The sequence below is a fragment of the Flavobacterium aquaticum genome, from assembly GCF_003259835.1.
Lineage (GTDB): Bacteria > Bacteroidota > Bacteroidia > Flavobacteriales > Flavobacteriaceae > Flavobacterium > Flavobacterium aquaticum.
The window spans coordinates 57,672-288,357 of record NZ_QLMI01000003.1 but is presented as its reverse complement, the minus strand read 5'-3'; the positions used below and the strand labels follow the sequence as shown (position 1 = coordinate 288,357).

Here is a 230,686-nt window from a genome sequence, read left to right as displayed (position 1 = left end):
AGTTATTGCTGTAATGGAAAACTGTTTACGCGATGCTGGTTTAAAACCAGAAGACGTAGACCACATTAACACTCACGGAACTTCAACTCCACTTGGAGACGTTGCTGAGTTAAAAGCAATTAGTCATGTTTTTGGTGCTCATGCTAAAAACATCAACATTAATTCGACTAAATCGATGACAGGTCACTTACTTGGTGCTGCTGGTGCTATTGAAGCAATTGCTTCTATATTAGCGATGCAGAACGGAATTGTACCTCCAACGATTAATCATACTACTGTAGACGAAAACATTGATCCATCATTAAACTTAACTTTAAATAAAGCGCAAAAACGCGAAATTAAAGTAGCCATGAGTAATACTTTTGGTTTTGGTGGACATAACGCTTGTGTTTTATTCAAAAAATTTGAGAACTAAACATGCGTCGTTTATTTAATAAAATACGAAAAAATTCCCGTTCTCAAGAAGACGGGATTTTTTTTGAAAAAATTACCAAAATTCTCGGTTTTCAACCAAATGAATTAAAATATTACAAAAAAGCATTCACCCATCGCTCGGCGAACAAACTCGATGAAAAAGGAAATCCGTTTAATTATGAGCGTTTAGAATTTCTTGGCGATGCCATGTTAGGAAGTGTTATTGCAGCCCATTTATACAACGAAGTTCCTTCTGGAGATGAAGGCTATTTGACAAAAATGCGATCGAAAATTGTTAGTAGAGAACATTTGAATGAACTGGGGCGTGATTTTAATTTAGTGAGTTTTGTAGAAAGCAAAGTCAATTCGAGTCAGTTTGGCGAAAACATTCATGGTAATTTGTTTGAAGCATTTATTGGTGCTATTTATTTAGATAAAGGTTTTACGTATTGCGAAAAATTCATTCAAAATAAAATCATTAAACAATATGTTGACATTGCTAAATTAGAAGGTAAAGTTATCAGCTACAAAAGTTTAATTATCGAATGGTGTCAAAAAGAAAAAGCACCATTCGCCTTTGATTTTATCGAAGATAACGGACAAGAAGGACAAAAATATTTCAGCGTAAAATTGTCGATTAACAATAAAATTATCGCTAAAGCTAGAGCAACTTCTAAGAAAAAAGCAGAAGAAAAAGCGGCACAAAGAGCCTATTTTGTCTTTCAAGAAAAAATTTCGAATAAATAATCCACTACTCAAACGTTTGAGTTTATAAATTATCGTTAAGAACTACCAAACAGGTAGTTTTTAACGATTTTTAGCCTTATATTTACCCCTTAATTTTGGAAAATGGCCATTCATAAAATTCAAATAAACGATTTTATTTCAGATGATTATGAGTTAATTGCCTTACATTCATCTTTAGAAGATTACAAATTAGCGTATTGCTTAAACAAGGAATTGGGATTGCAGTTACAAAAAAATGATAACTACGTAGAAATCGCAATACCAGAAGGAAAAAGCTCTTTTGAGAATTTCGCTTTTGATGATGAAAAGAACGATGTAATTTGGACCTTAATCGAAAATAAAACCACGATTATTAATTCAGATAAACGAACGAGTTCCCTTTTTGAACAAGTTGACATCACCGTTTTTTTACTTCCAGAATATAAAAAAGCAGATTATTTGATTAAGATTGAAAATATCGATTATGGTTTTGATACCGATGAAATTATCGAAAAAATATTGAAAATCAAAAATGTAACCACTGCTTATTCCGTTGATACAACAAACTTAAAATCTAAAAATAATTTAATTTTTTAATTAAAATGCCAACAAATAAAAAGACTAAAATTGTAGCTACGTTAGGCCCAGCCTGTAGCACAAAAGAAGTGATAAAAAAAATGATTGATGCTGGAGTTAATGTATTTAGAATTAACTTTTCTCATGCCGACTATACCGACGTTTCAGAACGCATCCAGATGATTAGAGAACTAAATGAAGAGTTTGGTTACACAACTTCCATTTTAGGTGATTTACAAGGTCCGAAACTACGTGTTGGCGTTATGAAAGAAGATGTAGTCGTAAGCAAAGGAGATAAAATTACCTTCACCACAGCTGAAGACATCTTAGGAACAGCTTCGAGAGTGTACATGAACTACAAAGAATTTCCAAAAGATGTAAATCCTGGAGAAAGAATCTTATTAGACGACGGAAAATTAATTTTCGAAGTTACTAAAACCGATAAAAACACTGAAGTTGAAGCAGTAGTAGTTCAAGGAGGTCCTTTAAGATCTAAAAAAGGAGTAAACTTACCTAACACAAAAGTTTCATTACCTGCTTTAACTGAAAAAGACATTCGCGATGCTAAATTTGCCATCGAAAATAATGTGGATTGGATTGCATTATCATTCGTAAGAACACCAAATGACTTAGAAGATTTACAAGATTTAATTGCTGAACATTCCGATCATAAAATTCCAATTATTGCCAAAATTGAAAAACCAGAAGCTGTTGAAAACATTGATAAAATCGTAGCTTTTTGTGATGGATTGATGGTAGCTCGTGGTGATTTAGGTGTAGAAGTTCCTGCGGAAGAAGTGCCGTTGATTCAGAAAAAATTGATTCATAGAGCAAAAACAGCTCGTATTCCAGTAATCGTGGCGACACAAATGATGGAAACGATGATTACCTCATTAACACCAACACGTGCCGAAGTAAATGACGTAGCGAACTCGGTAATGGACGGAGCTGATGCCGTAATGTTATCAGGAGAAACTTCAGTAGGAAATTATCCTGTAGAAGTTATTGAAACCATGACGCGTATTATTGAAAGTGTAGAAGATTCGCCATTAATTAAAGTGCCGTTATCGCAACCACAAGTAAAAAACCAACGTTATATTACCAAATCGATTTGTTATCACGCGGCTCAAATGGCCGATACCATTAATGCGAAAGCGATTACAACGTTGACCAATTCAGGTTACACGGCGTTTCAAATTTCGGCTTGGCGCCCAAAATCACACATTTTGGTATTTACTTCTAACAAACGTATTTTAACGCAATTGAACTTGTTGTGGGGTGTTAGAGCGTACTTTTACGACAAATTAGTAAGTACAGATGACACCATCGACGATATCAACACGATTTGTAAAGAAAAGAAATACGTAAAAAAAGGCGATATGGTGGTAAACTTAGCCGCAATGCCTATCGTAGCAAAAGGAATGGTAAATACGTTAAGAGTTTCTGAAATAGAATAATCTCATTTCAACATAAAAAACGAGTGCTAAAGATAATTTTAGCACTCGTTTTTGTTTTATATATCTTCGTTTTAAGCCGCTATTTTTTCAAACGCGATAAAGTTTATTACTTCACCTTTATGATTGAAAATTGGAAATCCTTTGATATGACAATTGTAAACCGAACCATCTTTACAGTAATTGATTACGTTTTTCTCAAACGGTACTTTTTTAAGAATGGCTTGTCTGATTTCGTTGCTTACTTGTAAATCGGTTTTAGCGCCTTGAAACATTTTTGGTGAGTTTCCAATGACTTCTTGCGCTTCGTAACCGTTCATTTTTTTGATGTTTTTACTGGCGAAGACAATTTTTAATTGCGCATCGGTAACCACAATAACGGTTTCATCTTGTAAACTTTCTTTGTAATCCCAAACCGATTTCCATTGATTTTTATTAGCTATTTGATGTAATGAATTCACATCATGAAGCAACACATTCGTTTGCAACAAATACTGAGAATAAATATCCCAAGACACTAACGGCATTGCTTTTATAGCGCCATTTTCATACTGTTTTGCAAACGCTGCATCGTAAACTTTAAACTCCATACCCTTGTAATTTGGGTTAAAACTAAAAAGAAAAATGAAGCAATAAGTTAGAAAAAACAACTTTAACGCTTGTTTAATTAACTAAAACTCAAACTTCAATTGCACAGAAACACTTTTTTGAAGCAACTCAGTTTTTGTTTTTTCTTCGTTGTTTAGGTTGTGGATGGAAATTCCTAGTAGTCGCACGGAGTTTCTTAGGCGTTCTTGGTAGAGTAAATCTTTGGCAACATCTAGAATGATGTTTTTATCACTTACGAAATAAGGCAACGTTTTGCTTCGGGTTTGTAAGGTGAAATCGGAGTATTTTATTTTTAGGGTGATGGTTTTTCCTGAGATTTTGCTTTTTTGTAGGCGTTTTTCTAATTCTTTTGCAATACTTTGCAAACGTTCTTCCATAAAGATTTCGGAAGATAAATTTTCTCCAAAAGTACGTTCCGCTCCTACTGATTTTATCTTACGATTTGGTTTAACCACGCTGTTATGAATGCCACGCACAATTTGGTAATAATGAAAACCGCTGTTGCCAAAGTGTTTCTCTAAATACTCTAACGGTTTTTGCTTTAAGTCATAACCCGTAAAAACACCCAGTTGATACATTTTTTCAGCCGTTACTTTTCCAACACCGTAGAACTTTTTAATGTCTAATTTTTCTAAAAACGCTTCTACTTCATCTGGATTTACCGTTTTTTGTCCGTTGGGTTTGTTGTAATCGGAAGCGATTTTAGCTACGAATTTATTAACGGAAATTCCTGCGGAGGCGGTTAACCCAACTTCTTCAAAAATACGTTTTCGAATTTCTTGTGCAATTAATGTCGCGCTGGGATTGCCTTTTTTGTTTTCGGTAACGTCTAAATAGGCTTCATCGAGCGATAATGGTTCGACTAAATCGGTGTAATCGTGGAATATTTTTCTGATTTTCTTTGAAATTTCTTTATAACGGTCAAATCGTGGTCGCACAAAAATTAAATCGGGACACAATTTCTTGGCTTGAATACCGCTAATCGCACTTCGAACTCCAAATTTTCTCGCTTCGTAACTTGCTGCTGAAACTACACCACGAACTTCGCTTCCACCAACCGCCAATGGTTTTCCTTTCAACTCTGGATTATCCATTTGCTCTACCGATGCATAAAACGCATCCATATCCACGTGAATTATTTTTCGGTAGTGCTCGCTCATAAATTATTCGGTAGGAAAAAAGAAACTCATTGGTTTTCTAAAGAAATGTTGCTTTATCGAAGTAATAATCGGGCGTAACTCTGCCAACGGAATATTGCGGGAACGAAACGCCAATCCAAGCGACAAACCAAAACTTACTAAAAAGTTCACAAAACCAATAATTCCGATACCTAAAATACCCCAAAACAACATTGCATTGTTCACCATATAATCGGCACCGTAAATAGCTAAGGCCAAGTTTCCGCTAGCAAATGTAATGTGTCTAATATCTAAATTCAGTCCTAAAAACAAACCTACAGAAGCCGTACTTCCAAGAAAAACTCCGAACCAAAAGTTGGAAATAATTCCTGCCCAATAACGTTCGTACCATTTCGAGATTTTTTCGGCTTTTGCTTTTCCGAAATTCAATTTTAGTAATGGATGTTCTTTGATTCGGTAATACACATCAAAATGCTTATCGCGATTTGCAATACTTCCTGAGATAATTCCAGACAAGAACAAGAAAAAACCGGCAATTGCCGCATGAAAAATCGCCATGGAATGCACTGGACTTAAATCTGTGACTAGTTTTTCCCATTTGGTTTCGGCAATATTGTAATCAAACGCTAAATCGATTAACCAAATTCCTAAAAACGTCACAGGAAAAGCCATTACAACATTTCCAACAAAGGCAATAAACTGCGAACGGAATAATCGAGCAAATAAAATAGCGAAACTTTTGTGTTTTTCTCCATCTCCGTTGGCTTGCTTTTTTAAACCATCTTCCAAAGCGCTAATTAACGCTGCGGCTGTCATCGCTGGTTGTTTGGTTGCTAAGGTAAATCCTAAAATATAAATCGCAATAAAACCAAAAGAGTAGTTCATACTGTAATAAAAAGCATGACCAAAATCAGAAGTTTCAATTTTTGAAAGCAACAATTTAAAAATACATAAAAATCCCACAATCAATCCTCCACCAAGGGCTGCATATAACATTTTGAAATACTCCGTTTTAGATTCGGTAATGTAATGCTCGCCTGTTTTTGCGGTATGTTGCGTGATTTCGTACGACAACAATTGCGTACTTTCGTTAAATAACTTTCTAACGTTGGTTTTTAAACAATTGTATTTAATGAGTTTTATCGCTAATTCAATTGATTTTGCTTTTTTGTCTTCGGGTTTATCGATTACTAAAAGCGGCATCAAAACGCCAACACGATACAATTGTTGTTTGATGCGCAACAAATTTTGGTTCACACGTAGTGAAATTCCGTATTTAGAAGAGTTTTGAAAAGCTTTCTCAACAAATTCGTTACATTGCTTATACAGCACCAACAATTGCTTGTAATTGATGTCGGATGAATTCGTGTAAAATTCAGATTCTTTGTTGCGAATTGTATTTTCTATAGCGTACAATTCTTTCTCAAAAGCCGCAAACGGACTTTCCAAACCTGCATATTCAGGCACCATTTTCATTACGTCAGATTCTAAAGCTCTTCCGCTGGTTCTTTGCGAAAGTAGATTGATGGCTTGCATTACTTCATACAAAGGCGAATTGACAGCAACAGTTTCGTAGATTGTCTCAAATTGAAACAATTCAAAAAGGATTTCTAACTCAGCAATCGGAATCTTATTTATCCAAACCGGATCAGAATCCACATAAAAAACCTGATTTAAAACATATTGCAAAGTATCTTTTGGTGCTTGATACGGTAAAACTTTTGCAAAAACGCGCTTTTTAACTTCGTAGAAAAAATCGGTATCCTGAAGAATTCCGGCATCGGTTAAAATGGCATCGAAATTTTTACTTTGTAAAACCGTTTGCAAATACGCCACAAAGTTGATTCGTTCCTCATTGTTAATTGTAAAAAACTCGATAATAGGAAAAAGACTTATTTGTTCTGGTTTTTTTGGATTTCTTGGACGAATAGCGTTAACCAATTGAACTAAAATATCAATTTCGTTTTCTTCGTTGCGCCACAACTGCAATTCGTTAAAATATTTCTTAAGAATTTCGTCGGGAGAAAGATGATTTTTACTTGTAAATAAATTCATAATTTTGGTCATAGATTCGTAAAGATACAAAGAGAAAGTATTTTTTAGTAATTTAGATGCCTAAATAAATATTAAATTTTGACAGAAATAGAGCGCAAATTTTTAGTTACAGCAACCGATTTTATATCAGAAAGCACGGCTCAGTTTAGAATTGTTCAAGGCTATTTGAATTCGAATCCAGAGCGAACCGTTAGAGTTAGAATCAAAGGTAACAAAGGTTTTTTAACGATAAAAGGCAAAGGAAACGAATCGGGCATGAGCCGTTTTGAGTGGGAAAAAGAAATTACAATTTCAGAAGCCGAAGCATTGTTGCCACTCTGCGAAAAAGGCGCTATTGATAAAGTTCGTTACGAAGTTCCTTTGGGAAAACATACTTATGAAGTTGATGTTTTTGCAGGTGAAAACGAAGGTTTAATCGTGGCAGAAATTGAACTGCAATCAGAAACTGAATCTTTTGAAAAACCGAATTGGTTAGGGAAAGAAGTCACTTCTGACGAACGTTATTACAATGCTTATTTAAGTAATAATCCTTTTAAATCTTGGTAAAATGAAAGCACTTTTTGGAATATTGGCAGTAGTTATATTGTTTTCTTGCGGTTCAAACACCGTAATTTATCCTGACAAACCGAAAACCAATCACGAAACCTTTAGCTACAAAGAAGGCGACACAACTTATGTGATGCAGAAATATTTTTTAGTGATGCTAAAAAAAGGCCCGAATCGTGAACACTCTAAAGAAGAAGCGGCGGAAATTCAGAAAAAGCACATGGAACACATCAATTGGTTAGCAAAAACAAATAAAATTAGCATCGCTGGTCCATCTGATAAACATGAAACTATTGCAGGATTTTTACTTTTCAACACTGAAACCATGAAAGAAGCGGATAGTTTGGCGAATCTTGACCCAGCGGTTAAAGCAGGAAGATTAGTTGTGGAAACGGTGCCTTGGTGGGCTTCAAAAGGGAGTAAATTGAAATAATTATTCTACGATTTCTAAGCTCACACGTAAAAGTGAGCGACCGTTATTGTGCGAAATATCTAAAAATGGTCGTTTTGCCAAATCGATTTCTCTTCCTCTAGTATGAGGTCCTCTATCGTTGATGGTTACGATGACGCTTTTGTTGTTAGCTAAATTGGTGACTTTTACTTTGGTCCCAAATTTTAGCGTTTTATGTGCTGCCGTGTATTTTTTATTACTAAAAACTTGTCCGCTTGCGGTTCTTCTTCCATTTAATTTATCGGAATAATGCGAAGCTTCTACGTTTTTCTTGTATAGTTTAGTTTTTAGATTGGCTATAGAATCGGCTACTCGAATGGAGTCTGATTTTTTTATCGAATCTAAAAGTTGAAGGGAATCTTTTTTCTTAACGGTATCATATAAAGAAGCTTTTCTAACGAAACCAGATTTTGTATCGTTAGAAAAGCTTACCAATGCAGTAACAAGTAATACAAACGCTATTATTAGGATATTTTTCTTCATAATTTATTGATTTTGTAAACTTATTACCAAAGACTGTACCAAATACTAGTTGAACCAGTTAGCCCAAGGAAGTCTTGATAAGATTAACACTAAACCTAATGTATAGAAAACGGCAATCTTTTTGAATTTTCCGTTGTTACTTTCTTCTTTTTTGTGTTTTGACCAACCAATTGTGATTAACACTAAAGCGATAATGTTAATTAATGGATGTTCTAACGAAGTTAAACGCATAGCAGCGTCTTTCATGTTTCCTAATTGAGCAGAACCTAATGGAGAAACAAAATACAAAATCAAACCAACTAACAATTGAATGTGGCAGATGATTAAAGTGAATAAAGACAAACGTAAATCTTTGTCGGTAAATAATTTTTTAGAAGTTAATCCAAAAATGGCATTAATTGAAGCTAATACTAAAAGCCCTAAAGCGGCATAAGCTAAGATAGAGTGAACGGATTGAATAGTTTCGTACATACCTAATTTATTTTAAAGTGAATTACAAATATAGGAAATTAAAAACCCCTTACCCAAAAAAATGAATAAGAGGTTGTAGTAATCAACTTTAAATTACTAGAAATTATAACGCAACGTAAAATTCCAAGTTCTTCCTAAACCAAAATATCCTTGGTTTCCATCAGCTATCCCTTTGTAAACTCTTCCGGCAGATTGGTATGTAGGACCAGAGTTACCACTAATAAATGCGTCTGTTTTAATATTAGATGTTAATTCAGACAAATAAACTTCATCAAATATATTATTCATATTAAATCTAAAATTAATTGAATTTCGCTTGTCTTTACCAACTAACATTTTATAAGAAATACCCGCATCTACTAAATCATAGCTTGGTAATTCTAAATTATCTTTAGCCGCAACGTTTGCATATAATTTATCATAGTTTCTCCAATCTGCATCAATTGAAAAGTTTTTAATAAACTCATATTTAGCCCCTAATCCCCATGTAGTTTGAGCAGCATCTCCAACTTTTCCACCATCTAAATCTGTTTCTGTTACTAATAAAGGGTTTAAATTCTCGTCTCTTTTTGTGCTTATTGCTTTATCTGCATATTCCCAATTACCCATAGAAACAAAACCTTTTACATCTATATTTGAAGTTGGTTTGAAAACAAAATCTAATTCTAAACCTGCATGAACTTGTTTAACGCCTTGATTTTCAGTAAATATCACATCGCCAGCAAGTACTGGAGTTGTACCAATAGTTCCATTAGTAGCTTGAACTACTGAAGTAGTCACAACTCTATCTTCCCAAGTAGTTCTGTAGGCATTTAAACTTCCTGAAAACATTTTCGATTTAAAAGTATATCCAGCCTCTAGACCTAATACTTTTTCATTTTCAGTTAATGGATTTACTTGATTTGTAAAGTTTAAGTATATGTTATCGTGGTATGGTTGACGAGAATAGTAACCTGCATTTGCATAAACTGAATGTTTTTCAGCGAAAATATATGCAGCACCACCTTTTACATTATAACCAACGTTTGAAACTTTTTCTGAATCTTGGAATTCATCTTGGTAATCATAATAATCAAATCTTTGGTGTGACTGATTAGAAATTGCTCCTTGGAAAAAAGTTGAGAAATTGTTTTTTGAATATTCTATTTGACCGAAAACTCCTCCGTAAGAAATTGTTTCGCTATAATCATAATCTATTTTTTGATTATCATCAGCAGAATTAAAGAAAGCATACCAAGGATTGATATTATAAGACTGGTTAACTGCATTAGTTCCTAAAGGCAAAGAGTTGTTTGAAAAGTGTGTATTATCTCTTAATCTTCTTGTCTCATACCAACTATTAAGACCTAAGAAATTACTGACTTGACGATAGTGATCACCATTATATGTTCTTAAATCCAACCCAAAGTTCAAATTTAAGTTTTCATTTAACTCTTTTTTGAAATTAGTAACTAAACCATACCATGCATGGTTATTCATTGATGCCCTAATTACATAATTATTGTTTCTATTTGGATCTGAACTTTCCGCAGAACCAATTCCATCAGAATCTGCTATATTATTTGCATAAATTGCATCAAAATCTACATAACCTTCTGAAATAGTTCTTTTCCCTCTACCGTAATTACCAGTTCCTCCTCCACGACCCCAAGAAGCATAAAGTACAGTTGATAAAGATGTTGTTTCGTTTATGTTATAATCCCAGTTTAAATTTGCTACTGGCTTGTGGTAAAAATTTGTTCTTTCAGAAAGATAATTACCATTTAAAGTTCCCCAATTGTTATTATATTTTCTTCCATATTGTAAATATGAACTAATGGTTTTTGTGAAATTTTGATCGTGAGATTGTGGAGCACCAGTAATCAAGAAATTGAAATTATGTTTATCGTTTGGTTTGTATCCAAAAGAAATAAAATAGTTTTGACCTTCACCTCTTGTTCCTTGGTTATAACCATCTCCTTGCCAGTGTGACATCATAATGCTCATACCAAATCCTTTTGCATTCATACCTGTGTTGTATGCTGCTGTAGATTTAAAATAATCGCTATTTGCAACACCCATTGAAACAAAGCCGCCTTCTTTTTTATCGGTAGCTTTTGTTACAAAGTTAACAGTTCCTCCTACTGAAGAAATAGCTAATTTTGAAGATCCTAAACCTCTTTGTACTTGAATAAAATTTGCAATATCCGACATTCCAGACCAGTTAGACCAGTACATTTTACCATCTTCCATTCCATTAATTGGTTGTCCATTTAAAAGAAAGGCTGTATTATCTTGTTGAAAACCACGAACTGTAATTCTTGAATCACCATAACCTCCAGATTGTCCTGCGACATAAACAGACGGCGTATTAACCATTGCTTGTGTTACATCTGAAGTACCAACTTTTTCTTGAATTTCAACAGCTTTAATAGTAGAAACAGCTATTGGTGTCTTACGCTCTTTAGCAACGTCAATAATTCCTTTACCAATAACAACAACTTCTTGTAATTGACTAGCGTCTGTTAACAATACGATATTACCTAAGTCTACCGAGTTATTAGAAATATTAAATGAAATCGTCTTAGTTTCAAAACCTAAATATGAAATAACAATTTGTCCCGATTTAACCTCAGTTGATAATTCAAATTTACCATCAAAATCTGTTGTAGTGCCTTTTGCAGTGCCTTTTATTGTAATACTTGCACCTGAAAGTGGTTGATTAAACTCTCCGTCTATAACAGTTCCTGTAACCTTAGATTGAGAAAACACATTTAAGGCTGATATAAACATAAACCCAAAAAGTAAAGCATTTTTAAAAATTTTCATCAGATATATTTTTTAAATATTTTCTGCAAATTTCTAACATGAATGTAGCTCTACTGTTAAATTAAATTTATTAAAATGTTTCAATTAATTAATAAATGATTAACAAATACTATTGAAGGATATAAAAAATCCTCAATCTTTGATTGAGGATTGAAATATTTTACCTTAAGTACTAAGAAAGATAGTTTTTCAACAAAAACGAAGTGGAACTATCGTGGTTTTTAACCTCTTTTGTTACGATTTCGTCTAAAATAGAATTCGCTAATTGTTTTCCTAATTCCACACCCCATTGATCATAACTGAAGATGTTCCAAATGATACCTTGTACGAAGATCTTGTGTTCGTACATGGCAACTAAAGCACCTAATGATTCTGGAGTAAGCTTATTGATTAGAATGGTATTCGTTGGTTTATTTCCCGAAAAAACTTTGAAAGGTAATAGAAAATCGGCTTTTTCACCTGAAATGCCTTGTTTTTCGAATTCTGCTTTTACTTGCACTTCGGTTTTACCCATTAATAAAGCTTCGGTTTGCGCAAAGAAGTTTGACATTAATTTGTCGTGATGGTCTTTGTTTCCGTAAAGTGATTGTTTGAATCCGATGAAATCCGTTGGGATTAATTTGGTCCCTTGATGTATCAATTGAAAGAAAGCATGTTGCGAATTTGTTCCTGGTTCGCCCCAAATAATAGTTCCCGTTTGATAATTTACTGGTTTTCCATCTCTACCAATACTTTTTCCGTTACTTTCCATGATACCTTGTTGCAAGTAAGGTGCTAACTTCTGTAAATATTGGGTATACGGAATTAAAGCTTCGCTTTCGGCACCAAAAAAATTGTTGTACCAAATGCTTAATAAAGCTAAAATTACCGGAATATTTTTGTCGAAAGACTCGTTTTTGAAATGTTCGTCCATTTCGTTGGCACCTTTCAATAATTTATCGAAATTATCAAATCCAACTGCTAAACTTACGGATAAACCTACCGCGCTCCATAACGAAAAACGACCTCCAACCCAATCCCACATTGGGAAAACTTTATCAGGATTAATTCCGAATTCAGTTACTTTTTGGATATTGGTTGAAACCGCTACGAAATGCTTAGCCACATCGTCTTGTGAAGCCAATTGTAAGAACCAACTTCTGATAGTTTCAGCATTAGATAAGGTTTCTTGCGTAGTGAAGGTTTTAGAAACTACAACAAATAAAGTCGTTTCTGGATTTAATTTTTTGATTACTTCATTAACGTGATCGCCATCAACATTGGAAACAAAATGAACGTTTAAATGATTTTTATAGAATTGTAGGGCTTCTACAATCATGGCTGGACCCAAATCAGAACCTCCAATTCCAATATTTACGATATCGGTAAATGGTTTTCCTGTGAATCCTTTTTTATTTCCTGAAATGACTTCGTTTGAGAAGTTTTTGATTTTATTTTTTACAGAATATACTTCTGGCATTACGTTAACGCCATCGACCAAAACATTGGCTAATTCTTTTGCACGTAAAGCGGTATGTAAAACAGCTCTATTTTCGGTTTGATTGATTAAATCGCCTTGGAAGTAACTTGAAATCGCTTGTTTTAATTGGACTTCGTTGGCTAAATTAAATAATAAATCTAATGTTTCTTGATTGACTATATTTTTTGAATAATCTACTAAAAAATCATTCCATTGTATGTGAAATTTTTCTGCTCTATTTACATCAGACGCAAACAAATCTTTCATTGAAGTTGCTTGCATTTTCTCAAAATGTGATTGTATTTGCTGCCAAGCGGCAGTTTGTGACGGGTTTACTTTTGGTAGTGCCATTATTCTTTAAATTTTACTGCAGTTATACTATCCAATTCTTTCTTTAAAGGAGCAATATGCGCTAAATATTTTTGTTTATGTGATTCATTCATCGGTTCGGCATTTGGTAATTTCAGCCTAAGCGGATCTACTTGAACGCCATTTTTCCAAAAACGGTAACAAACGTGTGGTCCGGTAGCCAAACCTGTGCTTCCTACTTTACCAATTACTTGTCCTTGCGAAACACGTTGTCCATTTCTCACAGATATTTTTGACATGTGTAAATATTGCGTAGAATAAGTTGAGCTATGGCGAACTTTTACGAAATTTCCATTTCCAGCGGTATAACCTGTTCGTTCTACAACGCCTGAAGCGGTGGTTTTAATTGGCGTTCCATGAGGTGCTGCGTAATCGGTTCCATTGTGCGCTTTGAAACGCATTTGAACTGGGTGGAAACGTCTTCCAGAAAAACGAGACGAAATTCTGAAATAATCCAACGGAGCTTTTAAAAACATACTTTTTAAACCTTTTCCGTTTTCATCATAAAAATCTTCATATTTCTGATTTTCGGATAATTTATATGGAAAAGCGAAGATTTTTTTGCCTTTGTGTTCAAAATAAGAAGCTTCAATACTTTCAACTCCAACATAAATAGAATCGTCAATGTAGCGTTCGTTTATCGTAACAGCAAACTTATCTCCCTTTTGAATTTTAAAGAAATCGACTGTATAAGCATAAATATTGGCTAATTTATTGGCTAAACCAGCACTAACTCCAGCATTGCTTAAAGTTTCAGATAATGAACCTTCAATTTCAGCAGCCACAACCCTTCTTTTTAAAGTTGTTGGCTTTTGTTTGTTAGATACAACTATAGAATCTCTAAAATCAACAACTGTAAAATTAATTCTGTCTTCTATATAAACTAGAGCTTGAAGCGTATTTGGCTTTTTCTTATCGAGAAACATGATATATGGTTTCCCGGCTTTAATTCTTCTTACATTGAACGAATCTTTTACTTTTTCGGTTACATCATGAATTCGTAAGCTGTCTTTTAGCGGATATTTTTCTAAAAGTTTACCAAAAGTATCGCCAGAACGAATTGTATCTCTAACCACTTTAAAGTCGTTAAAAGTAAATCCGTACTCTTTAATAATTGGTTCTTTTTTTACAACTGTTTTTTTTGCTTTTTCTGATTCTTCTTTTGAATTACAAGCGGTAAAAAAAGTAACTAATAAAATGGCTAATACTAAATATCTCAATGTTTTTTGTTTTGTGCGTAATGCGGTTATTCTCCCCAGTTATCTAATTCTTCTTTCGTCCATAATTCAGGGAAGAATATTCTTTTTTGGTATTTTGGTAACATGTATTTTTTCCAATCGCTTCCTCCTGTTGCTTCGTGATTTCCTGGTACACTCTCGATGTATTTTTTTGCTGCATTAAAGTGACCCATTACCCATGTTATGTTTACTGTTTTGTCGTAATGACGCATCGCAGCTACTAATTCAGGATTTTTTTGATCGGCTTCTGGTAATTGTTTGAATTTTCTCCACAAGTTAATCGTGTTGTATTCTTCCATCCAATCTAAGAAAACTTTTTTGTATTTTCTTTCGAATTCTAGAATTAAATAGGACTTTTCGCCAGTATGATAATCTTTTCCAGCCGCTTGCCAATACAAATGTTCAAAAGCGTGCTCGTATGGCGTATTTCTATCTATTGTTGGACGGAAACGGTTGTCGATTAAGTTAATTAAGTCTGTAGAACTAAATTCGATTAAACGATATTGTGCCGATTGAAAACCACTTGCCGGAGTTAATGTATTTCTGAATTTAAGATATTGTTCCGGTTCCATTCCGTCTTTCATGATATCGAAAGAAGTAGTTAACATATCGAAATAACGACTTATTCTGCCTAATTTTTCGGTAAAATAATCTGTTGTTGGTTTTTCGTTATGACACAATTGGTTCATTTCCCAAAGAATCATTTTGAACAACAATTCGTTTACTTGATGATACATCACAAAAACCATTTCGTCTGGCAAAGTAGTTCTTTGGGTTTGAAGACTCAAAAGCGCATCGGTTTGGATATAATCCCAATACGTAATGGGTTTAGCCCAAAGCAAACCTTCTAAATGAGTGGATGTGTTTTGATTTATTGCTTCAAATTTATCATGAAGTTGATCTAATTGTTCTTTAATTTTGGGAGTAACTTCCATTATTTATCTACTTTAACTTTGAATGAGTGTTTCAAACCTTTAAAAGCTTCTAAATCGGCTTTAATAGAACCAACAGCTAAACTTGCCTTTAAACGGATTGGAATTTTATTGTCATCGTCTGAAATCCAAACGGTTAAGCTTTCTTCTTCTTTAAAAACCCTTCCCGCTTGCACGTAAGGTTTAAAAATCATACAAGAAACTTTTCCAAATTTAGTTTTTATATCTTCTCTACCAATAAATTTTAACTTAAACTTTGTGGTTTCATCATCAAAAAACATATCAATTGTGATAGATTCACCCACTTTTAATTTGTCAATTTTAGGATGATTTCTTAGATAATAGAATGAAGAAACGATATCCTGTACCTCTTCTGGAACAGAAAAAGTCTTTTCGGTTTTATGTTTATAGTCTTTCACCAAAACGGTATTTCGATCTTGATTAAAAAACCCTTCTTGATTTTTTGTGTAGCCACCTTCATTAATTTTTCTAACAAACTGATAAGGTTTTCCAGTTTGTTTGTCGATATAACTTTCATAATTATCTTCAACTTCAAAGAAAAATTTAGCCATGCCTACTGTCCAGCCCTTTCCAACCACGTGATGAACCTTTTTATTGTTTTTTACAGCTTCTTTAATTTCCAAGGAAGCATAACCAGCATTAACTAAACCATAATGTATTCGGAGCTTAAACCACTCTCCCGTTGTAAATGCATTTTCTTGTTCTACGAAAGAGTTTGTAGTAACAAAAAGAATAAGTAGCAAGACGATTTTTTTCATAGTTTATTCATTTTTAGAAATGAAAATGCAATTTCTGTTCCAAAAATACTAAAACAAAAAAACCCAGTCAAAAATATGACTGAGTTTTTATGCTATTAACCAACCAAAAAACTATAAATTATGAAAATTTATTGTCAAAACAAGGCAAACTACCTCCCTGTTTTGCGAGTGCAAATGTAGAAATGTTTTTTGAATTATTCTTAGTTAAATTTCAACTTTAACATATTTTTATCAAAAATGACACTACTACAACGTTGTATTTTGATTAATCGTTAATAAAATGTCGTTTTTATAACGTACCTCGCAATTCTTGCTCACGTTCAATTGACTCAAAAAGGGCTTTAAAGTTACCTGCACCGAAGCCTCTAGCACCCATTCTTTGAATAATTTCGAAGAAAAGCGTTGGACGATCTTCAACTGGCTTGGTAAAAATTTGTAACAAATAACCTTCCTCATCAGCATCAATCATGATTCCTAATTTTTGAAGTTCGTTGATATCTTCTTTAAATTTAGACATGTGGTCTTTTAATCTTTCTGGAATTGCATCGTAATATGCTTGAGGTGGCGTACTTAAAAACTCGATTCCTCTTGCGCGCATTTCAGCTACAGTTGAAATGATATCATCAGTTGCTACTGCAATGTGCTGCACTCCTTCTCCTTCGTAAAAATCTAAATATTCTTCAATTTGAGAACGTTTCTTACCTTCTGCCGGTTCATTGATAGGAAATTTAATTCTTCCGTTACCATTACTCATTACTTTAGACATTAAAGCTGAATACTCTGTAGTAATCTGTTTGTCGTCGAATGAAAGGAAGTTTACAAATCCCATAACATCTTCGAACCATTTTACTGCTTCATTCATTCTATTCCAACCTGTATTACCTACCATGTGGTCGATATATTTTAATCCTACAGATGTTGGATTGTAATCTGATTTCCATTCGCTATATCCTGGTAAAAAGATTCCGTTATAATTTTTGCGCTCTACAAAGATGAAAACAGTTTCACCGTAAGCACCATAAATACCTGCACGAACTACTTCTCCATTTTCATCATTTTCAACTACTGGTTCAAAATATGGTTTTGCACCGCGTTTTGTAGTTTCTTCAAAAGACTGACGTGCATCTTCAACCCAAAGAGCGATAACTTTAACTCCATCACCATGTTTTTTTACGTGTTCTCCAATTGGCGAATCACTATTTAAAGCAGTGGTTAATACCAAACGGATTTTATCTTGCTTTAACACGTAAGAAGCTTTGTCTTTAACTCCTGTTTCTAATCCTGCATACGCTAATGATTGAAATCCGAAAGCTGTTTTGTAAAAATGAGCTGCTTGTTTTGCGTTTCCTACGTAAAATTCTACGTAATCTGTTCCCATTAAAGGTAAGAAGTCTTGTGCTCCTTCAAATATTTTTTCTAATCCGTATTCTACTGATTTTATTTCTTGTGACATGATTCTAATATTTTAAAAATGGTACTATTTACCAAAAAGTTGTGTTTAATTTTTATTCTTCTAACCAAGATTGATAATATGTATCATCAGCAATACCCATGGCATCTTCTGTAACCATTAAAGGTTTAAAAGTATCTACCATTACCGCTAATTCTAACGTTTCTTTTTTACCAATGCTTCTTTCTGCCGCTCCTGGGTGTGGTCCGTGAGGAATTCCAGCAGGATGTAACGAAATATTTCCTGGTTTTACATCATTTCTACTCATAAAATCCCCATCTACATAATATAAAACCTCATCGGCATCAATATTACTATGATTATAAGGTGCTGGAATTGACAAAGGGTGATAATCGTATAATCTTGGAACAAATGAACAAATTACAAATGCATTTGTTTCAAACGTTTGGTGAATTGGTGGTGGTAAGTGAATTCTTCCTGTAATAGGTTCGAAATCGTGAATTGAAAACGCGTATGGATAATTAAACCCATCATATCCAATTACATCAAACGGATGTGAAGCGTAAACCATTTCAAAAATTTCGTCTTTTTTCTTAACTTTAATTACGAAATCTCCTTTTTCATTATACGTTTCTAATTCTTCTGGACGACGAATATCTCTTTCACAAAATGGCGAATGTTCTAATAATTGTCCGAACCAGTTTCTGTATTGTTTTGGTGTATAAACTGGCGAATGTGATTCTACAATAAACAAACGATTGTCTTCGGTATCGAAATCCATTTTGTAAATCATTCCTCTTGGAACTACTAAATAATCGCCATATTTGAAATCTAAATTTCCTAACATGGTTCTTAGTTTTCCAGTTCCTTTATGGATGAAGATTACTTCATCTGAATCCGTATTTTTGTAAAAATAATCGGTTGTTGATTTTCTTGGTGCTGCTAAAACTATGTGACAATCTGAATTCGTTAGAACAATTTTTCTACTTTCTAGATAATCATCTTGTGGCTCAATTTCAAATCCTCTTAGTTTATAAGATTGAATATTATTTGCCTTTGCAATTTTTGGTGCAACACTGTATTGTCTTCTGATTTCTTTAACCTGAGTTGGTCTTTGTTCGTGATACGAATTGGTTGACATTCCGTCAAAACCTACCGTTCCAAACAACTGCTCATAATACAAATCACCGTTTGGTTTACGGAATTGTATATGACGTTTATGAGGGATATTTCCCAATTTATGATATATTGGCATTATAATATGTTTTTATTAGACAATTAAGTAAATATGTCGAAGTGCCAATTATAACTGAAGTTTGAAAAGTATTGGCACGCTAAAAAACTCACTCAGGATTTCTCTTGATGAGGAATTTCAAATATGCTAATAAGCCAGCCCAATTTTTCATCAATACAAATATCGTAATTTTTTTTTAAAACCAAAATCCTACTGAAAACCAAGTGTGATGATCTTTTGTTTCAGGCGACCAAGAATGTTTAATTTCAACTGGCCCAATTACCGTTTCCATACCATAACCAAATGAATAGCCTGAATAATTTGGTTCAACTAACCATGTATCTAAGGTGTCAAAAATTTTATTTCCAACATTAGCAAAGTTAGCACTAAAATTCAAATGATGCTTCTTAAAAATTTCATAATCTGCTGTTAATAAAAGCTTTACATAACTGTCTCCAGCCAAACTCAAAAAATCATACCCTAAAAAAGGCTTTATATTATTTACTTGTTGAAATCCGTAGCCTCCTAAGATAAAATCAAAATAAGAAACACTTCTTTCTCCAACCGCAAAACCTCCTTCTGTTTGAAGTTTGAATGTCATGTTTTTAAAAACAGGTTGTGCAAAACTAAAATCAGCTTTGGCAACTGAAAATCGTTCAAAATTATTTTTATAGTCAGATGAATAAATATAAGAACGTATTTCAGAATTAAAGTTCCAACCCGTTCTTGGAAAATATTTTTTATCAAACGAATCATACTTCATAAACCCGAAAACCGACAAATAATTACTGCTTTCAAAAACAGGATCTGTGTTTTCTAGTGTTTCCGATTCTAATCGTAAAAATTTAAATTCTAAACCGCCACCTAATGAAAATTTTTGAGCAAAAATAGTTTGCAAATACGCCTGGTTACTCAAGTCGAAAAAATCTACATTAATGGCACTTGCAGTGGTGTTAAAAATAGCGTCATCAGCAATATTACTAGTAATATTTCTATTAAATGTAGTTAATTTAGAATTGAATCCAAAGCTCCAATAAAATCCATTATCAATATAATAATCAAAGTTATATCGGATATTATCACCTAAAATAACATCTAATGAAGCTACATCATTTTTAGCAATTAATCGCTTTTTAGTATAGTTTAATAAAATCCCGCTTTTAAATAAATCATCATAGTGTAATCCAAACTTTAGAAACGTATTATTCTCATTTTCTTTCAATTGCAAGATTAATTTATCGCCATCTTGCATTTTTTCAAACGAATAATTAATGGCACTAAAATTTTGAGTGGCATTTAAATTTAAAATTCCCTTTTGTAATTGACCTATTGAAATTTTAGTATTCCTTTTAAATTTTAATTTACCAATAATGTACGCTCTCGTATAATTTTCAAGTTTATTAAAAACGATATCCTTGATATAAATTGAATCTTGAACAACTATTTTGTTATCATTTTTGGCACTAGAATTTCCAAACGGAGCTAGTTCTCTAACAAACTCTAAGGCTTTCTCTTTTCCTTTTCCAATAATTTCTTCTCCTTTATCAAATGCAACCACTGTATAACCTTTGATATCGGGTTTAATGTAAATATTTGTGGCTTTTTGCTTTCCTTCCATTTTTTCAATCATGGAAAAATTATTGATTTGCGCTAAAACCGAAGTAACTCCTTTTAATTCTTCTCTTGTTTTTAACCCGTCCTGAACGTCAACTCCAATAATAATATCAATTCCTCTCGCTTTTAATTCCTCGATTGGATAATTATCCACAACACCACCATCGATTAAAACCCTTCCGTTTATTTCAACTGGACTATACAAAGTAGGTAATGCGCCACTTGCAATCATATTTTGAGCTAAAGTGCCCGAATCTAAAACAATTTTTTCACCTGTTTCTGCATCGGTTGCAATACATAAAAATGGAATTGGAAGCTTGTCAAAATCTCTTACGTGACTTACATGTTGGGTTAAAGAAGAAATTAGATTAAAATTATAAAGTCCTTTTGATAAACCAGAAGGCAAGCCTAATTTGAATTTATTAAATGGAAGTGTTAAGGCATAAATCTCATCGTTACGCTTTTCATAAAACGATTTCGAACCTCTTGGTGTAAAATCTTGAAGTAAAGCATCAACATCAACGTTGGAAAAAATAGAATCCAATTGCTCTGCATTATAGCCAGATGCATACAATCCACCTACAATCGCACCCATACTGGTTCCAGCCACATAATCAACTTTTATACCAAGTGAATCGATTACTTTTAGAACGCCAATATGTGCCAATCCTTTTGCACCACCACCACTAAGCACAAGTCCAACTTTTGGTCGCGGGTTTTCTTGTCCTAAGCTGATTTGGGTTAGAAATAGTAGGCTTACAAACAAGAGGAGTTTTTTCATTTCTATTTAGGAGTATTTTTCTTGTAAAAGTCGGAAATTTTTTTGGCTTTTGAAACACCTACAACTTCAGAAATAGCTTTTTCGTCGGCAATTTGCAATCTTTTAACACTTTTGAAATGTTTCATTAAAGTAATCATCGTTTTTTCTCCAATACCCGGAATACTTTCCAAACTATTGGTTAAAGCTGATTTACTTCTTTTATCTCTGTGATGCGTTATTCCAAATCGATGTGCTTCGTTTCGTAAATACTGAATCACTTTCAAGGTTTCCGATTTTTTATCCAAATACAACGGCACCGAATCACCCGGATAAAATAATTCTTCCAAACGTTTTGCAATTCCGATAATGGCAATTTTTCCTCGTAAACCTAAATCATCCAAACTTTTTAAAGCCGAAGACAACTGTCCTTTTCCTCCATCAATAATAATCAATTGCGGTAAAGGTTGATTTTCATCTAACATCCGTTTGTATCTACGATACACCACTTCTTCCATCGAAGCGAAATCATTTGGGCCTTCAACGGTTTTGATATTGAAATGACGGTAATCTTTTTTACTCGGTTTTCCATCTTTAAAAACCACGCAAGCCGAAACCGGATTCGTTCCTTGAATGTTCGAGTTATCAAAACACTCAATATGTCTTGGCTCTACTGATAAACGCAAATCTTTCTGCATTTGTGCCATGATGCGATTTGTGTGTCGCTCTGGGTCAACAATTTGAATTTGTTTTAATTGGTCTAATCGATAAAATTTGGCGTTACGCTCCGATAAATCTAAAATTTGCTTTTTATCGCCCAATTGCGGGACGGTTACTTTTATATTTTCGCCCAAATCAATCGCAAACGGAACTACAATTTCTCTCGCATTTAAATGAAAACGTTCGCGCAATTCTACTACGGCTAATTCTAACAACTCTTCGTTGGTTTCGTCTAATTTTTTCTTTAATTCCAACGTATGCGAACGTACAATGGCTCCGTGTGAAATCTGTAAAAAGTTCACATACGCCATCGTTTCATCGGAAATAATCGAAAAGACATCCAAATTGGTAATTTTCGGATTCAAAACCGTAGAACGCGATTGGTAATTTTCTAAAACTTCAATTTTTTCTTTGATTTTTTGCGCTTCTTCAAACTTCATTTCCATCGCTAAATCGGTCATTAATTTCTTGAAATCTTTCAAACTTTCTTTGAAATTTCCCTTTAATATTTGACGGATTTTTTCGATCTGACTTTGATAGTGCTCCAATGACTCATACCCTTCACACGGACCTTTACAATTGCCAATATGATATTCCAAACAGACTTTAAACTTTCCTGAATCGATATTAGCTTTCGATAAATCATAAGTACAAGTTCGCAATGGATACAATTCTTTAATCAAATCCAAAATCGTATGAACGGTTTTAAAACTTGTGTACGGCCCAAAATATTCCGAACCATCTTTAATCATTTTTCGAGTGGAAAATATTCTTGGAAATCGTTCGTTTTTGATGCAAATCCAAGGATAAGTTTTATCATCGCGAAGCAAGACATTGTAACGCGGTTGCAGCTTTTTAATCAGGTTGTTTTCCAACAATAATGCATCGGTTTCCGTAGGAACAACAATGTGTTTTATCGTAACTATCTTCTTAACTAAAACCGAAGTTTTATAATTGTCGTGATTCTTAGTAAAATACGATTGAACGCGTTTTTTTAAGTTTTTCGCTTTCCCAACATATAGAATTTTTCCTTCCTTATCATAATACTGATACACACCTGGATTATCGGGTAAAGTTTGGATTTGAAGTTCTAATGGTGTTTGCATTTTTTAAGAAAAGAGTAAAGAACAAAGATAAGAGAATTGTTTTAATTGGCACGCGGGTATTACGGATGTCTTGGAACATTATTTTTTACACAGAGACTCACGGAGCTTTTTTGATTTTGATACTGTTGAAAAGAGTTACACAGAGTCCGAAACTTCGAACGTTTTACTTTTAAAACTTATCATTTCTTCAATTTGTGTTCCAAAAAAATATTGATTTTTGAACTTGGACTTGCCCTTGTTCTTGAACTTTTCGTATTTTTAACACCTTAGAATCAACCAAATGACAGCCTCAAAACCACTTGTAATCCTTAAAGAAACCATTTTAGCGGGTGAAAGCAAAACCATTAACATGGAAATTGCCAAGTTGCACACCATGAACAAATTGAAAATTCCAATAATTGTGGAACGTTCAAAACTTGATGGTCCAACAGTTTTATTCACCGCATGTTTGCATGGTGATGAAATCAATGGAACTGAAATTGTACGTCAGTTAATCGTTCAAAAAATCAACAAACCAAAACGCGGAACAATTATTTGTATTCCGATTATCAATATTTTCGGATTTGTCAATCAAACGCGTGAATTTCCAGATGGTCGCGATTTGAATCGAGTTTTTCCTGGTAGTAAAACAGGCTCGTTAGCGAGTCGTTTTGCATATTATATTTTAAAAGATATTATTCCGCACGTGGATTATGCGATTGATTTTCATGCCGGTGGCGCGAGTCGATTTAATGCGCCGCAAATTAGAATTGTACCTGAAAATCCAGAACTTAAAGAACTTTCCGATGTTTTTAACGCGCCTTTTACCTTGTATTCGAAGAATATTTCAGGTTCGTTTCGAAATTCTTGCGATAAATTAGGTGTTAAAATGTTGCTGTTTGAAGGCGGAAAATCATTAGATTTAAATCTTCAAGTTACTGAAGAAGCGGTGGAAGGAACTAAACGGTTTTTACATCATTTAGAGATGTTAAATCCGAGAAAGAAAGTAACTAATCCTCAAAATAAAACCATTTACATCGAAAAATCTAGTTGGATTAGAGCGAAATATTCCGGTATGTTTCATGGTTTAACTACGATTGGTAGTTTTGTAAACAAGGGCGAATTAATGGCTACTATTTCTGACCCTTATGGGAAAATCGAACATAAAGTAAAAGCACCTCATGAAGGCTATATTATTAATGTAAATGATGCACCCATTATTTATCAAGGCGATGCTATTTTTCACATTTCAACACATTTATCTTAAAACCTAACAATTGTCATATTTTATTGTTTTAGCTCGGCGTATTTTCGCTAAAATTTTTAGGTATGAACTTCTGGAAAAAACTATCACAAGAAGAAAGAAAAGCCCGAATTGAAAAGGCTTTACACGATAATGTTAACTTCTCAAAAGATGCTTCTTTAGGTTATCCTGCGTCTAAATTAGATAGTCGCGTTTTTTATGATGATGCGCCATTTTTGAAAGATGCACCAACACTTCAAACCTATGTTGCCAATCCAAATAATATTGGTTGCCACACTTTTGGAACTTCGGAAAAAGCGTTTTATGGCACACAAGAAATTGAACGTGAAGTTTTAAACGTAATTGCCGTTGATATTTTCAAAGCTAAAGAAAACGAATTCGACGGTTACATCGCTCCTGGTGGAACGGAAGCTAACATTCAAGCGATTTGGGTTTTTAGAAATGAATTCATGCACAAATTCGATGCAAAATTAGACGAAATCGCCATTTTAGCTTCGGAAGACACGCATTATTCCATTCCAAAAGCTTCTAATTTATTGCAAATTGATTGGTTGAAAATTCCGATTGGTTTTGAAAATCGTGAAATTGATGTGAATGCTTTAGATAACATCATTTCGGAAGCAAAAAATAAAGGAAAAAAATACTTCATTGCCGTTTCCAATATGGGAACAACCATGTTTGGTTCGGTTGATAATCCTGATGATTATACTTCGATATTAGAAAAACATAATGCGACGTATCGTTTGCACATTGATGGTGCTTATGGTGGATTTGTTTATCCTTTTAGCAATCAAAAATCGAATATCAACTTTAGTAATCCAAAAATTAGTTCGATTACTATTGATGCGCACAAAATGTTGCAAGCTCCTTATGGAACAGGTGTTTTTGTTTGCCGTAAAGGTTTAATTGAAAACGTATTAACCAAAGAAGCAGAATACGTAGAAGGCATGGATTTAACGCTTTGCGGAAGTCGTTCTGGAGCGAATGCGGTGGCGGTTTGGATGATTTTATTTACGTATGGCGCTTATGGTTGGTTTGAAAAAGTAAGTATTTTACAAATGCGAACCCAATTCTTATGTCACGAATTAGATAAACTAAATATCAAATATTTCCGTGAACCATTTATGAATATTGTAACAATTCATGCCGAATCTATTCCAGAAAAAATTGCTGAAAAGTATGATTTGGTACCGCAACAACACAATGAAAACAACAAATGGTACAAAATTGTGTTAATGGATCACGTAGAAGTAGAACATTTGACTAAATTTATAGACGAATTGAAAGCGTCTGTAAATGGATAAGAAAGAGGCAAGAAAAAAGAGCAAAGAAGCAAGAAAACTGCTTTCTCAGGAAGAAATCGAAGACAAAAGTTTAGCGATTGCGAACCAATTGTTGCGAATGAACATTTGGGACAAATTGTATTATCATTTGTTTTTAACGATTGAAGAACAGAAAGAAATCAATACCGAATATATTCTTCAAATTTTAGCGGGAAAAGATAAAGAAATCGTCATTTCGAAGTGCGAGTTTGCTACTTTAGGAATGACGCATTTTTTATTGACCGATAATACCAAAATCAAAAAGAACAGTTACAACGTTCCAGAACCGGTTGATGGTTTAGAAGTTCCCGATGTGAAAATTGATGTGGTTTTTGTACCGCTTTTAGCTTATGACAAGCAAGGAAATCGCGTTGGCTACGGAAAAGGTTTTTACGATAACTTTCTACGTAAATGCAAGCCCGAAACGATTAAAATCGGACTATCCTTCTTTCATCCAGAAGAAAAGATTGAAGATGTTTCAACAAATGATGTGAAATTAGATTTTTGTGTGACGCCTGAGGAGATTTATAGGTTTTAGTTTTACTCAACTGTCACTTCCTCTTTATCCGCATGAGCAAAAGCTCTTTTGTTGAATACGATTAAAATTCCAACACCTGTTGAAATCGCTACATCGGCTACGTTAAAAATGGCGTTGAAGAAAGTGAAGTGTTTGCCACCCCAAATTGGCAACCAAGAAGGCAAATTTCCTTCCCAAATAGGAAAATAAAACATATCTACTACTTCGCCGTGGAACCAAGTACCGTAAGGTTGGTCTGAAAAAATAGTGGCTACTTGATGATAACTATCGTTAAAAATTACTCCGTAAAAAACAGAATCAATAATATTTCCTAAAGCACCTGTGAAAATCAAAGCTATCGCTACAATTAAATAATTAGAAGCTTTCTTTTTTACTGAATCCCATAACCACCAAGCAATTCCGCCTACGGCTACTATTCGGAATAAGGTTAAGATTAATTTCCCATGTTCGCCAGGAATTTCTGCTCCCCATGCCATGCCTTCATTCTCTATAAAATGAATTTGAAACCATTCTAAACCCATTACTTTTATGGATTCTCCAATAAAAAAATGCGTTTTGATATAGATTTTTGAAATCTGATCAATTAATAAAATAGCAATGATTAAAATATAGGCTTTCTTTAACGACATGTTCAATTTTTTTGCAAAAATAGTGTTTTTATTAAATAAAAAACGCCCCAAACGGAGCGTTAGTATAATTTTGTAAAAAGATTAACGTTGCAAGTTTTTTGCTTCGATACTCATAGTAGCATGAGGAACGATTTTTAATCTTTCTTTACTTATTAATTTGCCTGTAACTTTACAAATACCATAGGTTTTGTTCTCGATACGAATCAAGGCATTTTTTAAATCTCTAATGAATTTTTCTTGACGAATAGCTAATTGCGAATTGGCTTCTTTACTCATGGTTTCACTGCCTTCTTCAAATGCTTTAAACGTTGGTGATGTATCATCAGTTCCGTTGTTTAAGTCATTCATATAAGCACTCTTAATAAGCTCTAAATCGTTTTTAGCTTTTTCTAATTTTGCTTGAATTAACGCTTTGAATTCAGCCAAATCAGCGTCTGAATATCTAATTTGCTCCTCTACCATAATTTCAATATTTTTTTATAGTTATACGTTGATTAAAAGCTTTTGGCTTTTATTTTGAAATTAATATGCTTGTCTTAATATCATCAAACTCAATTTCCGTACCATTTTCAAGGTTTTCCACAAAAATTAATGATTCGGTTAGTGTTTCTGACTTAATATACGATTCATTAGCTAAAACGGCTTCCTCAACTTGCGGATTTTTTTCCATTTTAACAGTAATTTTGTCAGTTACCTCAAAACCAGAATCTTTTCTGATATTTTGGATTCTGTTGATTAATTCTCTCGCAATCCCTTCTTTTCTTAATTCATCGGAAATTGTAATGTCTAACGCTACTGTAATTCCGTTTGAATTGGCTACTAACCAACCTGGGATATCTTGTGAAGAAATCTCAACATCTTCTAGTGATAAAGTTATACTTTTTCCTGCAATATCCATAACTAACTCACCATCACGCTCTAATTTGGCAATTTGTTCTTGTTCAAAATTCTGTATCTCTTTGGAAATCAAACCCATATCTTTACCAAAACGCGGTCCTAATGTTTTAAAATTAGGCTTAATTTGTTTCACCAAAACACCCGAAGCATCGTCTAACAACTCCACTTCTTTCACGTTTACCTCTGCTTTAATTAGGTCAGAAACCGCCTCAATTTCAGCACGCTGATTGTCGTCAAGTACAGGAATCATAACCCTTTGCAACGGTTGACGCACTTTAATCATTTCCTTCTTACGAAGCGATAAAACTAATGAAGAAACCGTTTGCGCTTTCATCATTTTGCTTTCTAGTGATTTATCAACAAAGTTTTCAACCATTTTTGGAAACTCTGCCAAATGTACGCTTTCAAACGACTCAGAACCTGTAGCTTGTGTTAAATCTCTGTAAAGTTTGTCCATAAAGAACGGTGCAATTGGAGCCGAAAGCTTCGCAACTGTTACCAAACAAGTATAAAGCGTTTGATAAGCCGCAATTTTGTCTTGTGCGTAATCTCCTTTCCAGAATCTTCTTCTACATAAACGCACGTACCAGTTGCTCAAGTTTTCTTGAACGAAATCTGAAATAGCACGAGCAGCTCTTGTTGGCTCATAATCTGCATACGCTTCATCAACTAATTGAATTAAGGTATGTAATTCAGATAAAATCCAACGGTCAATTTCTGGTCTTTCTGCTAATGGAACTTCTGCTTCGCTATATTTAAATCCATCAATATTAGCATATAAAGCAAAGAACGAGTACGTATTATAAAGTGTTCCGAAGAATTTTCTGCGAACCTCAGCCACACCTTCGATATCAAATTTTAAGTTGTCCCAAGGATTTGCATTGGAAATCATGTACCAACGTGTAGCATCTGGACCATATTCTGCTAAAGTAGTGAATGGGTCAACAGCATTTCCTAAACGTTTCGACATTTTTTGTCCGTTTTTATCCAAGACTAATCCGTTTGAAACTACGTTTTTGTATGCAATTTTATCAAAAACTAGTGTTCCTATAGCGTGTAATGTATAGAACCAACCACGAGTTTGGTCAACTCCTTCTGCGATAAAATCGGCTGGGAATGCTTTGTTTTCGTCGATTAATTCTTTGTTTTCGAATGGATAATGCCATTGTGCATAAGGCATTGCGCCTGAATCGAACCAAACGTCAATTAAATCCGTTTCGCGATTCATTGGTTTTCCAGAAGGAGAAACTAAAACAATATTATCTACAATATTTTTGTGTAAATCCACTAAATCGTAGTTCGTTTCGTCCATATTTCCAATTTGGAAACCTTTGTATGGATTTTCGCTCATGAAACCAGCTGCAACTGTTTTTTCGATTTCATTGTACAATTCTTCTACTGAACCAATGCAGATTTCTTCGGTTTTATCTTCAGTTCTCCAAATTGGTAATGGAATTCCCCAATATCTTGAACGCGATAAATTCCAATCGTTTGCATTTTTCAACCAATTTCCAAAACGACCTTCTCCTGTAGCTTTTGGCTTCCAGTTGATGGTTTCGTTTAAATCGAACATTCTATCTTTGATTTCGGTTACTTTGATGAACCAAGAATCTAATGGATAGTATAAAATCGGTTTATCTGTTCTCCAACAATGTGGATAACTGTGTACGTATTTTTCAACCTTAAAGGCTTTGTTTTCTTCTTTTAATTGGATAGCGATTTCTACGTCAGCTGAACGTTCTGGCGCTTCACCGTCGTTGTAATATTCGTTTTTAACATATTTCCCAGAATAATCACCTAAACCTTGGATAAATCTTCCTTGTAAGTCTACCAATGGAACAGGATTTCCGTTTTCATCTAAAACCAACATTGGCGGAACTTCAGGCGTTGCTTCTTTGGCTACTTTAGCATCATCTGCTCCAAATGTTGGAGCGGTGTGAACAATTCCGGTTCCATCTTCTGTTGTTACGAAATCTCCTGAAATTACTCGGAAAGCATTTTCTGGATTTTGATAAGGTAACGCTAATGGCAATAATTGTTCGTAACGAATTCCAACTAAATCAGCTCCTTTTGCTTCCGCTAAAATTTGGTATGGAATCTTTTTATCTTCTGATTTGTAATTGGCAAAATCTGATTCTGATTCTGCTACAAAATACTTTCCGCCGAATTGTTTTCCAACTAAATTCTTAGCTAAAACTACATTTACCGCTTCAAAAGTATATTGATTGAACGTTTTTACTAAAACATAATCGATTTTTGGACCAACGGTCAACGCTGTATTACTTGGCAACGTCCAAGGTGTTGTCGTCCAAGCTAAGAAATGAACGGTCCCAAAGCCTTGTAAGAAACTTGGTAACGTTTCGTCTTTTGCCTTAAATTGAGCTACAATCGTCGTATCTGTAACATCACGATACGAACCTGGCTGGTTCACTTCGTGCGAAGATAAACCTGTTCCCGCTTTTGGAGAATATGGCTGAATCGTGTAACCTTTGTATAATAAATCTTTGTTGTAAATTTGTTTTAGCAACCACCAAACCGTTTCCATGTATTTGGATTTATAAGTCACATACGGATCTTCCATGTCTACCCAATAGCCCATTTTTTCCGTAAGGTCGTTCCATACGTCGGTGTAACGCATAACGGTTCTTTTACACGCTTCGTTGTATTCGGTAACTGAAATGGTTTTTCCGATGTCTTCTTTGGTGATGCCTAATTCTTTTTCGGTACCTAATTCTACAGGTAATCCGTGCGTATCCCAGCCCGCTTTACGCTTAACTTGGTAGCCTTTTTGAGTTTTATAACGACAAAAAATATCTTTAATCGCACGCGCCATTACGTGGTGAATTCCAGGCAATCCGTTTGCAGATGGTGGCCCTTCAAAAAACACGTAAGGAGTAGCTCCTTCTCGAGAAGTTACTGATTGTTCAAAGATGTGGTTTTTTTTCCAAAAATCAAGAACTTCTGATGCTACTGTTGGCAAGTCAAGTCCTTTGTATTCAGTAAATTTTGTACTCATTTTGTCGCTTTCTTAAATCAATTTGCGAAAGTAATAAATAGTTATGAGTTTTGAGTAATGAGTTTTGAGTTTTTCCCTCTTTTTAAAGAAATTTAACCACAATGGTCACAATGCAAAAAAACTAAGATGACAATACTTTAAGTTCTTTGCGAAAACACTTTTTGGACTTTGCGTTAAAAAATCAAGAAAAAACTTCTTTTAAAACTTCTAACGATTTTGGTTTTTTGAAGCCTTCGAGATGTAACGTATAGAAATCTAAAAGGATTTTTAATAGAATTTGACGTTCTATTCCGGCAAAAGTTTTCTGATTGGAATCAAATTTTAATTCGATTAATCGTTTGAACAATTGCGTTTCATGCGCCGAAAGTGTATTTACTGATTGAAACGGTGTAAAAAAACCTTCTTTCACGTCGAAAAAATCGAAATCTATTTCGGAAACATCGGGAAAAAAACCCAAGAATTTGGTCATTTCGAGCATTAAAATTAGATGAAAATTTGCTATTTCGTCGTGCGTATCTAACCAAAGCAGCGCCGTTTCTAAAAAAGAAAATAAGTTTTGATTTTTTTCTTCTTCTTTAATGGCGTGATGCAAAATTTCGGAGAGAAAAATTACAATCGTGCTTTTAACAATATCTGTGTTTATAGTGTAATAGCTGTGCGCTAATCGGATTTCTTTAAAATGTTCGAGCGTGCCTTTATTCTTGTGATTGGCTTCGATTTCGATAATGGTTAATGGCTGAAAATAGGCAATTTTTTGATTGGCTTTTTTGTTAGAATAGGCAATTTGCACAAAATAACTTTTCAAACCATCGGATTGCGTGAAACACTTTACAATCAAGCTTTTTTCTTGAAACTTTAAGGAAGAAAGAACGATGGCTTTAGTTTTGACTAGCATTATTTCTTAATTTATAACGATCTAAAAATCTTTTTTCTATTACAAACCACGAGAAGATGGCTAATGAAAAAGAAAGCAATACTACAATAACACCCATAAAATAAGGATTATGCTTTTCAAATAAATTATACTGTCTAAATAACTGAATAACTGGAAAATGAAAAATATATAATCCGTAAGTAAAATCGCCATACTTACCAAAATTGTTAAAAAATAGTAGACTATATGCCGAAATTATAACAATTAAACCAAGAGCTGCAGGATAAAAAACATTAAAAATTAAAGGAAAATAGTATGAAGCAATTAAAATAAAAATTGAAATTAAAACTATTTTAAATTTAATCTTCATAAGATTATAAAAATACAAATACGAAAATATTCCAACTACAAAATAAGACATTTGTCCCGGCAATTGTTTAGCCAACAATGGCTTATTGAAATAAAATTGCATTATATACCAATATAAAATTGACCCAATATATATAACCAAAAGAACGAAAAATGGCTTTTTGATTTTAGTTAATAAATAAAAAACAAGAGGTAAAATTAGGTAAAACCCCTCTTCAATTTTTAGCGTCCATAAAGCGCCGTTCACAGCACACAATAAGTTATTCTCAAAAATTCCTGGTAAGCATGGGTGAACAAAATTTAGGAAAACTAAATTCCATGCAACATATTGATAGGTTGAAATAGATGTAAAATAACTGTAAAAACCATAATTACTAAATATTGAAAATAATATAGTCGCAAATAAAATTACAAAAACGTAGGCTGGTAAAATTCTTTTGGCTCTTTTAATAAAATATTCTTTTAAAGAAGGTGTATTGGTATAGCTTTTAGCAACTAAAAAACCACTTATTACAAAAAAACCTTTAATGGCGATAGATGAATCTGTAATCCTTGATAAAAAAAACAAACTACTACTTTCTGATAGTTCCCAAAGATGTGCTAACAGAATATCAAACGCAAAGAAAAATCTTAAGAAATCAAAACAATTATTTTTATTCATAATTACCTGATAATCATCACTTTTTTTACCATAGAATCGGTTCCGTCTTCACTTGCCACAAAAACCATGTATACTCCTGAAGCCACTTTATATTTTCCAAAAGCGGTGGTATCCCATTCGATAGTACCTCCTGATGACGTAGTTTCGTAAACTAAATTACCTTCAATATCACTGATTTTTACATTGGCTTTATCGGTTAATCCACTAATTTTTACTGTTCCTGAAAAATTTGGTCGTACTGGGTTTGGATATACAAAAACATCTCCTAAACTGTCACTTGGCTTGGTTGAAATTCCTAAAAAAGATACAATTCCTTTATCTGTTACAAAAAACACTTCTCCTGAAACGCCATCAATTTCAATATCTACAACATTATTACTTGGCAAGGGCGAATTATTTTTATCAAAGCGATAAATGGTTTGCTGTCCGTTTGAAGAAACTAGGAAAACACCTCCATCAGCAATTGAAACCCATTTTCTATTAGCACCATCAACAGCGATATCTAAAATAGGTTGTTGGTAAAAAAGTTCTTGAGCCAAGTCGCCTTCTTGAATAATAATAGGAAAAACATCTAATTCTGTATCGGAAACAAATCGATCAACACTAGATAAAACACGCAAACCAGCCATAGTTCCTATCCATAATTGATTTCGGTTATCTATAGCCAAACAAGTTACAACAGCTGTAGGAATGTCGGCATTCTCTTGATTAATTACTATAAACTTGTTGTTATAATTTTCATTGAAAGCTACTACACCGTCATTGTAAGAAGGTATCCACTTGGTGTTATTTTTATCTATAGCCATTGCATTATATCTTCCTGTAGATAAATTTGCTGTTACCCCAGATAAATTATAAGATTGCCATTGACCATTAGCTCTTAGTACTTTTATTGCTCTATTTACATAAGAATTTGTAACCCAAAGATTTCCTTCTCTGTCAAAAGCTGGACTATTGATACGAATATCTACATAAGTTGGATTCCCTGGTAATACTAAAGACTCTAAACCATTAGCGCCTGTGTTTGTATTATTAAGCAATTCAATTGTATTGCCGAACATTTTTAAAAGTCCAGAAAAATAAGACGTTACGTATACTTGATTTTGATTTGATGGATTTATTGCAATATCCGACAAAGATTTTGCACCATATAAATCACTATATGGAATAACATCCCAACCTTGATCAGCTGTAAACGTGCTGATTCCTAACTCATCTAAAGGATATGGATTGTATTGCTGACTATAATCACCATGTACCACCCAAATTTTATTAGGAGCTTTTTTTAATCTAAAAGATTTATTCTGAAGCGGTCCATTTGGAGACATTGCTGTAAAAATTGTTGGGTTTGCCAAACTCGTAGAAAACAACCCATCTTTCTCTGTTCCTATATATATAATTCCACCTACAACAGAGGCCGCCGTAAAGCGTACAGTAAAATCGGGAATTTGAGTTATATGCACTAAAACAGAAAATGATTGATTTAAAACATACACATTGTTTTGAGTAGTAACAATAAGCTCCGTTCCGTTTGTTTTTAATTTTAGTCCGGCTTGATTATGATTTAGAATTTCTTGCGGTATATTTCCATTAAAACGGTATGTTCTTGCATTTGCGTTTGTAGCAACTAATTGATTATTGAATGTTACGATTCCACTCCAAAAACCAGTGTCAAAAGTTTGCCATTGACTAAAATCAAATAGATTGGGATTACTTAAACTTGCTTTTCTAATTCCAAAATTTCGTGTAACGGCATATATTTCATTATTAAAAACGGTAGTTTGTAATACTTCTGTTTCTTCTCCTGATGTACCAATGAAGTAAGTTGAAACAAATTCTAATGTAGCAATATCTATTACAGAAATTCCGTAATCTGCTGCAATGTACAAACGACCATTGAATTCGTAAAAATCATTGATTTTCTTTTTATTTGGCGGCACAGGTACTTCTTCAATTACATCTACTTTTGTAGTAACAGAACCATCCGCATTTTGTATTAAAATTAAACCGTTATTATTTCCAACGAATGTTTTATTAAAAGCATCTGAATGGTGAATTGTGGAAATAACATCAGGTTTTAAACCTGTAATTGAATTATAAATATTTAAATTAGAAGACGAAACAGCTTGAGAAAAAAGCGCATTTTGAGTTGAGGCAAAAACAGCGTTGGAGCCTGATTCTACATCTACTATTTCATTGTATGAAAAATAACCTTTCCACAACTGATTATTCTGTTGTGCAAAAAAAGATTGAGAAATAATAAATAAAAAAATGTAAATCGCTTTTTTCATTGCAAGTATTTAATACAAATATACTACAAACGTATTAATTTTAATTTTGATATGTTTTACAAAAGAAAAAAGCTCTTTTAGTTTCCTAAAAGAGCTTTTAAAATTATTTAAAGTCTGTTATTACACTACGCCTTGAGCTAACATTGCGTCAGCCACTTTAACAAAACCAGCAATATTGGCTCCTTTAACATAGTTTACATAACCATCTTCTTCTGTACCGTATTTTTTACACTGACCATGAATACCAGTCATGATGTCTTTTAATCGAGCATCAACTTCTTCACTTGTCCAGTTTAAACGAATAGAGTTTTGTGTCATTTCTAAACCTGATGCTGCAACACCTCCTGCATTAGCTGCTTTCCCTGGAGCAAATAAAACTTTTGCATCTAAGAATTGTTTAATTGCATCTAAAGTACATGGCATGTTTGCTGCTTCAGTTACACACATAACTCCATTAGCAATTAATTTTTTAGCATCTTCTTCGTTTAATTCATTTTGAGTTGCACAAGGAATAGCTACATCAACTTTAGCTTCCCACGGATTTTTTCCTTTATGGAAAACTGCACTTGGGAATTTTTCAGCAAAACTTTCTGCTCTATTATTTCCACTTGCTCTCATTTCTAACATGAACTCGATTTTCTCTCCTGAAATTCCTTCAGCATCGTAAATATATCCGTCAGGACCTGAGATTGTAACTAACTTACCACCTAATTCATTTACTTTTAAAGCCACACCCCAAGCCACGTTACCGAAACCTGAAATAGCAACTGTTTTTCCTGAAATAGATTGTCCAATAGTGCTTAACATTTGCTGTGTGAAATAAACCACACCATATCCTGTAGCTTCTGGACGAATTAAAGAACCTCCATAAGCTAAACCTTTTCCAGTTAAAACTCCTGTAAATTCATTTCTAATTCTTTTGTATTGACCAAACATATAGCCAATTTCTCTGGCTCCAACACCGATATCTCCGGCAGGAACATCTAAATCAGGACCAATATGACGGCATAATTCTGTCATAAACGATTGGCAAAAACGCATAACTTCAGCATCCGATTTTCCTTGTGGGTCAAAATCAGAACCTCCTTTACCACCTCCCATAGGAAGCGTTGTTAAACTATTTTTGAAAACTTGTTCAAAAGCTAAAAACTTAAGTACTGATAAATTTACTGTTGGATGAAAACGAATTCCTCCTTTGTAAGGTCCAATAGCAGAATTCATCTGAATACGAAAACCTCTATTCACTTGAATTTCACCTTTATCATCAACCCACGGCACTCTAAAAATCACTGAACGCTCTGGCTCAGCCATTCTCAAAAGCACATTTTTTCCATCATACTTTTTGTCATTTGCAATAAAAGGCATTACCGTTTCAGCAAATTCTTTTACAGCTTGTAAAAATTCTGGTTCGTTTGGATTTTTGGCCTCAACAAGCGCCATAAAATCATTAATTTTTTGTTCCATTATACTATAAAACTTGTAGATAAACTATTTCGTTAATTATCTTTTGTCTTAAAATTACGAATTTCGTAAAAATTAAGTCGACAAATATACATTTTAAAAATTACTTGTTCTATTTTTAAGAAAAATTTATATCGGTAAAAAAATAATTTAATCTTTAATCTTATTTTACATTTTTTTAAACAAGAAAAATACTCTTTTTTTTTTGAAGTGCAGTTTGTTTTTATATATTTGTCCGATAATGGAAAAATTTTAGCGATGACTAAAAAAATTAAATACCTACTAATGTTGCTTTTAGGAGCAAACTTTTCAATGATGGCACAGTTTGGCTTCTCTCATGAAGTTGGAGCTTTTGTTGGTGGAGTTGCTTTCCAATCTGATTTTGGTGTAAGACACGATTTTGAAACTAATGCTGGAAACACAGGTTTTGGTATTGGTTTAGTTCACTATATGAATTTTGCTTACCGTGCAGAATGTAACTGTTACACTCCTGAAACTTATTTTAACGACCACTTTAAAGTTCGTTCTGAGTTATCATACAACAGTACTCAATTACAACACTTTGGTAAATGGGTTGACAGAAACTCTCCTACTGCAGCTAAATTAAGAGCCATGAAAGGTGAGGCTAAGGTTACCGACATTGGTATGCAATTAGAATACTTCCCTTTAAGTATTAGAGAATTTACAGCTACTAATGGTGCTTGGGCTCCATTTTTAGGTTTAGGTGCTCATTATACTTTTTTCCAAAACGGAACTTATTCTGAACTTGGTGGAATTGGAAACACTTTTACTACTCCAGTAAAATATTTAGATGCATGGTCTGATGAGGGTGGAAGCACTTGGTCTGTTGTTGCAAGTGTTGGAACACGTTATAAATTAACAGAATTATCGGATTTATTTGCAGAAGTAAGATGGCAATATTACTTTTCAGATTGGGTTGATGGTTTAAACCCTAATCCTGAAGTTTGGACAGAAAATAAAGCAAACGACTGGAACTTATGGTTTCACGTAGGATACATTTATTATTTAGATTAATAAATTTTACAACATAAAAAAATCCCGATTCGTTTGAATCGGGATTTTTTGTTTTAGTTTCTATTATTTAAAGCTTGTTCTAAATCGGCTAATAAATCTTCGATATCTTCAATTCCTACACTCAAACGAACTAAATCATCTGAAATACCCACTTCTTTTCTTTTATCTTCTGGAATAGAAGCGTGTGTCATTAAAGCTGGATGATTCGCTAACGATTCCACTCCACCTAAAGATTCTGCTAAAGTGAATACTTTTAAATTTTCTAAGAATTTAATCGCATCTTCTTTTTTACCTGATTTGAAAGTAAAGGTTACCATTCCTCCAAAACCACTCATTTGCTTTTTAGCAATTTCATGAAATGGATGTGATGCTAAACCTGGATAATACACTCTTTCCACTAAAGGATGATTATCTAAATATTCCGCTACTTTCTCACCATTTTCGCAATGACGTTGTACACGTAAATGTAAAGTTTTGATTCCTCTTAACACCAAGAAAGAATCCATCGGTCCTAAAGTTGCTCCTGTTGCAAATTGTTTGAAGTGTAATTCTTCTCCTAATGCTTTGTCTTTGATAATTAAAGCACCAGCAATAACATCTGAATGTCCACCTAAATATTTAGTAGCCGAATGCATTACAATATCAGCACCTAAATCCAATGGTTTTTGTAAATATGGCGTTGCAAAAGTATTGTCTACAGCAAACAAAATATTATGCTTTTTTGTGATTTGAGCAATCGCAGCAATATCCGCCAATTTCATTAATGGATTTGTTGGTGTTTCCACCCAAACCAATTTCGTGTTTTCATTGATTAACGATTGGAATTTTTCCAAATCATTCATATCCACAAAATGAAATTTGATCCCACTATCTTTATATAATCTTGTGAACAATCTATAAGTTCCACCGTACAAATCGTCCATAGCGATGATTTCGTCACCTGCTTTAAACATACGTAACAAACAATCGGTTGCTGCTAATCCCGAAGAAAAAGCTAAACCTCTTGCTCCATTTTCGATACTTGCTAAAGCATCTTCTAAAGCCGTTCTCGTTGGGTTTGCTGCTCTACTGTATTCATAATCACCAATTGGTTTCCCTGGACTTGATTGTACATAAGTCGAAGTTTGAAATACCGGTGGCATTACAGCTCCAGTTACTTTTTCATGATGTTGCCCACCATGTATCGTTTTTGTATTGAATTTCATTTTTTAAAAATTTTTACAAAGGTAAATAAAAGTTGGTTGATGCTACTTTTCGAATCGTTAACAATTCGCTAAATATGCTTTTTAATCGACATCATTATTCCTAAATGAATGCCTTCGTGATAATTATTGAACTCCATCGCTTCTTTCCAAGTTCCTAAATGAAACCCAGTTTTTGTCTGATACGGATGAAATTCTTTGAAAATTCCAGCTTCAAAATCGGATTTCGTTTTTTCAACTATTTCTGATAGTAATTTCTTGATTTCATCTACTTCAGCTTGAGTAGTTTTTCCATCTGGACGCGATCCATTTTGATATTTCTCAAAAAGCGAATCTGGAATATGCATTGGTAAACCTGATAAAGCGTAAACCAATTTCTGTTGCGAAACTACAACGTGTCCCAAATTCCAAATCAAATTATTACTCATTCCTGCCGGAATTGTATTGAGTTGTTCTAATGAATAATTATCAAAAAACTTCAAATAAATATTTCTGCTGGTTTCCCAAATTCTAAAAGTTGCGTCCATGTCTAATTTTTTTTATAAAATTACTGATTTTTAGAATTCAAAAGGCTGTATTTTTGCATCAGAAATTGAAAAACATCAAAATGAACAAAATATACTATTTGGCTTCGTGTGATACGTGCCGAAAAATCATCAAATCGTTACCCAATACTGATAAGTTGACGTTTATTGATATTCGTCAAAATCCAATTTCGGAAAGCGATTTAGAAGAAATGTACCAACTTTCGGGAAGTTACGAAGCGCTTTTCAGTAAAAAAGCACAATTGTATAAATCATTAGGGTTAAAAGATAAAAATCTTACCGAAGCCGATTTCAAAAAATATCTTTTAGAACATTACACGTTTTTGAGTCGTCCCGTTGTTATTTTTAATAATGAAATTTTTATCGGGAACACGCAACCTAATATACTTAAACTAACAAAAGCTCTTCAAAGTGTCTAAAAGAAGTTGGGCATTAGTTGCCGCTACCCTAGTTTCCATCATTTACGGCGTAACTTTTACGATTGCCAAAGATGTAATGCCAAAATATGTCGATGCTTTCGGATTCATCGTCATGCGTGTTGGTGGTTCGGTTTTATTATTTTGGTTGATTTCCTTTTTTGGACCAAAAGAAAAAATCGCCAAAGAAGATTTTCCTCGAATTGTTGCTGCTGCGTTCTTCGGAGTAGCCTTCAATATGCTGACTTTTTTCAAAGGATTGAGTTATACTTCGCCCATTATGGGAGCCGTTTTAATGGTAACCACGCCCATGATTGTCCTCGTTTTATCCGCATTCATCATGAAAGAACGCATGGAAAACAGAAAAGTTTTAGGAATCATTTTAGGCTTAGCCGGAACGATAACGTTGATTCTTTACGGAAAATCGTTAGTAAACGCTACAAACGCTTCATTAGGAAATTTATTGGTTTTTGTAAATGCTGTTTCTTACGGATTTTACCTTATTATCGTAAAGAAATTAATGGATAAATACAACGCCTTCACTTTTGTGAAATGGATTTATACTTTTGGTTTTTTGATGGTATTGCCTTTTGGTTGGAACGAATTTCAAGCCGTAGATTTTGCTAATTTACCAACAGATATCATCTGGAAAATTGGTTTTGTAGTAGTGTTTTCAACTTTCTTAACCTATTTGTTGAATTTAGTTTCGATGCGCGAACTAAAACCCACAACTGTTGCGGTTTTCATCTATTTACAACCACTTTTCGCTACTATTTTCGCCGTGAGTTTAGGAAAAGACGATTTGAGTTTGGTGAAATTAATTTCAGCTGTATTGATATTTGTTGGGGTTTATTTGGTAACCCAGAAAAAGTAGGCAGTCTCAGTTGACAGTCTCAGTGTAGTACCGAAAACTGCGACTGCGACTGAAAACTTTTTATTATCTTTGAAGACATTTTTATAACGTATGATACACTCCATGACGGGTTTTGGGAAAGCATCTTTGCAATTACCAACCAAAAAAATTACCGTAGAAATCAAATCGCTAAACAGTAAAGGTTTAGACTTAAATACACGAATGCCATCGGTTTTTCGTGAAATGGAATTGGGTTTACGCAATCAAATTTCGCAACGTTTAGAGCGTGGAAAGGTTGATTTTTCGCTTTATGTTGAAGTAACTGGCGAAGAAACCACTTCAAAAATCAATGTGCCGATTGTGAAAGGGTACATTAACCAAATGAAAGCCGTAATTCCAAATGCTGACGAAACGGAATTAATGAAAATGGCAGTTCGTATGCCCGATGCTTTAAAAACCGAGCGCGACGAAATCGATGAAAACGAATGGAAACAAATCCAAACCGTGATTGATGAAGCGTTGGAAAACATCGCGAATTTTAGAAAAGATGAAGGCGCTTCCTTAGAAAAAGAATTCCAATTAAGAATTGCCAACATCAATAATTTAATGAACGAAGCCGTTTCTTACGATGCTGAACGCGTTGAAACCGTAAAAACTCGTTTACGTACTACTTTAGATGAATTAAAAGTCAATGTAGATGAAAATCGTTTCGAACAAGAATTGATTTTTTATCTAGAAAAATACGACATTACTGAAGAAAAAGTACGTTTGGGCAACCATTTGAACTATTTCTTAGAAACCTTAAACGGAACAGAAGCTAACGGAAGAAAATTAGGTTTCATCACGCAAGAAATGGGAAGAGAAATCAATACCATGGGTTCAAAATCGAATCATACCGAAATGCAAAAATTGGTGGTGATGATGAAAGATGAATTGGAAAAGATTAAGGAGCAAGTATTAAACGTTTTATAGTTTAAGCCACAGATTACACAAATTTTCACGGATTAAAATCGTTATAATCCCTTAATCCGTGGCAAAAATAACAACACAATGACCAAAGGAAAATTATTAGTATTCTCTGCGCCATCAGGTTCAGGAAAAACCACTATAGTAAGACATTTATTAGCCCAACCCGATTTGAATTTAGAATTTTCGATTTCGTGTACAACGCGTGCACCTCGTGGCGAAGAAGTAGATGGGAAAGATTATTATTTCATCTCATGGGACGAATTCAAAAAGCATATTAAAGCGGAAGATTTCGTAGAATGGGAAGAAGTCTACACCGATAATTTCTACGGTACTTTAAAAACCGAAGTAGAACGCATCTGGTCTTTAGGAAAACACGTAATTTTTGATATTGATGTTGCGGGCGGATTGCGTATTAAAAGCAAATTTCCAAACGAAACGTTAGCGGTTTTCGTAAAACCACCAAGCGTTGACGAATTAAAACGTCGCCTAAAACAACGTTCTACCGAAAGTGAAGACAAAATCAACATGCGTATCGCAAAAGCATCAGTAGAATTAGCAACTGCACCACAATTTGACACCATCATCAAAAATTATGATTTAGATGTGGCAAAAGAAGATGCATATCAGTTAGTGAAAAAATTCATCAACACGAATTCCACGAATTAGCACAAATTTTGTGAAATTTAATTATTTTGAATTCGTGATAATTAGTGAAATTAGTGTTTGAAAATGAAAATAGGTCTTTATTTCGGAACGTTTAATCCCATTCACATTGGGCATTTAATTATTGCCAATCACATGGCAGAGCATTCTGATTTGGATCAAATTTGGATGGTGGTTACCCCGCACAATCCGCACAAGCAAAAAAGTTCGTTGTTAGATGATTATCATCGTTTGCATATGGTACATTTGGCAACGGAAGATTACCCAAAAATCCAACCTTCGGATATTGAATTCAAATTACCGCAACCGAATTATACCGTAAATACCTTAGCGCACTTACAAGAAAAATTCCCTAAAAACGAATTTTCGTTAATCATGGGAGAAGACAATTTGAACTCGCTCCACAAATGGAAAAACTACGAAGTCATTTTGCAAAACCACAATATTTATGTCTATCCGCGATTAAATTCAGGTGAAATTGACGAGCAATTCATAAATCATCCAAAAATTCACCGAGTGGGTGCGCCTGTAATTGAATTATCTTCTACCTTCATTCGCGAAAGCATTAAAAACGGTAAAAATGTAGTTCCAATGTTAACGAATAAAGTTTGGGAATATGTGGAACATAATTTGTTTTATAAGAAGTAAACTTAAATAGAATATGAATACTGATTTTGAAAAACAAATCGAAAATTTACCCAAAAAAGATAACTCAATAAAAGATAAACTTTTCAATAAAGATTACTTTTTGCGTTCAACTGAATTTGGTGTTTCAACAACTGAAAAAGAAGAAATTATTTTTGATACAAAAAAATCAAATAATGGAACATTAATAATAATTGGATTAGCAATTGTTTTAATATGTTTGAGATTTAAAGACAGTGATAATTTTATTCCAATTTTAATTTTTTCAGGAATTGGAATGATTGCAAATCTTGTTTATTTAAAATTCAGAAAAAGTAAGTTGATAAAAATTAACCTGTCTGGCTTTGAAATCGAAAACATCAAATTTGAATGGGATGATATATATGATTTTGGTGCGTTAGTAAAACCAAATAAATATATTACTTACTATGAACTGATAATTTTTTCAAAATCAAAAGGTAAAAAAGTCTATAGTTTGTTTAGTTTTCAAAGTGATAAAGATAATATTTTAAAAAATTTGAATTACTTCAAAGGAAAGTTTGAAAGTAATAAAAACATCTCTTAACATTCCTTTACCATTCGTTACCAATCCCATTGCGTAACTTTGTATCTTAAAAAAATAAAATGTTATGCTAAACTTCGAATTATACAATCCGGTAAATTATGTCTTTGGAAAAGGACAAATTGCAAAACTAACTGATTTAGTTCCAACAAATACTAAAATTCTGCTAGCTTATGGAGGTGGAAGTATCTTCAAAAATGGTGTTTATGACCAAGTAAAAGCGGCTTTGCCGAATCACGATATTGTGGAATTTGGTGGCATCGAACCAAACCCACGTTTTGAAACTTTAATGAAAGCCGTTGAAATTATTCGTGCTGAAAAAATTGGTTTCATCTTAGCTGTTGGTGGCGGAAGTGTCATTGATGGTGTGAAATTTATTTCTGCTGCTGTTAATTTTGAAGGTGACGAAGCCGATATCTTGAAAAAACGTATTTTATTCAAAGATGTTGCCACAGTAATTCCTTTTGGAACGGTTTTAACATTACCAGCTACAGGTTCAGAAATGAATTCGGGTGCAGTAGTTACAATTGAAGCTACACAAGAAAAACTAACGTTAGGAGGAAGTGCTTTGTTTCCAGTATTCTCCATTGTTGATCCAACAGTAATTACTTCTTTACCAAAAAGACAATTACAAAACGGTGTTGTGGATGCCTTCACGCACGTTATGGAGCAATATTTAACCTATACACACGATGCTTTATTACAAGACCGAATTTCAGAAAGCATTTTACAAACGCTAATTGAAATTGGTCCAGATGTAGTAGAAAATCCAACTGATTATAAATTGGCTTCTAACTTTGTTTGGAGTGCAACCATGGCATTGAATGGCTTGATTCAAAAAGGAGTTCCTTCGGATTGGGCAACACACATGATTGGTCATGAATTAACCGCTTTATACGAAATTGATCATGCAAGAACCTTGGCTATTATTGGACCTAACTTGTACCGCGTCATGTTCGATACGAAAAAAGAAAAATTAGCACAATACGGACAACGCGTTTGGAACATTCAAGGTAATTCAACGGAAGAAATTGCAGAAAAAGCGATTGAAAAAACGGTTGAGTTCTTCCACAAAATGGGCATGAAAACCAAAATTTCTGAAAACGCAGAAAACATCGAAAAAACAGCTGATTTCATCGTAAATCGTTTCGAAGAAAGAGGTTGGAAAGCCATGGGTGAAAAGCAAAACATCACACTTGAAAAAGTGAGAGCTATTGTAGAAATGAGTTATTAAAAAATACGTATTCATCATAATAAAGGCACGGAGTTTTTCTTCGTGCCTTTGTATTAAAAAGAGTTTCGCAAACGTTTTTTGTAAATCCTTTTTAAATGCCTATTTTTGATGTTCTAAATTAAATCGTAAAATGGAAAAAAAGCCAAAATTTGCCGTCATTGGAGGAGGAAGTTGGGCTACTGCAATTGCGAAAATGCTTTGTGAAAATCAAGACGAAATTGCTTGGTACATGCGAAGTACTTATGCTATTGAGCATTTAAAACATCAAAAACACAATCCAAACTACTTGAGTTCGGTTGCGTTTGACACCAATAAATTAAAACTTACCAACGATATCAACGAAGCGGTGGCTTATGCTGATTACGTTATTTTTGTGGTTCCGTCAGCTTTTTTGAGCAAAGAATTGGAAAGTTTAACTGAAAGTTTGAAAGGAAAAATCATTTTTTCAGCCATTAAAGGAATTGTTCCTGAATCGAGCTTAATTGTTGGAGAACATTTTCATACCAAATACGATATTCCATTTGAAAATATTGGCGTTATCACAGGTCCGTGTCACGCGGAAGAAGTGGCTATGGAACGTTTATCATATCTAACTATCGCTTGTAGTGATAGAAAAAAAGCAAAATATGTGGCTAAAAATCTGAGTTCACACTACATCAAAGCCAAAACTTCTGATGATATCATTGGAACCGAATATGCAGCCGTTTTAAAAAATATTTACGCTATTGCAGCCGGAATTGCACATGGTTTAGGTTATGGCGATAACTTCCAAGCAGTTTTAATGAGTAACGGAATTCGCGAAATGAAAAAATTCATTCGTAAAGTGCACAAAATGAAACGAAATATTAATAATTCGGCTTATTTGGGCGATTTATTAGTAACTGGATATTCCGTATTTTCTCGAAATAGAATGTTTGGAAACATGATTGGAAAAGGTTACACTGTAAAATCAGCACAAATGGAAATGAGTATGGTGGCTGAAGGATATTACGCTGTAAAAAGTGCCTATAAATTAAATAAAGAATACGGAGCTGACACTCCAATTATCGATGCGGTTTACGAAATTTTATACGAAAACAAAGACGCTAAAACCGTTTTCAAAGCCTTAACAGAAAAATTAAATTAACACATGCTATTTTCATTAAAAACAGGTGCAATTGATCATTTAATCGATCATCCTGGAATTATTATGGCTTTTACCATTACCATCATTGCCATGTTGGTATTAGATTTAGGGGTTTTAAACAAAAAAGGTCACGTGATTTCCAATCGTGAGGCGGCTATTTGGTCGGTAATTTGGATTTCACTTGCTATGGGATTTAGTGGTATTATTTACCATTACATGGGTGCCGAAAAATTCATGCAATTTCAAGGTGCCTATTGGATTGAAAAAGCACTTTCGGTAGATAATTTATTTGTCTTTATTTTAGTTTTTGGATATTTCAATGTTGCTAAAGAAGCCCAACACAAAGTGTTATTTTGGGGTGTAATTGGCGCTTTAGTTTTTAGAGCGATATTCATTTTTGCGGGCGTTTGGTTGTTGAATTACACCTATTTACCTGAAATGAAGCTTTTTGGACAAATGGTTGAAATCAATTACTTGTTAACCCTTTTCGGAATTATTTTGATTGTTGCCGGAATTAAATCGGCATTAAGTCAAGAAGAAGATGAAGGAAGTAAAGATTTCACGAAAAGTCCTGGTGCGCGCTTTGTTTATAAATTTTTCAATGTAACTCATCAATACGATGGCGATAAATTCTTTACCATTGAAAACGGACTCAAAGTAGCAACGCCTTTGTTTGTAGTAGTCGCAATTGTAGAATTTACCGACTTATTATTTGCGATTGACAGTATTCCTGCGATTTTTGCTATTGCTCCAGATGATCCGTTTATTCTTTACACGTCGAATATTTTTGCAATTTTAGGATTGCGTTCGTTGTATTTCCTTTTGGCGAACTTTATGTACATGTTCAGTAAATTGAAATACGGATTAGGATTTATCTTGGCTTTTATCGGAACTAAAATGATTATAGCGCCGTTTTATCACGTTCCTACAAGTTTATCTTTATCTGTTGTGGGTGGAGCTCTAATCTTGTCTGTAATCGCTTCTTTATTATTTCCTGATAAGGATTAAATATTTGAACACAATATTAAACCGCAGATTCGCAGATTAACTAGGTTAAATCTGCGAATCTGCGGTTAATTTTCGGCTTTTATTTTATCGTAATCTCATCTATAAAAATAAAGGCATCGCCACCAGCGCCTTGATGCCATTCTGGTAATTTACCAAAGTTTTTTGCGATTACTTTTACATAACGTGCTTTTTTACCTTTAATTTCGTTTGATGTGAAATTTAGAATTGTATTTTCTTCCAATTTTGGATCTAACGTATTGTTTACCGAACCGAAATACGTAAAATTTAGATTATCATCCGAAACATAATAGTCCACTTTTGTTGGCATTAAAATCCAAGAACGTTGGTCTTGTAAAAAGCGTGCTGAAATTTCAGTAATATTTTTCACTTCTTTTAAATCGACAACCGCTTCAAAATCCTGACTTTGGTAGCCTTGCCAATCGCCTTTTCTCCAGTTTTCGGTTCCTAAAATACCATCTAATAACCCTTCCGGACCACCGGCGTGATATTGCGGATTGTAAACCGATTTAATATTGATGCTGTAATTGTTTGGTTTTTTGAAGAAAGTTGCAGAAATGGTGTTGCTTTTTGCTAATGTATAGCCGTTTGAACCGATAAAATATGCTTCAATTTTTGAAGATTCGGTAATAATTATTTTATCTTTTGTACTCTCAATAAATTTTGGATCTTTATTATCACTATCAATTATTCTATACCAAATAGCTCCTTCGTTAGAATGTTTAAGAGTTATTTCAAGGAAACTCTTAAACGCTTTACTTTCCGCTTGAATTACTGGAACTGGAATGATTAATTGACACTCTACTTTATCTATAGTTTCCATACCAAATTGTGGCAAAATACCTCTAGCATTTGGTAAGTGAAGATAATTTGGTTTATTTCCATCGATACTAACTTTCGCGTCTAAGTAAGGTTCATTAATATCCCATTTCGGCTGTCCAGGGGTCACCGAATAAATCCCCATCGAACTCAACACATACCAAGCACTCATTTGTCCGCAGTCTTCGTTTCCAATTAAACCATCTGGTGTGTTTGTGTAAAAATTATCTAAAATATACTTGACTTTTGCATTCGTTTTTTCTGGTTTCCCAACATAATTGTACAAATACGCCATGTGGTGACTTGGTTCGTTTCCATGCGCATATTGTCCGATTAAACCCGTAACATCGACTTGTTCTCTACCTGTGGTTTTACTTTCACTGTTGAACATTTCGTCTAACTTGGCTTCAAATTTTTCAGGTCCGCCATAAGCTTGAATCATGCCTTCAATATCTTGGGGTACAAAAAACGAGTATTGCCATGAATTACCTTCGGTAAAATTATTATTGACTTCTCTTGGGTCGAAAGGTTTGTCCCAACCACCATTTTTCTTTGGACGCATAAAGCCAATTTCCCAATCGAAAATATTTTTCCAATTTTGAGAACGCTTCATGAAATATTGGTAATCTTCTTGCTTATTTAAAAGTAAAGCCATTTGGGCAATACACCAATCGTCATAAGCATATTCTAAGGTTTTAGAAACGCTTTCGTGTTCATCATCAATCGAAATAAAACCGTTTTTCTTGTACGCATCCAAACCTAAAACATCGCGCATAGCCGAAGCTTTACTAGCTTCAAAAGCTTTTTCGTAATCAAAACCTTTAATTCCTTTTACCATCGCATCTGCAATTACTGAAACGGAATGATAGCCAATCATACAATCGGTTTCATTAGAAGCTAATTCCCAAACGGGTAATCTGCCGCCTTGTTCGTATTGTTTAATGAAGGTATTAATATAATCAGCAGTTCGTTTTTTATCGATTAAAGTATACAACGGATGTGCGCCTCTAAACGTGTCCCAAAGCGAAAATACCGTGTAATAATCAAATCCTTCGGCTACATGAATTTTATTATCTCTACCTCGGTATTTTCCGTCTAAATCTTGAGCGATGTTCGGTTGCATCATCGTGTGATATAACGCCGTGTAAAAAATCGCTAATTTGTCTTTATCATTTGAAGTAACTTCAATTTTTGATAATTCTTTGTTCCAAAGCGCAATAGCTGCTTTATGTACTTTATCGAAATCCCAATGTTTGATTTCGGAACTGTTTAATTCCGCACCTTCATAACTGGTTGGTGAAAGCGATACTTTTATGAGAATTTTTTCGCCTTTTTTGACTTGTTTTGAGAAACTTAATGCTAATGTCTGTATATCTAAATCATTTGAATTTTTAATTCCTTTTGAATTCTTCATTGGAACATTAAATTCAATCCTTGCATATACATATTGATCTCTTGCCCAAGCTTCACTTCTTCGTAATACTTCAATAGTTTTATCATCTATTATTTTTACTCTTCCTTCCAAAAGTTTATCTCTATGTCTTAAATCTAAAATAATATTAGCTAAACCAGCTTTATTAAACGTATATTCATGAAATCCCACACGAGTTGAAGTGGTTAAACGCACATCGATGTTGTGTTTGTCTAATTTCACGGAGTAAAATCCAGCGGAAGCTTTTTCATTGGCATGCGAAAAAGTTGAAGAATACACTTTATTATCAAACGAAGGTTCTCCCATAGTCGGCATCAACATGATATCACCATAATCTGAAACACCGGTTCCATTCAAATGCGTGTGCGAAAATCCATAAATCAAATTATCGGAATAATGATAACCGCCACAGCCATCCCAACTGCCATCGATTCTAGTGTCAGGAGAAAGTTGCACCATTCCGTAAGGCACAGTTGCACCAGGAAAAGTATGTCCGTGACCGCCAGTTCCAATAAATGGGTTGACGTGTTTGGCGTAATCTTGCGCTTGGGAAATAGTAGTAGTTAAAAAAGCTAAAGCAATAAAAAATGGTTTCATGTTGTGTTGTTGAAAAAATTTCTTAAAGGTAAAAATATTTTCTAATTGTTGTAAGGATAAAGCTATTTTTGAGTTTTTACCACATAGAAACATAGGTTTTTCTTATTTTATTTTTTGGCGTTACACTTTTTTGAGGTAACAATAGGATTGTGTTGATTTTAAACATATAAGTCATATAAGAAAGTTTAAGGAGTTCTTTGTATATATGAGTTCATATAAGTTTTCTTATGCTGACTATGTAAAATGAAATACCTCAACTTTTATAATGTTAATCTATGTTCCTATGTGGTGAAAACAAAAACCACGAATACAAAATCAGTGCATTCGTGGTTTCAATATTATAATTTACGAAAATTTAATTCGCAAAAACGCCTCTTTTGTTTATAATTGGTAAATCGGCAGTAGCTTTTTCGTTGATGGTGTTTACACGGAACACGAAGGTTTTATCGTATAATTGTCCGTTTGCGAAATACGATAACATGAATTCGTTATTCAATTGTAAAACGTTGTTTTCTAACAATTCTACTTTAACGGCGGTTCTTGGCTCTACTTTGGCAAACGCATGACGAAAAGTTCCCGTTTTACGTTCTTCTCCATTGATTAAACCATAAGCACGTGAAACTACCATAGCCATTTCCAACAAATTATCAGTGTCGTTTACTAAGTAAGCGTACCAAGAATTTTCCATAAAATCGTCGTTCCATTCTTGAAAAGCTACAATGTGAACGCCTTCTACTTTTGGGATGATAATGTCTTTTTTCATTGAAACAGTATTAAGATTAAAGAATTAAGTATTAAGACTTAATCTTAAATTATATACTCGATTTGAATTGCTCTAAGAAACGAACGTCGTTTTCATAAAACATACGGATATCACCAATTTGGTACAACAACATCGCAATACGCTCAACTCCCATTCCGAAAGCAAAACCTGTGTGTTCATCTGGATTGATCCCGCAGTTTTTCAATACGTTTGGATCAACCATTCCGCAACCACCAATTTCTAACCAACCGGTTCCTTTGGTAATTCTGTAATCGGTTTCGGTCTTTAATCCCCAATAAATATCAATTTCAGCACTTGGTTCTGTAAATGGAAAATACGAAGGACGTAAACGAATTTTCGATTTTCCGAACATTTCTTTCGTGAAATACAACAATGTCTGTTTTAAATCGGCAAACGAAACGTCTTTATCAATATATAATCCTTCCACTTGATGGAAAATACAGTGCGAACGCGAAGAAACGGCCTCGTTACGGAAAACTCTTCCTGGAGAAATTGTACGAATTGGCGGCTTATTGTTTTCCATGTAACGCACTTGCACTGATGAAGTGTGCGTACGCAATAAAACATCAGGGTTGGTTTGAATGAAAAACGTATCCTGCATATCTCGTGCTGGATGATATTCTGGTAAATTTAATGCGGTAAAATTGTGCCAATCGTCTTCGATTTCTGGACCTTCGGACACGTTAAAACCAATGGTTGAAAAAATATCAATCATTTGGTTTTTCACAATAGAAATTGGATGGCGTGAACCAATGTTCATCGCTTCTCCTGGACGCGTGGTGTCGCCGTAAATTCCTTTTGCTTCTTCTTTATTTTCTAAAGCGTCATGAATGGCTTTTACCTTTTCTTCTGCCGAAGTTTTCAATTCGTTGATTACTTGTCCGAATTCTTTCTTTTGTTCGTTTGGAACATTTTTGAATTCGGCAAAAAAGTCTTTCAACAAGCCTTTACTTCCTAAATATTTAATTCGGAAGGCTTCTAATTGTTCTTTATTATCGGTTTGAAAAGCTTTTACTTCTTCAATATGGGCTTTAATCGTTTCTGTCATCGCTCGTTTTGTAAAATGCAAATTTATGGATTTTTTTTGAGAGACAAGTCAATGACTTGTCTGTACAGTAAATTAATTAGTCAATTAATTCTTTCTCTAAAAAGTAGCTTACAATTGCTTCTTTCATTAGTACCGCTTGCTCGCCTGCTTTTAGTGGTGGCAATTCTTCTTTTACTTTGTAATGTGGCCAACCATCGTTGTCGAAATATTCAAATTCGTAGTAGCCGTAAGGTTCTAACAATCGGCAAATAGCGATGTGCATCAGGTTTACTTTTTCATCCTTTTTGAAAGTAGCGTGAATTTTTCCCAATTCTTGCACACCAATTAAGTAGATGATTCCTTCTAAATCAAGGTCTTCTCCACCTGAAAATTTTTCTGATAATATGTTGACAACGCTTTCCCAACGCTGTTTTAATTGTTCGTCTCTAGACATGTTTTATAGATGAAAGAAAAAAGAGAAAAGAAAAAAGACTATTCCCAACTTTCTATATTAGATTTGCAAAGATAATCGATGGTTTTGTTTTTTACGCAATCTATTGTCTTTGTTCTTGATTCTTTCATCTATTTTCTTTCAAATGAGTTTTATTGATATTGTTTTTGCGGTTTTATTAGGTTTTGCGGTTTATAAAGGTTTGAAAAACGGACTTTTTGTGGAAATTGCTTCGTTTGTAGCTTTAATTTTAGGGATTTATTTAGCGATTAAATTTTCAAATTTAGTAGGCACTGTTTTTACTGGAATTTTCCCAAGTTGGAATCCAAAATATATTGAAATTACAGCTTTTATCATTACGTTTTTGTTGGTGGTGATTGGGATTCACTTGAGCGCAAAAATTTTAACCAAATTAGCGGATTTTGCTTTTTTAGGTTGGATTAACAAAATTGCTGGAGTGATTTTTAGCTTGTTGAAAACAATTTTAGCGTTGAGTGTAGTACTTTTTATTTTGGAGAAAATCAATATCAACAACATGTTGCTTTCAAAAGAAACGCAAGAGCACTCGATATTTTATAACCCAATTCAGAATATTTCAAAAGCAATTTATCCTACGATTGAAGGTTGGTATGATAGTTTGAAGAAGGAAGTTGAGAGTGGGGAGTAAAATCTTCGACAAGCTCAGACTGACAAACCAAAATTCTGAACACTAATTTTTAATGAACTTTTTAATCAACACCCCTTTATCTGTTTTTAAATGAAGGATATAAATACCGTTAACATAATGTTTAACATTTATAAAATTAGTTTGTAGAGTATTTGAATCTATTTTCTTGCCAATTAAATCGAAAACTTCAAAGCTTAATACATTCACCCCAATTGGAAGATTAAAATTAAGATTGTCCTTTACTGGATTAGGATATAAATTTAGTTCAATATTATTATCAAAATCAGTTGTGCTTAAAGTGCCTGAATTATTATTTAAACGTAAAATATATCGCTTTTCAATACTATTACCCGAATTCAAACTATAATGAGTAAATCCTCCACAAACTATAATTTTTCCATCATTTTGTATGACTAAATTTTCAGCAGATACATTGAATAACAAAGAATCGTTTGCTGAAAAAGTGTTATCTAATGATCCGTCAGAATTTACTCTCTTTACACTGACTGAGCTCATTGAATCATAACCTACGAAAATAATTTTTCCATCATTCTGGATAACACTTTTAAGTAAGAATCTTGATTGTGCTGAAAGAAGAGGGGAATCAAAATAAAAAGATGAATCATTACTTCCATCAGTATTTAAACGAACAATTCCGTAACTAGGAACACCATTAAAAGATTTAAAATTACCAACTAAAATAATTTTCCCATCGGATTGTCTTGAAATATTTATACCAATATGGCCATTGCCGCCGCCGCCTGTAGAATTAAAAGTAGTGTCTAAGGTTCCATTAGAATTTAATCTAATAACTTTTTGGTCATGTGAAATATAGATTTTACCATCTGGTTGAACTAAAATATCCCTAATAGCTCCCGCATTTATTAAATAAGGACCATACAAAAATGAAGTGTCCAATGAACCATCTAAATTTAAACTGGCCAATTTTGCCCTTGGTTGTCCATTAACAGTAAGTATCCCTCCTCCAATTAATATTTTACCATTACTTTGTTCGCTAACTGTTTCTGCGCTTGGACTTACACTAGCATTAAAAAAAGTATCTAATGTTCCATCGGAATGTAGCATTGCAACTTTATTTTTTGTTATACCATTAAAAGTCGTAAAATCACCTACAATAACAATTTTATCATTAGATAAAACTTTTAGGTCTTGTATAGCTCCATTTGCTCCTGTGCCAATATTAAATGTTGTGTCTAAAGTGCCATCTGTATTTAATCTAGCAATTCTATTTGCTGAAACACCATTGTAAGAAGCAAAAAAACCTCCTATAATTATTTTACCATCTGATTGAAGCCCAATTGCTCTTATTGAATTGTTTGAAGAGAGGCTATTCTCAATGAAAGGAAAAAAACTATTATCAATACTGCCATCAACATTAATACTGGCAATGTTATTACGATAAGTATTACTACTTGCATAATCAAAATTACCTCCAAATATTATTTTTCCATTAGATTGAATAGATATTGTTTGTACAAAAGAAGGTGTTGAGGATGTAGAATTAACAATTGAAGCATTCGAATTAAAACTAGAATCTAATGAGCCATCATTATTAAGCCTTAAAATTCTATTTTTATAAATATCATTATATGACGTAAAATAACCACCTACTAATATTTTTCCATCTGTTTGACTGACGATAGTATTCACAAAATTAAAAAATCCAGTTCCAGAATTAAAGGTTGTATCAATAGTGCTATCTGAATTTAATCTAACAATGCGATTAACAGTCACCCCTTTATAAGTTGAGAATTCTCCACCGATTATAAGTTTACCATCTGATTGTACACAGACAGTTTTAATAGTGCTACTTGCAGAAGTACTTGTATTAAAAGTAGTATCTAAAGTCCCATCGTTATTCAATCGGATAATTCTCCTATATGAAACCCCATTATAAGATGTAAAATTACCGGCAACAATAATTTTTCCATCTGGTTGCAAATCACATGTATTCACCATATTGTTTGCTCCTGATCCTATATTAAAAGATGAATCTATAGTTCCATCAATATTCAATCTAACAATTCTGTTTCTTGTAATTCCATTATATTGGGTAAAATTACCAACAACAATAATTTTCCCATCGGATTGTATTTTTGTAGAATATACAACACTATTAAAACCCGAACCTATATTAAATGTTGGATCAATTGTCCCATTTGTATTTAATCGGACTATTCTGTTTTTTGTAACACCATTATATTGGGTAAAATTACCAACAACAATAAGTTTTCCATCTGGTTGTATTTGTACAAAATTCACTGTATTATCGAATCCCGAACCAATACTAAATGATAAATCATTAGTCCCATCAGTATTTAAACGCCCTAATTTATTAAAAGCTAAACGATTCAAGAATGTAAAATCGCCTCCAACAATCATTTTACCATCATTTTGTGTTACAATAGTGTTAACAACTCCATTTATGGCTCCTGTAGGAATGTTAAAACTTGAATCAATAGTTCCATCTTGTGCGAAACTGGTTAATGAAAAAATGATTAATAGTAGTTGTATGTGTTTTCTCAATTTGTTGAATTTTAATTTCTTTTAAATAAATTTGTTAGCTAATATATGTTTTTTTTTGATTTATGAAAAATTCTTACAAAAAATTTGGTTAAAATTTTATTCTTTCACTTCCTTAATCGCTTCTTTGTTAATCCACGCTTTGGTTTTGTCGGTTAGTTCTACTTGTTTCCAGTTGCCTAATTCTTCTAAAACGAAAACTTTTGTGCCTTCATGAAGTGTTACCACATCTTCCGAACTGTTTTTAGGTTCGGCTTTCAAAGTGGTTGCTTCTGCAAAAACGATCGCTGGATTGTAATTCGCATCAAATTTCTTTTGTAAAAAAGCGGAGAAAACAGTTACTCCAATTCCAATTAAAAATAACAAAAACAAACTGAAAAAAGTGCGTTTTAGAAACACCGTATTTCCAAAATAATAGCCTAAAAAAGAAAGTAAACTTAGGAATGCAATAGAAACCGCAATCCAAGCCCAAGTATCATAATGAAAAACACTAGTGAACTCTTTCAACATTTTCTTAAAACCTACTTCTGGAAGTATTTTAATGTCGTCTATTGCCATTTTTTGTGCAAACGATAGATTCGTTTGAATGGCTTGATCATCTGGGTTTAAAAGCAATGCTTTTTCATAATTATAAATCGATGGTGCTACTTTTCCAAGTTTGTAATAACAATTGGCAATATTAAAATACAAATCAGCCGATTCGTTGCCTTTATTTATAATGCTTTCGAAAGATTGCAATGCTTGTTCGTAATCGCCTTTATTATACAAATCGTTTGCTTTTTTGAAGGTAGCGTCGATGTATTCACTTGCATTGGCAAATGAAATCAAAAACAAAAGGAATAGTATAAATTTATTTTTCATTATTTCAATTGTTTTTCAAGTTCAGAAATTCGTTCCACAGCTCGTTCAAAATCATTTGTCATGGCAATATCGGTTGCTGGAGCGTATCGTGCAAATTCGCAATCGTTCATTAATTCCATGAATTGAGAAATACTTTCTTCAGATGCGTTTCGTTGTTGCAATAATTCGATGATATTGTCTTTACTCATTTCAACGGTTTCGATATGTAATTTGGCTTTCAAGAAATTGTGTAAGGCTTTTTCCATTGCCATATAGAACGGCACTTTGTCGCCCATTTGTTTTTTGGCTTCCGACAAATATTTCTTCACTAATCGGTTATTATTTCTAACTCGGTTTCCAACCACATCGGCATCTTTTGCTTCTTTTTGTTTTCTAGCAATCATCACAATCGGAATCAATAATAATGGCGCAAGTAACAGACTATAAAATAGTCCTGAACCTAAGAAATCTTCTCTAGAAGCTGAAACAAATTCCGTTTTCAACTTATTGAATTGAAATACTTCTTTCTTCTGAATCGCTTGTTTGTTCGTGCTTGGTGTGTTGGCTACAAACGTTGCATCACCTTCCGCAACATCAATTGTGATTTCTTTTGATGTGATGGTTTTATACGATTTACTTGCCAAATCGTAATACGAAAACTCCATCGGTTTAATCGTATATTTTCCTTTAAACTGTGGAATAATCGTGTATTTGTCCGAAACTTTTCCTACCATACCTGTTAATGGTGTTTGTACATTTTCGGTATGTGATGGTTCGTACATTTCTAACGCACTTGGAACTACGGGTTTTGGTAAGGTGAATAACTTTAAATTTCCTTTACCCGAAACACTTACTTCCAAATCTAACGATTCACCTGCTTTTAAAGACGTTTTTGATGGTATTACTTTGAAATCAAAATTTCCTACAGCTCCAGTAAAACTTGCTGGTTTTCCGTTTTCTGGAAGTGGTTTTACGTTAATGGTTTGTGTTCCTGTTGAAAGTGATTTTTCGACCATGCGCATTTCGTATTCGCCAAACCAATCGCGACGACCTGTTGGTACCTCAGCATCTAAATCGATTTTGAAAGGCTCTATGGTTTTAGCGCCTGATTCTAAAGGGTATAAAATCACTTTTCGAAGCACCACCATACTAAAATCTTTTCCGTTGTATTTTCCGCGTTCTGCACGCAATTGCTTCATGTCGATATACTGACTCCAGAAATCATTGTATTTTGGTGCTTTGAAATTTCTGAAATTTCCAACCGTTGAACGAGGTTCGAAATACAACTTGTAAACTACTGTAACGGGTTCGTTTACAAACGGATTTTTTGTAGATAATTCGGCTACCAAATGAATTCCTTCTCCATAATTCACATTCGTTGGTTGCTGACCAGGATAGGTTGGCATTTGGATAGGATCGGTAATCGTGATTTTTATGGGTGCAGATTTGTAAACTGTTCCGTCATATTCAATTGAAGCAGCACCAATGGTAAACGTTCCTTTTTTTGTAGGTGATAAATAATAAATTACTTGGGTAGAAATTTCTCTTTTCTGATTCACTCTACCATTTACAATTGTTATTGAAGTTTGATTTCCTTTATTGATAAAAGGTCCTTCAGCTTTAAATCCGGGAAATTTTGGTGGTACAAAATTATCGCCTTCATTATTGATGGAAAAAACCAATTGGATGCGTTCGTTTAAACCATAAGAACTTCTTTCTGTTTGCGCTTCAAACTTTACTTGGGCGGAAACAGTTGTATAAATTATTGAAATGAAAAACGCTAAAATTATCTTTTTCATAAATTACCAATCTTTTTCATTTGAAACCGGACGTGCTTTCACTTTCTTCGCATTCACTTTGTCCTGAACTTTCTTCTCTGCATTATTAACCGCATCTAAAATATTATCGATGCGTTGTTTGTCGGCGCCGCTTGGTTTTGGGTTTTCGTTTTTATCTTCTTTTTTCTCTCCGTCTCCCTTGCCTTGTTGGTTATCACCTTGTTTATCTTTGTTGTTCTGATTGTCTTTATCAGAATCTTTTTTGTCGTTTCCTTTGTCGTTTTTGTTGTCTTTATCTTTTGGCTGAGGCTTGTTGTCTTGACCGCCACCACCTTTATTATCTTTTTTGTTGTCTTTAGGAGGTGGATTATCTTTTTTCTTTCTTTTGGCTAAAGCGTAATTGTAACGTGTTTCTTCGTCGTTTGGATTATTTCGAAGTGCGTTTTTGTAGGCATCTGCTGCTAAATCATATTTTTTTTCTAGCATGAAAGTGTTACCTAAATTATGATATATTCGGTGTTTTTCAGTTTTCGTTTTAGCTGCTTCTAAGGCTTGAATGTATTTGATTTGTGCTTCGCCTTGCTGATTTTGGCGATAAATGCTATTTCCTAAATTGTATCCTGCAACGGCTTTTTTAGGTGATTTTTTTGATTCCGTTACCCTATAATCAGCTTCGGCATCCACGTATTTTTTTTCGGAAAACGATTGATTTCCGTTGTATAAATTTTTATCTTTTTCTTGACTGAAAAGCGAGATGCAATTCAATAATAGTAATATGTAAACTATCTTACGCATGTTTCTTTTCATTAAATAAGTTCAACTTTTGCACCCATGCTGTTTTTTTCTCCAAAAGGAAAATATCTACCAATAATAACAAAAATCCTAAAGCTAAAAACCATTGGTATTGCGATTCAAAATCGGCAATTTGTTGCGATTCGAATTCTGATTTTTCGATTTTATCTAAAGATTTTTTCACTTCTTCTACCACATCTTTTGTAGATGTGCCAATAATGTATTTCGATTTAGTTTTATCTGCAATATTTTTTAAAACTTCAGGATATAATTTTGTTGTAACCGTTTGACCTTCTTGGTCTTTTTTATATGAAACTATTGTTCCTTTATCATCTCGTAAAGGAATTGGAGCGCCTTTTTCAGTTCCCACACCAATAGTTAAAATACGAACGCCTTTCTTTTTTGCCATTTCAACTGCATCATCCGCTCCTTCTCCGTGATCTTCTCCATCGGAAATTAGAATAATCAACTTACTAGTATCTTTCACATCAAAGAAATCAACCGCCAATTGAATTGCATCATTAAAAGCCGTTCCTTGCGAAGAAACCATATTGGTATTCATACTTTGCAAATACATTTTAGCAATGCTATAATCGGTTGTCATTGGTAAAACTGGGTAAGCACTTCCGGCATAACCCACGATTCCAACACGGTCATTTCCTAATTGATTGATGATTTGCGAAACGATTTGCTTGGTTTTTTCTAATCGATTTGGCGCTACGTCTTCAGCCAGCATACTTTTTGAAATGTCGACTGCAAACACAATATCAATACCTTGACGTTTTACGGTTTCCATCTTCGTTCCCATTTTTGGGTTAACCAAAGCAATAATTATACACGTTAATGCCAATAATAAAACACCTAATTTCAAAGCCGGTTTAAAGCTAGATTTCTCAGGTGCTAATTGGTTAAACAATTCCAAATCGGCAAAAACGGCTTGTCTTTTTCTTTTCCAAAACAAATTGAATAGAAAAAGTGCCACTATTATGGGTAATAGTGCTAATAAGTAAAAATATATTGGACTTTCTAATTCAAACATTGTTTTTCTTTCTAAACGATTCCTCTAAAAACTGAATTTCGTAATAACACCTCAACACCTAACAATACAAATGCAATCAATACGAAAGGTTTGTATTTTTCGTCATAATTATAGAATTTCTTCTCGTCAATTTCTGTGGTTTCTAACTTGTTAATTTCGTTGTAAATGGCTTGTAATTTTTTGTTTGATGTGGCTCTAAAATACTTTGCATCGGTAGCTTTCGCAATTTCTTTCATTAAGCTTTCATCAATTTCTACAGGCATTTTTCTAAAAACCAATTTACCATTCGCATCTTTTGCGACAGGAAACATCGCTTGACCGTTTGTTCCTATTCCGATGGTATATACTTTTATGCCGTATTCTTTTGCGATTTCAGAAGCGGTTCTAGGATCGATGGTTCCAGAATTGTTTACACCATCTGTCAATAAAATGATGATTCTGCTTTTCGCTTTACTGTCTTTAATTCGGTTGATTGCGGTTGCTAAACCAACACCTATTCCGGTTCCATCAGCAATAATGGAATCATCATACTCAATAGTTTTTAACGATTGTAAAATAATAGTCTTATCTGAAGTTACTGGTGTTCTCGTATAACTTTCGCCTGCATAAACTACCAATCCGATTCTATCGTTAATTCTATCTTGCACAAATATTGAAGCTACTTTTTTCAAAGCTTCTAAGCGATTTGGTTTTAAATCGTTTGCCAACATACTACTCGAAACGTCTATTGCCATTACAATATCGATACCTTTTGTGGTTTTCGATTTTGAAGTTACGTCAACACTTCTTGGTCTTGCTAATGCAATGATTATCGAACTCAAAGCTAAAATTCTCAACACATATAAAAATGGTTTTGCTTTGGCTAAGAACGTTCGGTTTTGCTTGAATGGTTCTAATGAACTCATTTTTACCGTTGCCGAAAGTTGATTTCTTTTATAAAACAGCCAGCCTATTGCAATTGGTAAAACCAAAAAGAACCACAAAAATTCCGGATTTAAAAAGGTAACTTTTCCCATTATTTCTTGGCTTTTCTTAGTTCAATTGAATTCTGAATTTTCTCTATAATCTCCATGGCATGCTTATCTTCTTCTCTATACATAAAGAAAAATTCTTGAGCGCCACCCGGTTGCGACAACACCATAATGTCGTACTGCATTTTTATATCTTCTTCGCTTTCAGGGTCCAAAGCCGTGAATGTTCCATAGGCTTTTTTACCTGAAAGACCTTTTACATTTTCAAATTCGCCAGTTTTTACTATGATATTTTTAGCTCCAAACTTTTCTAATTCTTTCAAATCGGCTTCCAATGCTAAATCTAAATCTATCTTCGTAGTATCTTTGTAAGCGGTTGTAATTAAAACAATCGAGAAATCATCTGTAATATTTCCATACGCAAAACGACTAGTTGATTTTACGTTTTCTGGAAGATTGTTTTGAATTTTCTCATCTATAGTTCGTTTTAAAACTTTTGGCGATGAAATAATGATAGCAGGTTCTCCATATTCGGAAGTAATCCATTCTTTTTCCAACAATTCTTTGGTAGAATATCCCAAATAACTGTCTTTCACAAAATCAAATCCTATCGTGTAAGTGAAAATTACAACAGAAGCAACCAATAAAAAGGCTGAAATTCCGGCTGAAAGCGCTAAACGTTTTGCTTTTTGCTTTTGCATTTCTTTCTTACGAACTTCTTCAGCAAATAAAATTGCAGCTTGATCTTCGGTTCTAGGTAAAGCTTTATCAATTACCAACAAGAATTTATCGATGATTTTTTTATCGGTTTCAATTTCGAATGGTAAAGGTTGCGATTTAGCAAATTTCACCAAATCGGAATTTTCTAAAACTTTCTTGAACTTATCTAATTCTTCACGATTGACAAACATTTTTTTGTCGGCAATCGCTTTTTTCAACGCTTCCATTAACTCACTCGAAGTACTTTCCATTGCTGGAATATGGATGGATTCTTCGATATACGTTCTTGTGATATCAGTCATTTCAGAATAATATTCTTTAACATCACCGCGTTGTACCAATTGTTTTTTATCTAAATTTTGAAGATACGCAATCGCTTTTTCAATTGGCGAAGCGAAAAATTCTTCTTTTTGTTCCTTGTCTTTTTGTAATCGCTTGATGATGAAATACGATGCAAATCCAGAAGCGATAATCAATAGCAGTAAAATCAACAGTTTCCACCATTCGCTCATCGGTTTTTCTTCGGTAGCGATGATGTCTTTGATGTCGTACATTTGTTGTTTTGTGGTATCAACTTTTACATCGTTGACTAAAATCGAAAGCGAATCGGTACGGAATTCTTTCTGATTGATTTTTACCAATAATTTCGGAATCACATAGCGTCCCGAATCAAATTGGGTTAACCCGTACTTTTTGATTAATTCGTATTGGTTGTCATTCTTTAAGGTATCAATTGGGTATGATTCTAATATTTCCAAAGCACCAAAAAACTTTCCATCTGGAAAAACGACTTTATCTTTTTCGTTTACTTTTGCTTTGATGGTTAAATTGAATTGCGATCCAATTTTAATTTGAGTTGAGTCAATAGAAGACGAGATTTGTTGGGCAAAACCCAAAAATCCGAATAATAAAGCAATATATAAGTAAAGTTTCTTTTTCATTTTTCTTAATTACGCGCTTTAAAATAACCTAATAATTTGGTTACATAGCTTTCGTCCACTCTAGAACTAATCGTTCCTGCTCCACATTTTGAAAAAATATCTTTGAAATAATTTACGTTTTCACGATAGTATTTTTCGTAATCCATTCGCACTTTTTTTGACGTGGTATCAACTAAAAGCGTTTCGCCTGTTTCGGCATCTAACATATTTACAATACCAATATTTGGAATACTTTCTTCTCTTTGGTCAAACACTCTTATTCCAGTCACATCATGACGTTTTGAAGCGATTTTCAGCGTGTGCTCATAATCTTTTACCATGAAATCGGAAATTAAAAACACGATGGCTTTCTTTTTCAAAACGCTTGACAAATATTTCAAAGCTTGCGATAAATCGGTTTTTTTGCTTTTCGATTCGAATTCGATTAACTCGCGAATGATTCGTAAAACATGCGATTTTCCTTTTTTAGGTGGAATAAACAATTCGATTTGGTCCGAAAATAAAAGCAAACCAATTTTATCATTATTTTGAGTAGCTGAAAAAGCTAAGGTTGCTGCAATTTCGGTAACCATATCTCGTTTTAACTGATTTTTTGTACCAAAACTTTCCGATCCCGAAATATCCACCATCAACATCATGGTTAATTCGCGTTCTTCTTCAAATACCTTTACAAAAGGTTCGTTGTAGCGTGCGGTTACATTCCAATCGATAGCTCTTACGTCGTCACCGTATTGGTATTGGCGCACTTCAGAAAACGTCATCCCGCGTCCTTTAAAAGACGTATGATATTCTCCCGAAAAGATATGATCACTCAATCTTCGGGTTTTGATTTCAATTTTTCGAACTTTTTTTAGAATTTCTTTGGTATCCATTTTTATTTTGTTTCAGGTTTCAGGTTTTCTTTGTTTCAGGTTTCTTTAACTTGAAACTTTAAACTTGAAACAAAAAATTAAGGCACTTCAACTTCGTTTACAATTTTGCTGATAATGTCTTCTGTGGTTACATTTTCAGCTTCTGCTTCGTATGTGATTCCGATTCTGTGACGTAATACATCGTACACAACTGCACGAACATCTTCTGGAATTACATAACCTCTTCGTTTGATGAAAGCGTAACATTTAGCAGCTGTTGCTAAGTTGATACTTCCACGAGGCGAAGCTCCAAAACTGATTAATGGTTTTAGACTTTCTAATTTATATTTTTCTGGATAACGCGTTGCGAAAATTAAATCTAAGATGTATTTCTCGATTTTCTCGTCCATGTATACTTCACGAACAGCTTCTTGCGCTCTTAAAATTTGCTCTAACGAAACCACTTGGTTTACTTTTTCGAAAGCGCCTTTTAAATTTTGACGAATAACTAAGCGCTCGTCTTCCATTTTTGGATAATCGATAACCACTTTTAACATGAAACGGTCAACTTGTGCTTCTGGTAATGGATAAGTCCCTTCTTGGTCAACAGGGTTTTGAGTTGCCATTACTAAGAATGGTTTGTCTAACTTAAACGTTTCGTCTCCAATAGTCACTTGCTTTTCTTGCATGGCTTCTAACAAAGCCGATTGCACTTTTGCTGGAGCACGATTAATCTCATCCGCTAATATAAAGTTCGCGAAAATTGGTCCTTTACGAATGGTAAAGTCGTTTTGTTTGATATTGTAAATCATGGTTCCTACCACATCGGCAGGCAATAAATCGGGTGTAAACTGAATACGGCTAAACGAACCGTGAACGGCTTGAGAAAGCGTATTAATTGCTAAGGTTTTTGCTAATCCAGGAACTCCTTCAAGTAAAATATGTCCTTGACCTAATAAACCTATTAATAATCGCTCGACCATTTGTTTTTGACCTACGATTACCTTATTCATTTCCATTGTAAGTAAGTCTATAAAAGCACTTTCTCTTTCAATCTTTTCATTAATTGCTCTAATGTCTAAGGTTGATGTATTTTCTTCCATTTTATGATTGTATTTGGCGGTGTGAAATTAACAACATTTTTTAACACTGCAAATTGAATTTTTTTTTGGTTTTAAGTTGTTAACATTGCGTTAAAAATGCATAAAAAAGGTTGATTTTATGAGTGTTTTATGATTCTATTTTATAATTTTAAGAAAAAATTAAAAACACAACAAATATGTCAGTACAATTATCCCCTATTATTGCAGGAGTTATGAATTGGGGTGTTTGGGATAAAAACCTAAATACCAATGAGTTTACTCACTTAATTAATTTATTCATAGAAAACGGAATTACTACTTTTGATCATGCCGATATTTATGGAGGTTATACCACTGAAGCTTCATTTGGAAAAGCGCTTTCTGAAAGTAAAATCGATCGCAAAAAAATTCAATTAATTACTAAATGCGGAATTCAATATACTTCTGAAAACCGACCTAATAATACTATTAAACACTACGAATATTCAAAAGATTATATTATTTGGTCAGCCGAAAATTCATTAAAAAATCTACAAACCGATTATTTGGATGTTTTTTTACTTCACCGTCCAAGTCCATTAATGCAAGCTGATGAAATTGCTGAAGCGGTTTCAAAATTAAAAGCAGATGGAAAAATTCTATCTTTTGGTGTTTCAAATTTTACACCTTTTCAAACAGAACTTTTGCGTCAAAAAACCGAAATTTCATTTAATCAAGTGCAGTTTTCGGCAACGCATCATGAAGCTATGTTAGATGGAAGTTTTGATTACATGCAAATCCACAATATCAAACCGATGGCATGGAATCCATTAGGAACCGTTTTTAGGGAAAATACAGACCAAACTTTTAGATTACGTCAACTTTTGGCTAAGTTGGTTGAAAAATACCACATGGGTTCTGATATTATTTTATTGGCTTGGATTATGCAACATCCTGCTGGAATTTCTCCTGTTGCCGGAACGGTTAATTCAGGAAGAATTCAACAATTAATGAAAGCAAAATCGTTAGTTTTAGATAAGCAAGATTGGTTTGCTATCTGGACAGAAAGTATGGGAAATAAAGTACCTTAAAAAAGTGATTAGTAACTAGTGACTAATCACTAAAAATATGATAAACAAGCGCCTTCTTATCAAAAACATTTTAGCTCATCATGATGAGAACAGTTTTTATGATAAGAAGCGCCAATTGAATTTACACACCAAAGAAGGAAAAGCCAAGTTTTTAAAACACATTTGTGCGCTTTCCAATTCTAATCCGAGTAACAATTCTTATATTGTGGTGGGTGTGGAAGATGAAACCAATGAAATCGTTGGGGATGATTTTTTTGATGATAGTCGAATTCAGAATTTGGTGAATGCTTTTTTGGAAAATCCACCTAAAATTCAGTACGAAAATGTGCCTTTTCCAAATCTTCCAAAAGACAAAGTAGTAGGTTTAGTTACGATTAAACCAAAATCAAAAAATTCATACTTCAAAAAAGGCATTCACACTATTGAAGCAAATACTTATTTTGTTAGAAAAGGCAGTAATACTTCGCCTACGACTGAGAAAATTCCGTATTCGAAACAGAATGTAGAAACAGTTATTAGTATTGAAAACAGCTCTCGAAATAGTATTGAACACACGTTAGAAAGCGTTTTAGATTTCATCAATAATCGCCATAAAGATTTGCCTTCTAAATACAAGGTTTTCAAAGAATTATTTGTGGTTTGTTGGGCCGGAAATAAGAAAAAAGTTCGGGATAAAGTATATTATTCGAGAGTAGATATTGAGTTAGTAAACGAACAAGTAAAATTGTTTTATTCGGCTTTAGATGAAGTAAGTATTGATTATGATGATAGCACGTTTTCTATTACCGAATACATTTCACTTGGATTAAATGATAAAACCAGCTACTATCCGTTTGAAAAAGTTACACTAAGTTTTTTTGATAATGGCTATTACAAAATGAATTCGGAAATGTTGTTTGAACCACCGCAATACAACCGAAAGATGTTGCATCACATTTACAATTCTAATTTGGTAATAATAGGAAAACTTCAAAAAGGATTGCCTTTGCAGGATTCTGAAAAAAGAGATTTGGAGAACTTACCTCACATTATGATGATTTGCTATTTGAATGGTTTTGATGAAGCAAAGCAAAAATTAATTGATTCAAAACCGTACTTAAAATTACTTGAAAACCCTTTAATTTACGTGTCTTTTAAAGAAGTAATGCGAATTTTAAGAAAAATGAAATACGACTAGTACAATTTTTTATTTTTTATAAAAAGTATTAATGCTAAGTAAGACACAAAAAGAAAAACTCCCAAAATGTAAATTAATTCAAATTGTGCATGATATCCTATACATTTAGATAAAAATGTACTACTTTCAAAGAATAATGTGTTGTATGTTAAATCGGCTACAGTGTAAAGCCAAACCAAACTCAGAAACAACAAAAACAGCAAGATTTTAGTATATAGTTTCATCCTTTTTATTATTTTAATTACAATGTAAAGGTAAGGACGCTCTTTAAATGGGTTGCTGTAGTTTTTCTGCACATTTTGTTAAAATTTTATATCAAGCCTCTTTTTTTTGCTTCTTTAATAATGTCTTCGTCAGAACCCTTTTCTATGTTAAAAAACTCTTTTATATGAGCTTTTCTTTTATCTATTGCACTTAACGTAATATTGATGTGTTCTGGCATATTTTTGGTTTTTATGCCTTGTGCTAAAAGAGTTATAATTTGTTGATAATATTCATCTAACAAAAATTCATTTGCCATTAACTCATTAATATTTTGTTGTACCGTACGACTTTTATACTTATTGCCCATCATAATTTGGTTGAAAGCAGTTAAAAGTTCTTGAGACGAAAAATCACTTTTAACTAAGAATCCTTCGGGCTCAATTTCTCTATGAATTTTGTATAATAAAAAGGCTTCAATGTGCGATGTTAGAATTATAATTTTTGTAGTAGGCATATAATTTCTAACTAATCTTGCTAAATCATGTCCAGAATAAACTTTTTGTTCAGGAAAAGCAGGTAAACTCAGATCAATAAACGCTGCATCATAAGCGGATACATTTTGATTTTCAGTAATTAAATAATAAGCACTTTCGCAATTATAAGCTGGTGTAACTTCAATTTCACAATCCAAATCGTTAAAAGAAAGAATACTTTTATAGCCCTCTATCATGGAAGGATGATCGTCAATCATTAAAATACTTAGCTTTTTATTTTCCAAAATCTTACTTTTTATAATTTAACTTTTAAAGACACTTTAGTTCCTTTATTAATTTCAGATGAAATTTTTAATCGTCCGTTTATAGATTCTGTTCTACTTTCTATATTTTTTAGTCCAATTCCTGATTTGGTTTTTGAAACTTTAAAACCAACTCCATCATCCTTTATTGACAAATATAAAAAACCTTCATCAATATATAAACTTAACGAAATTAAAGTAGCATTTGCGTGCTTATTAATATTGTTTAATGTTTCTTGAATAATTCTATAAACATTCATTTTTATTAATGCCGAAATTGTTTCAATCGTTTCATCCGGCGCAATTGAGCATTCGCATTTTGTTTGATAGGTTTCTTTTTGATTCTGAATCAATTGCTCTAAAATGCTTCTGTAATTTCCTTTATTAAGAAATGATTCAAAATGTAGTTCATGAGCAACTGTTCGTATTTCGTTTTCCACATTCTGAATTTTGTCGATATATTCGATACTTCGTTTTATAACGGTTTCATCTGGTTTTTGGGTTAATGCAAATAAATTAAATCGAATTCCCGCCAATTTATTCAAAATATTATCGTGAAGATCTTGTGAAATTCTCAATTTTTCTTTCTTTTTGGCTTCCTCTAACTCGTCTTGTTTATCAAGCATTAATTTATAAATCTCTTCATTGGCTTTTTGTTGCTCTTGATTAAAAAGCAATTCTTTGTGTTTACTTCGCTGATAAAGGATAATATAGAACAGTATACCAAAAGAAATTATAAGTAATGATGAAATTAAAATAATTCGAAACCTATTAGAAATGGCTTCTTTTTCTACAATGATTTCGTCAGTTTCAAATTCAATTCGGGCTAATTTATTACGGCTTAATCGTTCTTGGTGTTGTAAGCTGTCGCTAAGTTTTATGTATTCTTTAGCGTATTTTAGTCCTTCTTTAGGTTTTAATTGCGTGTAAAAATCAAGTGTTTGTAAGACTTCTTTGTTATACTTCGACTCTTTTGCTAATTGATTAGCTTCTTCATTATATTGAAGCGCTTTAACTGTATCTTTTTTAGATAAGAAGTATTCAACAAGGTGAATCCTAATATTTATTTTACTGTAAATATCATTGATTTTATCACCAATTTCTAATGCTGTTATAAAACCACTAAGTCCTTCATTTTTATTAATCTTGAAACGAGAATAGGAATAATTATCAACTAAAGAAATATATAAAACAGGTTGTATTTCTATAAGATTCTTTATTTTCAATCCTTCAGCAAAAATTTCACCCGCTTCTTTAAATTTTCCTAAATTTAAATATACAAAACCGATATTATTTATTGCTTGTGCTTGTAAAATAGGCTTATAATTTTCATTTTTTATATTCTTAATTTGAGATAGAGATTTTTGATGATATTCTAACGCTTTTTCATAATTTCCTAATCCAGATAATGAAAGTCCTAGATTTACAAAACATTCATAAATTAATTCTTGATCATTAATTTCATTTGCAATATTTAAGACTTTAACAGTTTCTGTTTCACTTCCTATAAAATCTTTTTCATAAGATAAAATATAAGCCTTATGTAATTTTGTACTTGCTAAATTTGTTTTATCATTTAAATTTTCATATTTCTTTTCTGCTTCTAAATAATAATAGTATGCGCTATCATTTTTTGATGTAGAAAAATAATAATCTCCTAAATAATATTCTGCCTTAGCAATATTTAATGAATCATTATTAGATTTAGAAATTTGTAAAATTTTATTAGTTACATCTACATACTTCTCATACTCTAAAACTCCAAAATAGCGATTAGCAATTTTAAAATAATTCTTTATTTTAATTGAATCATTTTCTTCATTATTTTCAACTAAGACCTCAATTGAATCAATAAATTTCAAACGTGATGCTTTATCTAAATTGACATCTGCGCTTTTTTCATAATATAAATTTAATTTCTTTTGAATATTAGGTTTGTTCTCTTTAGGATTACATCCTATGAGAAAAAAGAGACCAAATAAAATAACAAGGTGTTTCAATTAAAAAGATTTGCTTACCAACAAAAATAGTATTTAAAGATAATAATTAATCTTTTTTTAATATAATTATAGGTGTTCTAGTACTTATCGTTGCACTTTCAATTTTAATTTTTTCTGTTTTTTGAATTTTATAGGTCATTACCTTCTCTATTGAATCCTTCTCAATCTTATTTGACACCGTTGACAAAAAAATTGAGCTTACTATTAACATAAATATTGTTTTCATATATTAAAAATTTTAAAATTAATCTTTTCTAATTATTATTACGATTGGTGTTCCATCAGCTTCTCTTGCTAATGTATCTGGAACCACAACTACTTCTTCATCCTTAGCCGCTTCATCTCCTTCTCTAAATTGGGCGTTATGAATATTTTCTGTTACTTTTACACTTTCTTCAAGTGCAACATCGTACTCATCTGTTGTACATGAAAAAAAAGTAATCCCTACTAATGTTAAAGCGAATAATTTTAATGAATTTTTCATAATGTTTTGATTTTTAAAGGGTTTGTTTATTTGTTTAAAATGGGTTTATTAACTTCTGATACAAAATTAGAGACTCCTTTAAGATTAATTGCTGTAGTTTTTCTGCATATTTTTCTAAAATTTGAGTCAAATTAGGTTTAATTATGAGAAAATTCGTACTTGGAGATGTTCATGGTGGATTAAAAGCAATTCACCAAGTTTTAGAAAGAGCTAACGTTACCCAAAAAGACATTTTAATTTTTTTAGGTGATTTTGTAGATGGCTGGAGCGAATCGCCTGCGGTTTTAGATTTTTTAATAGAATTACAAAAAAAACAACCTTGTGTTTTTATTCGTGGTAATCACGACGAACTATTATTAGACTGGTTATTAGGTAATAACGAAAATATTGATGAAAAATTGTGGTTTCAACATGGGGGTGAAGCTACTGTAAAATCATATCAAAACATTAACTCGGTAACCAAAGAAAAACACATAGATTTCTTAAAATCGTTACAAGATTATTATTTAGATGATGAAAACCGATTGTTTATTCATGCCGGTTTTACCAATATGAAAGGAGTAGAATACGAATATTTTAAACCTCTTTTTTATTGGGACAGAACGCTTTGGGAAACCGCTTTAGCACTTGATCCTAGTCTTTCAAAAGAAGCCATCACCTATCCTAATCGACTCAATATCTACAAAGAAATTTACATTGGACATACACCCGTAACAAAAATAAACGAAACGATTCCCGTTAATAAAGCTTGTGTTTGGAATGTGGATACTGGTGCAGCATTCAAAGGTAAATTAACTATTATGGATGTTAATACAAAAGAATTTTGGCAAAGTGATTCATTACCAGAGTTATATCCAACCGAAAAAGGTAGGAATTAATTTATTCCTATATTTGTACTCAATTTTAATTTTAATACGATGAAAAAAATTTTAGCAGTAATTTGTTTATTAGCCGCAGTTCAAATGTCAAATGCGCAAGTTTTTAAAGGAAAAGGAGATACTAAATTTCAAGTAGGAGCCAACATTCAGGAAAAAGGAACAGGTGTAATTGCTACGTATGATAGAGGAATCGGAACAAATATGTCGTTTGGTTTTACCTCTTTATACTTATTAGGAATTGAAGAAGTTGCTGGCGAAAAACCAAATTTTGACGATCGTTTTGATTTAAGAGCCCGTTTTAGTGCCAACATTGCGGATATTTTTGGAATTGAGAAAAAAGTGGATATCTATCCTGGATTAAATATCGGAATTAAAAACTTTGGTGCTCATTTAGGCGCTCGTTATTTTATTACCGATGGTTTCGGAGTGTACTCTGAAATTCAGTTTCCAATAGCACATTACGATAATGATCCAAGAGGATTCGAAAAATATAACAATCAGTTTAACTTGTCTATTGGCGCAAGTTTTAATCTGTAAACCAGTGTTTGAATTTATTTTAAAGCAACTCCTTAAAAAAGTTGCTTTTTTTTATGCTGTTTTGTTACAATTTATACCTTTGCTTCAAATTATTTATTTACGTAAAATCCATTCAAAATGAGTGTAATAGAAAAAAAACTGAAAGACCGCAGTGGTTCAGTTTGCGAAATTAGTGGTGCCGAACATGATTTAGTTGTGTATACGTTACCACCTCACACTGCAGAAAGCTTAGAACATTCAGTTTTGGTTGCAAAACATTTAAAAGACCAAATTGAAAATCCAGAAACCATGAATGAAAACGATTGGAGAGGATTATCAGAAAGTATGTGGAACGAGCATTTACCAGTTCAAATTTTATCTTGGCGTATGTTAGCCCGTTTGAAAAATAACGATTTGCTTGACATGATGTACCTAGACGAAGAAGCCTTAGAATGGGCAAAAGCAACGGATGAAGGCGCAGAAGAAGACGAAAACAAAATTGTACATAAAGACAGTAACGGCGTTATTTTACAAGATGGCGATTCGGTAGTGTTGATTAAAGATTTAGATGTAAAAGGTGCTACTTTTACCGCAAAGCGTGGAGCTGCCGTACACAACATTAAATTAGTTTGGGACGACGCTAACCTTATTGAAGGTAGAGTGGAAAACCAAAGTATTTATATTTTGACACAGTACGTGAAGAAAACGAAGTAGTTTTTAATGTGCCGATGTGGCAATGTGATAATAGAAAACCCTGCAAATTTGATTTGTGGGGTTTTTGTTTGATTATCAACAACTAATTATCGTTATTAGAAAATTAATTTGGAAAATGTTAACTTTTAAGATAACTTTGCGATATGATTAGAAAAATTATTTTTCATGAACATCACTTTATTAGCTTTTACCAAAACCAAGATGAAAAGGTAAAAACTAAGATTTTATATGTTTTAGAATTAATTAAACAAGTGGATCGCGTTCCTGAGAAATTTCTAAAACATTTAACGGGTAAAGATGGTCTTTATGAAATAAGAATAGAACACAAATCAAATATTTACAGGTTATTTTGCTGTTTTGATGAAGGTAAATTGGTGGTTTTATTTAATGGCTTTCAAAAGAAAACACAAAAAACACCCAAAGGAGAATTAGAAAAGGCATTGCGTTTGATGCAGAACTATTTTGAACAAAAAAACAAATAAGATGAAAAATTACGAAAACATAAAATCATTTGACGAATTAATTGAGGCAGAACACGGCAAAATAGGCACCGAAAGCCGTAACAAATATGAAGAGAACTCGCAAATGTTCATTATTAGCGAAATGCTAAAAGAAGCTCGCAAAGAAGCTAAACTAACCCAAGAGCAATTAGCTGAAAAAACAGGAACTAAAAAAAGTTATATTTCAAAATTAGAAAACGGAAAAGGAAATATCCAACTTTCTACACTAATTCGAATCTTTGAAATTGGGCTAAATAAGAGAATTGGTTTGACTTTTTTGTAAAAATTATTTCAGTAGCTTTGTTTTGAAGTGGATTGTGAGCACGGAATACAATTCCGCGCTATCTGTTTTTGGTTGATTATCAACAACTAATTATCATTATTAGAAAATTAATTTGGAAAATGTCAAAAATAAGGTAGGTAAGGTCAAGTTTGATGTTTATAACGCCATATTTGACATTAAGAACGTCATATACGAAGTAAAACTGCGTCAAGTTTGACGTTTAGAACGTCATATTTGACATCATTAACGTCATATTTGGGGTTTATGTCGTAAAAAATGACGTTTAAGTGTAAAATACTGATAATGCAAAATTGCATTCCGTGCCCACATAGTAAAACAAAACCCTGCAAAAATGAAATTTCACAGGGCTTCTCTTTATCCAAAAGTAACTAATCACTAATTACTTTTTACTAATCACTTATATTTTAGAAATCAAACTTAATACCTTGAGCCAATGGTAACGCTGTTCCGTAGTTGATCGTATTCGTTTGTCTTCTCATGTAGGCTTTCCATGCATCAGAACCTGATTCACGGCCACCACCTGTTTCTTTTTCACCACCAAAAGCACCACCAATTTCAGCACCAGAAGTTCCAATGTTTACGTTAGCAATACCACAATCAGAACCCGCAGCAGAAAGGAATAACTCCATTTCTCTCATGTTGTTAGTAAAGATAGAAGAAGATAATCCTTGAGGAACTGCATTTTGCATTTCGATAGCTTCTTCAATCGTGCTGTATTTCATTACGTATAATACTGGAGCAAAAGTTTCGTGTTGTACGATTTCGAACTCGTTTTTCGCTTCAATAATACATGGTTTTACATAACAACCGCTTTCGTATCCTTTTCCTTCTAAAACACCACCTTCTACAATAACTCTTCCGCCTTCTGCTTTTGCTTTTTCGATAGCGTTTAAGTAATCTTGAACCGCACCTTTATCAATAAGTGGACCTACGTGATTGTTAGCGTCTAATGGATTTCCAATTTTTAACTGTGCATAAGCTTTAGCTAAAACGTCTAATGTTTTATCGTAAACACTTTCGTGAACAATTAATCTACGAGTTGAAGTACAACGTTGACCTGCTGTTCCTACCGCTCCAAAAACCGCTCCTACCAATACCATTGATAAATCCGCTTCTTTAGAAACGATGATAGCGTTGTTTCCTCCTAATTCTAAGATCGTGTTTCCAAAACGTTCTGCCACAGTTTTTGATACGTGACGACCAATTCTTGTAGAACCTGTAAACGATACTAATGGAATACGTTTGTCGTTATTGATTAAATCACCCGACTCGTTACCAACCACTAAACAACTGATTCCTTCTGGTAAATTGTTTCTTTCTAATACCGTTTGAATGATGTTTTGACAAGCCACACCACATAAAGGCGTTTTTGAACTTGGTTTCCAAATACAAACGTCACCACAAATCCATGCTAACATCGTGTTCCAAGACCAAACTGCTACTGGGAAGTTGAAAGCAGAAATGATTCCAACAATTCCAAACGGATGCCATTGCTCATACATTCTGTGCATTGGACGCTCTGAATGCATGGTTAATCCGTGTAATTGACGTGATAAACCTACTGCGAAATCACAGATGTCAATCATTTCCTGAACTTCTCCAAGACCTTCTTGATACGATTTACCCATTTCAAAAGACACTAATTTTCCTAATGCTTCTTTGTGTTTACGTAATTCTTCTCCCATTTGACGCACGATTTCCCCTCTTTTTGGAGCTGGAACCAAACGCCATGTTTTGAAAGCTTCTTCTGCAGCACTCATAGCTGTTTCGTAATCTTCTTTTGTTGAAGATTTTACTTTTCCAATCAAATCTCCTGTTGCTGGTGAATATGATTCGATGATTTTTCCGTTAGAAAACCACTTGGTTCCAGTAGAAGTACCTTCGTTAATTTCTTTAATGCCTAATTGTTGCAAAGCTTCTTGCATACCAAATTGAATTGCTGCTTCAGATATCATTTTATAACTTTTTATTCGATTTTTGTTAAATTTTTTTCAAAGATAGAAAATATATTTTTTAACCACAAGGAACACAATGAATGCACGAAAGACTCAAGGGTTTATTCTTGGTGTTATTTATTGCCACAGATTTCGCAGATTTTCACGGATTTCTTTGTGAGACATTGTGAAAAACCTTTGTGAAACTTTGTGTTACAGTATTATTTTTTTGTAAACTTAGGATTGGTTTCCATTACTGTACCACATTTTTTACATGTTCTTTTTTCTTCCGAATTGTAGAACGTACTAAAATGAGGCAAAAAGTCTTTTTCAATATCGTGTAATTCGAAATAAACTTCGTGTAATTTATGATTACAATTGTCGCAAAACCAAAGTAAACCATCATTGAATCCTTTTCCTGCCCGTTTTCTTTCGATTACCAATCCCACTGAACCAGCAGTTCTTGCAGGTGAATGTGGTACTTTGGCAGGATGCAAATACATATCGCCTGGCCCTAATTTCATTGCTTTCTTTACACCATCTTCCTGAACATAGATGGTAATTTCACCTTCTAATTGGTAAAACAACTCTTCCGTTTCGTTGTAGTGATAGTCTTTTCGTGCATTGGGTCCACCCACGACCATAACAATATAATCGTCTGAAGTTTCATCATAAATGGTTTTGTTTCCAACCGGTGGCTTCAAAAACTGTCGGTTTTCTTCAATCCATTGATTTAGATTAAATGGTTTTTTAATTTTCATCTTCTGCAATTTAAAAACGTAAAGTTACTAAAAAGAAAAAAGGTTAGCTGCATTTTATTGCAAACTAACCTTATTAAATTATTAAGAATGATATTACTTCACTTCTTTCACTAAATAAATATAAACCGGGAAGTGATCTGAGAATCCTGGAACTCCGTTTTGATTACGAAGTGGGTATCCTTTGTACTGACCAGTTTTTTGGATTAAGAAAGGCTTGTTGTAAATACCTGCTTTCCAATATTTAAATGAGCCGTAATCGTTATTATCTGCCGGAACCAATTGTTGACTCACCATAATTTGATCGAAAATATCACCTGAATCTCTGTAAAACAATGAAGCATGTCCGTCTTTAGCCATTTGCTCAAACGGGTTATAAACATCTCTTGGTTCTTTTAATTCTGATTTTTTCAATTTAGCACCAATACCTTGCTTAACGCTTTTATTGTATGCTCCATCATTTAAATCTCCCATGGTAATAAACTTAGCATTTGGGTTGATTTTGATGATAGAATCCATGATTTTTCTATTTAATCTACCCGCAGCTTCACGGTAAGGGCTACTTCTTTTTTCTCCTCCAGAACGTGATGGCCAGTGGTTTACAATTACATTGATTTCTTCACCATCTAATAAACCTGTAACTAAAAGTTGGTCACGAGTGTAAATTCTTTTTGTCTTTTTATCATAGTTTACATTTTCTTCAACCTCTTTTTCTTCTTCTTTCGAACTTTTTTTGTCTGAATTAGATTCTGATTCATAAACATATAAAGGAACATTTATGTAGCTAGTTGGTTGAAAATGTTTTTCTTGATATAAAAATCCAACATCTATTCCACGTTTATCTGGAGAATCAAAGTGAACTACTTTATATCCTTTGTTTATTAAAGTAGGATGTTTTACTAAGTCTTCTAAAACTCTTCTGTTTTCAATTTCGCAAGCACCAATGATTACTGGAGAGTTTTTTTGAGCTTCGCTAGTTCCTAATTCAATAAGAACACGACTTAGGTTATCTAATTTCTTTTTATAGTTTTTAGTATTCCATCCATTTACTGGCGTGTACTCTTCATCATAAGTATCTGGATCATTAATAGTGTCAAATAGATTTTCAAAGTTGTAAAATGCAACTGTGTGTACTTTAAATTTTTTATCCTGCGAAAAGCCCATGTTTACTGAAAAAACTACGGCTAAAACCAAGAATAGATGTTTAATTTTCATAAAAAGAATGTTATATTAATATCAAGTTTATTACAAATTGGGTGCCAAAGGTAAATAATATTATTAAAAGTTATACATTTGCAGGCTGTTAAGTTTTAAACTACTTAACGTTAAATAAGTATTAATAATAATATTCTTTATGAAAAAACTTGTATTGAGCACTTTACTAGTGCTGCAAGCTGTTTTTGTTTTTGCACAGCAAAATCCGGCCTTAAAAGGTAAGGTTATCGATGCTAAAAGTCAAAAACCATTACAAAATGTAGTTGCAACTATTCAAAGCACTAATCAATCTGCCTTGACTGATTTTGACGGAAATTTTGTATTTCAATCACTTCCTGCTGGAGAACAAGTATTAGTAGTTAAATCTACTGGATACAACCAACAGACATTTGTTTTAGAACCAAACAATGGAGAACCATTGGACTTAGGTGTAATTCTTTTAGAAGAAGACATTACTTCAGAACAACAGTTAAGTTTAGTTACAATTACAGAAAATGACTTAGGAGACGACAACAGTGGATCTGAAAGTACTTCTGGCTTATTACAAGCAACAAGAGATACTTATCAACAAGCCGCAGCGTTTAACTGGGGATTAGCTCGTTTTAGAATTAGAGGTTTAGATAATGAATATGGAGTTACCATGATTAATGGTATTTCTATGAATAAATTGTATGATGGAAGACCACAATGGAGTAACTGGGGTGGTTTAAATGATGCAACAAGAAATCAAGAATTTACAATGGGTTCTGCTCCATCTGATTATACATTTGGTAGTGCTTTAGGAACTCAGGAAATTAATACTAGAGCTTCTTTTTACCGTCCTGGAACAAGAATTTCTTTTTCAGGAACAAACACTAACTATAGCTGGAGAACCATGGGAACTCACGCTTCTGGAATGAATAAAGACGGATGGGCTTATGTTATTTCTGCATCAAGAAGATGGGCTCAAGAAGGTTATTTCGAAGGAACTGACTACGGTGCAAACTCATTATTTGCAAGTGTTGAGAAAAAAATTAATGATAAACATAGTTTAAATTTAACTTCAATCTACGCACAAAATAGTAGAGGTAAAAATTCACCAAATACTCAAGAAGTTACCGACTTAATGGGAGTTAAATACAATTCTTATTGGGGATGGCAAAATGGTAAAAAACGTAATTCTAGAGATAAAGATGTAGAAGAACCAATGGTTATGTTATCTCACTACTGGAAATTATCTGAAAGCACTACTTTAAATACAAATATTGCTTATCAAACAGGTCGTATTGCAAATTCAAGATTAGAAAATCCACTTGGAAACAATCCAGACCCTACTTATTACAGAAAATTACCTAGCTATTATGCAAATCAACCAGATTTATGGAATGATTTTGTATATGATCAAAACGGAAATCAACTTTTTGAAGATGATGGAATTACTCCTCAATTTCAAAACTTAGATGCACAAAATGCAGCAGCATTCTTTAGATCAAATCCACAAATTAATTGGAATGCAATGTATATTGCAAATCAAAATACTGCAACTGGTGAAAGTGCATACGCTTTAACAGAACAACGTAATGATGACACTACAATAACAGCAAATATGTTATTAAACAGTTCATTATCTAACAACATCAACTTTAACGCAGGTGTGAATTTTAGAAAAGTAAAATCGCATAATTACGCAGTTATTACTGATTTATTAGGTGGTGATTACTTTTTAAATGTAGATCGTTTCTTTCTTGGCGACAATGGTCAATTTGATTTAAATAATCCTAACCAACAAGTTACTGAAGGTGGAACGGTAGGATACAACTACAACTTACGAGCTAACGTAGTTGATGGTTTTACACAATTTAAATTTACTTATGATTCTTTTGATTTTTATTTAGCACAAAGCTTTTCTAGGACAGAGTATCAAAGAGAAGGTCTTTACAGAAGTGGTAATTATGCAAATAATTCTTATGGAAAAGGAGCTTCAGAAGTTTTTGAAAACTTTGGTTTTAAAGGAGGTTTAACTTATAAATTAAACGGAAGAAATTACTTCGATTTCAATGGTTTATACCAAACAAAAGCGCCTAACTTAAGAAACAGTTTCTACAACGCAAGACGTAGTAATGAATTTACAGAAAATTTAACTAGCGAAAACATTGTTAGTGCAGATGCAAGTTACATCTTAAGAATGCCAAAATTCAAAGCAAGAATCACTGGATTCTTCTCAAGAGTTAAAGATGCAACTGAAATTGCATTTTTCTATGCTGAAAACGTTAGTGATGCTGATGGTGACGAAGATTCTTTCATTACTGAAATTGCTACTGGAATTCAAAAACAAAATATGGGTGCAGAACTTGGTTTAGAATACCAAATTACATCAACATTAAAAGCAACAGCTGCGGCTTCATATGGTCAATACATCTATTCAGGAAATGCAAAACTTCAAACAAGTGACGATGCTTTAGCAGCTCAAGGATCTAGTCCATTAACCGATTTTGGAACTGTTTATCTTAAAAACTATCACCAACCAGGTATGCCACAACAAGCATATTCGTTTGGTCTAGAATATCGTGATCCTAACTTCTGGTGGATTGGAGCAAATGCAAACTATTTATCAAATAGCTATATTAGTATTTCTAAAATTATGCGTACTGATAATTTTAGCATTGACGATGCAACAGGAGACAACTACTCTGGAGCTACACCAGAAACAGTAAGAGATATTTTAGAACAAGAAAAATTTGATGGATTTGCATTAATTAATTTAACAGGAGGTAAATCTTGGAGAATAAGTAAAGCAAACAGAAATACTGTTGGGTTTTTTGCTTCTGTAAATAATGTTTTTGATACTAAATATAAAACGGGTGGATTTGAGCAATCAAGAAAAGCAACCTTTCCTGATTTACAAGCGGATCAAGCTTATAATTCACCATCATTTGGTCCAAAATATTTTTACGGATACGGAAGAACATTCTTCGTTAACCTATACATAAACTTCTAAAAAAAAATATTATGAAAATAAACTTTTTAAAAACATTATTCTTGTTAGCCCTTTCCACAAGTGCTTTAACAAGTTGTGTAGGAGATGATGATTATGTTATCCCTACCGTGTATAGTTATGCGTTTAATGCAGGATTTGAGTCGATTCCTACAGGAAGTGGTTCCGTTGAAGTGCCAATCGCTATAGAAGGATGGGTAAATTATAATGCAGCAGGTACACGCTTGTGGCACGCTAGAACATTTGATGATAATATTTATGCTGAATTTTCATCTTTTTATTCTGCAACAGGTTCAAGCGATGTGGCTTGGTTAATTACTCCAGCAATCGACTTAACTGCAACTACAGGTGAAGCTTTATCGTTTTCAACAAAAACAAGATTTGCAAATGGGTACCCATTAACTGCTTTTATTTCTACAGATTATGATGGAACAACAGCTGGTATAGCTACTGCAACTTGGACGCCACTTACTTTTACTGCTCCAACAACTAATGATGTTTTTGTTAGTAGTGGCGCAATTGATATTAGCGATGTTGAAAGTGACAATGTTAGAATTGCATTCAAATATACAGGAAGCAGAGCTGGTGTTACAACTACTCTTCAATTAGATAACATCAAGATTACTAAAAATTAATAGCTATGAAAAATTTAAAATTAGTATTAACAACAGCTATTTTAGCAACTTTAACAAGTTGTGTAAATGGCGATGATTATGGAACACCAGATTTATCAAATGATTGTGTTACCATTGCTGCAACAAAAGAAGTTAATGATATAACAAGTATTGCTACTGCAACAACTGTTCAATACACTACTTCTAACAGTGTAACTGATTACATTGAAGCTTACGTTACTTCAAGTGATGAAGGGGGTAACTTTTACAAATCAATCTCTATGATGTCTTTAGATGGATTAAGAGGTTTTAGTATGCCAGTTGATAATTACAACTTGTACAACGAGTTTGAACCAGGTAGAAAAGTTACTATTAAATTAGACAAAAACACTTATTTCAACAAGCAACATGGTTCAACGGTTATTGGTGCTTCTTACGAAGGTGGTGTAGGTAGAATTTCAGGCGTAGAATACAAAGACGTTATCTTAAGATCTTGTGAAGATGTTAACGAGAATGCTATTGTAAAAGACCTAACTATTGCAGCTGCTAAAAACGACCAATATTTAAATATGTTAATTGAGTTTGATGGTGTGCAATTTACAGATGCTTCATTAGGTAAAAAATACTATGACGCAACCTTAAATAGTATTGGTGGAGCAACTAATCATGAAATTTCTGATGAGTTTGGAAACAAAATCATCGTTAGAGTTAGTGAATATGCAAAATTTGCTGGAGATGCAGTTCCTTCATTTAACGGAAAAATCAGAGGTGTATTAACAAAATACAACAGTGATTACCAATTTATGATTAGAACTATAAACGATGTGAACATGACTAATCCTAGATTAGCAATTGACTTATATCCACCAATTGGAGGTTCTGCAATTGTTTATGATGCAACTCTAAACGAGCCTTTCACGTCTTACACAACAACTAATCAACAAGTTTTCCCAAAATACATCAATGATGCAGCTGTAGGAAGCAGATATTGGCAAAGAAAAACCTTCAGTGGAAATACTTACATCCAAATGTCTTCTTTTGGTGGAACTCCTGAAGCAAACAGATCATTATTTATTGTTCCTGTTAATATGACAGCAGCAAATACATTATCTTTTGCTACAAATGCTGGTTTCCACAACGGAAATGTATTAAAAGTATATTATACAACAAATTATGTTCCTGGAACCCAAATTACTTCAGCAACATTAGTTGATATTACTTCTAGCTTTACAATTTCTCCAGGATTACCAAGTGGTTACCCTGCATCGTTTACACCAAGTGGTGTTTATAACATCCCTGCTGGTATTACAGGAAATGGTTTCTTCGTGTTTGAATATGTTGGAAATGGAACTTCTGGTCCAACTACAACTATGCAAATTGATAATATTGTAATTAACTAATTACATTTTAAATAAAATTCTAAAAGCGACTCTATTTGAGTCGCTTTTTTTATGCTTGCTATTTTGTACCTTTGTATTCTTAAAGAACGATTATGTTAGAGAAAGAAGTTATTGACTTTGAAAAATCAATAGTAGTAGGAATTGTTACTCAAAACCAAAGTGAAGATAAATTAAACGAATATCTTGACGAGTTGGAATTTTTGACATTTACCGCTGGTGGAACCGTTATCAAACGTTTTTCACAAAAAATGGATAAACCTAATCCGAAAACATTTGTAGGAACTGGAAAATTAGAAGAAATCAAATACTTTATCAAAGATAACGACATTAAAACCGTAATTTTTGATGATGAATTAACGCCTTCACAATCTAAAAACATTACCAAAGAATTAGATTGTAAAGTCTTAGACAGAACCAATCTTATCTTAGATATCTTCGCGCAACGTGCCGAAACTTCGTATGCAAGAACACAAGTAGAATTAGCACAATGCCAGTATTTATTACCTCGTTTAACCGGTATGTGGACCCACCTTGAACGTCAAAAAGGAGGAATTGGAATGCGTGGTCCTGGAGAAACCGAAATTGAAACCGACCGTCGTATTGTGCGTGATAGAATCTCTTTACTAAAAGAAAAAATCAAGGTAATCGACAAACAAATGGCAACACAACGAAGTAATCGTGGCGCAATGGTTCGCGTTGCTCTAGTGGGTTATACCAATGTTGGAAAATCAACTTTAATGAATGCTGTTGGAAAAAGTGATGTATTTGTAGAAAATAAGTTATTCGCAACCTTAGACACAACTGTTCGTAAAACAGTAATTAAGAACTTACCGTTTCTTTTAAGCGACACAGTTGGATTTATTAGAAAACTTCCAACCCAATTAGTCGAGTCGTTTAAAAGCACGTTAGATGAAGTGAGAGAAGCCGATTTGTTACTTCATGTGGTAGATATTTCGCATCCCGACTTTGAAGATCATATTGCATCGGTAAATCAAATTTTACAAGACATTAAAAGTGCCGATAAACCAACGATTATGGTTTTCAATAAAATTGATGCTTTTAAATCGGCTTATTTTGATGAAAACGATTTGAGTGTTGAAAAAACTACCAAACACTACACTTTGGAAGATTGGAAAAGAACTTGGATGAGTAAATTAGGAGAAAACAAAACACTTTTCATTTCGGCAACTGAAAAAGCCAACTTTGAAGAATTTAGAGAAAAAGTATACGAAGCCGTTAGAGAAATTCACATTACACGATTTCCATACAACAAATTTTTATATCCCGATTATAAAGATGCTGTTGAAAACGAATAAAAAAAAACCTCAATCGAGGTCTTTTTGTTTTATATAAGCTATTTTGAACTAGAAACCATAATTCACACCTAAACCGATAATTTGCTTTGTTTGAAAGCCTCTAAATGCGTTATCGTCATAAATAGTTTGAAACGCAAAGTTTGTAGACAAGAACTTGTTGATTTTCATTACAATGTTTAACTGGTAATCAATATCTACATTTTGAGCTTCTTCCAAATAATTAGAATATAAATTTAAAATATTCTCAACAGAAACATTTTCCATAATATTGAATTTATAATAACCATTAACAGCTGCTCCTAATTCGTATCTATTTGTTTTTCCTTGTTCTACACCAAAAGAAGAACCAAATTCTGTAAAATGATCATGAACCATAATTAATTTTGAAGTAGCTGGAGCAATATTAACCTTTAAATTATCGCTTTTTTTCCACAACATACCAGGTCCAAATTGAAAAAAGGCAGGTGAAAAGAAATGCGAAATTTTTACGGTTTGAGTAGCTGGATCTAAACCAGTATCCATTTGTGTTTTAAAGTTGAAAAAAGCTGAGTAAAACCAATATCCAGAAGCTTTTTTCCCTAAAAGTGAATTAAACTCTAATCTGTCATCAGTTTTTTGAGTATCGGCACCTTTGATTTTAGTTAAACCATATGATGCGATGATTTTGTTATCCCAATTCCAATCTCCATTTTTATAATTGAAATCGTAATTTACTCCAACATTTCCAGCAAAGTTATTTTGACCACCCGCTTGCCAATTACTAAAAGAAGATTGATTGGCTAAAAAAGTAAAAACACCTTTTCTAGTCCAATGTTTTGTGGTGTCAATTGTAGTTTCTTGAGCAACAGTAACTGCTGAAACAAATAATATTAATAAAAAAAACTTTTTCATTCCTTAAATTTTAAAAATTAAAGGCGCAAAGTTACTTATTTTTGTTTAAACAAAGGAACAGCCGAACAAGCTTCGCCAAACATGACACTTTTGGCAACTTTCATTAGTTTTTGAATCGCTAAAGTATACACTTGGTTAGGAACCGATTTTTTAGAACAACCTTTCAAAATTACCGGTTTTTGAAAATAGTCGGTATAATCGAGTTTGTTCAAAATATCTTGATACCATTCGATAATAACTAACTCTTTACTTCCATGAATAACCTTTAAAGAATGAGGTGCCAAATAAACAGAAACCAAAGCAAATGCCCAAGCAGGAAGTATTGCATCAGTTGAACAATACAAAGAAACATATTTGTCTTCAAATTTAGACCAATCGTTGTTTTTTAATTGGTCACGAAAATCAGATTCTTTTAAGATAAATCCTTCTAATAACCATTGCGAAATATCTAAATCTACCACATGATTATCTGGATAGTAATCCTCTAAATCGAATACCATCAGGGAACTTTGTGCAACTTTGTTTACTATTTCGTCCATTTGAGAAGTTTCAAGTTTCAAGTTTCAAGTTGAACAACCTGAAACTTGAAACATTAAACAAATTTTACAACATTCCTAATTCCAATTTTGCTTCTTCGCTCATTAAATCTTTGCTCCAAGGCGGATCAAATGTAATTTCTACTTCGCATGATTTTACAGCATCGATAGATTTTACTTTTTCCTCTACTTCTTGAGGCAAAGTTTCAGCTACTGGGCAGTTTGGTGATGTTAAGGTCATTAAGATTTTTACATCGTTATCCTCGTTAATCATCACATCGTAGATTAAACCTAATTCGTAAATATCTACTGGAATTTCTGGGTCAAAAATTCCTTTTAAAACTTTGACAACGTCTTCGCCTAAGTTGATTGTATCGTTAAATTCTTCCATATTATTAAGTTTTCAGTCGCAGTTTTCAGTCGCAGAGCAATTTGAAAACTGCGACCGTAAACTGTAACTAATTATTGCTTCGATTGAAATGCCAAAGCATACATTTTTATTTGTTTTATCATTGAAACCAAACCGTTCGCTCTTGTTGGCGATAAATGTTCTTTTAAACCTATTTCGTCAATAAAATCAGTATTAGCATCCAAAATATCTTTTGCCGATTGATTGGAAAATGCTCGGATTAAAATTGCAATAATTCCTTTAGTCAAAATCGCATCACTATCGGCTGTAAAAACGATTTTTCCGTCTTGTTCTTCGCCGTGTACCCAAACTTTTGATTGGCAACCTTTAATGATGTTTTCGTCTATTTTGTATTGCTCATCTATTAACGGAAGTGATTTACCTAATTCGATGATGTATTCGTATCGTTGCATCCAGTCGTCAAACATAGAGAACTCGTCTACAATTTCGTTTTGTATTTCTTTAATCGTCATTATTTATTCAATTTTTCGGCAACGGAAATTAATTCATTAACAAAGTCTTCAATTTCTTTAGGTGGATAACCACCATCAAATTCAGAAGAAGTGTACGTGTTTTTTTCTTCTGTAAACGATAACGTTGCTATTGGTGCACCATCATAAAATCTTTTTTGTGTTGGGTCTTTTAAAGAACTTAAACCCTTCAAGTCGATATTCTGATATAAACCCAATAGTTTTTTGTAGTCTTCTTTTTTTAATTCCCAAAAAGCAGGTTTTGCTCCACGAGCAGTAACAACAAAAATTTTACCCTCTCGAACAACTATTTCTCTATAAAATCCGCGCGTATTTTCTTGATAAACTACAACGGGTAAATTTGAAACTTGTTCTTCTAAATTTGATTCAGTATTCACAACCTTTGCTTCTTCTTTAACTGCAGTTTTATTACACTTACAGCTAGTAAAAAAGCTCATCAAACTAAAAACTAATGCAAATAATTTCATAATTCGTTTTTTTAAGATAACATCATTTGTGCTTTTTTAACCGCTTCTACAAAGATATCAATTTCTTCCTTGGTATTATAAAAAGCAAAACTCGCTCTAATCGTTCCCGGAATATTGAAAAAATTCATAATAGGTTGTGCGCAATGATGACCGGTTCTAACCGCTATACCTAACTTATCGATAATTGTGCCAATGTCATACGGATGGATCCCTTCTATGTTAAACGAAATAACCGAAGCTTTGTTTTCACTCGTTCCGTAAATCGTTAACCCTTCAATTTCTTGTAATCTTTTGGTTCCGTAATCTAATAATTCTTGTTCGTAAGCTGCGATATTATCAAAACCTATCGAATTCATATAGTCAATTGCAGTTCCAAGAACTATTCCGCCTTCGATGTTGGGTGTTCCGGCTTCAAATTTATGAGGTAAATCTGCGTAAGTTGTTTTTTCAAATGTAACCTCAGCAATCATTTCGCCTCCGCCTTGATAGGGCGGTAATTTGCGTAACCAATCTTCTTTTCCGTATAAAATTCCAACGCCTGTTGGTCCGCAGACTTTATGTCCTGAAAACACATAAAAATCACAATCCAAAGCTTGTACATCTGGACGTAAATGCGGAGTTGCTTGTGCGCCATCGATTAAAACGGCTGCTCCTACCCCGTGTGCTTTTTTGATGAAGTATTCAATTGGGTTAACCGTTCCTAACGCATTTGAAATGTGATTAACCGTTACGATTTTCGTTTTTTCGGAAAGTAAATTGTCGAATTCGGAAAGGATTAATTCCCCTTTTTCATTCATTGGAATTACCACCAACTTCGCTCCTGTTTTTTCACATAAAAATTGCCACGGCACAATGTTGCTGTGATGTTCTAAAGCCGATACCATCACCTCATCGCCTGCTTTTAGCAAACTAGCAAAACCATTCGCCACCAAGTTAATTCCGAAAGTCGTTCCCGAAGTAAAAATGATTTCGTGATTGTATTTTGCATTTAAATGATTTTGAATCGTATTTCTAGACACTTCATACGCATCGGTAGCCAATTGACTCAACGTATGCACACCACGATGAATATTCGCATTGATTTCGCTGTAATATTTTGAAATAGCATCAATAACTACTTGCGGCTTTTGCGAAGTAGCTCCGTTATCAAAATACACCAAGGGTTTGCCATTTACTTTTTGCGATAAAATGGGAAAATCAGCTCTTACTTTTTGAACATCAAACATATTGATATTTTTTATTTTTTATAAAACAAAACCGCAATAACGCGGCTTTATATACTACAAATCAAATCCCATATTTACGCCTAATTTATCAGCAATAATTCTACCGATTTTAGCTTTTAATTCTGGTATTTTAATACTGTTGGTTACTTCGCTTGTAAACGCATACATCAATAAAGCTTTCGCTTCTTTTTTCGGAATTCCGCGTTGTTGCATGTAGAACATCGCGCTTTCGTCTAATTGTCCAATCGTACAACCGTGCGAACATTTTACATCATCGGCAAAAATTTCCAATTGTGGTTTTGCGTTGATGGTGGCTTTATCACCAATTAAAATGTTGTTGTTTTGTTGGAAAGCATCTGTTTTTTGCGCTTCTTTTTCAACGAAGATTTTTCCATTGAAAACTCCGGTTGAGCTATCGTGTAAAATCGTTTTATAGTTTTGGTGGCTTTCGCAATTTGGTGTTGCGTGTTGTACCAAAGTATAATGATCAACGTGTTGTTTATCACCAATAATGGTAATTCCTTTCAAAGTTGAATCGATTCGTTCTCCTTGGTGATAGAAATTCAAGTTGTTTCTGGTGATGTTTCCACCAAATGAAAAAGTATGAACTGCTACTCTACTCTCTTGCTTTTGCGCAATGTAAGTATTGTCAATCAAATTCGCAGTTTGTACGTCGTTTTGAACTTTATAATAATCTACAATCGCACGTTTTTGAGCAAAAATTTCGGTAACCGAATTCGTTAAAACGGGATTGCTATTCAAACTCTGATGACGTTCTACGATTTGCACGTGAGCGTTTTCACCTACTATGATTAAGTTTCGTGGTTGCACCATCAAAGCTGCCTCATTTCCTGTTGAGAAATAGATGATTTCGATAGGCTTTTCAACCACTTTACTTTTTGGAATGTTGATGTAAGCGCCTTCCAATGAAAATGCGGTATTTAGAGAAGTTAAACTCTCTTCTTTACTCGCAATTTGATTGAAATACGTATCAATTACCATTTTATATTTCGGTTTTGACAATGCCGAAGCCATCAAACAAACATCTAAACCATCGTGCGTTGTAGAAGACAAAAACGAACTAAAAATTCCGTCGATGAAAACTACTTTATAAGTGTCAATTTCATGTAAGAAATACTTTTTTACGTCTTTAAATTCAATCGCATTTTCTTTCTTTGGGAAAACCGAAAAATCATTTTTTAAAATCGCATTTAACGACGTGTATTTCCAAGCTTCCTCTTTTTTAGTAGGGAAACCTTTATTTTCGAAATTTTTTATGGCGTGATTTCGAACTTCATGCAAATCTTCATTGTCTTTGATTTTTTCTTCAAAGGCCATGAAGGAAGCTAATAATTTATCTTTTAACTCCATATTATGCTTCTTGTTCTTGTTTAATCCAATCGTATCCTTTTTCTTCTAACTCTAAAGCTAAATCAGCTCCACCCGTTTTTACGATTTTTCCATCCATTAAAACGTGAACAAAATCTGGAACGATATAGTCTAACAAACGTTGGTAGTGCGTGATTACTAATACCGCGTTGTTTTCGTTTTTCAATTTGTTTACTCCATTAGCAACAATTCGTAACGCATCGATATCTAAACCTGAATCCGTTTCGTCCAAAATAGCGATTTTTGGCTCTAACATTGCCATTTGGAAAATTTCGTTACGTTTCTTTTCACCACCCGAAAAACCTTCGTTTAGAGAACGCGACAAGAATTTTCTGTCCATTTCTAACAACTCTGATTTTTCACGGATTAATTTCAACATTTCATTCGCAGGCATTTCCTCTTTTCCGTTAGCTTTTCTACTTTCGTTGATAGCTGTTTTGATGAAATTCGTTACCGAAACCCCTGGAATTTCCACTGGATATTGAAACGATAAGAACACGCCTTTGTGTGCTCGTTCTTCTGGAGCTAATTCTGAAATTTCTTCTCCGTCTAAAAAGATTTCGCCTTCCGTTACTTCGTAATTTTCGTTTCCGGCAATGATAGAAGATAAAGTTGATTTTCCGGCACCGTTTGGTCCCATAATCGCATGCACTTCTCCTGCTTTAATTTCAAGGTTGATTCCTTTTAATATGTCTTTGTCTTCTACCGAAGCGTGTAAGTTTTTTATCTGTAACATTTTGTAAATGTGTTATATATTCTAATTTATGATTGACTATCCTACTGAACCTTCTAACGAAATTTCTAATAATTTTTGCGCTTCAACAGCGAATTCCATTGGTAATTTATTCAATACTTCTTTACTGAAACCATTTACGATTAAAGCAATGGCTTTTTCGGTTGGAATTCCTCTTTGATTACAATAGAACACTTGGTCTTCTCCAATTTTTGAAGTCGTAGCTTCGTGTTCAATTTTTGCCGAAGCATTTTTACTTTCGATATAAGGGAACGTGTGTGCGCCACAATTATTTCCCATCAAAAGCGAATCACATTGTGAAAAGTTACGAGCGTTTTCTGCTCTTGCTCCTATTTGCACTAATCCTCTGTAACTGTTTTGTGACTTTCCAGCTGAAATTCCTTTTGAAATGATGGTCGATTTGGTGTTTTTTCCCAAATGAATCATTTTCGTTCCGGTATCGGCTTGTTGGAAATTATTTGTAACGGCAATTGAGTAAAACTCTCCGATTGAATTATCGCCTTTTAGTACACATGATGGATATTTCCAAGTTACAGCCGAACCTGTTTCTACTTGCGTCCAAGAAATTTTTGCGTTTTTCTCGCACAAACCTCTTTTAGTAACGAAGTTAAAAACTCCTCCTTTACCTTCCTTGTTTCCTGGATACCAGTTTTGAACGGTTGAATATTTGATTTCAGCTCCGTCCATTGCAATTAATTCTACAACGGCTGCGTGCAATTGATTTTCATCACGACTTGGAGCGGTACATCCTTCTAAATAAGACACGTAACTTTCTTCATCGGCAACCAATAACGTTCTTTCAAACTGACCAGTTCCTCCTTGATTGATACGGAAATACGTTGATAATTCCATTGGACAGCGAACGCCTTTTGGAATGTAACAGAAACTTCCATCAGAAAAAACAGCCGAATTTAAAGCTGCATAAAAGTTATCTTTCATTGGAACAACTGTGCCAATGTATTTTCTAACTAATTCTGGATGTTCTTTGATAGCTTCGGAAATACTCATGAAAATAATTCCTTTTTCAGCCAATGTTTTCTTGAAAGTCGTTGCCACAGAAACCGAATCTACTACGATATCAATCGCCACGTTATTCATTTTCTTTTGCTCATCAACCGAAATTCCTAACTTTTTGTACATCGCCAAAAGTTCTGGGTCAACGTCTTCTAATTTTTTATTCGGATCCGCTTTTTTAGGTGCCGAATAATACGAAATCGCCTGAAAATCTGGTTTTTCGTAATTTACGTTTGCCCATTCTGGCTCTTCCATTTCTTGCCAAGCGCGAAAAGCTTCCAAACGCCATTCGGTCATCCATTCTGGCTCTTCCTTTTTCTTGGAAATGGCACGAACAATATCTTCATTTAACCCAACAGGAAACGTTTCCGAGTCTAATTCGGTGTAAAATCCGTATTCGTATTCTTTATTTTCTAATTCGACTTTTAAGTCGTCTTCTGTATACTTACTCATATTTTTTGATTTATAGAGAGAAACTCTCTCCACATCCACACGTTCTTTGTGCATTTGGATTGTTAAAAACAAATCCTTTTCCGTTTAAACCACCTGAAAATTCTAATATAGTTCCAGCCAAGTAAAGAAAACTCTTTTTCTCTACAGCAATTTTCACATTATTATCTTCAAATATTTTATCGTTTTCTCCTATTTCTTTGTCAAATTTTAAATCATAAGACAAACCCGAGCAACCACCACTTTTTACGCCTACTCGCACGTAATCTTTGGCTGCATCAAAACCATCTTCTTGCATCATTGCAATGATTTTTTTACTTGCTGTATCAGATACTTTAATCATTTCTTATTTTGATTTTGTCTAAATTAACTGCAAAGATAAGCCTTAAATTGCTTTTTACAAGAATTGCTAACATTTTTATAACTTATAGATTCATAGTTTCTGTTTATAGTATTTTTTGTAATTTGGCTGAAAATTGTTTTGACCATGAAATTACATTCTATTGAAGCTGGAAATTTTAAATTAGATGGTGGCGCTATGTTTGGTGTGGTGCCTAAAACCATTTGGAATAAAACCAATCCAGCAGACGAAAATAACCTTATTGATATTGCAGCAAGATGCCTTTTAATTGAAGATGGGAACCGATTAACTTTGATTGATACCGGAATGGGCAACAAACAATCGGAGAAGTTTTTTGGGTATTATTACCTTTGGGGCGATCATTCGTTAGATAAATCTTTAAAAAATGCAGGTTTTCATCGCGATGATATTACCGATGTTTTTATGACGCATTTGCATTTTGATCATTGTGGCGGAAGCGTGAATTGGAACAAAGACAAAACCGGTTACGAAGTCGCTTTTAAAAATGCAAAATTCTGGACGAATGACAACCATTGGGAATGGGCAACAAAACCAAACGCTAGAGAAAAAGCATCGTTTTTACATGAAAATATCATTCCAATGCAAGAAAGTGGGCAATTGAATTTTATTGACCGACCAAATTCAGGTTTTGGATTTTCATCTGAATTAGGTTTCGATATTTTCTACGCAGATGGTCATACCGAAAAACAAATGTTACCGCACATCAACTACAACGGAAAAACCATTGTTTTTTGTGCCGATATGCTACCAACTGCAGGTCATATTCCCATTCCATACGTTACAGGATACGACACAAGACCCTTGATGTCGATGGATGAAAAACAAATATTTTTAAATAACGCTGCCGACAATAATTATTATTTGTGGCTAGAACACGACGCTCACAATCAAATTATAACGGTTCAGCATACCGAAAAAGGAATCCGGTTGAAAGAAGTTTTCAAGTGCGAAGACATTCTAAAATAATGTTAAAAAAGAACATAATTGTAACAAATACAAATCAAATCAGTCCAATAACTGAAAATTAATTAATTGAAAACATGAAGAGAATTTTTAGACCACTTTATTTGAGCTTAGCTTTAGGATTTATCTTAGCAAGTTGTGGATCGCAAAAAATGCTATCAACTCCGGTTGAGAATATTGATAATTTACCTTTAAAAACTACTCCAGTTACTGAAAATGATTTGCAACGTTGGAGTCATTTAGACTTAGTAAAAGACACACTTCCTGGAATGAGCGTTGATAAAGCTTACAAAGAATTATTAAAAGGTAAAAAAGGGCAAAAAGTTATCGTTGGAATCGTAGATTCAGGTGTTGATATCAACCATGAAGATTTAAAAGCGGTTATTTGGACCAATCCAAAAGAAATTGCGGGTAATGGAATTGACGATGACAAAAACGGTTACATTGACGATATGCACGGATGGAATTTCTTAGGAAACGCTGTTCATGAACAATTAGAAATGACGCGTATTGTTAAAAAAGGTCCTGGAACTCCAGAATATGATAAAGCAAAAGCGAAATTAGAAGAAGAATTAAAAGGATTAACTCCTCAAAAACAGCAATTAGATTTTATTGTAAACGCTGAAAAACAATTAGCTACTTACTTCAAGAAAAGTAATTTTACGCTAGAAGAGGTTAAAGCAATTCCAGCAACTGAAACATCTTTGGCTCAACCAAAAGCTTTGTTTACAAACGTTTTAAGCTCAACTTCAAAAGCTGAATTTGACAAACAAATCGAAGAATATAAAGACTATGTTTACGGTCAATTAAATTACAACTTAAATGTTGATTTTGATGGAAGAAAAATCGTTGGTGATAATCCAAACGATTTAAAAGACACTAAATACGGAAACAATAACGTAGTAGGTCCAGAGCCAAAAGAAGCAAAACACGGAACGCACGTAGCTGGAATTGTAGCTCAAGTGAGAGGCAACAATAAAGGTGGAGACGGAGTTACAAACAACGCTCAAATCATGGCGTTAAGAGCTGTTCCAAACGGAGACGAATATGATAAAGATATTGCTTTAGCAATTCGCTATGCAGCAGATAATGGTGCAAAAGTAATCAATGGTTCTTTTGGAAAATATTTTTCACAAAACAAAGAATGGGTTATCGATGCTATCAAATACGCAGAATCTAAAGACGTTTTAGTAGTTATCGCTGCTGGTAACGAATCGTATGATTTAGATGTTACGAACAAATATCCAAACGACACCTATGATGGAAGTCCAGAATTTGCTAAAAACGTATTGATTATTGGAGCACTTTCTCCTACTTATGGAAGTAAAATGGTTGCAGATTTTTCTAATTACGGAAAAAACAATGTAGATATTTTTGCTCCTGGAGATAAAATTTATGCTACTACACCATTAAACACTTACGAATATTTACAAGGAACTTCAATGGCGTCACCTAACGTGGCTGGTGTGGCAACATTAATTCGTTCTTACTATCCAAGTTTAACTGCGGTTCAAGTAAAACAAATTATCATGGAAAGTGGAACACCTTTAAAAAATCAAGTGATAATTGGAGAAGACAAACACAAAGCTAATTTTGCAGATGCTTCTAAATCAGGAAGAATTGTTAATGCTTATAACGCTTTAGTTTTAGCAGCTAAGATGGCAAAAAAATAAAAGTATCATTACTTTAGTAAAACCAAAAACCTACAGGTTGTTAAATTCTTGTAGGTTTTTCTTTTAAAAATTGATTATGAAAAAATTACTTTTTTTACTTATTTCATGTGCTAGCTTTGCACAAAACAATCCAAATCCGGGTTATTGGCAACAACACGTTGACTATAAAATGGAGGTGAATATGGATGTGAAAAAATTCCAATATAAAGGAAAACAGGAAATTGTCTACACGAATAATTCACCTGACACCTTACACAAAGTTTTCTATCATTTGTATAACAACGCCTTTCAACCAGGAAGCGAAATGGATGCGCGTTTACAGGCGATTTCTGACCCAGATAAACGAATGGTGAAAACCTTCAAAAAAGAAGGTAAAGACGTAAAAGAAAGCAGAATTAGCACGTTGAAACCAAATGAAATTGGCTATTTAAACATCGCTAATTTCAAACAAGATGGCGTTGTAGCAATCACAAAAGTAGTAGGAACTATTTTAGAAGTTACTTTAGCAAAACCTATTTTACCAAAGCAAAAAACAACCCTTTCCTTAGATTTTGACGGTCAAGTACCTTTACAAATTCGTCGTTCTGGAAGATTGTCAGAAGAAGGCGTTGCGTTATCGATGACACAATGGTATCCAAAATTATGTGAATATGATTTCGAAGGTTGGCATGCTAATCCTTATATCGCAAGAGAATTTCATGGTGTTTGGGGAAATTTTGATGTGAAAATTACAATTGATAAAGCTTACACAATCGGTGGAACAGGATATTTACAAAACAAAAACGAAATCGGTCATGGTTATCAAGATGCTGGTGTACAAGTTGTTTATCCAAAGAAAACCAAAACCTTGACTTGGCATTTTTATGCACCAAACGTACATGATTTTGCTTGGGGAGCTGATAATGAGTTCATTCACGACATGATTTTAGGTCCAAATAATGTGGAATTACATTTCTTGTACAAAAACAAGAAAGAGAATTTAGAAAATTGGAAAAAAATGCAACCTAAAACAGCTGAATTATTAGCTTACTTTAATGAAAATGTTGGACAATATCCATACAAACAATACTCTGTAATTCAGGGTGGCGATGGCGGAATGGAATATGGCATGTGTACTTTAATTACAGGAAATAGAGCATTTGGAAGTTTAGTTGGTGTAACTGCTCACGAAATGGCACATTCTTGGTTCCAATTTGTATTAGCAACGAACGAAACCAAACACGAATGGATGGATGAAGGTTTTACGTCATACATTTCTAACTTAGCGATGAATAAAGTGTTGCCTCCAAAAAAACCAGAAAATCCATTTGAAGACGCTTACAATAATTACATTTATTTAGCAAAATCTGGAAAAGAGCAACCGCTTTCTACACATGCTGATCGTTATGATTTGAATATGGCGTATGGTATTTCGGCTTACAGTAAAGGAGAAGTGTTTTTAGTACAATTGGGTTATTTAATTGGACAAGAAAACCTCAACAAAACTATAAAACGTTTTTACAACGAGTATAAATTTACGCATCCAACACCTAACGATATCAAACGTGTGGCAGAGAAGGTTTCAGGTGCAAATTTAGATTGGTATTTGTTAGATTGGACACTTACTACAAACACCATTGATTATAGCATCAAAGAAGTTTCGGAAGCTAATGCTGCTAATACAAAAGTGGTTTTTGAAAGAAAAGGGAGAATGCCAATGCCATTAGATGTTATGGTAGAATATACCGATGGAACTAAAGAATTCTTCTACATTCCAAATACGTTAATGCGTTGGGAAAAACCAAATCCTTATGCAGGAATCAAAGGGAATGTGTTAAAAGGTTGGGATTGGGCTTACCCTACTTTCACATTTGAAATTGCAAAACCTAAAGACAAAATCAAATCGATTACCATTGACCCAGAAAATATGATGGCAGATGTGAATAAAGAAGATAACATCTTTACAAAAAAATAAAATTGAAAAGCGACTTTAGGGTCGCTTTTTTTATGTTGATTTTCAACAAGTGAGATGATAATTGTCATGATTTACGTGTATTGTCTTTCGTAATTTTAATGTGCTAAAAATGCAAATTAAAATTAGTTATTCATTTAAAAACATAAAGTCATGAGCATTGCAACTAAAGACATTAGAAACGTGGTATTTCTTGGGCATTCAGGATCAGGAAAGACCACTTTTATCGAGACCATGTTATTTGAAAGTGGCGTAATTCCACGCCGTGGTTCGATTGAAAATCACAATACCATTTCGGATTTTACCGATTTAGAACACGAAAGAGAAAACACCTTATACAGCCACTTAATGCACGTTAAATGGCACAACAACAAAATCAACATCATAGACACTCCAGGTTTCGACGATTTTATTGGCGAAGTAGTTTCTTCTCTTAAAGTAGCCGATACCGCTGTAATTCTTCTAAATGCGGCTTCTGGCGTAGAAGTTGGGACTGAAATAGTTTGGGAATACGTTCAAGACTATCAAACGCCTGCTTTTTTTGTTATCAATCAAATGGATCAACCAAAAGCAGATTTTGAAACTACTTTAGAGCAAGCGGTGAATCGCTTTGGGAACAAAGTAATTCCAATTCAATATCCATACAATTCTGGTGAAAAATTCAATAGTATTATCGATGTACTTCGCATGACGATGTATGTTTTCCCAAAAAATGGCGGAAAACCAGAAAAAATGTCAATTCCTGAATCCGAATTAGAAAAAGCAAATACGCTTCATAACTCCTTAGTAGAAGCGGCTGCCGAAAATGAAGAAGGTTTAATGGAAAAATACTTCGAAAAAGGCAATTTAGATGAAGAAGAATTAGCAAAAGGATTAACAATAGCATTGGCACATCAACAAATATTTCCTGTTTTTTGTGCTTCGGGATTAAAAGATATGGGAAGCGGTAGAATTATGGGATTCATTGATGATATTACACCATCTCCAGCCGATAGACCAGCGAAAAAATTAGAAAATGGAGGCGAATTAAAATGCGATGCTTCAGACAAAACTACTATTTTTATTTACAAAACACTTTCAGAACCACAAGTGGGAATGGTTTCCTACTTCAAAGTCCTTTCGGGTGAATTGAATGCTGGTGATGAATTGGTAAATGCTGATAACGGAGAAACCGAACGCTTAACGCAATTATTCGTAGCAGAAGGAAAACAAAGAACTGCCGTTGATAAATTAACTGCTGGCGATTTAGGAGTTACCGTTCGATTGAAATACGGACATTCTAACAACACATTAAATGCTAAAGGTGTAGAAAGAAAAGTAAGAAAAATGCAGTTTCCAGAAAGTCGCATCAGAAAAGCAGTTGCAACTGCTAATCTAGCCGATATGGAAAAAATGATCAAAGCCTTACACCAAATTGAAGAAGAAGATTTGACTTTCAAAGTAGAGCAATCTTCGGAATTAAAACAAACCATTGTTTATGGTCAAGGGCAATTGCATTTAGATTTAATCAAACATCGCATCGAAAGTGAAAATAATATCGAAATCATCTTTGAAGAGCCAAAAGTGCCGTATCGCGAAACCATAACTAAAGCCGCTAAAGCCGAATACCGTCATAAAAAACAAAGTGGTGGCGCTGGACAATTTGGAGAAGTTCATTTAACCATTGAGCCTTATTACGATGATATGCCAGAACCACAAGGCGTGAACGTTCGCAACAAAGAAATTGAAGAATTACCTTGGGGTGGAAAATTCGCATTCTATTGGTGTATTGTAGGAGGTGCAATCGACAATCGATATGCTACAGCTATCAAAAAAGGCATCATGCAGTCCATGACTGAGGGTCCGTTAACGGGTTCTAATTGTCAAAACATTCGCGTTTGTATTTACGATGGTAAAATGCATGCGGTAGATAGTAATGATATTTCGTTCCAATTGGCCGCTTCTCATGCATTTAAAGAAGCCTTTAATGAAGCAAAACCTCAGCTTTTAGAGCCTTATTATCAACTTGAGGTACTTTGTGAAGATGCTTACACCGGCGACGTTATGGGCGATTTACAAACCCGAAGAGCCATCATTCAAGGAATGGATACCGATGGTCATTATCAAAAAATTATTTCCGAAGTGCCACTAGCCGAACTCAAAGATTATGGTTCTACACTTCGTTCATTAACGCAAGGAAAAGCAAAATTCAAATTGGAATTTAGTTCTTATCAACTGGTTCCTCCTCATGTTCAGGAAAGTTTAGTTATAAGCAATGCGGTTTTATCTGAATAATGAATAGATTTTGCATTTAGAAAAGCTTCTTCAAATTGAGGAAGCTTTTTTTATACATACTTTTGTCTGCTTAAAAATAAAACAACAAAACAAATAATATACTGTTGATTATTAGTAAATTAGCATAAAAATAAAAGTGGAAATTTTAGATAAAAATAGAACCGTATCGCAATTAACAATACTATACATTTTGGTTGTTGTTGTGTTTTCGTTTTTAAATTTGAAATCATTTCCATTTCTTGAATTTCTATTAGGTAGTATTCGAATTCCGCTTCTTATTTTAATGTATTTTCTTGCTTCTAAAATCAAAAGTACGCTCTATTTTAGCGCTTTAATTTTGTTCTTTTTTGCCTATTTATTCTTTAGGGAAAACACACCCTTTTTTAATTGTATAGGAGCAATCATTTCACTTGCTTATCGTATATTAATTTTCATCATCGTTTATAAAAGCATTGAAAATAAGAACTGGTTAGCGATTGTTTTAGCTTCAATTCCTTACTTTTTTATCTATTTATATGTTTTGCTTTTGTTAGAAAAAGAAGTGAAAATCGATTTTTATCCCTGGGTTTTAAACGGATTTTTAACATCATTCATTGGTGGAATGGCGACTTTCAATTTCCTTTTTCAAGACAAGAAACGATTGTATTGGTTGTTCATTAGCGCGATTTTATTTGTGATTCAAATTGGCGTGTTTTTAATTAACAAATATTACTTTCCAGATGAAATTTTACGAATGTTAACCATCATTTTGTTCGGAATTTCCAACTTTACTTTTTACAAATTTGTGCTACTTCAAGAAGAATTAAAACTTAAATACACATCTTAATTTAAAGTTTTCTAACTTTGCTTCATGAAATTCACTTATCCCAAACACGAAAAATTAAAAAGCAAAACTACGATTGACTTGTTGTTTTCGGAAGGGAAATCAGTTTCAAAATATCCGTTGCGTTTGGTTTATGTAGAAAATACAGAACCTAATGCGGAGCTTATTAAAATTGGTGTTTCGGTATCTAAAAAATATTTCAAAAAGGCGGTCGACCGTAATTATTTCAAGCGTGTTTTGCGCGAAACCTATCGTTTAAACAAGCATCTTTTAATTGATCATTTAGAAAAACCACATGCTTTCATGTTTTTCTATCAATCGAAAGAGCGACTTTCCTATCAAGAAATTGAAGAGAAAACCATTCAACTTTTTCAAAAATTCAACGAAAGGCAGAAGTAAATTGCACTTTTGGTTTAATTTTTGCTCAAGATTCTTTACTTTCGTAAACTGGTATAATTCAATACTTCAACATGAAAAAATATTTCAGAGGAAAAATAATCATTCCGGTTCTGGCAGCGGGTTTCTTATTTGTGGGCGTTAGTTTTAAGAACGATTTTTTTGAAATTGCCAAGCAAATCGAAATCTTCACGGGACTTTTCAAAACCGTTAACCAAAATTACGTGGATGAAACCAATCCAGGTGAAATGATGGATAACGCCATAAAAAACATGTTGAAAGAATTAGATCCGTACACCGTTTTCTTTAACGAACAAGACGTTTTAAAATTCAAAATCAACAATACGGGTGAATATACTGGCATTGGCGCTATGGTGCAACGCAAAGAAGGAAAAGTTTTTCTAAAAGAAATTTACAAAGGCTTTCCAGCCGATAAAGCTGGATTGAAAGCGGGTGACGAGGTAATTCAAATTGGAGATATCAACTTAAAAGAATACAAAGAAGATGCTTCGCAATTGTTTCGTGGTGCTAAAAATACGAAAGTTGAAATTCAATATATTCGTCAAGGAAAAACGCAAAATGCAACGATTATTTTAGACGATGTTGAAATAAAAGCAGTTCCTTTTTTCTCACTTTTAAAAGACAACACAGGATATATCGTTTTAACCAAATTTACTGAAAAAGCGAGCTTTGAAACCAAAGCAGCATTGTTAGAACTTAAAAAACAAGGCGCTACCAAAATCATTTTAGATTTAAGAGGAAATCCAGGTGGATTATTGCATGAAGCGGTTAACATTTGCAATCTTTTTGTTCCTAAAAACGAATTGATTGTAACCACAAAATCCAAAAATCCAAAACACAATTTGGAATATCGCACTAAAAATGAACCTATCGATTTAGAAATTCCGATTGCGGTTATTGTAGATGGAAAAAGTGCTTCAGCTTCTGAAATTGTGGCGGGTGCGATTCAAGATTTGGATAGAGGGGTAATTTTAGGAACAAGAAGTTTTGGAAAAGGATTGGTGCAACGTCCTTTAGATTTGTCTTATGGAACACAAGTAAAAGTTACGATTTCAAGATATTACACACCTTCGGGAAGATGTATTCAAGCTTTAGATTATTCGAAAAAAGACGAAAACGGTAAAGCAATCAAGAAAAATCAGACCGAATTTACTGCTTTCAAAACCAAAGCAGGAAGAACAGTTTATGATGGTGGTGGTGTTTTACCAGATATAGAAATCGAAGAAACCAAAACGGCAACTATTACTGATGCTGTTGTTAAAAGTGATGCTATTTTCAACTTTGCAACGCAATGGTATTATAAAAACCCATCTCTAACAGGAATTCCATCAATTTCTGATGCGGATTACACCGCGTTTAAAGCGTTTTTAAAACAAGAGAAAATCACTTTAGACACCGAGACTAATAAAGCACTGAAAAATGTTTTAGAAACGGCTAAAAAAGAGAAAATGGATGCACAAATTGCTGCGGAATACAAACAATTAGAGTTGGCCATAGAAAGAAATCAAGAATTAGAATTAGATAAAAACAAAAACCAAATTAAGAAACTAATTCAAGAAGAATTAATTACGCGTTACCAATATCGTGAAGGTTTGTATCAATTTTATACCAAAGAAAATGTTGAAATTGAAAAAGCTATCACCTTACTAAACAATCAAACGCAATACAAATCGATATTAAAAAAATAAGATGACACGTTTATTTTCTATACTATTTTTGCTTTTTTCAGTAGTTTCATTTGCTCAAGAGGAGGAAGAGGTACACTCGATATTCTTCGAATTTGACAAATACAATTTAAAAGAAGAACAAGCTAATGCTGTAGTAGCCTTCGTTAGTAAAATAGACACTTCGCGCATTGAATCAATTCAAATTTTTGGCTATTGTGATGATAGAGGAAAAGATGCTTACAATTACACTTTGTCTACCAATAGAGCCAATACTGTTAAAGATAAACTAATTGAAAAAGGAATTAAAAGTAAAATCATCATTACACTTGAAGGAAAAGGCAGAATCATGCTTGATGAAGATATGCAAACCAATGTTCCAGAAGCGCGTTCTAAAAACCGAAGAGTGGACGTAGTGGTAAATTTCAAACCCATTGTAATTGAAGATTTAAAAATTCCTGGTGTTTATAGTTCTATCAAAAAAGACCGAATTGTAGGCGACAGAATTTATCTCGACCACGTTTTGTTTGAAAGAGGAAGTAGCCAATTATCATACAAAGGAAAAAAAGAATTAGACCGAATTGCCTTAGAATTACACAAATACAAAAACATTCACTTCGAAATTCAAGGACACGTTTGTTGTACACCAACTTTCCAAAAAGAAGCCATTGACCGCGACACCAAAAAACGCGAATTATCTGTCAATCGTGCCAAAAGAGTGTACAATTATTTTTTGATGAAACGCATCAGCAAAACACGCATGACGTTTAAAGGCTACGGCAATACACAATCCTTAAAAAAAGGGAGCACTTTAGACCGAAGAGTAGAGCTTTTGATTACTAAAAATGAAGTGGTTCCAGTGGAACCGAAGAAGTAATCTCGTTTTAACAAAAGGTATGGTTTTTATATACATTATGTTAAATATTAGATTAACATTTTGAATTTCATTTATAAATCTTAAATTTTGGGTTACATATCCAAAACAAGTGATTTTAAACATGAAATACTATCCTATAGCTTTCTTTTTAATTTTTATTAGTTCTTTTAGCCAACAAAATGGGATAATCACTTACAAATCCTTTTTTAGTGTAAAACAAGCCACAGAAGAACTCAAACAAGAAAACAGAATGTGGTATCAAGAAGAATTAGACCACGAAATGATGGCACAACTGCTTCGATTTACACTTCAATTCAACAATGAGGCCGCTGTTTTTACAATGTCTGAAAACATGATTTCAGATGTGGAAAATCAATTGAGTAAAAGATATACAACAGGTCGTTTTTATGGCGATGCTGTTTTTTATATTAATAGAAAAAAAGACACATTAATTGAACAATTACCTTATTCATTTGCTACGTTATTAAGAAAAAGAAAGGCAAGTTTTATAGATTGGAATTTAACTACCGAAACAAAAGAAATTCAAGGTTTTAAATGTTACAAAGCTACTTATACCTATGTTCAAAAATGGAAAGGTAGAGAGTTTTTATGGCCTGTAGTAGCTTGGTATTGTCCAGAAATTCCTGTTCCACTAGGACCAACAAGATATTCTGGTTTACCAGATTTAATTTTAGAATTACATGAAAACGAAATCGCTTATGTTGTTGAGAAAATAGATCTTGTAAGTATTCCTGAAAAAATAACAGAACCCACAAAAGGAGAAATGTTAACAGATGAAGAAATTAATAATAGAGATCGAAAAGTAAAAGAAGGATTAATGGGAAATTAATCTTTAATGTGGTATCAAAACTTTCAGCAGAAAAAATCAAAGAAAACACTTAATTTTAAAAACATGAAATATTTACTTTTCTTCATCGCTATCCTGTCTTCAACTTTTGTTTTCTCGCAGAAAAGTGGAACCATAACCTATAATTTCAAAATTTTAGAGGATGAAAAATTCATTAAAAACGAAGTTCTTGGGAAGTTTTTTTTACAAGCAATTGAAGGCGCAAAACATCTTAAATTTGAATTGACTTTCAATGATTCCATATCCGAATTTAAACTCATAAAAAACATGTCTTTGGATGGGGGAAATTTAGAAATGGCAATAATAGACAGTAGAGCAAGAAAAGAAATTTACATTTTTAAAAATAAAATTTATTGCAACAATTCTAATGGTCTTTTTAAAGAAAATGAGTTTTTAATAATTGACCCTTTAAATCAAAATTGGGTGTTTACAAATGAATCCAAAATTATCGATGGCTACACTTGCTACAAGGCAACTAATGAATATATCGTAGACAATGGTAAAGTTTTCAAACATCCAGTAATTGCTTGGTTTTGTCCTCAAATTCCTATTGCAATTGGACCCAGAGGCTATGGCGGTCTTCCTGGTTTGATATTAGAATTGCAAGAGTGGAATAGTGTTTTTGGAGTTGAAAAAATTGTGTTTTCAAATGATGTTAAAGAAATTATATTACCAAAAGAAGGCAAAATAATAAGCGAACAAGAATATCAAAATAAATTCGAAAGATCGCGTTAAAGAAAATTCAACATGAAATAATTAACATAAAGTATGGTTTTTATATACCTTTTGTTAAAATAGATCAATCCGTTTTCCGTTATGTTAGTTTTATAGTAATTTGCCAAGAATATTAATCGCCACGTATGAGAATTTTAATTGCCGATGATCACCAAAACATGATTGATTCACTCAAAACATTGCTACCGTTTGCTTTTGAAGGTGAAAAAAACGTTCATATTGTAGAAAGTTTAAATTGTACTGATGCTGTTTTAACAATTAAAAAGCATACTGAAGCCAATGAACCTTTTGACTTAGCAATATTAGATTATTCAATGCCCAGTAATCCTGAATATGAGATTTTTAATGGCGGTGATCTCTGTTTGTTTCTTCGAGAAAAAATGCCTTTATGTAAATCGTTCTTTTTTACTGCGCATCTAGAAGATTTTACTGTGATTGATCTCGACCAACGAGTAAAACCTGATGCTATCGTAATTAAAAGCGATGTCAGTGGCAGTGAATTAATGAATGCTATCAAAGATGTTGTAAAAGGGAACAAGTACAAAAGCACATCTGTTTTACAAAAAACCCACAAAATGTGGGAAGAAGAAATTTTCACTAAAGAAACCAACCGCAAAATTGTTAAATTAATAAGCAATGGTTATAAAATTAAAGAAATTGCAGAAGAACTTTCATTATCAGAAGTTGCCATCCAAAAGAGAATTGCTAAAATAAAAAAAGGATTAAATATTACGGATGATACAAGCATTTTACGCGAAGTAAAACGCAGGGGTTATCTTTAACCATACCAACACGTATGGTTTTTTGATACATTTTGTTAAATGTTAAGGTTGTTGTTTTGAATTTCATTTTTTAATCCTAAAATTTGAATTGGATATCCAAAAACAAAACATTAATTTTAAAAATTTAAACAAAATGCAAAAAATGATTTTTAGTGCAGTTGCACTAGTAGCTTTTTCATTTGCTGGGATGGCGAATGAAATTGAAGAGAAAAATAATAAAATAGTTGTGATTACAACAGACTGTTTTTCAGCAGCTCATGATTATTTAAACAGGATTGATCCTAATAATGAATTATCAGATTTAGAAGGAGCAAGAATAATGAATGCCTATATTGCAGGTTGTGAAAAAGCTAAAATAAAATCTGCAGATTAAAATAAAAAGCTGTCTATAAATTTTACAAAAGTTTACAATTTTATTATGCTTACTTTTTAAAATTATAGACAGCTTAATAATATACTATGAAATGATAAAAAAAATTTTTATAATCAGCTTGTTTTCAATAAACTCCATATTTTCTCAAAGTGGACAAGTTTTTTACGAAGCTATTTCAAAAAAATTTCCAGAAACTAATGAAAATAAAGCAGATGCCTACATAACTGAACTTGAAAACAGTAAGATTTTATTAGAATTGAAATTCAACAAAACAACAAGTTATTTTGCAAAAACTAATTTAAATAAAAGTGATGATTATAACTTTGGTGAGGAAGCATTGAGTATTTTAATTGGTTATGAAGAATTATTTTATAGCTTAAAAGAAAAATCTTTATATTTAAATTCGGATGAAATTTTGGTTAAAAAACCATCAAATCACAATTGGAATATTTCAAGTGAGAGTAAAAAAATTGACAATTATTTATGTTATAAAGCTACTTGTACTGAAAGTTATACAGCCAGAGATGGTAAAACCAAAGAAAGAGTAATTACAGCATGGTTTTGTCCTGAATTACCGTATTCTTTTGGTCCTTTAGAGTTCAATGGTTTACCAGGATTAATTTTAGAATTAGAAAAAAACGGTAATAAAGTAGTGGCAAAATCTATTGTGTTATCGAACAAAGAAATTGAACTAAAAATACCTAATAAAAAAACAATCACTAAAGAACAATACGATAAAAAAATCAAAGAAAACGCTCAATTTTAAATGCCAAAAACCCTTATTCTACTATTACTTTTTCCAATATTCTCACTTTCCCAAACCTTAACCGGCACGGTAAAAGATTCTCTTGGTAACCCATTGCAAAATGCAAATGTAATTGCTAAAGCTTTAGTGGAAAAACAAGGCTTAAAATTTGCTATTGCTGATCATTTAGGGCGTTACAAATTAGAATTAGAAAAAGAGGTTCCTTATGAAGTAAGGGTTTCGTATTTAGGTTTTGTAGAGGAAATCTTAAATCTTCCGGCAAATTTTTCGCAAAAAGAGCATCATTTTAAACTTAAAGAAAACGGGCAAGAATTAAAAGAAATTACCATAACCTACGATTACAAACCTGTTGTGGTTAAAAAAGATACTTTAATTTATGATGTAAAAGCTTTTGCCAACGGTAACGAACGCAAGCTTAAAGAACAATTAGAAAAACTACCTGGAGTTGAAGTAGATAAAAACGGTGGCGTTACGGTTCAAGGCAAAAAAGTGACAAAGTTTTTAGTAGAAAATAAATCGTTTTTTGGTGGTGGCACTAAATTAGGCGTAGAAAATATTCCAGCCGATGCCGTAGATAAAGTAGAAGTAATTGACAACTTCAACGAGGTAGGTTTTCTAAAACAAGTTTCCGATTCTGAAGACTTGGCGATGAACATCAAACTGAAAGAAGACAAAAAGAAATTCATTTTTGGCGATGTCGATGCAGGCGCTGAAGTTGCTAATGACAACGGCTTTTATTTGGGTCATGCCGCTTTGTTTTATTATGCGCCAAAAACGAATGTGAGTTTCATTGGCGACCTCAACAACATTGGTAAACGTACTTTTTCTTTTCAAGACATGATGCGTTTTCAAGGTGGTGCTAGTAGTTTTATTTCAGGTAGAAAACAATTGACTGATTTGTATTCCTTTGCAAGCGACAACACCGATGTCATTGAAAATAAATCACAATTTAGCGCTTTGAACTTTCGCCAAGAAATCAATTCTAAATTAGATGTGGAAGGTTTTGCTATTTTTTCTAAACTTTTTACCAGTACTTTAACAGAAAGTTCTATCGAATATCTTCAAAACACAACCGCCACTTCAGAAGAACGCATCAATAAAGGCGAAAATAAATCGATTTTAGGCATCGGGAACGTAAAACTAAACTACACGCCCAACACTAAAGAGAAATGGTTTTACAACGGCCAATTTCAATCGAGCGCCAATGATATGACTTCGGTTTTAAATTCAAGACTTGATGGACAACAGACTTCGTTTGAAACGCTAAATTCAGCTGATAATGTTCAAATCAAGCAGTTTTTAGAATGGCACAAACAAGTAAATTCGAAACATACGACCACTTTGGTCATCAATCAAAGTTATGACAACCAAAAACCTATTAATACTTGGTTAACTGATACCGAATTTTTAACTGGATTAATTCCGTTAGAAAATGATTCGTTTTACAACATTCAGCAGGTAAAAAAAGTCAAAAACAATAGTATTGATGCGCTTTTTAAACATTATTGGATTATCAACAATTACAATCATTTGTATACCAATGTTGGAAACAATTTAGGAACAACACAACTGCAAATCGCCGAAAAACAATACCTAACCGATGGCACTATCAATGATTTCGCTACCGATGGTTTTGGTAATGATATCGATTATTTGTTAAACGATTTGTATTTGGGTTTAGAATATAAGTTTAAAATTGGGAAATGGGTGAACAAACCTGCCATTTATGCCCATTACTATCATTTGAAAACCGAGCAAATTGCAAACAATTATACGTTAAACAACACGTTTTTACAACCAAGTTGGTTAAGCGAATACGAATTCAATCAATCCGAAAACTTAAAATTCAATTACCGTTTAGTGAATGAATTCCCAGAAGCAAATCGTTTGTTAGAACGTTATACATTACAAAGTTATAATTCGGTTTTTAGAGGAAATGCGTTGTTGCGAAACGAACGTTTTCATAATGCGACATTAAACTATTCCAAAACCAGCATGTATCGCGGTATCATGTTGTTTGCTAATGCAAGTTTTACCAAAAAAGTTAGAACCATTCGTAATGAAATTGGTTTAGATGGCATTAATCAATTTACAACGCCAACCATTACCGATAATCCAGAAACTACGTATCGTGTTTATGGAAATATAGATAAAAAAATCCACAAATTTAGATTGGGTTTAAATGCTAATTTATCATGGTTCAATTACGTTCAAACGATAAATAATCAAACGATAATCAACGATAGAAACAATCAAAGTATTGGAATTAAGTTACGAACAGCCAACAAAAAATGGCCAAGTGCAAGTGTAAGTTATAATAAAATGTTTAGTCAATTTTCAGGATTAACGAATTCAAAATTAACTTCTGACCGATTTGGTTTTGATTTGGATATCGATTTTTGGAAACATTTTAATTTTAAAACCGATTACGAAGTAACCTTCAACGAAAACAGCAACAACATCGCAACTGATTTTAGAATTGCCAATGCGTATTTGAGTTATCAAAAGAAAAACAACCCGTTCCGTTTTGAACTTTCGGCACAGAATTACTTAAACAATGGAACTAAAATCAACAACTCTTTCTCCGATTTTATGATTTCAAGTTCTACAACATACACATTACCGAGAATTGTAATGTTGACGATTAGTTATAAGCTGTAGCAAGAGCTAAAATCAAATTCAAAAATCAAAAGCAAGTTCATACAAAATTTCAAAACTTGAAACCTGAAACAAAATCTTAGTAAGCTTTGTGCCTTATTTGTGTTCGTTGTGTTTAAAAGAGACGCTTAACAGTGTGACAAAATAGAAGTAAAATGGCTCTGTGGAACTCTACTCAACACATTTTATATCAAAAAAACTCGGAGAATCTCTGTGTAAAATTAACTCCTCTTCATCTGAATATGCGGAATATCATCTTCTAAATACATTTCACTGGTTTGGATAAATCCGTGTGATTCGTAGAATTTTTTTAGATATTCTTGAGCGGAAATAGTAATAGCGGTTTCATTGAAATTTTCTTTGATTGCCTCAATAGAATTGCGCATTAATTCGTGACCGAATTTTTTATCGCGGTATTTTGGGCTTACCACAACTCTTCCTATCGAAGTTTCATCAAAATAATAGCCTTTGTTGAACAAACGAGAATACGCCGCTAAATCGCCATTGTAATAGCCTAAAACGTGAAGTGCTTTCTGGTCTTTGCCATCAATGTCTTGATAAACGCAATTTTGCTCCACTACAAACACCTCTGAGCGAAGTTGTAGCAAAGAATATAGTTCAACTGTAGAAAGTTCGTTAAATCGCTTTATTTTGATTGTTATTTCCATATTAAAAAAAGAAGTTCCCAATGAAGGGAACTTTATATTATTTTAAAAACTTAACTGATTGAATAATCGCTTCCAATTCGAAAACCAAATCACGTTTCGATTTTGACGGATTATAAGTGAAGCCTTCTAAAATTAAATAACGGTTGTTTTTTGTGTCTTTGATGGCGTAATTAACAAAAGGTCCCGCCATGAAATCGTTTTTCAATTCCCAAGTTCCTTTGGTTAAATAGGTTTTTTTACCTGCAACTGTTACGTCAAACAAATAAGGAGCATAAGCAGCTTCAGTAATCATCCAAGTATTTGGCAATGTTCCGTGAATGTTGGCTTTTCCTATTTCATCACGCATAGTGATAATATTAGTAATGATATCGCCTCCGTTTTCCACTTTATCAATCGGAACTTGATATACTAAAATACTATTGTAACCTGAGGTAAATTCTTTACGTAACCAAACGAAATTGTCTTTCACCATGTCGTATTTATATCCAAAACCGATTTGAAGACTAATCCCAAACTTTTTTTGTAATTGCGCATCTGAAACCAATGATTTTTTCATTCGAATTTGATTCTCAATGATTTCTGAAGCTTTGATTGTTTTGATAATTTCGGCTGATTTTTCTTCTAAAACATTCAAAACATCTTCTGTATCGGTTCCTGAAATGAAGAAAATATTTTGTGGTTTAGCGAATTTATTGGTGTTAGATACAAATGCAGCTTCTTTCCCTTTTTTCACAACAATAATGTTGCGACTTTTGCGAACAAAACCTTCAAAAACTTTTGTTGGATACTGATTTAAAGTAAACAATGGCTCTTCTTGCGGTAAACCATCTACTGGAGCAGCAAATTTTTTACGAATACTATCGCCAATTTCTCCATTCCACAAATTGTCATCAATAATAATCGAAACATTATTGATTTTTCCATTAGATTCTGATAAAATGGCTTGTGTTTCTTCTTTAGAAGTTTCTTTACAAGACAAAAAAGATAGGGCAACAAAAGTGAATACTGCTAATTTTTTCATGGGGTAGAACAATTTATTATCCGTTAATTTTTAATTTCATTCCGGGTTGAATATTGTCACCACTAATATCGTTCCATTTTTTTATATCATCAATAGAAACGCCTGGAAATTGTTTCGAAATTGAGAATAACGAATCACCACTTTTAACCGTGTAAGTCCCGTCGTTATTAGCTTTAGACTCGGTTTTAGCAATTATTTTTTTGTCGGAATAAATTTTTAATTTTTTTCCTGCTTGAATGTTATTTCCTTTAATGCTGTTCCATTTTTTAAGTTCAGAAATGGAAACATTGTACTTGTCGGCAATTTTTCCAAGACTTTCACCGCTTTTTATAGTGTGAAATTGTGTTTTTCTTTCAAATTTAGGTTTGCTTACGTAGGAAGAGTCAGCAGAAGAGGAAATGGAATCTTTTGAAGTGGAAGCAATAAATTCCGATTTTGTCTTCTCTTTATAGGTTTCTAAATAATTCAAATACGCATAAATTTTCTCTTCGTTAGAAACAAATAATCCCATTTTATTTTTTGGTAAACGCAAATAATGTGGTTCATCTGCCACAAAAGGAATCACTTTCAATTTGTAAATCGGATTTAAAAATTCTAATTGTTCTTCTGAAAATATCCAATAACTCCGCAATATGTTTGAACGACATTTGCTTTTTCACCATGATCGTATCCGTTTCGAAATACGTTAATGGTGCTTTTTTAGGCATAATTCCGTGTTCCTTTTTGAATTCGTAAATATAAAAAGTAGCTAAAAATGCTGGAACGTAATTTGCTGTTTCTTTTGGTAAGTTTTTACGAATATTCCAATAATTTTGACTTCCGCCCGAACGACGAATTGCTTTTGAAACATTTCCAGGTCCGCAATTGTAAGCGGCTAAAACCATACTCCAATCACCAAAAATTCCGTACAAACTTGATAAATATTGACAAGCAGCTTCTGTTGCTTTTAACGGATCATAACGTTCATCAACATAAGAAGTAACTTCTAAATTGTACTGTTTCCCTGTTGGATACATAAATTGCCACAAACCAGAAGCGCCAACACGAGATTTCGCTCTAGGGTTTAAAGCTGATTCTACAATAGCCAAATATTTCAATTCTAAAGGAATATTATATTTTGCTAAATGCTCTTCAAACATTGGGAAATAATATTCCGAAATCGCCATTAAACGCTCAAATGCCTTTGGACGATTTTTCAAAAAGGCTTTAATCGTATTTTCTAATGCTGGATGATATTCGATATTAAAAGGCGATTTAGCATCCATTTTTGCTAATCGTTTCTTTAATAAATCGGTTGAAAGATTGTAGCTAACTTCTGTATCGATATTGAAATTTTCAATGTCGTTATACATATCATTTGACAACTCAAAATTGGCTAATTCCGACAACCATCTTTCATCTATACAATTACTCGTGCTATGATTTACAAACGTTGTCTTCAATGAATCCAAGTAGGACATTTTAGGCAACGGAAGTAAATTTTCTTTTTCTGCAGTTTCCTGCGCAAAACTAAAAAGCGACAGAAAAAGGGATGTTATAATAATTGTTTTTTTCATTCTGTTTTTTGTTTTTTTGGGGCATGTTGATTAGTAATAACTTAATAACCAAAGCTTTATTGTATTCTTAATCTAAAATAGCTGCAATTCCAGGTAAGGTTCTGCCTTCCAGCATTTCTAACATCGCTCCACCACCAGTAGATACGTAACTCATCTTTGGCTCTAATCCAAATTGTTTTACAGCCGCAACGCTATCGCCACCACCTACAAGTGAAAAAGCACCATTTGCAGTTGATTCTGCAATAAATTCTCCTAACGAAATCGTTCCATTAGCAAAAGTTTCCATTTCAAAAACACCTAATGGACCATTCCAAAGAATTGTTTTTGAGTCTAATATAATTCGTTTGATAATTTCTAATGATTTTGGGCCAGCGTCCAATCCTTGCCAACCGTCTGGAATTTGTTTTACATCTACCACTTGTGTGTTGGCGTCATTTGAAAAAGCATCGGCAGCAATAACATCAACTGGTAAATGAATTTGAACGCCTTTTTCTTTAGCTTGCTTTAAAATTTCGATAGCCAATTCTAATTTATCATCTTCGCAAATAGAATTTCCGATTTTTCCACCCAAAGCTTTAATGAAAGTAAACGTCATTCCACCACCAATAATCATGTGGTTTACTTTGTCTAAAATATTTTCAATCACCGTGATTTTTGAAGAAACTTTACTTCCTCCTAAAATCGCAACCACTGGTTTTTCTGAATTTTTCAATACTTTTTCGATGCTTTCAATTTCTTTAGCTAACAAATAACCAAAGCATTTCGCATCTTGAAAAAACTGAGCAATGATAGTTGTTGAAGCGTGTGCTCTGTGAGCTGTTCCAAAAGCATCGTTCACATAAATATCACCTAAAGCAGCTAATTTTTTCGAAAATTCTACATCACCTTTTTCTTCTTCAGCATAAAAACGTAAGTTTTCTAATAATAAAATTTCGCCTGATTTTAGATTTTTTGCCGCGTTTTCAGCAATTTCTCCAATACAATCCGAAGCAAAATGCACTTTTTGACCTAAAATTTCTTCCGTTTTTGAAACGATATGTTGTAACGAATATTTCGCTTCAACTCCTTTTGGTCTTCCTAAGTGACTCATTAAAATTACACTTCCGCCATCTTTCAATATTTTGTCAATTGTTGGCTTTGCTGCCTCGATTCTTGTAGCATCGGTAACTTTAAAATTTTCATCTAAAGGCACGTTAAAATCTACTCGGATAATTGCTTTTTTGTTATTGAAATTGAAGTCGTTAAGTGTTTTCATTTGTATCGAATTTTAATTTGAGCGAATGCAAATATAAATTATTGTATTTTAAATCTTTATAACAAATATCATATTTTGCATTTTTTTAAATTCTTGTAAAACCAACTTTTTGATTTCTTTTCTATCAATTTTGGTAATTTTTGATTAGGTTTGTTCCATGCTTTTCAAAGATATTTTAGGACAGGAACATATTAAAAATCACTTAACTAAGAGTGCCGAAGCCGGAAGAATTCCGCATGCTCAGTTATTTGTAGGACCTGAAGGTTGTGGAACACTTCCAATGGCGATTGCCTATGCACAATATATTTTATGTGGGAATGTTGGAGGAGAAAATGTAGGTGAAAACACCTCTTGTAATCTAAAATTTGAACATTTTTCGCATCCCGATTTGCATTTTGTTTTTCCTGTAGCTACGACCGATAGCGTTAAAAGTCATGCGATTAGTGATAATTTCATGGTAGAATGGCGTCAATTTTTAACTGAAAATCCATACGGAAGTTTGTTTGATTGGTTGAAAAACCTCGGAATTCAGAACAAACAGGGTTTAATTGGTGTTGACGAAGCTACCGAAATCAACAAAAAATTAGCATTAAAAGCTTACGAAGGTGGATACAAGGTCATGATCATTTGGATGGCGGATAAAATGAATGGTTCGTCAGCCAATAAATTATTGAAATTATTAGAAGAACCGCCAGCTAAAACGGTTTTTATTTTAATTACCGAAAGCACTAGCGATATGTTACAAACCATTCTTTCACGTTGTCAAGTGATTGATTTTATTGGTTTGAGCGAAAGTGTAATTGCGGAAGCTTTAGTTTCACGTGAAAATTGTGAGCCAACAGTTGCGAAAAAAATCGCGCATCAAAGCGAAGGAAATTATAACAAAGCCTTGCATATTTTACGAAAAGAAGACGATGAATTTCCATTTGACGAATGGTTTGTAGAATGGGTGAGAAGTGCTTTTCGTGCCAAAGGAAATGCCGCAGCTATTAACGATTTGATTGCTTGGAGCGAAAACATTGCGTCTACTGGAAGAGAAACACAAAAACAATTTTTACACTATTGCATTCACTTTTTCAGACAAGCTTTACTGCTTAATTATCAGGCAAATGACTTAGTTTTCTTAGAAACAAAAGTACCTAAATTTGAATTGGAGAAATTTGCTCCGTTTGTAAATGGCGCCAATATTTCAGATATTTACAAAGAATTAGAAGATGCTATTTACCACATCGAAAGAAATGGAAATAGCAAAATCATCTTAACCGATTTATCTATAAAACTAACACGATTAATCCATAAAAACGCATAATTATGATACAAGTTGCTCCTCTTTTAGTCTTAGCTTTTTTAGCCATCACTTTTTTACAATCTGGATATGATAAAATTAAAGATTGGAAAGGCAATGTAGAATGGTTAACCGGTCATTTTGCGAATACAATTTTAGCAAAACAAGTTCCGTTTGCTTTAGGAATTGTCCTGGTTTTAGAAGTGGTTTCGGGAATTTTATGTGTTTCTGGAATTATCCAACATTTAGTCCAAGATGTGGTGATTAGAGGTTTAGGATTTTATGGTGCTATTTTGTCTTGTATTACGTTACTTTTTCTTTTGTTCGGACAACGTTTAGCAAAAGATTACGATGGTGCAAGAACGATTGTAATTTACTTTATTCCAGCAGTTTTAGTGGTTTTTTGGTTGAACTAATTTAAAATTATTTGATTTTTTATTAGTTAATAAATATTTGCATATCTTTGTAGTGTGAATATTCACTAACCTATGACAATTACAAACGAAATATCAAACAGACAACTTGAAATCATTGAGGTTTCAGGAAAAATACTTATTGAAAAAGGAATAAAAGGCTTAACTACAAAAACGGTTGCTTCAGAAATGAATTTTTCAGAAAGTGCTATTTATCGCCATTTCAAATCGAAAGAAGAAATTTTAATTGCTTTACTATCGCTATTAAAACAAAACATGAACAAGCGATTAACCTCAGAAATTAAACCGCAAAATACTGCGGCTGAAAATTTCAAAGCAGTCTTTACAAGTCAATTCAACTATTTTAAAAAGAATCCTCACTTTGTTGTTGCTGTTTTATCAGATGGTTTATTGGATGAATCCAAAGAAATTAAAACGATAATTCTTCAATTGATGCAAAACAAAATGCAATTGTTGGGTCAAATACTTGAACAAGGAAAACAAACCAACGAATTCAATACAGAAATTTCAACCGAAGATTTATTACCAATTATACTCGGTTCATTTCGTTTTCAAATGCTAAAATGGAAATTATCAAACTTTCAATATGATATCACTACAGAAGGCAATAAAACAATTAACAACTTATTGGCTTTAATACAGAAATGAAAATGCCATGAAAAAAATTGAAAATATTCCTATACCTTTAAAAAAAGGATTTTTGATGCTCTTTTCAATCTTTTGTGGATTGTCAAGTTTTTCACAAGAAGAAAGAATTGTAAATTCATTACCAGAAGTACTACAACTTTCTAAAGAAAAGAATTATGCCTTGCAAAATGCGACATTACAAACACAATTAGCAAATTTGACAAAAAAAACAGCGATAGGAAATATATTAAATCCAAGAATTCCAGCAACCGCTCAATCCCTGAATAATTTTGAACAACAGGTAAGTTTTTTACCTGGACCCATCTTTGGACTACCTGTAGGAACTTTTAAGGAAGTTACCATGGGACAACAATATACCAGCACCTTTTCGATACAACCTCAATTTGATATTTTAAATTTTGGAAGTATTGCCCAGATTAAAAGTGCAAAAATCAACGAACAATTAGTTGAAAATCAAAACAAACTCAACGAGCAAAACATTTATAATCAAATTAATGGTGTATATTTTAACTTACTTTCGTTTGAAGCTCAGAAAAAAATTCTCCAAGAAAACATCAAAATTGCCGAAAGCTTAGTTTTAATCAATCAAAACAAGTTTAACGAAGGAATTACAAGAAAACAAGATGTAAATGAAGCAGAAGCTAATTTAATTGCACTACAAGATAAATTATCGCAACTTATCTTAAACCAAAAAATACAAAAACAAAGTTTAGCGCTTTTCTTTGAAAATGAATTTGATTTAAAACTTACAGAACAGCTTTCAAATTATGAAAATAGGGAAGAATTGGTTGCAACCAACTCCAATTTTAAAAGCGAAAACTACAAATTACAATACCAAATGATGCAACAAGATTTAAAAATTGCTCATTTGCAACAATTGCCTGTTTTATCTTTTATTTCATCATTTAATTGGCAAAATCTAAGTAATGTAAACTATTTTGATGCGAATTCAAATTGGGTAAATTTCAACTATGTGGGTTTAAAAGTTACTTGGGATTTTCCTACTAATGTGCAAAAATTAGCCACCGTTTACAATAAAAAAATTCAATTGAATCAATTGAAAAACAATGCAGACCATGCCGAAAAAGAAAATGAATTTGCCAACAAACAACTAGAAATTGAATATGAAAAAGCGATTGAGCAATATAAAAATTTCAAAAAAATATATCTGCTAAAAAAAGACACTTTTGAAAAAAATTTCAATCAATATCAAGAACAAATTTTGCCATTAGACAAGCTTCTAATTTCGCAAAACGATTTGTTAATCAGTGAGATAAATATGGTAAATGCTTTGGCAAACATAGGATTCTCAAAAAATAAAATTGTGATAAACAACAACTAAAAATATACTAAAAATGAAAAATAGTCTGTTTCTTTTACTAACACTTTCTACTTTGGTTTCATGTGGAACAAAAGAAGAAGGAAAGCCTGTTGTACAAGACATTAAAGAATTAGTTTTTGCTTCGGGCGAATTAGAATGGGACAATTCCTATAATTTAACCGCTCAAACAGATGGAATTTTAGTAAATGCAACTTTTGATGTTGGAAATAAAGTAACTGAAAACCAAATTATTGCTTCAATTGACAATAAAACCAATGAAAACAATACCGCTTCAGCTAAAGATTTAGTGGTTATTTCCAAAGAAAATTTAACCGAGAATGCTCCAGCTTTACAACAATTACAACAAAATATTAAGTTTGCTGAAAGCAAATATCAGCAAGATAAAACGCAAGCCGAACGCTACAAAAGATTGTACGATTCGCAAAGTATTGCCAAAGTTGAATATGAAAACATGCAATTAGCTGCAGAAAATTCCTTATCACAATTAAATGCTTTAAAAAAACAATACCAACAAGTCTTACAGCAATCCAAACAAAATTACATCAACACTGAAAATCAATTGAAAAACAATCAAGTAGTTCTAGGATATAATAAATTGGTTGTTCCACAAAAAGGAACGATTATTAAAAAGCTTAAATTCTCTGGGGATTATGTAAAAAAAGGAGATGTGATTGCCGTAATCGCAGATGAAAATAAAGTAGAAGGCGTGTTAAATGTAGATGAAAATAGTATTGGAAAAGTAAAAATTGGTCAGACTGTTTTTGTGCAATTAAACACCAATAAAAACGAAGTGTATAATGCAAAAATCAGCGAAATATTAGCTGCTTTTGATGAGCAAACACAATCGTTTATTTGTAAAGTAATTTTTGATAAACCTTTAAATACTTCGCTGTATGGAACGCAATTAGAAGCTAATATTTTAGTTGGCGAAAAGAAAAATGCGCTATTAATACCAAGAAACTTTTTGGGGTTTGGAAATAAAGTAATGGTAAAAGGAAAAGACGAAGCCGTTATCGTAAAAACAGGAATAGTTTCTACAGAATATGTAGAAATTTTAGACGGAATCACTAAAGAAGATGTTTTGTTGCCTTTAAAACCTTAAGCCATGAACATCAATACAGAAATAGCAAAAACGTATATTATTTCCAACAAAAAATTAACAGCTGTTGCAGCGGCCGGTGTGGTTTTAGGAATGTCTATTTATATTTTTATGAATAGCATGTTGGTTGGATTTGATAAGAGTTCGAGCGCCAGCATTTTTAAAACAACATCGCATATTCGAGTGTATAAAGATGATGAAATAAGTAAGGTTTTGGTTAAAAATTCCAATGAAAATTATTTGATTATTAACCCAAAAATTGTTCCTTCAAACAATACAATTATCAATCCGAAGTTAATTTCTGAAACCATTTTAAAACAGCCCGAAGTCACTGTGGTGACTCCTCAAGTGAGCGTTAATGTTTTTTACAATAACGGGAAATCACAAATCTCTGGATTAGCAATTGGCATCAAACCTGAAGAAGCAAATGTGATGTACAACATCAAATCGTTTATGGCTGAAGGTAATTTCGACTTATTAAAATCAAATCCAAACGGAATTATCATTGGAAGCGGAATTGCAGAAAAAATGAATGCAAAAATTGGCGATAATATCAATTTAACTTCCTCAAAAAGTGTCATCAAAACGTATAAAGTTGTTGGGATTTTTAAAACCAATAATTCAAAAGTTGATAAATCAAATTCCTATGTAAATTTAGCCAGTTCTCAACAATTATTGAAAGAAGGAGCGTCTTACATTACAGATATTAACGTAAATATTGTTGATCCAGAAAAAGCAAAAGCAATAGCTGAAAAAATTTCAAATATAACAGGTTATAAAGCAGAAGGTTGGAAAGAAGCCAACGAAACTTTTATGGCGGCCAACAAAATGCGAAAAATGATTATCACTTTTGTTTCTTTAACTATTTTGTTAGTCGCAGGTTTCGGAATTTATAATATTTTAAACATGACGGTTTCTCAAAAAATTAATGATATCGCTATTTTAAAAGCTATGGGTTTTAATGGAAAAGATGTCATTAGAATATTCGTGACACAAGCGGTAACAATAGGAATCATGGGCGTTATAGGCGGAATGATTATGGCTACTGTTTTAATAACTTTCTTGAAAAAAGTATATGTTGGTGGTGATATTGGTTATTTTCCTATTGATTATGAACCGACAAAATATTTGCAAGGCGTTGTTATTGGTTTAGTAATTACTTTTTTCGCAGGTTATATTCCGGCTAAAAAAGCCGCACAAGTTGATCCTGTTACCATTTTTAGAAAATAAATTATGCGACAAACTATTCTAAAAACCGAAAATATAGATAAATATTTCTATGACCCGATTGAATTTCAAGTGTTGAAAAATATTTCATTTGAAGTTCAAAAGGGAGAATTTCTTTCAATGGTTGGAAAATCGGGCAGTGGAAAATCTACGTTATTGTATGTTTTATCAACAATGGATACAGAATACAATGGAAATTTATTCATTGATAACGAATTAATGACGGGTTTATCAACTGATAAATTAGCGGCAATTCGAAATGAAAAAATTGGGTTTGTTTTTCAATTTCATTACTTACTTTCAGAGTTTACATGCTTAAAAAACGTTATGATTCCTGCAATTAAACTTGGTAAATATTCCGAAAAAGAAATTGAAGAAAAGGCATACGAAAAACTCAAAATTCTTGGCTTAGAAGATCAAGCTTTAAAACCTGCCAACAAACTTTCGGGCGGTCAACAACAGCGTGTAGCAATTGCTCGTGCATTGATAAACGACCCCTTATTAATCATGGGTGACGAACCTACTGGAAATTTAGACAGTAAAAACACCAACATTGTTTTTGATATTTTTCAAGAATTAACACAAAACTATGGCCAAACCATCATTGCTGTAACACATGATGATGATTTTGCAAAAAAAAGTGACCGAATTATTGAAATGAAAGATGGACTAATTATTTAAACTCGCTTTATACAATCTCAATTCATCCCAGGAGAATTTATCGCCGTGAATTTCTTTTAATTCGCCTAAACTTTCACCTTTAAAATCTTTGAAAGCGACTTTTAAATCGGAAATTTTATCTTCTGGTAAAATGTCGGAAAGTTGTACAATTTCCATTTGAATCAACTTGGTAAAATGGTTGTAAATGGTTTGTGGTGTAAGTTTTCGCTGTTTTGCAATTTCGTAAATCGATAAGTTTTGTTTCCACAATTCTAAGGTATCTTCAATAGTGGATTTCTTTGGTTCTTTTGTTTTTTTCTTCTTCGAATCGGTGTAATACGAAACGTCTTCGTCGTCTTCCACCAAAGCTGCGTGCGAAGTTCTAAAGCGTTCTGCCACAACTACCAACTTATTGATTTTGTAAGTACTCATGTCTTCCGAAATTAAATTTTTCTTTGAAATTTCTTTTCCTTCGACAATGATATTGGTTAATAATTTTGCCTTTTTCAGTTGTAAAATCGCTTTGATTTGAAGTTCTTCTAAAACCAATAATTCGTCATAAAACGCTTTTACTTTTTTAATCCGTTTTACTTCTTCGATTTTCAACAACAATTCTTCTGCAACAGTATCTAACGTTTTGAAAAAATATTGATAAGCTGCATCACATCGCTCTTTTACGAAATTGACATCCAAATTTTCATCGAAAAAAATTTTATGCAATTGCGACATAAATTTCCCTGAAGGTTCTAAAATTTCGGCGATTTTATCGTGTTGGTTTTTTGCCCAATCGTTATGCTTCGTTTTTGGTGATTTTGGTGCTTCGGAATTGTAACTAAACAAATGATTGCGCCATTCTTGACCTAATTCTTTGAAATCAAATGAATTAAGTAATGTATTCAGCCAAAAAAACAGGGTCTCTTTAGCTAAAGAATGTTGTAAGATTTCTTCAGAAGCTTTGTTTTCGGCATAATTAAGTACTTCTTCATCGCTAGAAATGCCATTTATTCGCAACGGAGAAAGCAAAATAAGCCCTTTTAACGAACGTAAACGCGATAAAGCCACATACGCTTGTCCAGGCGCAAAAACTTGCGATACGTCGAGCGCTGCTTTGTCGAAAGTTAAGCCTTGACTTTTGTGAACGGTAATCGCCCAAGCCAATTTGATAGGGTAGTGGACAAAAGTTCCGATGACTTCTTCTTCAATTTCTTTAGTATTTTCGTTGACTTTGTAGCGAATATTTTGCCATTCGTAGCGTTCTACTTCAATCGTTTTATTTTCTTCGGGAAAGTGAACGAAGATTTCTTTTTCAGTTAACGAACTGATAACGCCCATTTTTCCGTTGAAGAATTGTTTTTCGAAATTCAAATCGTTTTTAATAAACATCACTTGTGCTCCGATTTTCAACTGCAATTTCTCTTCTAATGGATATATTTTTTCAGGAAAATCATCGGTAATTTCAGGTAAATAAGTGAATTGTTTTCCTTCTAAATCTTTTAAAGACTGAGCATTTATGGTATCGGCTTTGGAATTATGCGTAGTTAAAATGATGAAACCTTTGTTCTTCTTCAGATCAAAATTAGGTTGTACAAATTGATTTAAAAGTTTCACATCTTCAGAAGTGATTTTATTGTGTCGTAAATTATTCAAAACATCAATAAATTCGGCATCAGTTTGACGAAAAATTTTGTCTAATTCGATATACAAAGGTGGAAATTGTTGTATTACGTGCGAATGAAAAAAGAACATGCCTCGATAATAATGCTTTAGCATATCCCATTCTTCATTTTTCACCACTGGCGGTAACTGTAATAAATCTCCTATAAAAAGAACTTGAACTCCTCCAAAAGGTCTTTCGTTTCTACGAACTCTTCGCATCATAAAATCCATTGCATCCAACACATCGGCACGTAGCATGGAAACTTCATCAATCACTAACAATTCCATATTTCGAATTACGGAACGTTTCACGTTATTCATCTTGAAATGACGTCCAAGCGAATCTCTGTTTTCGAATTTTACAGTATCGGAAAAATGTGGAAGTTGCTTATTATCAAGGATAAAAGCTGCAAAAGGTAACTGAAACATAGAATGAATTGTTACTCCATTCGCGTTCAAAGCGGCAATTCCTGTAGGCGCCACAACAACGGTGTTTTTATGTGTTGTAGCGATAATTTCTTTTAAAAGTGTGGTTTTTCCAGTTCCTGCTTTTCCAGTAAGGAATATGGATTTATTAGTTTGATTAATAAATCGAAGAGTGTAAATGGCTGCGGCTGATACTTGTTCCATGTGGCGTAAAATTATAAAAAACAAATATATAGAAACGATTAGAAATAAAAAAGTCCCGATGACTCGGGACTTTCAATTATTTTTTCTCTTCTTCCTTAGTGGCTACTTTGTCATCTTTTTTAGTTGACTTGTAAGTGTCGTTAAGTTCTTTTAAAACTTCTTTTGTAATATCATAACCATCTTTAGCGTAAAGAACTGTTGCAGCATCACCTGTTCCGTAGATATAATCATATCCTTTTTTCTTTCCGTAATCTTTGATGAATTTCTTTACTTCACTAATTAAAGTATCTTTTAAAACCGCTCCTTCTTGTTGTAATTGTTGAATTAAAGCATTTTGCTCCATTCCTAATTGTTGTTCTCTTTGCTGTAATTCTGCACCTTTTTGTTGAGCCCATTGAGGCCCTTTAGCTTGTGCATTTTGACGGAAACTTTGTGCTTCAGCTTGGAAAGCTCTTACTTTAGCCTCAAGAGGACGACCTAATTCTTCAGATTTAACATTGAATTTTGCATCTTCATCCTTGAATTTTTCATATTTCTCGATTATCTCAGCAGTGTTGATATATGCGGTTTTGAATTCTTTAGAATTTGTTTCTGTTTTGTTACACGCTAAAACGCCTAATGCAACTCCTAAAATCAATACAATTTTTTTCATGGTTGTAAATTGGTAATTAATAATTTTTGTAAAAGTAATAATAAGTTGGTAAGTAGCAAATATGTTGCTTTTTTATTTATTTTTTAATTATAAGAATTTCTTATTTCTACTTTAGGATTTGATAGATTCAAGCTATTAAAAACAGCTTTAATAATTTAAACGAGATAAATCATTTAAAAAAAGACAACAAAATATATGAAATTGAATAAAAAAGTGTCTAAAATCGCTTTAAAATGATTTTTACTTGTTTTTTAGCACGTAAATATGCGATGAAAACTCTTTTTTGAAGAATCCTGACACATTTGAGATCAAACCGATAAAAAAACCAGAAATGAAATTCATTTTACCTGATTTATATTTTTCTGATAAAAGTGACACATAAAAACTATCAAACCACATTGGTTTAATATCTTCAAGATTCATGTTTTGTTTGTCGAATAGTTTTTCGATTGCTGTTTTTGAAAAATGCCACAAATGTCTTGGCACATCATAAGCTGCCCAAAATTCTTTATAATATTTTGCATCATACGATTTGAAATTTGGAACGGCGATAATTATCGTTCCAGAAGGTTTCAATAGACGTTTCAATTCGGCTACTTGATGTTCGACATCTGGAACGTGTTCTAAAACATGCCACATGGTAATCACATCAAAAGAGTTGCTTTCTAATTTTTCAATCGTATTTCCAAATTTAATTCCTTTACCTAAAGCAATTCCTTTAGCTTTATCGTTTGGCTCAATTCCTAGAATATCCCAGTTTTGATTTTTACATTCCAAAAGAAAATCTCCAGTTCCTGCTCCGATGTCTAAAATTCTTCCTTTAACTGGTTGGTACGAATTTAATAACTTCACTTTATCACGAATTGCTTTTCTTTTGATAAAATGATACATCTTTTCAAACATTGTGCGTTTTCCGTCGGTATGCGAAATATAATCTTCGAATTCGTAATACGAACCTAATTTATCTAAAGTAGGTTGCGGATGCGTTTTTAAGATTTGATATTCCTCATTTAACAACAAGGAAAAAGATTCTCCAGAAACTGAAAAATCTTTAACGGTAATAAAACTTTTATCTTCTAAAAAATTCATTTTTTTATTTTTATGCGAAAGGCTTATTTTAATGGGGTTGACAGCGTTGTTTCACGTGAAACATTTTTTACTGAATAATAAAAACTGAACACTGAACACTTCCTTATCTTCCCATGTATATCAGCAACACTGAAATATCACTTGGCGAAACTCCACTAATACGAGAAGCTTGTGCGATAGTTCGTGGTCGTATTTTGTTTAATTTTTGTTTGGCTTCAATTGAAATCGATTGGATTTTATCGAAATTAAAATTTTCCGGAATTATCATGTCTTCTAAACGAGTCAATTTATCTGCGTTGTTTTTTTCCTTTTCGATATAACCAGAATATTTCACTTGAATTTCGGCTTGTTCAACCACTTCTTGATCTAAATCATGTTGTTCAATGTAAGCAGCCACTTTTTTAAATTTTCTAAAATCTTCCAAATCCAATTGCGGACGAGAAAAGACTTTAAACATTTTATCAGGCTGACTCATCGGAGCCGAACCTTTAGCTTCCAAGATTGGATTTGCTTCTTCAGGTTTTAAACTTGTTTCTCTGAAGAAATTTACCATTGCTTCGGATTGAGAGAATTTTTGCTCCATACGAATCAAACGCTCTTCTTTAGCTAAACCTATTTCGTATGCTTTTGGTGTTAATCTGAAATCCGCATTATCTTGACGCAATAACGTTCTGTACTCTGCACGCGAAGTGAACATACGATAAGGCTCTTCTGTTCCTTTCGTAATTAAGTCGTCAATTAAAACTCCAATATACGCCTCATCTCTTTTTAAAATAAATGGTTCTCTATTTTGAACTTTTAATGCTGCATTTATTCCTGCCATTAAACCTTGAGAAGCCGCTTCTTCGTAACCTGTTGTTCCGTTAATTTGTCCTGCGAAATACAAACCTTCCACTAATTTAGTTTCCAAAGTGTGTTGCAATTGCGTAGGAGGGAAGTAATCATATTCAATAGCATAACCTGGTCGGAAAAATTTCACATTCTCAAATCCTGCTACGGAACGTAAAGCTTTAAACTGAATATCTTCTGGTAACGAAGTTGAGAAACCATTGATGTAATATTCGCAAGTTGTCCAACCTTCTGGTTCAACAAATAATTGATGACGCTCTTTATCTGCAAAACGATTAATCTTATCTTCAATAGATGGACAATATCTAGGACCTAAACTTTTTATCCTTCCATTGAACATTGGACTTCTATCAAAACCATCACGTAAAATATCGTGCACTTCTAATGAAGTATATGACATCCAACAAGAACGTTGTGTTTTTAATGGAGCCGTTAAATTAGAATATGAAAACTTTTCTGGAACTTCATCACCAGGTTGTTCTACCATTTTAGAAAAATCTAAAGAACGACCATCCACACGTGGAGGCGTTCCGGTTTTCATTCTTCCTGATTCAAAACCTAATTTCACTAAATCTTCGGTGATTCCAAAAGAAGCACTTTCACCTGCGCGACCACCACCAAATTGTTTGTCACCGATATGAATCAAACCGTTCAAAAAGGTTCCATTTGTCAAAACAACTGACTTAGCTTTGATTTCCACTCCAAGCGAAGTTTTCACTCCAACAATCTTTCCATTCACTGCCAAAATGCCAGCCACCATTTCTTGGTAAAAATCCAAGTTCGGAGTATTCTCCAGCATGGATCTCCATTCTTCCGAAAAACGCATTCTGTCCGATTGCACTCTTGGCGACCACATAGCGGGTCCTTTTGACTTATTCAACATCTTGAATTGGATTGCGGTCTTGTCTGAAACAATTCCTGAATATCCACCCAAGGCATCAATCTCACGCACAATTTGTCCTTTTGCAATTCCTCCCATAGCAGGATTACATGACATCTGTGCAATGTTCTGAAGATTCATTGTCACCAAAAGAGTAGAACACCCCATGTTGGCAGCAGCAGCAGCAGCTTCACAACCGGCGTGACCAGCACCCACAACAATTACATCATATTGATTTAAAAACATCTTCTATAAATATTATGTTCCACGTGAAACATTTAAAAAAATTCTAGTTTATAAGCTTAATGTTCCACGTGAAACATTTGCATTTTTTCTTCTTCCTTAAAACGCATCAAAGCTTCGTCTTCTGGAGATTTATCTTTGTAACCACAATAGTGCAAAACTCCATGTGATAGAACACGTTTTAATTCTTCCTCAAAAGAAACATTAAAATCATTCGCATTATCTAGAACGCGTTCTACAGAAACGAAAATATCACCCTGTAATACATTTCCTACTGAGTAATCAAAGCTAATAATATCAGTTAAAGTGTCATGATCTAAGTATTCTACATTGATTTTATGCAGATATTCGTCATCACAAAAGATATAATTGATTTCACCCTCGTTGAATCCTTCGGATTCGATAATGCGTGAAATCCAATCTTCGTATTGCGCTTCGTTTTCTAGTTCGAAATCTGTTTCGTAATTAAAACTAATCATTGCCTTTAAAATAGTTTTGAACCTTCTGGTTAAAATTGGGTTGCAAAGGTAAGCTTTGTCTGTTTAATATTTCAACACTATTCAGATAATCTTTTAATTCCTTAGAAAGTGGAGTAGTAGTGCCGTTATAATTCATATCATTAGTTTTAGACTGACGCTTGGTATCTTCTCCTTGTTGCAGAATGGCTTTTTCTAATTTTAAAAGCTCGTGTTTTAAATTCAACATCTTTTGCAACGTTTCATTTTTAAAACCTTTATTGATTAATTGCTTCTCGATATCTTTCATTTGGTTCAAGGCATTCTGACCTTGACCTGTCAATCCTTCTTTCTCTAGAGCTTTTTGCAAAGCATCACGCAATTGTCTTTGCTCTTTTAAAATCTCAAGAACTTTTCCTGCGTTACCTTCGGAACCATTTTCACCTTCTTCGCCGTTCTCACCTGATTGTCCTTTTTGTTTTCCTTGACCCGATTTTTCACCCGGTTTATCTCCAGGTTTTTCACCGGGTTTCATACCGTCTTTCATTTTTTCACCCAAGCCTTCTTGTTGCTTGATTATATCTGGTAACTGCATTCCTTTACCGCCACCAGGTTTTGGCTTACCTTTTCCAGAACCCTGACCTTGCATATCCATATTCATTTCGCTTTGAACATTGCTAAGATAATCCGCCAAACGGTTAGCCGAAGTTAGAACATATTGTTGATGTGAAGCTCCTTTTGAAATATTATTATCAGCCAAAGTTTCTAATGTCTTATCTAAATTATAATGGATTTCACCAACTTCGTTTAAGATAGTTTCCGTTATTTTTGGATTACGTAAAGCTACAGCGAACAAACTATCATCAACATGCTTAAATTGTAATTTTAAATCTTGCTGTTTTTTTAGAACTTTATTCAATTGCAAAGAACGCGTTTGAGTGGCATTTGTAGTCTTAATCAAACCTTCTTCGTCAAAAGAAAAAGCTAATAAATTATCTAAAATTTGTCGCAACAATTTAGCATCTTCTTGCATTTGTTCCATGTCACCTGATTGCATAGATTGCGCCATTTTTTGACTCATTTGTTTCATCTTTGCAGCAGCAGATTTTTGCTTAGGTTTTGCTTTCTGTTGATTTTGTTTTTGTAATTCTTCAGAAGCTTTCTCCATATCTTTCTTCACATCTTCTTGTTCGTTCTTATCATTAGGAATGTTCATTGGAGCTTTCAATTCTTTATTCTCCTTGTCCAACTCTTGAAGCTCTTTTTGAATGTTATCGAATTCTTTATTGATAGCATCCTGATTTTCCTTTGAATTTTCTTTAGCATCATCCGCTAATTTATCTTCCTTCTCAGCTAGCTTGTCTAATTTATCAGCGATTTGTTCCGCTTTTTGTTCTACGTAAAAACGTTTCGTTAATTCAACTAATTGCTCTAAATTCTGTTGTTGGCTTTTAGCATTTTGTTTTAACTTATCGGCTTTATCAAATAATTTATCTTTCTCTAATTTCTTAGAAAGTTCTTCTAACTCTTTCAATAATTTTTCGTTTTTCTCAGCTTGTTTTTCGGCTTCTTCTAAACGACGTAATAATTCTTCTTTGTCTTTATCTTGTGATTTCGGATTGAATTCCTCCAAATTCTCAGTTAACTTTTTAGTGAATTCTTTCATCATTTCGTCTTGTTGTTTTTGACGATTGATAAAATCTTCTACTTTCTTCTGATCTTTGAAATCTAAAGTAGATTTCTCTTTATTCATCTTTTGCAGTTTGTCCAATTCAGAAAGTTGCTTCTCTTGATTTTGAAGCGATTTTTCTAAACTATTGATGTTTTCATTCTGCTCTTGCAGTTGTTTGTCTTCTTTTTGCTCTTCTGTAAGCTCATAATGAATAAAAACAGAAGATTTTGTGCTTTTATAATTGTTAACTACATCATTATCAAACACTTCAAAGTAATATTCGTAGTTTATACCTTGTTCAATTGATAAACCATTAGGAAATGAATAAATAAATTGGTCAACGGCTTGTTTATTGATAGCTAAATTCGCTTTTCGAACAGCGTTTGGGTTTCCTTTCGGATAAAAAACAACTTGTAACTTCGATAAACCATGATCATCGGCAACTTGCCCAATCATCATTTTTGATTTTAACTTTAATGAATCAGGCGCAATTTGAACTGAAATTGTTGGATATTGATCTTTAATCGTTGCGATTTGATACGACAATTTTTCGAACTCATTGATGTTTTTGTTCGATGTAATTACTTCGTAATTCAAATTATCGGTAATTCTTCTTGAAAGTGAAAAGTTATTATCTTTATTAGCGAAAACACTTACTTGATTATTCGATTTGAAACTAACCTTATCGGTTGCCAAAGCGTTAATTCTCCAGTTCACAACTGTTCCTTCAGGAACTACAGCATTTCCAGTTCCTTGAATGATTTCCGATTTCTTACCTAAATAAGAAGGATATTGCAACACCATTTCGAAGTTGGCAATCGTAGGAACATCCACAACATTAATCTGATATTCTTTGGAATTCAATCCATTAGCTAGAAGTGAAAAAGTAACATCTTTCGATAATTTGGAAAACGTATATTCAAAAACTCCCGGCTTAGTACTTTGTAAAAAATATTCTTCATCACCAATTTGAATCGCAATATTTTCAGGCATCACTTTTCCTTGTGTTTTGACTTGCAAAACAAAATCGGAATTCTGTTGAGCGGTTAACGATTTATTCAAAACCACAAATTCAAATGGAGCAGGCGGAGCGAATTTCGTTTCATAATTCACAACTCGAGTAAAACTATTGGAGATGATTTCTGAATTTCCAGTAACGAAGAACAAAATCAATAATAGAATTGGAATAATCGCATAAGGCAAAAACTTTTTGTTCTTGGCGAAATTGACCGCGTTTGAAAACGGAATCGGTTGTAAAGAAGCTGCTTTTTGTTCGATTGAAGCTGCTAATAATTCCGAAGTTTGACTTTGGTTTGCCAATTGTAAAAAGTTCAACAACTTGTCTTGCACTTCCGAAAAGTGATTTCCGATGATTTCTGAAGCTTGTTCATAATTGATTCCTTGCTGCAATTTGAATAATTTAAACAACGGAAAAGCGATAAATCGAATCAATAAAAACGATTCTACACCTACAAACAACCAAAACAAAATGGTTCTACCAGATGTGGATAACCATAAAAAGTATTCAATCAATAAGGTAAAAATGAAATACAACAAGCCCAATCCGATGAAAAGAATGACTCCTTTTATCAGTTCGTTGGTGTAAAACTTCTTGATAAACCCTTCCAGCTTATCGAAAATAATGCTTTTTGCTTCCAAGATTGTTGATATATTGTTTATAACCGATAAAAATACAACATCTTCCTAGAATTGTCAATAGGTTTTTCGTGAAACTTAAGATTTGTAGTTTTGGATTGTTAATAACCTAATGATTTTCTAAAATCTAAATTCTAACTTCTAAATTGGAATCGTATCTTTGCACAAAATTTAATGAAATGTCAGTAAGAGTAAGATTTGCACCTAGTCCAACTGGACCTTTGCATATTGGTGGTGTTCGTACCGCTTTATTCAATTATTTATTTGCCAAAAAACATGGTGGTACTTTCTATTTACGAATTGAAGATACCGATCAAACGCGTTTTGTTCCAGGAGCAGAAGCTTATATTTTTGAAGCTTTAGAATGGTTAGGAATTGCGCCAGATGAAACCGTTGGAAAGAATGAAAAATTTGGACCTTATCGTCAAAGTGAACGCAAAGCAATGTACCAACAATATGCAGACCAATTGATTAATTCAGGTTGGGCATATTATGCTTTTGATACGGCTGAGAGTTTAGATGCAATGCGAAAAGAAGCAGAAACCAATGGAAAAACGTTTATTTACAATCATTCGGTAAGAGAGCAATTAGATAACTCGTTGACGGTTTCACGTGAAAAAGTCGCGGAAAGAATTGCTGCTGGCGAACATTATGTTATCCGTTTTAAAACACCTGTGAATGAAATTTTAGAATTGAAAGACATCATTCGTGGTGACATTAAATTTGATACGAATTTATTAGACGATAAAGTATTGTTCAAATCAGATGGAATGCCAACGTACCATTTAGCAAATATTGTAGATGACCATTTGATGGAAACTTCGCATGTAATTCGTGGGGAAGAATGGTTGCCAAGTTTGCCTTTACATCATTTATTATACAAAGCCTTTGGTTGGAATGCACCCGAATTTGCACATTTACCTTTGATTTTAAAACCAATTGGAAACGGGAAATTATCAAAACGTGATGGTGATAAAATGGGATTCCCAGTTTTTCCATTAGAGTGGAAAACAGAAGAAGGAATTTCATCAGGTTACAGAGAAAACGGATTTTTCCCAGAAGCGGTGATCAACTTTTTAGCGTTATTGGGTTGGAATGACGGAACAGAACAAGAGATTTTCTCATTAGAAGAATTGGTACAAAAATTCGATTTAAATAGAATTCACAAAGCTGGAGCGAAGTTTGATCCAGAGAAAAACAAATGGTTCAATCATCAATATTTGCAAAAGCAATCAGATGAAAGTTTAGCAGAAAGCTTTAAAGTGATTTTAGATAAAAAAGGAATCTCGACTTCACTTGATTTAACAAAAGTAGTTTCTTTAATTAAAGAAAGAGCGCATTTCGTGAATGAATTTTGGGATTTAGCGGATTATTTCTTTGAAGCACCAACATCATACGATGAAAAAGCTGCTAAAAACTGGAAAGAAGAAACACCAGGTTTAATGCAACAAGTAATTTCAGAATTGAACAAAATTGAAGATTTTACTTCTGTTAACATTGAAACCTTATTAAAAGAATGGATGACAGCAAACGAAATTGGAATGGGGAAAGTAATGCAACCATTGCGATTGAGTTTAGTAGGAGCGCTTAAAGGCCCACATTTATTTGACATTATCGAAATGATAGGAAAAGCCGAAACGGTCAAAAGAATTGAAAAAGCGATTGCTAGTTTATAAAAAAGAAAACCCTCTGAAATTCAGAGGGTTTTTTGTTAAAGATATATTGTAATCTGACCACTAATCAAACCAATATTTCCTTTCATTTTTTCACCAAGTAACTTTACGTTATCGTTGTTTTTTAAGTTGCCGAAGAAATTCGTTAAACCATATTGATAACCAATTCTTGCTCTTACATTTTTAATTCCACCATTGATTCCTACGTAGAAATTAGCGTTAATTTTTGAAACATCTACAATGTCTTTGGCAATTAAACCAGGTTGATCTAACAATAAATTATTTTCATCGTCTTTATCAATTCCTAATTTTCCATTTACTTGTAAAACTGGGCCAAATTCTAAATTCAAATGATCTTCAATTGCCACATAACTCGGAACAATATAAATTTGAACCGCCGACATTTTAAAACTAGTTTGTGTTTGTTGCAATCCTTTTAATGTTGGAATAGAGAAATTACTATCGGTAAAAAACATACCAAAACTCATTTGCCAGTTGTTATAATAGTTTCCTCTAACACTGAAACCACCAATCCAGCCCATTTCTGGTGTTACGGTAAAATTATCGGTATAAATATTTAATTGGGTTACACCCGCGCCAATTCCTATTCGGTTACTGTCTTTAAAACCGCGTTGCGCCATTGCAACTGTTGAAATCAATAAAATAATAAAAGTTAATTTTCTCATATACTATTTTTAAATATTAAACCACATAGAAACATAGGTTTTACGCTAGTTAAAGTTTTCCATAGATTTCATTTTACATAGCTATATTGTCTATCTTAAATAAAATACCTTAAATTCTATATAAAAAATCTATGTTTCTATGTGGTTAAATTTCTTTTTAGATTAAAAAGAAGCGCCAAAAGTAAACTTAATAAATGATTTTTTGTAACTTTTTACTTTAAAAAGCGTATAACTATAAATCTAAAAACTAAACATTATGGAGTTTATTATGTTTCCAATTATTTTCGTTGGATTATTTTTTATCTTTTCATTATTCTTTACTGTAAAACAACAAACTGTTGTTGTTGTGGAACGTTTTGGAAAATTTCTAAGTTTAAGGAATTCTGGACTGCACTGGAAAATACCAATTATAGACCGAATTGCAGGTCGCGTTAATTTAAGAATTCAACAATTAGATGTCATCATCGAAACCAAAACGAAAGATAACGTATTCGTTAAAATGAAAGTTTCGGTACAGTTCAAAGTGTTACAAGAAAAAGCATACGAGGCGTTTTATAAATTAGAATATCCTCACGATCAAATTACGTCTTATGTATTTGACGTTGTGCGTGCTGAAGTTCCAAAATTAAAATTAGACGACGTTTTCGAAAGAAAAGATGATATTGCAGTAGCTGTAAAACGTGAGTTAAACGAAGCGATGACTACTTATGGATATGACATCATCAATACGTTAATTACTGATATTGATCCAGATATTCAAGTTAAAAATGCGATGAACCGTATCAATGCGGCTGACCGTGAAAAAACAGCTGCAGAATACGAAGCAGAAGCTGGAAGAATCAGAATTGTAGCAAAAGCAAAAGCAGAAGCAGAAAGTAAAAGACTTCAAGGTCAAGGTATTGCCGACCAAAGAAGAGAAATTGCTCGTGGTTTAGTAGAATCGGTTGATGTGTTGAATAAGGTGGGAATTAATTCTCAAGAAGCATCAGCTTTAATTGTTGTAACGCAACATTACGATACTTTACAAGCGATTGGTGCAGATGCAAATAGTAATTTAATTTTATTACCAAACTCACCTCAAGCGGGAAGTGATATGTTGAACAACATGGTAGCAAGTTTTACAGCAAGTAACCAAGTAGGTGAAGCCATGAAAAATGCACACAAAACGAAAAAGGTAAATAAGAAAGATGCTTCAAACGAAAATTTTGGAATTGAAAATTCAGAGGAAGTATAAAGATGCTGAAATAAATTCAGCATGACAAAAATGAAAACCATCAATTTTTAATTGGTGGTTTTTTTATAACCAAATGTTAGAAATTTATAATTTCAGTGATTATTTTTTAAAAGCCGATCCAAGAAGAGAAAATTAGAGAAAAAACACCTCGATTTTAAGCAAAAATTCAAATAAAGCGATTTCTGACACTTTCAACAGTAAAGATGTAAAAACACTTTAGTTAAAAAAGTTTTTTTCTTACAATTAATTTATGAAAGTCACTTTTTTAAGTTTTTAATTATTAAAAATTTTATTTTAATAGTTTATACTAATGATAATAAAAATAGATTAAAAATAAATATAGTATTAGTGTAGTTTATTTTAATAAAATAGAAATAAAAAACCTGCAAAGAAAATTTTACAGGTTTAAATTATTTAAAAAATCTCGACTTCGCTCGATTTAACAAAATTCTGAAATTTTTATTGTTCTGAAATTTTTGCCCAAGTATCTCTAAGTCCAACCGTTTTGTTAAAAACTAATTTTTCAGCAGTTGAATCTCTATCTACACAGAAATAACCTAAACGTTGGAATTGGAAATGATCTAATTCTTTTGAAGTTATCAAACTTGGTTCTACATAACCAGTAATTACTTTTAATGAATTTGGATTGATATATTCTTTAAAATCAACTTCTTTGTCTTTATCTGGACTTTCATTCGTAAATAATCTATCATAAACGCGAACTTCAGCTTCTTTTGCATGAGGAATCGAAACCCAATGGATCGTTCCTTTTACTTTTCTTTGACTTGCTTCTGTTCCACTTCCAGATTTAGAATCTACGTCGTAAGTAGCGTGAATTTCGGTAATATTTCCGTTTTCATCTTTTATAACAGATTCACCTTTAATGATATACGCATTTTTTAAACGCACTTCTGTCCCTAAAGTTAATCGGAAAAATTTCTTGTGTGCTTCTTCTTGAAAATCTTCTCTTTCGATATATAATTCTTTAGAAAATGGCACTTTTCTAAACGTCATTACTTCTTCTTCCGGATTATTTTCGGCTTCTAACCACTCTTCTTGACCTTCTGGATAATTCGTAATAACTAATTTCACAGGATCCAAAACCGCCATTACACGAGGTGCAATTTTATTCAAATCTTCACGAACACAGAATTCTAAAAGTGAAACATCAATCAAATTATCACGTTTTGCAATTCCGATAGTTTTAGCAAAATTTCGGATAGAAGCTGGCGTATAACCACGTCTTCTCATTCCTGAAATCGTTGACATTCTTGGATCATCCCAACCTGTAACATGCTTTTCTTCAACTAATTGCAATAATTTACGTTTCGAAACAACTGTATGCGATAAATTTCTACGAGCAAATTCTCTTTGCTTCGGACGAACTTTCGTTGGATCATAAATTTGATTCAAAAACCAATCATATAATTCACGGTGAGGCAAGAATTCTAACGTACAAAACGAGTGTGAAATTTGCTCTAAATAATCACTTTCACCATGTGCCCAATCGTACATTGGATAAATACACCAATCGTTTCCAGTTCTGTGGTGATGCGCATGCATTATACGATAAATGATTGGATCACGCATCAACATATTGTTAGCACTCATCGAAATTTTAGCACGTAAAACGTGAGTTCCTTTTTCGAATTCTCCGTTTTTCATGCGGGTAAATAAGTCTAAATTCTCCTCGATAGAACGATTTCTGTAAGGAGAATCAGTTCCTGGAGTAGTTGGCGTACCTTTTTGTTTTGCCATTTCTTCCGAAGTTTGGCTATCTACATACGCTTTATCTTTTTTGATTAATTCCACTGCCCAATCATACAATTGTTGGAAATAATCCGAAGCATAACATTCTTTATCCCATTTATAGCCTAACCATTCCACATCGCGCTTGATAGCATCAACATATTCTTGCTCTTCTTTAGAAGGATTCGTATCGTCGAAACGAAGATTAACTGGGGCATTGTAATCGATTCCTAAACCAAAATTTAAGCAAATAGCACTCGCGTGACCTACATGCAAATAACCATTTGGTTCTGGTGGAAAACGAAAACGTAATTTATCTGCTGACAAACCATTTTTTAAATCTTCTTCAATGATTTGTTCTATAAAATTCAATGATTTTTCTTCTGTTGACATAGTATCAAAAATTTATGCAAAGATATATAAAGTTTCATGGTTTAATACCTTAAAAATGGCTAAAAATTGGTAAATTTGGTATATAATAAATGAAAATATGGGAACAATTAAATTACAAAATATTCGCACGTATTCTTATCACGGATGCTTAATTGAGGAAGGAAAAATAGGCTCAGACTACCGCGTAGATTTAGAGATAAAAACTGATTTACGTAAATCGTCTCAAACGGATGATTTAGCCGATACCGTTGATTATGTGCATCTAAACAAAATTGTGGTGGAAGAAATGGCGATTCGCTCTAAATTATTAGAACATGTTGCCCAACGCATTATCACTAGATGTTTTGCTGAAATTCCTTCAATTTCTCGAATAAAATTAGCGGTTTCTAAATTAAATCCTCCTATTGGTGGTGATGTAGAAGCGGTTACAATTGAAATGGAAGAGTTTAGAAATTAACTCTTCCATTTGTTTTTTAATCTATTTTATATACTCTTTTCTTGTATAAATTGCTCGATGCCACAATATGAGCAAGTGCGTCTTTAGCTAATTCTTCATTCAAAGCAATAGGAACTAATTGAGTATCACTTTTTACTTTGAACTGTAATGGTTTTGCATTTGGATTTAAGATAACAATATCATCTTCTACTCTAAAAGCATAGGTTTCATGGAATAACATAATGGTTCTTCCTTTTGTTCCTTTAGGTAATTTTAATAAATTTCTGCCTGGCATTGGGGTTTTGGTGGTAATTCCAGATAAAGCTAAAACAGTTGATGGAATATCCATTTGACTAGCTAAATTATCATAGGTAATTCCTTTCTCTACATTTGGTGCAATGATTAAAGCAGGAATATGAAATTTATTTACTGGAACTAAGCTTTTACCATACGTTCTAGTGTTATGATCGGCAATAACAACAAAAATTGTGTTCTTATAATAGGCTTCTTTTTTAGCTAATTCAAAGAATTTTCCAATTGAAAAATCAGCATATTTCATAGCGTTATTAACCGTATTTTTCTTTTTATCATAAAGCTTAATTCTTCCTTCTGGGAACTCAAAAGGTTCATGATTTGAAGTTGAAAATAACAAAGAAAAGAAAGGTTTATTACCTAAATTTTTAAAATAATCATTCGCTTTTACAGCTAAATCTTCATCACAATAACCCCAAGTTCCTTTCATGGCATGTTTTTTTCCATCGCAATCAAAATCAGTTTCATCAATGATGTTTTTAAAACCATTCCCATTAAAAAAAGAAGCCATATTATCAAAATTTGACATTCCTCCATAAATGAAACTCGTATCATAATTTTGACATCCGAAAGCATCTGCCAACGTAAAAAATCCTTGTTGTGAACCGCTAAGTTTGACTACACTTTCAGTAGGATTAGGTAAAAATCCAGAAGTAACTTGTTCAATTCCTCTAACACTTCTTGTTCCCGTACAATATAATTTGGTAAACAATATTCCTTCTTTTGATAATTTATCAAACTCTGGAGTCAATTTTAAACCGTTTAGACATCCTACATATTCAGCTCCTAAACTTTCTTCTAAAAGAATAACCACGTTGTGTTTTGGTTGCGCAACATCAGGTTTTTGAAGATGTAAAAAAGGAACTTCACTTGGAATAAATTCCGTAACATCCATGTATTTTTTTACACGAGTATATGCTTCTAATTCGTCCATTTTACCGTACTTTTTAACATCACCTTCATTCTTCATTGAATACGCTGCAAAAGCTACTGTGTAAAACGAATTTAATCCTAATGAGTTCGTCATTTGATCGGAACAAAATATGGCATTACTAGCGTTTATTGGACGTTTAGAAGTTAAACTTCCTCTAGCTCCAAAAAACAATAAAAAAGCAACAAATGGAAATAAAAGTAACTTGATTTTATACTTACTTTCGATGGGATAAAATACTTTTTTTCCATACTTAAAAGCAAAAAACAAAGCAATTACTGATAAAATTATAGTGATAATTAATGAAGGTAAATAGCTTTTTAATAGTGTTCCAACAACTTCTTTTGGATAAATTAAATAATCTAAAAATAAGCGATTTGGACGTGTATCGTATTGATTGATAAAATCTAAGGTTGCTAATTCCATTAAAAGAATTAGAAATAAGAAGAAAATAAAATAGAAATTGAAAAACTTCTTTATTTTATATAAAATATGGCTTGGTAAAAACGTAATTAAAACAAAGGGAAGAAAACTTAAATAACAAAGCAGAATAAGATCAAAACGAAGTCCAATACTGAATAATTCAACATAACTTGGATTTTCAACAACTCTTTTATTAAAAATAAGAAACAAGAAAAATCTGTTTAATGATAAAATCAGTAATCCTATGGTGATAAAGTTAAAAACAGGACGTAAAAAATTAATTTTTTTCATCTAATTATCTATTGATTTCATTTCAAAGGTATTAGAAACGAATATCGTAGATAAAAAAAGGCGCTTAATATTTACTTAATATTTTTTTTGGTTTCGAAGAAATAAAATGTAAATTTGCAGTCCGTTCAACTAATGGCGTCGTGGCCGAGCGGCTAGGCAGCGGTCTGCAAAACCGTCTACCCCGGTTCGAATCCGGGCGATGCCTCTAAAACCTTCAAGGAAACTTGGAGGTTTTTTTATGGGATAATTTTAAAAGCTATTGGTCGTGGATTTTTAATAAAACCATCAAATCCAGAATATTTTCCTTTTATCTGGTTTATTAAAATTATATCTTTTTTTCTTGCCTTTTTAATTAATTCTAGCGCTTCGGGTGTTATTTTATTTCCAATTATAACAATTGTTGGATAACTTCCTACTTTCAAATTAAATTGAGAAACTTCACAAGTTATAAAAAAGCAATCGATAAATTTTACTCCAATTTCAGCATCTATCAGCTCTTCTATTTTAAATTCTAAAGAAGATCTAAAAGTCGAATAATCACCATTGATTGTTGTTTGATGCATAGGAATGTTTAATACCCTAAAAACATGTTCTTCAACAACTTTAGAACCATCAAAATTTTCTATTTCAATAAATACTTTTGTTTCATTTCCAGAACCTGGAAGAAGAACTTAACTGCCATCCTCTTTTTTTAAAACTCCTTTTCCTGAAATAACATACGATTTAGCATTATTTACTGCAATTGATATAGGATTTTCAACACCACGATAAACTACGTTCATTTTATCTAAAGCAACTACGCTTTTTGCAGCTGGAATAGTGTCTTGAGCATAACTATGAAAACTAATTATAAATAGGAATAATAGAAGCTTTTTCATAGTATGAAGTTTTAAAATTATTCAGTAACTGTTGTATCAGGTAACAACTTATTCGTTATCATTTCTTTTTCTTTTGGGAAGAAACCTTGAAGGATAAAAAACAATCCAAAAATTAAAATTACTACACTAATTACACGCTTGATTTTGTAAATGTTGATTGGTGTTAATCGGTTTTTTAGTTGTTTGGCTAATAGAATTTTTGCTACATCAAAAGCTAAATAAAAGAATAAAATAGCAGCAAAAAAGATGGAAATTCGTGAAGTGTTCATTTCCATTTGAGGTCCGTAGGTGATGATAATCATCATCCAAAAACCTAGAACTCCAATGTTAATGAAATTCAATAAAAAACCTTTGAAGAATAAAGCAAAATAGTTCTTTTTAGGAATGTTATCATCGTCTTGTTCTATTACTTGTTGCTTTTGGAAATTTCGTTTTAGCATAATGAACGAAATCAATCCGTAAGCCAACATAATAATGCCACCAATAACAAACAAAGTAGGATTATCTTTTAATTGTTCTAAAAGTTGATTGGTACTTAAATACGCAATTAAAATAAAGATAATATCACCAAAAACAATTCCTAAATCAAAAACAAAAGCTGCTCTAAAACCTTTGGTAATACTGGTTTCAAGTAAAACAAAAAAACCAGGACCAATTGAAAAAGCTAACAAAAGTCCCCAAGGAATTGCGGTAAGTATATCTTGTAAAATCAAGTGTTCAGTATTCAGTTATTAGTGTTCAGTGCATTTAATAAAAAACGAATTTACGAAAAAAATCTGCCAACTAAAAGCTGAACACTGATTACTATTATTTAGCTTGTTCAATAGTTCCACCAGCAATTGTTTTCTGATTGATTTGTTTTGGTTTCCCATAAATAGTGATTTCACCACCAGCTCTTGTTTTAGCGTCCACAAAATCAGTTGCATATACATTTGCCATTCCACCAGCATTTACGGTTACTACAGTTTGTTGTGTTTTACAATCTTGGCCATCATATTTTCCTCCTGAATTCGATACAATATCTTGGTTTTTAACTGTTCCTTTTGTGGTTACAATACTTCCTTGCGAAACACGAATTTGTAATCTATCGGCTTGTAAATTATTTAATTTTATCTCAGAACCTTCTTTACAAATAATATCAAAATTAATGGCAGAAATTTCATGTTTAGATGCTATTCTACTTCCTTCATTAGCTTCAACTGCATCAATTTTTTTGAAGTAAACCGTAGCCGAAACGTCGTCACCACTTAACATTTTAGTTAAAGGCATTCTAATTTTTAATTCACCATTTTTGTTTACTAATTCTACTTCTTGAGAATTAGCGCCTTTTAAAACAACTTTATTTTCAGTTGAAGCTACTAAGTTGACATCAATTTTATCAAAAGCGGTTACTTTAGTAAAATCACCAACGTTTTTTTCGGTTTGTGCTATTCCAAATGAAAAGATGGAACAAGTTATAAAGGTTAAAAATGTGTTTTTCATGATAATATATAATAAATTAAAAAAGGAATAACTAATATTAATAATACTTGAATAATAAATAATGAACTCTCATTTTTAATAGTTTTCCTCATTAGAAAATCAATTAAAAGTAAAACAATTGAAAAAGATAAAGAACCAAGTAATAAAGAAGCAGCCATTCCATGAGCACTTTCATCAGGTTTAATTGTAAGTATATTAAATAAAGTTATCAGAAATATACTAATTGCAATTACATTGAATAATGAAATATTTCTTTTTATAAATTCAATTATTTTCATCTTATTATGAGATTTCTCCTTACGTCGAAATGACAACTTTGTGTCTAACTATTCACTAATTACTTTTCACTTATCACTAAAATTACTCTCTCTTTCTCAAATAATGAAAATCCAATTGTTTCTTCACTAAATCGGCATTTTTTACTTTAACGTAAACTTCATCGCCTAATTGTATGATGTTTTTAGAAACTTCACCTACTAAAGCATATTGTTTGTCATCAAACGTGTAATAATCATCTCTAATTTCACGAATTCTAACCATTCCTTCGCATTTGTTTTCGATGATTTCTACATAAATTCCCCATTCCGTAACACCAGAAACTACACCTAAAAACTCTTGATCTTTATGATCTTGCATGTATTTTACTTGCATGTATTTCACAGAATCGCGTTCGGCTTGAGCGGCTAAAGCTTCCATTTGTGAAGAATGCACACATTTTTCTTCGTATTCTTCTTCACTTACACTTTTTCCACCATCTATGTAATATTGTAACAAACGGTGTGCCATAACATCTGGATAACGACGAATTGGCGATGTAAAATGACTGTAATAATCAAAAGCTAATCCGTAGTGACCAATATTTTCAGTCGAATATGCTGCTTTACTCATACTTCGAATAGTAAGTGTATCTACTAAATTTTGTTCTTTTTTACCTTGAACTTCATTTAATAAATTATTTAACGAATTTGAAATGTCTTTTTTAGATTTAAAATTTATAGAATATCCAAACTTAGCAATCACGGTTTGAAGATTGATTAATTTATCTTCATTAGGTTCATCGTGAATTCTGTAAATGAAAGTTTTCTTTTGTTTTCCAATGAATTCCGCTACTTTTCTATTCGCTAATAACATGAATTCTTCAATCAAATGATTCGCATCTTTACTTTGTTTGAAGTAAACACCAATTGGTTCAGCCTCTTCATTTAAATTGAATTTTACTTCTACTTTATCAAACGAAATTGCTCCGGCTGCCATTCTTTTTCTACGAAGAATTTTTGCTAATTCATCCATTTTTAAAGTAGCATCAACAATTGGTTTTGGAACGATATATTCGCTTCCAGTTAATGAAATTTCGGCTGGAATAACGTCTGATTTAGTTTCAATGATACTCTGAGCTTCTTCATACGCAAAACGTTGATCAGAATACGTTACTGTTCTTCCAAACCATGCATCTAATACTTCTGCTTTATTATTCAATTGAAAAACAGCTGAAAATGTATATTTTTCTTCATGTGGACGAAGTGAACAAGCAAAGTTGGATAACACTTCTGGTAACATTGGAACAACTCTATCAACTAAATACACCGAAGTTGCTCTTTTATAAGCTTCATCATCTAAAATAGTTCCTTCTTGTAAATAATGCGAAACATCGGCAATATGAACTCCAATTTCGTAATTTCCATTTTCTAAAACCTGAAACGATAACGCATCATCAAAATCTTTTGCATCTTTCGGGTCAATCGTAAAGGTTAAAACATCACGCATATCGCGACGATTTTTAATTTCTTCTTCTGTGATTGAAGTATCAATTTTATTAGCGTAAGCTTCTACTTCAATTGGAAAATCATACGGTAAACCGTATTCAGCTAAAATCGCGTGAATTTCGGTGTTATGTTCGCCTGGTTTTCCTAATACTTTTATTACCGAACCAAAAGGAGAATCGGCTTTTTTAGGCCAATCTTCTAAAGTTACTAAAACAACATCTCCGTGTTCTGCATCACCAATTTTATTTTTTGGAATGAAAATATCGGTATACATTTTAGCATTGGCAGTAGTTACGAAAGCAAAGTTTTTTTGCACATCAATAACCCCAACAAACTCTGATTTTTTTCGTTCTAAAATTTCTAAAACTTCAGCTTCCGGCTTACGAGAACTTCTTCTGTTGTAAATATACGCTTTTACTTTATCACCATCTAATGCATGATTCAAGTTAATAAACGGAACAAAAACATCGTCTTCTAATTCGTCACAAACAAAATATCCTGTTTTACGAGACGTCATATCAATAACTCCTTCATAATATTCTGCTTTGGAAATAATTTGATATTTTCCAATTTCAGTTTCGTGAATTTTATCTTGTGCTTTAAGTATTTTTAAATCTCTAATTATTTCGTTTCGGCTTTTGGTATCGCTTAACTCTAAAACAGCAGCTATTTGCTTGTAATTAAAAGATTTAGAAGGTTCTCTTGAAAGTATTTTAAATATTTGTGCAGTAAAATCTTTTGGTTTATTTCCTAATTTTTTTGGTTTCTTACTCATTGTATCATTTCTAATTAATGCTGAAAGTTACGAAATTGTTATAAGTAATTGGTAAGAGAGGCTCAGTTTTAATGAAAAAATAACTTTTCGTATATTTGTGAAATAACGAAAAATGTAAAAGATATGAATGATTTTGTAGTAGTTGCTATTTTTAACAACCAGAAAGAAACCATGAAATTAAGAAGTGTATTGGAACGAAAAAAAATTCCATACATTATTCAAGATGAAACTGTAGTATCGGTTGATCCATTGCAAAGTATTGGTTTTGGAAACATTACTTTGAAAGTTGAAGAAAAAAATGTTGAACAAGTAAAAAAAATACTTGTCGATTTAAAAAAAGAAAAATTAATTGTTTAATAAAAATTAAGGATTTACTTTTTGTGAATCCTTTTTTATTTCATCACATGGAAAACTTTATAACCGTTGCTGTTTTTAACTACCAACACGAAACTTTAATTATTAAAAATTTATTAGAGCAAGAAGGAATTGCTTACTTTTTTGAAAACGAAACTATCGTTGGAATTGATCCCTTCGCTACAATTGCTTACGGCGGAATTAAATTAAAAGTACATCCAAACGATGAAGCAACCGTAAAAGAAATTCTTAAAAAACTAAACGAAGACGATCATTTAAAAATTGTTTAATTTTTTAAAAGCTGAAAGTTTTCAACATATATTAAAAACAACAAAAAATATTTTTAATTAAATTTAAATTTATGATGGTTATTATAGCGTGTTAATATGTGGAATAAGTTTTTTTATAGAAGTAGTTTTTAAAAGTTATCGTTACTTATACAACGTAATTAACAATTTTAAAAAATAGTAAAGAACTGAAAATAAGAACTTATAAATTCTTTATTTCATAGTTATCAACAGTTGTTGAAATTTGATTTTATATTTGTTTTGTAAATAACTTCAATTGTTGATTTCTGTTGAAAACTGATTTTTTTCTATTGATAACTTTTCTAAAAAATCGTGAAACTAAATTAGGATTTTTAATTCCGGTTTTGGATTACAATTTTTTAATCAACATCCAAAAAAAACTTCTTATTTTCTATCTAAAGTTGTTAACAATTATTGTTAAATTAAGGTTAACTGATTATCAACGATTTACGATAAGTAATTAACATATGATAAAAATCATAGTAGAAAATTGAATACTTTGTTGATTTTTAATGAAATAGATTAAAATTTCATATTGTTTCGTTGGTTTTTAAAATCTTCTTTCAAAAGTTCAAAATCTATTTTCCCTTTTGTTTTTTTAAGGTGTTCTAAAATAACAAAACTGCGTTCTATTTTTAAGTTAGAACTTTTAATTCGGTTAATAATATGAATAAGAGTTCGTTGAGCTCCAGGAGTTAGTTTATGAAATATAATACTTCCTTCAGGATCGTTATATAATACTTCTTCCATTTCCTCTGAAATAGGCATTCCATATTTGGATTCATCGGGTTCAAGCTCTACTAAAATTAAGTCACCAACTGATATTTTAGCCTCTTTTAAAACCTCTTTATTTAATAAAATATAATGAAAGTTTCCTTTTGGAGCCATTGCTCTACTAACCGTAATTTCATTATTTAAATTACATTTTACGCGTTTATCGGTTGTGATTTTTAATAGTTCTTGATAAATAGCTTCAGGAATTTCAATATAAGGTCCGTGACCCAAATTGTTTTCGTCGAAATACTTAATTTTTGCTTGAAATTTCATTTCTTCATTATTTATACACAAAGCTAATTTAATATAAAACAACAAATGATTACTTTTGTAAAATATAAATAACAACACAACACACAACATGAAAATTTCAATTGGAAACGACCACGCTGGTCCAGATTATAAAAAAGCTATTGTTCAATATTTAGAAGAAAAAGGACATACCATTTTTAATCACGGAACCGATACTTTTGATAGTGTTGATTACCCTGATTTTGGTCATCCAGTAGCCTACGATGTGGAATCAAAAAAAGCTGATTTAGGAATTGTAATCTGCGGTTCAGGAAATGGAATTGCAATGACCGCTAACAAACACCAAGATATTCGTTGTGCACTTTGTTGGACAAAAGAAATCGCTGCTTTAGCGCGTCAACATAATGATGCTAATATCATTAGTATTCCAGCTCGTTACACTTCTATTCAACAAGCTATAGAAATGGTAGATACGTTTTTGAATACTCCATTTGAAGGCGGAAGACACGGAAATCGTGTAAAAAAAATCGCTTGTAAATAATCCAAAATTTAAAATCAATTCAAATGGAACTTCTAAAAATAGATTTGAATTGTATTAAAAACACTTATAAAAAACGACCATGTGATTCTCACAAAGGAACACATGGTCATGCTTTGTTAATTGCAGGTAGTTCAGACAAAATGGGAGCTGCGATTATTGCTTCAAAAGCTTGTTTACGTTCAGGTGTTGGATTGTTAACCGTTGCTTTTTATCCTGAAAACAAAAATGTTCTTTTCAATTCGATTCCAGAAGCTATGTATGCTAATTTTTGTGTGATGGACGATTCATCGCCTTATAATGCTATCGGAATTGGTCCCGGAATTGGAGTTAATGAAATCAGCCTGCAATACATTTACGAATTATACGAAAACAAACTTCCCGTTGTTTTTGATGCCGATGCTTTAAATTTAATTGCGAAATATAAAATCGATTGGAATAATTTTAATTTTCCATTTGTTCTAACACCACATCCAAAAGAATTTGACCGATTATTTGGCGAACATGACTCTGAATCTGAAAGAAGAAATACAGCCATCAAAAAAGCTAAAGAACTAAATTGTGTCATCGTTTTAAAAGGACACAAAACTTTTATTACTGATGGAATTCACATTTTTGAAAATACTACAGGAAATTCAGGTTTAGCAAAAGGTGGTTCTGGTGATGCGTTAACCGGAATGATTACTTCATTTTTAGCACAAGGTTATACTACTTTAGAAGCGGCTAAATTAGGTGTTTATCTTCACGGATTAGCAGCTGATATTACACTTCAATCGCAAAGTGAAGAAAGTATGTTGATAACCGATGTAATTGAAAATATCGGATTAGCTTTTAAAAGTTTGAATTCCGAAATACAATAAAACAATCTGAAGAATCACAATAGCGTAGAAACTCAAAATAAAAGAAAATTTATTGGTTTTGTGTTTAAAAAGATACATGCTTAAAATCCCACCAATAGCAGTTAATAAAAGCAAATGGAATTCTGAAATGCGTCTTTTATTGTTTTTAGCTTGCCTTTTATCGTAGCCAAATACTAAAAATGTTATAATATTAATAACAATACAAAAGTACATTAAGGCTTCATTCATTTTAATATATTTTTATAAAATTAAAAAATTGAATTAACGAATCAATTAAATACTTTGTAAACTTTGCGAAAACCTTTGCATCTTTGCGTTAAATAAAAATAAAATGACCCACATTCAATTCATTCAAAACCAAACCAACATTGCCCCAAAAAGCATTGAAGCTACTATAAAATTACTTTCTGAAGATTGTACGATTCCGTTTATTTCGCGTTACCGAAAAGATCAAACTGGAAATTTAGATGAGGTACAAATCGAAGCCATTTCGAAATTAAACAAACAATTTGATGAAATCATCAAGCGAAAAGAAAGCATTCTAAAATCGATTGAAGAGCAAAATGCGCTTTCACCAGAATTGAAATCCAAAATTGAAAATAGTTTCGATTTACAAGAATTGGAAGATTTCTATTTACCTTATAAAAAGAAGAAAAAAACCAAAGCCGATGTCGCTCGTGAAAACGGATTAGAACCGTTAGCAAAAATCATTATGAGTCAAAAAAATGATGATATCGAGTTTTTAGCTTCCAAATATTTGAATGCGAATGTAAAAAACGAAGACGAAGCTTTACAAGGCGCTCGCGATATTATTGCGGAATGGATTAACGAAAATATCTTTATTCGTAAAAATCTTCGTCGTATGTTCCAAAGAAAAGCTGAAATCACCACGAAGGTTGTAAAAACTAAAAAAGACGACGAAGCGGCTCAAAAATTCTCTCAATATTTCGATTGGTCAGAACCTATTTCCAAAGCACCATCGCACCGTTTATTAGCTATGTTACGTGCTGAAGCGGAAGGTTTTGTGAAATTGAATGTCGCAATCGAAAAAGAGGAAGCTATTGATTTTATCGAAGAAAATATCATCAAAAATAAAAATTCGGATGCAACAGAGCATTTAGAATTAGCCATTAAAGATAGTTACAAACGATTGTTAGAACCTGCTATTTCAAACGAAACCTTACAAGAAGCAAAAGCAAAAGCTGATATCAAAGCGATTGACGTATTTTCCGAAAATTTACGTCAGTTGTTGTTAGCTCCACCATTAGGTGAAAAACGAATTTTAGCCATCGACCCAGGTTACAGAACCGGTTGTAAAGTTGTGTGTTTGGATGAAAAAGGCGATTTATTAAACAACGAGACCATTTATCCACACGCACCACAAAACGATACCGCTATGGCGATGAAAAAAATCCGTTCGATGGTGAATGCGTACAATATTGAAGCCATTTCTATCGGAAACGGAACGGCTTCTCGTGAAACTGAATTTTTCATTAAAAAAATCGCTTTTGATAAACCCGTTCAAGTATTTGTAGTTTCGGAAGCGGGAGCATCGGTGTATTCTGCGAGTAAAATTGCGAGAGAAGAATTTCCAAATTATGATGTAACCGTTCGTGGTTCGGTTTCTATTGGAAGACGACTTTCTGACCCGTTAGCAGAATTGGTAAAAATCGATCCGAAATCTATTGGTGTTGGGCAATATCAGCACGATGTGGACCAAACCAAATTACAATCTGCTTTAGATAGTACGGTAATGAGTTGTGTGAATTCTGTTGGGATTAACATCAATACAGCAAGTAAATCGTTGTTGAGTTATGTTTCAGGAATTGGTGAAAAAATGGCGGAAAATATTGTAGGATATCGTTCAGAAAACGGACCTTTTGAAGATAGAAAACAATTGAAAAAAGTACCTCGTTTAGGAGAAAAAGCGTACCAACAAGCAGCCGCTTTCATTAGAATCCGTGATGGGAAAAATCCGTTGGATAATTCGGCTGTGCATCCAGAAGCGTATCCTATTGTGGAAAAAATGGCAAAAGATTTGGGAATCAAAACCAATGAATTGATTGCCAATAAAGAAAAAATCGCTCAAATAAAACCAGAAAATTACATCACGGCAGAAATCGGAATTTTAACCTTAAAAGATATTTTAAAAGAGCTAGAAAAACCAGGTTTAGACCCAAGAAAAGCGGCTAAAATTTTCGAATTTGACCCAAATGTTCGCTCTATTTCTGATTTAAAAACAGGTATGATTTTACCCGGAATTGTAAATAATATTACCGCTTTTGGATGTTTCGTTGATTTAGGAATCAAAGAAAGTGGTTTGGTTCACATTTCGCAACTGAAAGAAGGTTATGTTTCCGATGTAAACGAAGTGGTAAAAATGCACCAACACGTGCAAGTAAAAGTCGTTGAGGTGGATGAAGCTAGAAAGAGAATTCAGTTGACGATGATTTTATAATTCCCCTCTTTTAGAGGGGTGCCCGAAAGGGCGGGGTGTCAAAAAAAATCCCAAACTTCAGATTCTGAAACAAGTTCAGAATGACAAAAAGTTTGGGATTTTAAATATTGAAAAGAAAAACTATTCTTTTTCTTTCGTTTCTTCTTCTTTTTTAGAATTAGCAGGTTGATCGTCTTTTGCTGCGTTTTTGAACTCTTTAATACCAGTTCCAATTCCTTTCATTAATTCTGGAATTTTTTTACCACCAAAAAGTAAAACCACAATGGCAATAATAAGGATTACTTGCATTGGACCAATTACTCCTAAAAATATAGCTAGTGCATTCATTTGTTCTATAATTTAAAGTACAAAGATATAAAGAAATTAACAAATGATTATTTTTTAACGATTAATTATATAAATCGAAATTAGAAACCCGTTGTATTTAGTATATTTGTGTAATTAATATGTTTTAAAAATGGCTAATAAAAGGCTAAAAAGACAACTTTTATTAAGAAAATTATTCAACAAGAGAAGGTTAGTTATTCTTAACGAAGATACTTTTGAAGAAACTTTTTCATTAAAATTAAATTTAATGAATGTCTTTGTTGTGGCAACGGTTGGTGCTATTTTAATCATTTTTGTAACTACTTATATTATTGCTTTTACGCCTTTGCGCGAATATATTCCAGGTTATGCTTCTTCCAAATTGAAACAAGAAGCATTGGAAATGGCTATAAAATCAGATTCTCTTGAAAAATCGGTGAAAATCAATAATGCTTATATCGCTTCCATAAAAAAAGTACTTACCGGCGATTTAGAATATGCTAAATTGAATAAAGATTCTATCAAAGCCTTAAATGACGCTGAACTCGATTTATCTGAACTTGCTCCAACTGAAAAAGAAAAAGAATTAAGAGACCAAGTAATTAAAGAAGATAAATATAACGTTTTTGAATCTTCAAAACCTAAAGTAAGTTTTGTATTGTTTCCGCCAGCTCAAGGAAGTATTTTACAAAAATACAATGCAGGAAATAAACATTTAGCCGTTACCATTGCGCTTACGAATAATACACCAATCAAAGCCGTAGCAGCTGGAACCATCATTTTTTCGGATTGGACACCAAGTTCAGGTTACGTGGTGATTGTTCGTCATAAAGATGATATTTTATCGGTGTATAAAAATGCGGCTTCGGTAACTAAAAAGCAAGGAAACACAGTGAAATCAGGAGAAGTTATTGCTCTTGCTGGAAATGCAAATACAGTTCAAAATTCGGGTGCAACCTTACATTTTGAATTATGGAAAGATGGTTTTCCAATCGATCCAACTCAATTTATCAATTTCAATTAACATGTCAGTAAAAGCTTTTGCGGCCAAGTTATTTGCCAAAAAAATTCACACCAAAACCCAAAAATGGGCTAATAATCCTGTTGAAACCCAACAAAAAGTTTTTGAAGAATTAATCAGAGAAGCGGCTCAAACGCAATTTGGAAAAGATCATGATTTTGGTTTGATAAAAAGTCATTCCGATTTTGTTCAAAAAGTTCCTGTTCGCGATTACGAAGGGTTAAAACACTATGTAGATAAAGTCGTAAAAGGCGAAGAAAACGTGCTTTGGAAAGGAAAACCTTTATATTTTGCTAAAACTTCTGGAACAACTTCGGGTGCGAAGTATATCCCGTTGACAAAAGAATCAATGCCGTTTCATATTCAAGCGGCTCGAAATGCAATTTTGAGTTATATTCACGAAACTGGAAAAGCAGATTTTGTATCCGGAAAAATGATTTTCTTGCAAGGAAGTCCGATTTTAGAAGAAAAAAACGGAATCAAACTCGGAAGATTATCCGGAATTGTAGCGCATTTTGTTCCGAAATATTTACAAAAAAATCGCATGCCAAGTTGGGAAACCAATTGCATTGAAGATTGGGAAACCAAAGTTAATACGATTGTAGAAGAAACCATCAAGGAAAATATGACCGTGATTTCAGGAATTCCGTCTTGGGTACAAATGTATTTTGAGAAACTAGCAGCAAAAGCAAATAAACCTGTTGGTGAAATCTTCAAAAACTTCAATTTGTTCATTTACGGTGGCGTGAATTACGAACCATATAGAGCGAAATTTGAAAATTTAATTGGAAGAAAAGTCGATTCTATTGAGTTATTTCCAGCTTCTGAAGGTTTTTTTGCTTATCAAGATTCACAGAAGGAAAAAGGCATGTTGTTGTTATTGAATTCCGGAATTTTCTACGAATTCATAAAAGCAGAGGAATTTTTTACCGAAAATCCAAAGCGTTACACCATTGGTGAAGTAGAATTAGGAGTCAATTATGTTTTAATTATTTCTACCAACGCCGGACTTTGGGCGTATAATATTGGTGATACGATTCAGTTTACGAGTTTAAAACCGTATCGAGTAATTGTTTCTGGAAGAATCAAGCATTATATTTCAGCTTTTGGCGAACACGTTATTGGGAAAGAAGTGGAATCAGCACTAAAAGAAGCGATGGAAGGAACGGATGTTCGTGTAAACGAATTTACGGTCGCACCACAGATTACTCCAACTCAAGGTTTACCGTATCACGAATGGTTTATTGAATTTGAAAATGAACCTGAAAATCTAGAAGATTTTGCTTTAAAAATCGATGCTGCCATGCGCAAACAAAATGTGTATTACGACGATTTGATTGTTGGAAACGTGTTGCGAACCTTAGTCATTACAAGTGTTCCAAAAAATGGTTTCCAAGAGTATATGAAATCGATAGGAAAATTAGGTGGACAAAATAAATTACCAAGATTAAGTAACGATAGAAAGATTGCTCAGTTTTTTGAGACAAAAGAATAATGATGAAAGATAAAAGACTGATTTGGATTTTTTTGATTGTTTCTCATTTTGCGTTTTCACAAATCCGTGGCGTGGTCAAAGACAGCATTTCAGGCGAACCAATTTCTTATGTGAATATTTCGGTGGAGAATGAAACTGTTGGAACCACTTCGGAAGCAGATGGAAGTTTTTCATTGGATATAAAAGACGAGAAAGTATTGATTTTTTCTGCTTTGGGTTTTGAAACAAAGAAATTATCTTCTAAAAGCGAAGTAATTCTACTAAAACCAAAAGTTTTTGAGTTGAAGGAAGTGGTTATTGAACAACCAAAATTTAAAAAAGAAATTGAAATTGGAAATTTTAATAAACCTTTAGGCTATCATATTTCGGGAGATTTAGAATGGTCTAACGCAAAATTCTTTAAATATGAAACCACTTATGAACAAACAAAGTTTGTAAAAAAAATAAAAATTACAACTCGAAGTAAAGTTAATAATGCCAAATTTAAAATTAGAATTTTTAGTGTAAATAAGGAAGGTTCTCCTGAAGATGATTTACTTTATGAAGATATTATTGTAACGGTTAAAAAAGGAAAAAGGAAGAATATAATTGATATTTCAAATTTAAAATTAGTTTTCCCAGAAGAAGGTTTATTTATTGCTTATGAAGTTTTAAAAATTGAAAGCAATAAATATGAATTTAAATATACTGAAAACGAAAGTAAAAAATTAATCAAAAAAATATATTATGCACCTGATTTTGAATGCAATTTAGTTGAAGAACAAAACACATATCATAATAGATTTGGAAAATGGATTAAGTTACAAAGATGGCATAACAATGAAATAGGCTCAAGAGAAAAATACAATAACAAAGTTTTTGAACCTGCAATAAATCTTATACTAACAAATTAATGAAATCATTACTCTTTTTCTTTTTAACAATATCCCTTTCCGCACAAATTCGAGGCGTGGTCAAAGATAGTATTTCGGGTGAACCGATTCCTTTCGTAAATATATGGGTGGAGAATGAAACTATTGGTACTACTTCTGAGGCGGATGGAACGTTTTTCTTAGAAGCTTCAAAACAAAAAAACATTGTGATTTCGGTTTTAGGATACGAAAGAAAAACGTTGAAAGGAAGTGAAATTTCAGTAGTTCAATTAAAACCAATGGCTTACGATTTAAGAGAAGTAGTCATATTAAATAAAAAACAATCCAAACAAATTGAAATAGGCGACATCAAAAACGCCATTTTTCAATCGTTTGATAACGGACCAAAAATCGAAGCCAAGTTTTTTCCGTATCAAGCTTCTTACAACAAAACAAAATTTTTAAAAGAAGTCACTATTTTTACTGATAGTCGAATAGATGACGCGACAATAAAACTTCACTTTTACAGTGTAGATGAAAACGGATTTCCAGGAGAAGAATTACTAACAAAAGATTACGTTGTTACCTTGAGAAAAGGAATTATCAAACACCGATTTAATATATCACAATTCGATTTGGTTTTTCCTGAAAAAGGAATGTTTGTGGCCTATGAAAAATTGTTAATTGAAAGTAATAAAACAGGTACAAAATACCAACCATATGTATTATATAATTATGTTGAAAGAGACTTTTTTTATACGTATGCGTACGGAAAATGGAGCAAGCAAGCGGGAAATAATTCAGAGAAAATCAGTGTTAATGAGCCGTCAATAAATCTGATATTATCTAACTAAAATAAAAATCGTAACTTTGCAGGTTAGAAAAACAAAATATTAATGAAAGACATTAAAAACATTTCGCGTTCTAGAGCGCAAGAGTCCTCAGCAGCTATTGAGCGACTGTACATTACCATGAGACATTTATTTAACAGAGGTTTTTATAAACCAATGGGTGTTTCAGGAGAAACTTTAAGAGAAGCCTTATTAGCGCTTCGACCAGAAATTTACGGTTCTATTGCCGAAGAAAAGGTAGAATTAAACGGTTTATTATACGTAATTGAACGTTTACCAATTGGAATTGAAGAATGCCGTTACATCAACTTAACTTCAGATGAAGGCTATTCAAATTCGCACTTTAAAGCGATTGTTCCTCCAAAAAGAAGAAGAAACTGTTACCGTATTGACGACGAGCAAATGAATGTGGAAATCACACGTGGTCGTTCGGATATTTACGATATTTTAACGCATTTGACCTTTATTTTTATCGAATCGCACAAAATTAAAGATAGAGTTTTAATTGATGATGAAGGTTCGGTTTCACGCGATTGGCAAAAATTAGAATCAGCGGTAAAACAAACTAAAAAATTACCTTTAGTGGAACGTGAAAAAGCGATTTCTCACGCCGCAAATGTATTGGGAAGAACTTTTGCTGAAGTACAAGATATTTATGACGATTTTGCAACAGCAGAAGCACCTGATAGATTTTTACATGTAGTGTATTGGTTAGGAAAATTAGCTATCGAAGAAGTTGTTGATAACAACAAAAGAACGATTACATTTAGTCCAATTTTGAGAGAACGACTTGGACATCATATTTATGGCGATATTTGGGCTACCACAATTAAAGATGTTTTACTAAAAAACGATTTAATTGATAGACCAATTCACATCATTAGTGCGAATATGCACAGTGTGATGAATTCTATTTTTGCAGAACCTGTTTTAGGAAAAAAATACAAGAACACACCTGAATTTCAGATATTTGAAGATTTAAGTAGTTCATCAAGTAAAGAGTTACGCAAGAAAGTAGAAGAATTAGCGTTACAACAAGGAATGATTTCGTTGCCAGATGCATCAGGAACCAACATCGACGTTCAAATTTTTGATACTGCTAAAATTGATTTCAAGAAAACCATCTTTGCTGAGGCTAAATTAGCTAAGGAAAAACCAGTTATCATTGTAATGGATTACGCTTTTGGTGAGCAAGCTTTTGAAACGATTGATGAATTGTTGAAACCTTATAAAGTAGAAAAGAAAAATAAAATTTTCTTAAATGTGGAATCGGTTTCCATTATGGGTAAAGCTGGAATTTTAGAAGGTGGAAAAGGAGATATCATGATTCCATGTGCACACGTGAATGAAGGTACGGCTGACAATTATCCTTTTGAAAATGAGTTAACGGCAGCAATGTTTGAAGGAAACGGAATTCCTGTTTTTGCTGGACCTATGATTACGGTTTTAGGAACATCGCTTCAAAACAGAGATTTGTTAAAGTTTTTCCATGAATCAACTTGGCAAGCGATTGGTTTAGAAATGGAAGGTGCGTTTTATCAAAAAGCGATTCAATCGGCTTCAAAAATTAGAAAGAGTATCAATCCAAATGTAAAAGTTAGATATGCTTATTATGCTTCTGATAATCCATTAGAAACCGGAAGTACATTAGCTTCAGGAGGATTAGGAACTACTGGAGTGAAACCTACGTATTTAATTACGATTAAAATATTAGAACAAATCTTTAACGTAAAATAAGAATTAATGAGTACAAATTCTCAAGATCAAGAAATCGATTTAGGACAAATCGGAAAAGGAATTAAAAACTTTTTTAATGGAATAGTGAATTCCATTTTCGATTTTATATTCTTTGTAAAAAAGAAGATTGTAATTATTGGAGGTTTATTTGTTATAGGAGTTTTAGCAGCTTTTTTGTTAGACCCAAAAGTTTATAACCACGAAATTTCGGTTATTCCTAATTTCGGAAGTAATGAGTATTTGTATAAAAAAATAGAACAAATTGATACCAAGCTTAGAGAAGAAGATGAAACTTTTTTCAAAGAGTTAGGCATTAAAAAGTATGAGGATGTTGTAGGAATTGAAATTGAGGCATATCCTGCTATTTATAATTTTGTAAATAACAAAGAACAAGCAAATAACTTTGAATTAATTAAGTTGATGGCTGAAGATGGAAATATCGACAAAATTATGAAGGATGAAATAACAAGTAAAAATTATTACCATCATAAAATTTCTATCAAAACGAAAGGAATGTTAAAAAAAGAAGAGTTTATAACACCAGTTTTAAACTATTTGAATACCAATCCTTATTTTGAAATTCAACAAAAGGTATATCAAAAAAATTTAGCAGATAAAATCGTTTTAAATGATTCTTTAATTAAACAAATTGACAATTTGATTGTAATATTATCTTCTAATAATGCTTCTGGAACTATTTCGATATCAGAGAAGAATAGTATACCAGAATTAGTTGAAAAGAAAGATCGTTTAGTCTCTGAAAAACAATATTTATTGACAAATGAAAATATTTTTGACAAGATAATAAAAGAGGAAAGTAGTATAATTAATATTAGAGATTTCAAGCCATTGTTTTTAAATAATAAAATTATATTTCCTCTAGTTTTAATTCTTTTGTATTTGTTGTCTTACTTTTTATTTAGTACTTATAAAAAACAATCGGCAAGAATTAATAGTTAATGAAAAAAATATTAGTAACAGGCGGCGCCGGATTTATTGGAGCTAATTTTGTTCCTTATTTTATAGAAAACAATCCAGATTATCATTTGGTAAATTTGGATTTACTCACGTATGCTGGAAATTTAGAAAATGTTTCAGAAGTAGAAAACCATCCAAGATATACGTTTGTACAAGGCGATATTTGTGATAGAAATTTCATCGAAGAATTATTCCAGAAACACCAATTTCACGATGTCATTCATTTCGCGGCAGAAAGTCATGTTGATAATTCTATTTCTGGACCAGAAGCATTTATTAAAACCAATGTTTTAGGAACTTTTAATTTATTAGATACCGCAAGAAAACTTTGGATGTCAGCACCAAATCAATATAATGTTGGATTCGAAAATTCACGTTTTCATCATGTTTCTACTGATGAGGTTTATGGAACTTTAGGCGAAACAGGTTTGTTTGAAGAAACAACTCCGTATGCTCCAAATAGTCCGTACTCAGCCTCAAAAGCGGGTTCCGATATGATTGTGAGAAGTTATTTTCATACGTATGGAATGAACGTAGTAACTACCAATTGTTCTAACAATTACGGACCAAAACAACATGATGAGAAGTTAATTCCTACTATTATTCGTAAAGCTATAAAGGGAGAAAACATTCCCATTTATGGTGATGGCAAAAACGTTCGCGATTGGTTATACGTTTTAGATCATTGTAAAGGAATTGAATTAGCGTTTAAAACAGGAAAAGCAGGTGAAACATATAATATTGGCGGAAGAAACGAACGTAATAACTTATATATAGTGGATACCGTTTGTTCAATTTTGAATGAATTACAACCAAAATTACAAGGAAAATATCAAGATCAAATTACATTTGTGAAAGATAGACCAGGTCATGATTTGCGTTACGCTATTGATGCAACAAAAATAGAGAATGAATTAGGTTGGAAAGCAGATGAAAATTTTGAATCGGGAATCAAGAAAACTATCGAATGGTATTTACAAAAATATAACAACTAATGAAGGGAATTATATTAGCTGGAGGTTCAGGCACGCGTTTGCATCCGTTAACATTGGCGGTTAGCAAGCAATTGATGCCAATTTATGATAAACCAATGATTTACTATCCATTATCAACACTGATGTGGGCAGGAATTAACGAAATTTTAATCATTTCAACTCCGCACGATTTACCTTTATTTCGTCAATTATTAGGCGACGGAAAATCGTTAGGTTGTAAATTCGAATATGCCGTTCAAGAACACCCTAATGGTTTAGCTGAAGCCTTTATCATTGGTAAAGAATTTGTTGGAAACGACAAAGTAGCCCTAATTTTAGGAGATAATATATTTTATGGAACAGGTTTAGCCGAATTACTTCAATCAAATAATAATCCAGACGGCGGAATCATTTATGCCTATCACGTGCATGATCCTGAGCGTTACGGTGTGGTAGATTTTGATAAAGATGGAAAAGTTTTATCTATCGAAGAGAAACCTGCGCAGCCGAAATCAAACTATGCTGTTCCAGGAATTTATTTTTATGATAATAACGTTTTAGAAATCGCAGCAAATATTAAACCAAGTAACCGAGGTGAATTAGAAATTACCGATGTGAATAAAGAATACTTAAATTGCGGAAAATTACAAGTAAGTATTTTAGATAGAGGAACCGCTTGGTTAGACACGGGAACTTTTCAATCATTAATGCAAGCTGGACAATTTGTACAAGTAATTGAAGAACGTCAAGGATTAAAAATTGGAGCTATTGAAGAAGTAGCCTACAAAATGGGTTTTATTAATGCTGACCAATTAAAAAAATTAGCAGAACCGTTGTTAAAAAGTGGTTACGGAAAACATTTAATGAGCTTAGTTTAATATTTTGTTTAATGTTTCAAATTTCAAGTTATTTGAAGTTGAAGTTTGAATTTGATTTTTTAAAATACTTTGAAATTTACAGAAACCAAACTTAAAGGATGTTTTATCCTAGAACCAAAAATAATAAAAGACGAACGTGGTTATTTCATGGAAAGTTTTAATGAAAAGACTTTTCAGGAAGGAATTGGACAAAAAGTAACTTTTGTGCAAGACAATCAATCGTTTTCTACTAATGGGGTTTTAAGAGGTTTGCATTATCAATGTGGTGAACATGCGCAAGCAAAGTTAGTACGTGTTCTTGATGGCGAAGTTTTAGATGTTGCGGTAGATTTACGTCCAGAATCAGAAACTTATGGTCAGTATGAAGCGGTTTTGCTTTCAGCAGAAAATCAAAAACAATTTTTTGTACCAAGAGGTTTTGCTCATGGGTATTTAGTTTTGTCTAACACTGCTATTTTCTTTTATAAATGCGATAATTTTTACAACAAAGAAAGCGAAGGTGGCTTGATTTTTAATGATCAAAGCGTAAATATCAATTGGAATTTTCCTTTGAATGAGTTGATAATTTCCGAAAAAGATCAAGTTTTACCAAATCTTGAAAACGCAAAAAAAGTATGGTAGTACTCGTAACAGGAGCAAACGGACAATTAGGACAAGCGATTCAATTAATTTCGGGAAATTATCCGGAGCTAAGTTTTATATTTTGTTCTTCATCTGAATTAGATATTACTAATTTAGAAAACTGTCAAGCTGTTTTTGATGAGTTTCAACCTCATTTTTGTATCAATGCAGCGGCTTATACAGCAGTTGATAAAGCCGAAAGTGAATCTTCAAAAGCTTTTGATATCAATGCAAACGGACCAGAAAACTTAGCAATTACGTGTAAAAAACACAATACGATTCTAATTCATATTTCTACTGATTTTGTTTTTGATGCTTATTTTTTAGACGGGATTGCCTATTATGATAGAGAACTTAGACTGCCTTTAAAAAGCAATTTAGGACTTACAGAAACCGATGTGCCTTTTCCAAGTGGTGTGTATGGTTTAACAAAACTACAAGGAGAACAAGCGATTCAGGCGAATTGGGAAAAACATTTTATCATTAGAACTTCTTGGGTATATTCTCAATTTGGGAACAATTTTATGAAAACTATGTTGCGATTGGCATCGGAACGCGAAAGTTTATCTGTTGTTGCAGACCAAATTGGAACACCAACAAATGCTGTTGATTTAGCTGAGGTTTTGATAGTTATAATAGTTTCAAGTTTCAAGTTTGCTTCGCCAGTTCGTTTTCACTCGGGTCAAGTTTCAAGTTTTGGAATTTACAATTTCAGTAACGAAGGGCAATGTTCTTGGTATGATTTTGCTAATGAAATCTTCCATCAAAAAGGAATTAAAATAGATTTAAGACCTATTCCAACTTCGGCTTATCCTACGCCAGCAAAAAGACCAGCGTATAGTGTTTTAGATAAAACAAAAATTAAAAGAACATTCGATATTGAAATCAATGGATGGCAAACGAGTTTAGCAACATGTATTAATCAATTGTAAATTCATGAAAAAAATAGTTATACTTTTTTGCTTTACTTTCTTTTTATCCTTTTCCCAAGAAAAAGCATCAACCTATTTTGATGTGCAACTTTTTAGAGGAAATGTTTATAAACATACCAACGATATTGGCCATTTAATCACAGGTCATCCTGACGGATTTTTGCTAAGTTATAACTGGAAAACCTTTGGAAAAAAAGAATGGCAACAAGTGTATAATTATCCAGATTATGGTATTTCGTATCATTATTTAGATTTCAAAAATCAGTATTTAGGAGTGAATCATGCGGTTGGAGTCCATTATAATTTTTATTTTTTTAAGCGTCAATTAATGTTCCGAATTTCGCAAGGAATTGGGATGACTTCAAATCCATACGATAAAGAAACCAACAATAAAAACAACGCTTTTGGAACTAAATTTATGGATAATAATTATTTCTTATTGCAATATAAGAAGGAGAATATTATTGATAGAATTGGGCTACAAGCAGGTTTTATGTTGACTCATTTTTCAAATGGACGATTTAAAGCACCAAATAGTGGAATTAACACGATAGCTTTTAACGTAGGATTGAATTATAATTTCAACGACAAACAAGAGTTTATTGTTGATTCACTGCCTTCAAAAGACACTTACAAAGAAAGAATAAAATATAATATAGCCTTCAGAACAGGAGTTTCTGAAGGACCAGTGCCGCATTTAGGTCAGCGTCAATTTTATCACATTGGTTTGTATGCTGATAAACGAATTGGAAGAAAAAGCGCTTTACAACTAGGAACCGATGTTTTTTTCTCTCGTTACCTTAGAGATTTGATTGCTTTTTCGTCAGTAGCATATCCTGATAAACCACCATTAGATCCTAATACTGATTATAAAAGAATTGGACTTTTTGTTGGACATGAATTATTTATTAATAAACTATCCATTGAAACGCAACTTGGGTATTATGTTTACAAACCTTTTAATTATGAGATTGATGTTTATCAAAGAGTTGGACTAAAATATTATCTTTATAAAAACATTTTCACAGGAGTTGGCTTAAAAACACATGGCGGAAGAGCTGAAGCTATTGAAGCTACTTTAGGAATAAGATTGTGAAATTGTCAATTTAAGCGAAGTCGAGAAATCTAAATATGAAAAAGTACACCTTATATTTTTTACTACTAATTTTTATGAGCAGCTGCGGTATTTCTGAAGATTGTTTCAAAGGAAATGGTAGTCAAATTACACAAACGTTTCCATTAGAAAATTTTACAAAAATAAAAGTGTATGATGGTGTGGGATTAGTGATTAGAGAAGGTTCAAGTTATGAAGTTAAAATAGTTACATCAGACAACATTATTGATGATTTAGAAGTAAGATTAGACGGTGATATGCTAGTTATAAAAGATAATTCAACTTGTAATATTGCTCGTGATTATGGGCAAACAAAGGTTTATGTAACAATTCCAGATGGTACGCTTTTACCTTTAATACCAGAGTTAGAAATACATTGTAAAACCGAGCAGAAAATAGAATCTGAAGGGGTATTACATTCACGAATTATTCGTTTATTTTCTATGGACTTATCTGATGGAGCAGGTACAGGAGATTTCCATCTAACCGTAAATTCTAATGAATATGTTATTATTGAAAGCAATAACGTATCAAACTTTTACATTAAAGGTCAGTGTAACAATTTAAATGTAGCTTTTTTTTGGGGGAATGGAATTTTTTATGGAGAAGAAATAGATGTTTCAAATAGCATTTATGTTTTTCATAGAGGTTCAAATGATATGATTTTTAGACCAACAAGTCGAATATATGGTGATATTTATAGTGTTGGAAATGTTATTTTAAAAAGCTTACCTCTTCAGGACGATATTATACAACATTACACAGGAAGAGTTATTTATCAAATAAATTAGTTTTGTATTTAGAGTGAAATTTAAATAAACTAAGAAGTATTAAAAGAAAAAATAAAATTCCATTTTGTCTGTAAAAATAATCTTCAATCATACACATTAATAAGGTATTGAGCATAAAAACTCCAATGGTTAAAGATTTAAAGTTTAAAAGGAAAGAGTAACTTTTATAGAAAAAATACAATAAAGAAATTAGTCCAAAAATTCCAGAACCCAACAAAACATAAATAAAATAATTATGTGTTAAGTACAAATGATTTTTATAAAAATCAGACTGGTAATTTTCATTAAAACAGTTTAATAATTCTAATTTTAATTCAGAGAAACCAACACCATACCAAAAGTTTTCTTTAATTAGAAGAAAGTCACAAGTATATATTGCCTTTCTAATGTTGGTTGAATCATATGCAGCTCCAATTGGCTCTGTGTTTAAACTGTTGATAACTTCTAATATTCTCAACATCATTCCAGGCGTGATATAAATTAAAATAATTGAAACTACAGCGATCAATAAGACTAGGGAAAATTTGTATATTATTTTAATTTTAGAATATCTAAAAATCGAATATAAAATTAACATTGTAATTAATACAATATTCAATTTCGTTAGTAATAGAAATGTAAAAGAGAAAAAAAGGATAATTAGGAGAAGGTATAAGTAACTAAACCTTGCTTTTAATTCTTCAATACAAAAAGCGGTTCCAAATAAAGTAATGGAGGTTAAATATGCAGGATGTATCGTGAAAAAATTAGTTTTAGAGTAAACAAAATCTCTAAACAAAGAACTGTTATATTTTGTTGCAAACAACTCATAGAATTGATGATTAACCAAAAAAAGCAGTATATAAATAAAGATTAAAACAGCACAACAGTAGATTAAAAACTTGAAATAGTGAACGATTTTTTCTTTAGTAAATAATTCATCTGAAGATAAAAAGAAAAAAATTGGTAACGCTAAAAAAAGGAGTACATGATTAATTTCGCCTAAATTTTTTACTAATTCGCCTCTTAATAAACTTGCTATTACAACAATAAAAAAAGGAATAGAGAAAACAAGCCAATTTGATTTAATTATTGTTTTTGTTTTATTAATAAGTGAATATCTTATGGTGAATAACGCAAAAACTCCTAAAAAAATCATACTGATATTTTCTTTTAAAAGAGGAAATGCAAAAAGTGGGAAAAGTGTATACGGGTATACTTTGTCTAAAAATTTATTCATGTTATAAAATTTCGTCAATTTTTTTTATAAAGTTATCTAATACTTTTTCTTTTGAAAAACTTTCAATTATTTTAAATCTAGCTTTTTTACCCATATCTGAACATAAATCTGGATTATCTTTAAGAAAGATAATTTTATCATAAATTTCTTTTGGATCAATACTTGAAATATAAAATCCAGTATCAGGTGTTAATACTTTAGCAACTTCAGATTTTGAGTTTCCTGAAACCAAACAAACTTTTTCACTAGCCATCATTCCTAATAGTTTAGAAGGCATTAAGGTATCTAAAACCTCCTGTTTTTGGAACAAAAAATGACAAGAAGCGCTACATAGCAAGTCGTTTAACTCGTGATAAGGAACTAGCGGATTAAATTTTATATTGCTAAATTTTGCACAATTTAATTTTAAGGTGTCTAAATAACCACCATCGCCAACAATTACAATTTCAATATCATTGTGAGGTTCTAAAAGCAAACAAACTTTACAAAATAAATCCCAATCTTGTTTTTCACCAATATTTCCAGAATATAAAAGTGAAAATTTTTCTTTTTCAAAATAGCTATGATGGTTTGATTTTATTGGATTTATATCATCACTAGAAATCCAATTTGGAAAGTAATATGTATCAACAGAATTGGTTTTTTCGTTGACTTTCTTTAGCATTTGAAAACTAATAGAACTAATAAGGGTTGCTTTATTTAATAAGAATTTTTCAAAAGTAATTACTGCCTTTTTAATCAAAAGACCTAAAAGATGATTCTTCTTAAATATTCCAGATTCGAATGCTAAATCAAATTCAAAATCTTGAACATGAATCCATAATTTAGCTTTTTTCTTTTTTGCTAATAAGAATGCAGGGATTATTGAAAATGTAAAAGGAACTAAGCAAATTACTAAATCAGTCTTTTCAATTTTTTTTATGTTCTTATTTGTTCCATATACAAAGCTGAAAATCATTTTTAATCTTGAAAAAATGGTTACTTTTTTTGGAACAAATTGTTTGTATCTTATGATTTCAATATCATTAAGTCTTTCTGTAATAAAATCGTTTTTATCTTGGTATTCTTTATAAATTTCCCATTGAGGATAGTATGGAAACCCAGAAATAACAGTTACGTTGTGTTTTTTAGATAGAAATTCGGCAAATTGAGTGGTATATAAACCAATTGCGGTATCTTCAGGATAAAAATTAGCTGTTATAATGGAAATATTCTTCTTCAAATTCATTGTATAATTGACTCAATAATAGCCAACAAATATAATTTTTTAAATAACAGCATTTTTGTTTGTAATAAAAAAAAAATATATATTTTTGTGCTACTAAAAAGAAAAATAAAATGAAAAGATTTTTTGGATTATTTATTATTGCCCTTTCAATTTCTTGCGGAGGTGAAAAAAAGGAAGAAGTAATTTCTGAAAAAGAAGTTGAAATTAATAAGCGTTCAATTGTAATTGATGCTGTTTATGAAAAAGATGATGAATTATCTTTTGTGTATATGAAGGATGGTTTTTGGAATTATGATAATCCCCAAAAGCACAAGATAACAGGTAGCTCAACTCCTCAAACGATAGAAGTTATTTTACCTTCAGATTATAATGTTGAAAATATAGAGTTTGACTTGAGTTCAAATAGAGAACAAAAGTTAGTCAAAATAACAAGCATTAAAGTATTAGAAAATGGTAAAACTTTAGTTGATGGATCTAATATGGCTTTCATTAAATATTTTAATGCAGGAACTGGTTTGTCTTGGGATGAGCCAACAATGAGTTATAAATTAAATTTTGATGGAGAGTTTCCACCTAGAATGCAAGGAAACGAGCAATTGGAGTCAATTTTAGTAAAATAAAATTTTTTACTTTTTTATATAGAATTATATAGGTCATCCCATAGATGACCTTTTTTTTCCCAACTATATTCCTTTAAGACATATTCTGATAGCATTTTACCACGTTGTTCTCTTTCATTATTATTCCAAGAAGCAATCAAGTTTAAAGAATTGATTAGTTCATCTAAATTTGGATTAATCATTATACCACCATTTTTGCCCCAATCAGAATTTATTCCAGTTTTATAAGTTGTAAGTACTGGTGTTTGACAACTTGCTGCTTCTAAATTAACCATTCCTATAGCTTCAGAATAAGATGGTAAAATAAAAGCTTTAGCATTTGAATATAATTTATATTTTTCAAGACCATATACACTTCCCAAGAATTCAATTCTATTTTCAATATTTAATTCTTTGCATTGTTTTTTCAGTTCAATTGAATATTGATTTTCAGTACCTACAATTTTTAATTTGATACTTTTATTATTTATTTTCGACATTGCTTTAATAAGAATATCTAAACCTTTTTTAGGATGTATTCTACTTAAAAAAAGTATATATTCGTATTCTTTATTAATGTAATCAATTTTAGGAATCTCATTAAAATAGATAAGATTAGGAATTTCAATAATTTGTTTATGGTTTGTTAATCTATATAGATTATCTTTTTCAAGTGGAGTTATTGCATGTAAAACACTCGATTTGTTTAAAATTTTATTTAGGATTAAATAACGATATATATTTTTCTTTAAAGCTTTATCTTTTAAATGCCATGGTTCTAGCATTCCATGAGGTGTAATTACAAAAGGTTTTTGTTTTCTTTCATGTAATTTTAAACCGACATATTGTGTATGCATGAAAACTCCATGTAAATGTGCAATATCAAAATCATCCGCTTTTTGGAAAGCAAAATTTTCAAGCTCTGAAGAATAATTCCAGTTTTTTATTTTTTTAGGTTTAAATTCAAAAAAATTATCGGTAGGTTCCATATAATTTGTAATTACTAATGATGAAAAATCCTCATTTTTATTTAAGTATTTATCAAGGTTTATAACTACTGTTCTTAAACCACCACTTTCGTTAGATACATTTTCAGCTAAATGATAAATTTTTTTCATTCTGTAATTTTTTGATTTGTGAAATAGAACATCCAAATAAAGAAAAATAATTCTGGAGGGAAATAAGTTCCGTCTCTAAATAATTTAAGTAAAAAGTAAATTAATATTCCTTGAAGGATAAAATTGGAATTCGAAAAGCTCAAATTAAAGGAACGAATTAGAAAAAATATCACACAAATAATCCCAATTATTCCAAATTCTGAACTTATCCTGGTAAATAAAGAATTAGCGTCAAATGAATTATCAAACTTATGACCGAGTTTATTTATATAATTTGGAGGACGCATCGTTTTATGGTAACGTGTTGTAAACATATAATGATGGCTTCCAATACCACTACCAAGAGGATGTTCGATAATATTTTGTTTAGCAATGTATAAGTTAGTCAACATTACGTATGAACTTAAGTTTGTAGATTCATCAAATTTACCATTCTTTAATACCGTTAAATTATCCATAGAATCATCAACTCTCATCTGAAAGGATTCAAAATTCTTATATGTATAAAAAAATAAAGTTAAAACTAGAGGAACCGCTACAAGTAAGTATTTAAATTTCTTTAAATTAAAAAAAGGAAATATGAACATCATTCCACAACCAATGTATCCTAGACTAGATTCGGATAGAATAATTGAAACAAATAATACGAAGAATTTTAAGAACAATTTACTTCTTAGGAAAAAGTAACAAGCGGGTAAGATAACAACAACAAAATGAGCGGGTTCTTTAAAGATACTCATTAGACGAAATTCATTATCAAAATATGCAAAAGGATTAAGTTTTAAAAAATAAAAAATCAAACCTAATATAGCAATATAAAAAGATAATGATAAATATAGCTTTGTTACCTTAGAAAGCTCTGCAACCAAAAAGAAATTATAGAAATACAATCCAGTTATTGTTATACCGAGTAGTTGCGAAATAAAATAATTCGGTGGTATTTGGATAATTGTATAACATAAAATTGCATGTGCAAATAATGAAGCAACAACTATAAGGAAAGTTTTATGTACCCGAAGTGTTTTATATTTTATAATTAAAAAATAATTAACGAAAATAATCAAGTAAAGTAATTTCCAGTCAATTATAAAATTGAAAAAAAATCCTTCTGAAAAAATTGCAAATACTGATGAGTAAAGTAAATATTTATCTAGATTTAATTTCAACGTTTATTTGTTTAAAGAATAAATCCAAAGATATGAATTTTTTGAACTTATATTAAAATACCTTTTACCGTTATAGTCAATAAATGCTTGATTAATGGTGTTTGATACAATACTGTTTACTTCTGGAGTTTCAGAACTTGTTTTAGAAGTAATGTTATTTACATTAATTGCTACTGGTTTAATATATGAAAAGTAATAATTATAAAAAAGGGGATACTCCCAGTCGGACATAATTAAACCAATAGTTTCGTTTGCATTAATTTCTTTAATAACAGATTTATAATCACTATATAATTGAGGTTGATTAGCAAAGTACTTTTGAAATCTATTATCATCTAAGGCAATACTTTTGGTTAGTTTTCCATTTTCAATTAAAGGTCTTAAATTATTAAAAACGATGAATAAAAAGGTACTACCAATCAATATAATACTTATCACATTTTGAATAACAATATTTCTTTTTAGTAATGCTAAACTACACACAACTAAAATACTAGATGTCATGAAAATAGGAATATGTAAACGCGTATGCCACGGTTGCCATTTCAGATAAAAAGCAAATAATAATAATTGCATTACAATAATTAAAGTTACAACATTATAAAGAAGCGTTTTGTTGTCTTTTTTTCTTTTTAAATGGAATACAAAAAAAAGAATAGCACCTAAAATTAAAAGTAAATGAATAAAATTTGGTACATAATCTTCATGTGTAGTAAAATCATAAGGCTTACTATATTTAATGCCTAAATAATTGTTTTGTGGACTATTTATATCAATATTTAAATCATCGTGAATAGTATGAATTATCTTGTCCAAAGGTTCATTTAGAGGGTATGGAACATGCAGCGCTAGGTTCTTTAATATGTTTGAAAAAGTAGTAGTCAAAGATAAATCTTCATTAGAATAGTTTTTTGCTTCCTGTTCATCAATATTTAAAATATCCTTATTTAAAGAATAATTTCTTTGAAAGTGACCTATATTAATTGCAATTACAATAACTATAATCCAATGAACATTTTTGATAATAAATAGATTTTTCTCTTTAAGAATCTGTTTTAAAAATAAAATGCCAAAAACAATAAAAACAGGTACAAAGAATAAATATGCAGTTCCTTTTGTTAGCATTCCTAAACCAATAATAAAACTTAAAAATATAATATCTTCTTTTTTATTTAACCTGTAAATTTTAAAAAGATAAAGTATTGCACTTAAAACAAAGAAGCCCGTTATAACATCGTTTTTGGTTGTAGTAGCTTGTAAAATTACAGATGGAATGGAAATCAACAATAATAAGGCAAACAATTTTAATTTTCGACTAAAATCAAACATTGAAAGTATTTGCCAAACTACAAGCAATGAACCAAATAAAAATAATAACTGAACCGAGTTTGAAAAATAGTCATTTCCATTTAGCAGATTGACGTTCATGATAACAAATTCTGCAAAAGGCGGTTGATATAAATGTCTTAAAATATGACTTGGAAAATGATTTACAGATTCATTTCCTATCCAAAACATGATTCTTGACATGTGATAAGTTAAAGAATCCCAATTGTTTGGTGGATACAAGATGCCTTGAAGAAAAAGCAGAAAAAGAAATATAAAAATTATTAAAACATATCCTTTTTCTATTTTTGAAAAGTTGTTTTGAAAAGTTGTTTTGAGTTTCTTTAGTTCAAATATTACAAGACTAAAGCTTTCTTTTTTCTTTTTAAAAATAAGATACCAGCAAACTAGTATCATTAAAGACCAGGCTGTATATATTCCGATTACATTAACGCACTTGAAAAGCGATAGTATTTCTGTAATGAAAACAATAGAAAAGGAGAAAATTAGGATCGATCGAATATTACCTTCAATTAACCCTTTTTTTAGATTTAATATAATAAGCGAAAGTAAAAAAGTAATGATTAGTAGCATTTTAGAAACAAAGATTTATAATTTTAGCATACCATATTTTAATATACAATAAATTGCTCTAAAACCATCTTTCCAACCAATTTTTTTTCCTTCTTCATAAGTTCTACCGTAGTAAGAAATACCTACTTCGTAGATACGAATTTTAGGTATTCTGGATACTTTGGCAGTAACTTCAGGTTCAAAACCAAATCTTTTCTCTTGTAGCTGTATTGATTGAATGATTTTTGTGTCAAATAATTTATAACACGTTTCCATATCAGTTAAATTTAGATTGGTAAACATATTTGACAAGAAAGTAAGGAATTTATTTCCTATGGTGTGCCAAAAAAACAAAATTCTGTGCGGATTTCCACCCATAAATCTACTGCCATAAACCACATCGGCAAATCCATCTAAAACAGGTTTTAGTAATAAATTATATTCCTCAGGATCATATTCTAAATCGGCATCTTGAATTATCAAATATTCACCCGTGGCTTTTTGAATACCAGTATGCAAAGCAGCTCCTTTTCCTTTGTTAACTTCATGTTTGTAATATTGAATATTCAACTCAGGATTATTACTAATGTACGTTTTAATTGCTTCTTCTGTATTATCTTTTGAGCAATCATTTACAATAATAATTTCCTTTTCAATATTATTTAATAAAGCCACTTTTTTCAATTTATCTAAAATAAAATGAATTGTTGGACCTTCATTATAAGCAGGTATTATAATAGATAATGTTTTAATTTCTTTTATCATAATGAATTATTTTTAAAGAATACACCATCAACTTCTAAAAGTTTCCCTGTGTTTTTATCATAATAGCCACTTTCTATAGAAGTGGTATTAAAGTTGAAAGATTTTAATTTTTCTATCATTGCTTCAAAAGTGATAGCACCCTCATAAGTAGGGATTAGTGCCATTTCAATTTGTATTCCAATAATTTGTGTTAATGAATTTTTCGCACCATTGATTACCATGTTTTCGTAACCTTGGGTGTCAATTTTAAGGTAAATATTTTTGTTTTTTAGATTTAACTCACCAAAAATAGTATCTATTTTCTTAACAGTAATAGTTTCTTTATCAATGAATTTTGCATCAGGCGCACTTAGGGTTAACTGAGGTAAACTTTCTAACATTGAACTACTCACCGAATTTTTAGCAATATTAATCTCCGTTTCGCCATCAAAATCCCCTAAAGAGAAATTATAAACATCCCAATTCTTGTCATTCTTAGCTAGTTTCTCTAATTTTTTAAAGGCATCAGACGTTGGTTCAAAAGAAATAATTTTTCCATTAAATCCAATATTTCTTAGTTCGCTACCGTATTGCCCAATGTTTGCTCCAACATCTAAAACAGTATCAATGTTGTAATTCTTGAGAAGTTTAATTCTTCTATCAAGCTCTGGTGTAGGATATTTGATAATTTCAATTCCAAAAGTTGAATTAAAAAAACGCTTAATTTTGAGTAGAAAGCTCTTATTCTTGTATATAAATTGATTCATTATTTATTTAAGGATTCTGTAATTTTATAACATTTGTATGGGATTAATAGAGTCCATATCAACACAATTACAAGAGATGATAACAAAACACTATTTATTCCAAAATTCAAATCTACAAAATAATATGTAAGTGGTATTTTTAATATTAAACTTATTATTAGAATAGTAATATAAAAATTAAGTTTACCAATTCCGTTTAAGAAAAAAGTATAAAAACTAACGTAAATTTTTAAAGCGGTAACAATTGTAGTTAACAAAATTAAGTGTTCAGGTATGGCTATGTTCTCTTTTAACCAAATTGAAACAATAAAAGGGGTTAAAGTGTATAGGATAAGTAAACCGATAACAATTACAATGAAAAATTTGTTGAATTTTTTGAAGTCTTTATAAAGTTTTTCTTTCTTTTTTTCTAAATAATGCATCGCAAACATAGACCAAAGAGGTGATAATGCAGCAAAAAGAATCATAAAGGGAAATTGAAATAGTTTATTTATTACTTCATAGGCCACAATCTCGCTTGGATTTAAAATGTTAGATATGATGTAGCTATCTGAAGAAAAAATAAACAAGAATCCAATTTGAATAATCATGAATTTTATTCCCATTTTAAAGTGGGTATCAATCGAATTTATTCTTGATTTTAAGGATAAAACAATTTTTTCTAATTTAAAAAATCGGATGGTGTAATATAAATTCACTAACAAACTAGTTCCGCCATTAATTATAGAAACTAGTAAAAGTTTGTTATAATTATTTAAAAAAGAAGGGTTTGAAAAAATCACGATTAAACTAGTTAGCCCTAAAAATAACAGTTGATTTATAGCAATTGATTGTTCGGCATATTTACCTTTAAGAAAGGCAACATACAACGATTTGTGAATATTAGCTATAAAGGTTAAACAAAAAAAAACAATATTGATGAGTAGTAAACTATTAATTTCAAAATCTGATAATAATGAAATATTAAAAGATGATTTTAAATCAATAAAAAAACAAATCGAGGAAAAACTGATAAGAATTAAAACAGCAATTAAAATTGAGGTTCGATAAGTTGAATTTATTAAAGCTGATATTTTTTCTCTTTTATTTTCATGAACAAGAACTGGAATTTGGGTTTTTAAGGTACTTTGAACACCAAAATCCATCAAAAGTACCAATTGAAAAACCGTAAAAAGTAAAACCCATATCCCATATCCTTCATTACCAAGATAATCGATTAATAATCGAATAGTTAAAAATAAAGATATTCCTGAAATACCCTTATAAAAACCACTCATTATTATATGGTTATCTAGTATTTTCCTCATTTAGGTAAACATTTCAAAATTATTTTTCTGAATCCAATTTAACGTTTTTTGAATCCCTTCTTCAAGGTTCGTCTTGTGTTTCCAGCCTAGATTGTTAATTTTTGAAACGTCTAATAATTTTCTCGGAGCGCCATCTGGTTTAGAGGCGTCAAAAATTAAATTCCCTTCAAAGCCTACAATTTTCATTATTGTTTCGGCTAGTTCTTTAATAGATACATCTTCGCCCGTTCCAATATTTACGGTTTCATTACCATTGTAGTTTTCCATTAAAAACAAACACGCTTCTGCTAAATCATCTACAAATAAGAATTCGCGTTTTGGAGTTCCAGAACCCCAAATTGTAACCTCTTGTTTGTTGTTTTGTTTGGCTTCAATAAACTTACGTAGTAAAGCTGGTAAAACGTGCGAGTTTTCAAGATTAAAGTTATCGTTTACACCAAATAAATTAGTTGGCATAGCCGAAATAAAATTACAACCATATTGTTGTTTGTAAAACTGGCACATTTTTAATCCCGCAATTTTCGCAATAGCATATGCTTCATTTGTTGGTTCTAAAGAACCAGTCAGTAAATATTCTTCTTTTATAGGTTGAGGAGCAAATTTTGGGTATATACAAGAACTTCCTAAAAACAGCAATTTTTTCACATTAAAGTCATAAGCAGCTTGAATTACATTGCTTTGAATCATGATGTTATCATAGATAAAAGTTGCAGGATAGGTGTTGTTTGCATGAATACCACCCACTTTTGCAGCCGCTAAAAAAACGTAGTCAGGTTGTTCTTGACTAAAAAAATCATGAACTGCTTGTTGGTTTTTTAAATCAAGTTCTTTAGATGATTTTACAACAATATTTACAAAGCCTTTTGATCTTAAAGCTCTCACAATTGCAGAACCAACCATGCCGTTTGAACCTGCAACAAATATTTTAGCATCTTTTAGCATACGCGTGGTAATTTTACATATTCTAAGTCGTGCTTCATCATAATTTTTACTAATTCTTCTATAGATGTACGACTTGGATTCCAACCTAATTGAGTTCTTGCTTTGGTAGGATCACCAAGCAAACTCTCAACTTCTGCTGGTCTGTAATAATTTGGATCTACTTCAATTAAGGTTTTACCCGTAACTTTACAAATTCCTTTTTCATTTTCATTTTCACCTTGCCATTCAAGCTCAATACCTACTTCTCTAAAAGCTAATTCACAGAAATAACGAACCGAATATTGAATACCTGTTGCAATTACATAATCTTCTGGAGTTTCTTGTTGTAGCATTAACCACATGCATTCCACATAATCTTTTGCATATCCCCAATCACGCAAAGCGTTTAGGTTTCCTAAGTATAATTTATCTTGGATACCATGTTTAATTCTTGCCGCAGAAAGTGTAATTTTTCTCGTTACAAAAGTTTCGCCTCTTCGTTCTGATTCGTGGTTGAATAAAATTCCATTTACAGCATATATTCCATACGATTCTCTATAGTTTTTGGTAATCCAAAAAGCGTAAATTTTTGCCACCCCATAAGGAGAACGTGGATAAAATGGCGTAGTTTCTTTTTGAGGAACTTCTTGTACTTTTCCATACAATTCAGAAGTAGAAGCTTGATAGATTTTTGTTTTTTGTGTTAAACCACAAATTCGAATGGCTTCTAACAAACGTAAAGTACCTACAGCATCTGTCTCCGCAGTATATTCAGGTAAATCAAAAGATACTTTTACATGTGATTGAGCTGCTAAATTATAAATTTCATCAGGTTGAATCTGTTGAACTAATCGGATTAGATTTGTAGAATCGGTCATGTCGCCATAGTGCAACTGAATTTTTTTATCTCTGTGTAAATCACGTATTAATGATTCTATGTATAGATGTTCAATTCTTTCTGTGTTAAAAGTAGAACTTCTTCTGATGATTCCATGAACTTCATATCCTTTTTCTAATAATAGTTCGGCTAAAAACGAGCCGTCTTGTCCATTTATTCCTGTTATTAAGGCTTTTTTCATTTAAAAAAAATTATTAGCAAATATAATATAAAGCTTTAACCTAGTACTCTTTTTAAAAGAAAAAATAAAAGTATTAAATTTTTAAAAAAAGCAATATATTGCAATTGATTTAGGGTTTTAAAACAAATCATTAAAAATAATGAAAGACAAATTATTTGCTATCACTTTTTTACAAACGTCAAAAGAAGGTAATTCTTATGATTTATCCTTTTTTTGTTTGTTACTTCTAATTTGTACCATTCCATTACCAAACTTAGTTAATAATGTTATCGTAGGAATCATGGTTTTGTATTCTTTTTTTAAATGGAAAAAAAGAATATTTTACTTTACAAAAGAAATGATTTTTCCAATTCTTCTTTTCGTTTGGATGGCCATTTCTTGTGTTTGGTCAATAGATTTTTTGGAATCTTTACAAGCTTTGCCTAAGGAGAGTTCTTTACTGTTACTTCCTTTTGCATGCGCTTTAATCTTTTATCAAAACAAGGAATTATTAATTAAATTTTACAGCATATCAATTTCTTTATATGCTATTTTTTTTCTGTTGAGATCTGTTTTTCGTTTTTTTATAGAGAATAATAATGCTGTTTTTTTTGGTCATGAGTTAGTAACAAAAGATTTAAATGCCATTCATTTTTCAGCTTTTGTTAGTGTGGCTTTCTTTTATTTTTTAACTAAAGCTAATAAAGTAACAAAAGATTACCTCCAGTTGATTTTACTAGTTCTATTTTTATTGTTGTTGAATTCAAAAAGTATAATCTTAACGGATATTGTTTTAATAGGTTTGTATTTTTTCTTTTATTCAAAATCGGCTAATAAAATGAGGTTAAGAAACATAGTTTTATTGGTTTCTTTATTGTTTTCCTTTGTTTTCTTTAATAAGATTAGAGATAAAATAGAGTTTGAATTTCAATTGCATAAAGAAAACAATATCGGACATACCGTTATTCCAAAGGAAATTGTGGGTGAAAAAATTATAAGTATGAAAGAAGCATGGGAAAATGATAAATTTGAACAGAGTGATTTTTTTTCAGGGGCTTCTTTTCGAGTGTATCAGCTTAGAATGTTTTTAGAAATTATGAAAGAAGAAAATGTTTTACTTCAAGGATTAGGACTAAATGCATCGTATAAAAAACTAGAAGAAAAAGGTATGAAATATAATGTTTTTCAAGGTAATGAAACAACGGAAGGTTATCAAAAGAAAAATTTTCATAATCAATACATTCAAATTTTTGCAGAGTTAGGGTTGATTGGATTTGTTCTTTTAATCTTAACTTTGTTTCTCAATTTAAAAAATGCTGTAAATAATAAAGATTTTATACATATTGCTTTTGCAATTCTAATGATAAGCTTATTTTTGACCGAATCTTTTTTGTGGAGACAAAGAGGGGTTGTGTTTTTTACAGCTTTTTATTGTTTATTTAATATAACAAACAACGTTCAGACTAGAAAAAATTAAAATGAAAAGAATATTAATTACAGGTGCAGCGGGTTTTCTTGGCTCACATCTTTGCGATAGATTTATTAAAGAAGGTTATTTTGTTATCGGAATGGATAACTTAATTACTGGCGATTTAAAAAATATTGAACATCTTTTTAAACTTCAAAACTTCGAATTTTACCACCATGACATTACCAAGTTTGTTCATGTTCCTGGTAAATTAGATTATATTTTGCACTTTGCATCACCAGCAAGTCCAATAGATTATTTAAAAATTCCAATCCAAACCTTAAAAGTGGGTTCATTAGGAACACATAATTTATTAGGTTTAGCTCGTGTGAAAAAAGCAAGAATTTTAATCGCATCTACATCTGAAGTTTACGGAGATCCATTGGTTCACCCACAAACAGAAGAATATTATGGTAATGTAAACACCATTGGTCCTAGAGGTGTTTATGATGAGGCAAAACGCTTTCAGGAGTCTATAACCATGGCATATCATACTTTTCATGGTGTAGAAACTAGAATTGTTAGAATTTTTAATACATACGGACCAAGAATGCGATTAAACGACGGTCGTGTGATTCCAGCGTTTATAGGACAAGCACTTCGAGGTGAAGATTTAACTATTTTTGGGGACGGAAGTCAAACACGTTCTTTCTGTTATGTAGATGATCAGGTGGAAGGTATTTTCAGATTATTACATTCAGATTATCATTTACCTGTTAATATTGGGAATCCAGATGAAATTACCATTAAAGATTTTGCGGAAGAAATTATTAAATTGACAGGCACTAATCAGAAAGTAGTATATCATCCACTTCCAATTAACGACCCAATGCAAAGACAACCTGATACTACGAAAGCAAGAGAAATTTTAGGTTGGGAGGCAAAAGTGTCAAGATCTGAAGGGATGAAAATTACGTATGAATATTTTAAAACACTTTCTTCTGAAGAATTATTAAAAGAAGAACACAAAGATTTTTCAAAATATATTCATTAATCCATGCAAAAAGGAAGATATTCCAAATATATTAGACCAATTATTATTTTCATAGATTTATTAGTCATAAACCTATTGGTTTTGGTATGTCTTAGGTCTGCGATGAGTAACATTGGTTATCATTTGATTTTGTCAACCTTTTGGCTAGTTGTGGCTTATTATATTGGTTTTTATGAAGTATATAGAACCACAAAAGAAACCACAATTTTTACCAAATTACTCAAACAATTTCTTTTTATTTCGTTAATAACCTTTGCATATGTAGGGTTTAAATATAAGTTTGTAACGACTAAGGAAATTTTTACTTATATTTTAGTTTCTTTTATTCTAGTGGGTTTTTTTAAGTTTTTAGTTTTTTTTCTGCTAAAAAAATATAGAGTTCATTACAGAGGAAATATTCGAAGCGTTATTATTATTGGTTCGAAACAAAATACAGCTGAATTAGTTAATTATTTTACTCAAAATCCTTATTTAGGATATGTAATCGTTAGACATTTTGATGTTAAAAAAGATAAAACCTTATCTGTACAAAATATTTTTGAATTTATTTCAGAGAACAAGATAGAAGAAGTTTATGCATCATTGGATGACTTATCTAAAAATGAAACAGAAAATTTAATTGAATTTACCGATAATAATTTCATAACACTAAGGCTTATTCCAGATAATAAGAGTACTTTGTATAGAAATTTAGCGGTACAATATTATGGTATAATACCAATTATAGTTCTTAGAAAAATCCCATTAGAAATAGAGGTTAATAGTAGATTGAAAAGAAGTTTTGATATTGTTTTTTCTCTATTTGTAATCATTTTTATTTTATCATGGTTAACTATTATTTTAGGGTTATTAATAAAAATAGAATCAAGAGGCCCCATTTTTTTCAAGCAAAATAGACCCGGATTTAAAGAAAAAGATTTTCTATGTTATAAGTTTAGATCAATGATGATCAATAAAACTACTGAAAAAGAAGCCACAAGAAATGATCCAAGAGTAACAAAAATAGGTAAGTTTATTCGTAAAACAAGTATTGATGAACTACCACAATTTTTCAATGTTTTGCTTGGAGATATGTCTGTTGTTGGTCCTAGACCTCATTTGTGGGCTCAAAATAAAGTATATGGTACTAAAGTAAAAAAGTATATGATTCGTCATCATGTTAGCCCAGGAGTAACTGGTTTAGCTCAAGTTAGAGGTTTTAGAGGTGAAATCGAAACAGATGAAGATATGGTTAATAGAATTAAGTATGATGTTTTCTATATAGAGAATTGGTCAATATGGATGGATTTAAAGATCATTATCCAAACAGTGATAAATATCTTTAAAGGAGAGGAAAAAGCCTACTAATGAACGCTTTAGTTTCTATAATTACACCATCCTATAATTCCGCAAAATTTATTGCTGAAACCATTCAATCCGTGCAAAATCAAACCTACCAAAATTGGGAAATGATTATTGTAGATGATGGTTCATCTGATGAAACGGAAACTGTAGTTTTATCTATTATCGAAAACGATAGCCGTATCCAATTTCATAAGTTAAGTCAGAATTCTGGTCCAGCAGTAGCCCGAAATACGGGAATTGAAAAAGCCTCTGGAGATTATATGACGTTCATTGATGCCGATGATATCTGGTTCCCAACCTTCATCGAAAACAACATCAAAACCATTCAAGAAACCGGAATTCCGTTTGTGTTTTCATCTTACAAAAGAGCTAATGAGCAATTAGAATTTGTCTATTCTGATTTTATTGTTCCCAATAAAGTCTCGTATACCGATATTTTAAAGTCCAACTCAATAAGTTGTTTAACGGCATTTTTGGATATTAAAAAGTTAGGCAAAAAATACATGCCACTCATCCGAAAACGTCAAGACATGGGATTGTGGTTGAACTATTTGAAAGTAATTCCATTCGCACATGGAATCCAAGAAACGCAAGCAATTTACAGAATCAGAGAAAACTCACTTTCCAGAAAAAAATCGGATTTAATTAAATACCAATGGCAATTTTATAGAGAAGTTGAAAAGCTTAATGTTTTCCAATCCATTTATTACATGTTGCATTGGATGTATAGAGGTTTTATGAAGTATAGAAATTAATTCGTGCCAATTCGTGAAATTTGTGTTTTTTATTAACGCAAAGTTTTAAAGTTTAACGCAAAGTATGCAAAGTCTAATTAAGTTAATTAAAGAAGCTTCGCTTTGAAAGGTTTAACGTAAAGGGTAATTTGAGTTAATTCGTGAAATTCATGTTTGTTTTTAACGCAAAGTTTTTAAGTTTTTCGCAAAGTTCTCAAAATTTAATGAAGTTGATTTAAGAAGCTTCGCTTTTAAAGATTTTACAAAAAAAATAATTTGTGCTAATTCGTGAAATTTGTGTTTAAGCTCAAAGCATCGACTGAAATTGCTTCAATTTTCCTCGTTTCGTGCGTTCTAAAACTTCTTTTCGATTGTAAGTAAAATGCAATCCCGGCTCTAAATATTTCGCAATTGCTTTTTCAATTTCTTGAATTTGTTCTGAAGTCAATTCTACCGAACTCACATAATCAATTTCAAAACTATCTAATTTGGTTTGGCGTACAATAAATTCTTTTACATTTCCGTCGTCTTCAATAATACTTTTAGTAACGTAGTAAAACGTTAATCCTGGCGATTTTTTTCCACTTGGTAAAAGTGCTACATCACTAGTTCTTCCAATTAATTTTTTCAGAATTGGTTTTTTCAATGTGCTTTTTTCATCCAAAATTCCAACATCGCCAATTTCATAACGAATAAACGGATGCGCTTTGTTATACAAGGAAGTAATCACTACTTTTCCTTCTTTTCCATACGGAACGGGATGATTATTTTCATCTAAAATTTCTACAAATAAGGTTTCTGAATTCACTTGCCATTCGTCATTAATATTTTGAAAAGCAATTAAATCTAATTCCGAAGCACCATATTCATTTACAACGGGAATTCCCAAATGTTTTTCAAGCAAGATTTTGTCTTCTTCAAACAACATTTCCGAAGTCACCATACAAACTTTCAACGTTGGGCAAACATCGGTTAGAACAATATTTCTCGCTTGTAAATATTTTCCAAAAAGCACAATCGAACTCGTGTAACCATTTATATAATCAAACTTTTTCGTTTTAAAATGTTCCAAAACACCCTCTAAAACTTTATCAGATAAATCAAAAATTGGGAAACGATATCTTTTGCTTAAAAAGTCTTTCAAACGCTCTTTTCTGTACCCAATAAAATCCAACGGAATTCCATAAAATCGCGCTTGATACGACGAATTAAAATCAACACCATACCAACCAAAACGATAAATAATTGAAGCCCAAGTAATCGCATGAGCCTCTTTGTCTTTCGCGAAAACAAATGGATCACCACTCGAACCCGAAGTTTTATTTATAAAAACAGTTTTCTCAGAATAACCTTTGGAAAGTCTGTCTTTTAATGATTTTTGTAAATCTTTTTTGGTCAGAACGGGTAAATCATTCCATTTTTCAAAGCTTTCTTTTCCAACCAAATTTTGATAAAAAGCATTGTTTTTCAAATGAAATTCTACAATTTCTCGCTTTTTAGTTTCGAGATAATCCGGATAATCTGCTTCTGAAATTTGTAGAATTTTCTCAAAATCAGCTTGGGCTTTCGCTATTGGAAAACCGCTTAATTTTAAAGAAAGATGAAACAAGTTGAACATTTGTTGGAATTTATCCAAAAGTAATAAATCTGAAAATAATCTTTCTTCTTTTTTCTTTTTTCTTTCTTCCTAAGAAATAGTACTTTTGCCAAACAACATAACAACACACAAAATGACTATTTTACTACTTGGTTCTGGCGGTCGCGAACACGCACTGGCTTGGAAAATGCTTCAATCTTCAAAATGTTCTTTTCTTTTTGTTGCACCTGGAAATGCAGGAACAGCATCGATAGCAAAAAATGTAGCTTTAAATCCGAATGATTTTGAAGCGGTGAAAACATTTGTTCTTCAAGAAAAAGTAGAAATGGTAGTGGTTGGTCCAGAAGATCCATTGGTTTTAGGAATTTATGATTTCTTCAAAAATGATGCAGAAATTAATCACATTCCAGTAATCGGACCATCAAAAGTGGGAGCACAATTAGAAGGAAGTAAAGAGTTTGCCAAAGAATTTTTAGTAAAACACAACATTCCAACCGCCCGTTACGAAAGTTTCACCAAAGAAACCGTAGAGCAAGGTTGTCAATTTTTAGAAACTTTAGAAGCGCCCTACGTTTTAAAAGCAGATGGATTAGCTGCAGGAAAAGGTGTTTTAATCTTATCTGATTTAGAAGAAGCGAAAACCGAATTACGAAATATGTTAGTTGGAGCTAAATTTGGGCAAGCAAGTTCAAAAGTAGTCATCGAAGAATTCTTAGACGGAATCGAATTAAGCTGTTTCGTTTTAACCGACGGAAAATCATATAAAGTATTACCAACAGCAAAAGATTATAAACGAATCGGAGAAGGCGACACAGGATTGAATACAGGTGGAATGGGTGCAGTATCTCCAGTTCCATTTGCCGATGCAGTTTTATTAGAAAAAATTGAAACTCGAATTGTAAAACCAACCATCGCAGGTTTACAAAAAGACGGAATTGAATACAAAGGATTTGTTTTCATTGGATTAATCAACGTGAAAGGCGAACCAATGGTTATCGAATACAACGTTCGTATGGGCGATCCAGAAACAGAGGTAGTGATGCCAAGATTAAAAAGTGATTTAGTTGAAATTTTTGAAGCAATAGGAAACCAAGAGTTAGAGAAAATCACATTGGAAATAGATGAAAGAGCAGCTACAACTATTATGATAGTTTCAGGCGGTTATCCTGAAGATTATGAAAAAGGGAAAGAGATTTTCGGATTGGAAAACATCACCGATTCAATTCCATTTCATGCAGGAACAAAATTAGAAAACGGAAAAGTTGTGACTAATGGAGGTCGCGTAATTGCTGTAACTTCGTATGGAAATGACTTTCAAGAAGCCATAAAAAAATCTTATCAAAGTATAGCAAAACTACAATTTGATAAGATGTATTTTAGAAACGATATTGGTAAGGATTTATAATCCTTGCTAATATCTTAAGATTATTTTAAAAATGAGTGTGCAGTAGTATCTTGCTCATCTTCATTATTTGCTTTGAAGATGTTCAATTGCTTAATCCAATAAGTCATAGCTGCACAACAGATAATAATAAAAATCCAGTTTAAGATATTTGCAGTCCACCAATTAGTTAATTCTAGTTCTCTTAACCAATCCATTGGTAAGAATAAAAAATCTACGAAAAGTGATTGTATTCCTTCAAAAAATGATTTCATTTTGATAAAGTATTATATTTACACCACAAAAATATAAAATATTCTAATGTTAGCAAGCATTTTTAGTAAAACAAGACCATTTAATTATTTAGTAGTAGGTATTTTATCGCTATTTTTCTTTTCTGTGAAGATAATAGCGCTGGCACAATCTAATGCTAATTGGATTTACTATGCTGAAGAGTTTGGTTTATACTTACTTCTTTTTGCTTCATTATTCATTTTAAATTTCATTACGCTCAAGAACGGATTAACCAAAGGAAACAATTACGCCTTATTGTTGTTTTTTATTTTTCTTCTGTTTTTTTCGTCTATTTTCCAGAATAAAAATATCATTATTTCCAATTTCTTATTGCTTTTGGCATTAAGAAGATTAATTTCTTTGAAATCTTTATTACAAACAAAAGAGAAAATTTTTGATGCTTCATTTTGGATTTTCCTGGCAGCATTATTTCACTTTTGGAGTATTTTTTATATTATTTTAGTTTTCATTGCGGTTATTCTTCACGTTTCAAAAGATTACCGAAATTGGATTATTCCTTTCATCGCACTATTCGCGGTAACCATTTTATTTTTCCTTGCGAATAGTATTTTGGACAATACATTAATGAGTACCTTGTTAGATAAAACGTATATCAGTTTTGATTTTTATTACTTTGATAATATTTACCAACGAATTGCTTTGGCAACATTTACATCATTGAGTTTATTTGCATTTGTTTTACATGTTTTTGATGTGCCAAATAAAGCTTTGAATATGCAATCATCTCATAAAACAATTTTATTTTCTTTTATTCTTGGAGTTGGAATTTACGTACTTTCAGCCAATAAAAACAACGGAAGTTTAGCGTTCTGTTTTGGTCCTTTAGCTATTATTGGCGCAAATTTTATCGAAAAAATTGAAAATAATTTAGTGAAAGAAATTGTTGTCTATTCTTTATTGGCTTTTGGTGTTTTCTTCTTTGTAATGCAATTATAATTTAATTCCGTAAGCTAAATCTCCTGCATCACCTAAACCTGGAACGATGTAGTTGTGTTCGTTCAATTTTTCATCTAAAGCCGCTACCCATAAGTGACAATTTTCTGGAACGTTTTTTTCTAAGTATTCAATTCCTTCTGGAGTCGCGATAACAACCGCAATGTGAATTTCTTTTGGTTTTTGTTCCAAATGTAATTTATGTAAAACGGCTACTAATGATTGTCCAGTAGCTAACATTGGATCAATTAAAATCAAATTTTTTCCTTCGAAAGATGGAGCTGCTTGATATTCCACTAAAATTTCAAATTTATCATCGTTGTCATAATGATGACGATAAGCCGAAACAAATCCGTTTTCTGCATTATCAAAAAAGCTCATAAAACCTTGATGTAAAGCTAAACCAGCGCGAAGAATCGAACATAAAACTACAGGTTCGGCAATAGTTGTGGTGTGTTTGATACCAAGTGGTGTTTGCACATCAATGTTTTTGTAATCAAGTGTTTTACTTAATTCATACGCCATTATTTCTCCAATACGCTCAATATTTTTTCTAAAACGCATGCTGTCTTTTTGGATGTTTACATCACGAATTTGCGCCAAGAAATGATTAAGAATACTATTTTGCTCTGAGATATAATTAATGTGCATTGGATTTATTTTTTATTTTCAGGATAAAAGTACAAAAAATCGCTATTTTTGTATCAATTTTAAAGCTATAATTATGTTTGCTGAATTTGCATTTCCCATTTTTGAACAAAGTATCAAAACATATCACATTATTGACGATGTGTATCAACCAGTTGTAAATCCTTTCGAAAAAGGAACTATTGAATATTTGTTGTTTGCAAAAAATTGGGTAGACACGGTGCAATGGCATTACGAAGATATCGTTCGTGATCCAAATATTGATCCAGTTGCAGCTTTAGATTTAAAACGTAAAATCGATGCTTCGAATCAAGTTCGTACGGATATGGTGGAATACATCGATAGCTATTTCTTAGATAAATACAAAGATGTCCAAGTAAAACCAAATGCAAAAATCAATACGGAAAGTCCAGCATGGGCAATTGACCGTTTATCGATTTTGGCTTTGAAAATTTACCACATGAACGAAGAAGCAACTCGTGCAGAAGCAACGGCTGAACACAGAGCAAAATGTCAAGAAAAATTGAATGTATTGTTAGACCAAAAGAACGATATGTTTACTTCAATTAGTCAATTAATCGAAGATATTGAAGCGGGTGACAAATACATGAAAGTGTACAAACAAATGAAAATGTACAACGACGAGGAGTTAAATCCAGTGTTGTATCAAAATAAAAAATAGTCATCAAATTGATGTCTAAACCAAAACACATATTGGTAATAAGGCTCTCAGCCATGGGTGATGTCGCAATGACAGTTCCTGTGTTGAGAGCCTTAGTTTTGCAATATCCCGAAGTAAAAATTACGGTAGTTTCCCGACCATTTTTCCAATCATTTTTTGACGGAATTCCGAATGTGAATTTCTTTGGTGTGGATTTGAAAGAACGTCATAAAGGATTCTTAGGATTACTTCGATTATTTTCCGATTTGCGTAAATTAAATATTGATTTGGTTGCCGATTTACACAATGTACTTCGTTCTAAAGTTGTTCGAACCTTATTCGCTTTAAGCGGAAAAAAAGTCGCAGCAACCGATAAAGGAAGAGCCGAAAAGAAAGCCTTAACGAGTTTAACCAACAAAGTTTTTGCTCCAGTAAAATCAATGGTCGAAAGACATATAGAAACGTTCAAACAACTTGGATTTTCAATTGATTTATCGAATCCGCAATTTCCAGAAAAGGCTAATCTGTCGGAAGAAATCATCTCAATTACTGGAAATAAAAATCAAAATTGGATTGGAGTTGCACCTTTTGCACAATATGAAAGTAAAGTTTATCATTTGGATTTAATGCAACAAGTAATTGATGGTTTGGCTGAAAATAAAAACCAAAAAATCTTCTTATTCGGAGGTGGTGAGAAAGAAATTCAGTTGCTAAATCAATTACAAAACCAACACGAAAACGTAATTGTTTTAGCTGGAAAATTAAAATTCAAACAAGAGTTAGAAGTGATTTCCAATTTAGATACCATGCTTTCCATGGATTCTGGAAATGCACATATTGCTGCGATGTTAGGTGTAAAAGTCATTACGCTTTGGGGAGCAACGCATCCTTATGCTGGTTTCAAACCTTTCAATCAACCTGATGATTTTTGCTTGACTTCAGATAGAACTCAATATCCATTATTACCAACTTCCATTTATGGAAACAAAAAAGTGGAAGGTTATGAAGGCGTGATGAGAACGATTTTACCAACTCAAGTTATTGAAAAAATAAATTCCAATCTTACCTAGATAAAATTGGAATTTAGAATTTATTATTTGGAATTTCAACGATTATACATCATCAAAATCAATCTTAATCGTAGCTGTAGTTGGATGTGCCTGACAAGCTAATGTTAATCCTTCTGCAATTTCGGCATCGGTTAAAATTTGGTTCTTTTTCAAGACTGCTTCACCTTCTGTAATTCTACAAATACAACTGCTGCAAATTCCGCCTTGACAAGAATATGGAACATCCAAACCTTGTTTCAAAGCCGCTTCTAATAAAGTTTGCTTTTGACTCATTTCGAAAGTCGTTTCTTCATCATCAACTAAAATAGAAATTTTAGTGTGACCATCAGCGCTTGCAACGGTTTCTCCTTCGCTTGAAGAAGTAGAGAACAATTCGAATTTAATATCTGAATCTGAAATATTGTTTTCTTTCAATGTATCCGAAACCAAATTAATCATCTCTTCAGGTCCGCACAGATAGAATTTTGAAAACTCCATTTCGGCATGTTTGTTTTTCAAGATGAAATTTACGGTTGATTTATCAATTCTGCCAAACAAAGCATTATCAGCAGTGGATTGACTGTACACATATTGCACAAACAAACGTCCTACATATTGCAATTGCAAATCGTGTAATTGGTTGTGGAAAATGGTATCTTTTTCAGATTTATTTCCGTAAACCAAAACAAAAGTACTATTTGGCTCTTCTTCTAAAACTGATTTTAAAATCGAGTAAACAGGCGTAATTCCACTTCCAGCCACGAAAGCTGCATAGTTTTTCTGACGTTCTGCTTTAGGTTCGAAAGTGAATTTTCCTTCTGGAGTTCCAACTTCGATTACGTTTCCAACGGCTAATTTTTCATTCGCAAATTTTGAGAAGAATCCGTTTTGTATAGCTTTAACAGCAATTCGTAATTCGCCACTTTTTGGTGATGAACAAATCGAATACGCTCTTCTAATTTCTTGTCCGTCAAGTGTGATTTTTAAGTTTACGTATTGTCCAGCAACGAATTGATAATACGATTTTAATTCGTCTGGAACATTAAAAAGAATCGAAACTGCATCAGCAGTTTCTTTGATGATTTCTTTAATGCTTAATTTATAAAATGATGACATGTGATTTATTTTTTACAAAAATAAAAAAAAGAACCCGAAGGTTCTCAATTTATTCCATAAACAACGCTTTTAATTCCGTTGCTTCGCTTGGTTTCATTTTTCCAGCTAACACTAAGCTTAGTTGTTTTCTTCTTAATGCTGCTTCGTAACGTTGTTTTTCTAATTCGGTTTCTGGTTCAATTGGTGGAACTGGAATTGGTCTTCCGGTTTCATCAACTGCAACAAAAGTATAGATAGCTTCGTTCGCTTTATTTTTAATTCCTGATTCTCTGTCTTCAATCCAAACATCAATAAAAATTTCCATAGAAGTGTTGAATGTTCTGGAAACTTTCGATTCAACAGTTACTACACTTCCTAACGGAATAGCTCTGTTAAACGCCACGTGATTCACAGATGCCGTTACACAAATTCTACGTGAGTGTCTTCTTGCAGTAATACTCGCTGCTCTGTCCATACGCGCTAGCAATTCTCCACCAAATAAGTTGTTCAATGGATTCGTTTCACCTGGTAAAACTAAGTCGGTTAAAGTAGTTACCGATTCTGAAGGAAATTTTGGTTGCATTGTTTTTTTTACAAAGATAATGAGGTTTTCGAATATTATATGCAAAAAAAAATCCCAAAAAAGGGATTTTAATAATTATTACGCAAAGTGTTAAAAATTTATTCGATTAACAACCAAGCTTCAGCATTATGTGATTTTTGGATGTTTTTTCTTTCAGTTTGAGCCTCGTTTAAGTTTTTGAAACTTCCATAAACCACAGGGTATAAGTTGTGTTTGTTCATCGGAAGCATCTTAGCATTTTCAAAACCAGCGGCTTTTAGTTCAGTAATCGCTTTGTTAGCATTTTCTTCACTTCTATAAGCGCCAGCCACTAAATGATAAGGCATTTTTTCTTCAACAGGAGCAGCTACACTTAATTCAACCGCTTCAACCGGAGCGCTAATTACAAAAGTCGCTTGTTGAATTTGTTGTTGTACTTTTTCTTGTACATTTTTCTGAACGGCTAATGTTTTCGTTTCAATTTGTTGGTCATAATACGTTTTATAACCAAAACCACCAGCACCCAACATCACTACAAAAACAGCTACATATTTCAAATACGAGTAATCTCTTTTTCTTTCAGGAGTAAAAATAATTGGCGCTTTTTCTTCTAAAGCTTCTACTTCTTGTTTTAAAACTTCTCTTGTAATTTCAGGAGAAACAAAACTGCTCAAACCAAACGAATCCGTTAAATAATTAACGGTATTTGCTGGTTCAAAAACCCAATTCATTTCATTGTTAACCGAAATTTCGCCAATGTTTTTCAACACCACACGATTGCGGTTTTGTAACAAATACGTCCATTCGTTCACCACATCACCAATTTTGATTACAGCTAATTCATAGGACATTTTTTCTTGTAATGCCACATGATTTGCTAATAAACCATCATTGTTTTTTACATTCGCATTAAACGAAACCACTTTTTTAGGTGGAAAAAACGAACTTGCACTTCCCGTAACGTGAGCGGACACAGTTTCGGTTAAAAAAGCACCAAAGCCAGGAACAGTAACGCACTGATAACGATATAGTAAGTCGGATATGTGTTTTTCTATCTGCATAACAACAAAGTTAGATAATCAATAGCAATATCAAAATTTTATCAACAAAAATTATTAACAATTGCGATTTTAAATGTAAATAATTGGAAGCGAATGGCTTGGGCTTTCTTGATTTCCTTGTTCCTGCTGTCCGCTCTACACGGTGCCTCTCCCATCAGTCCCGAAACTTCGGGATATTTAGGTTTTCATTTTCTTTCTTGGTCTTTGTTTTCTATGTAAAATGGAATGTCTTGTGCGGTTAAGATAATTTTCTATGTTTCTATGTGGTAAAAACCTTTGGATTATTCTTAAAAACTACTATTTTTGTTCTTCAATTATACGCCAAATAAATTTTATACACGCCATGACACAGTCAGAATTGTACCACACGCTTGCGCTCATGCAAGTGGAAGGAGTAGGAGATGTAATCGCCAAAAAACTCATCCAACATTGCGGAAATGCTACAGAAGTCTTCGCTTCAAAAAAATCCCAACTTCAAAAAATTGACGGCATTGGCTCGGTTGTAATTAAAAATTTACAAGACAAATCGGTATTTGCAAAAGCGGAAGCAGAACTCAAATTCATCGCACAAGAAAACATTTCCACTACCTATTTTCAAGAAGAAAACTATCCCGAACGATTAAAACATTGTTACGATAGTCCCGTACTTTTATTCCAAGCGGGAAATATCGATTTACAGAATAGAAGAATCATTAGTATTGTCGGAACACGTCAAATTACGACGTATGGCATGGAATTTACTAAGAAATTGATTGAAGAAATTTCACCATTAAATCCAATAATTGTTAGTGGGTTTGCTTACGGCGTGGATATTTATGCACATCAAATAGCAATGGATTGTGGTTTGCAAACTATCGGCGTTTTAGCTCACGGATTGAATCAAATTTATCCGAAAACACACAAAAAGTACATGGCAAAAATGGAACAAAACGGCGGTTTTTTAACCGAATTTTGGAGTACCAGTAATCCCGATAAAGAAAATTTCATCAAACGAAATCGGATTGTTGCCGGCATTAGCGAAGCTACCATCGTAATTGAAAGCGCTGAAAGAGGCGGTTCGTTAGTTACAGCTAATTTAGCCAACGATTACAACCGAGATGTGTTTGCAGTTCCAGGAAGAACGACTGATAAATACAGTCAAGGTTGCAATAATTTGATTAAAACACAACGAGCCAATTTGCTTACTTCGGCAGCTGATTTGGTGTATATTTTGAATTGGGAATTGCAACGCGAATCTCAAAAAGTAGTACAAAAACAATTGTTCGTCACCTTAACCGAAGAAGAACAAATCATTTACGATTACCTTCAAAAAACAGGAAAAGAAATGATGGACATTATCGCCTTAGAATGTGATTTTCCTATTTATCGCATTTCTTCCATTTTGTTAAATATGGAATTAAAAGGTGTGATTCGTCCTTTGCCAGGTAAGATGTTTGAGGTGGTTTGATAAAAAAACCTCAAAATATAGACTTCTAAACTTTGAGGTTTTTTTTATTTAAAGTTGAGTTTTCTTAATAACCCAACTTCTCTCTAACTCTTTTTAAAACGCCATTTGCTACAGTACTTGCTTTTGCGGCACCTTCGAGTAATAATTTATCTACTTCTTCTAAGTTGTTGCTATAGTAATTGTATTTTTCTCTTTCGGTTTTGAATTTTTCAACGATTAATTCAAATAAAGCTTGTTTCGCGTGACCGTAGCCGTAATTTCCAGCTTCGTATTTGGTACGCAAATCGGCTACTTCTTCTGTAGAACCTAATAATTTGTATAATGCAAACACGTTACAAGTATCTGGATTTTTTGGTTCTTCAAGAGGTGTGCTATCAGTTTCAATGGTTTTGATTTGTTTTAGTAACGCTTTATCATCTAAAAAGATATTGATAAAATTGTTTCTCGATTTACTCATTTTTTGTCCGTCTGTTCCCGGAATAATCATGATTTGTTCGTCGATTTTCGCTTCAGGTAATACAAAGGTTTCACCCATTTGATGATTGAATCTCGAAGCTACATCACGTGTAATTTCTAAATGTTGTAATTGATCTTTTCCAACAGGAACGAATTCGGCATCATATAATAAAATATCAGCCGCCATTAACATCGGATACGAAAATAATCCTGCATTTACATCATCTAATCTATCCGCTTTATCTTTGAAAGAGTGCGCTAATGTTAAACGTTGGAACGGAAAAAAGCAACTCAAATACCAAGAAAGCTCAGTAGTTTGAGGAACATCTGATTGGCGATAAAAAACCACACGATTTGTGTCTAAACCACACGCCAGCCAAGCCGCCGCAACACTATACGTATTTTGTCTTAATTCTGCTCCATTTTTGATTTGCGTAATCGAATGCAAATCGGCAATGAAAAGAAAAGACTCGTTATCAGGATTGTTTGCCATTTGAATAGCAGGAATAATTGCTCCTAATAAATTACCTAAGTGTGGTGTTCCAGTACTTTGAACTCCGGTTAAGATTTTTGCCATTGTTAAGTTTTAACGCAAAGACGCAAAGTTATTCGCAAAGCTTCGCAAAGTTTTTAATTATTAAATCGAATTGCAAATGTAAAGCAAAAACAGAAAAGTAAAAAGAGATGTGTTTTATTAAAATGATTACTTTTGGAAATCAAATAATCACGCTTAATGAAATTTTTAAAATATCCGCTTACTCTTCTATATCGCATTTGGTTTTATATCTTGGTTTTAGTTCCAATTATTGTATTGTTTCCGTTTATTTTGGCTACGATTTTAAGCGAAAAAACGTATCCTTTATTTTTTAAAATCGCAAGGATATGGTCTAAGATTATTTTAATTGGAATGGGATTTAATTATTCTATCGAAGGCGATGAAGTTTTTGAAGATGGCAAAAGTTATATGTTAGTGGCCAATCATACTTCAATGACCGATATTATGTTGATGTTGATTGTAGTTAAAAATCATCCGTTTGTTTTTGTAGGAAAGAAGGAATTGGCGAAGATTCCGATTTTTGGATTTATCTATAAACGCGTTTGTATTTTAGTTGATAGAAGCAATAGTAAAAGTCGTTATCAAGTTTTTGAACGTGCTCAAAAGAGAATTCATCAAGGATTAAGTATTTGTATTTTTCCTGAAGGTGGTGTTCCCGAAGAACATATAGTATTAGACGAATTTAAAGACGGCGCTTTCAGAATTGCTTTAGAACATGGTTTACCAATTGTTCCAATGGTATTTTTCGATAACAAAAAACGTTTTTCATATACTTTTTTTAGTGGAAGTCCAGGAAAAATGCGCGCTAAAATTTATCCAATAATTGAAACGAAAGGTAAAACCTTAGAAGATAAAAACGCTCTGAAACAACAAGTAAGAGAAATTATTTTACAACCTTTATTGGAGGATTTAAAATAAAAAAGTCCAAACGCATTTGGACTTTCTCAGTTTCATTTTAACTAAAAATGAAACAACTTAACTATAAATTTAAGCTTAACCAACAAAGCTTAAAAACTAAAACTAATTCCGGTATACAAGCCTATAAAATAAGGCTTGAAGTTACCGGAATTTTCACTAAACGTATTGATCTGGTATTTAAACATAGGCTGAAAATTAGCATTAAAGCTTTTCCAAAACGAGTATTTAAAACCCAAACCGACATTACTACTAAAATGTATGCTGTTTAAATTATTTGCTCTTCCTACTTCCATTTCGATACCGTTTGCCACTAACGAAATGTTATTTTGATTTAAAAATAAGGTACTCATTCCTCCAATCACTTCTATACCAAATTTTTTATCCAATAATTTGTAACTTAATTCTAAAGGAACTTCAATATAACTGATGTTTTGTTGTAACGCCCCTACATTGTTTTCAATAATTACATTTTCCACATCACCTGATAGCGTTTCTACTACATTAGCTTTTGACGAAAACACCATATTAGATGCTTCAGGATTTCTTGATATTGTAGGGATATTGTTTTCAACATTATTCATTCGTGCATCAAATAAAACATCGTTAGTATTGTAGCTAATGTTGATATTGTTAACCCCTGTTTTTATACTTAATTTGTTGTTTATTGCGTAACTTCCAGCTATACCTAAACTTAAAGTTGTTGCATAATTTTTACTATTCGAATCAAATTGTTGGTCAATTGAAGATCCTTGTGCTAAGGAGTTGAAATAAACAGGCGACGCGTTAGTGCTAATCGCCCATTTACTTCTTTTTTCTTCTTTTTCATCTTCATTTTTCCCAGCCTCTTTTTCTTTAAGCAATTCTTCTAGCGGATTTGTTTCTTTAGAAACTTCAGCCACTAGCGTACTATCTTGAGTAATGATTTCATTGGAAACAACAACATCTGAATTGTTTGTTTGTTTTGTAATAGAATCATTATTAGTTATTGTTGTTGTGTTTGATGTTTTATTTTCAAAAAAAGCATCAATTGTTTCTTTGTTAATTGAGATTTTATCTTCTCTACTATTATTAACTACGTTATTATCATCAAATAGGTTTTCAAAAGCAGAATTATTTTTATTTGACTTCGATTTTGATTTTCTTTTTGCCTTGTTTTTTTCTGTATTTGCTACAAAAACGTTTTCAGAATTTATTTCAGAAGATGATTGTTTTTTGAAATTGTTTTTACCTTTTTTAAATCCTTTTTGATTTGAATTTGCATTAATATTGTTTTCTAATTTACCGTTTGAAACCAATCCGTTTCTTCTACTGGAATTGTTTTTAAGCTTAGAATTAACTAATTTTTCATCAATCAATTTTTCATTATATTGATTGGTTGAGTTGTTAGTTTTTTTATCTAAACTTTCTTCGTTTGATTGTGAATCATAAACAATAGCTTCATTATTAGGCGAAGTAATGTTTGAATTATTTGAGTTTCCTTTAGCATCTTCGGTGTTTACTATTGTGTTGTTAGAATTTGGAATTTCTGTTGAATTATTTTCACCAGAGAAATTCCAAATTAAAGCCCCGATTATGAACAACGAAGCGGCAATCCCCGAAAATTGAAACCAAATAGGTACAATTCTTTTCTTCTTCTTTTTCTCATTTAAACGACTTGCAATAATATCCCAAGAATCTTGAGGCGGTAAAGCTTCAAAATCTTTGAATTTCTCTTGAAATAATCGTTCTATATTTTTATTGTCTTTCATTTACTTTTTTTTACCTCAAAACTGTTATTTGATTCTATCTTACTTTTCAAAATAGCTTTTGCTCTAGCTAAATTTGATTTTGATGTTCCGATGTTGATTTCTAACATCTCGGCAATCTCTTTATGAGAATATCCATCTAAAACATATAAGTTAAAAACCAATCGATATCTATCTGGTAATTCTTGAATAATCTTAGTTAAAAATTCTAAACTGATGTTGTCATCATCAATTTCAATTTCCTCTTCGTCAGCAATTTTTTCAGAAACAATTTCAAAAATATTTTGTTTTCTATATTGCTGTAAAACGTAATTAATGGTAACTCTTTTGGCCCAACCTTCAAAGGAACCCGTGTTTTTATATTGTTTTATTTTTTCAAAAATGATTAAAAAACTTTCTTGTAAATTGTCTTGAGCTTCTTCGTAATTACGCGAATATTTCAAACACACAGAAAACAATTTTGGCGCTAATAAGCGATAAATCTGCTCTTGTGCTTTAGTATTGTTGTTACTACATTCATGTATAAGTTGCTCTATAATCAATTTCTTACATGTTAATTTACAGGAATATCATATGTCATAAAAGTGTCATTTCCTTCGTCATCGAGACCTGTCCAAAATTTAAAAATATAGTTTCCTGTATTTGTAACATGAAAATTAAAAGTTTCTTCAACTAATATGTTTTCAACAGGAGCACAATTGCCTCTTCCTTCAACCAAATTTTTAATTGCACAAGTTCTTATGTTTAATTCTTTATCGTAATAAATACCATAAGGAGAGTGACAATTTGTTGGTCTGTAATATTGCATAGTTATAGGATAAGTTTCTCCTAAGACAAATTCTGTAGGCATTTCAACAGAATGAACAGGTAAAACTTCAACTGTGAAGCTATTTTCTTCGAGTTCACAAGAATTGAATAAAAAAAGAATACTTATTAATAAAACTAATTTTTTCATTTTTATTGATTATTATATTTAGTAGATTAATTTTTTCAAAAAAGGTTGCGTTAAATTACAAAAAAAATCACGCTCAAGGCGTGATTTAATTTTAAGCGTTATTTTCTTTGATAAGCTCTTTAATTTTTTGTTCAAGTTCATCCATTAATTCTGGATTGTCTTTGATTAATGCTTTTACAGCATCTCGACCTTGACCTAATTTAGTTTCTCCGTAACTAAACCATGAACCACTTTTTTTGATGATTTCAAATTCTACAGCTAAGTCTAAAACTTCACCTACTTTTGAAATTCCTTCACCATACATAATGTCAAATTCTGCCGTTCTAAATGGTGGAGCAACTTTATTTTTTACAATTTTAACTTTAGTTCTATTACCAATAACGTTTTCACCATCTTTAATTTGTGTTGATTTACGAATATCAATACGAACTGATGCATAAAATTTCAAGGCATTTCCTCCAGTTGTAGTCTCAGGGCTTCCAAACATTACTCCAATTTTATCACGTAATTGGTTAATGAAGAAAACTGTACAGTTTGTTTTGTGAATCGTTCCCGTTAATTTTCTCAACGCTTGCGACATTAAACGTGCGTGCAATCCCATTTTAGAATCACCCATGTCGCCTTCAATTTCACTTTTTGGTGTTAAAGCAGCAACCGAGTCAATTACTACAACATCAACCGCTCCTGAACGAATTAAACTTTCCGCAATTTCTAATGCTTGTTCACCATTATCAGGTTGCGAAATAATTAAGTTGTCGATATCAACGCCTAATTTCTCAGCATAAAAACGGTCAAATGCATGTTCTGCATCAATAAATGCTGCAATTCCTCCTGCTTTTTGAGCTTCAGCTATGGCGTGTAATGTTAACGTAGTTTTACCTGACGATTCTGGACCGTAGATTTCTATGATTCTTCCTCTTGGATATCCATTTACTCCAAGCGCTAAATCAACACCTAACGAACCTGTAGGAATAGCTTCTACTTCTTCAACAGCGCTATCACCTAGTTTCATTACGGTTCCTTTTCCGTATGTTTTGTCAAGTTTGTCTAATGTTAGTTGTAAGGCTTTTAATTTTGCTTCTTTGTCTGAACTCATAATATTTGGCTTTAAATTGATTACAATTCTTTTTTTGTAAAAATACAGCTTTTTTCAATTGTGCCAAAAATTGTTAATATGTTTTGCAATTCATTTAAAGATTTGATTTCTAATCAATTTTATTACCTTTGTGCCCGAATTCTTCCATTTAGAATTCAAAATATATTTCTCACTTAAACGTTTATAGCATGCAACTGTATAACACCTTAAGCGCAGAAGAAAGAGCTCAATTAATTGATGAAGCCGGAAAACAACGTCTTACATTATCTTTCTATGCGTATGCCAAAATTGAAGATCCCAAAAAATTTCGCGACGATTTATTTATAGAATGGAACAAACTCGACGCTCTTGGTCGTACCTATGTAGCCAAAGAAGGTATCAATGCTCAAATGTCGGTTCCAGCCGAAAACTTTGAAGCTTTTAGAGAAACTTTAGAAGCGTATGATTTTATGCGTGGCATTCGTTTGAATGTCGCTGTAGAACACGATGACCATTCGTTTTTAAAATTAACCGTAAAAGTTCGTGATAAAATTGTAGCAGATGGTTTGAATGATGAAACTTTTGATGTTACCAATATCGGCGTGCATTTAAAAGCCAAAGAATTTAATCAAATATTAGAAGATCCAAACACGATTGTTGTTGATTTCAGAAATCATTACGAAAGTGAAATCGGTCATTTTAAAGGTGCGATTACTCCAGATGTGGAAACTTTTCGTGAATCGTTACCTATCATTAATGAGCAATTAAAAGATTTCAAAGAAGATAAAAACTTGGTGATGTATTGCACAGGAGGAATTCGTTGCGAGAAAGCTTCAGCTTATTTCAAACATCAAGGTTTTAAAAATGTGTTTCAGCTTGAAGGTGGAATTATCAATTACGCCAAACAAATCAAAGAAGAAGGTTTAGAAAGTAAATTCATCGGAAAGAACTTCGTTTTCGACCACAGATTAGGTGAAAGAATTACCGACGATATTGTTTCGCAATGTCACCAATGTGGAAAACCTTGCGATAATCACACGAATTGTTTGAACGATGGTTGTCATTTACTATTCATTCAATGTGACGAATGTAAAGAAGCTATGGAAAATTGTTGTTCAACCGAATGTTTAGAAATTACTCATTTGCCATTAGCCGAACAAGTAAAACTTCGTAGAGGAAAACAAGTGGGTAATAAAGTGTTCCGAAAAGGAAAATCGGAAAATTTAAAATTCAAACATTCAGGAGAACTTTCGGATAAACCTCTGGCTGTAGCCGAAAAAACAAAAGACATTCGTCAGAAAATAAAAGTAAAAAAAGTATTGCTTGGTAAAGCCGAACATTATTATGTGAAAGCACAAGTGGGACTTTTCGTTATAGAAAACCAAGAATTAAATGTTGGTGACAGAATTCTAATTTCAGGACCAACAACTGGTAATCAAGAAATGGTTTTAGAAAAAATGTTCGTAAACGGAACTGAAAATTCATCAGCAAAAGTTGGCGATAAAATAACATTTGAAGTGCCTTTTAGAGTAAGATTATCCGATAAATTATTTAAAATTATCAGCTAATGACAACTTCTGGAAGAATAGAATTAATGGCGCCTGCAGGAAATTTCGAATCCATGCAAGCGGCGTTAGATAATGGTTGCGATTCCATTTATTTTGGTGTCGAACAATTAAACATGCGAGCTCGTGCAACAGTGAATTTCGTTTTAGATGATTTACCTGAAATTGCGCGTCGTTGCAAAGAAAAAAACGTTAGAACCTATCTAACTTTGAATACCATTATTTACGATCATGATTTATCGATTGTAAAAACACTTTTAACTAAAGCCAAAGAAGCAGGAATTACAGCAGTAATCGCATCTGATCAAGCAGTTATTATGACAGCTCGCACCATGGGAATTGAAGTGCACATTTCTACCCAATTGAATGTTACGAACATCGAAACTGTAAAGTTCTATGCGATGTTTGCTGATACAATTGTTCTGTCTCGCGAGTTGAGTTTGCGTCAAGTAAAGAAAATCACCGATGACATCGAAAAAGAACAAATCAAAGGACCAAGTGGAAATTTAGTAGAGATTGAAATCTTTGGTCATGGTGCTTTGTGTATGGCGGTTTCAGGAAAATGTTATTTGAGTTTACATTCGCATAATTCATCAGCCAATCGTGGTGCGTGCAAACAAAATTGTCGTAAAAAGTATACCGTAATCGACCAAGAGTCAGGTTTTGAAATCGAAATTGATAACGAATACATGATGTCGCCAAAAGATTTATGTACGTTAGATTTTCTTGACCAAGTAATCGACTCAGGTATCAAAGTATTAAAAATTGAAGGTCGTGGACGCGCTGCAGATTATGTAGCAACCGTTATCAAAACGTATCGCGAAGCAATCGATTCTTATTACGAAGGAACTTTCACTAAAGAAAAAATCAATACTTGGATGGAAGCTTTAGCAACGGTTTATAATCGTGGTTTTTGGAGCGGTTATTATTTGGGACAAAAATTAGGCGAGTGGTCAGACAATCCAGGTTCTAATGCGACTCAGAAAAAAGTTTACGTTGGAAAAGGAATGCATTATTTCCCAAAATCAAGCATAGCTGAATTCAAAATTGAAGCTTACGACATTAAAAAAGGTGATAAAATCTTAATCACAGGTCCATCAACAGGAGCGCAAGAATTAATTTTAGAAGATTTCTTTGTGAATGATGTAACTTCTGAAAAAGCAACTAAAGGCGATAGTTGTACTTTAAAAGTGCCGTTCCGCATTCGTTTATCGGATAAAATGTATAAAATTGTTGAAAACTAATGGTCGTTGTTACGCTTCAAAGAGACAAATGTATTGGTTGCAATTATTGTGTTGAAATGGCGCCAGCTCAGTTTCAAATGTCAAAAAAAGACGGAAAATCAGTATTAATTAAATCGGTTGATGCCAAAGGTTTTCATACTTTAAAATCGGCCGACCATACGATTGTTGAAAATTGTGAATTAGCTGCAAAAGCTTGTCCAGTGCATATTATTACCGTAAAAGAAACTTAATTTTTTGTTTTACAATACTATATGAAAACCTATTTCGTTTTATAATGAGATAGGTTTTTTCTTTTTGGCGAACTTCGAGATTGATTTTTGAAAGTTTCCATAAAAAATCAATATCTTTACGCTCAAAAACATTTTAGAAACGTAGTCCAAAAAACGGACAATCAACATATATTCAAAATTATGGCATGTACAAACTGTTCCACGGGTGCTAAAGACGGCACACCTAAAGGATGTAACAATAACGGGACTTGCGGCACCGATAGCTGCAACAAACTTTCGGTTTTCGATTGGTTGTCAAACATGACGTTGCCAGGTGGTCAAGAGCCATTTGATGCGGCAGAAATTCGTTTTAAAAACGGCAGAAAAGAATTTTTTAGAAATACAGAAAAGCTAACTCTAGCTATTGGAGATATCGTAGCAACTGAGGCTTCACCAGGACATGACATCGGAATTGTAACTTTGACAGGCGAATTGGTAAAAATTCAAATGAAAAAGAAAGGCGAAAATCCAGATAAAGAATTAGCTAAAATCTACAGAAAAGCTTCTCAACGAGATATTGATATTTGGACAGAAGCTCGAAATAAAGAAGAAGCGGTGCGTATGCGCGCCAGAGAAATTGCTATCAACTTGAAATTAGAAATGAAAATTTCGGATGTCGAATTTCAGGGCGATGGTTCTAAAGCTACGTTTTATTACACCGCAAATGATCGTGTAGATTTCCGTCAATTAATCAAAGAATTTGCACAAGAATTTAAGATTAGAATTGAGATGAAGCAAGTAGGTTTCCGTCAAGAAGCCGCTCGTTTAGGTGGAATTGGTTCATGCGGAAGAGAATTGTGTTGTTCTACTTGGTTAACCGATTTTAGAAGTGTAAATACTTCGGCTGCGCGTTACCAACAGTTATCTTTAAATCCACAAAAGTTAGCCGGACAATGTGGTAAACTAAAGTGTTGTTTGAATTATGAATTAGATACGTATTTGGATGCATTGAAAGATATGCCTGATATGGATACAAAATTACATACCGAAAAAGGCGATGCTTATTGTCAGAAAATCGATATTTTCAAAGAAATCATGTGGTTTTCTTATGCTAATGCTCCTGCACATTGGTTGGTTTTACCAGTTGCAAAAGTAAAAGAAATTGTAGCGATTAATAAGAAAAAAGAGCGTGTAGCAGCATTGGAAGATTATGTAGTGGAAACGGTTCAAGAAGTAGAGAAAAAGTTCGAAAATGTGGTAGGACAAGACAGTTTAACTCGTTTTGATCAACCTAAGAAAAAGAACAACAATAAAAACAAAAAACGTAAACCATCAAATTTCAAAAATGCTCCTAAAAAAGACTAAATTTATTGGGTTAATGCTATTTACTGTGCTTTTTTTCTCATGCGATGAAAAGCAATTTTTTAGCGAATACAAAGAGTTAGACGGTTCTTGGAAAAAATCAGACACCTTGCGTTTTGCATTTGAACAAAAAGACACGGTAAATCCGTATCATTTGTTTCTAAATGTAAGAAATAATAATGATTACCCATTTAACAACATGTATTTAATTGTTACGATGAAAGAGCCGGGAAAAAAACCAACCATAAAAGTAGATACGTTAGAATACCAAATGGCAAATCCGGATGGAACTTTATTGGGTGAAGGTTTCTCAGATGTAAAGGAAAGTAAATTATGGTATTTAGAAAATTTCAAATTTAACAGAGCAGGAAAATATAATGTTGAGGTAGTTCAGGCAGTAAGAGAAACAGGCAAAGTAGATGGTGTATCAGAACTAAAAGGAATTACAGAACTAGGATTAAGAATTGAAAAAATAAAATAGTATGGCTACCAAAAAAGCAAATACAAACGATTTTTCAGAGTATAAAAGAAAATTTTGGCAATTATTTGCCTACGGATTTTTAGGAGTAATTTTATTATTCCTTTTTGCATCATGGGGATTTTTCGGGAAAATGCCTTCGTTTGACGATTTAGAAAATCCAGATTCAAATGTAGCAACTGAAATCATTTCTTCGGATGGAGTAGTTATTGGAAAATTCTTTAAAGAAAACAGAACGCCTGTAAAATACGAAGAATTACCACAACATTTAGTAAAAGCCCTAGTAGCAACAGAAGACGAACGTTTTTACGAACATTCAGGAATTGACGCTAAAGGAACTTTACGTGCGGTTGTTCGATTAGGTAGAGATGGAGGAGCAAGTACTTTAACCCAACAGTTAGCTAAAAACTTATTTCACGGTGAAGGTTCAAAATTCATTTTGTTTAGGGTAATTCAAAAAGTAAAAGAATGGATTATTGCTATTCGTTTAGAACGTCAGTATACAAAACAAGAGATTATTGCACTTTATTTAAATCAAGTAGATTTTGTAAATGGTGCGGTTGGAATTCGTTCGGCAGCTAAAATCTACATGAACAAAGAACCTAAGGATTTAACTATCGAAGAAGGTGCTTTGTTTGTTGGAATGCTAAAAAATCCTTCGTTATATAATCCAAATCGTAAAAAAAGAGCGCAATTAGTTTTAGATAGAAGAAATACCGTTTTAGGACAAATGGTTAAAAATGGCGTAATTTCTGAATCAAAAAAAGCAGAATTAAGTAAACTCCCAGTAAAATTAGATTTTAGACCAGAAAGTCATTCCGAAGGAAGCGCTACTTATTTCAGAGAATATCTAAGAGATTACATGAAAAAATGGGTGAAAGACCATTTAAAAGAAGACGGAACGGAATATGATTTGTATCGCGATGGTTTAAAAATCTACACGACTATCGATTCCAAAATGCAACAATATGCCGAGGAAGCGGTTTACGAACATCTTAAAAATCTTCAAAAAGAGTTTTTTGAAGGAAAGAAAGACCAAGAAAACGCTCCTTTCGTTGATATTACTCCAGAGCAAACGCAGCAAATTATGATGCAAGCCATGAAAAACTCTGAGCGTTGGAGAAAAATGGATTTGAATGGGAAAACGAAAGAGGAAATTATCAAGTCTTTTGATGTACCAGCAAAAATGAAAATCTTTACTTATGAAGGAGAAAAAGATACCCTCATGAAACCAACAGATTCCATCATTTATTACAAACACATGTTGCAAACAGGTATGATGGCAATGGAACCAAGAAGCGGTCACATAAAAGCTTGGGTAGGTGGTGTAAATTATAAATATTTCCAATACGATCACGTTGGGCAAGGAGCAAGACAAGTAGGTTCTACTTTTAAGCCATTTTTGTATGCAACAGCTATCGAACAACTAGGAATGTCTCCTTGTGATTCTATCATCGATAGTTATTTCACTATGCCAAAAGGCAAATGGGGAATTGATGCCGATTGGTCTCCAAAGAATTCCGATGGAAATTATAGAGGAACCATTACATTACAAAAAGCATTAGCAAATTCGGTAAACACAGTTTCTGCTAAGTTAATTGATAGAGTGGGACCAAAAGCTGTTGTAGCGATGGCAAAAGAATTAGGAGTTACTTCTGATATTCCAGAGCAACCTTCAATTGCATTAGGTGCTGTTGATATTACGGTGGAGCAAATGGTAGGTGCTATGAGTACTTTTGCTAACCAAGGAGTATATGTAAAACCAACATTTATTATCAAGATTGAAGATAAAAACGGAGTAGTTATTGATCAACCAGTGCCAGTTACAAAAGATGTAGTAAATAAAGATGTTGCTTATGCCGTTGTAAAATTAATGGAAGGGGTAACACAATCGGGAACTGGATCAAGACTAAAATGGGGAGGTGCAGGATTTCGAAATTATGATTATAGTTTTGGAAATCCAATTGCTGGAAAAACAGGAACATCTCAAAACAACTCTGATGGTTGGTTTATCGGAATGGTACCAAATTTAGCAACTGGGATTTGGGTTGGAAACGAAGATAGAGCAGCGCATTTTAAATCTACTCATTATGGACAAGGAGCTACAACTGCACTACCTATTTGGGGAATCTTCATGAAAAAATGTTATGCGGACAGTGATTTAGATGTATCCAAAGAACCATTCGAAAAACCAGACGATTTAAAAATTAAAGTAGATTGTTGGACACCTAAAAAAGTAGTGGATTCAACAGCTGTGCCAACAGATGAACCTAGTATGGATGAATTCGGATTATAAACAACAACAAACCAAAATATGATTTCTAGAAAAGTTAATAACGTTAAAGAAGCGTTGGAAGGAATTCAAGACGGACAAACCATCATGTTAGGTGGTTTTGGTCTTTGTGGAATTCCCGAAAACAGTATTGCTGAATTAGTTCGTAAAAATGTAACCAATTTAACTTGTATTTCAAATAATGCAGGAGTTGATGATTTCGGATTGGGATTACTATTACAAAAACGTCAAATCAAAAAAATGATTTCTTCTTATGTGGGAGAAAATGCAGAGTTTGAACGTCAAATGCTTTCAGGAGAATTAGATGTAGAATTAACACCACAAGGAACTTTAGCTGAAAAATGCCGTGCTGCACAAGCCGGAATTCCAGCATTCTTTACACCAGCAGGTTTCGGAACAGAAGTCGCAGAAGGAAAAGAAACACGCGAATTCAATGGAAAAATGCACGTAATGGAATTGGCTTATAAAGCTGATTTTTCAATCGTAAAAGCTTGGAAAGGTGATGAAGCTGGAAATCTTATTTTCAAAGGAACAGCTCGTAATTTCAACGCTTGTATGGCAGGTGCTGCAAAAATCACTATCGCTGAGGTTGAAGAATTAGTACCAGCAGGAACTTTAAATCCAAACGAAATTCACATTCCAGGAATTATGGTAAACCGTATTTTCCAAGGAGAGAAATTTGAGAAAAGAATTGAGCAAAGAACTGTTAGACAAAAATAATTTGAAGATTCTTTAATTTGAAAATTTGAAGATGAGAAACGATAAGGATAATTTAATTGTAAAATTAACATTTGAGTTTGCTCTTGAAATAATAAGTTTTTCAGAGGAAATTAGAAAATCAAATCGTTTTGAAATGGCATCTCAAATTTTCAGAAGTGGAACATCAATAGGAGCAAATATTAGAGAAGCTCAAAATGCCGAAAGTAAAGCTGATTTTATTCATAAATTTAAAATTTCAGCTAAAGAAGTAGATGAGTTACAATTTTGGTTAGAGCTATGTCAGAATTCAGAATTCTATCCAAATCCTAATGAAGAATTATTTAAAAAGTTACAATCGATAAATTTGATAATTTCTAAAATCATATCTTCTTCAAAGAAGGGTTAATTTTCAAATTATCAAATTTTCAAATCATTAAATAAAATATGGCATTAGATAAAAATCAAATCGCAAAAAGAATAGCACAAGAAGTAAATGACGGTTACTATGTAAACTTAGGAATCGGAATTCCTACTTTAGTTGCCAATTATGTTCGCACGGATATTTCAGTTGAATTTCAATCGGAAAATGGAGTTTTAGGTATGGGACCTTTCCCTTTTGAAGGAGAAGAAGATGCTGATATCATCAACGCAGGAAAACAAACGATTACTACTTTACCTGGAGCAAGTTTTTTTGACTCAGCATTTAGTTTTGGAATGATTCGTGCTCAAAAAGTAGATTTAACGATTTTAGGAGCGATGGAAGTTTCTGAAAACGGAGATATTGCCAACTGGAAAATCCCAGGAAAAATGGTAAAAGGAATGGGTGGCGCCATGGATTTAGTAGCTTCGGCAGAAAATATTATCGTAGCCATGATGCACGTAAATAAAGCAGGAGAATCGAAAATTTTGAAAAAATGTACGCTTCCATTAACAGGTGTTGGTTGTGTGAAAAAAGTAGTTACAGAGTTAGCAGTTTTAGAAATCACTCCAAAAGGATTCAAATTGTTAGAACGTGCTCCAGGTGTTTCAGTAGAAGATATCATCAAAGCAACAGAAGCAGATTTAATCATTGAAGGAGATATTCCTGAAATGAAAATCGATTAATAAAAAGAGTTTATAATTTTAAACCTGACAGGTTTCCAAAACTTGTCAGGTTTTTATATATTTTAAAGAAAATGAGTTTTCCAAAAGTAATTTTAAAATCAGGTAAAGAAAAATCTATTCAACGTCGTCATCCTTGGATTTTCAGTGGTGCGGTTTACGGTGTAAGTCGTGAAATAAACGATGGAGAAATGGTGGATGTAGTCGATTCGAAAAACAATCATTTAGGAACCGGATATTTCAGTGATAAAGGAAGTATCGTAGTTCGTATTTTGACTTTCGGAGATGAAACTTTTTCTGAGAACTTTTGGGCAGCCAAATTACAATCGGCTTGGTATTTACGTACCCAAATATTGGATTTTGAAGTTACGAATGCTTTTCGTGTGATTCACGGAGAAGGAGACGGAATTTCGGGATTGATTATTGATTATTACGATAAAAATTGGGTAATTCAAGCGCATTCAACAGGGGTTTTTCTTCAAATGGAGCAAATCGCGGAAGCCATAAAATCGAATTTTCCAGACTATTGCGAAACGATTTATTGCAAAAGTTCAGGAACTTTACCAAATACAGGAACTGATTATTTTCTATTCGGAAACAAAGTTGAAGCAGTTGCGAAAGAGAACAACATTTTGTTTTCAGTAAATTGGGTAGAAGGACAAAAAACAGGTTTCTTCTTAGACCAACGCGAAAATCGAAAATTATTAGGTGAATTCTCAAAAGGAAAAAAAGTATTAAACACGTTTTGTTACACTGGCGGATTTTCAATTTACGCCATGAGCGCTGGAGCAGAATTAGTAACTTCGGTGGATATTTCTCAAAAAGCTGTGGACTTAGCAGCGAGTAATATGGAATTAAATTTTCCAAATGCCAATCATAAAGCTGTAGCTGATGATGTGTTCAACTTCATGAAAGAGCACACGCAACAATATGATGTAATTGTTTTAGATCCACCCGCTTTCGCGAAAAGCATCAAAAGCAAACACACTGCGACACAAGCTTATAAACGTCTAAATATTGCCGGATTAAAAGCCTTAGCGCCTAACGGAATTTTATTTACGTTCTCATGCTCACAAGTTATTGATGATGTTTTGTTTTACAACACCGTTGCCGCAGCAGCCATTGAGACTGGAAGAAACATTAGAGTTTTGCATAAATTAGAACAAGGACCCGATCACCCAACCAACATTTACCACCCAGAAGGTCATTATTTAAAAGGTTTGGTGTTGTTTGTGGAGTAGGTTTAAAGTGGTCAGTGGTCAGTTTGAAGTGTTCAGTATTTTGCGCATAGTTTGTAATTCCGAAGGAATCTCACTTAACTATTTGAGTTAATTAAAATATATAGTTATGAAAAAAGTAATTTTTATTTTATCAATTCTATTGAATATTATTTTTGGTTTAAATTATTTGAGTGATGCAATAAATGAACCAACAAGAGAATTAGGAAGATTGAAAAAAGATATTGAGATTGGCTATTTTTCAGGTGATTCGGTATTGTTTAAATTACCAAAAGGATTAACTGTTGCAGATGAATCACAAAGAGGAATTTCGGCTATTGGTCAATTTGAAAATAATAGGTTTTCTATTGTAATTACTTCCAATGAAGATTTGGTAGATTATGAAATAAATGAAGACTCATTAGGTGTTTTTAATAACTTTTATTCTGCAGAAATAAAAAAATAAAAAAACCTGCAAGTCTTTCAACTCACAGGTTTCCTATTTTGCGTGCTTTGCGAAAAACTTTGCACCTTTGCGTTTAAATTTTAAAATCATGTTCAAAAAATCACACATCATAAAGACCTCACTTTCAAAAGAAGAAATCATTGCAATTCTTCAAACTAAGGTTGAAAATTTTCATCGTGAGAATTCTAAATTTGATTTTGAAGGAAATGTAAATTTAAGTGGAGAAATTAACATTAAACCAACCTTTGATTACGGTCCAAGAGAACAATTTCGACCTGAAATATTAGGAAAAATTCATGGCAATCAAATGGATTTAGAGTTTCAGTTGAGTGCAATGATGAAAAAAGTTTTGTGGATTATTATTTTGATAGAACCTCTTTTTATAGGCTTTGTTTATTTCAAAACACAAGATAAACAAGTATTATTGTTTTTTCCTTTTTTGATTGTTTTTATGGTCATTTTTAAATTTACATTTGACAGTAAAGTCAAAAAGGCAATAACGTTATTAGAATCTTATTTTAAATAAAAAAACCTGCAAGTTTTTCAACTCACAGGTTTGTCTTAATACTTAATTCTTTTATCTTAATACTTTACAGATTCATAAAGAAATCATTTCCTTTATCATCCGTAATAATAAAAGCTGGGAAATCTTTTACTTCGATTTTTCTTACGGCTTCCATACCTAATTCTGGGAAATCTACTACTTCAACCGATAAGATGTTTTCTTTCGCTAAAATCGCAGCAGGACCACCAATCGAACCTAGATAGAATCCACCGTGTTTTTTACAAGCGTTCATTACGTCTTTGCTTCGGTTGCCTTTGGCTAACATAATCATACTTCCGCCAGCCGCTTGGAATTCGTCTACATAAACGTCCATTCTTCCAGCAGTTGTTGGTCCAAAACTTCCTGATGGCATTCCGTCTGGAGTTTTCGCTGGACCTGCGTAATATACTGGGTGATTTTTGAAATATTCTGGCATTGGTTTACCAGCGTCTAACAATTCTTTGATTTTGGCATGCGCAATATCACGAGCCACAATCAAAGTTCCGTTTAATTTTAAACGTGTTTTGATTGGATATTTTGATAACTCTGCTAAAATTTCAGCCATTGGTTTGTTCAAATCAATCTCAACCGCTGGTTCTAAATGAGGAGCAGTTTCAGGTAAAAACTGTGCTGGATTGGTTTCCAATTGCTCTAAGAAAATTCCGTCTTTTGTGATTTTTCCTTTGATATTTCTATCTGCCGAACAAGAAACTCCCATTCCCACCGGACAAGAAGCCGCGTGACGAGGTAAACGAATCACACGAACATCATGCGTTAAATATTTTCCACCAAATTGGGCTCCAATTTGACTTTCTTGACAAATAATTTGTACTCTTTTTTCCCACTCTAAATCGCGAAACGCCTGACCTGCCATGTTTCCAGAAGTAGGAAGATTGTCATAATAACCAGCTGATGCTTTCTTTACGGCTGCTAAATTCGCTTCCGCAGAAGTTCCACCGATAACGATAGCTAAGTGATACGGAGGACAAGCTGCTGTTCCTAAATCCATAATACGCTCACGAACAAATTCGTCTAACGATTTTTCATTCAACAACGATTTTGTCTTTTGATATAAAAACGTTTTGTTCGCCGAACCACCACCTTTTGTTAAAAATAAGAATTCATACGAACTTCCTTTTTTCGCATAAATATCAATTTGAGCCGGTAAGTTGGAACCTGAATTTTTCTCTTCAAACATTGAAATCGGAACAATTTGCGAGTAACGAAGATTTTTATTTTGGTACGTATTGTAAATTCCTTTTGATAACCATTCGCCATCATCAACTCCTGTGTAAACGTTTTCACCTTTTTTGGCAACTACAATTGCAGTTCCAGTATCTTGGCAAGAAGGCAATTGACCTTCAACGGCAACCGCAGCGTTTTGCAATAAATTATAAGCCACAAAACGGTCGTTGTCTGTTGCTTCTGGGTCTTCGATAATGTTTCTTAGTTTTTGCAAATGTGCCGAACGCAACATAAACGATACGTCGTCCATAGCTTCTTGTGCTAATAATTCTAATCCTTTTGGATCCACCACTAAGATTTCTCTATCGCCAAATTGCTCTACTTTTACGTAATCTGAAGTTAATTTTTTGTAGTGTGTATCGTCTTTTAAAATTGGATACGGGTCTTGATATAAAAAGTCCATTTTATGTATGTTTTGAAAGGTAAAGTTACGGATTTTTGTTTTTCTAACCTGCAAGGTTTTTAAAACTTTGAGGAATTAATTTACAATATAAATTATTATCCCAACTATAATTAAAAACAAAACGAAGCCTAACCTAGTATTCCAATTTTCATTCTTAATTTCAGTGAATGGTTTTTTTCCTGAATAACAAATCCATTTGGCCAGCATGCCCAATCTTTTAAAAAAGAAGTACATGCCCTCTTGTCCTAAATTGATAATTATATCTTCAAAAAAACTCATTTTTAATTTTTTTTAATACCTGTTTTTTTTCAAATATTGCTGGAATTCAACTCGTTAAAAAAACCAACTCGCCACAAAAATCGCTGTAATCACGCAGATTAAATCTACTAAAAGCATCATGCCTAATGTATAACGGGTGTTTTTCACGTTGATACTTCCAAAATAAACCGCAATTACATAGAAAGTCGTTTCAGCGCTACATTGGAAAATACAACTTAATCTTCCTGTTAAAGAATCAGGGCCAAATTGCTTCATGGCATCAATCATAAATCCTCGTGAACCACCAGAACTAAAAGGGCGCAACATCGCCACAGGCAATGAATCGGTGATTTCTTTTGCTACTCCAAGATGTGCAAATAAAAAGGAAATTCCGTTGGCAATAATTTCAAACAAGCCACTATTTCTGAATAATGAAATCGCCACTAACATTCCCATAACATAAGGGAAAATGGTTACTCCGGTTTTTAATCCGTTGTTAGCACCGGTTACAAAAGTATCGAAAATCGTTGTTTTTTGTTCAACGAATTTTTTCTCTTGAACGAAAGAAAATATCAAGGTTCCGCCGATAATCAAGATTAACAATAATCCCGAAAGGTTAGAAGTAAAATAGTTTTTTCCGATTAAATCCAAACTGTTTACGTAGAATAATAATCCCACAATCGCACCGATAACTCCCATTAAAGCCGCTAATAAAGAAGCGCTTTTGAAGTTTACTTTTTGTTTAATTCCGACTAAAATGAATGCAGCAATAGTTCCGATGAACGATGTAATAATACAAGGCAACATTACATCTGCTGGATTTGCAGCGTGTTCTGCAGCTCGATAACCAATAATGGATGTTGGAATTAATGTTAAACCCGCTGCATGCAAACACATAAACATGATTTGGGCATCACTCGCTTTGTCTTTATCTTCGTTAAGTTCTTGTAAACTTTGCATGGCTTTCAAACCAAATGGTGTTGCAGCTGAATCTAATCCTAAGAAGTTGGCGGAAAAATTCAACGTCATATAAGAAATCGACTCGTGGTTTTTAGGAATCGAAGGAAAAACTTTTGCAAATAATGGACTTAATTTCTTAGCCAATCTTTCTGAAGCTCCTGAAATAATAAGCAATTCCATTATTCCACAAAAGAAAGCTAAATAAGCAATCAATGGCAGAATCAAATCAAACAAACTGCTTTTAGTCATAGGAAGTAAACCATCTGCTTTTTGTTTACCGCTGTAGATTTTTACAGTTTGATTATTATAGATGTAGGTAGTGTCTGCATCCTTTTCATTTTTATTAATAATGAATGTTTTATCTTCCGCTTTTTGTACGCTGTCTTGCACAAATTTGGGCACTTCTTTTAAATATTTTTCACCAATTAAAAGTGGTTCGCCTTGTTTTCCGTTCAAAACATAATCAATGGAATAATATTGCGATGAAAACAATCCGAAAACAATAAAAAAGATAGACGATATAAATATCACTAACCAAAATCTACTTAAAACCATAAAATCTATTTTTTCGTAAATGTAGTAAAACAATGCTTTTCAACAAATATTAAAAAAGTATAAAACATTAGTGATTTTAATAAATAATTATATATTTGTAAATTAATTATCAATAAACCTACTAACTACTATGAAAATCAGAAGATTACTATTTATTTTTTCATTAACTTTTTCGGGTTTTGTGTTTTCTCAAACAAAAGAAGATGTGGCTAAAATCACGAAAAATTATGATTTAGAGAAAATCAAACAAAAAATCGACTTTTATAAACAAAAAGAAGATGCTGAAAGAACAAAAGCTATTGCTGAAGCCAATAAAAAAGGTTGGCCAATCATCATTAAAGATGAAAAAGGCTCTGTTCAAGAATTAATGGCTTTAACGCCAGATGGTTATCCTATTTATTATGCTACAACTAACGTAGCGGCTGCTAGATCTACTAGAGCAAACTTTTTACATACTGGTGGAGGAATGGGTTTGACTTTGAATGGTCAAGGAATGGTTGCAAGAGTTTGGGATGGTGATGTAGTGAGACGTACTCACAGCGGTTTCAGTGGAAGAGTAACTACTGTTGACGACACAAGATCAGTTTTCACATCAAATGATTCTCAACATGCAACTCATGTTACAGGAACTATGATAGCATTACCATGGAATTCGACTTCTTCGGGTGTTAAGGGTATGGCTCCTCAAGCAACAGCTAGAACATTTAATTGGACAAATGATGAATCAGAAGCGCTTTCAGAAATTTTATTGGGGATGTTAATTTCCAATCATTCTTACGGTGTTCGTGTTGGAAGTGGTTCAACATTATTACCTGCTTGGTATATTGGAGCTTATTCAGATGCAGCAAGATCTTGGGACGAGATAACATATTTAGCTCCATATTATTTACCAGTAATGTCTGCGGGAAATGACGGGACAAATAACAATAATACAAATCCTATAGCATCAGGTTTTGACAAATTAACAGGAAATAAAACATCTAAAAATGCTTTAATTGTAGCAAATGCTCAAGATGCTACTATTGCAGCAGATGGTTCTTTAACTAGTGTTATTATAAATTCAGGCAGTAGTCAAGGACCTACAGATGATAGAAGAATAAAACCAGATATTGCTGGTAATGGTACGGGGGTTTTATCAACTGTTGCCACAAGTAATACAGCAACTGATTCATATGATGGAACTTCGATGTCTTCTCCAAATGTTTCAGGTACATTGCTATTAGTTCAGCAACACCACAAAAATTTAACTAATGGCTTTATGAAAGCCGCTACTTTAAGAGGATTAGCATGTCATACTGCTGATGATGCTGGAAACACAGGTCCTGATGCAAGATTTGGATGGGGCTTGTTAAATGCTAAAAAAGCTGTTGAAACTTTAACAGGTAATGGTTTAACTTCTTGGGTGTCAGAAGATAATTTAAGTCAAGGACAAACGGCTACTATGACAGTAAAATCTAGTGGAGGTGTAAACAATCCATTGATTGTGTCTATCACATGGACAGATTTACCAGGTACTGCAAATGATGGTACGTGGGGAGATAATAGTACCACTAGAGCTTTGGTAAACGATTTAGATGTAAGAGTTACGAAAGACGGAACAACAACATTTTATCCATGGAGATTGCAAGCTACTCCTTCTTCACCAGCTCTAAGAAATGGAGATAATAATGTAGATAATATTGAAGTAATTAAAATTGATACACCTACAGCCGGAGATTATGTTATTACAATTACACACAAAGGAACTTTAGTTTCGGGCTCACAAGACTATTCTTTGATTGTTACTGGAATTACGTCAAATTTCGCAATAACTTCTAAATCAGATGATTTGACAGTTTGTTCAAATTCAAACGCAGTTTATACTTTTGATTATAAACAATCAGGAAGTTTTACTACTACATTTTCTGCAGTTGGATTACCATCAGGAGCAAGTGCTTCTTTTAGCCCTGCAACTTTAAGTGCTAATGGAACTGTAACAATGACAGTTTCTGGATTAAGCACTGTACAGCCTGGGATATTTCACACAATTGGAATTTCAGGTTCAAATGGTATAGAAACGGAAACAAGATATAAAAAATTAAAAGTTTACTCCATAAACTTTCAGAATCCAGTATTAAATTCACCTGCAAATGCATTAAATTCTGTAGGGTCTTCGGCCAATTTTAATTGGAATTCAAATATTAATGATGAATCTTATAATTTACAAGTTTCAACACAACCTAATTTTTCTACACTTTTTGCAAATGTAAACACAACAAATGCAAGTTATTTATTAACTGGATTAGCATCTGAAACGACCTACTATTGGAGAGTTATTCCTAGCAATCGTTGTGCTACGATGGATGCAAGCATTGCAACTGTTAATAATTTTAGAACGGGTATAATTACATGTAATAATATATTTACAGCTACTGATTTTTCAAATGCGACCATTGATGTTGTTGCTAATAGTAGTGCGTCAGTTCCAATTGTTGTTACAGGTGGAATGACTATAGCTGATTTAAATGTAACTTTGGATATTACGCACACTTGGATTGGGGATATGATAATTACCTTATCTGGACCTGCATCAATTGGAAGACCTGAGATTGTTTTATTTAATCAACCATGTGTTGGTGCGGATGCTTCGTATCCAGACATACAAGCGGTACTTGATGATTCAGGACAAGATGTTACTTGCTCACCTAGTTCTCCTGTTGTTGGAGGTACTGTTAAACCATTTCAAAGTTTATCAGCTCTTAACGGATTGAGTGCTGATGGGACATGGACTTTAAATGTGTTAGATGTTGGTAATCAGGATGGCGGTACAATTAATTCAGTTTCGTTAAATTTTTGTAACGTTGTACCTTCAACATTAAGTTCAAATGAAAATGTTTTAGGTTCTTTAAAAGTGTATCCTAATCCAGCTAAAGGTATTGTTAATATTGATTTAGGAGCAGTTACTGGCGATACTACATTTGAATTATTTGATGTTCAAGGAAGAAAAGTAGTTACTAAAGTTTCTTCTAATACAATTGAAACGTTAAATGTTGAAAATTTATCTGATGGAATTTACATGTTAAGCATCCAAAATGGAAGTGCTAAAACAACTAAAAAAGTAGTGATTAATAAATAATCAGTACCATAAAAACTAAAAAGGGAGCTTTTAAAGCTCCCTTTTTTATACATGAATAATTTCATCTTCAACTAATAATTCTTCGCGTCTTAATCTTAGAAAAATTTGTGCTACAGCAATTACATCTTTTTCGCAATAGGTAATAATTCTGTCGATATCGTTTTCTACGTAAAAAACATGTGCTACTTCACTTCCGTCGATATCATCTTTAGGAGATGGAATTCCCAGTACTTTTGTTAAAAGCTTTAATGAAGTAAAATGTTTGTAGTCGCCAAACTTCCATAATTCCAAGGTGTCTAAATGAGGCACTTCCCAAGGTTTTTTGCCGAATAAATTTATTTTATTTGGTAAAGCAATACCGTTAATAATCATACGTCGAGCTATAAACGGAATATCAAATTCTTTAGCATTATGGCCACAAAGAACGTGCTGTGCTCCGTTAAAATGTGTATTTAGTAAATTTGAAAAATCGTTTAAAATTTTTTTCTCTTCTCCCCAAAAACTAGTCACTCGAAAGTTTCTAATATCCGCCTTATTTACAAAGTAACCCACTGAAATGGTGATGATTTTTCCAAATTCAGCCCATATTCCAGCTCTTTCGTAAAAATCTTCAGCCGAAACTTCATCTTTGCGTTGGTATTGCGTTTTGTGTTCCCATAAATAACGCGTTTCTTCATCTAAAACACCATAATTTTGGTGCTCCGGAACAGTTTCAATGTCTAAAAACAAAATATTGTTCAAGTTAATTTTCTCAATCATTTTTGTATGGTTTATAGTTAATTTAAGTTTTTAGTTTTCCTGCTAATATTCTCAATTCTTTCTAAAATTCAACATTTTATATGCTTCTTCCACATAAACATACAAATCATTACTGTGTGGATCCGTTTCGGTTTGTTTTCCTTTTAAATGTCCTAATCGAACAATAATTAATTCATCTTCTGGAATTACAATTACAAATTGCCCTAAATGACCACGCATGTAGTATAAATCTTTACCTAAAAAGTTATGCATCCACCAACCATAACCATATTCTGGACTATTTTCGAAACGAGGTGTGATACATTTTTTTACAAAAGCACTGTCTAATAATTGTTTTCCATTCCATTTCCCATCGTTTAAATATAATTTTCCAAAGCGCGCAAAATCTCTTGCATTACTAGCTATACAGCAATAAGCTTTTTCTATTCCGTCTGGTGCTTCGTCTAATTGCCAAAGCGCTTCGTTTTCGGCTCCCATGGGTTGCCAAAAGTGTTTGGAAACATAATCAGATAAATGCTCCCCCGTTGCTTTTTCAATACACATAGCCAATAATTGAGTAGCACCACTTAAATATTTAAACGATTGTCCTGGCTTTTCTTTAATGTCTAAACCTAAAATAATGCCTTTTAAATCATCATCAAAATAAGCACGAGTTACAATTGAAAACGGACTATAATATTTTTCATCCCAACTTAATCCAGAAGCCATCGAAGATAAATCGCCAACGGTTACTTCTTTTGCAAATTTGCCTTTTAGTTCTGGAAAAAAATCGGTTACTTTTTGGTCTAAATTTTTAATTTTCCGGTCCATAATGGCTTTTCCTAATGCCATAGTAACGACACTTTTTGCCATAGAAAAAGAATTGGTTTTAGAATTCTTATCAAATCCATCAAAATAACTTTCGTGCCAAATGCTGTCATTTTTAATAATGAGATAAGCAATGGTTTGAAGTTCTTTGTGATTTTTTGTTAATATTTCAGTAGCAGGAACTGAATTATAATCGGAAGCAATTGCCCAAGGTTGAGCAGTTCCTTTTTTAATTTCTCTGTTTGGAAATTCTTTATAATCTTCTAAGAAAGCCGTTGTATAACCTTTAAAATAAATTGTTCTTACTGCACGTAATAGATAATCCACATCAAAAATGTACATTAAAATAATGATACTTGCTAAAACAATAGCGAACCACTTGAAGAATTTTAAAAGAAATTTCATTTCCTAATTTTATAAGATTGTGTTATAAAAGTAGGAAAAAGTTGGAATGATTTTAAAAAAACTAAAACAAACTTTCTTGTTTTACTGGATTTTCGTGTTCCAACAACCATTTTTTTCGCCATAAACCTCCTGCATAACCTGTTAAAGAACCATCAGAACCTATTACACGATGACATGGAATCACAATCCAAAGCGGATTTTTTCCGTTGGCAGAAGCCACAGCCCGAATTGCTTTTACATCACCTAATTTTTTTGATAAATCTAAATAAGAACATGTTTTTCCGAAAGGAATATTTAGTAATTCTTGCCAAACGTTTTTCTGAAAATCAGTTCCTAATGGATTAATTTTAAATGTAAAATCAGTTCTTTTTCCATTAAAATAATCTTGAAGTTGCGAAACAGCCTCTTTTAGTTCTTTAGGAATTTTTGTTGAAATTTCAGTTTCATCATTTAAAATATGAATTTTTGAAATGCCTATTTCATCTCCACAAATTTCGGCACATCCTAAAGGAGTATTTATTACAACTGTTTTCATTTTGTAAATATAAAAAAAACCACCTATAAAAGGTGGTTTAATAAGATGTAAAAAGCTGAATTAATAATATTATTAAGATTTAATCTCTTCTTTTTTGTCAGTAGCTGGCTCTAATACTTTTCCTTTAAAAGATAAAGTTTTTACTGCTTCAGCACCGTTTTCAGTAGTAGTAATAGTTACTGATTTTTGAAACATTCCACCACTTGCAGCGTTAAATGTTGCAGCAACCATTCCTTTTTCACCTGGTTTAATTGGAGTTTTTGTGTAATTTGCAGCAGTACAACCACAAGCAGGTCTTACATTAGTAATTAAGATAGTTTCTTTTGTAGTGTTTGTAAAAGAAAATTCATAAGTAACTGGTTTTCCTTTTTCAATATCTCCAAAATCATGCATTTCTTGATCCCATTTAATGCTTGATTGTTTAGGAGTTGCTGGAGCTTTAACTTCTGCTGGTGTAGCCTGAATTGCTTTAGCTGTTTCTACCTTAACCTCTTTTGTTTGTGCGAATGAAGCACTAGCTATAAATAAAGCTACAATTGATAATTTAATTGATTTCATACTCTATAATATTTTTAGTTATTTTAAATTTGTTCAACAAAACTAAAAAACTTTTAAATTGGTGTTGTTAATTAAATTTTAATGATTGTTAATGACATGTTAACAGGTATTTTTAAAACCACTTTTTTCGTAATATCGAACTCATTATGAAGTTTACCAGATTTAATACCGTAATTTTTGCTGGGTTTTTAGCAATTGTAGGAGTAATTATCATGCAGTTGTTTTTACTCAATCAAGCCTATATTTTTGAGAAAAAAGATGTAGAAGATAAAATCCATTTTGCCTTGCAAGATGTGGTTAACAAAATTTATAAAGACAATAAAAAAGAACTTCCGATAGGAAATCAAATAAAAAAAGTTTCAGAAAATTATTTTATTGTAAATGTAAATGATGTTTTTGAGAATAATATTTTAGAGCAATATTTAAAAAATGAGTTCGAAAAGGTAAAGTTAGAATTAGACTACGAATATGCCATTTATGATTGTAGTTCAGATGCTATGGTGTATGGAAATTATGTTTCAGCTAACGGAAAAGAACCTTCTAAATTTTGTGCCGATTGTTTCTCAAAAAATAGCGATTTAACCTATTACTTTGCGGTTCGTTTTCCAAATATTAAACAGACTTATTTTAAAAGTTTGTCGCAATATTGGATTTTTACTGGAGTTTTGTTCTTTGTTCTGATTATTTATGTGTATTCGGTTTTATTAATGCTAAAGCAAAAAAGATATACCGATTTACAGAAAGATTTCATCAATAATATGACGCATGAATTCAAAACACCATTGGCTTCTATCTTGATTGCTTCCAATTATGCTAATACTCAAAAGGAAATTATCGACAACCCTAAGCTTTCAAAGTATATACAGATTATTATTAACCAAAGTAATAAATTGAACCAGCACATCGAGAAAATTCTATATGTAGCGAAAACAGAAAGCAAGCAAATTGAGTTAGAAAAATCGAAAGTAGATCTGAAAGTGTTATTAGAGTTAGTTAGAGAAAACATATTTTTAAAACATCAGAAAGAAATCAATATAGACATTCAATTAGAGCGAAATTATATCGTTCAGGCAGATGAATTTCATTTTTATAATTTGATTTACAACATAATGGATAATGCAGTAAAATACTCTAATCAAAATCCAGAAATCAAAATCCAATCAAAAGAAAATTCAAAAGGATTGACTTTAAAATTTACTGATAACGGTTGTGGAATTCCAGAAAGTGATTTGCCATTTGTCTTTGATAAATTCTATCGTGTAGCAAGAGAAGACAGTAAAGATATTGAAGGTTTTGGAATCGGACTTTCGTATGTAAAACGCGTTTGCGAATGGCATAAATGGAAAGTCGATGCCAAAAACAACGAAGAAAAAGGAATCACTATAACCATCCAAATAAATAAAAACGATTATGAGTAAAAAGCGCATTTTGTATGTTGAAGACGACGAAACTTTAGCGTTTTTAACCGCTGATAATTTAGAGCAACATTTCGATGTTACCCATTGCGCGAATGGAAAAGAAGCTTTTCAATTGTTTTGCAAAGAGTCTTTCGATTTGTGTGTTTTGGATATTATGTTACCCGATATGGATGGATTTGAAATGGCAACTGAAATCAGAAAACGAAATCAAGAAATTCCGATTATTTTTCTTTCGGCAAAAACCATGAAAGATGACCGAATTAAAGGTTTGAAATTAGGTGCTGATGATTATTTGGTAAAACCATATTCGATAGAAGAATTGATTTTAAAAATTGAAATTTTCTTAAACCGAAGTCAGAAATCAACCGATAATTCAACACAAAAACAATATACTTTTGGAAGTTTTCAATTTGAACCTGAGAATTATTTATTGAAAAATGAAAGCCAAAATATAACTCTTACCGAGCGTGAAGCCTCACTTTTAAAACTATTTTTAGACAACCCGAATACTGTTTTAAAACGCGAAAAAATTTTAATGGAATTATGGGGAAGCGATGATTATTTCTTAGGCAGAAGTTTAGACGTATTCATTTCAAGATTACGAAAAATTATAAAAGAAGAAACCCACGTGAGAATTGAAAACATTCCGCGCGTGGGCTTTAAATTAGTAGTTGAGTAACGGTTACTCGAAACTCATCATATATACTTCTAAAGCTTTGCGTTCTTCAGCCGTCATGGCTTTTGTAATAGCAAAGTTGGTTTTCATGGTTTCGTATTGCGATGGGTCAACAATAGGTTCGCCTTCTTCGTTAATGAAAGCAGCAATACTTGCACCTTTTTCCTTGTAAATTTTGGCGATATCTTTTATTGCTGGTCCAATTACTTTTGTGTCGGGTTTGTGACATGCTGTACACGTTCCTTTTCCTTCAAACAATTCTTGTCCTTTTGCCAGTAATGGGTCAACAGTAGTTTCTGTTGCTACTTCTGTTTTTTCTTGAACAGGATTTCCGTAGGCATCAGTTTCTTTTTTATCGCTACAATTAGTTAGCGAAAGACCAAAAGCTAATACGCCTAATGATTTCAATATAAGTTTCATTTTGATATGATTTAGAAATATCGATAAAATTACACTATCGATTTCACTTAGTTTGTGACATTTGTCACATTACTTTTTATTTAATAAAATTGCTGCTTCTTTAGCAAAATAAGTGGAAATCAAACTCGCACCCGCTCTTTTGATACACATTAATTGCTCCATCATAATTTTATCATGGTCTAACCAACCTCTTTCGGAAGCCGCTTTAATCATGGCATATTCTCCTGAAACATGGAAAACTGTTACCGGAACATCAACTGCATTTTTAACTTCACGAACAATATCTAAATAGGCAATCCCGGGTTTTACCATGACCATATCAGCTCCTTCTTCCACATCCCAAAGTGCTTCTTTAACCGCTTCGATGCGATTAGCATAATCCATTTGGTAGGTTTTTTTGTCTTTCGGTACTTCGACAGGCTCAGTATCAACATCAGCATCTTTTGGAGCTGAATCCAAAGCATCACGAAACGGGCCATAAAAAGCCGAAGCATATTTTGCCGAATAACTCATAATTCCCACATTGTGAAATCCCGCAGCATCTAAACCTTGACGTAAACGTAATACACGACCATCCATCATGTCGCTTGGCGCTACAAAATCGGCACCTGCTTTGGCGTGAGAAACCGCCATTTTTACTAAAGTATCATTGGTGGCGTCATTTGCCACATCGCCTTTTTCAATAATTCCATCATGACCATAAATTGAATACGGATCTAAAGCTACATCAGGCATTACAATCATTTCAGGACAAGCGGCTTTTATGGCACGAATGGCTCTTTGCATCAAACCATTGTCGTTCCAAGCTTCTTTTCCAGTATTGTCTTTTAAATCATCACTAACTTTTACATAGATGTTTACGGCACGAATTCCCAAAGCAAATAATTCTTTTACTTCTTCCACCGTTAAATCTAATGTACGACGTAAAATTCCTGGCATAGAAGGGATTTCTACTTTTGTATTTTCTCCTTCCATGATAAACATAGGAAACATAAAATCAGCCGGACTCAAGCTGGTTTCGCGAACTAAACTTCTTATAGATTCGTTTACTCTTAAACGACGACCTCTGTGTAATGGGAACATACTATTTTGTTTAAATTGTTTAAAAGTTTAAGGTTTAAAGTTGTTTTAACTTTGCGCTTAAACCCATTCGATTGGATTTTCTAATACTTTGATTAATTTTTCTTCTTCTGAACCAATTTCGGGTTTATGATCGTAAATCCACTGAACATGTGGAGGCATACTCATCAAAATACTTTCGATTCTTCCATTGGTTTTTAGTCCGAAAAGGGTGCCTTTATCATGAACCAAATTGAATTCTACATAACGACCACGACGAATTTCTTGCCAAGTTCTTTGAGCATCCGAATAAGGTAAATCTTTTCTTTTTTCTACAATTGGAACATACGCTTGCAAGAACGAATTCCCAACTTCAGTTACGAAATTGTACCAATCTTCCATTTTCATGGTTTCGGTTGCTTTCAAATAATCGAAAAACAAACCTCCAATTCCTCTTGCTTCAAAACGATGTGCATTCCAAAAATACTCGTCGCATTTCTTTTTGTAATTTGGATAAAATTCAGGGTTATGTTTATCGCATGCCGTTTTACAGGTCTGGTGAAAATGTTTTGCATCTTCTTCAAACAGATAATACGGAGTTAAATCTTGTCCGCCACCAAACCATTGGTTGATGATGTTTCCTTTCTCATCATACATTTCAAAATAACGCCAATTGGCATGAACGGTTGGTACCATTGGGTTTTTTGGGTGAATGACTAAACTCAATCCGCAAGCAAAAAAATCGGCTTCTCCTACGCCGAACATTTTTTGCATCGTATCAGGCAATTTACCATGAACGGCTGAAATGTTTACACCGCCTTTTTCAAAAACGTTTCCGTTTTCAATAACACGTGTGCGACCACCGCCGCCTTCTGGTCGTTTCCAAATATCTTCACGAAATTTGGTGCCGCCATCAATGTCTTCTAATCCTTTACAGATTTGCTCTTGTAGGTTTTGTATGTAGGTGTAGAATTTGTTTTTCATCGATTTGTTTTGAGGGCAAATATTGTGTCTAAAGTTTGATTACACTGTAATGGATTACAAATTTATTAATTTCTTGTAACATATTTAACAAAAACTAGGGTATAAAAGCTTATAATTCTTTTTATTTTTGTCTTTCACGTCTAATTACAACTTGCAAATTTTATTTTGTAAAATCATTTAAATTTTAATAATAGTTGTTTTTAGAGAAAGAAAATAAAATGTTTTTAACTAAAAGTGAGGCTATAAAATACATTATTATACCTCTGTTATTTTTACTAAGTCTTAATGGGTTTTCTCAAAACGAAACAAACCATTGGTATTTTGGTAAAAATGCAGGGTTAGATTTTAATTCTGGTGAAGAAGATGTTTTAACTGATGGCAATATGATTACTCCTGCCGGCTGTTCAAGTATTTCTGACTTTAATGGTAATTTGATGTTTTATTCTAATGGACAAAACATTTGGAATAGAAACCATCAAATTATGAATAATGGTAATGATTTGGTAGGTGATATTGAAGGAGTTCAAACGTCAATAATAATACCTAAACCTAATGATTCGTCTACCTATTATATTTTTTATACCAGAGAAAATACAGTAACTAGTCCTACTGTTATGTCTGCCGGAGTTTATTATTCAGAAATAAAATTTAACGCGCAAAACCCACTTGGAATTGTTGTTTTGAAGAATCAAAGAATTGCAAATACGGCGACTTCTAGATTAGCAGCAATTTATGATAATGATTCGGACACCTATAAAGTGCTTTTTGTAACAAAACCAAATGCACCTATTTTAAATCAAAATGGAGAGGAACTTTTTGTTTTTAGAATTTTTAATGTTTCTCAGACAGGTGTTAATTTGACACCAATTTTAATCACAATTAATGAAGTTATAGGTACTTCTGGGCCATTAAAAATTTCTCCTGATGGAAAACACATCGCTTTAGTTGATGCTATTAACATGAATATTTATACTTACAAGTACAATTTAAGTCTTGATAGTATAATTTTTTATAAAAGACTAAATTCTATTCCTGCTTTTGGATTGTTTTTAACTCCTTATGGAGTTGAGTTTTCACAAGATTCTAAAATGTTATATTACACAGGGTCAGCTGGCGATACTGCATATATTGTTCAGGTTCAATTTTCTCGTTTGGAAGATTTGGACCCGCCAAATTATTATTATTTCGTTGAGAGACAAGCAAGATTTTTACAATTAGCAAGAAATGGAAAGATATATGTTTCTAAAGGAGATATAAATTTTCCATCAAATCAAATAAGTGTTATAAGTAAGCCTGAAAAGGCTGGTTCTGATTGTTTATTTCAAAGTGGTGTAATTAGTCTTGTACCTGGAAGCTCAACAAAAGGTTTACCAAATTTTATAGTTTCAAGCCTTAGAAATAGAATAATTGTTTCGGAAGATACATGTATTAATACTCCTTTTGATTTTAGTTTAGATATGTATGTTCCAATTATTTCTGTTCAATGGGATTTTGGTGATGGAAATTTTTCAAATGATTTGAATCCATCTCATGCATTTACTACATCGGGTTTTCAAAAAATTAAAGCTACTGTCGTAACACAAAATAGAACATTTGTATTGTATAAAACAGTAATTGTTTTTCCTCCGCCATTGTTGCTTCCTAATCAAGTTTTAACTCAATGCGATACGGATAATGATGGTTTTTCAATTTTTAATTTAGAAAACATAAGCGATTTTATTAGTAACGCAAATTTAGATTTTCAGTATTATTTTTACAATGATAGTCAAGATGCTCAAAATGACATCAATCGAATCCCAAATCCAAATCAGTATACAAATAGGTCTAATTTAGAAGAAATTTTTGTAAAAATAATTACAGAAAAAGGATGTTCTTTAATTACGAGTTTCTTTATAGAAAATAGAACAACAACTTCCACAACACAAATACCAAATTTTTATACCTGTGAAAACTCAGATGGTATTTTAAATAATCTAGAAGGACAATTTGATTTATCGGCAATTGAATCAGATATTATTACTTTGTTAAGTATTCCGACTGGATATGAAGTTAATTTTTATAGTAGCTTTTTAGATGCTCAAACCAAGTTAAATCAAAAAACAGGGCTTTATATAGCTTCTTCAGGAGTTCTTTGGATTAGAGTAGAGGACGAAAATAATACATGTAATGGGATTTTTTCTTTTAATATTGTAGTTAACTCTCCTATAGAAATTAATATTGAAAATATATATACGATTTGTGATTCAACTATTCAATCTCCAATTGTTTTAGATGGAGGGATAAACAATACTTCTTGGACATGGAAAGACAGAAACGATGTGGTTTTGTCTAATCAAAGATTTTTTTCTCTTACAGAAGAAGGAAGATTCTCTGTTGTTTTAGAAAAACTTGAAAATGGAATTATCTGTACAGAAACAAAACGTTTTATAGTAAGAAATGCTGAGGTTCCAGTATTAAAAGAGATTAGTTCGGATAATAATGAAATATTTATTTCAATAGAAGGTACAGGAAATTATGAGTTTTCAATTGATAATATTTCCTATTTCGGATCTGGAAATTCTCATACTTTTCAAAATTTAGAGCCAGGAATTTACACCATTTATGTTAAAGATGTTACAGGATGTAACTATATAATAAAAGATAATGTTTTGTTGATAAAATCGCCTAGTTATTTTACACCTAATAATGATGGTATAAATGATTATTGGAGAATTCACGGACCACTAGATGATTTTTATTCTTCGGTTGAAATAAACTTGTTTGATAGATTTGGAAATTTACTTCATTCTATGAACTTGATTGAAAGTAATTTAGGGTGGGATGGTACATCTAAAAATAAAATGTTGCCAGCTTCAGATTATTGGTATAAAGTAACTTTTAAAGATTTTAATGATAATACCATTACCAAAAGAGGGCATTTCAGCCTTATTAGATAAGGGTTTATTTGAAGTTAAAAGAATTATCTAAATTTTTGTAATTCTTTTAACTTCAAATTTTATAGAACTACTTCTTATACTCCTTCACCGCCTCAACAAACGCTTTAGCATGATCCACAGGAATATTTGGTAATATACCGTGACCTAAGTTTACAATGTATTTGTCTTTTCCGAATTCGTCGATCATTTCGTGAACCATTTTCTTAATGGTTGGAATTGGAGATAATAAACGACTTGGGTCGAAATTTCCTTGTAACGTTATGTTTCCGCCTGATAAATATCTTGCGTTTCTAGCAGAACATGTCCAATCTACTCCTAAAGCAGAAGCTTTTGATTTTGCCATTTCGTTCAAGGCAAACCAACAACCTTTTCCAAAAACGATTACTTCTGTTTCTTCAGCTAAAGCTTCCACAATTTGGTTAATGTATTGCCAAGAGAATTCTTGATAATCTACTGGAGAAAGCATGCCTCCCCAAGAATCAAAAATTTGAATCGCATTACAACCTGCTTTTACTTTTTCTTTTAAGTATAAAATGGTGGTATCGGTAATTTTTTGCAACAATAAGTGTGCTGCCACAGGATTTGAAAAACAAAATCCTTTTGCTGTATCAAAACTTTTAGAACCTTTTCCTTCTACAGCATAACAAAAAATAGTCCATGGCGAACCTGCGAAGCCAATTAATGGCACTTCGTCGTTCAGCATTTCTTTGGTTAATTTTACGGCATCCATTACGTAACCTAAGGTTTCGTGAATATTCGGAACAAAAACTTGGTTTACTTGTTCAGCTGTACGAATAGGATTTGGAATTATCGGACCTAAATTGTCTTTTAATTCTACGTGAATTCCCATAGCTCTTGGAACTACTAAAATATCTGAGAATAAAATCGCAGCATCTGGTTTTACAATTCTAATAGGTTGAACCGTAATTTCAGCAGCTAATTCTGGAGTTTCGCAACGGGTAAAAAAATCATATTTATCGCGTAATGCTCTAAATTCTGGTAAATATCTTCCGGCTTGACGCATCATCCATACTGGCGGGCGTTCTACAGTTTCTCCTTTTAATGCTCTTAAAAATAAGTCGTTCTTTAACATGGTTTTTTGTTTTTCAGACCTGACAGGTTTCGAAAACCTGTCAGGTCTTGTTTATTTGTAATATTTTATAACTTCGTTAATTACATTATCAACGGTGGGTTGTGATGCAATTACTATGTTTTTTGTTCTATTTTCTAATGCTTTTGCCGTGGTTGTTCCAATGCAAAAACAGGTTTTGTTTTCTAATGAATTCTTTTCTAAAAAACTATTTACACCTGATGGACTATAAAACAAAACGCCATCAAATGATTTTTTTATTTGCTGTGGTTTCAGTTTGGTCTCATATACGATAGTTTCGTTGTATGCGATTTTATTTTGCTGAAAAAAAGCAGGAATTGTATTTCTTCTGATATTTCCGCAAAAGAAAGTAAACGAATTACTTTTATATTTTGATTCGATTATTTGAATTAATTCTTCAGCATAATCGGCACTTTCAATAACGGTAAATCCTTTCTTTTCGAGGAATTTTTTGGTTTTACTTCCTACACACAAACACGAAAAGGTATGAACGTTTTTTATTTTTGATTTTAAAACACTTTTCACCGCTTTTTTACTTGTAAAAACTAAGTAATCGTTTAGTTGAGGTGTTTCAAAATCAACAGCTTTTGTTTGAATAAAATTCTTTTCTACAAGTTCAATTTTAGCATCAGAAAGTTTGTTTTTTAATGCTTTTGAAAGTTTTTTTGTAGAGAGAATTTGGGTCATTTTAGCTTCTAATTTGGTGTTCTTCTTGTCCTAAACAATAGGTTTCAATGTCTTTATTGTATCCATAAACTACTAAAATATCGTCTTCTTGTACAATAGTGTCAGGTGATGGACGTCCAATAGTTTCTTTTACTATAGATTTTTTTCCAATAAGATTTCGCTTTTCTCTTTTTCTAATGATAGTCACTAAGGTTAATCGATATTTATCGATAGAATCTAATTCGGCCAAAGTTTTTCCAAAGAATTCTGGTTTAGCTTTTACTTCAGAAATGGTAAAATTATCATCTAATTGATAGTTTTCTAAAGTAGATTTAAAATTGATTTGTTTAGTTAATCTATCTGCAGACTCTTGTTCAGGATGAATGATGCTGTAAATTCCCATTGCTTCTAAAACCGTATCGTGAATTGGCGACAAAGCTCTACTGATAATTTTCACATCACTCAATTTTTTAATAATAGCTGTTGTAATGATGGCAGCACCTTCGTTTTCACCAATAGCAACAACTACTTTGTCTGCATCTTTTAAAGGCAAAGCTTCGTAAGATAATTCATTAGTAGAATCTAAGGCAATTGCATGCGAAATCTTGTCTTTTACTAAATTTACCTTTTCGATGTTCTTATCTACACCAATTACTTCGTTTCCTGTTTCAGTTAAGCTGATAGCAAGTGACATTCCGAAGTTTCCTAAACCAAATACTATAATTTTCATTTTTGGTAGATTAGTTAATTAATATATTTTCTTTTGGATATTCGTAGAATTGATGATTCAATCTTCGTAATAATCCAACCATTAAGTTGAGCATTCCAATACGACCAATAAACATACAAGCAATTAAAATATATTTACTTGGTTCTGTAACAGTAGGTGTATAATTTAAACTCAATCCTACAGTACTATAAGCTGAAAAACATTCAAAAGCAACCGTTAATAGAGGTGTTCCTTTTGGTTCAAAAATTAGCATTGCTACTATTGATATTCCTATTGTTATTAAAGATATACACAAAATAGCAAAGGCACGAGATGTAGATTCTGATGAAATTCTTCTTCCAAATAATTCAATTCTGCTTTTTCCTCTTGCTACGGCAAAGATGTTCAAAGTTGCTAAAGCAAATGTACTCGTTTTGATACCACCTGCAGTAGAAGCTGGAGAACCACCAATCCACATTAAAAAGATGATTAGTAAAAGTGAAGGAACATTCATTTGAGTAAAATCAACAGCATTAAAACCTGCTGTTCTTGGTGTAACAGAGTTAAATGCGGCGGCAGTTATTTTTCCAAAAGTACTTTGATGTTCTAATAAAGTGTTGTTGTATTCTGAGATAAACAAGAAAATAAAACCACCAATTAACAAAATTAAAGTAGTGTAAATTACAATTTGCGTATTTAATGTAATGATTCGAACTTTTCTATGAATGATAGTTTTGTCAAAAAGTTCTATTACATGCGTTTTTATTTTTTGATAGAAATTAAATACAATGTTGTGACCTAATCCACCTAATATAATTAAAATCATGATAATCCATTGTAAGAAATAGTCAAAACGAATGGCTTCATCATACAATCCAGCCGATAAAATAGAAAATCCAGCATTACAAAAAGCTGAAATAGAATGGAATATTGAAAAGAAAAATTTATTGTCAATAGTATTGTTGTCAATAATTGATGAATACACAAAAATAGCGCCAACAGCCTCCACTCCAATAGTGAAAATCACCACATTTAGAGCCGCTCTAAAAACGTCTTTTAAACCTTCATGAGCAATAAAATCTTTGGTGTTTAACCCTTCTTTAAAGGATGAACTTCCTCTAAAAAAGAAGGCGAAGAAAGAAGTAAAAGTTAAGATACCAATTCCGCCCAATTGAATTAAAACTAAGATTATGGATTGTCCAACAGTTGTAAAGGCCGTTGAAGTATCAACAACTGTTAATCCTGTAACGCAAACCGCACTTGTTGAAGTAAAAAGCGCATTAGTAAAGGTAATTCCGTTTGTTGTAGCACTTGGAAGCATTAATAAAAATCCTCCCGTTAAGGCTAAAATCATGAAACTTCCAACAAAAACAATTGCCGGATTAAAATAAATATCATAAATATGACGCACTAAAACCAACAATCGCAATAAGAAATAAAATATGAGACCACCTTCTAAAATAGGTTTTACTTTTTGAAGAATATAATCAGAAGGAAAATCTAAGTTTAATATTGAAATTACAAAACAGGTTATCATTATCCCAGTTAGTAAAATCATATTTGCAAGTGCTACTTTTTTGTTGCTCTTGTACTTGTAGGTGAAAAACTTAAAGGAATTAAATGCTAATAATCCAATAGAAAGAAAAATCAATCCAATTACATGGGGCGAATTATAGTTTTCTTCAAAGTCATATCCAAAGTCAAAAACTATGAAAAGTAGTACGATGATATCAAAAAAGCGATATAAATAATTGAGTAACGATTCTTTCTCCATTTTGGAATAAAATTACTTTTTTAAATCACGACGAATGCTTTCCATTAAAGCACTTCCACCGTTGTTTAAAATCTCCTCGGCACATTTTTTTCCGAAGTTTTTATAAGAATCAAAAGTACAACTTTTTTTGATTGTGTGTTTTTCTTTTCCGTCTAAAGAGAATAAAACGCCTTCAAAATCAATTTCATCAGCGTTAAATTTTGCTAAAGCACCAATTGGCGCTGTACAACCACCTTCTAACGTTTTCAAAAATTCACGTTCAATGTGTGTGCAAATTTCGGTTTCAGAATGGTTTAATTTAGCTAAGGTTTCTTTACAGAAATCATCGTTTTGCATAGCAACGACAACCATTGCACCTTGCGCTGGTGCTGGTACCATCCAATCTAAATCGATATAATTTTCTGGTTTTAAATTGATGCGTTCTAATCCAGCGGCTGCAAAAACAGCTCCGTTCCAATCGCTATCATGAAGTTTTTGCATGCGAGTATTTACATTTCCACGTAAATCGACCACTTTGTGATTTGGATATTTATTTAACCATTGCGCTTGTCTGCGTAAACTACCAGTAGCAATAGTTCCTTCCGAAGTTAAAAAATCTAAATTGCCTTTATGAACTAAAATATCAACCGTATTAGCACGTTCTAAAACGGCTGCTTGCACAATTCCAATAGGTAAAGCTGTTGGTACATCTTTCATGGAATGTACAGCAATATCTACCTGACCATTTATCATAGCGATGTCTAGGGTTTTAGTGAAAATACCAGTAATTCCTAATTCATAAAGTGGTTTATCAAGAATGATATCGCCTTGCGATTTAACTGCTGTAATTTCAGTTTTGTAACCTAAATCGTTTAGTTTTTTTTGTACTGTGTGTGCTTGCCAAAGGGCTAATTCGCTATCACGAGTTCCTATTCGGATTGTTTTGCTCATTATTTTGAAACCGTTTCTAATTGAAAAATTTTCTCAATCCATTCAATGCTTTCGTCTACCATGGTTTCATCATCTTTTAAATGATTCGCAAAGTGATTCGTGATTTTTTGAATGATTCTTGCCGTAATTAATTCGGCCTGTTCTTCGTCAAAATTAGCCAATTTTTTACGTTGAAAGTTTAATTCTCCTTCTTTAATTGTATTCAGTTTTGCTTTTAAAGCATGTATGGTTGGTGCAAATTTACGCTGTTTAGTCCAAGCCATAAATTCGTCTTTAATTTCTTCAATAATGGCTTCGGCGGCAGGAATGTGTTTTTTTCTGTTTTCCAAAGTTTCATCTGTAATTTGCGAAAGTTCATCCATGTGAACTAAAGTAACACCTTCGATGTCTTTTACATTTTCGTTCACATTTTTAGGAATCGATAAATCTAAAATTAATAAAGGTTTTTTTAGATTTAAAATGGCTTTGTCAACCGTTGGATTTTGAGCTCCAGTTGCTACTACAACGACATCTGCTTTTTGAAGTTCTATTTGTAAATCAGCATAATCTTTTACGATAACGTCAAGTTTTTTAGCTAATTTCTCCGCTTTTTCTTTAGTTCTATTGATTAATGTGATTTGTTCGTGTTTTGTATGTTTTACTAAGTTTTCACAAGTATTTCTGCCGATTTTTCCTGTTCCAAAAAGCAAAATATTTTTTGAAGCAATATCTTCAACATTTTTAAAAATATATTGAACAGATGCAAAAGATACTGAAGTAGCTCCAGAAGAAATCTCAGTTTCGTTTTTAATTTTTTTACTCGCTTGGATAACCGCATTTACTAATCTTTCTAAAAAAGCATTGGCTAAATCAAATTCTTTACTTTTTACAAAAGCATTTTTTAATTGACTAATGATTTCAAAATCACCTAAAATTTGACTATCTAAACCTGTTCCTACACGAAACATGTGTGAGATTGCTTCACTATTTTTGTACACAAAAGCTACTTTTTGAAAATCTTCAACTGTTCCTTGGCTGTTTTCGCAAAGTAATTTAATCAATTGAAAAGGGTGTTGAGCAAAACCATAAATTTCAGTTCTATTACAAGTAGAAGTTACAATCAAACTATCAATACCTTCACCTTTGGCTTGATGTAATAAGTTAGTTTTGGCTTGTTCATCCAAACTAAATTTTCCTCTCATTTCAGCATCTGCTTTCTTGTAACTTAAACCTACTGCATAGAAAGTAGGATGCTTTGCGAATGTATTGTTTTCCATATGGTGTACTCTTTCCTGAAAGTTTAACAAAATTATATTTTCCAATTTTATAAAAACAACGCTTGAAGGACTTTTTATGTCGCTCAACGATATTTTAAAGATAAATAAGTCTTTTTCTTATATTTTTTTTAAATTTGTTATGTTATCTAGTGTTTACAAATTAACTATGTAGATTAATTCTAAATAATGATTTTTGATATTCACATAAATACATACGTAAAAATGTCGCTATGGGTTCATTTTATAAAAAAATATTTTTCGAAAAAATAACAAGGCGCTTACCCTATCTATTTATTTTTTATTGTGTTTCAGTAATGGCACAAGGAGAAGCTAATATTTGGTATTTTGGCGGAAATGCAGGATTAAATTTTAATAATAATCCTCCAACCCCTCTTTTAGATTTGCCTGCTGGTGGTATGTTTTCTTCTGAAGGTTGTTCTACAATAAGTGATAGTGATGGAAATTTGTTGTTTTATACTAATGGGGAAAAAGTTTGGAATAGAATTTTCCAAATAATGTCAAATGGAGATAATTTAGCAGGACACAATTCATCATCTCAATCTTCTGCTATCATACCATATCCAGGCACTTATAATTTTATAAAAAAACGCTTTGATAGATATTTCCTTGTTACTCTAGATGATTATTCAGCTGATGCTCCTGTTGCTGCTGATAAAGGAGTTCGGTTTTCCGAAATTGATATGAATTTGGATAATGGATTAGGTGCTGTTACTGTAAATAAGAATAGTCATCTTTTTGGAACCACTACAACAGAGAAAGTTTGTGTTGTTCCGCATAGTAATGGTTGTGATTATTGGGTAATTTGTAAAGTTGTAGATAGTAATGATTTTTATACCTACCGTGTATCTAGTAGTGGTTTTAACACCGTTCCTGTTATAAGTACAACTAGTCTTTTTGTAGATGCAAGGCCAGGACAAATGAAGGTTTCGCCAAATCATAAACTTCTTTCATTTACAGTACCTACAAGTAGTATTTATTATGGTTTTTATGTATTTAATTTTGATAATAATACAGGGTTAATTACGGATAAATTTACAGACAGAACATCAGGTGAAAATCAATATGGTACAGAATTTTCTCCCGACAGTAAAGTGTTATATAAATGTTCTGGAAGAAGAATATATCAATATGATGTAACTACAAATTCAAACAGTGATTTTATTGCTTCAAAAACAACAATAATGTCTTCAACGAATGGTTTATTATCGATGCAACTTGCTCCCGATGAGAAAATATATATTGCACGACCGATTTTAAATTCACCTAATGGACGTATTGGTGTTATAAATAATCCTAACCTATTGGGACTAAATTGTGATTATGTTGCCGAACAACAATATATTGGTGGAGGTATTTCATTAGCGGGATTACCTAATCAGTTAAACTATCTAGTACCACATAATAGCATTGTTATTGAGAACGAATTGTGCAACGGGCTACAATTATCGCTCGAAAACAACAATAATATTAACAGTTATAATTGGCAATTAGCGTATGCCAATAATCCACTTGTTATCATAGGAACCTCGACAGATTCAAATCCTACATTGCAATTTCCAATTCCAAATGAAGATTACGTAATTACATGTAGTATAATTTCGGATTGCTATAGCAATACTTATAAACTACTATTTACTCCAAATGATTTAAATTATAGTACACCTATATTTAATTTCTCCACATTAACTTATTGCCAAAACCAAGTGCCAGACACTTTGCCTTTAACTTCGGTAGATGGAATTGCTGGAACTTGGCAACCAAGTTCAGTTAACACCACCAACATTGGTATAACTACTTATACTTTTACACCTAATCAAGGTCAATGTGCCAATCCGATTACTATTAATGTTGAAATTAATAGTGAGATAAGTATCAATTTTACTGATGTTAGTATTTGTGAAGGACAGTCCATTGCTTTTCCAAGTACTAATAATGTTAGTGGAGTTTGGGTTCCTGCAATTGTTAGTAATACGAATAGTAATACGTATACTTTCATTCCGGATGAGGGATGCTTCAATTCTGCACAATGGACAGTTGTTGTAAACCAAAACAATAATATAAGTTTTGAAGATACTGCAGTTTGTTATGGAGGAATTATAACTTTTCCTAATACAAATGGAATTATCGGAACTTGGTCTCCTACAAGTATTAGTAATACTCAAAGCGGAATTTATACTTTTACTCCAAACAACTCATGTAGTCCACCAGCAACTTGGCAAGTTTTGGTTGTAGAAAGCTTTTCTAATTTAACTATATCTACTTACAATACAACTATAATTGCTAATGTTGACAATGTTAATAGTTTGCTTTTGTATCAATTAAATAATGGAAATTTCCAAGATTCTAATACATTTGAAAATGTAAATCCGGGTTGCCATACAGTAAATGTTACAGATATATATGGTTGTACAAATCTTTCTTCTTCGGTTTTTGTTTTTGATTATCCCAAATTTTTCTCACCAAACAATGACGGATATAATGACTTTTGGAATGTTTTTTTAGAAAACTCAGATACTACTTTGTCTATTTTTGATCGTTATGGAAAATTGTTAAAACAAATTCGTCAGGATGAAGTAGGTTGGGATGGAACTTATAACGGGTATAAACTTCCTTCAACAGATTATTGGTTTGTATTAGATTATGACGAATGTGGAATTAAACGAACCTTTAAATCACATTTTACTTTAATTAGATAATGTTTCAGAATTGGAAATAATCTTCAAAAAATGTTTAAAATAATAATAAAAACAGTATCTTATTTCTTTACAAGATATGATGAAAACTAAAGTTTTTATCGGTATTTATTCATAAATTTGAATACCCCAAATAACAAGAAAAAAACAGCGCTATGGCTTCATTAGAAGAAATAAAAATTGAAAATG

The 230,686-nt window shown here is 32.5% G+C and carries 211 protein-coding genes and 1 tRNA gene (2 of these 212 only partly in view); 102 read left to right on the top strand and 110 right to left on the bottom strand.

Annotation, left to right across the window (positions count from 1 at the left end):
• The 4 genes from fabF to pyk all read left to right on the top strand — a co-directional run.
• Positions 1-415: the final stretch of a beta-ketoacyl-ACP synthase II gene (gene fabF / locus B0I03_RS06395; RefSeq protein WP_111566627.1), read on the top strand. 839 nt of this gene lie to the left of the window's left edge; the window shows 415 of its 1,254 coding nt (coding positions 840-1,254); its start codon lies beyond the left edge, outside the window; it ends in the stop codon at positions 413-415.
• Between the two features lie 2 nt (positions 416-417).
• On the top strand, positions 418-1,161 hold the full coding sequence (rnc, locus tag B0I03_RS06390; RefSeq protein ID WP_111566626.1) for a ribonuclease III: 744 nt from the start codon (positions 418-420) through the stop codon (positions 1,159-1,161).
• Between the two features lie 102 nt (positions 1,162-1,263).
• Positions 1,264-1,737, top strand: a complete 474-nt coding sequence (locus tag B0I03_RS06385; RefSeq protein WP_111566625.1) for an IPExxxVDY family protein — start codon at positions 1,264-1,266, stop codon at positions 1,735-1,737.
• Between the two features lie 5 nt (positions 1,738-1,742).
• Positions 1,743-3,173: a pyruvate kinase gene (gene pyk, locus B0I03_RS06380; protein ID WP_111566624.1), complete on the top strand. Its 1,431-nt coding sequence runs from the start codon at positions 1,743-1,745 to the stop codon at positions 3,171-3,173.
• A 71-nt stretch (positions 3,174-3,244) separates the two neighbouring features.
• Here the strand turns inward: pyk and B0I03_RS06375 are convergent, their stop codons facing one another.
• From B0I03_RS06375 to B0I03_RS06365, 3 genes are all read right to left on the bottom strand, one after another.
• Entirely contained in the window at positions 3,245-3,760 is a 516-nt protein-coding gene (locus tag B0I03_RS06375; RefSeq protein ID WP_111566623.1) for a PAS domain-containing protein, read from the bottom strand.
• Between the two features lie 81 nt (positions 3,761-3,841).
• A complete protein-coding gene (gene dinB, locus B0I03_RS06370) occupies positions 3,842-4,939 on the bottom strand; it encodes a DNA polymerase IV (RefSeq protein WP_111566622.1) in 1,098 nt (365 codons plus the stop codon).
• A 3-nt stretch (positions 4,940-4,942) separates the two neighbouring features.
• Complete coding sequence (locus tag B0I03_RS06365; RefSeq protein WP_111566710.1) at positions 4,943-6,973, bottom strand: recombinase; 2,031 nt, start codon at positions 6,971-6,973, stop codon at positions 4,943-4,945.
• A 78-nt stretch (positions 6,974-7,051) separates the two neighbouring features.
• On the opposite strand from B0I03_RS06365, the gene B0I03_RS06360 reads away from it, so the two are divergent.
• Together B0I03_RS06360 and B0I03_RS06355 are read left to right on the top strand one after the other, a co-directional pair.
• Positions 7,052-7,519, top strand: coding sequence for a CYTH domain-containing protein (locus tag B0I03_RS06360; protein WP_111566621.1), 468 nt, complete (start codon positions 7,052-7,054; stop codon positions 7,517-7,519).
• Position 7,520: 1 nt separating this feature from the next.
• Positions 7,521-7,952: a YciI family protein gene (locus tag B0I03_RS06355; protein WP_111566620.1), complete on the top strand. Its 432-nt coding sequence runs from the start codon at positions 7,521-7,523 to the stop codon at positions 7,950-7,952.
• Here the strand turns inward: B0I03_RS06355 and B0I03_RS06350 are convergent, their stop codons facing one another.
• The 11 genes from B0I03_RS06350 to uvrC form a co-directional block, all read right to left on the bottom strand.
• The gene (locus B0I03_RS06350; protein ID WP_111566619.1) at positions 7,953-8,453 is read right to left on the bottom strand and encodes a septal ring lytic transglycosylase RlpA family protein; all 501 of its coding nucleotides are present in this window, start codon (positions 8,451-8,453) and stop codon (positions 7,953-7,955) included.
• 45 nt (positions 8,454-8,498) lie between these two features.
• Positions 8,499-8,924 (bottom strand): hypothetical protein, encoded by a 426-nt coding sequence (locus B0I03_RS06345; RefSeq protein ID WP_111566618.1) that lies wholly within the window; start codon positions 8,922-8,924, stop codon positions 8,499-8,501.
• Between the two features lie 96 nt (positions 8,925-9,020).
• Positions 9,021-11,732 carry a TonB-dependent receptor gene (locus tag B0I03_RS06340; RefSeq protein ID WP_111566617.1) on the bottom strand — a complete coding sequence of 904 codons (2,712 nt, stop codon included), beginning with the start codon at positions 11,730-11,732 and terminating at the stop codon, positions 9,021-9,023.
• 172 nt (positions 11,733-11,904) lie between these two features.
• On the bottom strand, positions 11,905-13,542 hold the full coding sequence (pgi, locus tag B0I03_RS06335; RefSeq protein WP_111566616.1) for a glucose-6-phosphate isomerase: 1,638 nt from the start codon (positions 13,540-13,542) through the stop codon (positions 11,905-11,907).
• Positions 13,542-14,780, bottom strand: a complete 1,239-nt coding sequence (locus B0I03_RS06330; protein WP_111566615.1) for a M23 family metallopeptidase — start codon at positions 14,778-14,780, stop codon at positions 13,542-13,544. The genes pgi and B0I03_RS06330 overlap by 1 nt, the downstream gene beginning before the upstream one ends.
• Positions 14,781-14,806: 26 nt before the next feature.
• On the bottom strand, positions 14,807-15,733 hold the full coding sequence (locus B0I03_RS06325) for a tryptophan 2,3-dioxygenase family protein (protein ID WP_111566614.1): 927 nt from the start codon (positions 15,731-15,733) through the stop codon (positions 14,807-14,809).
• Entirely contained in the window at positions 15,733-16,509 is a 777-nt protein-coding gene (locus tag B0I03_RS06320) for a DUF3108 domain-containing protein (RefSeq protein WP_111566613.1), read from the bottom strand. Before B0I03_RS06320 ends, B0I03_RS06325 begins: the two co-directional genes overlap by 1 nt.
• Before the next feature lie 289 nt (positions 16,510-16,798).
• Positions 16,799-17,962, bottom strand: a complete 1,164-nt coding sequence (gene hppD, locus B0I03_RS06315; RefSeq protein ID WP_111566612.1) for a 4-hydroxyphenylpyruvate dioxygenase — start codon at positions 17,960-17,962, stop codon at positions 16,799-16,801.
• 52 nt (positions 17,963-18,014) lie between these two features.
• On the bottom strand, positions 18,015-19,175 hold the full coding sequence (locus B0I03_RS06310; RefSeq protein ID WP_111566611.1) for a homogentisate 1,2-dioxygenase: 1,161 nt from the start codon (positions 19,173-19,175) through the stop codon (positions 18,015-18,017).
• A gap of 175 nt (positions 19,176-19,350) precedes the next feature.
• Positions 19,351-21,549, bottom strand: a complete 2,199-nt coding sequence (locus tag B0I03_RS06305) for a patatin-like phospholipase family protein (protein ID WP_111566610.1) — start codon at positions 21,547-21,549, stop codon at positions 19,351-19,353.
• A gap of 2 nt (positions 21,550-21,551) precedes the next feature.
• Positions 21,552-23,351, bottom strand: coding sequence for an excinuclease ABC subunit UvrC (uvrC, locus tag B0I03_RS06300; RefSeq protein WP_111566609.1), 1,800 nt, complete (start codon positions 23,349-23,351; stop codon positions 21,552-21,554).
• 280 nt (positions 23,352-23,631) lie between these two features.
• Between uvrC and B0I03_RS06295 the strand changes: the two genes are divergently transcribed.
• The 3 genes from B0I03_RS06295 (at position 23,632) to B0I03_RS06285 (ending at position 26,454) form a co-directional block, all read left to right on the top strand.
• The gene (locus tag B0I03_RS06295; RefSeq protein WP_111566608.1) at positions 23,632-24,597 is read left to right on the top strand and encodes a succinylglutamate desuccinylase/aspartoacylase family protein; all 966 of its coding nucleotides are present in this window, start codon (positions 23,632-23,634) and stop codon (positions 24,595-24,597) included.
• A gap of 62 nt (positions 24,598-24,659) precedes the next feature.
• Positions 24,660-25,898: an aminotransferase class I/II-fold pyridoxal phosphate-dependent enzyme gene (locus B0I03_RS06290; protein WP_111566607.1), complete on the top strand. Its 1,239-nt coding sequence runs from the start codon at positions 24,660-24,662 to the stop codon at positions 25,896-25,898.
• Positions 25,891-26,454, top strand: coding sequence for a 5-formyltetrahydrofolate cyclo-ligase (locus tag B0I03_RS06285; RefSeq protein ID WP_111566606.1), 564 nt, complete (start codon positions 25,891-25,893; stop codon positions 26,452-26,454). The genes B0I03_RS06290 and B0I03_RS06285 overlap by 8 nt, the downstream gene beginning before the upstream one ends.
• A 2-nt stretch (positions 26,455-26,456) precedes the next feature.
• Here B0I03_RS06285 and B0I03_RS06280 read toward each other — a convergent pair whose 3' ends face one another.
• The 7 genes from B0I03_RS06280 to gdhA all read right to left on the bottom strand — a co-directional run bounded on the left by B0I03_RS06280 (position 26,457) and on the right by gdhA (position 36,655).
• Positions 26,457-27,083 (bottom strand): lipoprotein signal peptidase, encoded by a 627-nt coding sequence (locus tag B0I03_RS06280; protein WP_111566605.1) that lies wholly within the window; start codon positions 27,081-27,083, stop codon positions 26,457-26,459.
• A gap of 81 nt (positions 27,084-27,164) precedes the next feature.
• Positions 27,165-27,545 carry a TraR/DksA family transcriptional regulator gene (locus tag B0I03_RS06275; RefSeq protein WP_026725150.1) on the bottom strand — a complete coding sequence of 127 codons (381 nt, stop codon included), beginning with the start codon at positions 27,543-27,545 and terminating at the stop codon, positions 27,165-27,167.
• 49 nt (positions 27,546-27,594) lie between these two features.
• Positions 27,595-30,996, bottom strand: a complete 3,402-nt coding sequence (gene ileS / locus B0I03_RS06270; RefSeq protein WP_111566604.1) for an isoleucine--tRNA ligase — start codon at positions 30,994-30,996, stop codon at positions 27,595-27,597.
• Positions 30,997-31,177: 181 nt separating this feature from the next.
• Entirely contained in the window at positions 31,178-31,891 is a 714-nt protein-coding gene (gene recO, locus B0I03_RS06265; protein ID WP_111566603.1) for a DNA repair protein RecO, read from the bottom strand.
• Entirely contained in the window at positions 31,875-32,900 is a 1,026-nt protein-coding gene (locus B0I03_RS06260; protein WP_111566602.1) for an acyltransferase family protein, read from the bottom strand. The genes recO and B0I03_RS06260 overlap by 17 nt, the downstream gene beginning before the upstream one ends.
• 2 nt (positions 32,901-32,902) lie before the next feature.
• Positions 32,903-35,191, bottom strand: a complete 2,289-nt coding sequence (porZ, locus tag B0I03_RS06255) for a type IX secretion system anionic LPS delivery protein PorZ (RefSeq protein WP_111566601.1) — start codon at positions 35,189-35,191, stop codon at positions 32,903-32,905.
• A gap of 120 nt (positions 35,192-35,311) precedes the next feature.
• Positions 35,312-36,655 (bottom strand): NADP-specific glutamate dehydrogenase, encoded by a 1,344-nt coding sequence (gdhA, locus tag B0I03_RS06250; protein WP_111566600.1) that lies wholly within the window; start codon positions 36,653-36,655, stop codon positions 35,312-35,314.
• A 255-nt stretch (positions 36,656-36,910) separates the two neighbouring features.
• Between gdhA and B0I03_RS06245 the strand changes: the two genes are divergently transcribed.
• The gene (locus tag B0I03_RS06245) at positions 36,911-37,687 is read left to right on the top strand and encodes a THC0290_0291 family protein (RefSeq protein WP_181452355.1); all 777 of its coding nucleotides are present in this window, start codon (positions 36,911-36,913) and stop codon (positions 37,685-37,687) included.
• A gap of 53 nt (positions 37,688-37,740) precedes the next feature.
• Here the strand turns inward: B0I03_RS06245 and B0I03_RS06240 are convergent, their stop codons facing one another.
• On the bottom strand, positions 37,741-38,892 hold the full coding sequence (locus tag B0I03_RS06240; RefSeq protein ID WP_111566598.1) for a cystathionine gamma-synthase: 1,152 nt from the start codon (positions 38,890-38,892) through the stop codon (positions 37,741-37,743).
• Between the two features lie 68 nt (positions 38,893-38,960).
• Positions 38,961-39,416 (bottom strand): DinB family protein, encoded by a 456-nt coding sequence (locus B0I03_RS06235; protein ID WP_111566597.1) that lies wholly within the window; start codon positions 39,414-39,416, stop codon positions 38,961-38,963.
• A gap of 80 nt (positions 39,417-39,496) precedes the next feature.
• Between B0I03_RS06235 and B0I03_RS06230 the strand changes: the two genes are divergently transcribed.
• From B0I03_RS06230 to B0I03_RS06190, 9 genes are all read left to right on the top strand, one after another.
• Positions 39,497-39,853, top strand: coding sequence for an arsenate reductase family protein (locus B0I03_RS06230; RefSeq protein WP_111566596.1), 357 nt, complete (start codon positions 39,497-39,499; stop codon positions 39,851-39,853).
• Positions 39,846-40,724 (top strand): DMT family transporter, encoded by an 879-nt coding sequence (locus tag B0I03_RS06225; RefSeq protein WP_111566595.1) that lies wholly within the window; start codon positions 39,846-39,848, stop codon positions 40,722-40,724. Before B0I03_RS06230 ends, B0I03_RS06225 begins: the two co-directional genes overlap by 8 nt.
• A 90-nt stretch (positions 40,725-40,814) precedes the next feature.
• Entirely contained in the window at positions 40,815-41,675 is an 861-nt protein-coding gene (locus B0I03_RS06220) for a YicC/YloC family endoribonuclease (protein WP_111566594.1), read from the top strand.
• Positions 41,676-41,753: 78 nt separating this feature from the next.
• Complete coding sequence (gene gmk, locus B0I03_RS06215) at positions 41,754-42,338, top strand: guanylate kinase (protein ID WP_111566593.1); 585 nt, start codon at positions 41,754-41,756, stop codon at positions 42,336-42,338.
• 63 nt (positions 42,339-42,401) lie between these two features.
• Complete coding sequence (gene nadD / locus B0I03_RS06210; RefSeq protein WP_111566592.1) at positions 42,402-42,983, top strand: nicotinate (nicotinamide) nucleotide adenylyltransferase; 582 nt, start codon at positions 42,402-42,404, stop codon at positions 42,981-42,983.
• Positions 42,984-42,996: 13 nt separating this feature from the next.
• Positions 42,997-43,545 (top strand): hypothetical protein, encoded by a 549-nt coding sequence (locus B0I03_RS06205; protein WP_111566591.1) that lies wholly within the window; start codon positions 42,997-42,999, stop codon positions 43,543-43,545.
• Between the two features lie 64 nt (positions 43,546-43,609).
• Complete coding sequence (locus B0I03_RS06200) at positions 43,610-44,776, top strand: iron-containing alcohol dehydrogenase (protein ID WP_111566590.1); 1,167 nt, start codon at positions 43,610-43,612, stop codon at positions 44,774-44,776.
• A gap of 130 nt (positions 44,777-44,906) precedes the next feature.
• Positions 44,907-45,902 (top strand): NAD(P)H-dependent glycerol-3-phosphate dehydrogenase, encoded by a 996-nt coding sequence (locus B0I03_RS06195; protein ID WP_111566589.1) that lies wholly within the window; start codon positions 44,907-44,909, stop codon positions 45,900-45,902.
• A gap of 30 nt (positions 45,903-45,932) precedes the next feature.
• Entirely contained in the window at positions 45,933-46,910 is a 978-nt protein-coding gene (locus B0I03_RS06190) for a TerC family protein (protein ID WP_111566709.1), read from the top strand.
• A gap of 79 nt (positions 46,911-46,989) precedes the next feature.
• Here the strand turns inward: B0I03_RS06190 and B0I03_RS06185 are convergent, their stop codons facing one another.
• The 4 genes from B0I03_RS06185 to B0I03_RS06170 all read right to left on the bottom strand — a co-directional run bounded on the left by B0I03_RS06185 (position 46,990) and on the right by B0I03_RS06170 (position 52,041).
• The gene (locus tag B0I03_RS06185; protein ID WP_111566588.1) at positions 46,990-49,776 is read right to left on the bottom strand and encodes a GH92 family glycosyl hydrolase; all 2,787 of its coding nucleotides are present in this window, start codon (positions 49,774-49,776) and stop codon (positions 46,990-46,992) included.
• 355 nt (positions 49,777-50,131) lie between these two features.
• Complete coding sequence (locus B0I03_RS06180; RefSeq protein ID WP_111566587.1) at positions 50,132-50,539, bottom strand: hypothetical protein; 408 nt, start codon at positions 50,537-50,539, stop codon at positions 50,132-50,134.
• Positions 50,540-50,588: 49 nt separating this feature from the next.
• Positions 50,589-51,608, bottom strand: coding sequence for a phenylalanine--tRNA ligase subunit alpha (pheS, locus tag B0I03_RS06175; RefSeq protein ID WP_111566586.1), 1,020 nt, complete (start codon positions 51,606-51,608; stop codon positions 50,589-50,591).
• Between the two features lie 76 nt (positions 51,609-51,684).
• Complete coding sequence (locus B0I03_RS06170; RefSeq protein WP_111566585.1) at positions 51,685-52,041, bottom strand: hypothetical protein; 357 nt, start codon at positions 52,039-52,041, stop codon at positions 51,685-51,687.
• Positions 52,042-52,183: 142 nt separating this feature from the next.
• Between B0I03_RS06170 and B0I03_RS06165 the strand changes: the two genes are divergently transcribed.
• Positions 52,184-52,705, top strand: coding sequence for a CvpA family protein (locus tag B0I03_RS06165; RefSeq protein ID WP_111566584.1), 522 nt, complete (start codon positions 52,184-52,186; stop codon positions 52,703-52,705).
• A gap of 42 nt (positions 52,706-52,747) precedes the next feature.
• On the opposite strand, the gene B0I03_RS06160 is transcribed toward B0I03_RS06165, so the two are convergent.
• The 9 genes from B0I03_RS06160 to B0I03_RS06120 form a co-directional block, all read right to left on the bottom strand.
• On the bottom strand, positions 52,748-55,252 hold the full coding sequence (locus tag B0I03_RS06160) for a T9SS type A sorting domain-containing protein (protein WP_111566583.1): 2,505 nt from the start codon (positions 55,250-55,252) through the stop codon (positions 52,748-52,750).
• A 96-nt stretch (positions 55,253-55,348) separates the two neighbouring features.
• Positions 55,349-56,110: a tetratricopeptide repeat protein gene (locus tag B0I03_RS06155; protein WP_111566582.1), complete on the bottom strand. Its 762-nt coding sequence runs from the start codon at positions 56,108-56,110 to the stop codon at positions 55,349-55,351.
• The gene (locus tag B0I03_RS06150; RefSeq protein WP_111566581.1) at positions 56,110-57,888 is read right to left on the bottom strand and encodes a BatD family protein; all 1,779 of its coding nucleotides are present in this window, start codon (positions 57,886-57,888) and stop codon (positions 56,110-56,112) included. Before B0I03_RS06150 ends, B0I03_RS06155 begins: the two co-directional genes overlap by 1 nt.
• 3 nt (positions 57,889-57,891) lie before the next feature.
• On the bottom strand, positions 57,892-58,662 hold the full coding sequence (locus tag B0I03_RS06145; protein WP_245902956.1) for a tetratricopeptide repeat protein: 771 nt from the start codon (positions 58,660-58,662) through the stop codon (positions 57,892-57,894).
• Positions 58,655-59,698, bottom strand: a complete 1,044-nt coding sequence (locus B0I03_RS06140; protein WP_111566579.1) for a vWA domain-containing protein — start codon at positions 59,696-59,698, stop codon at positions 58,655-58,657. The genes B0I03_RS06145 and B0I03_RS06140 overlap by 8 nt, the downstream gene beginning before the upstream one ends.
• An 11-nt stretch (positions 59,699-59,709) precedes the next feature.
• Positions 59,710-60,714, bottom strand: a complete 1,005-nt coding sequence (locus B0I03_RS06135) for a vWA domain-containing protein (RefSeq protein WP_111566578.1) — start codon at positions 60,712-60,714, stop codon at positions 59,710-59,712.
• On the bottom strand, positions 60,714-62,330 hold the full coding sequence (locus tag B0I03_RS06130; protein WP_111566577.1) for a BatD family protein: 1,617 nt from the start codon (positions 62,328-62,330) through the stop codon (positions 60,714-60,716). The genes B0I03_RS06135 and B0I03_RS06130 overlap by 1 nt, the downstream gene beginning before the upstream one ends.
• Positions 62,331-62,335: 5 nt before the next feature.
• Positions 62,336-63,202, bottom strand: coding sequence for a DUF58 domain-containing protein (locus B0I03_RS06125; protein WP_111566576.1), 867 nt, complete (start codon positions 63,200-63,202; stop codon positions 62,336-62,338).
• Positions 63,203-63,279: 77 nt separating this feature from the next.
• Positions 63,280-64,284, bottom strand: a complete 1,005-nt coding sequence (locus B0I03_RS06120) for an AAA family ATPase (RefSeq protein ID WP_111566575.1) — start codon at positions 64,282-64,284, stop codon at positions 63,280-63,282.
• A gap of 176 nt (positions 64,285-64,460) precedes the next feature.
• On the opposite strand from B0I03_RS06120, the gene B0I03_RS06115 reads away from it, so the two are divergent.
• Entirely contained in the window at positions 64,461-65,333 is an 873-nt protein-coding gene (locus B0I03_RS06115; RefSeq protein ID WP_111566574.1) for an aldo/keto reductase, read from the top strand.
• Positions 65,334-65,370: 37 nt separating this feature from the next.
• On the top strand, positions 65,371-66,510 hold the full coding sequence (locus B0I03_RS06110) for an ATP-binding protein (RefSeq protein ID WP_111566573.1): 1,140 nt from the start codon (positions 65,371-65,373) through the stop codon (positions 66,508-66,510).
• Positions 66,511-66,820: 310 nt separating this feature from the next.
• Here B0I03_RS06110 and B0I03_RS06105 read toward each other — a convergent pair whose 3' ends face one another.
• The 3 genes from B0I03_RS06105 to B0I03_RS06090 all read right to left on the bottom strand — a co-directional run bounded on the left by B0I03_RS06105 (position 66,821) and on the right by B0I03_RS06090 (position 69,994).
• A complete protein-coding gene (locus B0I03_RS06105; RefSeq protein WP_111566572.1) occupies positions 66,821-67,465 on the bottom strand; it encodes a response regulator in 645 nt (214 codons plus the stop codon).
• A 38-nt stretch (positions 67,466-67,503) separates the two neighbouring features.
• Positions 67,504-69,510 carry an ATP-binding protein gene (locus B0I03_RS06100; RefSeq protein WP_111566571.1) on the bottom strand — a complete coding sequence of 669 codons (2,007 nt, stop codon included), beginning with the start codon at positions 69,508-69,510 and terminating at the stop codon, positions 67,504-67,506.
• Positions 69,511-69,754: 244 nt separating this feature from the next.
• Positions 69,755-69,994 (bottom strand): hypothetical protein, encoded by a 240-nt coding sequence (locus B0I03_RS06090; RefSeq protein ID WP_111566569.1) that lies wholly within the window; start codon positions 69,992-69,994, stop codon positions 69,755-69,757.
• A gap of 143 nt (positions 69,995-70,137) precedes the next feature.
• Between B0I03_RS06090 and B0I03_RS06085 the strand changes: the two genes are divergently transcribed.
• From B0I03_RS06085 to B0I03_RS06065, 5 genes are all read left to right on the top strand, one after another.
• A complete protein-coding gene (locus B0I03_RS06085) occupies positions 70,138-70,872 on the top strand; it encodes a metallophosphoesterase (protein ID WP_111566568.1) in 735 nt (244 codons plus the stop codon).
• Between the two features lie 39 nt (positions 70,873-70,911).
• Positions 70,912-71,409: a DUF6646 family protein gene (locus B0I03_RS06080; protein WP_111566567.1), complete on the top strand. Its 498-nt coding sequence runs from the start codon at positions 70,912-70,914 to the stop codon at positions 71,407-71,409.
• Positions 71,410-71,526: 117 nt separating this feature from the next.
• Entirely contained in the window at positions 71,527-72,102 is a 576-nt protein-coding gene (locus B0I03_RS06075) for a PhnA domain-containing protein (RefSeq protein WP_111566566.1), read from the top strand.
• A gap of 143 nt (positions 72,103-72,245) precedes the next feature.
• Entirely contained in the window at positions 72,246-72,584 is a 339-nt protein-coding gene (locus B0I03_RS06070) for a type II toxin-antitoxin system RelE/ParE family toxin (protein ID WP_111566565.1), read from the top strand.
• A 1-nt stretch (position 72,585) separates the two neighbouring features.
• The gene (locus B0I03_RS06065) at positions 72,586-72,885 is read left to right on the top strand and encodes a helix-turn-helix domain-containing protein (RefSeq protein WP_111566564.1); all 300 of its coding nucleotides are present in this window, start codon (positions 72,586-72,588) and stop codon (positions 72,883-72,885) included.
• Between the two features lie 425 nt (positions 72,886-73,310).
• Here B0I03_RS06065 and amaB read toward each other — a convergent pair whose 3' ends face one another.
• The 3 genes from amaB to B0I03_RS06050 form a co-directional block, all read right to left on the bottom strand.
• On the bottom strand, positions 73,311-74,861 hold the full coding sequence (amaB, locus tag B0I03_RS06060; RefSeq protein ID WP_394338065.1) for an L-piperidine-6-carboxylate dehydrogenase: 1,551 nt from the start codon (positions 74,859-74,861) through the stop codon (positions 73,311-73,313).
• A gap of 200 nt (positions 74,862-75,061) precedes the next feature.
• On the bottom strand, positions 75,062-75,601 hold the full coding sequence (locus B0I03_RS06055; RefSeq protein WP_111566563.1) for a 3-hydroxyanthranilate 3,4-dioxygenase: 540 nt from the start codon (positions 75,599-75,601) through the stop codon (positions 75,062-75,064).
• A gap of 93 nt (positions 75,602-75,694) precedes the next feature.
• Complete coding sequence (locus tag B0I03_RS06050; protein WP_111566562.1) at positions 75,695-76,813, bottom strand: endonuclease/exonuclease/phosphatase family protein; 1,119 nt, start codon at positions 76,811-76,813, stop codon at positions 75,695-75,697.
• A gap of 139 nt (positions 76,814-76,952) precedes the next feature.
• Between B0I03_RS06050 and B0I03_RS06045 the strand changes: the two genes are divergently transcribed.
• From B0I03_RS06045 to hflX, 4 genes are all read left to right on the top strand, one after another.
• Complete coding sequence (locus B0I03_RS06045) at positions 76,953-79,790, top strand: TonB-dependent receptor (protein ID WP_111566561.1); 2,838 nt, start codon at positions 76,953-76,955, stop codon at positions 79,788-79,790.
• An 11-nt stretch (positions 79,791-79,801) separates the two neighbouring features.
• On the top strand, positions 79,802-80,422 hold the full coding sequence (locus tag B0I03_RS06040) for a choice-of-anchor J domain-containing protein (protein ID WP_111566560.1): 621 nt from the start codon (positions 79,802-79,804) through the stop codon (positions 80,420-80,422).
• 5 nt (positions 80,423-80,427) lie between these two features.
• A complete protein-coding gene (locus tag B0I03_RS06035) occupies positions 80,428-81,801 on the top strand; it encodes a DUF5689 domain-containing protein (RefSeq protein ID WP_111566559.1) in 1,374 nt (457 codons plus the stop codon).
• Positions 81,802-81,893: 92 nt separating this feature from the next.
• Positions 81,894-83,117, top strand: coding sequence for a GTPase HflX (hflX, locus tag B0I03_RS06030; RefSeq protein WP_111566558.1), 1,224 nt, complete (start codon positions 81,894-81,896; stop codon positions 83,115-83,117).
• A 48-nt stretch (positions 83,118-83,165) separates the two neighbouring features.
• On the opposite strand, the gene B0I03_RS06025 is transcribed toward hflX, so the two are convergent.
• From B0I03_RS06025 to B0I03_RS05980, 10 genes are all read right to left on the bottom strand, one after another.
• Positions 83,166-84,008: a DUF3078 domain-containing protein gene (locus B0I03_RS06025; RefSeq protein WP_111566557.1), complete on the bottom strand. Its 843-nt coding sequence runs from the start codon at positions 84,006-84,008 to the stop codon at positions 83,166-83,168.
• Positions 84,009-84,043: 35 nt separating this feature from the next.
• Positions 84,044-84,547, bottom strand: coding sequence for a DUF2480 family protein (locus tag B0I03_RS06020; protein ID WP_111566556.1), 504 nt, complete (start codon positions 84,545-84,547; stop codon positions 84,044-84,046).
• Between the two features lie 64 nt (positions 84,548-84,611).
• Positions 84,612-84,935, bottom strand: coding sequence for an SUF system Fe-S cluster assembly protein (locus tag B0I03_RS06015; protein ID WP_111566555.1), 324 nt, complete (start codon positions 84,933-84,935; stop codon positions 84,612-84,614).
• 71 nt (positions 84,936-85,006) lie between these two features.
• A complete protein-coding gene (locus B0I03_RS06010; protein ID WP_111566554.1) occupies positions 85,007-85,426 on the bottom strand; it encodes a SufE family protein in 420 nt (139 codons plus the stop codon).
• Positions 85,426-85,911 carry a hypothetical protein gene (locus tag B0I03_RS06005; protein WP_146603264.1) on the bottom strand — a complete coding sequence of 162 codons (486 nt, stop codon included), beginning with the start codon at positions 85,909-85,911 and terminating at the stop codon, positions 85,426-85,428. The genes B0I03_RS06010 and B0I03_RS06005 overlap by 1 nt, the downstream gene beginning before the upstream one ends.
• Positions 85,912-85,922: 11 nt before the next feature.
• Entirely contained in the window at positions 85,923-87,137 is a 1,215-nt protein-coding gene (locus B0I03_RS06000) for an aminotransferase class V-fold PLP-dependent enzyme (protein ID WP_111566552.1), read from the bottom strand.
• 54 nt (positions 87,138-87,191) lie between these two features.
• Entirely contained in the window at positions 87,192-88,508 is a 1,317-nt protein-coding gene (gene sufD / locus B0I03_RS05995; RefSeq protein ID WP_111566551.1) for a Fe-S cluster assembly protein SufD, read from the bottom strand.
• A gap of 1 nt (position 88,509) precedes the next feature.
• A complete protein-coding gene (sufC, locus tag B0I03_RS05990) occupies positions 88,510-89,262 on the bottom strand; it encodes a Fe-S cluster assembly ATPase SufC (protein WP_111566550.1) in 753 nt (250 codons plus the stop codon).
• Between the two features lie 36 nt (positions 89,263-89,298).
• A complete protein-coding gene (sufB, locus tag B0I03_RS05985) occupies positions 89,299-90,747 on the bottom strand; it encodes a Fe-S cluster assembly protein SufB (protein WP_111566549.1) in 1,449 nt (482 codons plus the stop codon).
• A 10-nt stretch (positions 90,748-90,757) separates the two neighbouring features.
• The gene (locus tag B0I03_RS05980; RefSeq protein ID WP_026725390.1) at positions 90,758-91,087 is read right to left on the bottom strand and encodes a HesB/IscA family protein; all 330 of its coding nucleotides are present in this window, start codon (positions 91,085-91,087) and stop codon (positions 90,758-90,760) included.
• 144 nt (positions 91,088-91,231) lie between these two features.
• On the opposite strand from B0I03_RS05980, the gene B0I03_RS05975 reads away from it, so the two are divergent.
• From B0I03_RS05975 to B0I03_RS05910, 14 genes are all read left to right on the top strand, one after another.
• The gene (locus tag B0I03_RS05975; RefSeq protein ID WP_111566548.1) at positions 91,232-92,092 is read left to right on the top strand and encodes an MBL fold metallo-hydrolase; all 861 of its coding nucleotides are present in this window, start codon (positions 91,232-91,234) and stop codon (positions 92,090-92,092) included.
• 74 nt (positions 92,093-92,166) lie between these two features.
• Complete coding sequence (locus B0I03_RS05970) at positions 92,167-93,762, top strand: S8 family peptidase (protein ID WP_111566547.1); 1,596 nt, start codon at positions 92,167-92,169, stop codon at positions 93,760-93,762.
• Between the two features lie 76 nt (positions 93,763-93,838).
• A complete protein-coding gene (locus tag B0I03_RS05965) occupies positions 93,839-95,716 on the top strand; it encodes a M1 family metallopeptidase (RefSeq protein WP_111566546.1) in 1,878 nt (625 codons plus the stop codon).
• A gap of 150 nt (positions 95,717-95,866) precedes the next feature.
• Positions 95,867-97,987, top strand: a complete 2,121-nt coding sequence (locus tag B0I03_RS05960) for an elongation factor G (protein ID WP_111566545.1) — start codon at positions 95,867-95,869, stop codon at positions 97,985-97,987.
• Between the two features lie 136 nt (positions 97,988-98,123).
• The gene (locus tag B0I03_RS05955; protein ID WP_111566544.1) at positions 98,124-98,813 is read left to right on the top strand and encodes a hypothetical protein; all 690 of its coding nucleotides are present in this window, start codon (positions 98,124-98,126) and stop codon (positions 98,811-98,813) included.
• A 24-nt stretch (positions 98,814-98,837) separates the two neighbouring features.
• Positions 98,838-99,209: a ribonuclease P protein component gene (gene rnpA, locus B0I03_RS05950; RefSeq protein WP_111566543.1), complete on the top strand. Its 372-nt coding sequence runs from the start codon at positions 98,838-98,840 to the stop codon at positions 99,207-99,209.
• Between the two features lie 71 nt (positions 99,210-99,280).
• A complete protein-coding gene (locus B0I03_RS05945; protein ID WP_111566542.1) occupies positions 99,281-100,915 on the top strand; it encodes a S41 family peptidase in 1,635 nt (544 codons plus the stop codon).
• 1 nt (position 100,916) lies between these two features.
• Positions 100,917-101,768 (top strand): OmpA family protein, encoded by an 852-nt coding sequence (locus B0I03_RS05940; RefSeq protein WP_111566541.1) that lies wholly within the window; start codon positions 100,917-100,919, stop codon positions 101,766-101,768.
• A 121-nt stretch (positions 101,769-101,889) separates the two neighbouring features.
• Complete coding sequence (locus B0I03_RS05935; RefSeq protein WP_111566540.1) at positions 101,890-102,618, top strand: GLPGLI family protein; 729 nt, start codon at positions 101,890-101,892, stop codon at positions 102,616-102,618.
• 63 nt (positions 102,619-102,681) lie between these two features.
• On the top strand, positions 102,682-103,371 hold the full coding sequence (locus tag B0I03_RS05930) for a GLPGLI family protein (RefSeq protein WP_181452354.1): 690 nt from the start codon (positions 102,682-102,684) through the stop codon (positions 103,369-103,371).
• Between the two features lie 125 nt (positions 103,372-103,496).
• Positions 103,497-104,153: a response regulator transcription factor gene (locus B0I03_RS05925; RefSeq protein ID WP_111566538.1), complete on the top strand. Its 657-nt coding sequence runs from the start codon at positions 103,497-103,499 to the stop codon at positions 104,151-104,153.
• A gap of 133 nt (positions 104,154-104,286) precedes the next feature.
• Complete coding sequence (locus B0I03_RS05920; protein ID WP_146603263.1) at positions 104,287-104,526, top strand: hypothetical protein; 240 nt, start codon at positions 104,287-104,289, stop codon at positions 104,524-104,526.
• A gap of 91 nt (positions 104,527-104,617) precedes the next feature.
• A complete protein-coding gene (locus B0I03_RS05915) occupies positions 104,618-105,292 on the top strand; it encodes a GLPGLI family protein (RefSeq protein ID WP_111566536.1) in 675 nt (224 codons plus the stop codon).
• A complete protein-coding gene (locus B0I03_RS05910; RefSeq protein WP_111566535.1) occupies positions 105,293-107,953 on the top strand; it encodes a TonB-dependent receptor in 2,661 nt (886 codons plus the stop codon).
• A 218-nt stretch (positions 107,954-108,171) separates the two neighbouring features.
• Here B0I03_RS05910 and B0I03_RS05905 read toward each other — a convergent pair whose 3' ends face one another.
• The 5 genes from B0I03_RS05905 to B0I03_RS05890 form a co-directional block, all read right to left on the bottom strand.
• Positions 108,172-108,618 carry a GNAT family N-acetyltransferase gene (locus B0I03_RS05905; protein ID WP_111566707.1) on the bottom strand — a complete coding sequence of 149 codons (447 nt, stop codon included), beginning with the start codon at positions 108,616-108,618 and terminating at the stop codon, positions 108,172-108,174.
• Positions 108,619-108,655: 37 nt separating this feature from the next.
• Positions 108,656-109,639: a DUF4837 family protein gene (locus B0I03_RS05900; protein ID WP_111566534.1), complete on the bottom strand. Its 984-nt coding sequence runs from the start codon at positions 109,637-109,639 to the stop codon at positions 108,656-108,658.
• A gap of 16 nt (positions 109,640-109,655) precedes the next feature.
• Complete coding sequence (locus B0I03_RS13370) at positions 109,656-110,210, bottom strand: LysM peptidoglycan-binding domain-containing protein (protein ID WP_449528513.1); 555 nt, start codon at positions 110,208-110,210, stop codon at positions 109,656-109,658.
• Complete coding sequence (locus B0I03_RS05895; RefSeq protein ID WP_317048041.1) at positions 110,182-111,195, bottom strand: lytic transglycosylase domain-containing protein; 1,014 nt, start codon at positions 111,193-111,195, stop codon at positions 110,182-110,184. The genes B0I03_RS13370 and B0I03_RS05895 overlap by 29 nt, the downstream gene beginning before the upstream one ends.
• Before the next feature lie 67 nt (positions 111,196-111,262).
• Positions 111,263-112,450: a phosphoglycerate kinase gene (locus B0I03_RS05890; protein ID WP_111566533.1), complete on the bottom strand. Its 1,188-nt coding sequence runs from the start codon at positions 112,448-112,450 to the stop codon at positions 111,263-111,265.
• 157 nt (positions 112,451-112,607) lie between these two features.
• Here B0I03_RS05890 and B0I03_RS05885 point away from each other — a divergent pair, with 157 nt between their 5' ends.
• From B0I03_RS05885 to B0I03_RS05855, 7 genes are all read left to right on the top strand, one after another.
• Complete coding sequence (locus B0I03_RS05885; protein ID WP_111566532.1) at positions 112,608-113,759, top strand: DNA polymerase III subunit; 1,152 nt, start codon at positions 112,608-112,610, stop codon at positions 113,757-113,759.
• A gap of 2 nt (positions 113,760-113,761) precedes the next feature.
• Positions 113,762-114,151 carry a DoxX family membrane protein gene (locus B0I03_RS05880; protein ID WP_026725407.1) on the top strand — a complete coding sequence of 130 codons (390 nt, stop codon included), beginning with the start codon at positions 113,762-113,764 and terminating at the stop codon, positions 114,149-114,151.
• A gap of 72 nt (positions 114,152-114,223) precedes the next feature.
• Positions 114,224-114,817, top strand: coding sequence for a TetR/AcrR family transcriptional regulator (locus B0I03_RS05875; protein ID WP_026725408.1), 594 nt, complete (start codon positions 114,224-114,226; stop codon positions 114,815-114,817).
• Positions 114,818-114,824: 7 nt separating this feature from the next.
• Positions 114,825-116,159 (top strand): TolC family protein, encoded by a 1,335-nt coding sequence (locus tag B0I03_RS05870; protein WP_111566531.1) that lies wholly within the window; start codon positions 114,825-114,827, stop codon positions 116,157-116,159.
• Positions 116,160-116,172: 13 nt separating this feature from the next.
• Positions 116,173-117,261 carry an efflux RND transporter periplasmic adaptor subunit gene (locus B0I03_RS05865; protein ID WP_026725410.1) on the top strand — a complete coding sequence of 363 codons (1,089 nt, stop codon included), beginning with the start codon at positions 116,173-116,175 and terminating at the stop codon, positions 117,259-117,261.
• 3 nt (positions 117,262-117,264) lie between these two features.
• Positions 117,265-118,488 (top strand): ABC transporter permease, encoded by a 1,224-nt coding sequence (locus tag B0I03_RS05860; RefSeq protein ID WP_111566530.1) that lies wholly within the window; start codon positions 117,265-117,267, stop codon positions 118,486-118,488.
• A gap of 3 nt (positions 118,489-118,491) precedes the next feature.
• Positions 118,492-119,166: an ABC transporter ATP-binding protein gene (locus B0I03_RS05855; RefSeq protein WP_111566529.1), complete on the top strand. Its 675-nt coding sequence runs from the start codon at positions 118,492-118,494 to the stop codon at positions 119,164-119,166.
• On the opposite strand, the gene B0I03_RS05850 is transcribed toward B0I03_RS05855, so the two are convergent.
• The 6 genes from B0I03_RS05850 to B0I03_RS05825 form a co-directional block, all read right to left on the bottom strand.
• On the bottom strand, positions 119,155-121,431 hold the full coding sequence (locus B0I03_RS05850) for a helix-turn-helix domain-containing protein (RefSeq protein WP_111566528.1): 2,277 nt from the start codon (positions 121,429-121,431) through the stop codon (positions 119,155-119,157). The genes B0I03_RS05855 and B0I03_RS05850 overlap by 12 nt on opposite strands.
• A gap of 76 nt (positions 121,432-121,507) precedes the next feature.
• Positions 121,508-122,083: an OmpH family outer membrane protein gene (locus B0I03_RS05845; RefSeq protein WP_111566527.1), complete on the bottom strand. Its 576-nt coding sequence runs from the start codon at positions 122,081-122,083 to the stop codon at positions 121,508-121,510.
• A 240-nt stretch (positions 122,084-122,323) separates the two neighbouring features.
• Positions 122,324-123,172, bottom strand: coding sequence for a class I SAM-dependent methyltransferase (locus B0I03_RS05840; protein ID WP_111566526.1), 849 nt, complete (start codon positions 123,170-123,172; stop codon positions 122,324-122,326).
• 103 nt (positions 123,173-123,275) lie between these two features.
• On the bottom strand, positions 123,276-125,147 hold the full coding sequence (gene mnmG / locus B0I03_RS05835) for a tRNA uridine-5-carboxymethylaminomethyl(34) synthesis enzyme MnmG (RefSeq protein WP_111566525.1): 1,872 nt from the start codon (positions 125,145-125,147) through the stop codon (positions 123,276-123,278).
• Between the two features lie 56 nt (positions 125,148-125,203).
• A complete protein-coding gene (gene ybeY, locus B0I03_RS05830) occupies positions 125,204-125,623 on the bottom strand; it encodes an rRNA maturation RNase YbeY (RefSeq protein WP_111566524.1) in 420 nt (139 codons plus the stop codon).
• Positions 125,616-128,930, bottom strand: a complete 3,315-nt coding sequence (locus B0I03_RS05825; protein ID WP_181452353.1) for a DUF4175 family protein — start codon at positions 128,928-128,930, stop codon at positions 125,616-125,618. The genes ybeY and B0I03_RS05825 overlap by 8 nt, the downstream gene beginning before the upstream one ends.
• Before the next feature lie 176 nt (positions 128,931-129,106).
• Here B0I03_RS05825 and gltX point away from each other — a divergent pair, with 176 nt between their 5' ends.
• Positions 129,107-130,603, top strand: a complete 1,497-nt coding sequence (gene gltX, locus B0I03_RS05820; protein WP_111566523.1) for a glutamate--tRNA ligase — start codon at positions 129,107-129,109, stop codon at positions 130,601-130,603.
• A 35-nt stretch (positions 130,604-130,638) separates the two neighbouring features.
• On the opposite strand, the gene B0I03_RS05815 is transcribed toward gltX, so the two are convergent.
• Entirely contained in the window at positions 130,639-131,286 is a 648-nt protein-coding gene (locus B0I03_RS05815) for a PorT family protein (protein ID WP_111566522.1), read from the bottom strand.
• A gap of 256 nt (positions 131,287-131,542) precedes the next feature.
• On the opposite strand from B0I03_RS05815, the gene B0I03_RS05810 reads away from it, so the two are divergent.
• Entirely contained in the window at positions 131,543-132,520 is a 978-nt protein-coding gene (locus B0I03_RS05810; protein ID WP_111566521.1) for an SPFH domain-containing protein, read from the top strand.
• 459 nt (positions 132,521-132,979) lie between these two features.
• Here the strand turns inward: B0I03_RS05810 and B0I03_RS05805 are convergent, their stop codons facing one another.
• Entirely contained in the window at positions 132,980-134,662 is a 1,683-nt protein-coding gene (locus tag B0I03_RS05805; protein ID WP_111566520.1) for a glutamine--tRNA ligase/YqeY domain fusion protein, read from the bottom strand.
• Between the two features lie 97 nt (positions 134,663-134,759).
• Between B0I03_RS05805 and folB the strand changes: the two genes are divergently transcribed.
• Positions 134,760-135,119, top strand: coding sequence for a dihydroneopterin aldolase (gene folB / locus B0I03_RS05800; RefSeq protein ID WP_111566519.1), 360 nt, complete (start codon positions 134,760-134,762; stop codon positions 135,117-135,119).
• Between the two features lie 16 nt (positions 135,120-135,135).
• Here folB and B0I03_RS05795 read toward each other — a convergent pair whose 3' ends face one another.
• A complete protein-coding gene (locus B0I03_RS05795) occupies positions 135,136-137,055 on the bottom strand; it encodes an LTA synthase family protein (RefSeq protein ID WP_111566518.1) in 1,920 nt (639 codons plus the stop codon).
• A 134-nt stretch (positions 137,056-137,189) separates the two neighbouring features.
• On the opposite strand from B0I03_RS05795, the gene B0I03_RS05790 reads away from it, so the two are divergent.
• A tRNA-Cys gene (locus tag B0I03_RS05790) sits at positions 137,190-137,260 on the top strand.
• Positions 137,261-137,291: 31 nt separating this feature from the next.
• Here the strand turns inward: B0I03_RS05790 and B0I03_RS13350 are convergent.
• The 5 genes from B0I03_RS13350 to rnr form a co-directional block, all read right to left on the bottom strand.
• The gene (locus B0I03_RS13350) at positions 137,292-137,618 is read right to left on the bottom strand and encodes a GldM family protein (protein ID WP_394338064.1); all 327 of its coding nucleotides are present in this window, start codon (positions 137,616-137,618) and stop codon (positions 137,292-137,294) included.
• A gap of 108 nt (positions 137,619-137,726) precedes the next feature.
• Positions 137,727-137,933: a hypothetical protein gene (locus B0I03_RS13345; protein ID WP_394338063.1), complete on the bottom strand. Its 207-nt coding sequence runs from the start codon at positions 137,931-137,933 to the stop codon at positions 137,727-137,729.
• A 17-nt stretch (positions 137,934-137,950) separates the two neighbouring features.
• The gene (locus B0I03_RS05780; protein ID WP_111566705.1) at positions 137,951-138,643 is read right to left on the bottom strand and encodes a LysE family translocator; all 693 of its coding nucleotides are present in this window, start codon (positions 138,641-138,643) and stop codon (positions 137,951-137,953) included.
• Positions 138,644-138,740: 97 nt separating this feature from the next.
• Entirely contained in the window at positions 138,741-139,415 is a 675-nt protein-coding gene (locus B0I03_RS05775; protein WP_111566517.1) for a head GIN domain-containing protein, read from the bottom strand.
• A 360-nt stretch (positions 139,416-139,775) separates the two neighbouring features.
• Positions 139,776-141,953: a ribonuclease R gene (gene rnr / locus B0I03_RS05765; RefSeq protein ID WP_111566515.1), complete on the bottom strand. Its 2,178-nt coding sequence runs from the start codon at positions 141,951-141,953 to the stop codon at positions 139,776-139,778.
• A 123-nt stretch (positions 141,954-142,076) separates the two neighbouring features.
• Here rnr and B0I03_RS05760 point away from each other — a divergent pair, with 123 nt between their 5' ends.
• Positions 142,077-142,310, top strand: coding sequence for a DUF2007 domain-containing protein (locus B0I03_RS05760; RefSeq protein ID WP_111566514.1), 234 nt, complete (start codon positions 142,077-142,079; stop codon positions 142,308-142,310).
• A 47-nt stretch (positions 142,311-142,357) separates the two neighbouring features.
• Entirely contained in the window at positions 142,358-142,597 is a 240-nt protein-coding gene (locus B0I03_RS05755) for a DUF2007 domain-containing protein (protein WP_111566513.1), read from the top strand.
• A gap of 540 nt (positions 142,598-143,137) precedes the next feature.
• Here B0I03_RS05755 and B0I03_RS05750 read toward each other — a convergent pair.
• A complete protein-coding gene (locus tag B0I03_RS05750) occupies positions 143,138-143,662 on the bottom strand; it encodes a DUF1905 domain-containing protein (RefSeq protein WP_181452352.1) in 525 nt (174 codons plus the stop codon).
• Positions 143,663-143,750: 88 nt separating this feature from the next.
• On the opposite strand from B0I03_RS05750, the gene rpiB reads away from it, so the two are divergent.
• On the top strand, positions 143,751-144,182 hold the full coding sequence (rpiB, locus tag B0I03_RS05745) for a ribose 5-phosphate isomerase B (protein WP_111566511.1): 432 nt from the start codon (positions 143,751-143,753) through the stop codon (positions 144,180-144,182).
• Positions 144,183-144,205: 23 nt separating this feature from the next.
• The gene (locus B0I03_RS05740) at positions 144,206-145,039 is read left to right on the top strand and encodes an NAD(P)H-hydrate dehydratase (protein ID WP_111566510.1); all 834 of its coding nucleotides are present in this window, start codon (positions 144,206-144,208) and stop codon (positions 145,037-145,039) included.
• On the opposite strand, the gene B0I03_RS05735 is transcribed toward B0I03_RS05740, so the two are convergent.
• The gene (locus B0I03_RS05735) at positions 145,004-145,252 is read right to left on the bottom strand and encodes a DUF1294 domain-containing protein (RefSeq protein WP_245902961.1); all 249 of its coding nucleotides are present in this window, start codon (positions 145,250-145,252) and stop codon (positions 145,004-145,006) included. The two genes, B0I03_RS05740 and B0I03_RS05735, sit on opposite strands and share 36 nt — an antisense overlap.
• A 118-nt stretch (positions 145,253-145,370) precedes the next feature.
• On the opposite strand from B0I03_RS05735, the gene B0I03_RS05730 reads away from it, so the two are divergent.
• A complete protein-coding gene (locus B0I03_RS05730) occupies positions 145,371-147,497 on the top strand; it encodes a Tex family protein (RefSeq protein WP_111566508.1) in 2,127 nt (708 codons plus the stop codon).
• 120 nt (positions 147,498-147,617) lie between these two features.
• Here B0I03_RS05730 and B0I03_RS05725 read toward each other — a convergent pair whose 3' ends face one another.
• Complete coding sequence (locus tag B0I03_RS05725) at positions 147,618-147,824, bottom strand: Sec-independent protein translocase subunit TatA/TatB (RefSeq protein ID WP_111566507.1); 207 nt, start codon at positions 147,822-147,824, stop codon at positions 147,618-147,620.
• 130 nt (positions 147,825-147,954) lie between these two features.
• Here B0I03_RS05725 and B0I03_RS05720 point away from each other — a divergent pair, with 130 nt between their 5' ends.
• The 12 genes from B0I03_RS05720 to B0I03_RS05665 all read left to right on the top strand — a co-directional run bounded on the left by B0I03_RS05720 (position 147,955) and on the right by B0I03_RS05665 (position 160,046).
• Positions 147,955-148,827 (top strand): murein hydrolase activator EnvC family protein, encoded by an 873-nt coding sequence (locus B0I03_RS05720; protein ID WP_111566506.1) that lies wholly within the window; start codon positions 147,955-147,957, stop codon positions 148,825-148,827.
• Between the two features lies 1 nt (position 148,828).
• Positions 148,829-150,319: a GH3 auxin-responsive promoter family protein gene (locus B0I03_RS05715; protein WP_111566704.1), complete on the top strand. Its 1,491-nt coding sequence runs from the start codon at positions 148,829-148,831 to the stop codon at positions 150,317-150,319.
• A gap of 2 nt (positions 150,320-150,321) precedes the next feature.
• Positions 150,322-151,212 (top strand): carboxypeptidase-like regulatory domain-containing protein, encoded by an 891-nt coding sequence (locus B0I03_RS05710; protein ID WP_181452351.1) that lies wholly within the window; start codon positions 150,322-150,324, stop codon positions 151,210-151,212.
• Positions 151,212-152,024, top strand: coding sequence for a carboxypeptidase-like regulatory domain-containing protein (locus B0I03_RS05705; RefSeq protein ID WP_111566504.1), 813 nt, complete (start codon positions 151,212-151,214; stop codon positions 152,022-152,024). The genes B0I03_RS05710 and B0I03_RS05705 overlap by 1 nt, the downstream gene beginning before the upstream one ends.
• A gap of 42 nt (positions 152,025-152,066) precedes the next feature.
• On the top strand, positions 152,067-153,758 hold the full coding sequence (locus B0I03_RS05700; RefSeq protein WP_111566503.1) for a DUF6909 family protein: 1,692 nt from the start codon (positions 152,067-152,069) through the stop codon (positions 153,756-153,758).
• A gap of 6 nt (positions 153,759-153,764) precedes the next feature.
• Positions 153,765-154,718 (top strand): hypothetical protein, encoded by a 954-nt coding sequence (locus B0I03_RS05695; protein WP_111566502.1) that lies wholly within the window; start codon positions 153,765-153,767, stop codon positions 154,716-154,718.
• The gene (gene rfbB, locus B0I03_RS05690; RefSeq protein ID WP_111566501.1) at positions 154,718-155,731 is read left to right on the top strand and encodes a dTDP-glucose 4,6-dehydratase; all 1,014 of its coding nucleotides are present in this window, start codon (positions 154,718-154,720) and stop codon (positions 155,729-155,731) included. The genes B0I03_RS05695 and rfbB overlap by 1 nt, the downstream gene beginning before the upstream one ends.
• Positions 155,731-156,588 (top strand): glucose-1-phosphate thymidylyltransferase RfbA, encoded by an 858-nt coding sequence (gene rfbA, locus B0I03_RS05685; protein WP_111566500.1) that lies wholly within the window; start codon positions 155,731-155,733, stop codon positions 156,586-156,588. Before rfbB ends, rfbA begins: the two co-directional genes overlap by 1 nt.
• 69 nt (positions 156,589-156,657) lie before the next feature.
• Complete coding sequence (rfbC, locus tag B0I03_RS05680; RefSeq protein WP_111566499.1) at positions 156,658-157,209, top strand: dTDP-4-dehydrorhamnose 3,5-epimerase; 552 nt, start codon at positions 156,658-156,660, stop codon at positions 157,207-157,209.
• Entirely contained in the window at positions 157,203-158,141 is a 939-nt protein-coding gene (gene rfbD / locus B0I03_RS05675) for a dTDP-4-dehydrorhamnose reductase (protein WP_111566498.1), read from the top strand. Before rfbC ends, rfbD begins: the two co-directional genes overlap by 7 nt.
• 4 nt (positions 158,142-158,145) lie before the next feature.
• On the top strand, positions 158,146-159,237 hold the full coding sequence (locus B0I03_RS05670) for an acyloxyacyl hydrolase (protein WP_111566497.1): 1,092 nt from the start codon (positions 158,146-158,148) through the stop codon (positions 159,235-159,237).
• Between the two features lie 35 nt (positions 159,238-159,272).
• Positions 159,273-160,046, top strand: coding sequence for a GIN domain-containing protein (locus B0I03_RS05665; protein WP_111566496.1), 774 nt, complete (start codon positions 159,273-159,275; stop codon positions 160,044-160,046).
• Here B0I03_RS05665 and B0I03_RS05660 read toward each other — a convergent pair.
• Positions 160,027-161,265, bottom strand: a complete 1,239-nt coding sequence (locus B0I03_RS05660; protein WP_146603262.1) for an O-antigen ligase family protein — start codon at positions 161,263-161,265, stop codon at positions 160,027-160,029. The genes B0I03_RS05665 and B0I03_RS05660 overlap by 20 nt on opposite strands.
• 1 nt (position 161,266) lies before the next feature.
• Positions 161,267-162,493 (bottom strand): glycosyltransferase, encoded by a 1,227-nt coding sequence (locus tag B0I03_RS05655; protein WP_111566494.1) that lies wholly within the window; start codon positions 162,491-162,493, stop codon positions 161,267-161,269.
• A 110-nt stretch (positions 162,494-162,603) separates the two neighbouring features.
• Between B0I03_RS05655 and B0I03_RS05650 the strand changes: the two genes are divergently transcribed.
• A complete protein-coding gene (locus tag B0I03_RS05650; protein ID WP_111566493.1) occupies positions 162,604-163,113 on the top strand; it encodes a hypothetical protein in 510 nt (169 codons plus the stop codon).
• A 14-nt stretch (positions 163,114-163,127) separates the two neighbouring features.
• Here the strand turns inward: B0I03_RS05650 and B0I03_RS05645 are convergent, their stop codons facing one another.
• The 8 genes from B0I03_RS05645 to gmd form a co-directional block, all read right to left on the bottom strand.
• Positions 163,128-164,210: a glycosyltransferase gene (locus B0I03_RS05645; RefSeq protein ID WP_111566492.1), complete on the bottom strand. Its 1,083-nt coding sequence runs from the start codon at positions 164,208-164,210 to the stop codon at positions 163,128-163,130.
• Positions 164,207-165,376 carry an O-antigen ligase family protein gene (locus B0I03_RS13210; RefSeq protein ID WP_111566491.1) on the bottom strand — a complete coding sequence of 390 codons (1,170 nt, stop codon included), beginning with the start codon at positions 165,374-165,376 and terminating at the stop codon, positions 164,207-164,209. Before B0I03_RS13210 ends, B0I03_RS05645 begins: the two co-directional genes overlap by 4 nt.
• Before the next feature lie 3 nt (positions 165,377-165,379).
• Entirely contained in the window at positions 165,380-167,119 is a 1,740-nt protein-coding gene (locus tag B0I03_RS05635) for an ArnT family glycosyltransferase (RefSeq protein WP_181452350.1), read from the bottom strand.
• A 192-nt stretch (positions 167,120-167,311) separates the two neighbouring features.
• On the bottom strand, positions 167,312-168,040 hold the full coding sequence (locus tag B0I03_RS05630; RefSeq protein ID WP_111566489.1) for a glycosyltransferase family 2 protein: 729 nt from the start codon (positions 168,038-168,040) through the stop codon (positions 167,312-167,314).
• Complete coding sequence (locus B0I03_RS05625; protein WP_111566488.1) at positions 168,037-168,786, bottom strand: FkbM family methyltransferase; 750 nt, start codon at positions 168,784-168,786, stop codon at positions 168,037-168,039. Before B0I03_RS05625 ends, B0I03_RS05630 begins: the two co-directional genes overlap by 4 nt.
• Positions 168,786-170,093: a lipopolysaccharide biosynthesis protein gene (locus tag B0I03_RS05620; protein ID WP_146603260.1), complete on the bottom strand. Its 1,308-nt coding sequence runs from the start codon at positions 170,091-170,093 to the stop codon at positions 168,786-168,788. The genes B0I03_RS05625 and B0I03_RS05620 overlap by 1 nt, the downstream gene beginning before the upstream one ends.
• On the bottom strand, positions 170,094-171,035 hold the full coding sequence (gene fcl / locus B0I03_RS05615; protein WP_111566486.1) for a GDP-L-fucose synthase: 942 nt from the start codon (positions 171,033-171,035) through the stop codon (positions 170,094-170,096).
• Positions 171,029-172,093, bottom strand: coding sequence for a GDP-mannose 4,6-dehydratase (gmd, locus tag B0I03_RS05610; RefSeq protein ID WP_111566485.1), 1,065 nt, complete (start codon positions 172,091-172,093; stop codon positions 171,029-171,031). The genes fcl and gmd overlap by 7 nt, the downstream gene beginning before the upstream one ends.
• Before the next feature lie 139 nt (positions 172,094-172,232).
• Here gmd and B0I03_RS05605 point away from each other — a divergent pair, with 139 nt between their 5' ends.
• From B0I03_RS05605 to B0I03_RS05590, 4 genes are read left to right on the top strand one after another with little or no spacing between them, the layout of a single operon-like run.
• Complete coding sequence (locus B0I03_RS05605) at positions 172,233-173,549, top strand: O-antigen ligase family protein (protein WP_111566484.1); 1,317 nt, start codon at positions 172,233-172,235, stop codon at positions 173,547-173,549.
• A gap of 1 nt (position 173,550) precedes the next feature.
• Entirely contained in the window at positions 173,551-174,534 is a 984-nt protein-coding gene (locus B0I03_RS05600; protein ID WP_111566483.1) for a UDP-glucuronic acid decarboxylase family protein, read from the top strand.
• 3 nt (positions 174,535-174,537) lie between these two features.
• Complete coding sequence (locus B0I03_RS05595; protein ID WP_111566482.1) at positions 174,538-175,881, top strand: undecaprenyl-phosphate glucose phosphotransferase; 1,344 nt, start codon at positions 174,538-174,540, stop codon at positions 175,879-175,881.
• The gene (locus B0I03_RS05590; RefSeq protein ID WP_111566481.1) at positions 175,881-176,633 is read left to right on the top strand and encodes a glycosyltransferase family 2 protein; all 753 of its coding nucleotides are present in this window, start codon (positions 175,881-175,883) and stop codon (positions 176,631-176,633) included. Before B0I03_RS05595 ends, B0I03_RS05590 begins: the two co-directional genes overlap by 1 nt.
• A gap of 286 nt (positions 176,634-176,919) precedes the next feature.
• Here the strand turns inward: B0I03_RS05590 and B0I03_RS05585 are convergent, their stop codons facing one another.
• Positions 176,920-178,230, bottom strand: coding sequence for a phenylacetate--CoA ligase family protein (locus tag B0I03_RS05585; RefSeq protein WP_111566480.1), 1,311 nt, complete (start codon positions 178,228-178,230; stop codon positions 176,920-176,922).
• Positions 178,231-178,342: 112 nt separating this feature from the next.
• On the opposite strand from B0I03_RS05585, the gene purD reads away from it, so the two are divergent.
• Entirely contained in the window at positions 178,343-179,614 is a 1,272-nt protein-coding gene (gene purD / locus B0I03_RS05580) for a phosphoribosylamine--glycine ligase (protein ID WP_111566479.1), read from the top strand.
• Positions 179,615-179,634: 20 nt separating this feature from the next.
• On the opposite strand, the gene B0I03_RS05575 is transcribed toward purD, so the two are convergent.
• Complete coding sequence (locus B0I03_RS05575; RefSeq protein ID WP_111566478.1) at positions 179,635-179,865, bottom strand: DUF6341 family protein; 231 nt, start codon at positions 179,863-179,865, stop codon at positions 179,635-179,637.
• A gap of 46 nt (positions 179,866-179,911) precedes the next feature.
• Here B0I03_RS05575 and B0I03_RS05570 point away from each other — a divergent pair, with 46 nt between their 5' ends.
• On the top strand, positions 179,912-180,841 hold the full coding sequence (locus tag B0I03_RS05570) for a DUF6427 family protein (protein WP_111566477.1): 930 nt from the start codon (positions 179,912-179,914) through the stop codon (positions 180,839-180,841).
• Here the strand turns inward: B0I03_RS05570 and upp are convergent.
• Positions 180,836-181,489 (bottom strand): uracil phosphoribosyltransferase, encoded by a 654-nt coding sequence (gene upp, locus B0I03_RS05565; RefSeq protein WP_111566476.1) that lies wholly within the window; start codon positions 181,487-181,489, stop codon positions 180,836-180,838. The genes B0I03_RS05570 and upp overlap by 6 nt on opposite strands.
• 73 nt (positions 181,490-181,562) lie before the next feature.
• Here upp and B0I03_RS05560 point away from each other — a divergent pair, with 73 nt between their 5' ends.
• Positions 181,563-182,168 carry a DUF4254 domain-containing protein gene (locus B0I03_RS05560; protein WP_111566475.1) on the top strand — a complete coding sequence of 202 codons (606 nt, stop codon included), beginning with the start codon at positions 181,563-181,565 and terminating at the stop codon, positions 182,166-182,168.
• Positions 182,169-182,179: 11 nt separating this feature from the next.
• Complete coding sequence (locus tag B0I03_RS05555) at positions 182,180-183,217, top strand: glycosyltransferase family 9 protein (protein WP_111566474.1); 1,038 nt, start codon at positions 182,180-182,182, stop codon at positions 183,215-183,217.
• A 42-nt stretch (positions 183,218-183,259) separates the two neighbouring features.
• Here B0I03_RS05555 and B0I03_RS05550 read toward each other — a convergent pair whose 3' ends face one another.
• The 3 genes from B0I03_RS05550 to B0I03_RS05540 all read right to left on the bottom strand — a co-directional run bounded on the left by B0I03_RS05550 (position 183,260) and on the right by B0I03_RS05540 (position 185,914).
• On the bottom strand, positions 183,260-184,312 hold the full coding sequence (locus B0I03_RS05550; RefSeq protein WP_111566473.1) for a ferredoxin--NADP reductase: 1,053 nt from the start codon (positions 184,310-184,312) through the stop codon (positions 183,260-183,262).
• 49 nt (positions 184,313-184,361) lie between these two features.
• Positions 184,362-184,874, bottom strand: coding sequence for an acyl-CoA thioesterase (locus B0I03_RS05545; protein ID WP_111566472.1), 513 nt, complete (start codon positions 184,872-184,874; stop codon positions 184,362-184,364).
• 98 nt (positions 184,875-184,972) lie between these two features.
• Positions 184,973-185,914 carry an HU domain-containing protein gene (locus B0I03_RS05540; protein ID WP_111566471.1) on the bottom strand — a complete coding sequence of 314 codons (942 nt, stop codon included), beginning with the start codon at positions 185,912-185,914 and terminating at the stop codon, positions 184,973-184,975.
• A 343-nt stretch (positions 185,915-186,257) separates the two neighbouring features.
• On the opposite strand from B0I03_RS05540, the gene dprA reads away from it, so the two are divergent.
• Positions 186,258-187,361 (top strand): DNA-processing protein DprA, encoded by a 1,104-nt coding sequence (dprA, locus tag B0I03_RS05535; RefSeq protein ID WP_111566470.1) that lies wholly within the window; start codon positions 186,258-186,260, stop codon positions 187,359-187,361.
• 64 nt (positions 187,362-187,425) lie between these two features.
• Here dprA and trpS read toward each other — a convergent pair whose 3' ends face one another.
• Positions 187,426-188,394 (bottom strand): tryptophan--tRNA ligase, encoded by a 969-nt coding sequence (gene trpS, locus B0I03_RS05530; protein ID WP_111566469.1) that lies wholly within the window; start codon positions 188,392-188,394, stop codon positions 187,426-187,428.
• Between the two features lie 156 nt (positions 188,395-188,550).
• Between trpS and B0I03_RS05525 the strand changes: the two genes are divergently transcribed.
• The gene (locus tag B0I03_RS05525) at positions 188,551-189,291 is read left to right on the top strand and encodes a lysophospholipid acyltransferase family protein (RefSeq protein WP_111566468.1); all 741 of its coding nucleotides are present in this window, start codon (positions 188,551-188,553) and stop codon (positions 189,289-189,291) included.
• A gap of 89 nt (positions 189,292-189,380) precedes the next feature.
• Here the strand turns inward: B0I03_RS05525 and B0I03_RS05520 are convergent, their stop codons facing one another.
• From B0I03_RS05520 to recA, 4 genes are all read right to left on the bottom strand, one after another.
• Positions 189,381-191,039, bottom strand: coding sequence for a hypothetical protein (locus tag B0I03_RS05520; RefSeq protein WP_111566467.1), 1,659 nt, complete (start codon positions 191,037-191,039; stop codon positions 189,381-189,383).
• Positions 191,036-191,578 carry an RNA polymerase sigma factor gene (locus tag B0I03_RS05515; protein ID WP_111566466.1) on the bottom strand — a complete coding sequence of 181 codons (543 nt, stop codon included), beginning with the start codon at positions 191,576-191,578 and terminating at the stop codon, positions 191,036-191,038. The genes B0I03_RS05520 and B0I03_RS05515 overlap by 4 nt, the downstream gene beginning before the upstream one ends.
• A gap of 11 nt (positions 191,579-191,589) precedes the next feature.
• Positions 191,590-191,991: a hypothetical protein gene (locus tag B0I03_RS05510; protein WP_111566465.1), complete on the bottom strand. Its 402-nt coding sequence runs from the start codon at positions 191,989-191,991 to the stop codon at positions 191,590-191,592.
• Positions 191,992-192,082: 91 nt separating this feature from the next.
• Complete coding sequence (recA, locus tag B0I03_RS05505; protein ID WP_026725599.1) at positions 192,083-193,087, bottom strand: recombinase RecA; 1,005 nt, start codon at positions 193,085-193,087, stop codon at positions 192,083-192,085.
• 188 nt (positions 193,088-193,275) lie between these two features.
• On the opposite strand from recA, the gene trhO reads away from it, so the two are divergent.
• The 12 genes from trhO to B0I03_RS05445 all read left to right on the top strand — a co-directional run bounded on the left by trhO (position 193,276) and on the right by B0I03_RS05445 (position 204,226).
• The gene (gene trhO / locus B0I03_RS05500; protein ID WP_111566464.1) at positions 193,276-194,634 is read left to right on the top strand and encodes an oxygen-dependent tRNA uridine(34) hydroxylase TrhO; all 1,359 of its coding nucleotides are present in this window, start codon (positions 193,276-193,278) and stop codon (positions 194,632-194,634) included.
• Positions 194,634-195,875: a peptidase U32 family protein gene (locus tag B0I03_RS05495; protein ID WP_111566463.1), complete on the top strand. Its 1,242-nt coding sequence runs from the start codon at positions 194,634-194,636 to the stop codon at positions 195,873-195,875. The genes trhO and B0I03_RS05495 overlap by 1 nt, the downstream gene beginning before the upstream one ends.
• Positions 195,875-196,105: a ferredoxin gene (locus B0I03_RS05490; protein ID WP_026725596.1), complete on the top strand. Its 231-nt coding sequence runs from the start codon at positions 195,875-195,877 to the stop codon at positions 196,103-196,105. Before B0I03_RS05495 ends, B0I03_RS05490 begins: the two co-directional genes overlap by 1 nt.
• A gap of 180 nt (positions 196,106-196,285) precedes the next feature.
• A complete protein-coding gene (locus B0I03_RS05485; protein WP_111566703.1) occupies positions 196,286-197,449 on the top strand; it encodes a PSP1 domain-containing protein in 1,164 nt (387 codons plus the stop codon).
• On the top strand, positions 197,430-197,927 hold the full coding sequence (locus B0I03_RS05480; protein WP_111566462.1) for a gliding motility lipoprotein GldH: 498 nt from the start codon (positions 197,430-197,432) through the stop codon (positions 197,925-197,927). Before B0I03_RS05485 ends, B0I03_RS05480 begins: the two co-directional genes overlap by 20 nt.
• Position 197,928: 1 nt before the next feature.
• The gene (locus B0I03_RS05475; RefSeq protein ID WP_111566461.1) at positions 197,929-200,220 is read left to right on the top strand and encodes a penicillin-binding protein 1A; all 2,292 of its coding nucleotides are present in this window, start codon (positions 197,929-197,931) and stop codon (positions 200,218-200,220) included.
• Positions 200,221-200,238: 18 nt separating this feature from the next.
• The gene (locus B0I03_RS05470) at positions 200,239-200,937 is read left to right on the top strand and encodes a CoA transferase subunit A (RefSeq protein WP_111566460.1); all 699 of its coding nucleotides are present in this window, start codon (positions 200,239-200,241) and stop codon (positions 200,935-200,937) included.
• Positions 200,938-200,968: 31 nt separating this feature from the next.
• On the top strand, positions 200,969-201,322 hold the full coding sequence (locus B0I03_RS05465; protein ID WP_111566459.1) for a four helix bundle protein: 354 nt from the start codon (positions 200,969-200,971) through the stop codon (positions 201,320-201,322).
• 38 nt (positions 201,323-201,360) lie between these two features.
• A complete protein-coding gene (locus tag B0I03_RS05460; protein ID WP_111566458.1) occupies positions 201,361-202,020 on the top strand; it encodes a CoA transferase subunit B in 660 nt (219 codons plus the stop codon).
• Between the two features lie 71 nt (positions 202,021-202,091).
• Positions 202,092-203,258, top strand: a complete 1,167-nt coding sequence (locus B0I03_RS05455; protein WP_111566457.1) for a class I SAM-dependent rRNA methyltransferase — start codon at positions 202,092-202,094, stop codon at positions 203,256-203,258.
• Between the two features lie 106 nt (positions 203,259-203,364).
• Complete coding sequence (locus tag B0I03_RS05450) at positions 203,365-203,700, top strand: hypothetical protein (RefSeq protein WP_111566456.1); 336 nt, start codon at positions 203,365-203,367, stop codon at positions 203,698-203,700.
• Positions 203,701-203,788: 88 nt separating this feature from the next.
• Entirely contained in the window at positions 203,789-204,226 is a 438-nt protein-coding gene (locus tag B0I03_RS05445; RefSeq protein ID WP_111566455.1) for a hypothetical protein, read from the top strand.
• Positions 204,227-204,290: 64 nt separating this feature from the next.
• Here B0I03_RS05445 and B0I03_RS05440 read toward each other — a convergent pair whose 3' ends face one another.
• Both B0I03_RS05440 and B0I03_RS05430 read right to left on the bottom strand, forming a co-directional pair.
• Complete coding sequence (locus B0I03_RS05440) at positions 204,291-205,892, bottom strand: fumarate hydratase (protein ID WP_111566454.1); 1,602 nt, start codon at positions 205,890-205,892, stop codon at positions 204,291-204,293.
• A 333-nt stretch (positions 205,893-206,225) separates the two neighbouring features.
• A complete protein-coding gene (locus tag B0I03_RS05430; protein ID WP_111566452.1) occupies positions 206,226-207,665 on the bottom strand; it encodes a nucleoside recognition domain-containing protein in 1,440 nt (479 codons plus the stop codon).
• A 130-nt stretch (positions 207,666-207,795) separates the two neighbouring features.
• Here B0I03_RS05430 and B0I03_RS05425 point away from each other — a divergent pair, with 130 nt between their 5' ends.
• Positions 207,796-210,780 (top strand): S8 family serine peptidase, encoded by a 2,985-nt coding sequence (locus B0I03_RS05425; protein ID WP_111566451.1) that lies wholly within the window; start codon positions 207,796-207,798, stop codon positions 210,778-210,780.
• Positions 210,781-210,825: 45 nt separating this feature from the next.
• On the opposite strand, the gene B0I03_RS05420 is transcribed toward B0I03_RS05425, so the two are convergent.
• The 4 genes from B0I03_RS05420 to B0I03_RS05405 form a co-directional block, all read right to left on the bottom strand.
• The gene (locus B0I03_RS05420; protein ID WP_111566450.1) at positions 210,826-211,539 is read right to left on the bottom strand and encodes a 3'-5' exonuclease; all 714 of its coding nucleotides are present in this window, start codon (positions 211,537-211,539) and stop codon (positions 210,826-210,828) included.
• Positions 211,540-211,590: 51 nt separating this feature from the next.
• Entirely contained in the window at positions 211,591-212,751 is a 1,161-nt protein-coding gene (locus tag B0I03_RS05415) for a serine hydrolase domain-containing protein (protein WP_111566449.1), read from the bottom strand.
• A gap of 61 nt (positions 212,752-212,812) precedes the next feature.
• On the bottom strand, positions 212,813-213,286 hold the full coding sequence (locus tag B0I03_RS05410) for a methylated-DNA--[protein]-cysteine S-methyltransferase (protein WP_111566448.1): 474 nt from the start codon (positions 213,284-213,286) through the stop codon (positions 212,813-212,815).
• 72 nt (positions 213,287-213,358) lie between these two features.
• Positions 213,359-213,844, bottom strand: a complete 486-nt coding sequence (locus B0I03_RS05405; RefSeq protein WP_111566447.1) for a DUF1573 domain-containing protein — start codon at positions 213,842-213,844, stop codon at positions 213,359-213,361.
• A gap of 146 nt (positions 213,845-213,990) precedes the next feature.
• Between B0I03_RS05405 and B0I03_RS05400 the strand changes: the two genes are divergently transcribed.
• Both B0I03_RS05400 and B0I03_RS05395 read left to right on the top strand, forming a co-directional pair.
• The gene (locus B0I03_RS05400; protein ID WP_111566446.1) at positions 213,991-215,262 is read left to right on the top strand and encodes a sensor histidine kinase; all 1,272 of its coding nucleotides are present in this window, start codon (positions 213,991-213,993) and stop codon (positions 215,260-215,262) included.
• Positions 215,255-215,941 carry a response regulator transcription factor gene (locus B0I03_RS05395; RefSeq protein ID WP_111566445.1) on the top strand — a complete coding sequence of 229 codons (687 nt, stop codon included), beginning with the start codon at positions 215,255-215,257 and terminating at the stop codon, positions 215,939-215,941. The genes B0I03_RS05400 and B0I03_RS05395 overlap by 8 nt, the downstream gene beginning before the upstream one ends.
• A 3-nt stretch (positions 215,942-215,944) precedes the next feature.
• Here the strand turns inward: B0I03_RS05395 and B0I03_RS05390 are convergent, their stop codons facing one another.
• The 3 genes from B0I03_RS05390 to hemF form a co-directional block, all read right to left on the bottom strand.
• On the bottom strand, positions 215,945-216,358 hold the full coding sequence (locus B0I03_RS05390) for a c-type cytochrome (RefSeq protein ID WP_111566444.1): 414 nt from the start codon (positions 216,356-216,358) through the stop codon (positions 215,945-215,947).
• A gap of 69 nt (positions 216,359-216,427) precedes the next feature.
• Positions 216,428-217,441, bottom strand: a complete 1,014-nt coding sequence (hemB, locus tag B0I03_RS05385; protein WP_111566443.1) for a porphobilinogen synthase — start codon at positions 217,439-217,441, stop codon at positions 216,428-216,430.
• 57 nt (positions 217,442-217,498) lie between these two features.
• Complete coding sequence (gene hemF, locus B0I03_RS05380) at positions 217,499-218,401, bottom strand: oxygen-dependent coproporphyrinogen oxidase (RefSeq protein WP_111566442.1); 903 nt, start codon at positions 218,399-218,401, stop codon at positions 217,499-217,501.
• A 218-nt stretch (positions 218,402-218,619) separates the two neighbouring features.
• On the opposite strand from hemF, the gene B0I03_RS05375 reads away from it, so the two are divergent.
• Positions 218,620-221,337: a T9SS type B sorting domain-containing protein gene (locus B0I03_RS05375; protein ID WP_146603259.1), complete on the top strand. Its 2,718-nt coding sequence runs from the start codon at positions 218,620-218,622 to the stop codon at positions 221,335-221,337.
• A 67-nt stretch (positions 221,338-221,404) separates the two neighbouring features.
• Here the strand turns inward: B0I03_RS05375 and hemE are convergent, their stop codons facing one another.
• From hemE to hemA, 6 genes are read right to left on the bottom strand one after another with little or no spacing between them, the layout of a single operon-like run.
• Positions 221,405-222,430, bottom strand: coding sequence for a uroporphyrinogen decarboxylase (gene hemE / locus B0I03_RS05370; RefSeq protein ID WP_111566440.1), 1,026 nt, complete (start codon positions 222,428-222,430; stop codon positions 221,405-221,407).
• A gap of 51 nt (positions 222,431-222,481) precedes the next feature.
• The gene (locus B0I03_RS05365; protein WP_111566439.1) at positions 222,482-223,135 is read right to left on the bottom strand and encodes a uroporphyrinogen-III synthase; all 654 of its coding nucleotides are present in this window, start codon (positions 223,133-223,135) and stop codon (positions 222,482-222,484) included.
• Between the two features lies 1 nt (position 223,136).
• The gene (locus tag B0I03_RS05360) at positions 223,137-223,844 is read right to left on the bottom strand and encodes a potassium channel family protein (protein ID WP_111566438.1); all 708 of its coding nucleotides are present in this window, start codon (positions 223,842-223,844) and stop codon (positions 223,137-223,139) included.
• 10 nt (positions 223,845-223,854) lie between these two features.
• Positions 223,855-225,597: a TrkH family potassium uptake protein gene (locus B0I03_RS05355; protein WP_111566437.1), complete on the bottom strand. Its 1,743-nt coding sequence runs from the start codon at positions 225,595-225,597 to the stop codon at positions 223,855-223,857.
• Between the two features lie 12 nt (positions 225,598-225,609).
• Positions 225,610-226,530 carry a hydroxymethylbilane synthase gene (hemC, locus tag B0I03_RS05350; RefSeq protein WP_111566436.1) on the bottom strand — a complete coding sequence of 307 codons (921 nt, stop codon included), beginning with the start codon at positions 226,528-226,530 and terminating at the stop codon, positions 225,610-225,612.
• A complete protein-coding gene (hemA, locus tag B0I03_RS05345) occupies positions 226,527-227,783 on the bottom strand; it encodes a glutamyl-tRNA reductase (RefSeq protein ID WP_111566435.1) in 1,257 nt (418 codons plus the stop codon). The genes hemC and hemA overlap by 4 nt, the downstream gene beginning before the upstream one ends.
• A 314-nt stretch (positions 227,784-228,097) precedes the next feature.
• On the opposite strand from hemA, the gene B0I03_RS05340 reads away from it, so the two are divergent.
• Both B0I03_RS05340 and B0I03_RS05335 read left to right on the top strand, forming a co-directional pair.
• The gene (locus B0I03_RS05340) at positions 228,098-230,500 is read left to right on the top strand and encodes a T9SS type B sorting domain-containing protein (RefSeq protein WP_181452349.1); all 2,403 of its coding nucleotides are present in this window, start codon (positions 228,098-228,100) and stop codon (positions 230,498-230,500) included.
• Positions 230,501-230,652: 152 nt separating this feature from the next.
• A protein-coding gene (locus B0I03_RS05335) for a helix-turn-helix transcriptional regulator (RefSeq protein ID WP_111566433.1) crosses the window boundary here: on the top strand, positions 230,653-230,686 show its 5' end (the start). 839 nt of this gene lie beyond the right edge of the window; the window shows 34 of its 873 coding nt (coding positions 1-34); it begins with the start codon at positions 230,653-230,655; its stop codon lies beyond the right edge, outside the window.

What these genes read in the sequence shown, in the direction of transcription:
- B0I03_RS06220 (WP_111566594.1), top strand. Translation starts at nt 40,815, where the DNA reads ATGATACACTCCATGACGGGTTTTGGGAAAGCATCTTTGCAATTACCA.
- B0I03_RS05480 (WP_111566462.1), top strand. Translation starts at nt 197,430, where the DNA reads ATGCTCCTAAAAAAGACTAAATTTATTGGGTTAATGCTATTTACTGTG.
- B0I03_RS05980 (WP_026725390.1), bottom strand. Translation starts at nt 91,087, where the DNA reads ATGATTAAAGTATCTGATACAGCAAGTAAAAAAATCATTGCAATGATG.
- B0I03_RS06040 (WP_111566560.1), top strand. Translation starts at nt 79,802, where the DNA reads ATGAAAATAAACTTTTTAAAAACATTATTCTTGTTAGCCCTTTCCACA.
- B0I03_RS05755 (WP_111566513.1), top strand. Translation starts at nt 142,358, where the DNA reads ATGGAAAACTTTATAACCGTTGCTGTTTTTAACTACCAACACGAAACT.
- B0I03_RS06185 (WP_111566588.1), bottom strand. Translation starts at nt 49,776, where the DNA reads ATGAAACCATTTTTTATTGCTTTAGCTTTTTTAACTACTACTATTTCC.
- B0I03_RS06135 (WP_111566578.1), bottom strand. Translation starts at nt 60,714, where the DNA reads ATGGGAAAAGTTACCTTTTTAAATCCGGAATTTTTGTGGTTCTTTTTG.
- B0I03_RS05940 (WP_111566541.1), top strand. Translation starts at nt 100,917, where the DNA reads ATGACACGTTTATTTTCTATACTATTTTTGCTTTTTTCAGTAGTTTCA.
- purD (WP_111566479.1), top strand. Translation starts at nt 178,343, where the DNA reads ATGACTATTTTACTACTTGGTTCTGGCGGTCGCGAACACGCACTGGCT.
- B0I03_RS05560 (WP_111566475.1), top strand. Translation starts at nt 181,563, where the DNA reads ATGTTTGCTGAATTTGCATTTCCCATTTTTGAACAAAGTATCAAAACA.
- hemF (WP_111566442.1), bottom strand. Translation starts at nt 218,401, where the DNA reads ATGAAAAACAAATTCTACACCTACATACAAAACCTACAAGAGCAAATC.
- B0I03_RS06020 (WP_111566556.1), bottom strand. Translation starts at nt 84,547, where the DNA reads ATGGACGAAATAGTAAACAAAGTTGCACAAAGTTCCCTGATGGTATTC.
- B0I03_RS06340 (WP_111566617.1), bottom strand. Translation starts at nt 11,732, where the DNA reads ATGAAAATTTTTAAAAATGCTTTACTTTTTGGGTTTATGTTTATATCA.
- B0I03_RS06245 (WP_181452355.1), top strand. Translation starts at nt 36,911, where the DNA reads ATGACTAAAAAAATTAAATACCTACTAATGTTGCTTTTAGGAGCAAAC.
- B0I03_RS06295 (WP_111566608.1), top strand. Translation starts at nt 23,632, where the DNA reads ATGACAGCCTCAAAACCACTTGTAATCCTTAAAGAAACCATTTTAGCG.
- B0I03_RS05415 (WP_111566449.1), bottom strand. Translation starts at nt 212,751, where the DNA reads ATGAAATTTCTTTTAAAATTCTTCAAGTGGTTCGCTATTGTTTTAGCA.
- B0I03_RS05655 (WP_111566494.1), bottom strand. Translation starts at nt 162,493, where the DNA reads ATGAATTTGAAGAAGAATATTTCCATTATAACAGCTAATTTTTATCCT.
- B0I03_RS05340 (WP_181452349.1), top strand. Translation starts at nt 228,098, where the DNA reads ATGGCACAAGGAGAAGCTAATATTTGGTATTTTGGCGGAAATGCAGGA.
- B0I03_RS05970 (WP_111566547.1), top strand. Translation starts at nt 92,167, where the DNA reads ATGAAGAGAATTTTTAGACCACTTTATTTGAGCTTAGCTTTAGGATTT.
- B0I03_RS05450 (WP_111566456.1), top strand. Translation starts at nt 203,365, where the DNA reads ATGAAAAAAGTAATTTTTATTTTATCAATTCTATTGAATATTATTTTT.
- B0I03_RS05885 (WP_111566532.1), top strand. Translation starts at nt 112,608, where the DNA reads ATGCTTTTCAAAGATATTTTAGGACAGGAACATATTAAAAATCACTTA.
- B0I03_RS06035 (WP_111566559.1), top strand. Translation starts at nt 80,428, where the DNA reads ATGAAAAATTTAAAATTAGTATTAACAACAGCTATTTTAGCAACTTTA.
- rfbA (WP_111566500.1), top strand. Translation starts at nt 155,731, where the DNA reads ATGAAGGGAATTATATTAGCTGGAGGTTCAGGCACGCGTTTGCATCCG.
- B0I03_RS05810 (WP_111566521.1), top strand. Translation starts at nt 131,543, where the DNA reads ATGGAGTTTATTATGTTTCCAATTATTTTCGTTGGATTATTTTTTATC.
- B0I03_RS05665 (WP_111566496.1), top strand. Translation starts at nt 159,273, where the DNA reads ATGAAAAAGTACACCTTATATTTTTTACTACTAATTTTTATGAGCAGC.
- B0I03_RS05545 (WP_111566472.1), bottom strand. Translation starts at nt 184,874, where the DNA reads ATGCAACCAAAATTTCCTTCAGAATCGGTAACTACTTTAACCGACTTA.
- rnpA (WP_111566543.1), top strand. Translation starts at nt 98,838, where the DNA reads ATGAAATTCACTTATCCCAAACACGAAAAATTAAAAAGCAAAACTACG.
- B0I03_RS05975 (WP_111566548.1), top strand. Translation starts at nt 91,232, where the DNA reads ATGAAATTACATTCTATTGAAGCTGGAAATTTTAAATTAGATGGTGGC.
- B0I03_RS06065 (WP_111566564.1), top strand. Translation starts at nt 72,586, where the DNA reads ATGAAAAATTACGAAAACATAAAATCATTTGACGAATTAATTGAGGCA.
- B0I03_RS05750 (WP_181452352.1), bottom strand. Translation starts at nt 143,662, where the DNA reads ATGAAATTTCAAGCAAAAATTAAGTATTTCGACGAAAACAATTTGGGT.
- B0I03_RS05365 (WP_111566439.1), bottom strand. Translation starts at nt 223,135, where the DNA reads ATGACCCAAATTCTCTCTACAAAAAAACTTTCAAAAGCATTAAAAAAC.
- B0I03_RS05870 (WP_111566531.1), top strand. Translation starts at nt 114,825, where the DNA reads ATGAAAAAAATTGAAAATATTCCTATACCTTTAAAAAAAGGATTTTTG.
- rfbB (WP_111566501.1), top strand. Translation starts at nt 154,718, where the DNA reads ATGAAAAAAATATTAGTAACAGGCGGCGCCGGATTTATTGGAGCTAAT.
- B0I03_RS05700 (WP_111566503.1), top strand. Translation starts at nt 152,067, where the DNA reads ATGAAAGACATTAAAAACATTTCGCGTTCTAGAGCGCAAGAGTCCTCA.
- recO (WP_111566603.1), bottom strand. Translation starts at nt 31,891, where the DNA reads ATGCTAGTCAAAACTAAAGCCATCGTTCTTTCTTCCTTAAAGTTTCAA.
- B0I03_RS05710 (WP_181452351.1), top strand. Translation starts at nt 150,322, where the DNA reads ATGAAAGATAAAAGACTGATTTGGATTTTTTTGATTGTTTCTCATTTT.
- B0I03_RS13345 (WP_394338063.1), bottom strand. Translation starts at nt 137,933, where the DNA reads ATGAAAAAGCTTCTATTATTCCTATTTATAATTAGTTTTCATAGTTAT.
- B0I03_RS06115 (WP_111566574.1), top strand. Translation starts at nt 64,461, where the DNA reads ATGTCAGTACAATTATCCCCTATTATTGCAGGAGTTATGAATTGGGGT.
- B0I03_RS05555 (WP_111566474.1), top strand. Translation starts at nt 182,180, where the DNA reads ATGTCTAAACCAAAACACATATTGGTAATAAGGCTCTCAGCCATGGGT.
- B0I03_RS06200 (WP_111566590.1), top strand. Translation starts at nt 43,610, where the DNA reads ATGCTAAACTTCGAATTATACAATCCGGTAAATTATGTCTTTGGAAAA.
- B0I03_RS06205 (WP_111566591.1), top strand. Translation starts at nt 42,997, where the DNA reads ATGAATACTGATTTTGAAAAACAAATCGAAAATTTACCCAAAAAAGAT.
- B0I03_RS06285 (WP_111566606.1), top strand. Translation starts at nt 25,891, where the DNA reads ATGGATAAGAAAGAGGCAAGAAAAAAGAGCAAAGAAGCAAGAAAACTG.
- B0I03_RS05490 (WP_026725596.1), top strand. Translation starts at nt 195,875, where the DNA reads ATGGTCGTTGTTACGCTTCAAAGAGACAAATGTATTGGTTGCAATTAT.
- B0I03_RS06320 (WP_111566613.1), bottom strand. Translation starts at nt 16,509, where the DNA reads ATGAAAAAAATCGTCTTGCTACTTATTCTTTTTGTTACTACAAACTCT.
- B0I03_RS05470 (WP_111566460.1), top strand. Translation starts at nt 200,239, where the DNA reads ATGATTTCTAGAAAAGTTAATAACGTTAAAGAAGCGTTGGAAGGAATT.
- sufD (WP_111566551.1), bottom strand. Translation starts at nt 88,508, where the DNA reads ATGGAGTTAAAAGATAAATTATTAGCTTCCTTCATGGCCTTTGAAGAA.
- trhO (WP_111566464.1), top strand. Translation starts at nt 193,276, where the DNA reads ATGCAACTGTATAACACCTTAAGCGCAGAAGAAAGAGCTCAATTAATT.
- ybeY (WP_111566524.1), bottom strand. Translation starts at nt 125,623, where the DNA reads ATGATTAGTTTTAATTACGAAACAGATTTCGAACTAGAAAACGAAGCG.
- pyk (WP_111566624.1), top strand. Translation starts at nt 1,743, where the DNA reads ATGCCAACAAATAAAAAGACTAAAATTGTAGCTACGTTAGGCCCAGCC.
- B0I03_RS05630 (WP_111566489.1), bottom strand. Translation starts at nt 168,040, where the DNA reads ATGATAAAAGAAATTAAAACATTATCTATTATAATACCTGCTTATAAT.
- B0I03_RS06000 (WP_111566552.1), bottom strand. Translation starts at nt 87,137, where the DNA reads ATGTTTGATGTTCAAAAAGTAAGAGCTGATTTTCCCATTTTATCGCAA.
- B0I03_RS05895 (WP_317048041.1), bottom strand. Translation starts at nt 111,195, where the DNA reads ATGAAAAAAACAATTATTATAACATCCCTTTTTCTGTCGCTTTTTAGT.
- porZ (WP_111566601.1), bottom strand. Translation starts at nt 35,191, where the DNA reads ATGAAAAAAGCGATTTACATTTTTTTATTTATTATTTCTCAATCTTTT.
- B0I03_RS06155 (WP_111566582.1), bottom strand. Translation starts at nt 56,110, where the DNA reads ATGAAAAATAAATTTATACTATTCCTTTTGTTTTTGATTTCATTTGCC.
- B0I03_RS05905 (WP_111566707.1), bottom strand. Translation starts at nt 108,618, where the DNA reads ATGGAAATAACAATCAAAATAAAGCGATTTAACGAACTTTCTACAGTT.
- B0I03_RS06005 (WP_146603264.1), bottom strand. Translation starts at nt 85,911, where the DNA reads ATGAAATTATTTGCATTAGTTTTTAGTTTGATGAGCTTTTTTACTAGC.
- B0I03_RS06085 (WP_111566568.1), top strand. Translation starts at nt 70,138, where the DNA reads ATGAGAAAATTCGTACTTGGAGATGTTCATGGTGGATTAAAAGCAATT.
- B0I03_RS06080 (WP_111566567.1), top strand. Translation starts at nt 70,912, where the DNA reads ATGAAAAAAATTTTAGCAGTAATTTGTTTATTAGCCGCAGTTCAAATG.
- B0I03_RS06345 (WP_111566618.1), bottom strand. Translation starts at nt 8,924, where the DNA reads ATGTACGAAACTATTCAATCCGTTCACTCTATCTTAGCTTATGCCGCT.
- B0I03_RS05520 (WP_111566467.1), bottom strand. Translation starts at nt 191,039, where the DNA reads ATGAAAGACAATAAAAATATAGAACGATTATTTCAAGAGAAATTCAAA.
- dinB (WP_111566622.1), bottom strand. Translation starts at nt 4,939, where the DNA reads ATGAGCGAGCACTACCGAAAAATAATTCACGTGGATATGGATGCGTTT.
- hflX (WP_111566558.1), top strand. Translation starts at nt 81,894, where the DNA reads ATGTTAGAGAAAGAAGTTATTGACTTTGAAAAATCAATAGTAGTAGGA.
- B0I03_RS05645 (WP_111566492.1), bottom strand. Translation starts at nt 164,210, where the DNA reads ATGAAAAAAATTTATCATTTAGCTGAAAATGTATCTAACGAAAGTGGT.
- B0I03_RS06025 (WP_111566557.1), bottom strand. Translation starts at nt 84,008, where the DNA reads ATGAAAAAGTTTTTTTTATTAATATTATTTGTTTCAGCAGTTACTGTT.
- B0I03_RS05355 (WP_111566437.1), bottom strand. Translation starts at nt 225,597, where the DNA reads ATGGAGAAAGAATCGTTACTCAATTATTTATATCGCTTTTTTGATATC.
- B0I03_RS05360 (WP_111566438.1), bottom strand. Translation starts at nt 223,844, where the DNA reads ATGAAAATTATAGTATTTGGTTTAGGAAACTTCGGAATGTCACTTGCT.
- B0I03_RS05735 (WP_245902961.1), bottom strand. Translation starts at nt 145,252, where the DNA reads ATGTACTTTTGTATTGTTATTAATATTATAACATTTTTAGTATTTGGC.
- B0I03_RS05420 (WP_111566450.1), bottom strand. Translation starts at nt 211,539, where the DNA reads ATGATTGAGAAAATTAACTTGAACAATATTTTGTTTTTAGACATTGAA.
- trpS (WP_111566469.1), bottom strand. Translation starts at nt 188,394, where the DNA reads ATGGCAAAAATCTTAACCGGAGTTCAAAGTACTGGAACACCACACTTA.
- hemB (WP_111566443.1), bottom strand. Translation starts at nt 217,441, where the DNA reads ATGTTCCCATTACACAGAGGTCGTCGTTTAAGAGTAAACGAATCTATA.
- B0I03_RS05510 (WP_111566465.1), bottom strand. Translation starts at nt 191,991, where the DNA reads ATGAAAAAATTAGTTTTATTAATAAGTATTCTTTTTTTATTCAATTCT.
- B0I03_RS06235 (WP_111566597.1), bottom strand. Translation starts at nt 39,416, where the DNA reads ATGGACGCAACTTTTAGAATTTGGGAAACCAGCAGAAATATTTATTTG.
- B0I03_RS06090 (WP_111566569.1), bottom strand. Translation starts at nt 69,994, where the DNA reads ATGAAAAATTCATTAAAATTATTCGCTTTAACATTAGTAGGGATTACT.
- B0I03_RS06375 (WP_111566623.1), bottom strand. Translation starts at nt 3,760, where the DNA reads ATGGAGTTTAAAGTTTACGATGCAGCGTTTGCAAAACAGTATGAAAAT.
- B0I03_RS05760 (WP_111566514.1), top strand. Translation starts at nt 142,077, where the DNA reads ATGAATGATTTTGTAGTAGTTGCTATTTTTAACAACCAGAAAGAAACC.
- B0I03_RS06350 (WP_111566619.1), bottom strand. Translation starts at nt 8,453, where the DNA reads ATGAAGAAAAATATCCTAATAATAGCGTTTGTATTACTTGTTACTGCA.
- B0I03_RS05550 (WP_111566473.1), bottom strand. Translation starts at nt 184,312, where the DNA reads ATGTCATCATTTTATAAATTAAGCATTAAAGAAATCATCAAAGAAACT.
- B0I03_RS06180 (WP_111566587.1), bottom strand. Translation starts at nt 50,539, where the DNA reads ATGAAAAAAGACATTATCATCCCAAAAGTAGAAGGCGTTCACATTGTA.
- nadD (WP_111566592.1), top strand. Translation starts at nt 42,402, where the DNA reads ATGAAAATAGGTCTTTATTTCGGAACGTTTAATCCCATTCACATTGGG.
- B0I03_RS06055 (WP_111566563.1), bottom strand. Translation starts at nt 75,601, where the DNA reads ATGAAAATTAAAAAACCATTTAATCTAAATCAATGGATTGAAGAAAAC.
- B0I03_RS06365 (WP_111566710.1), bottom strand. Translation starts at nt 6,973, where the DNA reads ATGAATTTATTTACAAGTAAAAATCATCTTTCTCCCGACGAAATTCTT.
- B0I03_RS05440 (WP_111566454.1), bottom strand. Translation starts at nt 205,892, where the DNA reads ATGGACTTTTTATATCAAGACCCGTATCCAATTTTAAAAGACGATACA.
- sufC (WP_111566550.1), bottom strand. Translation starts at nt 89,262, where the DNA reads ATGTTACAGATAAAAAACTTACACGCTTCGGTAGAAGACAAAGACATA.
- B0I03_RS05925 (WP_111566538.1), top strand. Translation starts at nt 103,497, where the DNA reads ATGAGAATTTTAATTGCCGATGATCACCAAAACATGATTGATTCACTC.
- B0I03_RS05910 (WP_111566535.1), top strand. Translation starts at nt 105,293, where the DNA reads ATGCCAAAAACCCTTATTCTACTATTACTTTTTCCAATATTCTCACTT.
- gmk (WP_111566593.1), top strand. Translation starts at nt 41,754, where the DNA reads ATGACCAAAGGAAAATTATTAGTATTCTCTGCGCCATCAGGTTCAGGA.
- B0I03_RS05410 (WP_111566448.1), bottom strand. Translation starts at nt 213,286, where the DNA reads ATGAAAACAGTTGTAATAAATACTCCTTTAGGATGTGCCGAAATTTGT.
- B0I03_RS06010 (WP_111566554.1), bottom strand. Translation starts at nt 85,426, where the DNA reads ATGACGATTAAAGAAATACAAAACGAAATTGTAGACGAGTTCTCTATG.
- B0I03_RS05625 (WP_111566488.1), bottom strand. Translation starts at nt 168,786, where the DNA reads ATGAATCAATTTATATACAAGAATAAGAGCTTTCTACTCAAAATTAAG.
- rpiB (WP_111566511.1), top strand. Translation starts at nt 143,751, where the DNA reads ATGAAAATTTCAATTGGAAACGACCACGCTGGTCCAGATTATAAAAAA.
- B0I03_RS05945 (WP_111566542.1), top strand. Translation starts at nt 99,281, where the DNA reads ATGAAAAAATATTTCAGAGGAAAAATAATCATTCCGGTTCTGGCAGCG.
- B0I03_RS05575 (WP_111566478.1), bottom strand. Translation starts at nt 179,865, where the DNA reads ATGAAATCATTTTTTGAAGGAATACAATCACTTTTCGTAGATTTTTTA.
- upp (WP_111566476.1), bottom strand. Translation starts at nt 181,489, where the DNA reads ATGCACATTAATTATATCTCAGAGCAAAATAGTATTCTTAATCATTTC.
- B0I03_RS06110 (WP_111566573.1), top strand. Translation starts at nt 65,371, where the DNA reads ATGATAAACAAGCGCCTTCTTATCAAAAACATTTTAGCTCATCATGAT.
- B0I03_RS06355 (WP_111566620.1), top strand. Translation starts at nt 7,521, where the DNA reads ATGAAAGCACTTTTTGGAATATTGGCAGTAGTTATATTGTTTTCTTGC.
- B0I03_RS05600 (WP_111566483.1), top strand. Translation starts at nt 173,551, where the DNA reads ATGAAAAGAATATTAATTACAGGTGCAGCGGGTTTTCTTGGCTCACAT.
- sufB (WP_111566549.1), bottom strand. Translation starts at nt 90,747, where the DNA reads ATGAGTAAGTATACAGAAGACGACTTAAAAGTCGAATTAGAAAATAAA.
- B0I03_RS05460 (WP_111566458.1), top strand. Translation starts at nt 201,361, where the DNA reads ATGGCATTAGATAAAAATCAAATCGCAAAAAGAATAGCACAAGAAGTA.
- B0I03_RS05475 (WP_111566461.1), top strand. Translation starts at nt 197,929, where the DNA reads ATGGCTACCAAAAAAGCAAATACAAACGATTTTTCAGAGTATAAAAGA.
- B0I03_RS05860 (WP_111566530.1), top strand. Translation starts at nt 117,265, where the DNA reads ATGAACATCAATACAGAAATAGCAAAAACGTATATTATTTCCAACAAA.
- B0I03_RS05930 (WP_181452354.1), top strand. Translation starts at nt 102,682, where the DNA reads ATGAAATATTTACTTTTCTTCATCGCTATCCTGTCTTCAACTTTTGTT.
- B0I03_RS06290 (WP_111566607.1), top strand. Translation starts at nt 24,660, where the DNA reads ATGAACTTCTGGAAAAAACTATCACAAGAAGAAAGAAAAGCCCGAATT.
- B0I03_RS06195 (WP_111566589.1), top strand. Translation starts at nt 44,907, where the DNA reads ATGGAAAAAAAGCCAAAATTTGCCGTCATTGGAGGAGGAAGTTGGGCT.
- B0I03_RS05725 (WP_111566507.1), bottom strand. Translation starts at nt 147,824, where the DNA reads ATGAATGCACTAGCTATATTTTTAGGAGTAATTGGTCCAATGCAAGTA.
- B0I03_RS05805 (WP_111566520.1), bottom strand. Translation starts at nt 134,662, where the DNA reads ATGTCAACAGAAGAAAAATCATTGAATTTTATAGAACAAATCATTGAA.
- B0I03_RS05740 (WP_111566510.1), top strand. Translation starts at nt 144,206, where the DNA reads ATGGAACTTCTAAAAATAGATTTGAATTGTATTAAAAACACTTATAAA.
- mnmG (WP_111566525.1), bottom strand. Translation starts at nt 125,147, where the DNA reads ATGTTTTTAAATCAATATGATGTAATTGTTGTGGGTGCTGGTCACGCC.
- B0I03_RS05660 (WP_146603262.1), bottom strand. Translation starts at nt 161,265, where the DNA reads ATGAATAAATTTTTAGACAAAGTATACCCGTATACACTTTTCCCACTT.
- amaB (WP_394338065.1), bottom strand. Translation starts at nt 74,861, where the DNA reads ATGATATCTGAAGCAGCAATTCAATTTGGTATGCAAGAAGCTTTGCAA.
- rnc (WP_111566626.1), top strand. Translation starts at nt 418, where the DNA reads ATGCGTCGTTTATTTAATAAAATACGAAAAAATTCCCGTTCTCAAGAA.
- B0I03_RS06385 (WP_111566625.1), top strand. Translation starts at nt 1,264, where the DNA reads ATGGCCATTCATAAAATTCAAATAAACGATTTTATTTCAGATGATTAT.
- B0I03_RS05495 (WP_111566463.1), top strand. Translation starts at nt 194,634, where the DNA reads ATGACAACTTCTGGAAGAATAGAATTAATGGCGCCTGCAGGAAATTTC.
- B0I03_RS13350 (WP_394338064.1), bottom strand. Translation starts at nt 137,618, where the DNA reads ATGCATCAAACAACAATCAATGGTGATTATTCGACTTTTAGATCTTCT.
- B0I03_RS05620 (WP_146603260.1), bottom strand. Translation starts at nt 170,093, where the DNA reads ATGAGGAAAATACTAGATAACCATATAATAATGAGTGGTTTTTATAAG.
- B0I03_RS05670 (WP_111566497.1), top strand. Translation starts at nt 158,146, where the DNA reads ATGAAAAAAATAGTTATACTTTTTTGCTTTACTTTCTTTTTATCCTTT.
- B0I03_RS05840 (WP_111566526.1), bottom strand. Translation starts at nt 123,172, where the DNA reads ATGAATTTTTTAGAAGATAAAAGTTTTATTACCGTTAAAGATTTTTCA.
- B0I03_RS06125 (WP_111566576.1), bottom strand. Translation starts at nt 63,202, where the DNA reads ATGGATACCAAAGAAATTCTAAAAAAAGTTCGAAAAATTGAAATCAAA.
- B0I03_RS05485 (WP_111566703.1), top strand. Translation starts at nt 196,286, where the DNA reads ATGGCATGTACAAACTGTTCCACGGGTGCTAAAGACGGCACACCTAAA.
- B0I03_RS05585 (WP_111566480.1), bottom strand. Translation starts at nt 178,230, where the DNA reads ATGTTCAACTTGTTTCATCTTTCTTTAAAATTAAGCGGTTTTCCAATA.
- B0I03_RS05540 (WP_111566471.1), bottom strand. Translation starts at nt 185,914, where the DNA reads ATGCAGATAGAAAAACACATATCCGACTTACTATATCGTTATCAGTGC.
- B0I03_RS06165 (WP_111566584.1), top strand. Translation starts at nt 52,184, where the DNA reads ATGAGTTTTATTGATATTGTTTTTGCGGTTTTATTAGGTTTTGCGGTT.
- B0I03_RS05695 (WP_111566502.1), top strand. Translation starts at nt 153,765, where the DNA reads ATGAGTACAAATTCTCAAGATCAAGAAATCGATTTAGGACAAATCGGA.
- hemE (WP_111566440.1), bottom strand. Translation starts at nt 222,430, where the DNA reads ATGTTAAAGAACGACTTATTTTTAAGAGCATTAAAAGGAGAAACTGTA.
- B0I03_RS05375 (WP_146603259.1), top strand. Translation starts at nt 218,620, where the DNA reads ATGTTTTTAACTAAAAGTGAGGCTATAAAATACATTATTATACCTCTG.
- B0I03_RS05525 (WP_111566468.1), top strand. Translation starts at nt 188,551, where the DNA reads ATGAAATTTTTAAAATATCCGCTTACTCTTCTATATCGCATTTGGTTT.
- B0I03_RS05795 (WP_111566518.1), bottom strand. Translation starts at nt 137,055, where the DNA reads ATGAAAAAAATTAATTTTTTACGTCCTGTTTTTAACTTTATCACCATA.
- rfbD (WP_111566498.1), top strand. Translation starts at nt 157,203, where the DNA reads ATGGTAGTACTCGTAACAGGAGCAAACGGACAATTAGGACAAGCGATT.
- B0I03_RS06170 (WP_111566585.1), bottom strand. Translation starts at nt 52,041, where the DNA reads ATGTCTAGAGACGAACAATTAAAACAGCGTTGGGAAAGCGTTGTCAAC.
- B0I03_RS05635 (WP_181452350.1), bottom strand. Translation starts at nt 167,119, where the DNA reads ATGATACTAGTTTGCTGGTATCTTATTTTTAAAAAGAAAAAAGAAAGC.
- B0I03_RS05405 (WP_111566447.1), bottom strand. Translation starts at nt 213,844, where the DNA reads ATGAAATCAATTAAATTATCAATTGTAGCTTTATTTATAGCTAGTGCT.
- ileS (WP_111566604.1), bottom strand. Translation starts at nt 30,996, where the DNA reads ATGAGTACAAAATTTACTGAATACAAAGGACTTGACTTGCCAACAGTA.
- B0I03_RS05720 (WP_111566506.1), top strand. Translation starts at nt 147,955, where the DNA reads ATGGCTAATAAAAGGCTAAAAAGACAACTTTTATTAAGAAAATTATTC.
- B0I03_RS05815 (WP_111566522.1), bottom strand. Translation starts at nt 131,286, where the DNA reads ATGAGAAAATTAACTTTTATTATTTTATTGATTTCAACAGTTGCAATG.
- B0I03_RS05605 (WP_111566484.1), top strand. Translation starts at nt 172,233, where the DNA reads ATGAAAGACAAATTATTTGCTATCACTTTTTTACAAACGTCAAAAGAA.
- gltX (WP_111566523.1), top strand. Translation starts at nt 129,107, where the DNA reads ATGTCAGTAAGAGTAAGATTTGCACCTAGTCCAACTGGACCTTTGCAT.
- B0I03_RS06075 (WP_111566566.1), top strand. Translation starts at nt 71,527, where the DNA reads ATGAGTGTAATAGAAAAAAAACTGAAAGACCGCAGTGGTTCAGTTTGC.
- B0I03_RS05705 (WP_111566504.1), top strand. Translation starts at nt 151,212, where the DNA reads ATGAAATCATTACTCTTTTTCTTTTTAACAATATCCCTTTCCGCACAA.
- B0I03_RS06230 (WP_111566596.1), top strand. Translation starts at nt 39,497, where the DNA reads ATGAACAAAATATACTATTTGGCTTCGTGTGATACGTGCCGAAAAATC.
- B0I03_RS06070 (WP_111566565.1), top strand. Translation starts at nt 72,246, where the DNA reads ATGATTAGAAAAATTATTTTTCATGAACATCACTTTATTAGCTTTTAC.
- B0I03_RS06275 (WP_026725150.1), bottom strand. Translation starts at nt 27,545, where the DNA reads ATGGTAGAGGAGCAAATTAGATATTCAGACGCTGATTTGGCTGAATTC.
- uvrC (WP_111566609.1), bottom strand. Translation starts at nt 23,351, where the DNA reads ATGCAAACACCATTAGAACTTCAAATCCAAACTTTACCCGATAATCCA.
- B0I03_RS06105 (WP_111566572.1), bottom strand. Translation starts at nt 67,465, where the DNA reads ATGATTGACGATCATCCTTCCATGATAGAGGGCTATAAAAGTATTCTT.
- B0I03_RS05595 (WP_111566482.1), top strand. Translation starts at nt 174,538, where the DNA reads ATGCAAAAAGGAAGATATTCCAAATATATTAGACCAATTATTATTTTC.
- B0I03_RS06280 (WP_111566605.1), bottom strand. Translation starts at nt 27,083, where the DNA reads ATGTCGTTAAAGAAAGCCTATATTTTAATCATTGCTATTTTATTAATT.
- B0I03_RS06305 (WP_111566610.1), bottom strand. Translation starts at nt 21,549, where the DNA reads ATGAAAAAACTCCTCTTGTTTGTAAGCCTACTATTTCTAACCCAAATC.
- B0I03_RS06260 (WP_111566602.1), bottom strand. Translation starts at nt 32,900, where the DNA reads ATGAATAAAAATAATTGTTTTGATTTCTTAAGATTTTTCTTTGCGTTT.
- B0I03_RS05465 (WP_111566459.1), top strand. Translation starts at nt 200,969, where the DNA reads ATGAGAAACGATAAGGATAATTTAATTGTAAAATTAACATTTGAGTTT.
- gdhA (WP_111566600.1), bottom strand. Translation starts at nt 36,655, where the DNA reads ATGGAACAAAAAATTAATGATTTTATGGCGCTTGTTGAGGCCAAAAAT.
- B0I03_RS05900 (WP_111566534.1), bottom strand. Translation starts at nt 109,639, where the DNA reads ATGAAAAAATTAGCAGTATTCACTTTTGTTGCCCTATCTTTTTTGTCT.
- B0I03_RS05920 (WP_146603263.1), top strand. Translation starts at nt 104,287, where the DNA reads ATGCAAAAAATGATTTTTAGTGCAGTTGCACTAGTAGCTTTTTCATTT.
- B0I03_RS05915 (WP_111566536.1), top strand. Translation starts at nt 104,618, where the DNA reads ATGATAAAAAAAATTTTTATAATCAGCTTGTTTTCAATAAACTCCATA.
- B0I03_RS05960 (WP_111566545.1), top strand. Translation starts at nt 95,867, where the DNA reads ATGAGCATTGCAACTAAAGACATTAGAAACGTGGTATTTCTTGGGCAT.
- fcl (WP_111566486.1), bottom strand. Translation starts at nt 171,035, where the DNA reads ATGCTAAAAGATGCTAAAATATTTGTTGCAGGTTCAAACGGCATGGTT.
- B0I03_RS05445 (WP_111566455.1), top strand. Translation starts at nt 203,789, where the DNA reads ATGTTCAAAAAATCACACATCATAAAGACCTCACTTTCAAAAGAAGAA.
- B0I03_RS05850 (WP_111566528.1), bottom strand. Translation starts at nt 121,431, where the DNA reads ATGGAACAAGTATCAGCCGCAGCCATTTACACTCTTCGATTTATTAAT.
- B0I03_RS06150 (WP_111566581.1), bottom strand. Translation starts at nt 57,888, where the DNA reads ATGAAAAAGATAATTTTAGCGTTTTTCATTTCAATAATTTATACAACT.
- B0I03_RS05570 (WP_111566477.1), top strand. Translation starts at nt 179,912, where the DNA reads ATGTTAGCAAGCATTTTTAGTAAAACAAGACCATTTAATTATTTAGTA.
- B0I03_RS05715 (WP_111566704.1), top strand. Translation starts at nt 148,829, where the DNA reads ATGTCAGTAAAAGCTTTTGCGGCCAAGTTATTTGCCAAAAAAATTCAC.
- pheS (WP_111566586.1), bottom strand. Translation starts at nt 51,608, where the DNA reads ATGACAGAAACGATTAAAGCCCATATTGAAGAAGTAAAAGCTTTTCAA.
- hemA (WP_111566435.1), bottom strand. Translation starts at nt 227,783, where the DNA reads ATGGAAAACAATACATTCGCAAAGCATCCTACTTTCTATGCAGTAGGT.
- B0I03_RS05855 (WP_111566529.1), top strand. Translation starts at nt 118,492, where the DNA reads ATGCGACAAACTATTCTAAAAACCGAAAATATAGATAAATATTTCTAT.
- dprA (WP_111566470.1), top strand. Translation starts at nt 186,258, where the DNA reads ATGACACAGTCAGAATTGTACCACACGCTTGCGCTCATGCAAGTGGAA.
- B0I03_RS06050 (WP_111566562.1), bottom strand. Translation starts at nt 76,813, where the DNA reads ATGAAAATTAAACATCTATTCTTGGTTTTAGCCGTAGTTTTTTCAGTA.
- gmd (WP_111566485.1), bottom strand. Translation starts at nt 172,093, where the DNA reads ATGAAAAAAGCCTTAATAACAGGAATAAATGGACAAGACGGCTCGTTT.
- B0I03_RS06140 (WP_111566579.1), bottom strand. Translation starts at nt 59,698, where the DNA reads ATGTTTGAATTAGAAAGTCCAATATATTTTTACTTATTAGCACTATTA.
- recA (WP_026725599.1), bottom strand. Translation starts at nt 193,087, where the DNA reads ATGAGTTCAGACAAAGAAGCAAAATTAAAAGCCTTACAACTAACATTA.
- B0I03_RS05775 (WP_111566517.1), bottom strand. Translation starts at nt 139,415, where the DNA reads ATGAAAAACACATTTTTAACCTTTATAACTTGTTCCATCTTTTCATTT.
- B0I03_RS06130 (WP_111566577.1), bottom strand. Translation starts at nt 62,330, where the DNA reads ATGAAAAAGAAACTTTACTTATATATTGCTTTATTATTCGGATTTTTG.
- B0I03_RS06015 (WP_111566555.1), bottom strand. Translation starts at nt 84,935, where the DNA reads ATGGAAGAATTTAACGATACAATCAACTTAGGCGAAGACGTTGTCAAA.
- B0I03_RS06120 (WP_111566575.1), bottom strand. Translation starts at nt 64,284, where the DNA reads ATGGAAGAAAATACATCAACCTTAGACATTAGAGCAATTAATGAAAAG.
- B0I03_RS05845 (WP_111566527.1), bottom strand. Translation starts at nt 122,083, where the DNA reads ATGAAAAAAATTGTATTGATTTTAGGAGTTGCATTAGGCGTTTTAGCG.
- B0I03_RS06325 (WP_111566614.1), bottom strand. Translation starts at nt 15,733, where the DNA reads ATGGAAGTTACTCCCAAAATTAAAGAACAATTAGATCAACTTCATGAT.
- folB (WP_111566519.1), top strand. Translation starts at nt 134,760, where the DNA reads ATGGGAACAATTAAATTACAAAATATTCGCACGTATTCTTATCACGGA.
- rnr (WP_111566515.1), bottom strand. Translation starts at nt 141,953, where the DNA reads ATGAGTAAGAAACCAAAAAAATTAGGAAATAAACCAAAAGATTTTACT.
- B0I03_RS06240 (WP_111566598.1), bottom strand. Translation starts at nt 38,892, where the DNA reads ATGAAATTCAATACAAAAACGATACATGGTGGGCAACATCATGAAAAA.
- B0I03_RS05865 (WP_026725410.1), top strand. Translation starts at nt 116,173, where the DNA reads ATGAAAAATAGTCTGTTTCTTTTACTAACACTTTCTACTTTGGTTTCA.
- B0I03_RS05650 (WP_111566493.1), top strand. Translation starts at nt 162,604, where the DNA reads ATGAAAAGATTTTTTGGATTATTTATTATTGCCCTTTCAATTTCTTGC.
- hppD (WP_111566612.1), bottom strand. Translation starts at nt 17,962, where the DNA reads ATGTCACAAGAAATAAAATCAGTAGAATACGGATTAGAAAAAATATTT.
- B0I03_RS05880 (WP_026725407.1), top strand. Translation starts at nt 113,762, where the DNA reads ATGATACAAGTTGCTCCTCTTTTAGTCTTAGCTTTTTTAGCCATCACT.
- B0I03_RS05935 (WP_111566540.1), top strand. Translation starts at nt 101,890, where the DNA reads ATGAAATACTATCCTATAGCTTTCTTTTTAATTTTTATTAGTTCTTTT.
- B0I03_RS06045 (WP_111566561.1), top strand. Translation starts at nt 76,953, where the DNA reads ATGAAAAAACTTGTATTGAGCACTTTACTAGTGCTGCAAGCTGTTTTT.
- pgi (WP_111566616.1), bottom strand. Translation starts at nt 13,542, where the DNA reads ATGGCACTACCAAAAGTAAACCCGTCACAAACTGCCGCTTGGCAGCAA.
- B0I03_RS05590 (WP_111566481.1), top strand. Translation starts at nt 175,881, where the DNA reads ATGAACGCTTTAGTTTCTATAATTACACCATCCTATAATTCCGCAAAA.
- B0I03_RS05425 (WP_111566451.1), top strand. Translation starts at nt 207,796, where the DNA reads ATGAAAATCAGAAGATTACTATTTATTTTTTCATTAACTTTTTCGGGT.
- B0I03_RS06145 (WP_245902956.1), bottom strand. Translation starts at nt 58,662, where the DNA reads ATGCGTAAGATAGTTTACATATTACTATTATTGAATTGCATCTCGCTT.
- B0I03_RS05890 (WP_111566533.1), bottom strand. Translation starts at nt 112,450, where the DNA reads ATGAAAACACTTAACGACTTCAATTTCAATAACAAAAAAGCAATTATC.
- B0I03_RS05400 (WP_111566446.1), top strand. Translation starts at nt 213,991, where the DNA reads ATGAAGTTTACCAGATTTAATACCGTAATTTTTGCTGGGTTTTTAGCA.
- B0I03_RS05730 (WP_111566508.1), top strand. Translation starts at nt 145,371, where the DNA reads ATGACCCACATTCAATTCATTCAAAACCAAACCAACATTGCCCCAAAA.
- B0I03_RS05965 (WP_111566546.1), top strand. Translation starts at nt 93,839, where the DNA reads ATGAAAAAATTACTTTTTTTACTTATTTCATGTGCTAGCTTTGCACAA.
- B0I03_RS05455 (WP_111566457.1), top strand. Translation starts at nt 202,092, where the DNA reads ATGAGTTTTCCAAAAGTAATTTTAAAATCAGGTAAAGAAAAATCTATT.
- B0I03_RS06310 (WP_111566611.1), bottom strand. Translation starts at nt 19,175, where the DNA reads ATGCCAATATATCATAAATTGGGAAATATCCCTCATAAACGTCATATA.
- B0I03_RS05430 (WP_111566452.1), bottom strand. Translation starts at nt 207,665, where the DNA reads ATGGTTTTAAGTAGATTTTGGTTAGTGATATTTATATCGTCTATCTTT.
- B0I03_RS05875 (WP_026725408.1), top strand. Translation starts at nt 114,224, where the DNA reads ATGACAATTACAAACGAAATATCAAACAGACAACTTGAAATCATTGAG.
- B0I03_RS05395 (WP_111566445.1), top strand. Translation starts at nt 215,255, where the DNA reads ATGAGTAAAAAGCGCATTTTGTATGTTGAAGACGACGAAACTTTAGCG.
- B0I03_RS05390 (WP_111566444.1), bottom strand. Translation starts at nt 216,358, where the DNA reads ATGAAACTTATATTGAAATCATTAGGCGTATTAGCTTTTGGTCTTTCG.